General features: G+C 45.0%; 198 protein-coding genes and 3 tRNA genes (1 of these 201 cut by a window edge). 95 read left to right on the top strand and 106 right to left on the bottom strand.

Annotated elements, in window-relative coordinates; all coding sequences use genetic code 11:
- Nucleotides 1–353: the 5' end (the start) of a tyrosine--tRNA ligase gene (gene tyrS / locus IEW69_RS01000; protein ID WP_188624952.1), read on the bottom strand. 943 nt of this gene lie to the left of the window's left edge; the window shows 353 of its 1296 coding nt (coding positions 1–353); the start codon lies at nt 351–353; the stop codon falls past the left edge of the window.
- A 62-nt stretch (nt 354–415) separates the two neighbouring features.
- Here tyrS and IEW69_RS00995 point away from each other — a divergent pair, with 62 nt between their 5' ends.
- From IEW69_RS00995 to dapA, 3 genes are read left to right on the top strand one after another with little or no spacing between them, the layout of a single operon-like run.
- The gene (locus IEW69_RS00995) at nt 416–1102 is read left to right on the top strand and encodes an ACP phosphodiesterase (RefSeq protein WP_188624951.1); all 687 of its coding nucleotides are present in this window, start codon (nt 416–418) and stop codon (nt 1100–1102) included.
- Between the two features lie 23 nt (nt 1103–1125).
- Nucleotides 1126–3138 carry an NAD-dependent DNA ligase LigA gene (gene ligA / locus IEW69_RS00990; protein WP_188624950.1) on the top strand — a complete coding sequence of 671 codons (2013 nt, stop codon included), beginning with the start codon at nt 1126–1128 and terminating at the stop codon, nt 3136–3138.
- Nucleotides 3139–3143: 5 nt separating this feature from the next.
- The gene (gene dapA / locus IEW69_RS00985; protein WP_188624949.1) at nt 3144–4025 is read left to right on the top strand and encodes a 4-hydroxy-tetrahydrodipicolinate synthase; all 882 of its coding nucleotides are present in this window, start codon (nt 3144–3146) and stop codon (nt 4023–4025) included.
- A gap of 144 nt (nt 4026–4169) precedes the next feature.
- Here dapA and IEW69_RS00980 read toward each other — a convergent pair whose 3' ends face one another.
- The 21 genes from IEW69_RS00980 to IEW69_RS00880 form a co-directional block, all read right to left on the bottom strand.
- Nucleotides 4170–5411 (bottom strand): aminotransferase class I/II-fold pyridoxal phosphate-dependent enzyme, encoded by a 1242-nt coding sequence (locus IEW69_RS00980; protein ID WP_188624948.1) that lies wholly within the window; start codon nt 5409–5411, stop codon nt 4170–4172.
- Between the two features lie 163 nt (nt 5412–5574).
- Nucleotides 5575–7206, bottom strand: a complete 1632-nt coding sequence (gene ftsZ / locus IEW69_RS00975) for a cell division protein FtsZ (RefSeq protein ID WP_188624947.1) — start codon at nt 7204–7206, stop codon at nt 5575–5577.
- A 126-nt stretch (nt 7207–7332) separates the two neighbouring features.
- Nucleotides 7333–8694 (bottom strand): cell division protein FtsA, encoded by a 1362-nt coding sequence (gene ftsA / locus IEW69_RS00970; protein ID WP_188624946.1) that lies wholly within the window; start codon nt 8692–8694, stop codon nt 7333–7335.
- Between the two features lie 51 nt (nt 8695–8745).
- The gene (locus IEW69_RS00965; RefSeq protein ID WP_188624945.1) at nt 8746–9645 is read right to left on the bottom strand and encodes a cell division protein FtsQ/DivIB; all 900 of its coding nucleotides are present in this window, start codon (nt 9643–9645) and stop codon (nt 8746–8748) included.
- Nucleotides 9638–10987, bottom strand: coding sequence for a UDP-N-acetylmuramate--L-alanine ligase (gene murC / locus IEW69_RS00960; RefSeq protein WP_188624944.1), 1350 nt, complete (start codon nt 10985–10987; stop codon nt 9638–9640). Before murC ends, IEW69_RS00965 begins: the two co-directional genes overlap by 8 nt.
- A 1-nt stretch (nt 10988) precedes the next feature.
- Nucleotides 10989–12098 carry an undecaprenyldiphospho-muramoylpentapeptide beta-N-acetylglucosaminyltransferase gene (gene murG / locus IEW69_RS00955; RefSeq protein WP_188624943.1) on the bottom strand — a complete coding sequence of 370 codons (1110 nt, stop codon included), beginning with the start codon at nt 12096–12098 and terminating at the stop codon, nt 10989–10991.
- A 10-nt stretch (nt 12099–12108) separates the two neighbouring features.
- A complete protein-coding gene (locus IEW69_RS00950) occupies nt 12109–13269 on the bottom strand; it encodes an FtsW/RodA/SpoVE family cell cycle protein (protein WP_188624942.1) in 1161 nt (386 codons plus the stop codon).
- Nucleotides 13270–13271: 2 nt separating this feature from the next.
- Nucleotides 13272–14615 carry a UDP-N-acetylmuramoyl-L-alanine--D-glutamate ligase gene (gene murD / locus IEW69_RS00945; protein ID WP_188624941.1) on the bottom strand — a complete coding sequence of 448 codons (1344 nt, stop codon included), beginning with the start codon at nt 14613–14615 and terminating at the stop codon, nt 13272–13274.
- Entirely contained in the window at nt 14615–15862 is a 1248-nt protein-coding gene (mraY, locus tag IEW69_RS00940) for a phospho-N-acetylmuramoyl-pentapeptide-transferase (protein ID WP_188624940.1), read from the bottom strand. The genes murD and mraY overlap by 1 nt, the downstream gene beginning before the upstream one ends.
- A complete protein-coding gene (locus IEW69_RS00935) occupies nt 15862–17319 on the bottom strand; it encodes a UDP-N-acetylmuramoyl-L-alanyl-D-glutamate--2,6-diaminopimelate ligase (protein ID WP_188624939.1) in 1458 nt (485 codons plus the stop codon). The genes mraY and IEW69_RS00935 overlap by 1 nt, the downstream gene beginning before the upstream one ends.
- 1 nt (nt 17320) lies before the next feature.
- Nucleotides 17321–19417, bottom strand: a complete 2097-nt coding sequence (locus IEW69_RS00930) for a PASTA domain-containing penicillin-binding protein (protein WP_188624938.1) — start codon at nt 19415–19417, stop codon at nt 17321–17323.
- Complete coding sequence (locus tag IEW69_RS00925; RefSeq protein ID WP_188624937.1) at nt 19407–19841, bottom strand: FtsL-like putative cell division protein; 435 nt, start codon at nt 19839–19841, stop codon at nt 19407–19409. The genes IEW69_RS00930 and IEW69_RS00925 overlap by 11 nt, the downstream gene beginning before the upstream one ends.
- Nucleotides 19838–20743, bottom strand: a complete 906-nt coding sequence (rsmH, locus tag IEW69_RS00920) for a 16S rRNA (cytosine(1402)-N(4))-methyltransferase RsmH (RefSeq protein ID WP_188624936.1) — start codon at nt 20741–20743, stop codon at nt 19838–19840. The genes IEW69_RS00925 and rsmH overlap by 4 nt, the downstream gene beginning before the upstream one ends.
- Nucleotides 20733–21209: a division/cell wall cluster transcriptional repressor MraZ gene (gene mraZ / locus IEW69_RS00915; RefSeq protein ID WP_188624935.1), complete on the bottom strand. Its 477-nt coding sequence runs from the start codon at nt 21207–21209 to the stop codon at nt 20733–20735. Before mraZ ends, rsmH begins: the two co-directional genes overlap by 11 nt.
- A 168-nt stretch (nt 21210–21377) precedes the next feature.
- Nucleotides 21378–22568: a sensor histidine kinase gene (locus IEW69_RS00910; protein ID WP_188624934.1), complete on the bottom strand. Its 1191-nt coding sequence runs from the start codon at nt 22566–22568 to the stop codon at nt 21378–21380.
- On the bottom strand, nt 22565–23578 hold the full coding sequence (locus tag IEW69_RS00905; RefSeq protein WP_188624933.1) for a PP2C family protein-serine/threonine phosphatase: 1014 nt from the start codon (nt 23576–23578) through the stop codon (nt 22565–22567). The genes IEW69_RS00910 and IEW69_RS00905 overlap by 4 nt, the downstream gene beginning before the upstream one ends.
- Nucleotides 23571–24026, bottom strand: coding sequence for an anti-sigma regulatory factor (locus IEW69_RS00900; RefSeq protein WP_229663475.1), 456 nt, complete (start codon nt 24024–24026; stop codon nt 23571–23573). Before IEW69_RS00900 ends, IEW69_RS00905 begins: the two co-directional genes overlap by 8 nt.
- Nucleotides 23965–24384 carry an STAS domain-containing protein gene (locus IEW69_RS00895; protein ID WP_188624932.1) on the bottom strand — a complete coding sequence of 140 codons (420 nt, stop codon included), beginning with the start codon at nt 24382–24384 and terminating at the stop codon, nt 23965–23967. The genes IEW69_RS00900 and IEW69_RS00895 overlap by 62 nt, the downstream gene beginning before the upstream one ends.
- Before the next feature lie 3 nt (nt 24385–24387).
- Nucleotides 24388–25251 carry an STAS domain-containing protein gene (locus tag IEW69_RS00890; protein WP_188624931.1) on the bottom strand — a complete coding sequence of 288 codons (864 nt, stop codon included), beginning with the start codon at nt 25249–25251 and terminating at the stop codon, nt 24388–24390.
- A 54-nt stretch (nt 25252–25305) separates the two neighbouring features.
- On the bottom strand, nt 25306–26214 hold the full coding sequence (locus IEW69_RS00885; protein ID WP_188624930.1) for a TIM barrel protein: 909 nt from the start codon (nt 26212–26214) through the stop codon (nt 25306–25308).
- A gap of 277 nt (nt 26215–26491) precedes the next feature.
- Complete coding sequence (locus tag IEW69_RS00880) at nt 26492–26941, bottom strand: thiol-disulfide oxidoreductase DCC family protein (protein ID WP_229663474.1); 450 nt, start codon at nt 26939–26941, stop codon at nt 26492–26494.
- Nucleotides 26942–26974: 33 nt separating this feature from the next.
- Between IEW69_RS00880 and pyrR the strand changes: the two genes are divergently transcribed.
- From pyrR to IEW69_RS00820, 12 genes are all read left to right on the top strand, one after another.
- On the top strand, nt 26975–27523 hold the full coding sequence (gene pyrR / locus IEW69_RS00875; RefSeq protein WP_188624929.1) for a bifunctional pyr operon transcriptional regulator/uracil phosphoribosyltransferase PyrR: 549 nt from the start codon (nt 26975–26977) through the stop codon (nt 27521–27523).
- 3 nt (nt 27524–27526) lie between these two features.
- Nucleotides 27527–28459 carry an aspartate carbamoyltransferase catalytic subunit gene (locus tag IEW69_RS00870; RefSeq protein ID WP_188624928.1) on the top strand — a complete coding sequence of 311 codons (933 nt, stop codon included), beginning with the start codon at nt 27527–27529 and terminating at the stop codon, nt 28457–28459.
- Nucleotides 28460–28589: 130 nt separating this feature from the next.
- A complete protein-coding gene (locus IEW69_RS00865; RefSeq protein WP_188624927.1) occupies nt 28590–31607 on the top strand; it encodes a tetratricopeptide repeat protein in 3018 nt (1005 codons plus the stop codon).
- Between the two features lie 10 nt (nt 31608–31617).
- Complete coding sequence (locus IEW69_RS00860) at nt 31618–33318, top strand: TonB-dependent receptor (RefSeq protein ID WP_188624926.1); 1701 nt, start codon at nt 31618–31620, stop codon at nt 33316–33318.
- A 52-nt stretch (nt 33319–33370) separates the two neighbouring features.
- The gene (locus tag IEW69_RS00855) at nt 33371–34540 is read left to right on the top strand and encodes a hypothetical protein (protein WP_188624925.1); all 1170 of its coding nucleotides are present in this window, start codon (nt 33371–33373) and stop codon (nt 34538–34540) included.
- Nucleotide 34541: 1 nt separating this feature from the next.
- Nucleotides 34542–35252, top strand: a complete 711-nt coding sequence (locus IEW69_RS00850) for a MotA/TolQ/ExbB proton channel family protein (RefSeq protein WP_188624924.1) — start codon at nt 34542–34544, stop codon at nt 35250–35252.
- Nucleotides 35252–35653: an ExbD/TolR family protein gene (locus IEW69_RS00845; RefSeq protein ID WP_188624923.1), complete on the top strand. Its 402-nt coding sequence runs from the start codon at nt 35252–35254 to the stop codon at nt 35651–35653. Before IEW69_RS00850 ends, IEW69_RS00845 begins: the two co-directional genes overlap by 1 nt.
- Nucleotides 35653–36468 carry an energy transducer TonB gene (locus IEW69_RS00840; RefSeq protein WP_188624922.1) on the top strand — a complete coding sequence of 272 codons (816 nt, stop codon included), beginning with the start codon at nt 35653–35655 and terminating at the stop codon, nt 36466–36468. The genes IEW69_RS00845 and IEW69_RS00840 overlap by 1 nt, the downstream gene beginning before the upstream one ends.
- A 25-nt stretch (nt 36469–36493) precedes the next feature.
- A complete protein-coding gene (locus IEW69_RS00835; protein ID WP_188624921.1) occupies nt 36494–37780 on the top strand; it encodes a bifunctional folylpolyglutamate synthase/dihydrofolate synthase in 1287 nt (428 codons plus the stop codon).
- 65 nt (nt 37781–37845) lie between these two features.
- On the top strand, nt 37846–39513 hold the full coding sequence (gene pafA / locus IEW69_RS00830) for an alkaline phosphatase PafA (protein WP_308420544.1): 1668 nt from the start codon (nt 37846–37848) through the stop codon (nt 39511–39513).
- A 116-nt stretch (nt 39514–39629) separates the two neighbouring features.
- Nucleotides 39630–43013, top strand: coding sequence for a methylmalonyl-CoA mutase family protein (locus tag IEW69_RS00825; protein ID WP_188624920.1), 3384 nt, complete (start codon nt 39630–39632; stop codon nt 43011–43013).
- A gap of 57 nt (nt 43014–43070) precedes the next feature.
- Entirely contained in the window at nt 43071–43535 is a 465-nt protein-coding gene (locus IEW69_RS00820; RefSeq protein WP_188624919.1) for a hypothetical protein, read from the top strand.
- A 63-nt stretch (nt 43536–43598) separates the two neighbouring features.
- Here the strand turns inward: IEW69_RS00820 and trxA are convergent, their stop codons facing one another.
- Nucleotides 43599–43895 (bottom strand): thioredoxin, encoded by a 297-nt coding sequence (gene trxA / locus IEW69_RS00815; RefSeq protein WP_188624918.1) that lies wholly within the window; start codon nt 43893–43895, stop codon nt 43599–43601.
- A 77-nt stretch (nt 43896–43972) separates the two neighbouring features.
- Here trxA and IEW69_RS00810 point away from each other — a divergent pair, with 77 nt between their 5' ends.
- Nucleotides 43973–45160: an aspartate aminotransferase family protein gene (locus IEW69_RS00810; RefSeq protein WP_188624917.1), complete on the top strand. Its 1188-nt coding sequence runs from the start codon at nt 43973–43975 to the stop codon at nt 45158–45160.
- Here the strand turns inward: IEW69_RS00810 and obgE are convergent.
- Entirely contained in the window at nt 45157–46155 is a 999-nt protein-coding gene (gene obgE, locus IEW69_RS00805; protein ID WP_188624916.1) for a GTPase ObgE, read from the bottom strand. The two genes, IEW69_RS00810 and obgE, sit on opposite strands and share 4 nt — an antisense overlap.
- A gap of 132 nt (nt 46156–46287) precedes the next feature.
- Nucleotides 46288–46857, bottom strand: coding sequence for an adenylate kinase (locus IEW69_RS00800; protein WP_188624915.1), 570 nt, complete (start codon nt 46855–46857; stop codon nt 46288–46290).
- Nucleotides 46858–47274: 417 nt separating this feature from the next.
- On the opposite strand from IEW69_RS00800, the gene IEW69_RS00795 reads away from it, so the two are divergent.
- The gene (locus IEW69_RS00795; protein WP_188624914.1) at nt 47275–47658 is read left to right on the top strand and encodes a hypothetical protein; all 384 of its coding nucleotides are present in this window, start codon (nt 47275–47277) and stop codon (nt 47656–47658) included.
- Nucleotides 47659–47745: 87 nt separating this feature from the next.
- Here the strand turns inward: IEW69_RS00795 and IEW69_RS00790 are convergent, their stop codons facing one another.
- Nucleotides 47746–48561: a hypothetical protein gene (locus IEW69_RS00790; protein WP_188624913.1), complete on the bottom strand. Its 816-nt coding sequence runs from the start codon at nt 48559–48561 to the stop codon at nt 47746–47748.
- 153 nt (nt 48562–48714) lie between these two features.
- Between IEW69_RS00790 and IEW69_RS00785 the strand changes: the two genes are divergently transcribed.
- Both IEW69_RS00785 and IEW69_RS00780 read left to right on the top strand, forming a co-directional pair.
- On the top strand, nt 48715–49467 hold the full coding sequence (locus IEW69_RS00785) for a DUF72 domain-containing protein (RefSeq protein WP_229663473.1): 753 nt from the start codon (nt 48715–48717) through the stop codon (nt 49465–49467).
- Nucleotides 49468–49515: 48 nt separating this feature from the next.
- Complete coding sequence (locus tag IEW69_RS00780) at nt 49516–49734, top strand: hypothetical protein (RefSeq protein WP_188624911.1); 219 nt, start codon at nt 49516–49518, stop codon at nt 49732–49734.
- 116 nt (nt 49735–49850) lie between these two features.
- Here IEW69_RS00780 and IEW69_RS00775 read toward each other — a convergent pair.
- The 3 genes from IEW69_RS00775 to IEW69_RS00765 all read right to left on the bottom strand — a co-directional run bounded on the left by IEW69_RS00775 (nt 49851) and on the right by IEW69_RS00765 (nt 51436).
- Nucleotides 49851–49924 (bottom strand) — tRNA-Arg (locus IEW69_RS00775).
- 96 nt (nt 49925–50020) lie between these two features.
- On the bottom strand, nt 50021–50485 hold the full coding sequence (locus IEW69_RS00770; RefSeq protein ID WP_188624910.1) for a redoxin domain-containing protein: 465 nt from the start codon (nt 50483–50485) through the stop codon (nt 50021–50023).
- 42 nt (nt 50486–50527) lie between these two features.
- Nucleotides 50528–51436, bottom strand: coding sequence for an SDR family oxidoreductase (locus IEW69_RS00765; protein WP_188624909.1), 909 nt, complete (start codon nt 51434–51436; stop codon nt 50528–50530).
- Between the two features lie 150 nt (nt 51437–51586).
- Here IEW69_RS00765 and atpD point away from each other — a divergent pair, with 150 nt between their 5' ends.
- The gene (gene atpD, locus IEW69_RS00760; RefSeq protein ID WP_188624908.1) at nt 51587–53092 is read left to right on the top strand and encodes a F0F1 ATP synthase subunit beta; all 1506 of its coding nucleotides are present in this window, start codon (nt 51587–51589) and stop codon (nt 53090–53092) included.
- A gap of 2 nt (nt 53093–53094) precedes the next feature.
- Nucleotides 53095–53340 carry an ATP synthase F1 subunit epsilon gene (gene atpC / locus IEW69_RS00755; RefSeq protein ID WP_188624907.1) on the top strand — a complete coding sequence of 82 codons (246 nt, stop codon included), beginning with the start codon at nt 53095–53097 and terminating at the stop codon, nt 53338–53340.
- 306 nt (nt 53341–53646) lie between these two features.
- Here atpC and IEW69_RS00750 read toward each other — a convergent pair whose 3' ends face one another.
- Nucleotides 53647–53928, bottom strand: a complete 282-nt coding sequence (locus tag IEW69_RS00750; protein ID WP_188624906.1) for a hypothetical protein — start codon at nt 53926–53928, stop codon at nt 53647–53649.
- Here IEW69_RS00750 and IEW69_RS00745 point away from each other — a divergent pair.
- From IEW69_RS00745 to IEW69_RS00690, 12 genes are all read left to right on the top strand, one after another.
- Nucleotides 53910–54800, top strand: coding sequence for a branched-chain amino acid transaminase (locus IEW69_RS00745; RefSeq protein WP_188624905.1), 891 nt, complete (start codon nt 53910–53912; stop codon nt 54798–54800). The two genes, IEW69_RS00750 and IEW69_RS00745, sit on opposite strands and share 19 nt — an antisense overlap.
- A gap of 20 nt (nt 54801–54820) precedes the next feature.
- Complete coding sequence (gene ilvD, locus IEW69_RS00740) at nt 54821–56518, top strand: dihydroxy-acid dehydratase (protein WP_188624904.1); 1698 nt, start codon at nt 54821–54823, stop codon at nt 56516–56518.
- A gap of 22 nt (nt 56519–56540) precedes the next feature.
- Nucleotides 56541–58280, top strand: coding sequence for a biosynthetic-type acetolactate synthase large subunit (gene ilvB / locus IEW69_RS00735; RefSeq protein ID WP_188624903.1), 1740 nt, complete (start codon nt 56541–56543; stop codon nt 58278–58280).
- A gap of 6 nt (nt 58281–58286) precedes the next feature.
- Nucleotides 58287–58898, top strand: coding sequence for an acetolactate synthase small subunit (gene ilvN, locus IEW69_RS00730; protein ID WP_188624902.1), 612 nt, complete (start codon nt 58287–58289; stop codon nt 58896–58898).
- A gap of 65 nt (nt 58899–58963) precedes the next feature.
- The gene (gene ilvC, locus IEW69_RS00725; RefSeq protein WP_188624901.1) at nt 58964–60034 is read left to right on the top strand and encodes a ketol-acid reductoisomerase; all 1071 of its coding nucleotides are present in this window, start codon (nt 58964–58966) and stop codon (nt 60032–60034) included.
- A gap of 13 nt (nt 60035–60047) precedes the next feature.
- On the top strand, nt 60048–61463 hold the full coding sequence (gene leuC / locus IEW69_RS00720; RefSeq protein WP_188624900.1) for a 3-isopropylmalate dehydratase large subunit: 1416 nt from the start codon (nt 60048–60050) through the stop codon (nt 61461–61463).
- Between the two features lies 1 nt (nt 61464).
- Nucleotides 61465–62058, top strand: coding sequence for a 3-isopropylmalate dehydratase small subunit (gene leuD, locus IEW69_RS00715; protein WP_188624899.1), 594 nt, complete (start codon nt 61465–61467; stop codon nt 62056–62058).
- Nucleotides 62058–63485, top strand: a complete 1428-nt coding sequence (locus tag IEW69_RS00710; RefSeq protein ID WP_188624898.1) for an ATP-binding cassette domain-containing protein — start codon at nt 62058–62060, stop codon at nt 63483–63485. The genes leuD and IEW69_RS00710 overlap by 1 nt, the downstream gene beginning before the upstream one ends.
- Nucleotides 63482–64570 (top strand): 3-isopropylmalate dehydrogenase, encoded by a 1089-nt coding sequence (gene leuB, locus IEW69_RS00705; RefSeq protein ID WP_188624897.1) that lies wholly within the window; start codon nt 63482–63484, stop codon nt 64568–64570. The genes IEW69_RS00710 and leuB overlap by 4 nt, the downstream gene beginning before the upstream one ends.
- A gap of 11 nt (nt 64571–64581) precedes the next feature.
- On the top strand, nt 64582–66090 hold the full coding sequence (locus IEW69_RS00700) for a 2-isopropylmalate synthase (RefSeq protein WP_188624896.1): 1509 nt from the start codon (nt 64582–64584) through the stop codon (nt 66088–66090).
- A gap of 2 nt (nt 66091–66092) precedes the next feature.
- Nucleotides 66093–67343, top strand: a complete 1251-nt coding sequence (ilvA, locus tag IEW69_RS00695) for a threonine ammonia-lyase IlvA (RefSeq protein ID WP_188624895.1) — start codon at nt 66093–66095, stop codon at nt 67341–67343.
- 103 nt (nt 67344–67446) lie between these two features.
- Nucleotides 67447–69546, top strand: a complete 2100-nt coding sequence (locus IEW69_RS00690; RefSeq protein ID WP_188624894.1) for a glycoside hydrolase family 97 protein — start codon at nt 67447–67449, stop codon at nt 69544–69546.
- Nucleotides 69547–69605: 59 nt separating this feature from the next.
- Here IEW69_RS00690 and IEW69_RS00685 read toward each other — a convergent pair whose 3' ends face one another.
- Nucleotides 69606–72257: a PAS domain S-box protein gene (locus IEW69_RS00685; RefSeq protein ID WP_188624893.1), complete on the bottom strand. Its 2652-nt coding sequence runs from the start codon at nt 72255–72257 to the stop codon at nt 69606–69608.
- Between the two features lie 230 nt (nt 72258–72487).
- On the opposite strand from IEW69_RS00685, the gene IEW69_RS00680 reads away from it, so the two are divergent.
- Together IEW69_RS00680 and IEW69_RS00675 are read left to right on the top strand one after the other, a co-directional pair.
- Nucleotides 72488–73276 (top strand): 3-keto-disaccharide hydrolase, encoded by a 789-nt coding sequence (locus IEW69_RS00680; RefSeq protein ID WP_188624892.1) that lies wholly within the window; start codon nt 72488–72490, stop codon nt 73274–73276.
- A 47-nt stretch (nt 73277–73323) separates the two neighbouring features.
- Complete coding sequence (locus IEW69_RS00675; RefSeq protein ID WP_188624891.1) at nt 73324–73740, top strand: hypothetical protein; 417 nt, start codon at nt 73324–73326, stop codon at nt 73738–73740.
- Here the strand turns inward: IEW69_RS00675 and IEW69_RS00670 are convergent.
- From IEW69_RS00670 to IEW69_RS00580, 19 genes are all read right to left on the bottom strand, one after another.
- On the bottom strand, nt 73737–74738 hold the full coding sequence (locus IEW69_RS00670) for an ABC transporter ATP-binding protein (RefSeq protein ID WP_188625229.1): 1002 nt from the start codon (nt 74736–74738) through the stop codon (nt 73737–73739). The two genes, IEW69_RS00675 and IEW69_RS00670, sit on opposite strands and share 4 nt — an antisense overlap.
- Nucleotides 74739–74818: 80 nt before the next feature.
- The gene (locus IEW69_RS00665) at nt 74819–75649 is read right to left on the bottom strand and encodes an outer membrane beta-barrel protein (RefSeq protein ID WP_188624890.1); all 831 of its coding nucleotides are present in this window, start codon (nt 75647–75649) and stop codon (nt 74819–74821) included.
- Between the two features lie 26 nt (nt 75650–75675).
- Nucleotides 75676–76443 carry a hypothetical protein gene (locus IEW69_RS00660; protein WP_188624889.1) on the bottom strand — a complete coding sequence of 256 codons (768 nt, stop codon included), beginning with the start codon at nt 76441–76443 and terminating at the stop codon, nt 75676–75678.
- A complete protein-coding gene (locus IEW69_RS00655) occupies nt 76424–76993 on the bottom strand; it encodes an RNA polymerase sigma factor (RefSeq protein ID WP_188625228.1) in 570 nt (189 codons plus the stop codon). Before IEW69_RS00655 ends, IEW69_RS00660 begins: the two co-directional genes overlap by 20 nt.
- A 63-nt stretch (nt 76994–77056) precedes the next feature.
- The gene (locus tag IEW69_RS00650; protein ID WP_188624888.1) at nt 77057–77596 is read right to left on the bottom strand and encodes a CopD family protein; all 540 of its coding nucleotides are present in this window, start codon (nt 77594–77596) and stop codon (nt 77057–77059) included.
- Nucleotides 77596–78618 (bottom strand): uroporphyrinogen decarboxylase, encoded by a 1023-nt coding sequence (hemE, locus tag IEW69_RS00645; protein ID WP_188624887.1) that lies wholly within the window; start codon nt 78616–78618, stop codon nt 77596–77598. Before hemE ends, IEW69_RS00650 begins: the two co-directional genes overlap by 1 nt.
- Nucleotides 78618–79148, bottom strand: coding sequence for a hypothetical protein (locus tag IEW69_RS00640; protein WP_188624886.1), 531 nt, complete (start codon nt 79146–79148; stop codon nt 78618–78620). The genes hemE and IEW69_RS00640 overlap by 1 nt, the downstream gene beginning before the upstream one ends.
- Nucleotides 79148–79855 carry a response regulator transcription factor gene (locus tag IEW69_RS00635; RefSeq protein WP_188624885.1) on the bottom strand — a complete coding sequence of 236 codons (708 nt, stop codon included), beginning with the start codon at nt 79853–79855 and terminating at the stop codon, nt 79148–79150. Before IEW69_RS00635 ends, IEW69_RS00640 begins: the two co-directional genes overlap by 1 nt.
- A 5-nt stretch (nt 79856–79860) precedes the next feature.
- On the bottom strand, nt 79861–80727 hold the full coding sequence (locus IEW69_RS00630) for a sensor histidine kinase (protein ID WP_188624884.1): 867 nt from the start codon (nt 80725–80727) through the stop codon (nt 79861–79863).
- 39 nt (nt 80728–80766) lie between these two features.
- Nucleotides 80767–82140 (bottom strand): glutamate-1-semialdehyde 2,1-aminomutase, encoded by a 1374-nt coding sequence (hemL, locus tag IEW69_RS00625; RefSeq protein ID WP_188624883.1) that lies wholly within the window; start codon nt 82138–82140, stop codon nt 80767–80769.
- On the bottom strand, nt 82140–83108 hold the full coding sequence (gene hemB / locus IEW69_RS00620) for a porphobilinogen synthase (protein ID WP_188624882.1): 969 nt from the start codon (nt 83106–83108) through the stop codon (nt 82140–82142). The genes hemL and hemB overlap by 1 nt, the downstream gene beginning before the upstream one ends.
- Before the next feature lie 10 nt (nt 83109–83118).
- Complete coding sequence (gene hemC, locus IEW69_RS00615) at nt 83119–84696, bottom strand: hydroxymethylbilane synthase (protein WP_188624881.1); 1578 nt, start codon at nt 84694–84696, stop codon at nt 83119–83121.
- 143 nt (nt 84697–84839) lie between these two features.
- A complete protein-coding gene (gene hemA, locus IEW69_RS00610; RefSeq protein ID WP_188624880.1) occupies nt 84840–86072 on the bottom strand; it encodes a glutamyl-tRNA reductase in 1233 nt (410 codons plus the stop codon).
- Between the two features lie 99 nt (nt 86073–86171).
- On the bottom strand, nt 86172–88133 hold the full coding sequence (gene ispG, locus IEW69_RS00605) for a (E)-4-hydroxy-3-methylbut-2-enyl-diphosphate synthase (protein WP_188624879.1): 1962 nt from the start codon (nt 88131–88133) through the stop codon (nt 86172–86174).
- An 18-nt stretch (nt 88134–88151) separates the two neighbouring features.
- Nucleotides 88152–88772, bottom strand: a complete 621-nt coding sequence (locus IEW69_RS00600; protein ID WP_188624878.1) for an RDD family protein — start codon at nt 88770–88772, stop codon at nt 88152–88154.
- 7 nt (nt 88773–88779) lie between these two features.
- Nucleotides 88780–89736: a toast rack family protein gene (locus tag IEW69_RS00595; RefSeq protein ID WP_188624877.1), complete on the bottom strand. Its 957-nt coding sequence runs from the start codon at nt 89734–89736 to the stop codon at nt 88780–88782.
- Nucleotides 89737–89738: 2 nt separating this feature from the next.
- Nucleotides 89739–90377, bottom strand: a complete 639-nt coding sequence (locus tag IEW69_RS00590) for a PspC domain-containing protein (RefSeq protein ID WP_188624876.1) — start codon at nt 90375–90377, stop codon at nt 89739–89741.
- An 18-nt stretch (nt 90378–90395) separates the two neighbouring features.
- Complete coding sequence (locus tag IEW69_RS00585) at nt 90396–91085, bottom strand: SDR family oxidoreductase (protein ID WP_188624875.1); 690 nt, start codon at nt 91083–91085, stop codon at nt 90396–90398.
- Between the two features lie 27 nt (nt 91086–91112).
- Nucleotides 91113–91397, bottom strand: a complete 285-nt coding sequence (locus tag IEW69_RS00580; RefSeq protein WP_188624874.1) for a hypothetical protein — start codon at nt 91395–91397, stop codon at nt 91113–91115.
- 127 nt (nt 91398–91524) lie between these two features.
- Here IEW69_RS00580 and IEW69_RS00575 point away from each other — a divergent pair, with 127 nt between their 5' ends.
- The 5 genes from IEW69_RS00575 to IEW69_RS00555 all read left to right on the top strand — a co-directional run bounded on the left by IEW69_RS00575 (nt 91525) and on the right by IEW69_RS00555 (nt 95850).
- Nucleotides 91525–92259 carry an MlaE family ABC transporter permease gene (locus IEW69_RS00575; RefSeq protein WP_188624873.1) on the top strand — a complete coding sequence of 245 codons (735 nt, stop codon included), beginning with the start codon at nt 91525–91527 and terminating at the stop codon, nt 92257–92259.
- Nucleotides 92256–93008, top strand: a complete 753-nt coding sequence (locus IEW69_RS00570; protein ID WP_188624872.1) for an ABC transporter ATP-binding protein — start codon at nt 92256–92258, stop codon at nt 93006–93008. The genes IEW69_RS00575 and IEW69_RS00570 overlap by 4 nt, the downstream gene beginning before the upstream one ends.
- Nucleotides 93009–93030: 22 nt before the next feature.
- Complete coding sequence (locus tag IEW69_RS00565; protein ID WP_188624871.1) at nt 93031–93918, top strand: RsmD family RNA methyltransferase; 888 nt, start codon at nt 93031–93033, stop codon at nt 93916–93918.
- 85 nt (nt 93919–94003) lie between these two features.
- Complete coding sequence (locus IEW69_RS00560) at nt 94004–95056, top strand: hypothetical protein (protein ID WP_188624870.1); 1053 nt, start codon at nt 94004–94006, stop codon at nt 95054–95056.
- 209 nt (nt 95057–95265) lie between these two features.
- A complete protein-coding gene (locus tag IEW69_RS00555) occupies nt 95266–95850 on the top strand; it encodes a HupE/UreJ family protein (protein WP_188624869.1) in 585 nt (194 codons plus the stop codon).
- Here IEW69_RS00555 and IEW69_RS00550 read toward each other — a convergent pair.
- Nucleotides 95847–98864, bottom strand: coding sequence for a DNA gyrase/topoisomerase IV subunit A (locus IEW69_RS00550; RefSeq protein WP_188624868.1), 3018 nt, complete (start codon nt 98862–98864; stop codon nt 95847–95849). The genes IEW69_RS00555 and IEW69_RS00550 overlap by 4 nt on opposite strands.
- A 67-nt stretch (nt 98865–98931) precedes the next feature.
- On the bottom strand, nt 98932–99426 hold the full coding sequence (locus IEW69_RS00545; protein WP_188624867.1) for a cytidine deaminase: 495 nt from the start codon (nt 99424–99426) through the stop codon (nt 98932–98934).
- A 167-nt stretch (nt 99427–99593) separates the two neighbouring features.
- Between IEW69_RS00545 and IEW69_RS00540 the strand changes: the two genes are divergently transcribed.
- From IEW69_RS00540 to IEW69_RS00530, 3 genes are read left to right on the top strand one after another with little or no spacing between them, the layout of a single operon-like run.
- Nucleotides 99594–104714 (top strand): translocation/assembly module TamB domain-containing protein, encoded by a 5121-nt coding sequence (locus IEW69_RS00540; RefSeq protein ID WP_188624866.1) that lies wholly within the window; start codon nt 99594–99596, stop codon nt 104712–104714.
- Nucleotides 104698–107022 carry a translocation and assembly module lipoprotein TamL gene (gene tamL, locus IEW69_RS00535; RefSeq protein WP_188624865.1) on the top strand — a complete coding sequence of 775 codons (2325 nt, stop codon included), beginning with the start codon at nt 104698–104700 and terminating at the stop codon, nt 107020–107022. Before IEW69_RS00540 ends, tamL begins: the two co-directional genes overlap by 17 nt.
- 7 nt (nt 107023–107029) lie before the next feature.
- Nucleotides 107030–108037 (top strand): YihY/virulence factor BrkB family protein, encoded by a 1008-nt coding sequence (locus IEW69_RS00530; RefSeq protein WP_188624864.1) that lies wholly within the window; start codon nt 107030–107032, stop codon nt 108035–108037.
- A 51-nt stretch (nt 108038–108088) separates the two neighbouring features.
- Here the strand turns inward: IEW69_RS00530 and IEW69_RS00525 are convergent, their stop codons facing one another.
- Nucleotides 108089–109996, bottom strand: a complete 1908-nt coding sequence (locus IEW69_RS00525; protein WP_188624863.1) for a DNA topoisomerase IV subunit B — start codon at nt 109994–109996, stop codon at nt 108089–108091.
- Nucleotides 109997–110190: 194 nt separating this feature from the next.
- Between IEW69_RS00525 and IEW69_RS00520 the strand changes: the two genes are divergently transcribed.
- On the top strand, nt 110191–111519 hold the full coding sequence (locus IEW69_RS00520; RefSeq protein WP_188624862.1) for a DEAD/DEAH box helicase: 1329 nt from the start codon (nt 110191–110193) through the stop codon (nt 111517–111519).
- 87 nt (nt 111520–111606) lie between these two features.
- Here the strand turns inward: IEW69_RS00520 and IEW69_RS00515 are convergent, their stop codons facing one another.
- Nucleotides 111607–112335, bottom strand: a complete 729-nt coding sequence (locus IEW69_RS00515; RefSeq protein WP_188624861.1) for an acyl-CoA desaturase — start codon at nt 112333–112335, stop codon at nt 111607–111609.
- A gap of 95 nt (nt 112336–112430) precedes the next feature.
- Entirely contained in the window at nt 112431–112928 is a 498-nt protein-coding gene (locus IEW69_RS00510) for a cupin domain-containing protein (protein WP_188624860.1), read from the bottom strand.
- Nucleotides 112929–113055: 127 nt separating this feature from the next.
- Between IEW69_RS00510 and IEW69_RS00505 the strand changes: the two genes are divergently transcribed.
- Complete coding sequence (locus tag IEW69_RS00505) at nt 113056–113259, top strand: YtxH domain-containing protein (RefSeq protein WP_188624859.1); 204 nt, start codon at nt 113056–113058, stop codon at nt 113257–113259.
- Between the two features lie 53 nt (nt 113260–113312).
- On the opposite strand, the gene IEW69_RS00500 is transcribed toward IEW69_RS00505, so the two are convergent.
- Both IEW69_RS00500 and IEW69_RS00495 read right to left on the bottom strand, forming a co-directional pair.
- Nucleotides 113313–114125 (bottom strand): DUF4249 domain-containing protein, encoded by an 813-nt coding sequence (locus tag IEW69_RS00500; RefSeq protein WP_188624858.1) that lies wholly within the window; start codon nt 114123–114125, stop codon nt 113313–113315.
- Nucleotides 114126–114127: 2 nt separating this feature from the next.
- Nucleotides 114128–116458: a TonB-dependent receptor gene (locus tag IEW69_RS00495; RefSeq protein WP_188624857.1), complete on the bottom strand. Its 2331-nt coding sequence runs from the start codon at nt 116456–116458 to the stop codon at nt 114128–114130.
- Between the two features lie 182 nt (nt 116459–116640).
- Here IEW69_RS00495 and IEW69_RS00490 point away from each other — a divergent pair, with 182 nt between their 5' ends.
- Complete coding sequence (locus IEW69_RS00490) at nt 116641–117693, top strand: ferredoxin--NADP reductase (protein ID WP_188624856.1); 1053 nt, start codon at nt 116641–116643, stop codon at nt 117691–117693.
- 12 nt (nt 117694–117705) lie between these two features.
- Here the strand turns inward: IEW69_RS00490 and IEW69_RS00485 are convergent, their stop codons facing one another.
- A complete protein-coding gene (locus IEW69_RS00485; RefSeq protein WP_188624855.1) occupies nt 117706–118386 on the bottom strand; it encodes a substrate-binding periplasmic protein in 681 nt (226 codons plus the stop codon).
- A gap of 123 nt (nt 118387–118509) precedes the next feature.
- Between IEW69_RS00485 and IEW69_RS00480 the strand changes: the two genes are divergently transcribed.
- The gene (locus IEW69_RS00480) at nt 118510–119019 is read left to right on the top strand and encodes a 2'-5' RNA ligase family protein (protein ID WP_188624854.1); all 510 of its coding nucleotides are present in this window, start codon (nt 118510–118512) and stop codon (nt 119017–119019) included.
- Nucleotides 119020–119074: 55 nt separating this feature from the next.
- Here IEW69_RS00480 and IEW69_RS00475 read toward each other — a convergent pair whose 3' ends face one another.
- Nucleotides 119075–121111 (bottom strand): M13 family metallopeptidase, encoded by a 2037-nt coding sequence (locus IEW69_RS00475; RefSeq protein ID WP_188624853.1) that lies wholly within the window; start codon nt 121109–121111, stop codon nt 119075–119077.
- A 290-nt stretch (nt 121112–121401) separates the two neighbouring features.
- On the opposite strand from IEW69_RS00475, the gene IEW69_RS00470 reads away from it, so the two are divergent.
- On the top strand, nt 121402–121827 hold the full coding sequence (locus tag IEW69_RS00470) for an organic hydroperoxide resistance protein (protein WP_194468891.1): 426 nt from the start codon (nt 121402–121404) through the stop codon (nt 121825–121827).
- A gap of 93 nt (nt 121828–121920) precedes the next feature.
- Nucleotides 121921–122151: a hypothetical protein gene (locus IEW69_RS00465; protein ID WP_188624852.1), complete on the top strand. Its 231-nt coding sequence runs from the start codon at nt 121921–121923 to the stop codon at nt 122149–122151.
- 11 nt (nt 122152–122162) lie between these two features.
- Here the strand turns inward: IEW69_RS00465 and IEW69_RS00460 are convergent, their stop codons facing one another.
- On the bottom strand, nt 122163–122612 hold the full coding sequence (locus IEW69_RS00460) for a DoxX family protein (RefSeq protein WP_188624851.1): 450 nt from the start codon (nt 122610–122612) through the stop codon (nt 122163–122165).
- A 321-nt stretch (nt 122613–122933) separates the two neighbouring features.
- On the opposite strand from IEW69_RS00460, the gene IEW69_RS00455 reads away from it, so the two are divergent.
- Nucleotides 122934–124820 carry a PAS domain-containing sensor histidine kinase gene (locus IEW69_RS00455; RefSeq protein WP_188624850.1) on the top strand — a complete coding sequence of 629 codons (1887 nt, stop codon included), beginning with the start codon at nt 122934–122936 and terminating at the stop codon, nt 124818–124820.
- 26 nt (nt 124821–124846) lie between these two features.
- On the opposite strand, the gene IEW69_RS00450 is transcribed toward IEW69_RS00455, so the two are convergent.
- Complete coding sequence (locus IEW69_RS00450) at nt 124847–125980, bottom strand: beta-1,2-mannosidase (RefSeq protein WP_188624849.1); 1134 nt, start codon at nt 125978–125980, stop codon at nt 124847–124849.
- 87 nt (nt 125981–126067) lie between these two features.
- Nucleotides 126068–126427, bottom strand: a complete 360-nt coding sequence (locus IEW69_RS00445; RefSeq protein WP_188624848.1) for a DUF6717 family protein — start codon at nt 126425–126427, stop codon at nt 126068–126070.
- Nucleotides 126428–126516: 89 nt separating this feature from the next.
- On the opposite strand from IEW69_RS00445, the gene IEW69_RS00440 reads away from it, so the two are divergent.
- Together IEW69_RS00440 and IEW69_RS00435 are read left to right on the top strand one after the other, a co-directional pair.
- On the top strand, nt 126517–126864 hold the full coding sequence (locus tag IEW69_RS00440; RefSeq protein ID WP_188624847.1) for a hypothetical protein: 348 nt from the start codon (nt 126517–126519) through the stop codon (nt 126862–126864).
- A 15-nt stretch (nt 126865–126879) separates the two neighbouring features.
- A complete protein-coding gene (locus IEW69_RS00435; protein ID WP_188624846.1) occupies nt 126880–127575 on the top strand; it encodes an SOS response-associated peptidase in 696 nt (231 codons plus the stop codon).
- 69 nt (nt 127576–127644) lie between these two features.
- On the opposite strand, the gene IEW69_RS00430 is transcribed toward IEW69_RS00435, so the two are convergent.
- Nucleotides 127645–128877, bottom strand: coding sequence for a DNA/RNA non-specific endonuclease (locus IEW69_RS00430; protein WP_188624845.1), 1233 nt, complete (start codon nt 128875–128877; stop codon nt 127645–127647).
- A 261-nt stretch (nt 128878–129138) separates the two neighbouring features.
- The gene (locus IEW69_RS00425; RefSeq protein WP_188624844.1) at nt 129139–129504 is read right to left on the bottom strand and encodes a hypothetical protein; all 366 of its coding nucleotides are present in this window, start codon (nt 129502–129504) and stop codon (nt 129139–129141) included.
- Between the two features lie 495 nt (nt 129505–129999).
- On the opposite strand from IEW69_RS00425, the gene IEW69_RS00420 reads away from it, so the two are divergent.
- On the top strand, nt 130000–130578 hold the full coding sequence (locus IEW69_RS00420; RefSeq protein ID WP_188624843.1) for an HI_0983 family protein: 579 nt from the start codon (nt 130000–130002) through the stop codon (nt 130576–130578).
- Between the two features lie 517 nt (nt 130579–131095).
- Here IEW69_RS00420 and IEW69_RS00415 read toward each other — a convergent pair.
- The 3 genes from IEW69_RS00415 to IEW69_RS00405 form a co-directional block, all read right to left on the bottom strand.
- Nucleotides 131096–131749 carry a DUF3885 domain-containing protein gene (locus IEW69_RS00415; protein ID WP_188624842.1) on the bottom strand — a complete coding sequence of 218 codons (654 nt, stop codon included), beginning with the start codon at nt 131747–131749 and terminating at the stop codon, nt 131096–131098.
- 78 nt (nt 131750–131827) lie between these two features.
- Nucleotides 131828–133111, bottom strand: coding sequence for a M20/M25/M40 family metallo-hydrolase (locus tag IEW69_RS00410; RefSeq protein ID WP_229663472.1), 1284 nt, complete (start codon nt 133109–133111; stop codon nt 131828–131830).
- 252 nt (nt 133112–133363) lie between these two features.
- Nucleotides 133364–133813, bottom strand: a complete 450-nt coding sequence (locus IEW69_RS00405) for a hypothetical protein (protein WP_188624840.1) — start codon at nt 133811–133813, stop codon at nt 133364–133366.
- Between the two features lie 218 nt (nt 133814–134031).
- Between IEW69_RS00405 and IEW69_RS00400 the strand changes: the two genes are divergently transcribed.
- Entirely contained in the window at nt 134032–134205 is a 174-nt protein-coding gene (locus IEW69_RS00400; protein ID WP_262890713.1) for an IS3 family transposase, read from the top strand.
- A 4-nt stretch (nt 134206–134209) separates the two neighbouring features.
- The gene (locus IEW69_RS17050) at nt 134210–134422 is read left to right on the top strand and encodes an IS3 family transposase (protein WP_188624839.1); all 213 of its coding nucleotides are present in this window, start codon (nt 134210–134212) and stop codon (nt 134420–134422) included.
- Nucleotides 134423–135261: 839 nt separating this feature from the next.
- Here the strand turns inward: IEW69_RS17050 and IEW69_RS17045 are convergent.
- The gene (locus tag IEW69_RS17045) at nt 135262–135621 is read right to left on the bottom strand and encodes a DUF6717 family protein (protein WP_373284089.1); all 360 of its coding nucleotides are present in this window, start codon (nt 135619–135621) and stop codon (nt 135262–135264) included.
- 611 nt (nt 135622–136232) lie between these two features.
- On the opposite strand from IEW69_RS17045, the gene IEW69_RS00390 reads away from it, so the two are divergent.
- Nucleotides 136233–136306 (top strand) — tRNA-Ala (locus IEW69_RS00390).
- 398 nt (nt 136307–136704) lie between these two features.
- Nucleotides 136705–136926 carry a hypothetical protein gene (locus IEW69_RS00385; RefSeq protein WP_188624838.1) on the top strand — a complete coding sequence of 74 codons (222 nt, stop codon included), beginning with the start codon at nt 136705–136707 and terminating at the stop codon, nt 136924–136926.
- 127 nt (nt 136927–137053) lie between these two features.
- Here the strand turns inward: IEW69_RS00385 and IEW69_RS00380 are convergent, their stop codons facing one another.
- Nucleotides 137054–137281: a hypothetical protein gene (locus IEW69_RS00380; RefSeq protein WP_188624837.1), complete on the bottom strand. Its 228-nt coding sequence runs from the start codon at nt 137279–137281 to the stop codon at nt 137054–137056.
- 150 nt (nt 137282–137431) lie between these two features.
- On the opposite strand from IEW69_RS00380, the gene IEW69_RS00375 reads away from it, so the two are divergent.
- The 3 genes from IEW69_RS00375 to IEW69_RS00365 all read left to right on the top strand — a co-directional run bounded on the left by IEW69_RS00375 (nt 137432) and on the right by IEW69_RS00365 (nt 140591).
- Nucleotides 137432–138196 carry a hypothetical protein gene (locus IEW69_RS00375; protein WP_188624836.1) on the top strand — a complete coding sequence of 255 codons (765 nt, stop codon included), beginning with the start codon at nt 137432–137434 and terminating at the stop codon, nt 138194–138196.
- A 280-nt stretch (nt 138197–138476) separates the two neighbouring features.
- On the top strand, nt 138477–139028 hold the full coding sequence (locus tag IEW69_RS00370; RefSeq protein ID WP_188624835.1) for a nuclear transport factor 2 family protein: 552 nt from the start codon (nt 138477–138479) through the stop codon (nt 139026–139028).
- Between the two features lie 123 nt (nt 139029–139151).
- Complete coding sequence (locus IEW69_RS00365) at nt 139152–140591, top strand: alanine/glycine:cation symporter family protein (RefSeq protein WP_188624834.1); 1440 nt, start codon at nt 139152–139154, stop codon at nt 140589–140591.
- Here the strand turns inward: IEW69_RS00365 and IEW69_RS16855 are convergent.
- The 7 genes from IEW69_RS16855 to IEW69_RS00330 form a co-directional block, all read right to left on the bottom strand.
- On the bottom strand, nt 140558–141856 hold the full coding sequence (locus IEW69_RS16855; RefSeq protein WP_229663471.1) for an ABC transporter ATP-binding protein: 1299 nt from the start codon (nt 141854–141856) through the stop codon (nt 140558–140560). The two genes, IEW69_RS00365 and IEW69_RS16855, sit on opposite strands and share 34 nt — an antisense overlap.
- A gap of 60 nt (nt 141857–141916) precedes the next feature.
- A complete protein-coding gene (locus IEW69_RS00355; protein WP_188624833.1) occupies nt 141917–142765 on the bottom strand; it encodes an ABC transporter permease in 849 nt (282 codons plus the stop codon).
- 36 nt (nt 142766–142801) lie between these two features.
- Nucleotides 142802–143665, bottom strand: a complete 864-nt coding sequence (locus IEW69_RS00350) for a glycosyltransferase family 2 protein (protein WP_188624832.1) — start codon at nt 143663–143665, stop codon at nt 142802–142804.
- On the bottom strand, nt 143634–144620 hold the full coding sequence (locus tag IEW69_RS00345; RefSeq protein ID WP_188624831.1) for a glycosyltransferase family 2 protein: 987 nt from the start codon (nt 144618–144620) through the stop codon (nt 143634–143636). Before IEW69_RS00345 ends, IEW69_RS00350 begins: the two co-directional genes overlap by 32 nt.
- A gap of 20 nt (nt 144621–144640) precedes the next feature.
- A complete protein-coding gene (gene glf / locus IEW69_RS00340; protein ID WP_188624830.1) occupies nt 144641–145747 on the bottom strand; it encodes a UDP-galactopyranose mutase in 1107 nt (368 codons plus the stop codon).
- 261 nt (nt 145748–146008) lie between these two features.
- A complete protein-coding gene (locus IEW69_RS00335) occupies nt 146009–146305 on the bottom strand; it encodes a hypothetical protein (RefSeq protein WP_188624829.1) in 297 nt (98 codons plus the stop codon).
- A 19-nt stretch (nt 146306–146324) separates the two neighbouring features.
- Nucleotides 146325–147128, bottom strand: coding sequence for an SDR family oxidoreductase (locus tag IEW69_RS00330; RefSeq protein ID WP_188624828.1), 804 nt, complete (start codon nt 147126–147128; stop codon nt 146325–146327).
- A gap of 164 nt (nt 147129–147292) precedes the next feature.
- Between IEW69_RS00330 and IEW69_RS00325 the strand changes: the two genes are divergently transcribed.
- Nucleotides 147293–147991, top strand: a complete 699-nt coding sequence (locus tag IEW69_RS00325; RefSeq protein WP_188624827.1) for a DUF2490 domain-containing protein — start codon at nt 147293–147295, stop codon at nt 147989–147991.
- Nucleotides 147992–148024: 33 nt separating this feature from the next.
- On the opposite strand, the gene IEW69_RS00320 is transcribed toward IEW69_RS00325, so the two are convergent.
- On the bottom strand, nt 148025–149533 hold the full coding sequence (locus IEW69_RS00320; protein WP_188624826.1) for a YfcC family protein: 1509 nt from the start codon (nt 149531–149533) through the stop codon (nt 148025–148027).
- An 83-nt stretch (nt 149534–149616) separates the two neighbouring features.
- Here IEW69_RS00320 and IEW69_RS00315 point away from each other — a divergent pair, with 83 nt between their 5' ends.
- The gene (locus IEW69_RS00315; RefSeq protein ID WP_188624825.1) at nt 149617–150933 is read left to right on the top strand and encodes an alpha/beta hydrolase; all 1317 of its coding nucleotides are present in this window, start codon (nt 149617–149619) and stop codon (nt 150931–150933) included.
- Here IEW69_RS00315 and IEW69_RS00310 read toward each other — a convergent pair whose 3' ends face one another.
- The 6 genes from IEW69_RS00310 to surE form a co-directional block, all read right to left on the bottom strand.
- A complete protein-coding gene (locus IEW69_RS00310) occupies nt 150934–152352 on the bottom strand; it encodes an efflux transporter outer membrane subunit (protein WP_229663470.1) in 1419 nt (472 codons plus the stop codon).
- 29 nt (nt 152353–152381) lie between these two features.
- A complete protein-coding gene (locus tag IEW69_RS00305; RefSeq protein ID WP_188624824.1) occupies nt 152382–155537 on the bottom strand; it encodes an efflux RND transporter permease subunit in 3156 nt (1051 codons plus the stop codon).
- Between the two features lie 3 nt (nt 155538–155540).
- Nucleotides 155541–156704 carry an efflux RND transporter periplasmic adaptor subunit gene (locus IEW69_RS00300; protein ID WP_188624823.1) on the bottom strand — a complete coding sequence of 388 codons (1164 nt, stop codon included), beginning with the start codon at nt 156702–156704 and terminating at the stop codon, nt 155541–155543.
- A gap of 218 nt (nt 156705–156922) precedes the next feature.
- Nucleotides 156923–158041 carry a lipid-A-disaccharide synthase gene (lpxB, locus tag IEW69_RS00295; protein WP_188624822.1) on the bottom strand — a complete coding sequence of 373 codons (1119 nt, stop codon included), beginning with the start codon at nt 158039–158041 and terminating at the stop codon, nt 156923–156925.
- The gene (locus IEW69_RS00290; RefSeq protein WP_188624821.1) at nt 158038–158307 is read right to left on the bottom strand and encodes a stationary phase survival protein SurE; all 270 of its coding nucleotides are present in this window, start codon (nt 158305–158307) and stop codon (nt 158038–158040) included. Before IEW69_RS00290 ends, lpxB begins: the two co-directional genes overlap by 4 nt.
- Nucleotides 158300–159079 (bottom strand): 5'/3'-nucleotidase SurE, encoded by a 780-nt coding sequence (gene surE / locus IEW69_RS00285; RefSeq protein WP_188624820.1) that lies wholly within the window; start codon nt 159077–159079, stop codon nt 158300–158302. Before surE ends, IEW69_RS00290 begins: the two co-directional genes overlap by 8 nt.
- Before the next feature lie 105 nt (nt 159080–159184).
- Between surE and IEW69_RS00280 the strand changes: the two genes are divergently transcribed.
- A complete protein-coding gene (locus tag IEW69_RS00280) occupies nt 159185–162118 on the top strand; it encodes a M16 family metallopeptidase (protein WP_188624819.1) in 2934 nt (977 codons plus the stop codon).
- A 69-nt stretch (nt 162119–162187) separates the two neighbouring features.
- On the opposite strand, the gene IEW69_RS00275 is transcribed toward IEW69_RS00280, so the two are convergent.
- Nucleotides 162188–162373 (bottom strand): CsbD family protein, encoded by a 186-nt coding sequence (locus tag IEW69_RS00275; protein WP_188624818.1) that lies wholly within the window; start codon nt 162371–162373, stop codon nt 162188–162190.
- A 65-nt stretch (nt 162374–162438) separates the two neighbouring features.
- Nucleotides 162439–164337: an acetate--CoA ligase gene (gene acs, locus IEW69_RS00270; protein ID WP_188624817.1), complete on the bottom strand. Its 1899-nt coding sequence runs from the start codon at nt 164335–164337 to the stop codon at nt 162439–162441.
- A 296-nt stretch (nt 164338–164633) separates the two neighbouring features.
- Here acs and IEW69_RS00265 point away from each other — a divergent pair, with 296 nt between their 5' ends.
- From IEW69_RS00265 to IEW69_RS00230, 8 genes are all read left to right on the top strand, one after another.
- Nucleotides 164634–165131: a hypothetical protein gene (locus tag IEW69_RS00265; protein ID WP_188624816.1), complete on the top strand. Its 498-nt coding sequence runs from the start codon at nt 164634–164636 to the stop codon at nt 165129–165131.
- Nucleotides 165132–165225: 94 nt separating this feature from the next.
- Nucleotides 165226–165459 (top strand): 50S ribosomal protein L28, encoded by a 234-nt coding sequence (rpmB, locus tag IEW69_RS00260; RefSeq protein ID WP_188624815.1) that lies wholly within the window; start codon nt 165226–165228, stop codon nt 165457–165459.
- Nucleotides 165460–165497: 38 nt separating this feature from the next.
- Complete coding sequence (gene rpmG, locus IEW69_RS00255) at nt 165498–165680, top strand: 50S ribosomal protein L33 (protein ID WP_008242799.1); 183 nt, start codon at nt 165498–165500, stop codon at nt 165678–165680.
- Nucleotides 165681–165715: 35 nt separating this feature from the next.
- Complete coding sequence (locus IEW69_RS00250) at nt 165716–165880, top strand: DUF4295 domain-containing protein (RefSeq protein WP_188624814.1); 165 nt, start codon at nt 165716–165718, stop codon at nt 165878–165880.
- Nucleotides 165881–165951: 71 nt separating this feature from the next.
- Nucleotides 165952–166914, top strand: coding sequence for a signal recognition particle-docking protein FtsY (gene ftsY, locus IEW69_RS00245; RefSeq protein ID WP_188624813.1), 963 nt, complete (start codon nt 165952–165954; stop codon nt 166912–166914).
- A gap of 26 nt (nt 166915–166940) precedes the next feature.
- Nucleotides 166941–168275, top strand: coding sequence for a 30S ribosomal protein S12 methylthiotransferase RimO (gene rimO / locus IEW69_RS00240; protein ID WP_188624812.1), 1335 nt, complete (start codon nt 166941–166943; stop codon nt 168273–168275).
- Nucleotides 168276–168322: 47 nt separating this feature from the next.
- Complete coding sequence (bshC, locus tag IEW69_RS00235; RefSeq protein WP_188624811.1) at nt 168323–169915, top strand: bacillithiol biosynthesis cysteine-adding enzyme BshC; 1593 nt, start codon at nt 168323–168325, stop codon at nt 169913–169915.
- A gap of 244 nt (nt 169916–170159) precedes the next feature.
- Nucleotides 170160–171245, top strand: a complete 1086-nt coding sequence (locus IEW69_RS00230) for an Ldh family oxidoreductase (protein WP_188625225.1) — start codon at nt 170160–170162, stop codon at nt 171243–171245.
- Between the two features lie 111 nt (nt 171246–171356).
- On the opposite strand, the gene lepB is transcribed toward IEW69_RS00230, so the two are convergent.
- The 5 genes from lepB to IEW69_RS00205 are packed head-to-tail and all read right to left on the bottom strand — an operon-like array spanning nt 171357 to nt 175705.
- Nucleotides 171357–172553 carry a signal peptidase I gene (gene lepB, locus IEW69_RS00225; RefSeq protein WP_188624810.1) on the bottom strand — a complete coding sequence of 399 codons (1197 nt, stop codon included), beginning with the start codon at nt 172551–172553 and terminating at the stop codon, nt 171357–171359.
- A 6-nt stretch (nt 172554–172559) separates the two neighbouring features.
- Complete coding sequence (dapB, locus tag IEW69_RS00220) at nt 172560–173300, bottom strand: 4-hydroxy-tetrahydrodipicolinate reductase (protein WP_188624809.1); 741 nt, start codon at nt 173298–173300, stop codon at nt 172560–172562.
- 52 nt (nt 173301–173352) lie between these two features.
- Nucleotides 173353–173976, bottom strand: a complete 624-nt coding sequence (locus tag IEW69_RS00215) for a DUF5683 domain-containing protein (RefSeq protein ID WP_188624808.1) — start codon at nt 173974–173976, stop codon at nt 173353–173355.
- Entirely contained in the window at nt 173976–174893 is a 918-nt protein-coding gene (locus IEW69_RS00210; protein WP_188624807.1) for a ParB/RepB/Spo0J family partition protein, read from the bottom strand. The genes IEW69_RS00215 and IEW69_RS00210 overlap by 1 nt, the downstream gene beginning before the upstream one ends.
- A complete protein-coding gene (locus IEW69_RS00205; RefSeq protein ID WP_188624806.1) occupies nt 174893–175705 on the bottom strand; it encodes a ParA family protein in 813 nt (270 codons plus the stop codon). Before IEW69_RS00205 ends, IEW69_RS00210 begins: the two co-directional genes overlap by 1 nt.
- Nucleotides 175706–175889: 184 nt before the next feature.
- On the opposite strand from IEW69_RS00205, the gene IEW69_RS00200 reads away from it, so the two are divergent.
- Nucleotides 175890–176411, top strand: coding sequence for an NADPH-dependent FMN reductase (locus tag IEW69_RS00200; protein ID WP_188624805.1), 522 nt, complete (start codon nt 175890–175892; stop codon nt 176409–176411).
- On the opposite strand, the gene IEW69_RS00195 is transcribed toward IEW69_RS00200, so the two are convergent.
- On the bottom strand, nt 176408–176863 hold the full coding sequence (locus IEW69_RS00195; RefSeq protein WP_188624804.1) for a hypothetical protein: 456 nt from the start codon (nt 176861–176863) through the stop codon (nt 176408–176410). The two genes, IEW69_RS00200 and IEW69_RS00195, sit on opposite strands and share 4 nt — an antisense overlap.
- Nucleotides 176864–176941: 78 nt before the next feature.
- Here IEW69_RS00195 and IEW69_RS00190 point away from each other — a divergent pair, with 78 nt between their 5' ends.
- Nucleotides 176942–178540: an ABC transporter substrate-binding protein gene (locus tag IEW69_RS00190; RefSeq protein WP_308420542.1), complete on the top strand. Its 1599-nt coding sequence runs from the start codon at nt 176942–176944 to the stop codon at nt 178538–178540.
- Between the two features lies 1 nt (nt 178541).
- Here IEW69_RS00190 and IEW69_RS00185 read toward each other — a convergent pair whose 3' ends face one another.
- A complete protein-coding gene (locus IEW69_RS00185; protein WP_188624802.1) occupies nt 178542–180959 on the bottom strand; it encodes a TonB-dependent receptor in 2418 nt (805 codons plus the stop codon).
- A 105-nt stretch (nt 180960–181064) separates the two neighbouring features.
- On the opposite strand from IEW69_RS00185, the gene IEW69_RS00180 reads away from it, so the two are divergent.
- From IEW69_RS00180 to IEW69_RS00150, 7 genes are all read left to right on the top strand, one after another.
- Complete coding sequence (locus IEW69_RS00180) at nt 181065–182282, top strand: Pycsar system effector family protein (protein ID WP_188624801.1); 1218 nt, start codon at nt 181065–181067, stop codon at nt 182280–182282.
- Nucleotide 182283: 1 nt separating this feature from the next.
- Nucleotides 182284–184311, top strand: coding sequence for a polyphosphate kinase 1 (ppk1, locus tag IEW69_RS00175; protein WP_188624800.1), 2028 nt, complete (start codon nt 182284–182286; stop codon nt 184309–184311).
- 11 nt (nt 184312–184322) lie between these two features.
- Entirely contained in the window at nt 184323–185204 is an 882-nt protein-coding gene (locus IEW69_RS00170; RefSeq protein ID WP_229663469.1) for an SdiA-regulated domain-containing protein, read from the top strand.
- A 9-nt stretch (nt 185205–185213) separates the two neighbouring features.
- On the top strand, nt 185214–186314 hold the full coding sequence (locus tag IEW69_RS00165) for a metallophosphoesterase (RefSeq protein WP_188624799.1): 1101 nt from the start codon (nt 185214–185216) through the stop codon (nt 186312–186314).
- Nucleotides 186315–186362: 48 nt separating this feature from the next.
- Nucleotides 186363–188729, top strand: coding sequence for a GAF domain-containing protein (locus IEW69_RS00160; protein WP_188624798.1), 2367 nt, complete (start codon nt 186363–186365; stop codon nt 188727–188729).
- 11 nt (nt 188730–188740) lie between these two features.
- Nucleotides 188741–191302 carry a BamA/TamA family outer membrane protein gene (locus IEW69_RS00155; protein WP_188624797.1) on the top strand — a complete coding sequence of 854 codons (2562 nt, stop codon included), beginning with the start codon at nt 188741–188743 and terminating at the stop codon, nt 191300–191302.
- Nucleotides 191303–191414: 112 nt separating this feature from the next.
- Nucleotides 191415–192704 carry a metallophosphoesterase gene (locus tag IEW69_RS00150; protein ID WP_188624796.1) on the top strand — a complete coding sequence of 430 codons (1290 nt, stop codon included), beginning with the start codon at nt 191415–191417 and terminating at the stop codon, nt 192702–192704.
- Between the two features lie 222 nt (nt 192705–192926).
- On the opposite strand, the gene leuS is transcribed toward IEW69_RS00150, so the two are convergent.
- Entirely contained in the window at nt 192927–195713 is a 2787-nt protein-coding gene (gene leuS / locus IEW69_RS00145) for a leucine--tRNA ligase (RefSeq protein WP_188624795.1), read from the bottom strand.
- A 244-nt stretch (nt 195714–195957) separates the two neighbouring features.
- Between leuS and IEW69_RS00140 the strand changes: the two genes are divergently transcribed.
- Together IEW69_RS00140 and IEW69_RS00135 are read left to right on the top strand one after the other, a co-directional pair.
- A complete protein-coding gene (locus tag IEW69_RS00140) occupies nt 195958–197586 on the top strand; it encodes a sodium/sugar symporter (protein WP_188624794.1) in 1629 nt (542 codons plus the stop codon).
- Nucleotides 197587–197636: 50 nt separating this feature from the next.
- On the top strand, nt 197637–198500 hold the full coding sequence (locus tag IEW69_RS00135; RefSeq protein ID WP_188624793.1) for an inositol oxygenase family protein: 864 nt from the start codon (nt 197637–197639) through the stop codon (nt 198498–198500).
- Nucleotides 198501–198520: 20 nt separating this feature from the next.
- Here the strand turns inward: IEW69_RS00135 and IEW69_RS00130 are convergent, their stop codons facing one another.
- The 3 genes from IEW69_RS00130 to IEW69_RS00120 form a co-directional block, all read right to left on the bottom strand.
- Nucleotides 198521–199498: a S41 family peptidase gene (locus IEW69_RS00130; protein WP_188624792.1), complete on the bottom strand. Its 978-nt coding sequence runs from the start codon at nt 199496–199498 to the stop codon at nt 198521–198523.
- A 313-nt stretch (nt 199499–199811) separates the two neighbouring features.
- Complete coding sequence (gene map / locus IEW69_RS00125; RefSeq protein WP_188624791.1) at nt 199812–200615, bottom strand: type I methionyl aminopeptidase; 804 nt, start codon at nt 200613–200615, stop codon at nt 199812–199814.
- Nucleotides 200616–200656: 41 nt separating this feature from the next.
- Nucleotides 200657–201946, bottom strand: coding sequence for a hemolysin family protein (locus tag IEW69_RS00120; RefSeq protein ID WP_188624790.1), 1290 nt, complete (start codon nt 201944–201946; stop codon nt 200657–200659).
- 371 nt (nt 201947–202317) lie between these two features.
- Here IEW69_RS00120 and IEW69_RS00115 point away from each other — a divergent pair, with 371 nt between their 5' ends.
- The 8 genes from IEW69_RS00115 to IEW69_RS00080 all read left to right on the top strand — a co-directional run bounded on the left by IEW69_RS00115 (nt 202318) and on the right by IEW69_RS00080 (nt 210180).
- Complete coding sequence (locus IEW69_RS00115; protein ID WP_188624789.1) at nt 202318–203196, top strand: cell division protein FtsX; 879 nt, start codon at nt 202318–202320, stop codon at nt 203194–203196.
- Nucleotides 203196–203420 (top strand): DUF3098 domain-containing protein, encoded by a 225-nt coding sequence (locus IEW69_RS00110; protein WP_188624788.1) that lies wholly within the window; start codon nt 203196–203198, stop codon nt 203418–203420. The genes IEW69_RS00115 and IEW69_RS00110 overlap by 1 nt, the downstream gene beginning before the upstream one ends.
- A gap of 9 nt (nt 203421–203429) precedes the next feature.
- Nucleotides 203430–204224 (top strand): undecaprenyl-diphosphate phosphatase, encoded by a 795-nt coding sequence (locus IEW69_RS00105; RefSeq protein ID WP_188624787.1) that lies wholly within the window; start codon nt 203430–203432, stop codon nt 204222–204224.
- Nucleotides 204224–204952 (top strand): tRNA pseudouridine(55) synthase TruB, encoded by a 729-nt coding sequence (gene truB / locus IEW69_RS00100; protein ID WP_229663468.1) that lies wholly within the window; start codon nt 204224–204226, stop codon nt 204950–204952. Before IEW69_RS00105 ends, truB begins: the two co-directional genes overlap by 1 nt.
- Before the next feature lie 2 nt (nt 204953–204954).
- Nucleotides 204955–205818: a YitT family protein gene (locus IEW69_RS00095; RefSeq protein ID WP_188624786.1), complete on the top strand. Its 864-nt coding sequence runs from the start codon at nt 204955–204957 to the stop codon at nt 205816–205818.
- A gap of 10 nt (nt 205819–205828) precedes the next feature.
- Nucleotides 205829–206767: a bifunctional riboflavin kinase/FAD synthetase gene (locus IEW69_RS00090; protein WP_188624785.1), complete on the top strand. Its 939-nt coding sequence runs from the start codon at nt 205829–205831 to the stop codon at nt 206765–206767.
- Nucleotides 206768–206838: 71 nt separating this feature from the next.
- A complete protein-coding gene (locus IEW69_RS00085) occupies nt 206839–209061 on the top strand; it encodes a cation:proton antiporter (protein WP_188624784.1) in 2223 nt (740 codons plus the stop codon).
- Between the two features lie 78 nt (nt 209062–209139).
- Nucleotides 209140–210180, top strand: coding sequence for a DUF2157 domain-containing protein (locus IEW69_RS00080; RefSeq protein ID WP_188624783.1), 1041 nt, complete (start codon nt 209140–209142; stop codon nt 210178–210180).
- 1 nt (nt 210181) lies between these two features.
- Here the strand turns inward: IEW69_RS00080 and IEW69_RS00075 are convergent, their stop codons facing one another.
- Nucleotides 210182–210784: a LysE family transporter gene (locus tag IEW69_RS00075; RefSeq protein WP_308420541.1), complete on the bottom strand. Its 603-nt coding sequence runs from the start codon at nt 210782–210784 to the stop codon at nt 210182–210184.
- A 35-nt stretch (nt 210785–210819) separates the two neighbouring features.
- Nucleotides 210820–213621 (bottom strand): excinuclease ABC subunit UvrA, encoded by a 2802-nt coding sequence (uvrA, locus tag IEW69_RS00070; protein WP_188624781.1) that lies wholly within the window; start codon nt 213619–213621, stop codon nt 210820–210822.
- 265 nt (nt 213622–213886) lie between these two features.
- On the opposite strand from uvrA, the gene IEW69_RS00065 reads away from it, so the two are divergent.
- From IEW69_RS00065 to recA, 3 genes are all read left to right on the top strand, one after another.
- Nucleotides 213887–214462 carry an RNA polymerase sigma factor gene (locus IEW69_RS00065; protein WP_188624780.1) on the top strand — a complete coding sequence of 192 codons (576 nt, stop codon included), beginning with the start codon at nt 213887–213889 and terminating at the stop codon, nt 214460–214462.
- Nucleotides 214463–214891: 429 nt separating this feature from the next.
- Nucleotides 214892–215566, top strand: coding sequence for an endonuclease III (nth, locus tag IEW69_RS00060; protein WP_188624779.1), 675 nt, complete (start codon nt 214892–214894; stop codon nt 215564–215566).
- A 131-nt stretch (nt 215567–215697) separates the two neighbouring features.
- On the top strand, nt 215698–216711 hold the full coding sequence (gene recA / locus IEW69_RS00055; RefSeq protein WP_188624778.1) for a recombinase RecA: 1014 nt from the start codon (nt 215698–215700) through the stop codon (nt 216709–216711).
- Between the two features lie 227 nt (nt 216712–216938).
- Here the strand turns inward: recA and tsaD are convergent, their stop codons facing one another.
- On the bottom strand, nt 216939–217940 hold the full coding sequence (gene tsaD / locus IEW69_RS00050; protein ID WP_188624777.1) for a tRNA (adenosine(37)-N6)-threonylcarbamoyltransferase complex transferase subunit TsaD: 1002 nt from the start codon (nt 217938–217940) through the stop codon (nt 216939–216941).
- Nucleotides 217941–218027: 87 nt separating this feature from the next.
- Here tsaD and IEW69_RS00045 point away from each other — a divergent pair, with 87 nt between their 5' ends.
- Nucleotides 218028–222548, top strand: a complete 4521-nt coding sequence (locus tag IEW69_RS00045; RefSeq protein ID WP_229663467.1) for a translocation/assembly module TamB domain-containing protein — start codon at nt 218028–218030, stop codon at nt 222546–222548.
- A 2-nt stretch (nt 222549–222550) separates the two neighbouring features.
- On the opposite strand, the gene IEW69_RS00040 is transcribed toward IEW69_RS00045, so the two are convergent.
- The 3 genes from IEW69_RS00040 to IEW69_RS00030 all read right to left on the bottom strand — a co-directional run bounded on the left by IEW69_RS00040 (nt 222551) and on the right by IEW69_RS00030 (nt 225953).
- Entirely contained in the window at nt 222551–223762 is a 1212-nt protein-coding gene (locus IEW69_RS00040) for a bifunctional 3,4-dihydroxy-2-butanone-4-phosphate synthase/GTP cyclohydrolase II (RefSeq protein ID WP_188624776.1), read from the bottom strand.
- A gap of 346 nt (nt 223763–224108) precedes the next feature.
- Nucleotides 224109–225542: an LptF/LptG family permease gene (locus IEW69_RS00035; RefSeq protein ID WP_188624775.1), complete on the bottom strand. Its 1434-nt coding sequence runs from the start codon at nt 225540–225542 to the stop codon at nt 224109–224111.
- A gap of 30 nt (nt 225543–225572) precedes the next feature.
- Nucleotides 225573–225953 (bottom strand): START-like domain-containing protein, encoded by a 381-nt coding sequence (locus tag IEW69_RS00030; RefSeq protein ID WP_188624774.1) that lies wholly within the window; start codon nt 225951–225953, stop codon nt 225573–225575.
- A 103-nt stretch (nt 225954–226056) separates the two neighbouring features.
- Here IEW69_RS00030 and IEW69_RS00025 point away from each other — a divergent pair.
- Nucleotides 226057–226130, top strand: a tRNA-Met gene (locus IEW69_RS00025).
- 145 nt (nt 226131–226275) lie between these two features.
- On the opposite strand, the gene IEW69_RS00020 is transcribed toward IEW69_RS00025, so the two are convergent.
- The 4 genes from IEW69_RS00020 to IEW69_RS00005 all read right to left on the bottom strand — a co-directional run bounded on the left by IEW69_RS00020 (nt 226276) and on the right by IEW69_RS00005 (nt 230221).
- Nucleotides 226276–227343 (bottom strand): SDR family oxidoreductase, encoded by a 1068-nt coding sequence (locus tag IEW69_RS00020; protein ID WP_188624773.1) that lies wholly within the window; start codon nt 227341–227343, stop codon nt 226276–226278.
- 135 nt (nt 227344–227478) lie between these two features.
- A complete protein-coding gene (locus IEW69_RS00015; RefSeq protein WP_188624772.1) occupies nt 227479–227706 on the bottom strand; it encodes a hypothetical protein in 228 nt (75 codons plus the stop codon).
- A gap of 18 nt (nt 227707–227724) precedes the next feature.
- Nucleotides 227725–228312 (bottom strand): SRPBCC family protein, encoded by a 588-nt coding sequence (locus IEW69_RS00010; protein WP_188624771.1) that lies wholly within the window; start codon nt 228310–228312, stop codon nt 227725–227727.
- A gap of 148 nt (nt 228313–228460) precedes the next feature.
- Nucleotides 228461–230221, bottom strand: coding sequence for a S8 family peptidase (locus tag IEW69_RS00005; RefSeq protein WP_188624770.1), 1761 nt, complete (start codon nt 230219–230221; stop codon nt 228461–228463).
- Between the last annotated feature and the right edge of the window lie 465 nt (nt 230222–230686).

Raw genomic sequence — 230686 nt, 5'->3', positions numbered from 1 at the left:
ACCGCATCATTACCGGTCGCTCCGAAGGTCATGAATTTGCTTAACTGCGCCTTGATGCCGTTCAGGTTGTGCTCCAGGCTTTCCTCTGTTAAAAGATTCCTTTCTGCAGACTTACCTGATGGATCGCCAACCATTCCGGTAGCGCCGCCCACCAATGCATAAGGCTTGTGCCCTGCACGTTGGAAGTGTATCAAAGTCATGATTTGCGTCAAATGTCCAACATGAAGCGAATCTGCCGTCGGATCAAACCCGATATACCCGGCACACATACCTTCATTTAACTTCTCCTCGGTATTCGGCATGATGTCGTGCAACATGCCTCTCCAGCGTAATTCTTCTACAAAATTGGTCATTATCGTAACTTTTGGCGCAAATATAGGAAAAGCCTGCTTAAAAAATTTCTACTTTTAAGGCGATGAACTTCCTCTCCCACTATTACTTCGAGCGTAACAACCCAGATCAGTTTGTGGTCATGGGTGTGGTATTGCCCGACTTAATCAAGAATGCGGACAAGTTCTGGAACATTCATCCACAGAAAACACCCGCGCTTTTCCAAGATCAGCAAAGCCAGGCCTCCATCCTTCGTGGATGGAACAAGCACCTGGAGGTAGACAACTACTTTCACACTTCCGAGTTCTTTAAGACCGAAACCGCTAATCTGAAGAAGCTCATCTTACCCTGTGTCACAGCAGGCCCGGTGAAGCCATTTTTTCTTGCGCACATTGGTCTCGAACTGATGTTAGATCACCTGCTTTTGCATTCAGGCATGATCAACATCGAAACTTTCTATCTGCAGTTGCAGCAGGCAAACTCTACCGCGCTACGCGAATTTCTCGCTAAAGCGGAGATCCCGGATCAGGGAATCTTTGACGTTTTCCTCAATGACTACCTCGACAGTAGGTACCTTTTCAGCTACCAGAAGCTACACAACATCAGTTATGCGCTTAAACGCATCTGCATGCGCGTATGGGAAAATCCTTTTACGGAGGCACAAACAGAAATGCTGACGCAGAAGCTGGATGAATACTGCCCGGAACTGGAATCGCGATTTATGACCATCTTCAACGAATTGGAAGAAAATCCTGCTATAAGAGCGATTTAACTACGATTTTGTATCTTCGTTGCATGTCTGCAGATCGTATTAAAGATACCATGGATGCAATGGTTAAGGAACTTAATCAGCATACTTACAACTACTATGTCTTGGCAATGCCCACCATTGCGGATTATGAATTCGATAAAAAGCTGGAAGCACTTGCTGCACTGGAGAAAGCACACCCCGAATTTGCAGACCCGAACTCCCCTACACAGCGTGTCGGGGGCGACCTCACCAAGAATTTCATAACTGTTAAACACAAGTGGCCCATGCTTTCGCTTGGGAACACTTATAACGAGCAGGATCTGCGTGACTTCGACGACCGTATTCGCAAGGCACTCGGCAGCAACTTTGAATATGTCTGTGAGTTAAAGTTTGACGGCCTGTCCATCAGCTTGACTTACGAGCATGATCTCCTTGTGAGAGCGGTCACCCGCGGTGATGGCACACAAGGTGATGATGTGACAACCAACGTTAAAACCATCCGGAACATTCCACATAAACTTAAGCACCAGAACCATCCCGAGATCTTTGAGATCAGGGGGGAGATCTTTATGCACCGTGCCGCTTTTGAGCGCCTGAACAAAGAACGTGAGGAACTCGGCGAAATGACCTACGCCAATCCAAGGAACTTCGCCGCTGGCACCATCAAAATGCAGGACTCTGCGGAGGTAGCCAAAAGACCATTGGATGCAGTTTTTTACTCGCTGAATACCGATCGTACGCTCTTTCAAACGCATCTGGAAAGCCTGAATGCGGTAAAATCCTGGGGCTTCCACGTGAGCGAACATTCGAAACTAGCCTTAAATATCGATGAGGTACTTGAATTCATCCAGCATTGGGAGAATGAACGATTCAAAATCGGTTACGACATCGATGGAATCGTGATCAAAGTAAACAACTATGGCCAGCAACAGGAACTAGGCTTTACTGCCAAATCCCCGCGCTGGGCAATATCTTATAAATACAAGGCTCAGGAAGTTGAAACCTTGCTCAACAAAGTAACTTATCAGGTTGGCAGAACCGGCGCTGTAACCCCTGTGGCGAACTTAAAGCCAGTGCAACTTGCAGGCACAACGGTAAAACGCGCCACCCTGCACAATGCAAATGAAATTGAACGTCTGGATCTCCATGAAGGCGACACCGTTTTCGTTGAAAAAGGCGGAGAGATCATCCCTAAAATCATCAATGTTAATCTGGATAAGAGACACCCGGATGCGCAGAAGATCGTTTATCCAACCACTTGTCCCGAGTGCGGCAGCACCCTGATCAGAAATGAAGGTGAAGTTGCTTTTTACTGCCCAAATGATGAGGGCTGTCCACCACAGATCGTTGGCAAGATGCAGCACTTCATCGGACGTAAAGCCATGAACATTGATGGTGTGGGCGATGAAACGGTTGAAAACTTCTATAGACAGGGATTGGTGCGGCACATCAGCGACTTATACACGCTTAAAGATCGTGAGGCAGCGCTTAAAAACCTGGACCGCTTTGGAGAAAAGTCGATTGTCAACATGCTGAATGGCATTGAGCAATCCAAGAACATGCCTTTTGAGAAAGTGCTTTTTGGATTGGGCATCCGGTATGTTGGCGAGACCGTAGCGCGTAAACTTGCATTCGCGATAAAGACGATAGATCGTTTGATGAACGCTACTGTAGAAGAACTAACCGCGATTGATGAAATCGGCCAGCGAATTGCCGAAAGCATTGTGGAATATTTCCATAAACCAGAGCACATTCGCCAGATCAGCTTACTCCGCTCATACGGACTGCAGTTTGAAGCGCAGGAAAGTACAATAAAGCTGCAAAGCGATAAGTTTACCGGAAAAACATTTGTAATTTCGGGTGTCTTTGAAGGTGTTAGCAGAGACGAGTTAAAAGAACTTATAGAGGCCAACGGCGGTAAAATGCTCAGCAGTATCTCTGCGAAACTGAATTACCTGGTCGCAGGAGATAACATGGGTCCTTCCAAACTTGAGAAAGCACAAAAATTAAAAATTCCAATGATCAGTCATCAGGAATTACTAGAGATGTTGAAATAAAAATAATGGAAAAATTTCATGGAACAGGTGTAGCCTTAGTTACACCATTTAAACAAGATCGATCAGTTGACTTTGATGGTCTTAGAAAGCTGATTAACCATATGGTGGACGGCGGTGTAGATTACCTGGTTTCTTTAGGTACCACCGGTGAAACCACTACCCTAACAAGCAAGGAAAAGGATGCAGTCTGGGCTTTTACAGCTGAAGTGAATGATGGACGCCTGCCTTTAGTTGCAGGAATCGGCGGCAATGACACCGCAGCAGTAACAAAGACCATTAAAACATTTGCGCATCTTGGATATGATGCTATTCTTTCGGCAAGCCCGAACTATAATAAACCCACTCAGGAAGGTATCTATCAACATTATAAAGCCATAAGTGAGGCTGCAACTTTGCCAATCCTGCTGTATAACGTGCCCGGTAGAACTGCCAGCAACGTAAGTCCGGAGACAACCTGCAGACTTGCCCACGAATTCAAAAACATCATCGGTACCAAGGAAGCTTCCGGGAGTTTCGACCAGTTCAATCAGATCATGCGGGATAAGCCAGCAGACTTCATGCTGATCTCCGGAGACGATCCGGTAGCCATGCCAATGATTGCCATTGGGGCTGTAGGGGTGATCTCTGTCGTGGGTAACGCGCTGCCAAAACTAATGTCTAATCTGATCAGTTTGTCGCTTCAGGGCGACTTCAAAAGAGCCCTACCCTTACACTTGAGCTTAATTGAATTTACCCGGTTGATCTTCTCCGAAGGAAATCCTGCTGGTGTAAAAGCAGCCCTTAAACACCTGGGCATCTGCGGCGATGGGGTGCGTTTACCACTTGTACCCGCATCAGAAGCTTTAACAGCAAAGATTGCCGAACAAATACAAAAGATCCAAGGCTAAACGCACCAAGATGCACACCTGGCCCTCAATGACCAGACACGAACAGTCAGCGCATCTAGCATAACAATAATATATTGACCTTTTAAATGCGCTTAATAAAAAAGCCCTTCAGAATCCTGAAGGGCTTTTATTTTTTTAGCTATGTTAAGCTTCTACAAATTTATTGTCTTTGTAATAGCCACTTTTTAGTTTATCAGACACTTCGCTGAACGCATCTAAGGTTCTTTGAACATCTTCCAGCGTATGTACAGCCGTTGGTATTAACCTAAGCTCGATCAATCCTTTAGGAATCACCGGATACACCACGATTGAACAGAAGATGCCGTAGTTTTCACGAAGATCCATCGTCAAAGCAGTTGCTTCCTGTAGTTCACCTTTCAGGAACACTGGCGTTACCATGGTATTCGTTAATCCAAGGTCAAAACCTCTGGCTCTTAAGCCATTTTGAAGGCTCATCGCAATGTTCCAAAGGTTGGCTCTTAATTCATCATTGTTTTTAAGCAGCTCCAGACGCTTAAGCAAACCAATTACCATAGGCATAGGCAGTGCTTTCGCAAATGTCTGTGAACGCATGTTATAACGCAAGAAGTTGGTAATCTCTTCAGTAGACGCGACAAACGCGCCAATACCAGCCATAGATTTTGCGAAAGTTCCAAAATAAACGTCCACCCCTTCTATACAGTCTTGTGCTTCATGCGTACCAGCACCAGTTTTACCCATAGTACCAAAACCATGCGCATCGTCAATAAGCAAACGGAAGTTGTACTGTTTTTTCAGTTCAATAAGCTCCCTTAGCTTACCTTGTGCACCTGACATGCCGAATACACCTTCCGTAATCAAAAGGATACCACCGCCACTTTGCTCTACAAGTTTTGAAGCACGCGCAAGTTGTTTTGCCGCACTGTCAATGTCATTATGTTGATAAACAAAACGTTTACCCATGTGTAATCTCAAGCCATCAATAATACAGGCATGCGACTCACCATCATATACAATTACATCATTCCGATCAACCAAAGCATCTATAATAGACACCATACCCTGGTAACCATAGTTAAGCAGGAATGCATCAGGCTTACCTACAAAAGCTGCAAGTTCACGCTCCAGCTGCTCATGGTACTTCGTGTTTCCAGACATCATTCTCGCACCCATAGGGTATGCCATCCCGAAGTCTGAAGCCCCCTGTAAGTCAGCAGCTCTAACTTCCGGGTGGTTAGCCAATCCTAGGTAATTATTCAAGCTCCAAACCAGGTGCTCCTTACCACGGAAAGTCATATGAGGACCTAATTCTCCTTCTAACTTAGGGAAAGAGAAATATCCATGAGACCATTTCTGGTGCTGGCCAAGCGGCCCCATATGTTTTGTAATCTTTTCAAAAATATCCAATGTATTATGTTTTTAAGGTTATTCTATTGTCGCAAATTTAAGGTTTATAAGCCTTATTTACAACTATCTACTTACAAGAGCGCCAGCGGATTCAATATTGCAGTTTACCAAAAAAGCCTTAAAGGGTTTAATCCTTAAGGCTTTCATTTCTGTTGATCATTATTTAATCCACATTGTCGTGAAGGAACGAGTTATTTGGACGAATTTCCGTTGATCCGTCTTCATCATTACTCAAGGTAAATCTTGATACCTGAGACTCTGATGAATGCTGAACTTGTTGTAGTTGCATCTGTTTTCTTTTGTAAGCAGGTTCATTTTCAAGTTCCTGCAAACCGTTTGCCGTACGCAACTTCATGCTAAGATCCTTTAACCTTAAGATCCTTTCTTTTGATTTTTTCAGCTGATCTTCCATAGACTCATCCGTCTTGTAATCATCCGCACCCGCTTGCTGAACCTCTGGCTTGCTTGCTGGTTGCTGATTCGCACTGAAGTCTGCAATTGGTTTTTCAAAAGTGAAGTCGGTTTCAGAAACCTTTACTTCAAATTCAAAGCCTGGCTCCGCTTGTACTTCATTTGGATATACTTCCTCCTCAATCAAGGTGTGTTTAATCACATTTGAATCCTGATCATCCGTTCTTCTGTTTTTCGGACCATTCATCATGTCCCCAAACATATCAGACTGTGCCTCTTTGGCTTTCATCACCGGCTCCATGCTATGCACTTCTGCTTTAGGTGCCATAAAGGTATTTACAGGCTCAATTGGCTTTACCAATGGTGCCTCTTCAGGTGTTAACAATGAGATCTTTTTAACGTTCTTTTTGTCTTGCGCACGTTGCTCCGTGGTCTGGAATCCGGTAGCGATAATGGTTACCGATAAACGGTCTTCCAGGTTCTCATCAATACAGTTACCCCAGATCAAATCGGCAGATAAGCCTGCTTTATCCTGAATGTAGTCTGTAATAATGGCAACCTCATCCATCGTTACTTCATTGATACCTGAGCTGATGTTCAACAGGATGTACCTTGCACCTTCAATTTCATTATCTTTCAGCAATGGCGAAGCAAGTGCACCTTCAACAGCCACCAACGCACGATTTTCGCCGCTTGCAGAGTAACTACCCATGATGGAAACACCACTGTCTTTCATTACTGTACGAACATCCTTGAAATCGACGTTGATATAACCCGGTACGGTAATGATCTCTGCAATCCCTTTAGCTGCTGTTGTTAAAATATCATCAGCCTGTGCAAATGCAGAACCCAGGGTAAGGTTTCCAAAGATCTCCCTTAAGCGATCATTCGAAATCACCAGGTAAGAATCTACGTATTTCTTTAGTTCATCTAAACCATCTTCCGCCTGCATCTTTCTACGCTTCCCTTCAAACGAGAAAGGCGTCGTGATGATTGCAACGGTTAATATATCAAGCTCCTTTGCAGCCTGTGCTATAATCGGACTGGCACCTGTTCCGGTACCACCCCCCATACCTGCAGTAATAAACAACATCTTCGTTGTATTACCAAGCATGACTTTAATATCTTCTATGTTCTCTATTGCAGAGTTCTTACCTACTTCCGGAATTGAACCCGCGCCCATTCCTTCTGTTAGACTCGAACCCAGTTGCACCTTATTAGGAATCGGACTAGACTCTAATGCTTGTGCATCTGTGTTACAGATGATGAAATCAACACCTGTTATTCCCTGACGGTACATATGGTTTACCGCATTACCACCACCACCGCCAACACCAATAACTTTGATGATGGACGATTTATCTTTTAACATTTCGAATTGCATATCTTTCAGAATCAGTAGATTAAAATTAGGTTATACCTTTTCATCTCCAAATGTAATATTAACATTTTTTAACATACGTTTTCCACATGTGTTAATAATGTGGAAAACTTCCGTATTGTTGAAAATCTAAGGTTTTATATAGTCTTCATCACTTACATTCATATCGTCTTTAATGAAGTCTTTAGTCTTGGCAAGTAGCTTGTCAAACAGGCCACTTCCACTTTTCTTAGGCTTGTCTTTTGCCTCTTTTGGCTTCTCTACAAATACCCCCGGCTGCTTCATTTCTTCCACCAATTCTTCCGCTTTCTGAATCCCTTTGATCAGCAAACCAACACTGGTTGCGTACATCGGACTTTTTAGATCATCATAAATGGTTTTCGGCATATCTTCATACTTTGCCAGGTGCTCATTCGGATAACCAACTCTGCAGTCTAATCCAGTTACGTACTCTACCAACTGCGGCAAGTGTTTAAGTAAAGAACCGCCACCTGTAATCACAATACCACCAATCAATTTCTTCTCGTAACCTGAAGATTTGATCTCGTAATAGATGTGCTCTATAATTTCTTCCATTCTCGCCTGAATAACATAGGCCAGGTTCTTAACGGAGATTTCTTTAGGCTCACGTCCCCTTAGTCCAGGTACGCAGATAATCTCGTTGTCTTTATTTTCTTCGGCCAGGGCAGAACCGAATCTTGTTTTAAGCAGCTCCGCCTGGTTACGCATTACGGAACAGCCTTCACGGATGTCTTCCGTAACACTGTTACCACCGAAAGGAATTACCGCAGTATGACGGATAATGCCTTCATGGAAAATCGCAATATCTGTTGTACCACCACCGATATCAACCAATGCAATACCGGCTTCTTTTTCTTCGTCACTCAACACAGATTCGGAGGAAGCTAATGGCTCCAGAATTAACTCCTGTGTCTGTAAACCGGCATTCGTTACGCAGCGCATGATGTTCTTTACCGCCGTTACTTGTCCGGAGATGATGTGGAAGTTTGCTTCCAGACGTACACCAGCCATTCCAATCGGGTCTTTGATTCCTGGCTCGCTGTCTACAGTAAATTCTTGTGGCAATACATGGATGATTTCTTCTCCTGGGGGCATAACCAGTTTGAACATATCATCTATAAGTTTATCGATATCCTTTTTAGATATCTCATTGTTTAATTCTCTTCGCGTCAGAATTCCGCGATGTTGCAAACTTTTGATGTGCTGGCCGGCAATACCAACATTCACGACCCTAACTTCAACGTTAGATTGCCCGCTGGCAATTTCCACCGCCTGCTGAATGCCCTGCACGGTTTTCTGAATATTGGAAACAACACCGCGGGTAACACCCGCCGACTCCGCCTTGCCAATGCCGAGTACTTCTATCTTATTGTGCTGCGTTCTGCGGCCAACAATAACACAGATCTTGGTGGTACCAATATCTAATCCAACTACAATAGGTGATTGAATCGTAAATTTTTCTTTGCCCATAACTATATAAATTTGCTGCGTTTTGTATTTTGTTTGTTTTTCTGGTATCTGTTAATTATTACTGATCTGTTTAAGGATCTCATCCTTTACGATGGAGTCAAGCACCTTTCGTGTGCTCTTTATGCTGTCCACCGGACTTCTTGCTACCGGCACCGGGGGTTTATAGAGCGAATCAATCTTGTTTCTTTCACAAACCACCTGATTGGTGTATTTGATGTTGATTGTCTTATAGGCATCCCAGCCAACCGTTGGCATCGCCTGCTTATAAAATTCCCGAAGGTTACGCATTTTTAAAGGCAGTGCTTCTGCGTCCCCGAGGATTATCCGCTGATTACCCACCCTGGGTACCAGTTCAATATCTTTGTTTTCAGCAACGTAAAGTTGCTCAATTTGTGCGTCCCACAAAGTATCCGCACGAATAAATAATGCGGTTTCATACAAGTCCTCGGCAAGGCTACTTCTTAAGGTATCCAGGCGTCCGTTAAAGAACTCTGCGATGTTGCCATTTGCCACCAGCACGTTGGCGGTAAAGTTCGTCGAAACCGGCATTTTCAAACCTTCACGGTCCACATAGAAATCCTGCCCACCCGAATTGATGATCCGGAGTACAGGTTCCCGCTGCTCAATCTCAATATGAATAATCCCATTCATATCACCGAAAACCTTTGCCGACGCGATGTATGGATTCGACTTTATATTACGCTCAATTTCATCCAGGTTAATCTGATCCATCACCTTTCCGATCAGTATGCCCTGATTAACTTTCAGGATTTCATCAATCTCTTCCCTTTCGATAAAATTATCTGCGCCAGGGATCAGAATCTTCACGTTCGTACATTTTGTGGTATGCCGCTTTGTTTCAACAAAACTCATAAGCACCACTATCCCTGCCAGGCTTAACACCCAGGCGGTGGTTTTAAATACCAAATGCCAGCGGATCTTCTTAAGCATGATAAATTGCTTTTAAAGGTTCCACCAAGGTATCAATATCTCCCGCACCTACCGTCACCAGCAATGCCGGATACTTCACTTCAATGTAGCCGGTCACTTGTGCTTTATTCAAAATCTTCTTGTCCTGCAAGGTTACCTGATCCAGCAGGAACTCCGCGTTGATGCCTTGAATTGGCTGCTCCCGTGCCGGATAGATGTCCAGCAAAACCAAATCATCCACCGTGCTTAAAACCTCAGCGAAAGCCGCTGCAAAATCCCGCGTGCGGGTAAACAGGTGCGGCTGAAATATAACCGTCAGTTTCCTGCCCGGATATAGCTCACGTACTGCAGCAAAACAGGCTTTCAACTCTTCAGGGTGATGGGCATAATCATCAATATAAACATGGTCTGCCGTTCTTACCACATATTCAAACCGGCGTTTCACACCGGTAAAGTTTTCCAGTGCAGCTTTGATGGCTTCAGCCGTAATGCCAAGCTTCAATGCCACACTGATAGCCGCTAAAGCATTCTCTATGTTATGCCGCCCAGGCAGTAACATCTTAATACCTGAAATGTAGACCTCAGGGTTACCGTAATCAAAAACGAACTGCCCCTCTTCCACCCGGATGTTCATTGCGTATATGCCTTCCGTATGCTCAATGCCATATCCTTCGCCTTCAATAGGCAGGCCCCACTTGATGTATAAGCTGCCTTCAGGTTTAAGCTGACCAGCAAACAGTCGAAATGAATTTTGTAATTCGCTAGCATCTCCGTAAATGTCCAGATGATCTGCATCCATGGAGGTGATCACCGCGATATCCGGGTGCAGGGTTAAGAAAGAGCGATCATATTCATCGGCCTCTACCACCACTACATCATTCTGTCCCGCTAAGAAATTGCTGTTGTAATTACTTGCGATGCCGCCAAGGAAAGCCGTACAATCATGGCCCGTAGCTTTCAGTATATGCGCAATCATTGCTGAAGTTGTGGTCTTCCCGTGGGTACCCGCAACCGCAATGCAAAACTGCCCTGCACTGATGATCCCTAGAACTTCAGACCGCTTATACAGCTTACATCCAAGATCTTTAAAGTAATTTAAAATCGCTGCAGTCTTCGGAACAGCGGGCGTGTAAACGATTAGCGTATGTTCATCAGGCGTTTGAAATGCGGAACTGATCGCAGTAACTTCATCGGCATATACAATATCAATCCCCTCTTGTTCCAGTGCTGCACAAAGGGCTGTTCTGGTTTTATCATAACCACCCACCAGGCATCCACGCATAACAAAATAGCGGGCAAGCGCACTCATTCCAATGCCACCGATACCCACAAAATATACACGTTTTATTGCCTGCAGCTCCATCTTACAATCCCCTCCTCGTTAAGTTTAAAACTTCCTGCGCGATAATTTCATCGGCATTCACAAGCGCCATCTTGCCGATGTTTTCTGACAAAGCCTCACACTTAGAACCATCGTTCAGAAGATCCAATGCAGCTTTCACCAGGGTGTCTTCTGCTGATCGGTCTGCAATCATCAAAGCCGCCTTGTTTTTTACCAGTGCAAAAGCATTCTTCGTCTGATGATCTTCTGCAACATTCGGAGAAGGCACCAATATCACTGGTTTCTTGATCAGGCATAGCTCCGCGATGGTACCCGCACCTGCTCTGGATATAATTACATCCGCAGCAGCATAAGCCAGGTCCATCCGATTTAAAAACTCCAGAATGCGCACATTTGGATGTGGATTCGCACCTAGCCGCTCTATAATCCCTTTATAATAATATTTTCCAGTCTGCCAGATCAACTGCACATCCTGGTCTGTAATTTCTTTTAGATGCTTTTCCAGGCTCTTGTTCAGCGTACCGGCGCCAAGACTGCCACCTGTCACTAAAATCGTTTTCTTCAGTGGATCCAACTTCAATAGCTCCGCCCCGGCAAAGTGTTTGTCTTCAATGTCAACAACATCCTTACGCACCGGATTACCAGTTTTGATAATGCGATCTGCAGGGAAGAACTGCTCCATGCCGTCGAATGCCACACAAATCTTTGCTGCATTCTTACCCAGCCGTTTGTTCGTTACGCCAGCGTACGAATTCTGCTCCTGAATCAGGTAGGGTACATTTTTCCATGAAGCAGCCAACAGCAGCGGTCCGGAAGCATAGCCGCCAACACCTACCGCAGCATCAGGCTTAAAATCTGTAATCAGCTTTAAAGCCTTGCGCATGCTATCGAACATCTTATATGGCAGCGCCAGGTTCTTCACAATTGAGCCCCTTTGTATGCCTGCAATATTCAACCCGATTATTTTATAGCCGGCAGCGGGAATCATATCCATCTCCATTCTGCCGAGTGCACCAACAAACAGGATTTCACAGCCTGGCTCCATACGCTTTAGCGCATTGGCTATGGATATCGCCGGAAAAATATGTCCGCCGGTACCCCCTCCTGATATGATAATTCTTGTTGGTCTCATTTTATGATAATTATGCCATAGCTGGGATTTCTCCAACCACTACTTTTTTATTATTTTCTTCTACATCCCGGCTTACGCTTAAGATGATGCCAAAGGCAATACTGGTGAAAATCATCGACGTACCGCCCATGCTCACCAAAGGCAAAGGCACCCCCGTTACTGGTCCCAGTCCTACAGCTACCGCCATATTTGCAAATGCCTGAATGGTTAAGCTAAAACTTAAGCCGGCGGCGAGCAAAGCGCCAAACGCCTTGGGACTCTGCGTTACAATCCTGACACATCGGTAGAGCAATACAAGATATAGTATAATGATGACCAAGCCACCAATAAAGCCATATTCCTCTACAATGATCGCAAAGATAAAATCCGAGTACGGGTGCGGCAGGAAGTTACGCTCTATACTTTTTCCCGGACCCGCTCCAAAAACCCCTCCCTTTGCAAGGGCCATTTTCGCATGATCCGCCTGATAGGTTTTATCCGAATGTTGCAGCTCCGGATGCATGAACGACTGGATCCTTGATTTATAAGTTTCACGCCGTGGCCCCAGAAAAATTACAAACATCAATAACACCAGCCCGCCTGCACAAACCATTCCAATCTGCTTGATGCTGATCCTGCCGATGATTAATAATAGAATACTCACCCCGAACAACATCAATGCAGTCGACAAATTGGCTAGTGCGATTAAGATAAACACCACACACACAGAGCCCATTATGGGCAGGAAGGCCTTTTTTACATCTTTAATATTTTCTTGCTTCTTCGTAAGCATACGCGCTAAAAAGGTGATCAAGGCAAGCTTCGCCAAATCGGAGGTCTGGAAAGTCAACCCAATGAAGGGAATCTTCACCCACCTGGAAGCATCGTTGAGGCTCGTACCAAAAATCAAAGTATACACGAGCAAGGGTAGCGTAATGAGCATCAGCACCTTAGAGATCCCCGCATAATATTTATAGTCCAGCAAATGCGAAATGTAAATCATCGCTATACCCATCACAACAAAAATGATGTGTTTGGTCAACAGGATTTTTTCAACCGCTTTACCTTGTTTGTAGGCAAGTGTGCCCGTTGCACTGTATACTGCAAGGATCGAAATCAAAGACAGCAGGATTATGATCAGCCATATCCAGCGATCTCCTTTTGTTTTTTCCAATAGCGCACTTACCAACATATCTATAGTTCTTTTACAGCCTTTTTGAATTGGATTCCACGGTCCTCATAACTTGTAAAAAGGTCGAAGCTTGCACATGCTGGTGATAGCAGTACGGTGTCTCCCTTTTTTGCAAGGTGGTATGCCACTTGAACGGCTTCCTCCGCCGAAAAAGTGTTTACAATCATTTCAACATCATCTTCAAATGCTTCATGAATGCGCTTGTTATTCTTACCCAGGCAAACAATAGCTTTCACTTTGCTTTTTACCAGATCCTTAAGCATCTCGTAGTCATTGCCCTTATCTACGCCGCCCATGATCAACACCACGCCAGAACTTACACTTTCCAGTGCATACCAGGTCGAGTTTACATTTGTGGCCTTTGAATCGTTGATGTACGTCACACCAGAAATCTTCGCAACAAACTCCAATCGGTGCTCGATGTTTTTGATATCACCCATACCCTCACGAATGGTCGCGTTGCGGATATCCAACACTTTTGCTACAATACCGGAAGCCATGGAATTGTAGATGTTGTGCTTGCCTTGCAAGGCTAACGCTGCTATAGACATAGAAAATTGTTCTTTAGAGTTTATATTTATGTGGATTAGGTCGTCTTCTAACCAGGCACCCTGCTCTACATGATGCAGGATTGAAAACGGAAATTGCCTGGCCTGCAGCTTCATGGTCTGAAGGATTTTCATGGTTTCAGTATCATCAGCACAGTACACGAAATAGTCTGCATCCGTCTGATTTTGCGTAATGCGCATCTTCGATGCCGCATAGTTCGCCATTTTATAATCATACCGGTCCAAGTGATCCGGCGTGATGTTTAGCAGGACCGCAATGTCGGCTTTAAATTCATACATGTTGTCCAGCATAAAGCTTGAAATCTCAAGCACATACCAGTCGAACTGATCTTCTGCAACCTGCGCCGCAAAGCTCTTTCCGATGTTTCCAGCCAGTGACGCATTGATCCCTGCCTTTTTAAGCAAATGGTAGATCAAGGTTGACGTGGTGGTCTTCCCATTTGAACCGGTAATGCAGATCGTTCTTGCTTTGGTATAACGCTTGGCAAACTCGATCTCAGAAATCACAGGAATGTTGGCCTGCTTTATGGCTGCTACAATTGGTGCCTTATTCGGTATGCCCGGACTTTTAATGACTTCAATTGCATTTGTAATCAGTTCATTTGTATGCTGACCTTCCTCAAACGGAATTGCCAGCGCATTTAGCTTCTCTTTATAGGTATCGGCAATCCGGCCCGAATCAGAAACGAAGACTTCAAAGCCTTGCTTCTGTGCAAGCATTGCCGCACCATATCCGCTTTCACCAGCGCCTAATATCACAATCCTCGACTTCTCCATTATCTTACTTTTAGGGTGATGATGGTGATGATGGCCAGGAGAATTCCGATAACCCAGAAACGAACAACAATCTTCGCTTCATGGTAGCCTTTTTTCTGGTAATGATGGTGCAGGGGCGACATCAGCAAGATGCGTCTGCCTTCTCCAAAACGCTTTTTGGTATACTTGAAATAAGAAACCTGCAGCATCACGGATACGATCTCCACAAGGAAAACACCGCAAAGAATCGGGATCAGGAGCTCCTTACGAATCATGATCGCAAAAGCAGCAATGATACCCCCTATGGCAAGACTCCCGGTATCGCCCATGAAAACCTGTGCGGGATAAGAATTGTACCAAAGAAAACCGACACAGGCGCCCACAAAGGCTCCTGCGAAAATCATCAGCTCACCAGAATTCGGGATATACATGATGTTGAGGTAATCGGCAATGACCGTGTTACCAGAGACGTAAGCCAGAATACCTAGCGTAATCCCAATGATGGCGGATGTCCCCGTCGCGAGCCCATCTATCCCATCGGTAATATTAGCACCGTTAGATACCGCAGTAATGATCACCACCACGAATACCATAAATACCAGAAACGCATATTTCTCATAACCTGGCCCAATGAACTTCAGGACTTTTGCATAGTCGAATTCATTGTTTTTATAAAAAGGTACGTTGGTAATCGTCGTTTTAATATCTTGCGTATAGTAAAAGGTCTCCCCTTTCTGTCTAAGGACCATAGGTGCCTTTGACTTAATTACATTCGCCTCATCTACTTTCTGGCGTGCAACAATATTCGGGTGGGAGTACATCGTGTACCCGATGATGAGTCCAAGTCCAACCTGACCTACAATCTTAAAACGACCCGCTAAACCTTCTTTATTCTTTTTAAATACTTTAATATAATCATCAAGAAAACCTACTGCGCCCATCCATACCGTTGTGATGATCATCAGGATCACATAGATGTTCGATAAGTTTGCCAATAACAGTGTTGGAACCAGTATGCCGAGCAAAATCATGATTCCACCCATTGTCGGCGTACCTTGTTTTTGCATCTGCCCTTCCAGGCCAAGATTTCTTACGGTTTCACCCACTTGCATTTTACGCAGGTAGCTGATGATGTTATGCCCGAAAACAGTTGTAATGATCAAGGAGATGATAATCGCCAGTGAAGTCCGGAACGTGATGTATTGGAACAACCTTAAACCAGGAAAGTCATAGTGCTCGCGCAGATAGTCGAATAAATAATATAACATTAGCTGATCAAGTTTAATTGTTCCGTTAAAATTTCCTTATCATCAAAATGATACCTCACGCCATTGATCTCCTGGTATTTCTCATGTCCTTTTCCAGCAACTAAAATGATGTCTCCAGGTTTTGCCAGGTGACAGGCCGTTCTAATCGCTTCCTTTCTATCTGCTATCGTTAAGGTTTTACGTCTGTTTGTTGGGGATACACCTGCTTCCATATCACGCAGGATGGCATTTGGATCCTCCGTTCTCGGGTTGTCGGATGTTAAAATCACCTTGTCACTCCAGTCGCAGGCCACTTGCGCCATCACAGGGCGTTTTGTGGTATCGCGATCGCCGCCGCAGCCGATCACCGTGATCACTTGTTCGGTGCCTTTGCGAATATTGGAAATCGTACTCAATACATTTTGTACCGCATCCGGGGTATGTGCATAATCCACAATACCAATAATCTTCTGTGTATTGGCAACATAGTCGAAACGACCTTCAGCGCCACTCAGTTCACTCAAGACCGTTAGCACGTTCATCTTGTCTTCACCCAGTAAAATGGCCGTTCCATATACCGCAAGCAAATTGTAAGCATTGAAAGAACCAACCAACTTGAAGAATACTTCCAATTGATCGATCTCCAGATTTAAGCCACTGAAACTGTTCTCAATGATCTTAGCTTTAAAATCCGCCATTTGCTTCAAAGCATAGCTTTTCCTGGTTGCCCTGGTATTCTGCAACATCACCTGGCCATTTTTATCATCAGCATTCGTTAATGCGAAAGCATGTTTTGGCAGGCTGTCAAAAAAGCCCTTCTTCGCTTTAATATAGTTGTCGAAGGTTTTATGGAAGTCAAGGTGGTCATGGGTAATGTTAGAGAACACGCCGCCAACAAAGGTCAGTCCCTCAATCCGGTGCTGAACAACAGCATGGGAGCTCACCTCCATAAAGCAGTAAACGCAACCTGCATCCACCATTTGCTTCAACAGCAGATTCAATGCAAGCGGGTTTGGTGTGGTGTGTGTAGCTGGAACCACTTGTTCTTTGATCTGGTTCTCTACTGTAGAAATCAAACCTACGGCATAACCCAGTTCCGTAAAAAGCTTAAAGAGCAAAGTTGCAATGGTCGTTTTTCCATTGGTACCGGTAATTCCAACCAGCTTAAGTTTGCTGGAAGGATTTCCATAGAAATTTGCAGCCATGATACCCAGGGCTACGTTTGCATTTTCTACTTGTATATAGCTCAGCCCATCTTCAAATGTTTCCGGGAGGTCTTCACAAACAATGACATCCACGCCAGCTGCAATGGTCTGCGGGATATATTGATGACCATCGGTCATCGTACCTTTTATGGCAAAGAAAACAGCGCCAGGCCCTGCTTTTCTGGAATCAAATTCCAAGGCCGTAACCGTCCTGTTGGTTACACCAACAAGCTTTAGTATTGTTACGCCATATAGGATCTCCTGCAACTGCATGTTATTTCAATTCTATTTGTACGCCTAAGCCCTTACTGATCTTTGATCCCGGAGCAATAGACTGTTTCAAAACTTTTCCACTTCCTGTTACTTTAGCCTTAAGTCCTGCATTCCCCAATAGGTACAATGCGTCCTTAAGACCCATGCCGGTAACATTCGGCATCACCCCCTTAGTAGAGGTGTATTCCTGATAAACCAGTCCATTGCTGGTGTCAATGCTGTTAAAGTAGTCGCCCTTTGCCGCATAAAGTGTCTTGATGCCCAAGGACTGATAAACGGTCTTAACCGCTTTACTTTTTCCAGCTTTAGCTTCTGGCGCTTTGGTGTTTCCAACCAAATGCGTCGTATAGTTTTTGGCCAGCGACATATCGCTTGCATAAATACGATCGGCAATTTCTTTAAATGGAGGCCCTGCAACCAATGCAGCATAGTAAGCGCCTTTCGGATCATTGATCACGACAATCAGTGAATACTTCGGGTTGTCTGCAGGGAAATAGCCACAGAACGAACTTTGATATTGTCTTTTTGCACGGTAGCCCTTGTTGCCATCAGCAACTTGCGCGGTTCCGGTTTTACCGGCAATTTTGAAGTATTTAGAAGCCAGCGACTTTCCGGTACCTTGCGTGAAAACGCCTTCCAGCAGTTCCTGCATTTTGGTTACGGTCTCCTCAGAAGCCATCTTCTCATTGATCACCTTGGCCTCAAATTGCTCGATAGGATTACCCAGCTTGCGGATTTCTTTAACAAAGATTGGAGCGATCAATTTGCCGTTATTGGCGATGCCATTGTAGAAAGCCAGCATATGTAGCGGTGTCAACTGCATTTCATAACCATAGGCCATCTGTGGCAGCGTTAGGTTCTTGTTCCAGCTTTTATTTTTCGGATTTTTTACCACCGGCTGCGCTTCACCAGGAATCTGCAGGCCCATTTTTTCATTCAGTCCCCAGCGATAAAGGTGATCCGTGAATTTAGACTGATCATTGCGGTAGTGTGTATTTACCATCTGTGCAATAGCTGCATTCGAAGATTCCGTAAAAGCACGCTTCACAGAAACCACCCCAATACTACCATGCGAATCTTTGATCGTCTTGCCGGGAACCCTGTAGTTCTCTGTAGAAACCATGGTATTGGTATCCACCATTTCATCTTCAAGCAAGGCCATATAGGAAGCAACTTTAAAAGTCGATCCAGGATCCTGGTTACCCGCAATTGCGTAGTTGAAGGTTTCTTTATATTCCCCTTTCGCAACCTTTGTATAATTCGCAATCGCACGTACTTCACCGGTTTTTACTTCCATCAAAATCACGGTACCATGGTGTGCATCACTTGCAATAAGCTGTCTTTCTAGTGCACTCTGGCAAAGATCCTGCATGTTGATGTCGATTGTAGAGATGATGTCTGCCCCTTCTTTAGAAGCGATTTCCGCCTCTTCATTAACTGGCACCCACACACCGCCCGCAGTACGCTGTACAAGGCGTTTACCACTTTCGCCGTCTATGTATTTTCCATAAGCACCTTCAAGACCCACACCGTTTTTAACATTCGCGTTCTTATAGCCAATGGTTCGCTTTGCTAGGAACTGGAAAGGTAAAATCCGCTTATTCTGCTGGATGGCGATCAGGCCACCTGAATACTTTCCGATGTTAAATAACGGGAAGCTGCGCACCATCTTCAAATCCTGATAATTTACCTTGCGCTTAAGCAGCAAGTATCGCGCGGAATCCTTCCGTGCGCTGCGCAATAAGCGGGCATACTCTTTAGGACTCTTATCCTTGAAAAATCCAGCCAATTGGATGGCCAGTGAATCTACCTTACTGTAGAATACTTCATTATCGGTAATGCCACCTGCATAGGTATCCATGCGCAGCTCATACTCTGGAACTGAAGTCGCCAGTAAACTTCCATCGTTAGAGTAAATATTTCCACGTGCAGGCTCAATGTTGACATACTTTGTAGAGAGGCTATCGGCCATGGCACGCCATTTACTCCCCTCTACAAACTGTACATCGCATAGTCTGACCAATACCGCCACGGCAAGCAGTACAATCAGGCCGAAAGCCAGATAAACACGTATTAATATGTTTGCTCTAATGTTCATTGTTCTTCACAATAATTTTCTTCGGTGGCTCGGTTAAAGTCCTTACACCCAAAGTATCTACTTTCTTTGCAACCTCTGTTAATTTGCTTTTAAACATCAAGTCGGCCTTTAGCGACTTGTACTCCCAGCTCAGTTCTTTCACTTCCTTCTGCAGCTTGTCGATGTTCCGGATGTTTTTCATCGCGATATGACCGTTACCGATATAAAGCATACCTAAAAAGGATAAAAACAACAAAAACGGCAACATCTCCGTTGCAGCTTCTTTACTTACACCGCCCTCGCTAAAGAGCTTTTTGAAGAATGTTTTGGCGCCAATCTTGCCTTCGGGAGCCACTTGCTTCGGCCGCTCCTTTTTGATTTTAATTACTGGTTCAGCAATTAATTCCGGCTCCTCTTCTTCATATGTTCTGAACTGGTTACTCATATCTTTTCTCCAATCCGTAATTTTGCACTTCTTGAACGGCTGTTATCCACCAGCTCGTTATCATCAGCAACAACAGCTTTGCGTGTCACCACATTGAAGGGCTTCAGCTGGTTACCATAAAAATCTTTATCAACATCTCCGCGGACCTTACCTTTTGCAATAAAGTTCTTCACAGGCCGGTCCTCAAGGGAATGGTACGACATTACCACCAGGCGCCCTCCTGGGTTTAGAACTTCAGCAGTTTGCTCCAGGAAGCTTTCAAGCACTTCAATTTCTTTATTCACTTCAATACGCAGGGCTTGAAATACCTGCGCCATATACTTATGCTCTTTACCTTTAGGAATGTGGTTGGCAACTGCGGTTTTAAATTCCGCAAGGGTATTGATCGGCTGCGCAACACGAGCGGTTACCACAGCTTTAGCAAGCGACTTCGCGTTTTTAACTTCACCATAGATACCGAAGATGCGATGCAACTGCTCTTCCGTATAGGTATTCAGAATGGTCGCCGCAGTAACGCTGCCTTGCTTATCCATACGCATATCTAGCGTCGACTCGAAACGCGTAGAGAAGCCTCTTTCAGGTTCATTGAACTGGTGAGATGAAACACCCAGATCAGCAAGGATACCGTCTACTTTCTTGTATCCAAGTAAACGGAGGTTATTTTTTAAATAGGCGAAGTTTTGATCTACAAAATGAAATCTTGGATCATCAATTTTATTGCGCTGGGCATCCGGATCCTGATCAAATGCAATCAGTACACCTTTATCACCAAGATGCTTTAAGATTTCCCGGGAATGGCCGCCACCACCAAAGGTTACGTCAACATAAACCCCGTCGGGTTTAATGTTTAAACCATCGATACATGCCTGCAACAATACTGGTACGTGGTAATTAGTTTCCATTTGCGCCCTTCTTGTTTTTCTCTCCCATTACTTCTTCTGCTAAAAGTGCAAAGCTCTTCGGATCCTCATCAAACAGCGACTCGTAAGCCGATTTGTTCCAAACCTCGATTTTATCCAGCTGACAAGCCAACACCAGTTCGGAATTGTTTGTAATGCCTACTGCTTCCATCAGCGACTTCGGAAGATTAATCCTTCCGGTAGCATCCATCAGCAGTTCTGTCGCGCCACGGGTAAATAATCGAATGAAATTCCGATGTTTTTCCTCGTATTGATTCAAGGTACTTAACTCCTCAATCTTCGCTTCCCAAACTTTCTTCGGATAAATGACAAGGTGCTTTTCGAAACCACGATTGATGACAAGTCCCTCTTGGTCAACATTTGGCAATTGCTTCTTTAGACCGGAAGGCACCATAAGGCGACCCTTCGCATCTAATTTACAATCGTACTCTCCCAGCAGTTGAACCATTTTGATCTCTACACTTTTTATGTAGGGTAAAATTAACTACTTCTACCACTTTTTACCACTTTCTACCACAAAAAATTTATCAACATGGTATCGAGCAGCAAAAAGGGCCTTGGCGGCCCTTTTCAACAAGATATTAACGTGGGAGATTTTCCCATGAAAGTCCAAATTCTAGGCAAAAGGAAGTGAAACATGGAAAGTAGAACCTTCACCAACAGCACTTTCCGCCCAAATCTTACCGCCGTGGCTATCAACGATTTTGGCGGCGATATACATCCCCATTCCAAGACCGGAATGCTTACTGATAACTTCCGGTTCACGGTGAAATTTTTGAAATATTTTGGTCAGGCCCTCAGGCGAGATGCCTATACCTTCGTCTTTAATCGAGAGGATTAAGGTGTTATTTGTAAAGTCATTTACAGTTTTCAAATGAACCTTAGTACCTGGCTGAGAGTACTTTGCAGCATTGCTAATCAAATTACTCAGCACCTGCTCCAAACGCAGCTCGTCAATGACAATCATACTGGTCTCTTCACAGTTGATAATCAATTGATGATCTGGAATTAAGTGCTTTAGGTCTTCTACGGTATGCTGTATATAGTTTCCGAAGTCCACTGGTGCCATGTTATACTCCAACTGGCCGATTTCGATTTTTGCGGAGTCGAGCAACTGGAGTGCTAGTGTAGAAAGCTTCATGCATTGCACATTCATCTTTTCTACGATAGACTGCGCCTGTTCCACCGTTTTGACCTTGGGAGACAGCGCAAGTTGCCCGTAGGCTTTTAAAATTGTTATTGGTGTTTTTAACTCGTGACTGGCCATGGATATGAACTCCGACTTAAGTTCGTTCATGACCTTAGAAGCCCTAAGCTCTGCTTCCTGCAACTCTGCTTTCAGCGTAAGTTCATTCTTGCTGATCTTAAGAATTTCATAGGGTGAAACAGGACCATTTTGTTCCAGTGCTTCTGCGATTTTGTAAATCTTAACCCTATTCAGATTCAATGACCGGGGTAAGCCGATCGAGAATTCTATAGTAATTTTCTCACCAGCAGTAAAGGTTTCAAAGAAGGGAACCAATTTCTTAGCATACATGAATTGTTCGGGATCGATAGCAGCCTCTTCCGCAGGATAACATACCTTACAGATCAGTTTGTGCCTACGATCCTTCTCTTCGATCCCCAGATGCAGTATACCATTATCAGTATGCTCCGTCATGACGCGGACCACCTCCGAAACGGCACTTGCAAAAGTGCTTCGTGTGGATAAGTTCAGGTGCAGCAGCTCTGTTATCTTCAGAAACTTCTGACCAGACAATACCACATCCATCTCATTTTCTAATGTAACCTCTGCTAACCTTATCATACCTTATTTATCTTTATAATAACCACCGACATGTCGTCCGTATGCCGCGCAAAATCTTTATAAATCGCTGCTGCAATTATGATCGGATCATGCCGCTGAATGTGGGGATATTTTGCAATGTCCCAGCGCGTCTTAATACCATCAGAACACATAATGATGAATCTGTAGTCTTTCGCGGCAATCTCATGACTGGTCATGGTGTTTGGGATGTTGTGCCCAATAATGCCATTATAAGGCATTACATTCTTGAATTCGTTATTGCTTAAAATCTTTGAAGATATGTTTCCTACCCCCAGAATAGCGTAGGTGTCCTTTTGCCCGTCATAGACCAGGATTGTACCAACACCACCCCTTGTCTTCTTCAGCGGCGGGTGCATATATCTGATGATTTCTGCCGGATCGTTTGCAGGGCACAGCTTGAAGGCATTTGCGGCTTCTTCAACAGCTTTATTCGCCTCAGGCCCATGTCCTAAACCATCCAACAGCAGCAGCTTAAAGTAACGTTCAGAGAACTTATAAGTAAAGCCGTCACCACTGACATTTTCGGGTGCCTTCGGCACCACAATGCCGCGTACCACAATCCGCCGGTTTTCGGTACGTGCCTCGGTTTTATAAAGACGGGTAACCAAAATGGTGCCCCAGCCTTTTAGCGAGTAGATGCTGAAAAAATCAGACATCCTTTTAATACTGCCCAGTCCATGACCAAGCGTGCTACCTGTGGATATTCCATCAAGCATCATCGTGTTCACGTCGGTAAACCCGGGCCCATTGTCAATGGCTATTATCTCTACGTATTGATCGTTACCCAGTCCCTGTACAGCACAAAGCACCTCTCCACCATTCGTATATTTGTCCAGGTTAGAGGTGATTTCCGCTACGATCAAGTCCAGGTAAGCGATCTTTACCTCGGGGAAGTCTGCCTGAACGGCTTGTTTATGAATACCTTTACGCAGCAAGGCATAGAAGCTCCTGTCTGAAGCTTCATATCGTGTGTAGATCTTATTAACCATTACACCACTTGATGATTGATACCTTCGTACCAACGCCTACGGCAGATTCAATGTCAAACTCGTTCACCAGGCGCTTTGTACCTGGTAAGCCAAGTCCCAGACTTTTACCCGTAGAGTAACCATCCTTCATCGCGAGTGCAATGTCGGGTATACCGGGCCCCTTATCAATAAAGATCAGCCGTACACCGAACTGGTTCCGCTTTGAAACCGCTTCGATAACCACCTGTCCACCCCGTCCGTACTTTAACATGTTCCGCACCAGCTCACTGGCTGCCGTAATGAGTTTCGTCTGATTAACCAAACCCATTTTCAGCTTTACAGCACATTCTTTAACCCGGTTTCGAAATGGCACCACATCCTGATCCTGCTGGATCAGCATGGATTGTTTAGTAATCACGCTGATCATCTGGCTCATACCCATCCTCATCTTCGCTAGATGAATAGTCATCCAAGTTTACTTTAGCGCGCAACAGTTCCATGCCACGCTCTACATTTAATGCTGTGTGTACGCCAGTTAAGGGTAACCCAAGTTCAATAAGCGTGATGGCAACAGCAGGCTGCATACCAACAACAACTGTTTCTGCATCAAGGATTTTAGACATACTAGCAATGTTCCCAATGATTCTCCCCATGAAGGAGTCGACAATGGAAACCACAGAGATGTCGATAAGTACACCTTTGGCATTCGTGTCGCTGATCGTTTTGATCAAATCAGCTTCAAGGTTTAAGGCCAATCGGTCGTACAAATCCACTTGAATGGTGACCAAAAGGAATGGCCCCATTCTTAAAATAGGAATTTTTTCCATGTACTATCGGTTAGCCGGGGTTTGTTGCTTTCTAACTTCCAGCTTTAAGGACTGGAATGAGAATCTAAGTGCATGCGCAAGTGATGCCTTGGTGATGATGTTTGATAAGTCGATACCAAGGTGTACGATCGTTTGTGCAATTTCCGGACGGATACCGCTGATCACACATTCCGCACCCATCAGACGAGTTGCAGCTACTGTTTTCATCAAATGTTGTGCAACCAGTGAATCTACCGCCGGCACACCTGAAATATCCAGGATCGCAATGCTGCTTCCAGTTTCAACAATGGCTTCCAACAAGTTTTCCATTACGACCTGAGTTCTGGCGCTATCAAGTGTTCCGATGATCGGCAACGCAAGGATACCTTCCCATACGCGGATAACCGGTGTAGAAATTTCGGAAATCTCATCAGTTTGTCTGATGATCACCTCTTCACGTCCACGGATGAATGTTTCAAAGGTGACAATGCTGAAGCTATCAAAAAGGTAGTTTAATTTCTTGCTTGCGGCATAAAGCTGCGCAGGTTGTGAGATCAATTGTGCTTCCAGCACATCAATAATGGCGTTCTTCATGCCATTAACGAAAACACTTGTTTCTTTAGGACTGAATCCCAATTTCGCACGGCTAATCGAAAGGTCCGACAGGGATTCAACAACTTCGTCAAATTCCGGTGCATCACCGTTCCCAAGGTTCTCTTCGTTTAAGTTTCTAAGAAAGGCAGTGATCAATTCTTCAGACTGCTCCTGAATTTCCTGACTGCTAATCAAATCATCATTGAAAGACATGGCGCTAGCTTGCGTTTTACTCCAGTTTTCTAAGATAGTGCTTTGAGAGTTCTTTAAAATCTCTATTATGTTTGATCCCATTTAAATTTAGTTAATGCGCAAATATAGCATAATGATCAAGTAATTGCCGGCTAATTAAACCAGGTTTGCTTGCATCCATTTCACACTCGAAGCCGGATCTTCAATGGATTTTGCACCATCCTGCTCAATAAAAGTATGTAGCACACCCGACTGCCCGGCATTCGCAAAGATGCGCTTGAAGTCTACCTTTCCCTGCCCCACAGGACATGGTCTTTTTGTTGCCGGATCAATGTCTTTTACATGCCACAAAGGGAAGCGGCCCGGGTACTGTTTGAACATCTCCACAGGATCCATACCTGCTTCAGTAGCCCATGCCAAATCCACTTCCATGAAAACCTGATCTTTATTGGTTTGTCCAAGTACATAATCGTAAGCACTAACACCATCAATTTTAGTGAACTCCGATTGGTGGTTGTGGTATGCAAATTTCATCTTTTGCGCCGCTGCAAGTTCCCCCGCTCTGGAGAAGATTTCCGTGGTTCTTTTGATTTCGTCCATGTTTGCTTCTGCAGAGCTGGAGCAGATCACCCAGGAACAACCACCAGCAGCAGAATCATCTACAATTTGCTGCACATCATCACGCAGGTTTATACGTCTGTTTGGCGCAGTGGGGTTTGGCGCCTGACGCGGTAATCCCTGGTAGTGATTACCGATCCATTTCATCCCCTGATCTTTCACCATCCTGGCAAATTCGGCAGGTTTATGGCCGTAATACAAACCCGTTGGCGTACCGGTGGCGGTTTCAAGCTCCTTCACGCCAATGGCGGCAATCTGTTTTAACACCTCTGCCGTGTTTGCGTCTTTAGCATTAAAAAGAAAGTTCAGCGTGTAAGTCTGCAGCCCTATCGGCGGGTGCTTCAGCTTTCCTGCGGAAAGGATGCTGCTTGAACAGCCAAAGGAAGAAAGCACGCCGGCTCCGGCCAATGCTCCTGTGGCTTTTAAAAACGATCGTCTGTTAAACATACTAGGTAATATTAGGTTAGGTTCAGCCTTTTGGCTCCGCACAATTTAATAATAATCTGCAAACCTTTCCACAATATTCAGCAACCGGATTGATGAAGAAAAACCGGACATAAAAGCCACAAATGCTTCTACTTTCAACCGCGTTTCGTTCGCCTATTGTTCGCCTTTCGTTCGCCTATGCTTCGGCTCAAGGCGAAGGAAAGGCGAACAGGATCCGAATAAAAGCTGTACGAAGCCATAATATGCCTCTCGTCCCAGTTCTGGTTTAGCTTGATGTTTAAGAAAGAAAACGATGTTGTAGTTCGGGTGCAGGCACCATGCAGCTATCCTGTTTGCCCCAGATGCGGTAGCGATTGCGGGCCACCAGTTTGTAAACTGCATCACGAAGGAACGCCGGTACAAGGATAAACACATATAGCAGTTTCCAGCCCCCACGCAGGTGTCTGGCAATGCGCAGTGCAGCCGTGGAGCGGGCATAAAGCTTTCCATCTTCCAGCAGCAGAATGCTGTTCGCCGCATCACCAGGTATTGGCAGCGATTGCAACAGCTGGGCAGCAGCAGCACTTTGAAGTGCCGCGAGTTTGAACACAGCGGCTTTGTCGTGCTTTATAATAAACTGCACGGCAGCATTGCAGAGGTTGCAAACGCCATCAAAAAATATCACGGGCTGAGCCATGCACAAAGGTACTAAATGCGCGATATTTGGACCATGCGCTTTGCGCTTCATTCAATTTTTTTATATTTGCGCAACCCTAAGTCCATGCAAAAACGAACACTGCTAGACGGTCCTAAGTTTCAAATCACAATCAAAAGGTTGTGTCATCAGCTTATTGAAAATCATACGGATTTCTCAAATACAGTACTAATTGGTATTCAACCCCGTGGCAGTTACTTTGCCGACAGGGTGCAGCAGGAGCTTTCCGCAGTACTTCCCGAAAGTAAAATTCGCAAGGGAAATCTGGACATCACTTTTTTCAGAGACGACTTCAGAAGGAAAGATGGTTTGGTTTCCGCAAGCTCAAATAGCATCGATTTTATCATTGAAGGTAAAAACGTGGTGCTTATTGACGATGTGCTGTGGACCGGAAGGACAATCCGCGCGGCACTTGACGCGCTGCTTGCTTTCGGAAGACCAGCAAAAGTTGAACTTATGGTGCTTATAGACCGCAGGTTCTCCAGACATGTACCTATAGAAGCAGATTATACCGGACAGGAAGTGGACAGTGTGGATTCTCAGCTGGTACGGGTAACCTGGAAAGAAGTAGACGGCGAAGACAGAGTAATTTTATTATCAGATAGAAACAAATAAGAAATGGCAGCAGAAAAACTATCAACCCGGCATCTTTTAGGCATTAAAGATATCAACCGGAATGATATTGAACTCATTTTTGAAACTGCAGATAATTTCAAAGGGGTGATTAATCGTCCCATTAAAAAAGTTCCTTCGCTGCGCGATATTACCATCGCCAACATCTTCTTTGAGAATTCAACGCGTACAAAACTATCTTTTGAACTTGCTGAAAAGCGACTTTCTGCGGATGTGTTGAACTTCGCCGCTTCATCCTCTTCGGTAAGCAAAGGTGAAACCCTTATTGATACGGTAAACAATATCCTGTCCATGAAGGTGGATATGGTTGTGATGCGTCATCCCTATGCCGGTGCGGGTGTGTTTCTAAGCAGACACATCAATGCGCAGATCGTGAATGCCGGTGATGGTGCCCATGAACACCCGACACAAGCCTTGCTGGATGCTTTTTCCATCCGGGAGAAACTTGGCGATGTTGCCGGGAAAAAAGTTGTAATCGTTGGCGACATCCTGCACTCGCGGGTAGCCATTTCAAATATCCTGTGCCTGCAGATGTTGGGCGCCGAAGTTATGGTCTGCGGACCTACGACTTTAATTCCAAGACACATCCATGAACTGGGGGTAAAAGTAGAACACAACCTCAGGAAAGCACTCAACTGGTGTGATGTTGCCAATATGCTGCGCATCCAGCTGGAAAGACAGGACATTAAGTACTTCCCATCCCAGCGGGAATACGCCATGATGTACGGCCTGAATAAGGAAATTCTGGACAGCCTTGACAAAGAAATTCTGGTGATGCATCCGGGGCCAATCAACCGCGGTGTGGAAATCACCAGTGATGTAGCGGACAGCAAACAATCCATTATCCTGGATCAGGTGGAAAATGGTGTGGCTGTACGTATGGCCGTACTCTATCTACTTGCCGCTCAGCGCGATTAGCATTTACCCTTATTCCTGCAATACCATTAATTGCAACTTGCCGTTTAACAAGTTATCAACATATGTTTATTACAATTGTTAACAAACTTCTTAGATATAACTATATTCGCAGCAACCATATTTGAACCCAATGCAGAAGAAATACCTCTTTATTCCGCTATTACTGGCTGGAAACCTATCCACCGGATATGCGCAAATCAGTAATATCGTAAATCTAAATAAAAACTATCAGACTGGTCTGGAGCTGCTTAATAACGAGAAGTACGTTGCTGCTGCTCAACAATTCAGACTGGTTGAACAAAGCAGGCAGAAACCTGCGACCCAGCAGGAAAGCAATGCAGAACTCTCGCTTTTGCGTGAAAATGCAAAGTTTTACGCTGCCGTTTGTGCTTTAGAAATCGGCAATGCTGATGCTGAGGCTTTATTCCAGAGCTTCATCAAAGAGCACCCCTTAAACCCAAATACAAAGCTCGCGTATTTCCATGTTGGTAAGTCGTATTTCGACCAGAAACAATATGAGAAGGCATTGGAGTGGTTTGAAAAAACGGATCCATCTACCCTTTCTGCAAAGCAGAGACTCGAGTATCAATTTAAGCAGGGCTATGCTTATTTCCAACTGAACGATATTGAACGTGCAGAGCCGCTATTTGAAGCAGTAAAGAAAGAAGACTCCCCATTTCAGGAAAGTGCAACCTACTATTTTGCATACATCAACTACCTGAACAAGGAATACAAAACAGCGCTTGCAAATTTTGAAAAATTAAAGGGCTCCCCTACTTACGAGTCCAGCTATCCATATTACATTACATCCATGTACTACCTGGATGAACGGTACGATGATGTAATTTCCTATGCGGTTCCTATTTTGAAGTCGACCAAGCAGGAATATGAAACCGAGATGCTGAGCTTAATTGCAGCATCCTACTTTGCGAAGTCAGATTATAAAAACGCGGAAATTTACTTCCGTGATTTTTATGCGAAAAACACTAATGGTGTTCAGAACAACCTTTTCATCTACCAATATGGTTACACGCTTTACAAGCAAAAGAAAAACAAGGAAGCGGTAGCGGTTCTGGAAAAGCTAACCAAAGATGATGTCTACCTGCAGAATGGTATGTTCACCCTGGGACAGCTGTTTATTGAAGCGGGTAATAAGGATAAAGCAAGAAGTGCATTCTTCAGGGCTTCAAGACTAGAGTTTGATAAGGTTGTGCAGGAAGATGCCTGGTTGAACTATGCGAAACTAAGCTACGAGCTGACCTTCAATTCACAGGCGCTAGAATCTACCCAGAGCTTCCTAAAGCAGTTCCCAAGATCAAGACGTATCAATGAAGCGAAAACCTTGCTGGGTGAGATTCTACTGAGCAGCAAAAACTATCAGGCGGCAATTGATATTCTGGAGCCGATTCCAAACAAGACTAAAGAAGCGCGGGAAGCCTATCAGAAGGTTACTTACTTCAGAGGTTTGGAATTCTACAACGAGCGTGCATTTCCAAATGCACTATCTATGTTCCTGCGTTCACAGAACTTCAACGAAGACCCGGAGATTACGGCATTAACCACCTATTGGAAGGCTGAGGCAGGATTTGAACTCCGCAAGTTTGGCGAGTCGGTAAGAGACTTTGAAAAATTCCTGGCGACGCCTGAAGCAAGTAAGACAAAGGTGTACAACTATGCAAATTATGCATTGGCCTACGCAGCTTTCGAAGATGAAAAATATAGCAAAGCAGCCAACTACTTTGAGCGTTTCCTAGACGGTAATGATAAAGATCCAAAAACGGTTAATGATGCACGTATCAGACTTGCAGATGCATATTTTGTGAGCAAAAGTTACCAGAATGCTTTGGCGAACTATAACCAGATCATCAACAGCAAAGCTTCGGGTGAAGATTACGCTTTATTCCAACGTGGTATGATTCAGGGTCTGCAGGGACAGGATGATGCAAAAATTGCTACGATGCAAAGTTTGCTTGCGCAGTTCCCGGGTTCCAACTATGCGGATGATGCAGGTTTCGAAATGGCCTACACCTACTTCAATAAAGGCGATCTGCAGAAATCTAAAGATGACCTTAGTGCTTTGATCACCAAATACCCGAACAGCAGTTATATTCCTAGAGCATTGGTAACAATCGGTTTGGTACAGTACAACCTGAACCAGGATGATGCAGCTTCTGAAACGTTCAAGAAAGTTATCAATGAGTATGGTAGCACGGAAGAAGCGAAACAGTCGCTGGAATCCATCAAGAACATCTACATCGACAAGGGTGATTCACAAGGATTCATTGACTACGCAGGTACGACGCCGATTGGTAACTTCACCGTAGCAGAGCAGGACAACATTGCCTTTTCTGCTGCTAACGTACGCTATTTAAAAGGTGATGCACAAGGAACCATTGAAGCGGTAAATGCTTATTTCGACAAATTCCCGAAACCAATTCACGATAAAGAAGGACGTTTTATCCGCGCGGAGTCACTTGTAAAAGTTGGCCGCGCAGCAGATGCCATTCCAGATTATGAGTACATCCTGAACGACTGGACCAGTGATTATACAGAGCGCTCGCTGATCAGCATTTCTGAACTTTACATGAAGGATAAGAAATACAATGAGGCGATTGTGTACCTGAAACGTCTGGAAACCACTTCTGATTACAAAGCCCACTACACCTACGCCATCAATAACCTGCTTAAAGCCTACAGTGCTTTGAACATGTCTGATGATATCATTAAGTACGTGAAGCTTATCAAGGATTCTGATAAATCTTCAGAGGAAGAAAAAAATAGTGCTGACTTATATGCTGGAAAGGCTTATCTGGCGAAAGCGGATACCACATCAGCGGTTAAGGCATTCGGTAATGTTGTTGCTAAAACCAAGACGGTTGCGGCTGCAGAATCCAAATACAACCTTGCGGCAATTCAATATGCTAAAGGCGATTACAAGACGTCGTTGAAGACCTGTTTTGACCTGATCAACAACATGGCTTCGCATGATTACTGGGTAGCTAAATCGTTCCTGCTGCTAGCAGACAACTATGTGGCTACAAAGGACAACCTTCAGGCGAAGAGTACTTTGTTAAGTTTGATTGACAACTACGAAGGCGACGACGAGATTGTACCTGCGGCAAAAGAGAAATTGGCAAATATTAAATAAGCACACGGAAATGAAATTCAACAAATTTATATATACTACCCTCGTTCTTGTTGGTTCTGCAGGTTTGGCCGCACAGGCACAAGACGTGAAGAAAACGGAAAAGACGGACGAGAAAACCATCAACGAGGAAATTGAAGTTGTACGACCATACAAGCCGATTCTTGCTGAAGCCGTAAAGCTTAGAAGAAGTCCGGATTTGAACGATGTTGTTGATTATAAAGCAAAATTCAACTACTCCCTAACGGACAAGAAACTAGAACTGAACTCCGACATCAATAAGCTACAGGCGCAGCAACTTGCCGCAGCGCGTGAGGAAGAATTGATAAACAATTATGCGAAGGCTGGTTTTGGCTCGGCAACCACAACTTTACTGGAAGCTTATGTGAACACTGGCCGCGATGAGGCACTTCAGGCAGGCGGTTATTTCAGACATTTTGGTCAGGAAGGCAAGTTGGCAGGACAGCAGTTCAACCAGCAGGAATTAAGTGTTTTCGGAAGAAGCATTACCGATCAGGCCACATTCAGCGGTCGCGTAAACTACCAACGTAATGGTCTTCGCTTTTATGGTCAGGATCCATCAAGACCTGATTTCAACCTTGACCCTGCGAAGCAGGGCTTCAACTTCATTGAAGCCGAAGGTGAAGTCGTAAACCGCTACAGCACGGACGAAGATGCACTAAGCTATGCTGCGAAAATTAACGGTTACCTGTGGGGTGACAAGTTCGATGCCCGCGAGAACGCGGTAACGGTAAACGGTTATGTGAATAAGCGTATCCAAAGCTTCAACCTGGGGCTTGCCGCAGGACTGGATTTCGGGTCGACCAAGAGCACTGACTTTAAAGTTGCCAACAACCTGTTGCGCTTAAACCCGTACATCCGTTTGCAGGCAAGCGGTGTTAAGATTAACGCAGGTATTAACTTCGTGCAGGAGTTTGGAGATTTCTCGACCAGCCGGATCTTCCCGTTGGTGACGGCAGATTTCACGCTTGTTCCAGACTACCTTCAGGTATTTGGAGAGCTTAAAGGTGATGTGAATCGTAATACGATGAAGGCATTTACCGATGAGAATCCATTCTTAAACAGCAACATCAGCATACAAAACACAATTGAAAAGATGAGCATTACCGCTGGAATTAAAGGTACCGGCGGACCTGGCTTTGGCTATAAAATCAAAGCTTATCACAAGAAGATCACTGATATGCCCCTTTTCGTAAACACCTTCGGTGCGGAAAACAGATTTGACGTGATTTATGACTTCGGGAACATGAAGCTCACTGGTCTAAATGGTGAAATTACGGTTCAGGTTAGTGATGCTTTGCGCTGGACCGGTGGCGTGACAATGGAGCAGTACAAATCTGCAGTGGAAAGCGAAAGCTGGTTTAAACCACAGGCACGTTTAACTTCTAATTTGCTATTGAACATTACCGATCAACTTAGCTTCAATGCCGCAGCGTATATGCAGGGTGAAAGCAAAGCGAAGATTTACACTGCACAACCTGCAAACCCGTACCTACTCCCTGATCCATCCATTGAAAACATCGTGACCATGAAAGGTTTTGTGGATCTTGGCCTTGGTGCTGATTATAAAATCAATAAGCAATTTGGTGCATTCTTAAAAGTGAATAACTTGTTGAACACCAACAACAGCCGCTTCTTATACTACAACAACATTGGATTAAATGTATTTGGAGGTATCTCCTACGCGTTCTAGGCATTTTGCTTATTAATTGCTTACTATAGAATTATAATTTATTTTTACCCAGATGGAGATAGTTAAGTACGTAGCTGAGTTGATTCAGTTTCATAAAGAAGTTGGAATTGATGGCTTTGGAACCATATATAAAAAGAAATCTCCGGGCAGATATGATAGCGTAAGCAGGACTTTTCTGCCTCCAGGATCGACTACAGCATTTAAGCAGGAGGTAACAGAATCGAACCTGTTAATTAATGAACTGATTGCTAAAGAAAACAGCAGTCCCGCTGTTGCTGCAGATGCGGTTAGCCGTTTTGCCCTACAGCTTATACAACAGCTAAACGAGTATGGCCATGCAGACTTTTCGCCAATCGGAAGGTTGCGTAAGGCCAATGGCATTATACTACTGGAACAAAGTACGGACTTCAACCCTGGTAAGGAGTTCTTTGGCTTGCCGAAAATTACTGAACCTGAAGCACCTGTAACGGTTATTCCGGCGACACCTGTGATCCCGGTAACCATACCAGTGAGCGCAGTTGTGGAGGAAGACAGTTCAAAAGAAGCAGAAATCATTCAGGAAAATATGCTGGAAGAAGAAAATCCAGGTAAAGAGACGAATGAAGAAATATTAACAGAAATCCGCAGACCAATTATAGAGAATCGGATCAACTACACCATCAAAGAAGAGAAACCCGCGGAAAGTGGTTCCCTACTCACTAAGGTTGCCGTGGTGTTGCTAGCGATTTTATTGTTGAGTGTTGCGGCATATTACTTATACCCGAGGTTCTCTACTTCCTTTACAGAAGAACCAACTGTGCCAGCTGCGGCAACGCAACAGCTGCGAACCGACAGTTTAGCCCGTGTTGCACGTGAGCAGGCGATATTGGACTCTGCGACGGCTGCAGACACGCTGGTAAATGCTTCCGGTAAAATGGAAAAAGCGCCTGCTGTAGATAGTGTGAAGGCGGTTGTGCCGGTGGTTAAAGCACCCGCAGAAACTGCGGTGACCTACGAAGTTATCGGTGCTTCAGTATTGAACGAGAAAGAGGCGAGCTGGTTTATTGAAACCATGAAGAAAAGTGGTATTAAGGCTAAGGTGGTTCATAACGCACCGGGCAAGAGACTAAAGATGAGTATTGCAACGTTAAAAGACGAAAATACGGCGAAGGCTGAGCGCGACAGGCTGGGCGAAAAATTGAAAATTAAAGGCTTATACATTTACAAAAACAAACCACAATAATATGATCACATTGCTACAAGTTCCCGTAGACACAGCAACACAACTTACTGATACCGCCAGCCTGACAAACCAGGTTGTTGCCGCACCACCTGCGGAAATTCACTTTATTGACTTATTATTTCAAGGTGGATGGGTGATGATTCCATTGGCATTACTGGCCTTCCTGGGCCTGGTAATTTTCATTGAAAGATACATCACCATCAGAAATGCATCGAAAAGTGAAGCAAACCTGATGCTTTCCATCAAACAATATATTCATGAAGGAAAATTAGATCACGCCATAACAGTATGTAGAAATAACCGTTCTCCTTTAAGCAGGATGTTGGAAAAAGGCTTAAGAAGAATTGGCCGTCCGATTAAAGAAATTGAAGGTGCCATCGAAAACGTTGGTAAACTTGAAGTATCCAAAATGGAGAAAAACATCAATATCCTGGGTATCGTTGCTGGTATTGCGCCAATGCTTGGATTCGTAGGAACGATCATTGGGGTTATTCAAATTTTCCATGATGTATCCATTAAAGGTGCTATTGAGATTGGTACCATCTCAGGTGGTTTATATGTGAAGATGATTACTTCAGCAAGCGGATTGGTGATCGGTATCGTTGCTTATGTACTTTACCATATCCTGAACATGATGGTGGAACGCATCATCCTGCGCATGGAGACAGATTCAATCGAATTTATTGACCTTTTAGAGGAGCCAGGTAAATAATGAATTTACGTAAAAGAAATAAAGCAACGGTTGAAGTGCATACTTCTGCACTGAATGACATCATGTTCTTCCTGCTGTTGTTCTTCCTGCTTGCCTCTGCGGTTGTAAATCCGCAAGTGGTAAAGTTATTGCTGCCAAGATCTGAGTCGGGGCAACAATCGAACGCGCAGAAGACCATCACCATATCGATCAGTGAAAAGCTGGAGTACTTTGTCGAGAAACAACAGGTAAACCTGGAAAGCCTTCAGGCCGAGGTTGAAAAATACCAGGCCGCTTCTCCAGACTTAACCATCGTATTATATGTAGCGAGAGGTGTGTCCATAGAGAACACCATGCAGGTTTTTGATGTTGCAAATCAGTTGAAGCTAAAAGTTGTTTTAGCTGTAGAACCTAAGAAATAATGATTTACCAAGAGGAAGAAAATAATTACCCCAAAGCGTTAGCCATCTCGACAGGGATTATGGCGCTTTTTCTTGTGTTAAGCTATTTCATAGCCATTGGTACATTTGAACCACCGGTTGAAGCTGGTATGGGTGGTATTGTGGTGAACTATGGAACTTCTGTAGAAGGTATGGGAACAGACTACACCAGTCTTGAAGAACCTTCAGCTGATCCGAATGCCAACAACGAAATGCCAGATAAGGTTGTTCCTGTTCCGCAGGAGCCAACGAAGAGTGCTGTAGAATCCAGTGCAAAAGAAATCCAGACGCAAAGTACAGAGGAGGCCGTAGCGGTAAACACGAAGAAGTCGACCAGCACTGCTGCCCCTACTGCTGCTGCAGAGCCAAAGCCTGCGACCCCAACGATCAACCAGAATGCTTTGTACAAAGGCAAGAAAAGTACTGGTACCGGAAAGGGTGATGGAACAGGTAGTACCCCCGGAAATCAGGGTAGCATCAATGGTGACCCACTTTCAAATAATTACGGCGAAGGCGGTTCAGGTTTTGGGGATACGCCGATTGCTTTACGACGGTTCACCAATCTGGTTACACCACAGGATGACGGGCAGAAAACAGGTAAGATTGCGGTTCGTATATCCATCAACCGCGATGGGATTGTTATCAATGCTGTTCCGGGTGTTAAGGGTACGACCCTGAATGACCGTGAACTTTGGCAGAAGTGTAAAGAAGCGGTAATGGGCGCACGCCTGAACCAGAGCGAGAATGCACCGGACGTTCAGGTTGGTGTGGTCATCTTTAACTTCAAGGTAAAATAACCGATTCGCTTCCATCTCAACATTCATGAACTACACAGAGACACTGGATTTCCTTTACAGTAAACTTCCAATGTTTACGCGGATTGGAGAAGCAGCGCTTAAAAAGGATTTAACCAATACACTTGCACTTTGTGAAAGCCTGGGCAATCCACAAGAAACATTTAAAAGCATCCATGTTGCCGGCACGAACGGTAAGGGATCAACCTCCCACATGCTTGCTGCAATTCTACAACAGGCCGGTTATAAAACCGGCCTTTATACCTCCCCTCACCTCAAGGACTTCCGGGAGCGGATCCGCATAAACGGAAAAATGGCCCCCAAGGCCTTTGTCACCGCCTTTGTAAAACAACAGCAGAAAGTAATTGAGCGCGTTCAGCCCTCTTTTTTCGAGGTAACGGTTGCCATGGCATTCTCCTACTTCTCGATTGAAGCCGTTGATGTGGCCATCATTGAAGTTGGTCTGGGCGGCAGACTGGACTCGACAAACATTATCCATCCGGAAATATCCTTAATCACAAACATTAGTTTTGACCATGTAAGTCTTCTGGGCGACACACTCGACAAGATTGCCTTTGAAAAAGCAGGTATCATTAAGTCGAACGTACCTGCAATCATAGGCAGCTACACAGCGGAGACTAAGCCTGTATTCTTTTCAAAAGCAGCTGAAGTGGGTACAACCTTGCAGTTTGCCTCGGATGAATACCAGCTGGAGAATTTGCGTACAAGCAAGGATGAACTTGTATTTTCTGTCCTCGAGCAAGGTAAGTTATGCTACAAGGACCTGAAGCTGGATCTTAGTGGCAGCTACCAGCAATATAATGTTCCGGCGGTAATTGCTGCTGTCGAGCAGTTGAAGGCACGTGGGTTCAAGATCGAACAGGCTCATGTTTATAACGCACTTCGCCAGGTAAAGAAGCTGACCGGCCTGCAAGGACGCTGGCAAACCCTTAGTTTGCAGCCGCGGGTGATCTGCGACACCGGGCATAATCTGGCAGGTATTACGGAAGTGCTGAAGAACATTCAGGCAACGCCGCACAAACATTTACATTTTGTAATTGGCATGGTCAAAGACAAGGACATCTCCAGTATCCTGCAACGCCTGCCAATAGATGCCACCTACTATTTCACGCAACCAAGCCTTGAACGCGCCTTGCCTGTGGCCGACTTAAAAGCACAAGCAACTGCATGTGGACTTAATGGTACAGCATACGCCTCTGTAGCGGAAGCATTAGCCGGCGCAAAAGCACATGCCGCAACCGATGACCTCATTTTTGTAGGCGGAAGCACCTTTGTAGTCGCTGAAGTTTTATAAATTCTTTACATTCTTGTACTGTTTTCGGCGGGCTATAGTTTATACCTTTAGCGCACTAACACGACATGATGAGAAAAGTATACTTGTTGATAACCGCATTGTTCCTGCTGAATCCTGCAGTCTATGCACAGAAAAAAACGAATAAAGCTGCCGCTGGTAAAAACGGTGCAACTTTGGAAAGACCAAAGCTGGTGGTCGGACTTGTTGTAGATCAAATGCGCTGGGATTATCTGTACAGATATTACGATCGCTACTCGAGCGGCGGTTTCAAGCGTTTGGTGAATGAGGGTTTCTCTGCAGAAAACACGATGATTCCATATCTGCCAACGTACACCGCTTGTGGACATGCTTCCATATACTCGGGTTCCGTGCCTGCAATTAACGGTATAATTGGTAACAACTGGTATGACCCAGAGCTTCAGCGCGACATGTATTGTGCAGAAGATAAAGCGGTGAAATCCGTAGGCACTACAACAACCGCTGGAGAGATGTCGCCAAAAAACATGCTTAGCACCACCATTACGGATGAGTTAAGACTGGCTACAAACTTCAAGAGCAAGGTGATTGGTATATCGATGAAAGACCGGGGTGCTATACTACCTGCGGGGCATTCTGCAAATGCAGCCTACTGGTATGATGGTTCTAGCGGGAACTGGATCAGCAGCACCTACTACATGCAACAACTGCCAACATGGATGGAGCAGTATAACAATGCAAAGCACCAGAACAAGTTCTATGAAAAGAACTGGGAAACGTTATACCCGATTGATACCTATACACAAAGTACATCGGATGAAAAACCCTATGAAGGCCGCTACAAAGGCGAAAGCAACTCCAGCTTCCCTCATAAATTAACGGATGCCATCAATAAGAACTATGACCTGGTTAGAAGTACGCCTTTTGGAAACACCATGACGTTGGATCTTGCTAAACTGATCATTGAAAAGGAGCAGATGGGTCAAGTTGGTAACACGGACTTCCTTGCGGTTAGTTGCTCTTCAACAGATTATGTGGGCCACCAGTTTGGGCCAAACTCTATTGAAGCGGAAGATACCTATCTGCGTTTAGACAAGGATCTGGAAGCATTCTTCAACTACTTAGATAAGACCATTGGAAAAGGCAAGTACCTGTTCTTTTTATCAGCGGATCATGGTGCGGCCCACGTACCCAAGTTTATGGAGGAAAATAAAATGCCAGGTGGCGTGGTGAGCAACAGACAAATTGCTGCCGGATTAAACAAGCTGCTTGAAACAGAATTCAAAATTCAAAAGACCGTTTTAACGGTGATGAACAATCAGGTTATCTATAATAAGCCTGAAATCGAGAAAGCAAATCTGAATTTCGAAGATATTAAAAGAACGACCATCAAGTTTCTGAAGCAACAAACCGGTATTCTAAACGCTGTTGACATCACGCAGCTGAGTAATGCAACCTTACCGGACTTGCTTAAACAACGTATTGCAAATGGCTACAACGCACGTCGTAGCGGTGATGTATATTTCATCCTGAACCCGAACTGGTTTGATGGCGGAAGTACCGGAACGACGCATGGCTCCTGGAATCCTTATGATGCGCACATTCCGGCAGTATTTATGGGCTGGAAAGTGAAGCCCGGCAAGACGAACAAACCGTACCACATGACAGACATTGCGCCTACGATTGCGGCGATGTTACAAATACAAATGCCGAGTGGCACAGTAGGTCAGGCGATTACAGAATTAACAGATCAGTAGCAACTTGTTTTCAGCTAATTGAAATTAGCCTTACCTTTATCGAATTAAGCATAGGGCCGCAAAAACTGCGGCTTTATTTTTTTACTAACTTTACTGGCCAAATATAAATCTCCTTTATGGAACAAATCCAAATTTATAAACCTCAACACAAGATACGCTTTGTCACCGCAGCTGCATTATTCGATGGCCATGATGCCACCATTAACATCATGCGCCGGATACTTCAGTCCTCGGGTGCAGAGGTGATACACCTTGGCCATAACCGCTCCGTAGATGAAGTGGTGAATTGCGCCATCCAGGAAGATGTGCAAGGTATTGCCATGACCTCCTACCAGGGTGGCCACCTGGAATATTTTAAATACATGTATGACTTGCTGCAGGAGCGCGGTGCAACACACATCAAAATTTTTGGTGGTGGCGGTGGCGTGATTCTTCCGCAGGAGATTGAAGAACTTGAACAATACGGCATCACCAAAATCTACTCGCCAGATGACGGTCGCAAGATGGGCCTCCAGGGTATGATCAACCACATGCTTGAAGAGACGGATTTCATCACGGCAAAGACCATATCCAATGAGCTGCAAGGCATCCAGTCTCGCGATGTTAAAAGTATCGCTTCCGCAATTACAGTTGCGGAAAATGATCCTGAAGGCACACAGTCCTTCGTTGACGAACTAAAAAAGCTCTCCGCAGCCAAACATGCACCCGTTTTGGGTATCACCGGAACCGGTGGGTCTGGTAAATCCTCCCTCGTGGATGAGTTGGTGAGAAGATTTTTGCTTGAAGTAAAAGATAAGACCATTGCGATCATATCGGTTGATCCATCGAAGCGGAAAACCGGCGGCGCGCTGCTTGGCGACCGCATTCGTATGAATGCCATCAACAATCCGAGGGTGTATATGCGTTCACTGGCAACCAGACAAGCAAACCTTGCCCTATCCAGAAACGTACAGGAGAGCATTGACATTTGTAAAGCTGCAGGTTACGATCTGATCATCGTGGAAACCTCTGGAATCGGGCAGTCGGATACCGAGATTACCGAACATTGTGATGTTTCCTTATATGTGATGACGCCAGAGTTTGGTGCCGCTACGCAGCTGGAGAAAATTGACATGTTGGATTTTGCAGATCTGGTAGCGATCAACAAGTTTGATAAACGTGGCGCCTTAGATGCTTTACGCGATGTTCGTAAACAATATAAGCGCAACCATAATCTGTTTGATGCTGCAGATGACACCATTCCTGTTTTTGGAACCATGGCTTCGCAGTACAATGACCCGGGTATGAACAACCTGTTTACCGCATTGATGGATAAAATCCAGTCAGTTACCGGCGTGAATTATGAAGCACAGAACCTGACGACCGCAGCGCAGTCGGAGAAGATTTACATCATACCACCAGACCGTAGCCGCTATTTGGCGGAGATTGCAGAGTCCAGTGCAGCTTACAACGAGTGGGTACAACAGCAGAGCACAATTGCAAGAAAGCTGTATCAGCTTAAGGGTGTAATGGAGCTGAATGCGGAAGATATACCTTCTGGAGAACTTAACAACCTTAGCGCTGGACTTGCAGACGTATACAAGCATCTGGAAGAACAACTGGATGGCAGCTGCAGAAGATTGCTTCGCGAATGGCCAGAAACCCTGGAGCAATACAAACAGGAGAATTTCATTTATAAAGTACGGGATAAGGAGATCAAACAACCGCTATTTTACACCTCTTTATCAAACCTGCAAATACCTAAAGTTTCGCTACCAAGGTATAACGACTGGGGCGACATTTTACGTTGGTTGCTTACCGAGAACGTGCCAGGTGCATTCCCTTACGCAGCAGGCGTTTTTCCATTGAAGCGCGAAGGTGAAGATCCAACAAGGATGTTTGCTGGTGAAGGCGGTCCAGAGCGGACCAACAAGCGTTTCCACTATGTATCCCTGGGGCAACCTGCACACCGGTTATCCACAGCCTTTGATTCGGTGACGCTTTACGGAGAAGATCCGCACATCAGACCGGATATTTACGGCAAAATTGGAAATTCAGGTGTGAGCATTGCCACCCTTGATGACGCCAAAAAGTTATACTCTGGATTTGATTTGTGCAAAGCATCAACATCGGTTTCCATGACCATCAATGGCCCGGCACCAATGCTGCTTGGCTTCTTTATGAATGCCGCGATTGATCAACAGTGTGAGCAGTACATTAAAGAACATGGACTTGAGGCAGCAGTACAAGTAAAGATTGAACAAATCTTTAAGGAGAAAAACATGCAGCGCCCGGTGTATCAGGGTGAATTGCCCAAGGGGAACGATGGCCTCGGCCTGATGTTACTCGGCGTAACCGGCGATCAGGTGCTACCGGCTGATGTTTATTCGAAGATTAAAGCCTATGCCATCAGCACAGTTCGCGGTACAGTACAGGCAGATATTCTGAAAGAAGATCAGGCACAAAACACCTGCATCTTTTCTACTGAATTTGCCTTACGCATGATGGGTGATATCCAAAAGTACTTCATCGATGAGAAAGTACGGAATTTCTACTCCGTTTCCATCTCCGGATACCACATTGCAGAGGCAGGTGCAAACCCGATTTCACAGCTTGCTTTCACGTTAAGTAACGGTTTCACCTTTGTGGAGTACTACCTGAGCAGGGGTATGAACATCGATGATTTTGCACCAAACCTATCATTCTTCTTCTCGAACGGTACAGATCCGGAATATGCGGTGATCGGACGTGTGGCAAGAAGGATCTGGGCAAAGGCCATTAAGAACAAATACAAGGGTAATGATCGCTCACAAAAGCTGAAGTACCATATTCAAACCTCCGGCCGCTCATTACATGCGCAGGAGATCGACTTTAACGATATCAGAACAACCCTACAGGCATTGTATGCTATTTATGACAACTGTAATTCGCTGCATACCAATGCCTACGATGAAGCGATCACCACACCTACAGAAGAATCTGTAAGACGTGCCATGGCGATTCAGCTGATCATCAACAGGGAACTTGGATTGGCAAAGAATGAAAATCCGTTGCAAGGGGCCTTTATCATTGAAGAACTAACAGATCTGGTGGAAGACGCTGTTCTTATGGAGTTCAAACGCATAAATGACCGTGGTGGTGTATTGGGCGCGATGGAAACCATGTACCAACGTGGTAAGATCCAGGAAGAAAGCCTGCACTATGAGACGCTTAAACATAATGGCGACTATCCAATTGTAGGTGTTAACACGTTTTTAAATAAAAACGGCTCCCCCACCATTGTGCCTTCCGAGGTGATCCGGGCTACTGAAGAAGAAAAGCAGTTCCAGATCAATGCCCTTGAGGACTTTAAACATCGGAATCAGGATAGATCTGTAGCATTGTTGCGCGACTTGCAGCTGCGCGCCATTGCTGGTGAGAATATCTTTGAAGCGCTGATGGAAGTATGTAAATACTGCTCAATAGGGCAAATATCTAATGCGCTTTATGAAGTTGGCGGCCAGTACCGCAGAAACATGTAACACCATTGTAACCATGCCTTTAAATCAAAGGGGCATGGTTATTGGTTTATAGGGGGTATGAAAAAAATCATCTACCTATTACCAATCGCGCTGTTCTTAAGTGCATTTTTTTACAGTTGCTCTCCAAAAACCTACAGCACCGCTGCCGATACGGTAAACCTGAACAAGGAATACCGTGTGCTCTTACGTGAGGTGGTAAATCTACAGGGTGACATCAATAAACTCAGAAGTGATATTCCGATTTTAGAAGCTAAGGCACAGAAAGCAGAAGCCAAGTCAAGGGAATCTTTGGAAGAAAGCAGAAGACAAGCTGCTACAGCGACGAGTGGAAACTTAAAGCAGATCAAAAAAGCTAAGTCCAAAGCAGATGATGCTAAAGATGATGCAGAAGATGCAAAAGACGCCAACGAGAAACTCAATGATGCACAAAAAGCATTGGCGAATGCGCAAAGTGATCTAGCAAGTAAAGAAAACAGATTAAAGGACCTGGACAGGCAAAAGCAAGCCATTCAGGCTTCATAAACCCAAATTCATGGATTTACAGGTCAGGAATGGGTGGATTTTCTTTGTTGATGGGATACCGCTTTAGAGCGCAGCATCTATCACAGATTTCAGCTGACTGGCCTGTACAACTCCAGATTGTCGCCATTTGATTTCGCCATTCTTAAACAGGATCAATGTGGGTACGCCCTGAATTCTGTAAAGGTTCGAAACATCCGGATTTCGGTCTACGTCGACCTTTAATATGGTTACCTGATCCCCGATCATGCCTTTAAGTTGCTGCAGTATCGGTGCCATCATCTTGCAGGGACCACACCATTCGGCAGAAAAATCTACAAGCACCGGCTTATCAGATCTTATGAGTTCGTTAAATTTTGACATTGGGCTAAGTTTAAACTATCCGCATAACAAACCATAGTTTAAATAGTTTCCTAATTTTGCAGGCCTATACCATAGCCATGATCAGCAACAAGCAACTCTTTCTACTGAATACCGCACAGACATCCACAACACCTAAAATGCTCGAAATTGAACATGCATCGGGCATATATCTGTATGACACCAGCGGCAAAGCGTACATAGACCTGGTATCTGGTTTTGCAGTAAGCAACATCGGTCATCGCCATCCGGCCGTGTTGGATGCAATCAGGGCACAGTTGGATAAATACCTTCACCTGACGGTTTACGGGGAGTATGTGCAAACGCCTATGGTAAAGTTTGCTGAAAAGCTGGTTTCCGTGCTGCCATCAAGGCTAAACAACGTATACTTCGTAAACTCCGGTGCAGAAGCCACAGAAGGTGCGTTGAAGCTTGCCAAGCGTTTTACAGGAAGAAGTCAGATCATCTCTTGCCACAATGCCTACCATGGTAGTACGCATGGCGCCTTAAGTGTGATGGGCAATGAAGAATTTAAGCAGAAATACCGCCCCTTGTTACCGGATGTCAGCTTTATAAACTTCAACGCCGTTGAAGATCTGGAGCTTATCACTACGGAAACGGCATGTGTGATTATGGAAACCTTACAGGGTGAAGCCGGGATACGGGTTGCAGATGTTGATTACATGCAGATGTTACGTCAACGTTGCGATGAAGTCGGTGCATTGTTGATTCTGGATGAAATACAGGCGGCATTTGGCCGGACGGGTAAACTGTTTGCTTTTGAGCATTACGGCATCGTGCCGGATATACTGCTGCTGGCGAAAGCTTTAGGCGGCGGCATGCCAATTGGTGCTTTCGTTGCGGATAAGCGCGTGATGGGTGTATTGGCAGAAAACCCGATTCTGGGCCATATCACAACTTTCGGAGGTCATCCGGTATCTTGCGCAGCTGGATTGGCGAACCTGGAGGTGATTCTGGAGGAACAACTTGTGCCGACGGTTTTTGAGAAAGAGGCATTATTCCGTGAGCTGTTGGTACATCCCAAGATCAGGGAAGTTCGTGGCATGGGACTGATGCTTTGCATGCAGCTCGACAGCTTTCAACAGGTGGAGCAAGTGAGTCAGCTGTGTGGCAAGGAAGGTGTAATTATCGATTGGTTTTTACATTGTGAAACGGCGATGCGTATCGCACCGCCTTTAATCATAACAACAGCTGAAATCCGGAAGGTCTGCAAAGTAATCCTTGCAGCTTTAGATCAATTGGCTTAGCCTGCAATAGCAGCCCAAAGCAAATCTTTCAGTTCCGTTAAGCCTTTCTGTGCAACCGAGGAGATGAAGATTGTGGGAATGTTTGTTGGTAGATCCGCTTTCATTTCATTTTTCAATTCCTCATCCAGCATATCTGATTTGGTAACCGCCAGGATATGCGGCTTCTGCATCAGCTCTGAGTTATAAGCCTTTAACTCGCGCTTAAGGATTTCGTATTCTTCTGTGATGCTTCTGTTTGTGTCTGCCGGAACCATAAACAACAGCACGGAATTTCTCTCAATATGACGTAGAAAGCGATAACCCAGGCCTTTACCTTTAGACGCACCTTCGATAATCCCTGGAATATCTGCCATTACAAACGACTTGTCTCCGCGGTAGGATACAATGCCTAAATTGGGAACCAGTGTTGTAAAAGCATAATCTGCAATCTCCGGCTTAGCTGCAGAAACGACAGAGAGTAAAGTTGATTTACCTGCATTCGGGAAACCAACCAGACCTACATCGGCAAGTACTTTAAGTTCAAGCACTACCCAACGCTCCGTACCGGCTTCACCAGGTTGAGCGAAACGTGGCGTTTGTTGCGTAGAGGATTTAAAGTGCCAGTTACCCAGTCCACCTCTACCCCCTGCGGTCAGGATCTTGGTCTCCCCTTCGTTGGTAATTTCGAAAAGCACCTCTCCGGTTTCGGCATCTTTGGCGATGGTTCCAAGTGGTACTTCCAGCACTTCATCTTTACCAGACTTACCGGTAGAAGTTGAGCTGGAGCCGCTCAAACCATCTTCTGCGATGATGTGCTTACGATATTTTAAGTGTAGCAAAGTCCAGAACTGTGGATTACCTTTTAAAATGATGTGCCCGCCACGACCGCCATCACCGCCATCGGGGCCTCCGGTGGAGGTCATTTTATCACGGTGCAAGTGTGCCGAACCCGGTCCGCCCTTACCAGAACGGCAGCATATTTTTACATAATCTACGAAATTGGAACCTTGTGACATATTATTCTGATTAAATGGAATGGTGGCTCTTGAATGAAGCCTTGCAATATGCATTGCATAATTGCGCAAAGATAAGAAATGCAAATAGCGGGACGAATTAAATCTATCCCGCTATTTGATGGTATAATTTTATTAGTATTGATCGACAACGGCACATAGCTCATCAAAGATGCCTTCGATGCTGCCGATACCATTGATCTTCGTTAATTTGTTTTGTTCTTCGTAGTATGGAAGCACATGAATGATCTTTGTGAAGTACTCCTCGATGCGCTTCTGGATTTTATCCGCCTGATCATCTACCCTTCCGGATTCTTTCTGGCGCTGTGCCACCCTTTTTTTAAGTTCTTCCTGATCAACGTCAAGTGCGATCACTGCGGAGATGGAAGTGCCTTTCTGTTCCAGAAACTCGTCTAAAGCAATGGCCTGAGGAATGGTACGTGGAAAACCGTCAAAGATGAAGCCCTTTGCATTTGGACTCTTGTTCACTTCTTCTTCCAACATATCGATGGTGATACCATCAGGAACCAATTGACCTTCTGCGATCAATGCACTAACTTTCTGTCCTAAAGCAGTCTGGTTTTTTATGTGTGATCTGAAGAGATCACCGGTGGAGATGTGAATCAATTGATATTTTTCGATCAATTTTTCTGATTGGGTGCCTTTACCTGCACCCGGTGGGCCAAAGAGAACAAAATTTAGCATTCGGGTTGTCTTTTAAATTTAATTGCCTGTTGCATACTTTACGAGGCTTGTTCAAGTATATGTTGAAAGATGGTGTTAATGGCTTAGTAAGCACCAGTTTGCACCATCCAGCAATGCTTGCAAATATATAATTAATAATTTACTAACCTTATTTTTTTGAATGCTGCCTTAAATAATCGTATGAAGCAAAGCTTGCAATCGAGAAGATTGTAGCTGATAATCAGGTGATTGGAACGAGAAGGACATGCATATAAAGCTACAATTCAGTAAGTGTAACTTTTACACCAGCAAGGCTGTATTCCCTTGATTTTTTGAGCAGAAAAGCACCTTGATACGATGATGCGGGTTTTCAGGAATGATGAATGTCCTTTATGGTAGGAATTTTGAGGATCGTTCGGTACACTAAAGACCATATCTATGCTAAATATACGATCATTAGAGGAGGTGCTGAATACTCCTCAGAAGAAACTATCATTTTACCAAAACCTTGTTTTAGTTGCTGCAGCAGACAAAGTGCTTGAGGAAGGCGAAAGTGAGTTGTTGCTCAGCATTGGGAACAAACTTGGGCTTTCTGCCGATGAGGTTATGCCAATGGCGGACAACCTGGGCGTGCTGACTTTTATCATTCCGGAAGACAGCCTTCAGAAAACGCTTGAATTGCAGACGCTGGTACAAATGATGACCCAGGATGGAACCATCCACGATAAGGAATATGCACTTTGCCTGGAATACGCCAATCGCGTTGGACTTGGTAAGGCAATATTGGATGATATGGTTAAACAGTTTCAAAACGCACAGTAATAAAGGCATCTAAAGTAACAACGCTTACTGTAAATAAGTTGAGCTTTTAGGAGCAAGCGGCTAAGGAAGTGTCGCTTCGCTCCTATTTTACTTTGCAAGCGTATAGCGGATGTTTGAAATTGCCATACCTTCCGCTAAAGGTAGCGTTGGACTTCCTATGCTCCAGATTCGAACCATACGAAAGGGTTTAGTTGCTTTTATTGCAGCAAGTGCTGCCCCTGAAGGTGTTTTCGTTTCCACGCTTACCGTTCCTTTGGAATCATCATTTAGCCAATCGCCGACGTCTACGATGAAGCTATGAGTCGACCTTTTATTGTTAGGCGCTATTTCGAAGCCAAATTCGGTACATGGCTTAGATAAATAAATGATTATGGACCGGGAATTCCAGGTATTATAATAGAGGACATCTGGTTTCTCCTGTTCAACAGCAGGTGTCGTGCCCCAATGTGCGTTCCAGCCCGACTCGCTTGAAGAAGGCAACTTAATTAGTCTTATTGGTTCAAAACCATCATCGAAAAATCCGATTCTTAAGCTGCCATTCTGAAGTTTATGATAGGATTTGTTCCGCTCCAGATCAGCGATATCAAACAAGCAGGTTTCGTTAACATAACCCAGATCGGGCTTATCAATGACTTTGAAAGGATACCGTTTCGGGATCTCATCGTCGGGCCCGTAAGGAAAATTCAGTCGCGGTTCCGTGGGGGTATTCAGTGAACCGGAAGCATCCTTGCCAGGATCCACTTCTTTATAAGTTGGGAACCAGGCGAATTGTTCAGCCTCATTAAGCGCTTGGCTGGAGACGTTGGTGGCCGACTCCAGGACTGCTGCGTCGTCTTTGGCACAGCTGAAGAACATTGTTCCAAGCGCTATAAATACACAAGAGCGAAAAAGGGTTGTTTTCATGGCTCAGATTTGCTTAATACTAATTTACCAATTTCTTAAATAACCGACCAGGTTAAGGAAACTTTGTACGTGAAACGAAAAGTTTTGTTGAGAACTGTGAAGGTAAGCGAGAACCACCGAACCATTTAACCCCATGTGCTGTTTATGGTGGTGATGAATACACCCAATTTTTATACTGGCACAAGCGGCTTATTACTTCCGGTCCCGAACAAAGAATATTACCCTGAAGAATTTAAAAACAGGAGTCGGCTTTGCTATTATGGCTCTTTGTTCAACAGCATCGAGATCAACAGCTCCTTTTACAAGGTGCCGATGGCTTCAACGGTTGCGAAATGGGCAGCGGATACGCCTGATGACTTCAAATTCACATTTAAGCTTTGGCGGGAAATCACACATGGCAAAGGGCTGCAGTATCAGGCGGCGCACATTCAGCACTTTTTTGAAAGGATTGAAGCCGCTGGTGATAAGAAAGGTAGTTTGCTCGTACAATTTCCCGGAAGTATTAAGCCAGTACTCATGCGCGAGTTGGAGCAGCTGCTGATTCAGATCCGGCAGGCTGATCCTGATCAAGCGTGGAAGGTGGCGGTGGAATTCAGGCATCAAAGCTGGTATCAGACCGATACGTATGATATGATGGAAGCATTGAACATGGGACTTGTGCTCCATGACAAACTCAGCGAAGGTACTTCACTAAACGATGCGTCGACCGATTTCATCTACTTAAGATTCCATGGGCCGGGCGGCAATTACCGGGGCAGTTACGAAGATCAGTTCTTGTATGAATATGCTTCATACGTTCGGGAGTGGCTGGCAGATGGAAAAGTTGTGTTTGTATATTTCAACAACACCATGGGAAATGCGATTCAGAACCTGGAGGCCTTACGGCAGTATGTTGTTTCCGGGTAGGCTGATTTTATGCGATAGGTTTCAAAAGGGAACACTTACATTCGTGACATGGATGAAAGATTAAGCGAACAGGATTTATATGATTTCAACATCGCCTTCGATGAACGTTTAGGCATGTATAAGTTATCCGCAGTATTGTGTTATGACCTGGACACAAACATGCTTTATTGCTATGACAGCAAGGGGAATGTTATGATTCCGATTAGCAAAGAGATAAAGACGAGACAGGATATTTCAGATCTGTATGCGTTACTGTTCAATTTGTAGTGGTACCAGCGGCGAGTAAATGAAGGTTAAGCTTTCGCGGTAGACAGTTTGGCTATTGGATGGCTGCTCCGATGGCTGGACATAAAAAAAGCCTTAGATTTCTCTAAGGCTTTCTGTGCACTCGAAGGGAGTCGAACCCCTAACCTCCTGATCCGTAGTCAGGTGCTCTATCCAATTAAGCTACGAATGCGTTTCCGTTTGATTGGACTGCAAAAGTAGCACTACAATTGGAATTTCCCAATTTTTTTTGAAATAATTTTCGATTTGTGCTGCTGTGAAAGCGCGGTTAAGCGGCTAACACCTGCTTAATTGCTTCGAAATCAGGTAAGTCCCCTGCACTTTCAAGAACTTCGGCGTAAATAATTTTTCCGCTTTCATCCACGACAAAGGCAGCTCTTTTTGATACGCCTTTAAGGTTGAACACAAATTCTTCGTAAAAAGCGCCATAAGCCTGAGATGCTTCTTTATTAAAATCTGATAACAAAGGAAATTGGTAAGCCTGATCTTCTTTGAACTTGGCCAAGGTAAATGGAGAATCTACGGAGATGCCAACTACAGCAGCATTAATGCCTTCATAATAACCAAAACTGTCGCGCATGGTGCAGAGTTGGGTAGTGCAGGTACCTGTAAAAGCCATAGGAAAGAACTGAAGGACCAACTTGCGGCCCGCAAAATCCTTTAAGCTTACTTCTTTTAATTCTGAGTCAAATAATTTGAAATCTGGCGCTTGTTCGCCTACTTGTAATGCCATGGTATGTCTATTTATTTAAGTATTGATAAGTATTTTCAATTGTTATGGTTTACCGGCCATCTGCTGCTCGAGTATGGCAATGCCCTCTTCGAAGCTGTGCGGCTTGTAATCAAGATCACGGATGGCTTTATCTAAGATGAATCCGGTTCGTTTGGGACGTGCGGCAGATTGGTTTAGTGTTGCCGAGCTGACTTCAGACATCAGGCCTTTATCTAAGCCAAAGTAATCTGCCACCCTGCTTACCAGTTCGGAAACACTCATCATATCTTTTCCGGAGATGTGATAAATGCCGGTAACATCTTTTTTAACCGCCTTCAAACATGCCCAAGCCAGATCTTCTGCCAGTGTAGGCATGCGCCATTGGTCGTTGACCACATTGAGCGGTGCAGCCTTTTCAAGGGCGTTCTTTGCCCAAAGTACAATATTGCTCCTGCTCATATCTTTAACGATGCCATAGACCAATATGGTGCGGATGATTGACCAACGACAGTGTGCATTTTGAACGACCGCTTCCGCTTCAGCCTTGGTTTCACCATAATAACTCAGCGGGTTTGGTTTCGCGGATTCTTCATACGGGCCATCCGCTCCATCGAACACGAAGTCTGTAGACAGATGCACAAGCTGTATGTTCATGGTTTCGCAAACAGCAACCAGGGTTTTCACTGCATCAACGTTCAAGGCATGTGCTAATTCTTTTTCCACCTGACAGGTATCCACGTTGGTCATGGCCGCGGTATGAATGATCGCGTCGGGCTTGTATTTCGCAACAACGTTGCGCACCTGTCCGGCGTCCAGAATATCCATTTCAGCATAGGTGTATCCTTCTTGTATTGGATAACGATTTGAGCCCTTAGAAGTTGCAACCAAATTAAACTGCTGGTTTAGCAATATATTTTCTGTAATTTTCTGTCCGAGCAGCCCATTGCTACCAGTAACTAATACGGTTTTCATACAAGCGAATTTATCACTTAAATCTTGTGGAAAATCATTTTATTTATATACACAATTTTCCGAGAAAAAACTTAACTTTGCGGACTGAATTGAGGACCATAAATCCGGACTTTAACAATTTGATATTTATAAATTTACCCAAAACAATATATGCCTAACATTGGAAAAATAGCGCAGATTATAGGACCGGTAGTTGACGTGAGTTTTGCTGACGATGCTCATTTACCTCAGATTTTCTCTGCATTAGAGATTGAAAAAGAAAACGGACAAAAGATCATTTTAGAGGTTCAACAACACTTAGGTGAGGACCGTGTTCGTGCAATTGCGATGGACTCTACTGACGGTTTAGTTCGCGGAATGAAAGCATTAGACACTGGTGCGCCTATTAAGATGCCTATTGGTGATCAAATTAAAGGTCGTTTATTCAATGTTGTAGGTGAAGCCATCGACGGTATTAATACAATTGACAAGACTGGCGGAAAAGCGATTCACAGTGCGCCTCCACGTTTCGATGAGTTATCTACTGAATCTGAAGTTCTTTTCACTGGTATTAAAGTAATCGACTTATTAGAGCCTTATGCAAAAGGTGGTAAGATCGGATTATTCGGTGGTGCTGGTGTTGGTAAGACGGTTCTTATTATGGAACTGGTAAACAACATTGCAAAAGCTTACGCAGGTTTATCTGTATTTGCTGGTGTAGGTGAGCGTACACGTGAAGGTAATGACCTTTTACGCGAGTTTATCGAATCTGGTGTAATCAACTATGGTGATGAATTCTTGCACTCTATGGAAAAAGGTGGCTGGGATTTATCCAAGGTAGATGTAGAGAAATTAAAAGAATCTAAAGCGACTTTGGTTTTCGGTCAGATGAACGAGCCTCCTGGTGCACGTGCACGTGTGGCTTTATCTGGTCTTACTGTAGCGGAATACTTCCGTGATGGTGATGGCGAAGGTGCTGGAAAAGATATCCTTTTCTTCGTTGATAACATTTTCCGCTTTACGCAAGCTGGTTCTGAGGTATCCGCACTATTAGGTCGTATGCCATCAGCGGTAGGTTACCAACCAACACTTGCTACAGAGATGGGATTGATGCAAGAGCGTATTACATCAACAAAACGTGGATCAATTACTTCTGTTCAGGCCGTTTACGTTCCTGCGGATGATTTAACTGACCCTGCTCCGGCGACAACGTTTGCCCACTTAGATGCAACAACTGTACTTTCACGTAAAATTTCTGAGCTTGGTATCTATCCAGCAGTAGATCCATTGGATTCTACTTCCAGAATTCTTTCACCTGCAGTATTGGGTGACGAGCACTACAATACCGCTCAACGTGTAAAAGAGATTCTTCAACGTTATAAAGAACTTCAGGATATTATTGCCATCCTTGGTATGGATGAGCTTTCTGAAGAGGATAAGCTTGTTGTACACCGCGCACGTCGTGTTCAACGTTTCCTTTCTCAGCCTTTCCACGTAGCGGAGCAGTTTACTGGTCTTAAAGGTGTATTGGTAGACATTAAAGATACCATCAAAGCATTTAACATGATTATGGATGGTGAAGTTGATGAGTATCCAGAAGCAGCATTTAACTTGGTTGGTAATATTGATGATGCCATCGAGAAAGGTAAGAAAATCCTGGCTGAAGCGAACGCATAGTTATGACACTTGAAATATTAACCCCAGATAAAAAAGTTTTTGAAGGAGAAGTAACTGCGGTTACTGTACCGGGAACAATGGGTTCTTTTCAGATTCTGAGAGACCATGCCCCTATCATCTCAACTTTAGAAGATGGTCCGGTTATCATTAAAAACAAAACAGACGAACAAACCTTTATCATCAAAGGTGGCGTTGTAGAAGTTTTGAAAAATAAAATTGTAGTTCTTGCAGAGGGTGTAGCCCTTTAATAGCATTCATGAACAGTTTGAAAATCCCCCGAAGTTCGGGGGATTTTTTTTTGCCCTAAACTTAGCGCATCATTGTCCACTACGCCCCCATTACCCATCAGTATTACTACCCGGAAAAAGACGTTTTTCTGAGATCTTTTCTGACCACAGCAAGCATTTCACGCAGAATTCAGACAATATTATAATGCACGCATAGCAAGTAGACTGAATACCAAAAACACTTTTGGTATAGTCATGCTAGTGAAATGTATTTAATATCACAGATTGGCCATTTATTATTTTGCTGAAGCATAGTTAATCGCCTTTTTATTTTTTTTTAAAATATTTCTGTTTGCTATTGTCTTTACCTTTCTCATCATCTAAATTGTATTTTAAGAAACACGAGATAACAGAAACATCATGAATACCATCATTCTCAACATCGTCAACAACCTGATTAACAATATTATTCTGCTGATTATTCAGGAGAAGACGGCGCTGTAAACGAGAATATAAACCAAGATAGTTACAAGCGCCCCAGCAAAGAGGCGCTTTTTTAATAACCAGCTTTTTGAATCCCAACCTAAACCATGCAATACTACAATTCATCTACCCAGCTTTACTTAAATGGCGAGTTTGTTCCCGCAAAAGACGCCAGCACTGACCTTTATAGCCAATCCCTACATTATGGCTATGCCGTGTTCGAAGGCATTCGCGCCTATAACACACATAACGGCACCAGAATCTTCAAAGCCAAACGTCACTACGAGCGCCTGAAACGCTCTTGTGAATTGGTACATATCCCTTTCGAATGGGATATTGATGAACTGGTAAGGCAGACATACAAGTTGCTGGAGCTGAATAACCTAAAGGACGCGTATATCCGTCCTTTAGTGTATTGCAATCCTAACATGACGCTTTCGGAGCCAAGCAGTGTAAACATCATGATCTGCGCCTGGGAATGGAGCGCTTATTTGGGCAGCAAGCAAGTTCGGGTTTGTATTTCCAGCTATCAGCGCCCAAATCCAAAGTCTACCCCAATGGAGGCTAAGGTAAGCGGACATTATGTAAACTCTATTCTTGCAACGACGGAGGCTAAAAGCCGGGGTTACGATGAAGCGGTTTTGCTTGATCAGCACGAGTTTGTAGCGGAAGCACCAGGAGCCAATATTTTCATTGAAAAATCCGGAAAGTTATACACGCCTTCGCTTGGGCACATTTTGCCAGGCATCACACGGGCAACGGTACTTCAGCTTTGCAAAAGTCTAGATATTGAATGTATTGAAAAGCAAATCACTGCACGAGACCTTAAACAAGCAGATGCGGCTTTCCTCTGCGGTACAGCAGTAGAAATTATCGGCATGAAGTCGATTGATGAGACCACCTTCCCTTTAAAATGGTCAGATAGTTTAGGTGCTACTTTGCAACGAACCTACAAGTGTTTGGTGCTTGAAAAACAGAATTACGAAGTTTTTATATAACGATCATACCGCAGCATAACATGTCAGATACGCCAGAATTAAATAGATATAGTAAAACTTTCACACAAGATCCAACACAAGCCGGCGCACAAGCCATGTTATATGGAATCGGGTTGACTACCGCCGATATGCAGAAAGCACAGGTGGGAATTGCAAGCATGGGCTATGATGGGAACACCTGCAATATGCACCTGAACGACCTGGCGAAGCTGGTAAAAGAGGGTGTATGGAAAAGTGACATGGTCGGCTTAACCTTCAACACCATTGGGGTGAGCGACGGGATGTCAAACGGAACCGATGGAATGCGTTATTCGCTGATCTCCAGGGACGTAATCGCAGACTCTATTGAAACCATTTGTGGCGGTCAATACTATGATGGTCTAATCGCACTACCCGGTTGCGACAAGAATATGCCAGGGTCCATCATTGCGATGGGACGGTTAAATCGCCCTTCCATAATGGTATATGGTGGTAGTATTCACTCCGGGAATTACAAAGGAAAGTCATTGAACATGGTTTCGGCATTTGAAGCCTTGGGCGAGAAAATTGCTGGAAAGCTTTCTGAGGAAGATTACCAAGGCATCATCAGACACACCTGTCCGGGTGCAGGCGCTTGCGGCGGCATGTATACGGCGAACACCATGGCTTCAGCAATTGAAGCCTTAGGGATGAGCTTGCCTTACAGCTCCTCCTACCCTGCGCTTAGTGAAGAGAAAAAGAACGAATGCTTGCGTGCAGGCGACGCCATTAAGGTTTTGTTAGCACGTAATATCCTGCCTTCAGACATCATGACTGAAAAGGCATTTCACAACGCGATTGTCACCGTGATGGTCCTGGGCGGAAGTACCAACGCGGTCCTGCATCTTATTGCAATGGCAAAGTCTGTAGGACTGCGCCTGAAACTTGAAGACTTCCAGCACATCAGTGATAATACACCAGTGCTGGCAGACTTAAAACCAAGTGGACAATACCTTATGGAGGATGTACACCGCATTGGTGGTATACCAGCGGTTTTAAAATATTTGCTTAAAGTCGGTTTGATTCATGGCGACTCCTTAACCGTAACGGGTAAAACATTAGCGGAAAACGTGGCCGATGCTGTTGAGCTCGACTTTGAACAGCAGAAAGTGATTTTACCAATTGAACACCCAATTAAAGCGACCGGGCATTTACAAATGCTTTACGGTAACCTGGCACAACTTGGTGCTGTTGCAAAAATCAGCGGAAAAGAAGGTGAACGTTTTGAAGGTCCAGCAAGGGTGTTCAACGGCGAAAAGCAACTTATTGAAGGTATCTCCAGCGGCAGGGTTCATCAGGGTGACGTTGTGGTGATCCGCCAGGTAGGGCCTAAAGGCGCACCGGGCATGCCGGAAATGTTAAAACCGACATCGGCCATTATCGGTGCGGGACTAGGAAAATCAGTGGCACTGATTACCGACGGCCGGTTCTCTGGTGGTACGCATGGCTTTGTGGTGGGTCACATCACACCGGAGGCTTGGGACGGTGGAAATATCGGCCTGGTAGAAGATAATGACATCATCCGCATTGATGCGATAAACAATACCATAGACGTGCTGGTGTCCGATGAGACGCTCGCCGCGCGTCGCGCAAACTGGAAGCAGTTGCCGCCTCCCGTTAAACAAGGGGTACTCTATAAATATCTGAAACAGGTAAGCAATGCCAGTGAAGGCTGCGTAACTGATGCCTATACCGATTAATCTGCACATAATACCGAAGAACATGGAATTATCAATTGAAGAAACAATCAGAACGGCAGTGCCGAAAGAACTTAAAACCGTAAGTGGCTCAGTAGCACTGCTTGAAGGCTTGATCGCCGAGGGCACCGAGGTGGTCTTTGGCTATCCTGGAGGTGCCATCATGCCGATTTATGATGCCTTATACGACTTCAAAGCACGGCTGCAGCACATTCTGGTTCGCCATGAACAAGGCGCCACGCATGCTGCACAGGGATTTGCAAGAACATCAGGCAAGGTTGGTGTTGTGTTCGCAACCAGCGGACCCGGTGCAACGAACCTGGTGACCGGTCTTGCTGACGCACAAATTGATAGTACGCCGCTGGTTTGTATTACCGGGCAGGTTTTCAGTCACCTGCTTGGTACCGATGCCTTTCAAGAGACGGATGTCATAAACATCACCACGCCGGTAACAAAATGGAACTACCAGGTAACGGATGCCAATGAAATTCCAGCAGTGTTGGCGAAGGCGTTCTACATTGCCAAGAGCGGCCGGCCCGGACCGGTGTTGATCGACATCACCAAGGATGCACAGATTCAGAAAATAGACTACGAGGGCTACACCCCTTGCAACCATATCCGCAGCTACAGGCCGAAGCCTAACATCCGCATGGCTTACATCGAGGAGGCCGCAGCGATGATCAATGCCGCCAAAAAACCATTTATCCTGTTTGGACAAGGTGTGTTACTCGGTGGTGCCGAGAAGGAGTTTCAGGCATTTGTAGAAAAAAGCGGGATCCCTGCTGCATGGACCATTCTAGGTGCCGGTGCGATACCATCCGACCACCCGCTGAATGTGGGTATGCTTGGTATGCACGGCAATTATGGTCCGAATGTGCAGACCAACTCCTGTGACGTGCTAATTGCCATTGGGATGCGATTTGATGATCGGGTAACCGGCAGATTAGATAAGTACGCTACCCAGGCAAAAGTGATCCACCTGGATATAGATCCTGCGGAGATTGACAAGAATGTTAAAGCGGACGTGCCGGTTTGGGGCGACTGCAAAGATACCCTCCCACTTTTAACCGCACGGGTTGAGGGGCGTCAGCATAACGACTGGCGTGCAGAATTCGCAGTGTTTGAGAAAATTGAACAGGAAGAACTGATCAGCAAGGAGCTGGAGCCAGGTAGTGGTGAACTCACCATGGGTGAGGTAATTCATCAATTAAATCAACTCACCAAAGGAGAAGCAATTATCGTAAGCGATGTTGGTCAGCACCAGATGGTCGCTTGCCGATATGCGAAGCTAAACAACACCCGCAGTAATGTGACCAGTGGTGGTTTGGGCACGATGGGCTTCGGACTTCCAGCAGCAATTGGTGCCAAATTCGGCAGGCCCGACCGTACGGTGGTCGCTGTAATTGGTGATGGTGGATTTCAGATGACCCTGCAGGAGCTTGGCACCATCATGCAAAGTGGCGTGGACGTGAAGATCATGATTTTGAACAATCAATTCCTGGGCATGGTACGCCAATGGCAGCAATTGTTCAATGAGAAACGATACTCCTTTGTAGACATCACCAGTCCGGACTTTATCAAACTTGCGGAATCGTACTACATCGCTGGAAAGAAAGTCACCGAACGCGAAGAACTGATTCCGGCTTTAACGCAAATGCTGGAACATAAAGGATCCTTTGTACTGGAGGTGATGGTAGAAAAAGAACTTAACGTATTTCCAATGGTGCCGCAGGGCTGCAGTGTAAGTGAAATCAGACTTAAATAATCAGACATGAAAGACGCAGAATTCACAGATAAAAAGCAGGAATACACCATCTCGGTTTATACAGAAAATCAGGTCGGACTGCTAAACCGCATTGCGATCATCTTCTCCAGAAGGAAGATCAACATTGAAAGCTTAAATGTCTCCCCCTCCGAGATCCAGCATATCCACCGCTTCAACATCGTTGTAAATGAAACGCCAGACACCGTTCGTAAGGTGGCAAGGCAGATCGAGAAGCAGGTAGAAGTATTGAAGGTGTATTTCAACACCAACGATGATATCATCTGGCAGGAAATGGCACTTTATAAAGTGCCGACTGATGTTATTGCGGAGAAGGTATACGTGGAGCGCTTACTTCGCGAGAACGGTGCCCGGGCAGTGGTGATCCGTAAAGACTATACCGTCTTTGAAACCACCGGACACCGGGAAGAAACGGATAAGCTTATTGAGGTGCTTCAGCCATATGGATTGATAGAGTTCGTGCGAAGCGCGAGAGTGGCCATCATTAAGAACAGCCAGGGCTTCAATGAAAAACTACGAGAGTTTGAGCGTGAAGAGCCCGGCCAAGATGTGGTAGAGCTTGAACACTCGGATACCAAGCGTGATGTATTCACCATGTAGAACGCCTGAAAGGCAATATTAGAAAGACAATATATAGATTAACCAAACCTTATAAAACCAAAATTATGGCAGTATTAAATTTCGGCGGTAAAGACGAAAATGTAGTAACACGTGATGAATTTCCATTGGAAAGAGCGCAGGAAGTCCTGAAAAATGAAACGGTAGCCATCATTGGCTATGGCGTACAAGGACCAGGTCAGGCGCTTAATCAGAAAGACAATGGCATCAATGTTATTGTAGGCCAGCGTAAAGAATCTAAAACCTGGGATAAGGCAATTGCCGACGGATTTGTACCCGGAGAAACTTTATTTGAAATTGAAGAAGCGCTGGAGCGCGGAACGATCATTTGCTACCTGTTGAGCGATGCCGCACAAATTGAGTTATGGCCGACAGTTCAAAAACACCTTACTCCTGGCAAGGCGTTATATTTCTCACACGGTTTCGGAATCACTTTCAACGAGCAAACCGGCATCGTGCCACCTGCAGATGTAGATGTATTTCTGGTGGCCCCGAAAGGTTCAGGCACTTCCCTGCGCCGGATGTTTTTACAGGGTCGCGGACTAAACTCCAGCTACGCGATTTTCCAGGATGCAACAGGGAAAGCATATGAAAGAGTTGTTGCCCTCGGCATTGCAGTTGGTAGCGGCTACCTGTTTGAGACAGACTTCAAGAAAGAGGTTTTTAGTGATTTAACTGGCGAGCGCGGAACATTGATGGGTTGTATTCAGGGCATCTTTGCTGCACAATATGACGTGCTGCGCGCTAATGGCCACTCCCCTTCTGAAGCCTTCAATGAAACCGTTGAAGAACTTACACAAAGCTTAATGCCACTGGTTGCTGAAAACGGAATGGACTGGATGTATGCAAACTGCTCAACCACTGCTCAACGTGGTGCACTGGATTGGTGGAAGAAATTCCGTGACGCGACCAAACCTGTTTTTGAAGAGCTCTATGAAAGTGTTGCCACGGGCAAGGAATCTCAAAGATCAATTGACAGCAACAGTCAGCCTGACTACCGCGAGAAGCTTAATGCAGAACTCGCTGAATTAAGGGATAGTGAATTGTGGCAAGCCGGTAAGACCGTACGCAGCCTACGCCCAGAAAATCAGCCAGCAGAGAAAGAATTAGAAGCATAAATATTATACCCACATGGGAAAGACGCTAGTAGAAAAAATATGGGATGCCCACGTTGTCAAACGCGACGAGGGCTATCCTGATATTTTGTATATCGACACACATTTTATACATGAGGTAACCAGTCCTCAGGCATTTGACGGACTCCGAAAGCGAGGCTTACCCGTGTTCAGACCTGCGCAAACCATTGCTACGGCAGACCACAATGTGCCAACACTAAACCAGCATCTGCCGATTCAGGAAACATTATCGCGCTATCAGGTGGATATGCTAACGAAGAATTGTGCTGAGTTTGGCGTAGAATTATATGGACTGGGCCATCCTTTTCAGGGGATTGTCCACGTTATTGGCCCGGAGTTGGGTATCACCCTCCCTGGGGCAACCATCGTGTGCGGAGATAGTCATACCTCTACCCACGGCGCCTTCGGTGCCATTGCCTTCGGCATCGGCACCTCTCAGGTGGAGCAGGTACTAGCCACGCAGTGCCTGCTACAGCAACCCCCTAAAACGATGCGCATTACCGTTGATGGGATGCTGGGCCCTGGTGTAAGCGCAAAGGATATCATTCTGTACATCATCGCAAAGATTTCCGCCGCAGGCGGTACCGGGTATTTCATTGAATATGCTGGTTCAACGATCCGCAGTTTGAGTATGGAATCCAGAATGACGATTTGTAACATGAGCATTGAGATGGGTGCCAGAGGTGGTCTGATTGCGCCGGACGAAACGACTTTCGAATACATCAAGGGTCGCGAGTTCGCGCCAAAAGGTGCAGGATGGGACAAAGCACTGGCACAATGGAACACGCTTTACAGCGATTCTGATGCCGTATTCGATGCGGAGCTGACGTTTGATGCTGCAGACATAGAACCAATGATCACGTATGGAACAAACCCCGGCATGGGCATTGGCATCAGTCAGTTTGTACCATCTACAAATAGCCAGGAGCTTTCTGAACGTCCATCGTACCAGAAGGCGCTGAACTATATGGGCATTGAAGATGACAGCGCTTTGTTAGGAAAAGAGATCGACTATGTTTTTATCGGAAGCTGTACCAACTCCAGAATGGAAGATCTAAGGGCTGTTGCGGACTTTGTGAAAGGTCGGCAGAAAGCACCGAATGTTATTGCATGGATTGTTCCTGGTTCAAAGCAAATAGAACAACAGGCCATCGCCGAAGGCTTGGACCAGGTGTTTGAAGCCGCGGGGTTTCAATTGCGGGAACCAGGATGCAGTGCCTGCCTTGGGATGAATGAAGATAAAATTCCCGCAGGAAAATATTGTGTTTCGACATCCAACCGGAACTTCGAAGGCCGTCAGGGACCGAATTCCCGGACCTTCCTGGCCAGTCCGCTTACGGCTGCCGCGGCCGCCATAACAGGTCGCATTACAGACGTACGTTCATTGCTAACCGAAAACACTTACGCTTAAGATGAAGAAATTTACAACCCTAACCACCCAGGTGGTACCCCTTCCTATTGAGAACGTGGATACCGATCAGATCATTCCGGCAAGGTTTCTAAAGGCGACCACGCGTGAAGGCTTCGGTGAAAATCTATTCTGCGACTGGCGTTATGATGCTTCTGGCAGTCCCCGGCCAGACTTCGTTCTGAATAATCCTATATACAGCGGAAAAGCACTGGTTGCCGGAAAAAACTTTGGCTGTGGAAGCAGCAGGGAGCATGCGGCCTGGGCATTGCAGGACTACGGTTTTGATGTTGTGATCAGCAGCTTCTTTGCAGATATCTTCAAAGGAAATGCTTTGAATAATGGTTTACTGCCGATCCAGCTTTCCGATGGCTTCGTACAGCGGATTTTCTTAGCTGCTGAAACTGATCCTCAGGCGCAGGTGACCGTTGATCTGGAAGCACAAACGGTGACGATTGAAACCACTAAAGAATATGAATCTTTTGAGATCAACCCTTATAAGAAGTCCTGCCTGATCAACGGCTATGATGACATTGATTTCATCTTAAACCAACGCGCAGCAGTGGAACAATTTGAGCAACAAAAAGCAGTCGTCTAATGGAGGTATTTGTCAGGATTGAGCACTTCAGTATAAAGATCAGAAACCAGACAATCCTGTCTGATCTATCCTGGCAGATCGTCAAAGGAGAGCATTGGCTATTGAATGGACCAAGTGGTTCAGGAAAAACTTTGCTCGCGAAAGCCCTTGCTGAGCGGGCCACCTTGAATGGCATACAGACCTTGTTTGTGCCGCAGTGGTTTACATTTAAAGACAAGCAAGGTGCATCAAACTTCTACTTCCAGCAACGTTTCAACAGCGCTGATGCGGAGAATACCGTTACCGTTTGGGAAACCATACTTGAATATTTGAATAGAATTCAGCAGGCTGTCGATAATGCAGAGACGCTGCTGAAAACTTTTAAGCTTGCTGAAAGAAAGCATGCACCCATTATACAGCTTTCCAGCGGGGAACATAAGAAAGTGCAGCTACTGAAGGCCTTGCTTTACCGCCCAAAGCTGTTGATACTCGACAATCCATACACAGGTCTGGATGTGCAAACGCGAGCCAGCTTAAACGAGCAACTGGATCTGGGCTGTGGGGCAGGAATGCAATTGTTGATTGTGAGCAATGACGCTGTTGTTCCGCGCTGTATCAATCGTTTCGCATCCATCATGGATGGAAAAATCGTGACGAGTGAGACTGCCTTTCAAGCGAAAGATCAGGCGCCTACCTACTTTAAGCTGCCCGCTTTCTTAGCGGCAGCGCCAGTGTTACCACTCGAGGAACTCGTTGCTCTTCAGAACGTGAACATCCGCTACGGTGACAAGCAAATATTGAAGGACCTAAACTGGAGCTTAAAACCTGGTGAGCGGTGGTTACTGAAAGGACATAATGGATCTGGCAAATCAACATTGATCAGCCTCCTCACTGGTGATAATCCCCAGGCTTACGCACAGGAGTTATACCTTTTCGGCAAAAAGCGTGGAACCGGTGAGAGCATATGGGACATCAAAAAACAGATCGGCTTCATTTCGCCGGAACTACAGTGGTACTTTGAGCCAGGTTCAACGGTCTTTCAAGCAGTTGCTTCAGGGTTATTTGATACCTCAGGGTTGTTCCGCCAGTTGAGCCCACAACAAACAGATAGAACACATCAATTACTTACGCTCTTCGGATTGCAGGCCGAAGCGAATGACCTGCTGGTACAATTACCAATCGGCAAACAGAGATTGGCCCTTCTGGCAAGAGCCATCATTAAAAATCCACCTCTACTGATTTTGGATGAGCCCTGCCAGGGACTGGATGAAGCGCAGACCCGCATGTTTAACCAACTGGTTGGGCTGCTTTGCACAGCTAATCGAAGCCTCATTTATGTAAGCCATCTCGAACATACCCTGCCCGATTTTTTAACACACGAGTTAATACTTCGAAACGGTCGCGTAATTCGTAACAAACCCATTTTAGAACAAGAATACACAGCATGAATAAAAAAATATTGGTCATACCTGGAGATGGTATAGGCCCTGAGGTAACCACCTGGGGAAAAGCAGTTTTAGAGAAAATCGCTGAAGTGTATGGCCATGACTTCAGTTTTCAGGAAGCTTTAATGGGCCACGTTGCCATAGAAGCAACTGGAAATCCATTACCTGATGAGACATTAGCGAAAGCGCAACAGAGTGACGCAATTCTTTTTGGCGCTGTTGGCCACGCGAAATATGACAACGATCCCGCAGCTAAAGTACGTCCGGAACAAGGACTGTTGAAAATAAGAAAAGAACTTGGGCTATATGCAAACCTTCGTCCCATCCTGCTTTTTGATGAACTGCTGGATGCTTCAAGTATAAAACCCAGCATCTTAAAAGGTACAGATATCCTGTTCTTTCGGGAATTAACGGGTGATGTTTACTTCGGGGAGAAGAAACGCTCCGAAGATGGCAATACCGCATCTGACCTGATGATTTATGAACGCTATGAAATTGAGCGCATTGCGCATAAAGCGTTTGAAGCCGCAATGACCAGAAATAAACGACTGTGTTCTGTAGATAAGGCGAACGTGCTAGAAAGCTCGCGCTTATGGCGCGAGACCGTACAGCAGGTAAGTAAAAACTATCCTGAAGTGGAGACGGAGCACATGTTCATTGACAATGCTGCCATGCAACTGATCAAGGACCCAAAGCGGTTCGATGTAGTCCTTACCGCTAACCTGTTTGGCGATATCTTAACGGATGAAGCTTCTCAAATCGCCGGTTCTATGGGCATGCTCGCCTCTGCATCTGTCGGTGATGGTACAGGATTTTTCGAGCCGATCCATGGTTCGGCCCATGATATTGCAGGTAAGGACCTTGCAAATCCACTGGCCTCTATCCTTTCTGTGGCGCTGATGCTGGACATATCCTTCGGTCTCAAAGCCGAATCGCAGCTCATCATTGATGTAATCAAAAAGGTGCTCGCAGAAGGTTTCAGAACCAACGACATCGCCGACGGCAGCACCAATCCATACAAAGTACTGGGTACACAAGATATGGGTAAGCTTATCTTAAAATTTATCGACCAACAATCACTTTCTTAATCACATATCTTATGTTACACGATCCAAACAGAGTTTACGTATTTGACACCACCCTAAGAGATGGAGAACAGGTTCCAGGCTGCCAGCTTGCAACGGCCGAAAAGGTTGAAATAGCTAAGGCATTGGAGGCATTGGGTGTTGATGTGATTGAGGCTGGCTTTCCGATTTCCAGTCCGGGAGATTTTCAGAGTGTTGTTGAGCTATCGAAAGCCGTGACAGAACCCATCATTTGCGCACTCACACGCGCAAACAGGAAAGATATAGATGCTGCCGTGGCATCACTGCAATATGCTAAGCGACCAAGAATACACACAGGTATCGGATCGTCCGACATGCATATTAAATACAAGTTCAACAGCACCAGAGAAGAGATTTTGGAGCGTGCCGTGGAAGCGGTGAAGTATGCGAAAGGATTTGTAGAAGATATTGAGTTCTATGCTGAAGATGCGGGGCGTGCAGATAACGAGTATCTCGCACAAATGGTTGAAGCAGTGATTGCTGCAGGCGCCACAGTGGTGAACATCCCCGATACCAATGGCTACTGCCTACCGGACCAGTATGGTGCAAAAATCCGTTACCTGAAAGAAAACGTCAGAAACATTGATCAGGCAATTATTTCTGTGCATTGCCACAACGACCTTGGCCTGGCCACCGCAAATACGCTTGCGGGTATCGTCAACGGTGCCCGCCAAATAGAATGCACCATCAACGGCATCGGTGAACGCGCAGGTAATACCGCATTAGAGGAGGTTACCATGATCCTGAAAACGCACCATGCCTTGAATCTGCACACCAATATAAACAGCAAGCACTTCTCCGAAATCAGCAGCATGGTGAGCCGGATGATGCGCATGCCGGTACAACCGAATAAAGCCATCATTGGCCAAAATGCTTTTGCACACAGCTCGGGCATCCACCAGGATGGCTTTTTGAAACATCGTGAAAATTACGAGATCATCAATCCGGAGGATGTAGGCATCGACCAGTCGGACATTATCTTAACTGCCCGCAGTGGCCGCCACGCCTTGAAACACCATCTTGAACGGTTGGGCTATACAATCGACCGCATCAACCTGGACCAGGTTTATGAAAACTTCCTGACCATGGCCGACGAGAAGAAACACATCAGCGATGATGATCTGCTATTGCTGATGAGTGACGGAAAAGATGATGCGTTCAAAAATGGCTACAAGCTGAAGTTACTGCAGGTATTGTGTGGTGATCCACTAAGTCCGACTGCAACGGTAAAACTGGAGTTTGAGGGTCAGGAACATGAAGCACTTGCCAGAGGTAATGGCCCAGTGAATGCCACCATCAAGGCTATTGAGAGCATTATCGGTAAGGCCGTAGATTTAAAAGAATTCAACATACAGGCCATGCATGGTGGCAGTGATGATGTGAGTAAGGTTAACATGCGGGTGGTTTATAATGGCAAATCATACCTGGGTTATGGTTTTAACACCGACATTGTACAGGCATCTGCCAGTGCTTACCTTGATGCGGTAAACAAATTTGTGTAGCGATGAGTGAGACGAAAAACATTGAGCTCGATTTCCAGGCAGCAGCTGCAAGGATAAGCGGGACGGTTAAGAGGACACCGTTAGTTTACAATGCGGGATTATCACTCAAATACCAGGCTGAGGTTTACTTAAAAAGAGAAGATTTGCAAGTGGTGCGCTCCTATAAATTAAGGGGCGCATTTAACATGATTTCCACGCTCAGCGATGAGCAGCGCTGTCGTGGTGTCGTTTGTGCCAGCGCAGGCAACCACGCGCAAGGTGTAGCTTACTCTTGTAAAAAGCTTAACATCAAAGGTGTGATCTTCATGCCTGAGATTACGCCTAAACAAAAAGTTAAACAGACAGAAATGTTCGGCGGGGAGCACATTGAGATTGTGCTGGTCGGCGACACTTTCGACGACTGTATGCGCGAAGCACTTATCTATACGCAGATACATGACATGAGCTTCATCCCCCCTTTTGATAACCCGAAGATAATTGAAGGCCAGGGAACTGTTGGACTGGAAGTTTTTGAAGAACTTCCGGATGTTGATTTCGTCGTCATGCCCATTGGTGGTGGAGGATTAGCTTCCGGGGTAGGCAGCTATTTACGGAACATTGCACCCGCCGTGCAACTGATCGGCGTAGAACCTGAAGGTGCACCTTCCATGAAGCAGGCACTTGAAAACGGCGGGCCTGTAACGCTCGAGCAGGTGGACCGCTTTGTAGACGGCGCTTCGGTTAAACGTGTCGGATCACTAAACTTTGAATATTGCAAAGCGCTACTCAATCAAATGTTGCTTGTGCCAGAGGGTAAAATCTGTACGACCATACTTAAGCTGTATAATGAAGATGCGATTGTTGTTGAACCTGCCGGCGCCTTGTCAGTCGCGGCATTAGATCAACTTGGCGATCAGATCAAAAACAAGAAAGTTGTCTGTATCATCAGTGGTGGAAATAATGACATCGAGCGTATGCAGGAAATTAAAGAGAAGTCACTCCTGTATGAGGGTCTGAAACATTATTTCATCGTGCGTTTTCCGCAGCGTCCCGGCGCCTTGAAGCGCTTTGTAAACAATGTCCTTGGTCCACATGATGACATCACCAGATTTGAGTTCATCAAAAAGACCAACAAAGAAAGTGGGCCGGCGCTGGTCGGCATAGAACTAAAAGAAAGTAGTGACTATCCTTTGCTGGTTCAGCGCATGGCGGAGTTTAAGTTTGAGATGATTGAATTGAATAAAGATCAGACACTGTTCGAGTATCTGGTCTGATCAGAATTACACAATCCGTGTAATATAACATCCAGCTTTCTCGTTTTATTTCGCTTTCCGGGCCGCTTAGCGTAGCTTTGACGATCACAAATGAAACGAATACATGTATAAAAAACTCTTACTCTTTCTTACCATCCTCAGTAGTAGTTTGATGGTACAGGCACAGGAGATCAGTTCGCCGGACAAGAACCTGAGCTTGAAATTTGAACTTAACGACGCTGGCGCGCCAACATACCAGCTGAAATACAAGAAAAAAGACGTTATTAAAACCAGCAAACTTGGGCTGGAAACCAAAGACGTTCCATCATTTCTTACTGGCTTTACGGTTGCGAAAACGGAGCAGTCGAGTGCCGACGAATCCTGGAACCCGGTTTGGGGTGAACAGAAAACCATTCGCAATCACTACAACGAGCTCCTGGTAACCCTGACACAAAAAGCAGAAAAGGATCGCTTGATCAGAATCCGCTTCCGCCTTTTCGACGATGGACTGGGCTTCCGGTATGAATTCCCGGAGCAGGACAACCTGAACTATTTCATCATCAAGGAAGAGCGGACAGAATTTGCAATGGCTGGAGATCACAAAGCTTTCTGGCTGCCAGGTGATTACGACACGCAGGAATACAGTACCATGACTTCGAAGCTTTCTGAGATCAGAGGCTTGATGAAGTCGGCCATTACGCCAAACTCCTCCCAAACGCCTTTCTCTGACACCGGTGTTCAAACTCCGCTCATGCTGAAAAGCCCTGAAGGTCTGTACATCAACATTCACGAAGCTGCATTGGTTGATTATTCGACCATGTCATTAGAGCTGAACGACAAGACCATGGTTTTTGAGACACACCTGACACCAGATGCGATCGGCGATAAAGGTTATCTTCAGGCACCTACGCAAACGCCATGGAGAACCATCATCGTAAGCGACAAAGCTGGAGATATCCTGACATCCAAATTGGTGCTGAACTTAAATGAGCCAACCAAGTACAAAGATGTTTCCTGGATAAAGCCAGTGAAATATGTTGGTGTATGGTGGGAAATGATCACCGGGAAAAGCACCTGGGCCTACACAGATGAAAAGATTCAGTTTGGCGTAACCGACTACAAGAAGACAAAACCTAACGGAAAGCATGGTGCAAATACTGCCCATGTAAAAGAATACATCGACTTCGCTGCTAAACATGGCTTCGATGCCGTACTTGTTGAAGGATGGAACGAAGGCTGGGAAGACTGGTTCGGTAAAACCAAGGACTATGTCTTTGATTTTGTAACCCCTTATCCAGACTTTGATGTCAAAGAATTACAACGCTACGCTGCTGAAAAGGGCGTGAAAATGATGATGCACCATGAAACCTCCGGTTCGGTGCGTAACTATGAACGTCATCTGGACACGGCTTACAAGTTCATGGTTGAGCATGGATACAACTCAGTAAAGAGCGGTTATGTAGGTAACATGATTCCACGTGGTGAATACCACTACGGACAGTGGTTAAACAATCACTATCTATATGCGATTAAAAAAGCTGCGGATTACAAGATCATGGTTAATGCACATGAGGCGGTAAGACCTACAGGTTTGAACAGGACTTATCCGAACCTTATCGGTAACGAATCTGCCAGGGGGACTGAATACGAGTCTTTCGGTGGAAACAACCCAGACCATACCACCATCCTACCCTTCACCCGGTTAGTGGGTGGGCCTATGGACTATACACCTGGTATTTTCCAGACCAAAATCAGTGCGTACAATCCAGATAACGACTCTTACGTACATACAACCTTAACCAAACAGCTGGCACTTTATGTAACTATGTACAGTCCTTTACAAATGGCAGCAGATTTCCCGGAAACTTACAACAAGTTCATGGATGCTTTCCAGTTTATAAAAGATGTTGCCGTGGATTGGGATGAAACGCACGTTATTGAGGCGGAGCCCGGAGATTACATCACCATTGCCCGTAAAGCAAAAAACAAAGCGGAATGGTATGTAGGTGGTATCAGTGATGAAAATGCACGTGTTGCAACGGTTTCATTCAAATACCTGCCGAAGGGCAAGACCTTCACCGCCACAATTTATGCAGATGGTAAAGATGCCAGCTTTGACAAAAACCCGCAAAGCTATACCATCAGAAAGATGAAAGTGAATGCAAAAACAGTGATTAAACAGCAAATCGCTCCAGGTGGCGGTTTTGCAATCAGCATTAAGTAAACAGTTCAGTTGAGCCCGAGCGCTCATAAAAAAAGAGGATGCAAAAGCATCCTCTTTTTTTATGACTTTACTTTTTTCAAGGGGATGGCAAAACTGAAGGTAGAACCCTCACCTTCAACGCTTTCTACCCAGATCCGCCCACCGGCTCGCTTGATAATCTCAGCAGAAATATAATGGCCCAGACCAAGGCCAGAAAATGTGTGCTGCATGGCGCCGGTCACCCGGTAGAATTGTTCAAAAACCTTGTTTAGGTCTGCTTTAGCAATGCCGATACCGTAATCACGTACGGAGAGTTCGACTTCATTTTCCGAAGCTTTGGTCGTAATTTCTATTCGCTTACTCCCCGGTGAATACTTGATTGCATTCGTAATCAGATTGGTAATCACCTGACCAATGCGTTCATCATCTGCAACCACAAATTGTGGTGCGGCATAGCTGGCAACCAACACGTGATCCTGGGTGGTCCGTTGAAGATCCTCTACCAGGTCGGACACCAGCTTGTTAAAGTCAAACTCCTGATCGTTGAACTGCAGCCTGCCGGAGTTAATTTTGGTCACATCCAGTAGATCACCTATAAGGCTGGTTAGGCGGTTTAGCTGCCCATCCATTTTATTGATCATTCCAGCTTCCTTCATTGCACCATTCTTGCGAAACATGCGCTCCAGTACTTGAGTATAGGCTTTGATGCTGGTCACAGGTGTTTTCAGCTCATGGCTTGCAATACCTATAAAGTTGTCCTTCTGCTGTTGGAGGAACTTTTGTTCTGTAATGTCTACCCCTGCTCCAATGTAACCTTCAAATACCTTTTCACTGTTATACTGCGGCCTGCCTGTCGCTAAGCACCAGTGCTCGGTCCCATCAGCATGAAGTATACGATACTCTACTTCAAATACAGCGTGCGACTCAAATAGCTGTTTAAATTTCTTTACCACAAATGGAACATCCTCTGGGAGAACAGACTTTAACCAACCTTCTCCAAGCTGCTCCTCAAATGGAATTCCAGTCCAGTCTATCCAGGTTTGATTTACATAGATGATGTTACCTGCTGCATCCGACTGCCATAATCCTGTCGGTGCTGCCGTGGTAATGCTTCTCAGAAGTTGTTCGCTTTTTTCCAGCGCGTGCTTGGCCGCATTTTCAGGTCTAAGATCGCGGACCACGGCGCCAATTGCTATTGGTACGCCAGATTCCGGATCATCAATCCGTATGCTATTATTAAAAACTTCAATGGTCTCCCCTGTTTTAATGTTTTTAATTGTCATTTTACCGGACCAGCGGCCTTCACGAATAACCGCAGGTACGACCTCCCGCTTCATCAGCAGATAATCCTCTGGTGTGTATAGCGCTTTAACATGAATCGTTGACACTTGCTGATCGTTTTCAAAGCCTAATAAAGCGCGTCCAGCATCATTTACATAAGAATGCTTGCCATTCAGACTCAAGATCGACATCATATCAACGCTATTGGCAACGAGCGACAACAACTTCTTTTGTTCACCCCTGGAATATTTCTGTTCCGTAATGTCGAGCGTTACGCCCAAAATCCGAACTGCAAGTCCAGCTTCAAAATAAACTTTCCCTTCTACTCGTATCCAGTGCAAAGTACCATCCTTCCAGTTTATACGTGCTTCGTAAAAGAGTTGACCCGTCTTAAGTGCCTCTTCAATAGCGAGGTCCCTATTCAGAAGATCATTCTTACTGAAGACGGCAACGTATTCAGCGCGTGTAACGGGCCCATCTTCAAAGCCATGTATCCTGGCAAAAGTATCGGAGGTTACCAGCTGCCCGGTTATTAAATCAAGATCAAAGGTGCCCATGCCGACGGAATCTACCGCTAAACGTGCGCGTTCTTCTGCTTCTTCCAGCTGTCGCTTTCCCTGCACCTGTTCTGTTATTTCAGTTGCAATAGTAATAACGCCGGTTATTGTTCCGTCTTCTTCCCGGAAAGGTTCGTAAACGAAATCTACATATACGTCTTCTTGAACACCATTTCTGACCAATGGCACAAGAACTTCTTTTCCTTTGAAGGTTTCTCCGGTTGCCCGTACATGTTCCATACGCTGTTCAAATCCTTGTCCACGTGCATGGGTCAGTACGTCGAATATTGGTTTTCCGATCAGGACTTCCCGATCCATTCCATAAAGCGTGGCAAGCTGCGGGTTTATCATTTCGACAATGTTGTCAGATCCCCTGAATATGCCAATACCCACTGGTGCTTGCATTAAGGTAGCCTGTAGGTATTTACGCTGGTCTTTCAAGGCTTGTAGATTCGCCTCTTCACGAGCCCGGAGTTTTACCAGTTCCGTGACATCAATGGGCGTGTGAAGTAAAAACATGACCTCACCAGCCTCATCTAAGATCGGGGTATTTGTCGTGGTCCAATACCTTTCCACAAACACATCTGTGCCAGGTACGGGAATGTCATAGCGATAGTTGCTGGTGGTGTGCGGGCGCTTGGTTGCGATCGCTTCCTTGAAGGAAAAACTAGATCTGGCGATGTTCTCAGATTCACGATCATTAGGATTTTCTGGGAAAGCAGAGAATACCGGCTTATTTAATAGTGCATCTCTTGATGTATTCGTAGCCTTCAGGTAAGCATTATTCACATCCAGAATGGTGTAGTCGGGCGCATCTATGCCAATAACCAAATGTGCTGAAATGTTGGAGTAAAATATATTTCTATAAACTTCCAGTGAAAAGTGATCTGTCATGAAACTCAATTGGGGGATTAAACGCGAACTTCGCTTACCTTACACCCCAACATTGCTAAATTATTAAAAACATTTTAACAAATCCATATTCTCATCCCTGAACCTTGCAGGCTGCGCCCAGTGGTACAATAAACCATCTGGCTTTTACGCAGTCCTAGAGTAAACATTGTTACAAATCCCTATAAAAATTAATTATATCTTAGTCCATTAACCAAATTCGAGATTTAACTATGAACCAATTTAACATCAAATCCGCATTTATCACCACTTCATTGATGATTGCTGCCCTGGGAACAACCTTCGCACAAGAGAAAGCTAAACCACAGGACACCGAGTTCTATACTCCTGTACCAGCTACAGTTACGCCAGGGAAAAGCAACATGGAGGCCCCTTCAGATGCGACCGTCTTATTCGATGGTAAGGACCTATCTCAATGGGTATCAACAAATGACCGCAGCAAACCTGCGAAATGGAAAGTTGCCAATGGTGCTTTCACAGTAGTAAAAACTGAAGGAAATATCGAAACCAAGAAAGCATTCAACAACTACCAACTACACCTGGAGTGGCAAATCCCGGCGAACATCACTGGTGAAGGCCAGGCACGTGGTAACAGCGGCTTGTTCCTTGCATCCATCGGCAAAGGCGACGACGGCTATGAATTACAGATCCTTGATCCACACAACAATAAAACCTACACCAATGGTCAGGCTGGAAGCATTTACAAACAAACCACACCTTTAGTAAACCCAGGTAAGAAACCAGGCGAATGGCAAACATATGATGTGATCTGGACGGCGCCTACTTTCAATGCAGACAGCACTGTAAAGACACCAGCTCGTGTAACCGTGTTCTTCAACGGCGTTTTGGTACAAAACAACTTCGAACTTCAAGGTCCTACACAATACATCGGAAAGGCTGGTTACCGCAAAGCACATGGACCTTCTCCAATTAAACTTCAGTCACATGGCGACAAAAGCGAACCGATCAGTTTCAGAAACATTTGGATCAGAGACCTATAGTTCAATTATGGCTAAAGAATTGCTAAGCCTACATAAATACAACATACATGAAAATTAAATTGCTACTCTTGCTATGTATTGCCACCATTGGTCTGGCATCATGCAAAAAAGACACGATTGTTCAGGAGACACCTAACAGAACCATCATTTATGAGGTTCCTGTCAATAAATGGTTTGTCGGAAATAATGGTCGCACGATCACTACAGAGCTGGATATCCCTGAAATTGACCAGTACAATGTAGATGTTGAGGGTATTTTGGTCTATATCGATCACCCGGTGAATTTCGACAGTTACATTCCACTACCATATACTTACAATGGGGAGACTTTCTCTTTTGAACATTACAATGGTGGGATTACGATAGACATTCAGCGTTCAGAGTACGGGACACAGCTGCCTTCTGTACCAAACCAGCCCATCCGCGTTAAAGTGATCTTAATTCCTTCAACAGACGTATCTTAAGCAATTTCATCTGGCGTTATATAACGACCAATGTTCAACAGAACTTGGTCGTTTTTTTTGTGCCCTGAGCCTACAGTCAGCTGAACGCCTCTAATCTGCAGCCCGTTGGCTTCTAACAAAAGTTCTTCGTAAAAGCCTTTATAGTAAACGTCCTTTATAGTAAACTGCAGGGCGCCGGCGTCAAATTCTACCCACTCGGGATAAAACACTAGTTGTTTGCCTGCCGTATCAATCCCCAAAGTAAGTGCATCTGCTGCGCTAAGCACATTGGCGTTGCCAAGTAGTCTGGCAGTATAAAGATGTTCGGGATTATTATACAATGCACGTGGTTCACCTTGTTGCAGCAATTGACCGTCTTTCATCAGCAAAAGTTTATCCGCCAGAAAGAGTCCATCAGCAGGGTCGTGGGACACGAGCACAACGGTAACGCCTGTATCTGTTGCAATACGCTTCAGATCTGCGCGCAATTGGTTCTTCAGCAATGCATCCACCTGGCTGAAAGGTTCGTCCAGCAGCAGCATCCTGGTATCGCTAACCAGTGCCTTCGCAATGGCGACCCGCTGCTGTTCTCCGCCACTTAATTCTGTGATCCGCTTAGCGCTTAGGTGCGCAATATGCAAGTGTTCCATCATCTCAAGCGTTTTCTCGTGCTTGGATTTTACGTCGGTGTTGGATAACATGGAGGCTATGTTATCGTAAACTTTCGCGTAGATATTCAAAGAGAAATCCTGGGTCACCATCTTCATGCCTTTGTGCCCGGGGATCAGCTGTTCATCAGGCCCAAGCACCCGTTTGTCCTGGAACATTACTTCACCCACGTCCAATGTTAAAAGGCCGTAAATGGATTTTAACAAGGTCGATTTCCCACTGCCGCTTTCACCGATGATGGCCACGATCTCCCCCTCGATGATATCAAAACTGATATCCGTAATGCCGGAGCTTTGGGTGGTCTGATGTTGCTTGGTTATGTTCTTTACGCTGAGGATGGTTCTGTTCACGTCCAAAGATAAGCTTTTAGCTCAAAAAAGTCCCGTAGCCTAATGCTACGGGACTTCGGGTTGTGTGTATGTTAATGTTATTAATTCAAGCCAAGGGTTACACCGAAAGACATGTTACGTAAATTCTTCTGCGCCGGGCTATCGAACATATCGTTCATATAGTACTTCGCAAAAACACCCAGACTGCCATATCCTAATCTTACAGTGCCACCGTAGCGGAATGGTTGAAAGTGATAATCATCTTTCACCTTTTGTTTACCACGCTCATCACTGATCTGCTTGATCTTTCCATTAAGCAGGAAGCCAATTTCCGGGCCGAACACGAAGTAGAAACGTTTGCCATTATCATTTTCCTTGCTACGAATTTCAAAGTTTAAAGGAATATGTACGTAGCTACTAGAAAAACGGTTTTTTTCAAAGTGGATATCTTCCTGCAAATAACTAAGTTCCTGAGGCTCATTCAACAACGTGATATCTTTTTTTAGACGGATCAGGGTCCAGTCAAAACCACCAGCCAGATACACTTTGAAGTTCTGATTAAAGCGATATCCAAACTGCAATACATCAAATGAAACGGTGCTGGTTTTACTTGCCTTATAGTCTAAAAAATCATTTGTAGGAGATAGGCTGAAGCTACCATCGTCAATAAGCTTCGATAGCCCTAAGTCAATCCTGGTGAATGTAAGTCCCCCCATAAAACGACCCTTTGTTTGATCCTGGCGGATCGTGTCGCGGTTACTCCGGCGGCGCGTACTTTCTTCTTCACCCCCAAATTGCACACTGAATTTGTATTTTCTTTTTTCTGTAGTGTCTTGCTGGCTTTTTACGGTATCCTGTTGTGCCTGTGCATGTGGTGCAATCGCGCCGGTAAGTCCGCTTACCAAGAGTGCTGTAAAGATGAATCGTTTCATAATGTTGGGTAGTCTATTTGTATGTCTTATTTATTATTTCTTCTCTGATTGATTTTTAAGGGACCAATGTTAATCGCCACTAGTGATGAACTCTCATCTTCATCTGTCCGGAACTCCACGAATTTCTGCTCCCTTTTATCAAGTTTTTCAACAACGAAATTCACGAGATCACCTGCATTTCTGATCCTGGTTCTGGGCTCCTGTGGTCGGCTTGCGGGCTCTTCAAAGGCCGTTGTTGTAGTGACCTCTTCTGCATAGGTTTCAGCCTCAATAACGCTTGGCTCCTGTACTAAACCTGGAGCTGTTTGGGCAATTGCCAGTGATGGTTCCTGAACTGCGTTTGTAATGATATGATGGTTTTCCGCATAGATTGGTTGCACGCTGGCAGAATTATTTTCCTTTACATCAGCAGTTACATCCGGCGATGATACTACAGGCGCATCCACAGGTGCTGCAACAACTTTTTCCGATGGCTCAACATTGGCATAAATGGTTTCTGAAGTCGCATCCGTATTGTCCGTCTCATTAAGCGGCTGTGTGTTTGGTGACTGAGCAGACTGCAGGACTTCCGGTGCATGCAGTGCAATTTTCTCCTGTGGCTTAAATAACAGGCCAGCAGAAACTGCAATCAATACCGTAGCAGCGGCACTCCAGTACAAACCGGTAGCACGCTTTTTCTTTGGTGCAATTTGTGGCGCAATGCTATCCCAAAGGTTTGCGCTGGGCTGCATTTCCGCATCTCCTAAACGATCCTTAAATAAGCGGTCAAATTCATTATCCGGTATATGTTGCATAATTGATGCCCTCCATTTTAATAATCTCCTGTTTTAAAATTGCTCTCGCTCTCGAGAGTTGTGATTTACTTGCACCCTCAGAGATGCCCAGCATTTCACTGATTTCCTTATGGGAATAACCCTCAATTGCGTACATGTTAAACACCAGTCTGTAGCCATCGGCAAGGTTCTGAATCAACTTCATCAAATCTTGGATGCCAAGTCGATTTAGGTCAAACCCTGTAGATGGTTGCTCGTAAGCATCTTCAATGGATACCACGTTCATGGAACGGATGTTCCGACGATAGCTTTCAATTGCCGTATTCACCATGATGCGACGCATCCAACCCTCAAAGCTGCCATCTCCTCGGTATTCCGTAATCTTCTGAAAAATCTTAATGTAGCCCAGCTGAAGTGAATCCTCAGCCTCCATCCTGTCTTTAGCATAACGCATGCATACCGCCAGCATCTTCGAAGCAGTCTGCTTGTACAGCAGCTCCTGCATCTTACGATTTCCAGCTTTACAGCCTTCCAACAAATCGGATTGGGTATAGGTTTGCGTCAACTTCATCATTTCTTATAACACAAAGATGATGAATGCAGGCAGATGGTTGCACAGCAACCAAAATAAATTTTAACGTTTTGCGCGGTAGCTTTTGTACCACTTCACGGCAGCCATGATTACCGCAGCGAATACGACCAAACCGGCCAGGCCGTAGATCCAGTTCACAGCGCTTTTAAGCACAACGGTGAATACAATTGCAACCAAAAAGATCGTGGCAACTTCATTCCAGAGGCGAAGTTTAAAGGAGCTTAGCTTGAAGATACCAGCTTTCAACTGGTTCATAATGCGCTGGCAAATGAAATGATAAGCAATTAAGCCCACAACAAAGGCCAGCTTAACGTGCATCCAGGGGGCGTGGAGCAATGCTGGGCGCATGCAGAGCATGGTAACACCGGCAAGTACAGTAAGTACCATTGCCGGTGTTGTAATAATATTCCAGAGTCTTCTTTCTATTTTCTCAAACTCGCGCTGCAGAATGTCCCGCTCCACTGCAGGTCTGTCGTTCGCTTCCGTATGGTAGATAAAAAGTCGCACACTGTAAAACAGGCCTGCCATCCAGCTTACCACAAAAATGATGTGAACGGATTGAACCGACAGGTATGCTGACATTAGTATTTGAAGGCTTTAACAGTTTCAATTGCAAACTTCACATTATCGAAAGGGATATCCGGCATGATACCATGGCCCAGGTTGAAAATAAAGCCAGCCTCACCGCGCATACGCTCGAACAACTGTAGAATGTGTTTCTTAATAACGGGCTTATCTGCATACAAGATATGTGGATCAAGATTACCTTGAACAGCAATACCCGCAGGTAATGCTTTCTTGATGTTCAATAAGTCTGCATTCCAGTCAATAGAAACCACATCAGGTTTTGCTTCAGCCATAATCGGCGCGAAAACCGAGCTACCTTTACAGAAAGAGATTACAGGAATGTCTTTTCTGTTCAGGTTTCCTATGATCTCCTGAATATAGCGGTGGGAGAATTCCTGGTAGTCATTCCATGACAAGGCCAGTGCCCAGCTGTCAAAAATTTGGATAGCATTTACCCCTGCAGCAATCTGCAGGTTCAGGTAGTCTGTCGTTACTTTCGCGATCTTTGCAAGTAAACGGTGCGCCAGTTCAGGCTCATTATGGATAAGCAATTTGGTTTTCTTGAAGTCCTTGGATGAACCACCTTCTACCAGATAACTCATCACGGTGAAAGGTGCACCAGCAAAACCAATCAAAGGAATGCTGCCGTTTAATCGTTGCTGAATAACCTTAATGGCATCTGCAACATATTGTAAGTTATCCAGGCAATCTACATTCAGATTATCTATGTCTTGTGCTGTACGAACCGGGTTCGCAAATTTAGGACCTACACCTTGGGTAAAACTTAAGTCACCCCCCATTGCCTCACCTGTAACCAGGATGTCTGAGAAAAGGATGGCCGCATCAATGCCCAACAGATCTACAGGTAACATCGTTACATCCGCAGCAAGCTCCGGGGTTTTGCACATTTCCAGGAAGGAATACTTGTTCTTAATCTCCCAATATTCCGGCATAAACCTTCCGGCCTGACGCATCATCCATACTGGTGGCCGCTCTGTGGCTTTTGAAAATGCTGCATCTAAAAATAACGTGTTCATCAATCTGTATTTATTTGTAATTTATTTGCTTCTAATTCTAATTTTCTAATAATCTCTTGTGCCTTCGGCGTCATGGCGAGCGTCTTTGCATGTTCTATATAGGCCAGCATCCGCTCCTTGTCTTTTTTCCGGAGCGACAAGTTCGCCAGGTGTATCATCACGAACGCTTTATCGTTTTTTCCGCCCAGGGGGAAACGGCTGGCTATCTGGAAGTGGCGTTCTGCTTCATCAAACTCGCTTCGCTTCAAAACGATATTCCCCATCATAAACTCATAATAACCACGGCGGCTTCGGGCCAGGCGATCTGGATTTGGAACTTCTTTCAGGATGCGCTCTGCATGATCATACTCACCCTTATGGTAATATTTCGAGGCTAGTAAAACGGAGCTCTGCTTCAAATGGCTCCACAAAACAAAGCCGAAGAACATCGCGGAAACCGCGGCAAGTTCTTCTTGTTTATACACCAGGAATACCACTGCAGCAATTAAGAACATTGCCATCAGGATATACCTGCCTTTAGCATTATACATTAATTCTGACTATCTGTGAATTTATAACCAACGCCTCGGATGGAGTGGAAATACACCGGATTTTTCTGATCAGGCTCGAAATACTTACGGAAGGTTAAAATGAAATTGTCGATCGTACGGGTACTTGGATATACATCGTAGTTCCAAACGGTCTCCAAAATCTGCTCCCTGGAAACAGCTTCGTTCTTACGTTCAATAAGCAACTTCAACAGCATGGTTTCCTTTTTTGTCAAAGGCACAATATGACCGTCATCCTGCTTCAGTTCAAAAGAATTGAAGTAGATGGTCTTATCTCCAATTTTATAAGAATTCAATTCTTTTAAATCGTCAGACTTCATGCTGCGTTTAACCAGAATTCCTACTCTTAATATCAATTCTTCAAGGTTGAAAGGTTTTACCAGGTAATCATCGGCGCCTTTTTTCAAGCCCATTACGCGATCTTCACTTGTATTTTTAGCGGTCAGAAACAAGATTGGAACTTCTGAGTTTTCCAGCCTTATCGTTTCACAAACTTGGAAACCATCCATCTCTGGCAGCATCACGTCTAAAATGATCAGGTTAAAGCGTTCCTCTTTGAAAACCTTTAGTGCAGTTTTGCCATCTTTAACTGCATGTACCTTGTAGCCTTCCAGTTCAAGGTTTAATTTTATAGCATCTAATAAGTGGTCTTCATCTTCAACCAATAATATTCTTAATTTCTGTGGCATATGCTTTAACTAAATGTTACTTCAAAAATGGCACCTTGCGGTACATTATCTTTAACGCTAATGTCAGCGTCATGGTTTTGCAAAACTTCTTTAACTATAAATAAACCAAGGCCCGTACCCTTAGTCTTCCGCACCCGCTCATCCCCAACACGATAAAACTTGTCGAAGATCAGCATCTTCTCGTTGTCAGGTATCCCCGGTCCTTTATCAGCAACCCTTAAAAATGCACTGCCATTTTCGAGCGCCAGGTTCACAGAAACTTCCGCACAGGGCCCCGAATATTTAATCGCATTCTCAATCAGGTTCGTCACCACAGAAGATAAGGCAAAGGAATCTCCAACCACCATAATATCGGGTTGAATCTGTGTCTTGATCATCTGTGCCGATCCGCAGGAATGAATCTGCAGTCGATCTGTGATTTTTACAATCAGTTCGGACAAGTTAAACTGTTCTTTAGGGAAGGAGTACGACCGGTTTTCAATCTTCGTTGCGAGAAGCATGTTCTCCACAAGATCATCCAGCCGCTCGATATCTTTAAGCGAATTGCTAAGCAAAGTCGTTTGTCTTGCTTTATCCAGATCTCTTTTTACAATGGTTTGCAGCGAAAGTTTTATGGCCGCCAGTGGAGACTTCAGCTCGTGCGTTACCGATAGCAGAAAATTGGTTTGTTGTTCATGCAGGTTGTCTTCCTTACGGATAGAGCGGTGCAGAAAGTATGCGCCAATACCCAGAAGAAAAACAAATACGGCACCCTCGCCCACCACCATGGCCATTCTGGAAGGTTGCAGTTTAATAACCAGTGCCCCCCAGGAAATCAGCTGTACCAAAGCGTACAGCAACATAAAATAGAATATGATGATCGACTTTTTCAATACGGGATGATTATTTACCTGACGAATGTACCACTTAATTTACTTATTTCTAAAAACTATATCCAGGGCATCCAGAATAGCTCTTTTTGCCTTTTCAAGCTCAATTTTAGTATGCGCAGCAGATACAAAGCCAACTTCATAACCCGACGGACCGATATAGATCCCGCGGTTCAGCAGTTCTCTGTGAAACTGCTTAAACTTGTCCATGCTCGCAACGTCAATGTCTTCCGCAGTTTGAATTTTATCCTTATCTGTAAACGCAAACCAGAATATGGAACCTACATGAAATACTTTCAGTTTGTAGCTTCTTGCCGAAGCAAAACGTTGAATGCTTTCTGCAAACTCCTTTGTTTTTGCATTAAGTTCTTTGTAAAAGCCATTACGCAACAACTCGGTAAGCTGTGCAATACCAGCAGCCATGGCAACCGGATTCCCCGATAAGGTACCCGCCTGGTAAACGCCGCCATCAGGCGAAATATGCCCCATGATCTCGGCAGAAGCGCCATACATACCTACTGGCAGTCCACCCCCGATAATCTTACCATAAGTAACGATATCTGGTTTAACGTCATAGTAAGCTGCAGCACCTTCAAATCCAATACGGAAGCCGGTAATCACCTCATCAAATATCAATAAGGCACTGTTGTCCTTACAGGTTTGCTCCAGGAACTTCACAAAAGATTTTTCCTGCATCAATAAACCATTGTTTGCAGGAATACCTTCAATAATCACGGCCGCGATCTGATCCTTGAATTGCGCAAATGCAGCGGTGATCGCATGCTCGTCATTCAAAGGAATGACAATGGTTTCTTCCGCAAAGGATTTTGGAACACCCTTAGACGAAGTCTCCCCAAATGTGACCAAGCCTGATCCAGCTTTAACCAACAAAGAGTCGCTATGACCATGGTAGCAACCTTCAAACTTCAGAATCTTATCTTTTCCGGTGTACCCTCTCGCCAATCGGATTGCCGACATTACAGCTTCTGTACCAGAACTGGTGAAACGGATCTTTTCAACAAAACGATTGTTCTTGATGATCAGCTCCGCAAGTTCATTCTCCAATGCGGTAGGTGCACCGAAGCTCATGCCGTTCTGCATAACCTCAGTTACCTTCTCCCGAACTTTCGGGTGGTTGTGCCCCAGGATCAACGGACCCCAGCTTGCACAAAAATCAATGAACTGATTACCATCAGCATCCCATACATAACAGCCATCACCCTTTTGGATGAACAGCGGGGTTCCATAAACGGACTTAAAAGCACGTACCGGTGAATTTACCCCACCAGGGAAATAGTTCTTCGCTTTTTCGTATAGTTCTGCTGATTTCTCTCTTGAAATATCTGGCTTTGTTCCAGTATTTACAGGTAACTCCCCTTCGTTTCCGGAAAACATTTTTTTAAACGATTCTAACATTATAACCAGTTGTTTTCTACAATATCCTTAATGTGGTAGGTCGTGATTACGCTTGCACCAGCTCTGGCAAAAGCATACATCGTCTCCATAACCACTTTCTGCTCATCAATCCAGCCTTTTTCCGCAGCAGCTTTGATCATCGCAAATTCGCCTGAAACATTGTAACAGGCAATTGGAACATCACATTGTTGCTTCAGATCAGCGATAACATCCAGGTAAGCCAATGCTGGTTTTACCATCAGGATATCTGCACCTTCACTTTCATCGATTAAGGCTTCCCTTAGTGCTTCTTTCCCATTACGGAAATCCATCTGATAAGCCTTGCGGTCGCCCTTGCTTGGTGCACAATCCGCAGCCTCGCGGAATGGACCGTAATATGCAGAAGCAAACTTCGTCGCGTGAGACATGATGCCTGTGTTCACATAACCATTGCTATCCAGCAAATTACGAATGGCCAGAATACGTCCGTCCATCATATCAGATGGCGCAAGTAAATCTGCACCAGCCTGCGCATGCGTAAGTGCCATTTTCGCGATCACTTCTACAGTTGCATCGTTCTGCACGTAATCATCGTGCATAATGCCGCAATGTCCATGTGTGGTGTAAGAACAAACACAAACGTCAGTAACAACATACAGGTCGTCACCAAACTGTTGCTTCAGCGCACGCACCGCTGTCGGCACCAGGGAATGATCGTGGCATGCGGAACGCGCATCCTCGCTTTTTTCATCACCCACACCAAACAGCATGATCTTGTTTATGCCGTATTTTAACCCATTTTCAACATCCTGAATCAGGGTGTCAATGGAAAAATGATGTACACCCGGCATCGCATCTATCGCATGTTTAACACCTGTGCCCGGCACAATAAAGTACGGGTAGATGAACATATCTTTCGACAACCTGGTTTCAGCCACCATTTCTCTAACGATGGGGTTCTTTCTTAATCTTCTCGGACGACTTAACATCTTTAAATTTTTAAATTTCTAATCCAAACACAGCTTCGGCAAGGCCCAATTCATCTGGTGAGAATGGCAAAATATAGGAAACACCCATTTCGTCAAGCTTCTTCCCCGTTGAACTGCCGATAGCAATTACTTTCTGTCCCGGATCCAGTAAATTATTTGTAAAGTATGCCTCCACATTTGACGGGCTCGTAAAGATGACTACCTCCGCAAATGTTTTGTCAGTCTGATCTGCAATCACCGTCTCATAGATCGGTAGATCCACAATTTTGGTATCTGCAGATAATGCTTTTGGAATGGTAAGCAGCGAATCCTGTGCCCTTGGGAACAGAACCGTTTCACCTTTTACCAATGCAGCAAACTCAACCGCCACGTCCTGAACATCTCCACTCTCGCCAACATAGTCAGCAAGGTGACCATATCTGCGCAAAGCATCCTCAGAACCACGTCCTACTACACCAAACTTTACTTTCTTCGACAAAGCAGGCTTAAGCTTGAAAAAGAATTCAACGCCATTGCGGCTGCTGAAGAAAATCCAGTCAATGTTTTTAAGGTAAAATGGATCCAGGATATTTACGATAGGAAAAGTCCTGATCAGTGAGCGATCTTCAATCTGAATGTTGTGCTTATCTAAAGCACGTCTGAAATAACTGTATGGACCGATTTCGCGGGAGATAAATACCTTCCCCGGTTTTTTACGATCGGCGTTGAACTTCTGAACAATCTGTTCAGCCATCCCCTCCAGATGATCTGTTCTGAAGAAAACACGATCCGGAAAGTCATCACTATCTGCAGCCTTAGAGGTCCAGATTTCATACTTATCGTTTTCTTTCTTACAGTAACAGCCAAGTGGCATGTGACAGCCACCTTCGAACATGTTCAACACCTTACGTTCTACAGCAATTTGTGCTGCCGTTTCTGCATCATGAATCTGCTGAAGCACGTTGTAAAGTTCGGTATCGGTTTCCCTGATCTGGATCGCCAATGCACCTTGAGCGGGTGCAGGGATCAATTCCGTAGGCTCAATTACCTCCACGTGGAATTCACTCAGATCAATTTTAAGACGGTTTACGCCTGCTTTAGCCAGTAAGATGGCATCGTAATGCTCATCACGGAGTTTTTGGATCCGGGTAGGAACATTTCCGCGGAGATCTTCAATGTTTAAATCTGTTCTGACCGCAAGAATTTGCGCTTTGCGACGGTTAGAAGAGGTTCCAACCATTGCACCCGTTTTCAGGGATAGTTTTTGTGTTACATCCACACAATCTTTAAGGATCAGCAGAAGCTCCGAAGGGTCTTCCCTTTCCGGAACTGCAGCAATAATCAACCCCGCAGGATGTGCCGTCGGAAGATCCTTGTGCGAATGCACCGCAAGGTCAATCTTACCACTTAACAACTCCTCTTCGAGTTCCTTGGTAAAAAAGCCTTTCCCTTCCAGCTTATCTAATCTCAGGTTTAAGATTTTATCACCCTGCGTTTTTATGATTTTCAGTTCAGCTTCGACACCAATACTAGAAAGTCTGTCTTTGATATAATTGGCCTGCCACAAAGCAAGGTCACTACCCCTGGTGCCGATAATAAGTCTTTTCATTCAGATTTAATATGATATAACGCATTACCAACATGAATCTATGCACATCTGCTGATGGCCTTCATGCTGATCAAGGACAAATTTAACCTAAAAGAACTATAGTCTTAAATATTATGGAAATAATGTAATTGCCTTGACGAAGCCTAGATCTCGTTGTTATTCACCAGGATCTCCTTGGCCATAACCATCGGTACGCTGATGCATTTTTTCTCCATGTAGTTCATTACTCTTTCCAGGATAAGTTTGGCATTATCGTCCATGGTGCTGATTTCGTCAGCAAATACACCGTTTAAAGCAGTCATTTTAATCTCTTTGATCTTCTTGGGTACGCTGCTCATCGCAATTTCAATTTTGCGTTGGCGAAGTACAAGATCAAATTCCTTTATGTTCTGCTCGATGATGGTTTCTGCATGTACAAGTTCGTTGTAACGCTCCTGGATATTTTTGCGGGCAATTTCCTTTAAGGATTCCACTTCGATGTAGTGGATGGGATAGTTTTTCACAACCTCTGGGGCTGTGTCATTTGGAATGGCAAGATCAACAATAACCTTCTTGTCTGTATCTCCATTAAGCAGCTTCTTGTAAAGTGCTTCAGTAAGAATTGGCTCCGTAGCACCAGTACAGGTAATGATCACATCAAAACCGCCGCTGAAGTTTTCAAGCTCCGAAAGTGGGTATGCTACAGCATTCAGATCAGCCGCCATGGAAGCTGCATTTTCAACGGTACGGTTAAAAATGGAAAAGTTAGAATACTTATGTTTTTTAAGATATTGTGCTAAGTTTTTATTGGTTTCACCAGATCCGATGATCAGCAGCCTTGAATTGGCACACATACTCAAATCGCGCAACTTACGATACGCAAGTGAAACAACAGAAACCGGATTTTTTGAAATATTCGTATTTGTATAAACTTCCTTGGCAGTTTTAACAACACGCTCCATGAGGGTCCGCAAGCCGTCCCCGGTAAAACCTGCAAGTCTGCAGTTTTCATAAGCTTTTCTGATTTGGGCAAGAATCTCTTTCTCCCCAACCACCAGACTCTCTAGTGAACAAGATGTTCTTAACAAATGATTGAAGGCTTCCACCTTCTCGTAAACAGAAACGTTATCTACAAATGCTTCCATGTATTCTTCCGGAAGCCCCATATCTAAAACCCTTAGAAAGTCTTCCGTGAAGGCACGGTCAACAGTCTGTGGTGTCGTAAAAATAAACTCAACTCTGTTACATGTACCGACATAAAAGATCTCCTCTATGTTTAATTCTTCCTGAATATTCTTCAGTCGGTCATCAAGTGTTTGCTCGCAAATCACCAATTTACCTAAAGCTTTTAGATCAATTTGTTTGTGAGTGAAAGCAATAATCTTTAAATATTCCAAGGTAGGTTCTGGTGTTATTTTCTAGGTAACAAAAGTAACAAGCGGATGCTGTACCACTGTCATTAGGCTGTAATTAACAATAATTTAGAAAGGTTTTAATTAACGAAGGCTTTCCGTCCAGTTCCCATCTTCCTTAATCAGGTCAATCAGATCGTCCAATGCACGCTCCGTATTCACGTTCTTTTTCACCACCTGCTTGCCTCGGTAAAGGGTAATTTTACCAGGACCGGTGCCTACATAACCATAGTCTGCATCTGCCATTTCACCAGGCCCATTAACGATACAACCCATAATACCAATCTTTATACCCTTAAGGTGATCAGTTCTCGAGCGGATAAGTTGTGTGGTTTCTTGTAGGTCAAAAAGGGTTCTGCCACAGCTTGGGCAGGATATATATTCTGTCTTAGAAATCCGTGTACGGGTGGCCTGAAGAATACCAAAGCTGGTACTGTTTACCAGGGCAAGATCCTGATCTGCTTCTTTAGTAATCCAGATGCCATCGCCAAAGCCGTCAGTAAACAAAGCACCAAGATCCGTTGCCGCATATAACATCAGGTCATCGTTGCTGAAGTTCTTATAGTTCCTTCTGATGATCACCGGAAGCGTAATACCTGCTGCCTGCAGTTTCATAAAGAAGGTCCTTTGCTCCGCCATTCCATGCTCGGCTGAGGTTTCCAGCACCAATATGACGTGATCTCCGAGCGACTTCAGAAAGGCCTCATCAAAATGCAGTGCATTCACCAAAAGCAGGTTTATGGACGGGTCTTTTACCGCAGTATCCACATATTCCGTAGCCAGAAACAACGGAAAACAATTCTGCTTATCCTTAAGATTCAACCAGGTCTGGTAGTTGTAGACCTGTCGCAGGTTGCCAGGAAAAGACAAGGATGGCAATACATCACCCAGGTAAACTAAGTCTGCGGCCTGATCTGCTAGGTTATATTTATCCAGTCCTGCGTCGTAGCGATAGCCAACCGCGTTCAGGAAATATGGATCTTTCAAGTTTTCAGCCTGCACATCCAGCATCACCACAGGATGGTGATGACCGCCGATGTTTTGAACCACGCTGGTATTGCGGCGCTCATAACTGAAAGGATTATAGCTTAAGCTTCCAGCATCAATGGTTTGACAAAGCTCTTCTTTAACCGTACGTTTCGCATAACGTTCCGCGAGGCTCCTCGCCACTGGCGCTTCAAACTCCGGATCTTCCGTAAGGGAAACCCGGATGGTATCACCCAAGCCATCTTCAAGTAAGGTTCCAATACCTACAGCCGACTTGATACGCCCATCTTCGCCGTCTCCTGCCTCTGTAACGCCAAGGTGTAGTGGGTAGTTCATACCTTCCTTCACCATGGTCTCTACCAGTAAGCGGTACGCCTGAACCATGACCTGTGTATTACTGGCTTTCATGGAAATGACCAGGTTGTAATAGTTCATGTCTTCGCACATGCGGATGAACTCCATGGCAGACTCCACCATTCCACGTGGGGTATCACCATAGTGACTCATGATCCTGTCGGACAATGAACCATGATTGGTCCCGATGCGCATGGCGGTGCCATATTCTTTACAGATGTTTACCAGAGGTTTGAACTTCTTGTAGATGCGTTCCAACTCTGCCTGATAAGCCAGCTGTGTATATTCTATATTCTCAAATCGTTTCTTATCTGCATAGTTTCCAGGGTTCACGCGTACTTTCTCCACGATCCTTGCTGCAGCCTCTGCCGCATTCGGGGTAAAGTGAATGTCCGCCACCAATGGAACATTGTAACCACGACTTCTCAGCTCCCGTTTGATGTTGGCCAGATTCTCCGCCTCTTTCATGCTCGGTGCCGTGATCCGCACATACTCACAACCGGAATTGACCATGCGTATGGTTTGCTCCACAGTAGCCATGGTGTCCATGGTATCTGTTGTGGTCATCGATTGTATCCGGATCGGATTGTTTCCGCCCATGGGCACATCACCGATGTGTACTTCCCGGGTTACAAATCTTGAATAATCAGTTAAGCTATTGCAATATATGCCACCAAGTATGGGTGGAGTTGTTACGTTTTCCATGCGCTGCAAAGATAAAGATTATATCAATCGATCTTTAATAACTAGTGTATTTGCAGCCAGGTCGTGAAAGCATTGTTGCTTTTTATTGAGAAAACTGTACAGGTACCCAAAAAAGAAAGGTAACACCGAAAGTATTTTCGCTGCATTACGGCCAAAGGCTGTGACCAGGTCTATGCGGTTCCCCCACATATCAGTCACTTTAATGTTCAGCAATTTCTTACCTAGCGTACCCTGCGCCCTGGAACTTTCTGCAAGCACCCCATAGATAAACTTGATCACCGGAATGGCGGGCAACATTGTAATGGCCGCTGAAATACGAAGGCTACGCTCTTGAATAACCAGGTAACTCAACAGCAATGCAAACACATAAAACAGAAAAATTAGGAAGTAATCAATCACGGAAGCCAGTAGTCGCTGGTCAAAAGATGCAAAATATTGCGGCGCAGTCTGCTGGTACTGAAAACCAAGAAGCTCACGCAATTCCTGGAATTCGTGAGCTTCTTTATAATCGTTCATGCCAGGTTTACGGATGAAAGTCCCGGCTTTGATGTTTAATGCTTTCAGTTCAGCCAATTGATAAGGTCCTTGCGGCTTACCATTAACCACTACGGTATAGGTATCCAATGCTGAGTCTGACATATTCTGTTTAATATCTGCTAACCTCAAAGTTGCTTAGTCCGCCATCTAATGTGATGAAGATCTTTTTTGTGGACGTTGCATAATTTGGTGTCTCATAAGTGCCGTTGTCTAACTTTGTAAACCCGGTAAAATCTTTTGCAGATAAACCAGTGCTACTCTTAATACGACATCCCGCAGCAGTTGGCACTTTAATCTTCACATCGGCTACACCCGTTTTCACAATCACATCGGCAATTGGTAAAAGGTCTCCCATCTGGATGTCAAGTGCAGCGGCACCACCTTCAAATTTAAAGGTTCTGATTTTGTAAGCAGACAGATCAAAGTCAACCTCGCCTGCACCCATATTCATGTTTAGCTCCCACTCCGGCTGTGTATTCAGTTTAAAGTTTACATCATTACCACCATCGTTCATGTTCCATTTACCCTTTTTCTCCTGCATTCTGAAAGTCAGTCGCTGAACGGAATCAATCAGTTCCTTTTTCAAGGTAAAAGTACCTCTGGATTTCTCCACGACGGCCTCCACTAGACTGTCTGTCGGGCCGTCAAGTTTAAAGGAGGTGCCTCCACCAGAGATATCCATAACAACCTTTCCTGAACTTGCGAGATCGAAAGGTTCTGTAAAAGTTAACCTTTGCGTATTCAGCGTATCTTCATCATCGTTATTGATGTCGATATCAATTTTATCACCGAAATTTCCGCCGAACAAGCCTCTATTTTCAGGCGGCTGCTGACCGCGGTAGAACAAAAAGCCGAGGGTAATAACCAGAACCCCAATCGAGATCATGTTACCGACTTGTGATTTGTTCCTGTTGAACAGGATATTAATACCGGCGATGATCAGGAATACTGGCCAGAAGCCCCATACATTTCTCCAATAAAATTCTATAACACTAAAGTTTTCGAGCAATAGGATCAAGCCTACAAATAGCAGGATGATGCCCCATAATATTCTATCTAGTTTCATGGCTACAAAGTTTTGGTTTGATCAGTTTCATTTTTCTCTTGTGCTTCCTGGTTGAGGGTCTCCTCTTTCCATTCCTGGAAGCTGTCGTTGCGTTTAGACTTCATGATGAAGCTCAATCCGATGGCAACAAAAACCAATGGCCATAATTTGTGGAGCTTAAACCAATATGGAATAATATCGAACTCATTCATCAAAAAGTATAGACCAATAACCAGTAGAAATAATCCACCTACCGTTCTTCCGGTATCATTTTGCTTTGGAAAGCCTTTGAAGTCCTGTGGTCTGGTCCAGTTTGGCGCCGAAGTATAAGGGTTCGTTGTTGCAAATGGATCCGCCGGCTGCACGGGCTCTACTGGCTCTGCTGCAGGAGCCTTCCAGTCTGGCGCGGTGAAGCCAGCGCCAGAACCCTGTTGTTTGAAATAATCGTTGAATTTAGAGAATTTTGCTGATGGATTCCGGTTCACCGGTACCACGATCCACATGACCAGATAAACAAGCACGCCTGTGCCCACCAGAAACACGGTGGATAAAACAAACAGAAGCCTGATAATGGTAACATCTACCTCCATGTAATCTGCAATGCCGGATGATACACCAGCGATGACTTTCTCAAACTCATTTCTATATAAGCGCTTTTCCATAATATGGGCCTCCTTTTCCTAAAAATTTATTGGTCGGATGATCAGCTCGTCAACGTTAGCAGCAGGGCTTAATTTTAGCAGCTGACTGATGCTTTCTGCAATGTCTTCTGGCTGTACAAACTTTTCTTTCGGAATCTCCGTACCGTCCCAGGAAGCGGTAAGGGTTGAACCGGGAAGAACTGCTGTAACCTTGACATTGTACTTTGCCAATTCATCTCTCAATACATTATTAAGACTGAGCAAGCCCCATTTAGTTACACTGTAACTTCCAGCATTTTCTTTTATTTGCTTACTCGCAATGGAACAGACGTTTATGATGTGGCCAGACCGTTGCGAACGCATCTTGCGGCCCATGTATTTGCTGAGGTAATAGGCACCATTTAGGTTCAATTGGAGCTGCTGCTCGAAAGCAGTATCGTCTTCATCCAATAATGATCCAGGCAGGAACACGCCGGCATTGTTCACGAGCAGGTCGATTTGTCCGAAAACCTGCGAACAGAAATCACAGAAGTTATACACCGCTGTTTTATCTGCACAATCGGCAACCAGGTAATGCACCCGCACCCCGCTTGTTTCCAACTCGCTAGCGAGCGCCGCCAGCGCTGCTTCATCTCTGGAACATATGGCAAGGTTATAACCGTCGTCCGCAAGTTTCAGTGCAATGGCCCTTCCTATGCCCTTCGTGGCACCCGTAATTATAGCATTCATGTTTTATGGAAAAAACAAAAATACCTTTTAAGATTGTGCTTTGCGGTCTATTTCGTTACCGATTTCCTGAATGGTTTTTTCGTCCAGAATAACTTTTGGCTTATTGCTGTCGTGATGCTCGTACATTTTATAAATGCCTGGCGATACCTGGTCAAGCGGAAGTTCTTTCCAAACCGCGCTTTCCTGCGACTTTACAATTTCACCAACAAGCATGTCGTGAAAGATTACTTTGTAGTCATCAGCGCCCTCAGGCTGCAAGGTTAATGATATTGGCTGATCTTGAATTGTAATGGTGATGTTGAAGGAGTCCATAAAGGTGCTTTTTGCAATTAAACACCCGCCCAGCACGATTGTTTTTTAATAAATTAACCAACCATGCAACAATTTTTATTGTTTCTTTGTAGTATTCATATTAACTGTACTTAGCTAACCCCCCTAAATGAATTTTACAAACTTTGGTAAATACATTCTGCTATTAAAGGCTGTTTTCAGAAGGCCGGAGAAGTTCTCGATTTATATGAAAGCAATTTTTCAGCAGATGAACTTTATTGGTGTGGGCTCCCTTGGCCTAATCTCCATCATCTCCACCTTCATCGGCGCAGTAATGACGCTGCAGATTGCCTTTCAGCTGGTTAGCGACTTTATACCCCGCACAATTATTGGTTCCGTAACACGGGACTCCAGTATCCTGGAGCTTAGCCCAACCATCAGCGCCATCGTACTGGCCGGAAAAATTGGCTCTGCGATATCATCAGAAATTGGTACCATGCGGGTAACTGAACAAATTGATGCGCTGGAAATCATGGGTATCAACTCTCCCGGATACCTCATCTTACCTAAAATATTGGCGGGCATCACCATGGTACCTGTGCTGGTTATATTTGCCATGATGCTCAGCATCATTGGTGGATTCTTCGGCGGTACATTATCAGGTGCCATTTCCGCGGCCGACTATATTCAGGGTATCACGACAGACTTTAACCCTTATACCATTGTTGTTGCCCTTGTAAAAGCATTCGTTTTTGGTTTCATCATTACCTCAGTGCCGGCGTATGAAGGCTTTTATGTACAAGGTGGTGCACTCGAAGTTGCACAGGCGAGTACCAGAGCTGTAGTGGTAAGCTGTATCTCTATTCTGGCATGTGATTATATCGTAACCCAACTGTTATTATGATTGAAGTTCAAAACATCCATAAGTCTTTCGGTGCCAACAAGGTGCTGCAAGGCATTTCAGGAAAATTCAAACCTGGCGTAACCAATCTGATCATTGGTGGTTCCGGTTCGGGAAAAACGACATTACTCAAGTGTATGATCGGCTTGCACAAACCTGAAGAGGGTAACGTGTTGTATGACGGCCGTGAGTTTACGAACATGAGCTTCGAAGAACGCATCGAGATCCGTAAAGAGATTGGTATGCTTTTTCAGGGATCCGCGCTTTTTGACTCGATGACGGTTGAAGAAAACATTATGTTCCCTTTGAACATGTTCACCGATCAGCCCCGGGCTGAAAAGCTGGAGCGTGTTAACTTCTGCCTGGAACGCGTAAACCTGGAAGGCAAGAACAAGCTTTTTCCTGCGGAGCTTTCGGGTGGTATGAAGAAACGTGTGGGTATCGCCCGCGCCATTGCCATGAACCCAAAGTACCTGTTCGTGGATGAGCCAAACTCGGGATTGGATCCAAAGACTTCCATTGTGATCGACGAATTGATTAAAGAACTTACCGAAGAATATAACACCACGACAATTGTGGTTACCCACGATATGAACTCGGTAATGGGTATTGGTGATTACATCCTCTTCCTGCACCAGGGCAAGAAATTCTGGGAAGGCTCGAACAAGGAAATCGCCCACACAGACATTGAAGAACTCAACGATTTCGTATTTGCAAGCCGATTTATGAAGGCTGCAAAGAAGAATTTTTAATATTACACTTATACATTAATTTATGATTAGCCTTTTAAGTCCCACACATTGGAAAGATTATGAGCTGATAGATTGCGGGGATTTTGAAAAACTGGAACGCTTTGGCAACCTGATCCTTTCGAGACCAGAACCTCAGGCCGTATGGAAGAAAACACTTTCTGAGCAGGACTGGAAGAAACGTACACACATTCGCTTCAAAGGCCGTTCGGCAACTTCCGGTGAATGGATTAAGTCTGCAGCACAAATTCCCGATCGCTGGAATGTTTCTTATACCAATGATGAGGTGACCATAAACCTCAGACTCGGCTTAACCTCTTTTAAACATGTTGGCGTATTTCCGGAGCAGGCCGTGAACTGGGATTACATCTCCTCCAGCGTAAAGAAATTTAAAACACCTAATCCAAAGGTACTTAACCTATTTGCCTATACAGGCGCCGCTTCGCTTATCGCAAAGGCCGCAGGTGCGGATACCACCCATGTGGATTCCATCAAACAGGTGGTAAACTGGGCGAATGAAAACCAGGAACTATCCAACTTAAAGGATGTCCGCTGGGTTGTTGAAGACGCCCTGAAGTTTGTAAAACGCGAACTTAAGCGTGGCAAAAAATACAATGGCATCATCCTGGATCCGCCTGCATTCGGTCATGGTCCGAATGGTGAGAAATGGAAACTGGAAGATCATATCCAGGAAATGATGCAGGAAGTTGTACAACTGCTGGATGAGAAAGAACACTTCCTGATCCTGAACACGTACTCCTTAGGCTTCTCCTCCGTCATTGTAGAAAACCTTGTTAAAACATCTTTCCCTCAGGTGGAGAACCTGGAAACCGGGGAATTATTCCTGCAGGCAACCTCAGGAATTAAACTTCCTTTGGGCGTATTTGGCAAATTCAACAAGTTTCAATCCTAATTAAAGCTTATACTTGTAGCACAGCGGGTCCAATATCTAGCTAACCGGCTGTGCTTATTTAAGTTTAACACCTAATTTATCCCTTATGAAATTACCTCAGCTGACAGGGTCAATCCTTATCGGGCTGTCAGGCCTCGGACTGCTATCGGCGTGCAGTTCAGCAGATCAGCAAGCAACTGCAACAAGCACCGATTCTACGAAAGTCACGAATGCAGCGGCAATCAGCACAGCTGAACCAGAAGCTGAACGAAGTCCGGTTGACACCGCTAAATACAATGAACTGATCACCAAGCTTGCCAATGGCGATACAACAGGTAAATGGCCGGTTAAGAATCAGCCCTACCCCCTTGCTGGTGCGATTTTACCATTCAAACGGATTGTCGTTTATTACGGGAATCTACACTCCAAGAAAATGGGTGCACTGGGCGAATACGCACCAAAAGAGATGTGGAGCCGCCTAAACGCAGAGGTTAAACGCTGGGAGAAAGCTGATCCGGCTACGCCCGTACAGGCAGGCGTGCACTACATTGCCGCCGTTGCAAGTGGTACACCTGGTAGAGATGGAAAATACATCAACCGCATGGGCAACAACCAGATCGACTCCGTGATGAAGATTGCTAAAATGCATGATGCCATCGTGTTCCTGGATCTTCAGGTTGCACTAAGCAACATCAAAGATGAATTGCCAAGAATTGAAAAATACCTTGCCCTGCCGAATGTGCACCTAGGTATTGACCCGGAATTCAGCATGAAGGATGGCGCAAGACCAGGCACGAGAATCGGCACTTATGATGCTGCCGACATCAACTACTGCGCCGCTTACCTGGCCGACCTGGTTAAGAAAAATGACCTGCCGCCGAAGGTATTTACGATACACCGTTTTACGCGTAAGATGGTTACCAATTACAAAAATATAAAGCTGCGCCCGGAAGTGCAGATCGTGATGCACATGGACGGTTGGGGTGAACCAGAGCTGAAAAAAGGCACCTACAGACACTTCATTGAGAGTGAACCTGTACAATTCACAGGATTTAAGCTTTTTTACAAAAACGACCTCAAGAAAGCACCTAATCGCCTGATGACACCAGAAGAATTGCTGAAGTTAAGACCTGCACCGATTTATATTCAATACCAATAGCAGATTATAAGTTTATTTGTGAGAGCAGCCTGTCAGCTGCTCTTTTTTTATGCCCATACACCAAGGTCTTTGCTAATGGTTTGCCAAAGTCCTTAGCAACACCTAATCAACACGCTCTTAGCATATATGTCTTCTACGTAATCGAGCAAGCCTTTCTGCAACATTAGAAAATTTTGATTTACTAAGTTAAATTGCGATTTTGAGCAGCAATGCAAGACTTTCCACTTTATTTCCAGCTTGGCTGGCAACACATTCTAGATTTTAAAGGTTACGACCATATACTTTTTGTAATGGTGCTATGTGGTACTTACACGCTTTCCGACTGGAAGAAAGTACTTATTCTGGTTACCGCCTTCACGATTGGACATAGCATTACACTTGCCCTGAGTGTGCTGAATGTGATAAAGGTGAATAGTGATCTGATTGAATTTTTGATTCCGGTAACCATTCTGATTACGGCTATCGCGAACCTGATGAATAAGAAGAGCAAGCCTAAGGGGGTTAACTTTAAGTATTGGCTCGCTTTATTCTTTGGACTGGTACATGGGATGGGTTTCTCAAACTACCTGAAAAGTTTGCTTGGCAAAAGCAGTAGCATCGTTGCTGAACTGTTTGCTTTTAATGTGGGATTGGAATTCGGTCAGGTGATTATCGTGATCGCGACATTGATTCTTGCCTTTGTACTCATCAATGTGCTGAAGGTCAAAAAGTGGGACTGGACATTTTTCCTTTCTGCAGCAATCTTCGGTATTTCATTTATGATGGCTGCAGAAAGGATTCCAGGCTTGTTCTAAAACAAGCCTAACTGTCCGGTATCTTCAATGTCTTCTGGATTTGTAATTTCCAGATCTATCTTCTTTTTACCCCAGGGTTTTTTAGCTTTAGGCTTTGTTGCGCTTGCCTCCGTTTCCGGAAGGGCTTCGGTCTTTTGTGAAGCTGGTTCTGCCACTCCTGATGTTGCTGCTGCTGTTTCCGCATCAGGTGTAATTGCACTTTCCGCATCTGGCTTCACTGCAGCTTCTACTTCAGGCGCAACTGCAGGTTCCGGTGCTTCAACCGCTGCAGATACTGGTGCTGCTACATCCTCAGCTTCCTTCTCTTGTTCGGTTTCCGGCTTCTGCCCAACTTCTTCAGCAGCTGTTACTTTAGAGATTTCCGAAGCTGAATCTTCTTCAGCCGGAGTTGCGTCATCAGCTTCTTCAACGATTGGATCTTCCTTGGCTGGAATAACGAGCGGCAGTACGCCGGATTGTAATTCTGGCGCTGCAGGTTCTACCTGCTCCGCTTCCTCTTCAATTGTTGGCTCTATTTCTTCCGCATCAACGATTTCCATATTTTTCACCTCATGCGGGGTAAGGCGGTTGCCAATCGCTTTGATTCCTTTGATGTCGATGAATTCGCTAAGCACGACTTCCAGCGTTTCTTCGATCTGCGATTTACCCTTCAGCACTTCTACGATCAGTTTCGCTGCAGGATTGCTGGTGATACAGATGAGCTTAGATCCCGCCTCTTCACTAATCAGGGTTTGCTTTTTACCAACCGCTATATTCTCGAATACAAAGCGTTTCACAAACTGGTTTTTGGCTTTGCCTTCATATTGGACCACTGCAAAAGGTTTTTCCGGATCGTATTTCTGAATGATGATTAAATCGGCATCGAAGTGATTGCTGAGCTCAAAAGTGCTAAGCTCGTACCAGCCTTCTTTATGCACCTGAAGGATTTTATCGTCACCATCAAATTCCCCGAGGTACTTACCCCTGCCGTCCACGTTAAGGCGTCTTAACAGATCGTCATACCAGATTTTAAGGCCTGATAAGGTCGACACACCCTTGCTTTTCAGCACAATTTTCTTCACCGGGTATTTAGAAAGGATGTTACCCTGGGAGCCCCTACCCTTGATGCTGATCTCCGCAAAGTCGGTATCAAAGTTGACTTTCTTCAGCTTGGAATGCGGCTTGAGTTGAACACTCACAATTTCCGCTTCGCCGTTCGGGTTCGCTGTGAAATACAAGACTTTAGATCCTTTAGAACCTTTCGTCAGGTCATATTCCTTATCACGTGTGATACCGACCACGGCAAATCGTTTGATGTAAGCGATACCACTTGCTCCATCTTTATAAATCAGGTTGTATACGGTGCGTTCATCGTTTTTCTTGAACACCGCGGCATGGATGATGCCCTTTCCAACGAAGGTTTTGTCTGCAACTTTTGTGATGATGCATCTACCATCTTCACGGAAAACAATGATTTCGTCCAGGTCGGAACAGTCCGTAATAAACTCATCTTTTTTCAATCCCGTACCAATAAAGCCGTCAATGCGGTTCATGTAAAGCTTCACGTTTGCAAGTGCAACTTTTGAGGCTTCAACACGATCAAACAAGCGGATTTCGGTTTTACGCTCACGCCCCTTACCATACTTGTCTTTTAGTTTCTGGAACCAGGCAATGGCATAGTCCGTCAGGTGACGTAGGTGATTTTTAACCACTTTGATCTCATCCGCCAGCAAGCTCATTTGCTCATCCGCTTTTTTAACATCAAAGCGGGTGATGCTGCTCATGGGTTTATCGATCAGCTTCTTAAAATCCTCCGGCAGGATCTCCCGATAAAGTTGCGGTTTGAAAGGTTCAAACAAACCATGCAATACTTGTACTACAGTGTCGAAGTTACCGGAGTTCTCGTATTCAGGATGTTTGTACATACCTTCCTGGATAAATATTTTTAATAGGGAGCTAAAGAAGATCTTTTCCAGGAGATCATGCAGGCGAATTTCGAGTTCCTTTTTCAGTAGCGCCTTCGTATTGTTGGTATTCTCGATAAGAATATCATTTACACTCAGGAACTGTGGTTTATCATCCTTGATGATACAGGTATTTGGAGAGATTGACACCTCGCAGGAGGTAAAAGCATAGAGCGCATCAATAGTCACGTCGGGCGAAATGCCGGGCGCAAGCTGGATGACAATCTCTACGTGTTGCGCAGTGTTATCTTCAATTTTCTTGATTTTAATCTTACCCTTCTCGTTGGCGGATAAGATGCTGTCGATTACAGAGCCCGTGGTTGTGCTGTATGGGATTTCAGTAATGACAAGGGTCTTTTTATCTTTCTCGGTAATCTTTGCACGTACGCGAACCTTGCCGCCACGCATACCCTCGTTATAAGCCGAGAAGTCGGCCATACCGCCGGTGAAGAAGTCGGGCAGGATATTTGGTCTTATGCCTTTCAGCGCTTCAATGGAAGCATCAAGCAGTTCGACGAAGTTATGCGGCATGACCTTGGTGGCAAGACCTACGGCGATACCTTCAGCACCTTGTGCAAGTAAGAGTGGGAATTTTACAGGTAAAGTAAGGGGTTCATTGTTCCGGCCATCATAACTTAACTGCCAGGTCGTGGTATCTGGATTGAACACCACATCATTCGCAAATTTCGACAGTCGTGCCTCAATGTACCTGGCAGCAGCTGCACTATCGCCAGTGATCGGGTCACCCCAGTTGCCCTGGCAGTCGATCAGCAGATCTTTCTGGCCAATCTGCACCATGGCATCACCGATGGAAGCATCACCATGGGGGTGATATTTCATGGTATTACCGATAACATTTGCAGCCTTGTTGAAACGGCCGTCATCCATTTCTTTCAGCGAATGCAGTATTCTACGCTGAACAGGTTTTAGCCCATCGTTGATATGGGGTACCGCGCGGTCCAGGATCACATAAGAAGCATAATCGAGGAACCAGTTTTCGTAAAGGCCAGTAATAGGAATTACGGTATGCTTATTTTCTTCGTTTAATTGTGCTTCAGTTTCTTCACTCATCAAAAGGGGTTTAAATCCCGCAAAGATAAGGTTTTAAAAAAATATTATGATCGTTTTAATGTAGTTCTTACGAAGCACCAAGCAGCCTGTCTTCTACGAAAACAAAGGGTAAAAGGCTCTGAATCCCCTTAACCTTAAGGATTTCACCGCCAAGGCAATAGAAGAGCACTTCAATCGGAGATCCTTGTTTTTGTTCTACCTCCGCCATCACCTGCAAACACCCTCCACAAGAGGTAATTGGCCGGGTAATCTCGAAGCGTTCGGTCTTAGCAGTAATAGCCATGCTTTTCACGACAGCATTCGGGTGGCTTACGCCGATGGAGAACAAGGCAACACGCTCGGCGCACAAACCAGATGGGTAAGCAACGTTTTCCTGGTTGCTGCCCAGCACAATCTGCTCGTTGTCTAGTCTTATTGCAGTTCCCACCTTGAACGCTGAGTAAGGTGAATATGAAGTTTCTAGTGCCGCTATGGCCTGCTCACAGAGTTCGCGGTCTTGCGTTTCCAGCTCTTCGAGATGCTCGTAATGGGTATAGTTGATGTTAAAGTTTATTTCTTTCATAAAAGGCCTTCTGAAAATTTAAAGGGCTCGCAAGAACGGTAAAATTTAACACATTGCACTAAACAATTTGCAATATATTATGTAATAAGGAGTACAAAGCCTTGTGCCGTTGCTAATGGCATGATATTGGTTTATTTACAAGATTATCCACCAAACAAACCAAGCAATTGAATACATATTTACGCAAGAGTTTAAAAGTTATTCTTTGGGTCATCGCAAGCATCATCATGCTCGTCGTACTTGTGGCCTTGTCTTTGAACATCCCCGCTGTTCAAAACTTTGTTAAAGACAAAGCCATTACCTATTTAAAGAAGAAAACAAAGACCGAAGTACGTCTGGAGAGCATTAAAATCGCTTTTCCGAAGGATATCGTGCTGAACAAGTTTTACATGGAGGACCTGAATAAGGACACCTTGCTGTATGCGCAGCGACTTGCGGTAGACATCAGTTTATTGAAGCTGATCAACAACAAAGTAGAAATCAACAACATTGAACTGGAAAATATTCGTGCAAACGTGCACCGTATTGACCCGGACACCACCTTCAACTTCTCCTTTTTAATGGACGCCTTCATGTCCGAGCAGGAAAAACCAGAAGAAGAAGTTCAAAAAGATACCACCTCAACGCTGAAATTTTCACTCGACAAAATCAGCCTGACGGACATTGGCGTAAAGTACCGCGATGATGTTGCCGGCAATGATGTGGTCTTTTACCTTGGGGAATTTAAATCGAAAATTAAAGACTTCGATCTTGCGAATCAGCACTATGTGATCAAGGAGCTGGCCATGAAGAATACGTCTTTGAAGTACCTGCAGCAAAAACCGCTGACGGTGCTAGCCAATCATTTGGAAGCTGCAGTAGATACCAGCAAGACGGAAAGCGGCAAACTTCCGCTGGTGGAGATTGAGGACTTCAACTTTAACAACATCAAGATCGACTTCAATGATAAGGTATCCGGCATGGATGCGCTGGTTAATCTGAATGACTTCAGTATTGAGGACCTCTTTGTAGATCTGACCAATGGCAATTACAAAGCCGAAACCGCGAAGATTAACAATACCAGAATTAACTTCAACCAGTTGGCTACAAATACCAGAGCGAACGTAAACATCAATGAATTCTCCATTACCAAACTGCTTGCGGATCTGGAGAAGGGCAACTACCAGGTAGATAAAGCGACGTTAAATAAATCGGATATCCGCTTCGCCTTCAAACCGGCAAAGCCGGCTGCGAATACCGCTGATAAACCTGCTGACACCGCACAAGCAGCAGCAATGGCTTTCTTGGTAAATAAACTATCTCTGGCAGACAACAACATCCAATTTGATAACCTTGCGGAAAAACCAGTTGCCGGTATGGACTTCAATCACCTGAAGATTTCCAATCTGGGCCTGGTGGCCGATTCACTTGCTTACAGTGATGCCGGTATTAAAGTGAAGGTGCAAAGCGGAAACATGCGTGAGCGAAGTGGTTTCACACTAAACACGTTAAAAGGTGATGTGGCCTACTCGGATAAAGCCATTAAGGTGAATAACCTGGTTATTAAAACGCCAAATACATCGATTGAAAATAACACTTTGTTAACCTACACTTCCCTGGAAGATTTAACGAAACACCCGGAGCGGGTGAAGTTGAATATGGTGATTAAGAACACCACCATTGGCTTAAAGGATGGTAGTTATTTTAGTCCGGCGATACCTGCTGCATACAGAAACGAGAAGTTCAACGTAAACGCAAATTTGAATGGTTACATGAGTAACCTGAACATTCCACGGTTTCAAATCACCGGTTTAAAGAGTACCAGAATCGACATTAGCGGAAATGTGAAAGGTTTGCCGGATGCTGAAAAGGCTTTCATCGACTTGAACATTAAGCAATTCTCACTAGGCAAGGGCGACCTCCTTGCCGTAATTCCGAAATCAGCACTTCCTGCAAGCATCGAACTACCAAAACGTATTCAGGCGACTGGTAAGTTCAGGGGTTCCATGAGCAATTTCAACACGAACTTCAACATCAATACCGATATGGGTTCTGCTAAACTGCTTGCCGGCATGAAAGGTCCGAAAGGCAGAGAAAGCTATACCGGACATGTGGAGTTAAACAACTTCAACGTAGGTAGACTTTTGAAGCAGCAGGATCAGCTTGGCAGAATTACCGTGCGTGCAGATGTTGCAGGTACCGGGATAGAGCCGAAAACGGCTAAGGCAAGGTTCAACGCAAAACTGCTTAGCGCCACATACAACAAGTACACGTACCGGAATTTGAATGTAAACGGTTCATTTGCCAACCAGACACTGGACATCAAAGGAAACATGCCGGATAGCAATGCAAACTTCGACATGACCGCCATGGTAAATATTGCAGGCAAATACCCATCAATTAAAGCAGACCTGAACCTAAAGCAGCTTGACTTGCAACGACTGAACTTCAGTCCGAATGAGTTTAAAGTTGCGGGTGTTATTAAGGCTGATGTACCGACTGCGGATCCGGACTACCTGAATGGGGATATCGCCGTAACAGGACTTCAGCTTGCACAGCAGGGCATGCTGATTAACGTAGATTCCATTCTTGTTCATTCTGAAGCGACTGCAGATCGCAACCTGCTTACCTTGCGTTCAGAAATCCTGAGTGCCCGGGTAGATGGAAAGTATCAGCTGACCAATATCGCCCCTGCGATGATCAACCAGATCAACAAATACTATCAATTCGGTGAAGTGACGAAAATACCAGATCAACGGTTCCGTTTTGCTATGAACATCTACAATTCAAAACTCCTGCAGCGCTTTGTCCCTACCCTAACGACCTTCTCTGGTGCCCGCATGTTCGGATTGTTGGACACGCAAAAAGATAGTTTGTTGATGACTGTTGCAGCACCACAGGTGGTATATGGAGATTTCCGTGTAGACAGCACCAGAATTAACGTAGACAATAATGATGCAAAGCTGAATTATGGTCTTTATGTTAAGGCAATCCAAAGTCCTTCTATCTCCCTTTTCAATACAGAAGTAAAGGGTGATGCAGCAAATAACTTACTGGGATTAAACATCTTCTTAAGAGACAGCAAGCTTCGGGACAAATATGTTTTGGGTGGTACTTTCCAGTCTATTGACAAGAACTTCCGCGTCAGCATGGATCCGGCAAAACTGCTGCTGAACTATGATAAGTGGAGCGTAGCTCAGGATAACTATATCCAGTTTGGCGAGTCCGGCATATTAGCAAACAACTTCAACCTGAGTCAGGGTACGCAATTACTCGGCATCAACAGCACAAGCAATACGCCAAATGCGCCGTTACGTGTGGAGTTCAAAGATTTCAGAATTGAGACCTTAACCAAATTCGCAGAGCAGGACAGCTCGTTGGCCGGTGGTGCCATTAACGGAACTGTGGATGTTAAAGATCTTGCTTCTACAGCGAAGTTTGAGGCAAACCTAACCATTAATGACCTGCGCTACCAAAAGGACAACCTAGGTACACTTCGGGTTGCGGTTAACAACAATACAGAAAATGCGTTTGATGTCAATGTGGCCTTGGCTGGTGTACATGAGTTCCGGGTGAATGGCTTCTACTACACCGGCCCGACAAGCTCGATGGACCTGACCCTGAACATCGACAAGATTGATCTGAGTCAGCTGGAAAGTCTTTCCATGGGGCAAATCAGAAGAGGTTCGGGAACGGTTACCGGTGCATTAAGCATTAAAGGGACGCCGTCGGCACCTAAGGTTCTGGGTGATATCAATTTCAACCAGGCAGCATTTAACGCAACATATGTGAATTCATATTTCAGAATGCCGAATGAGCGCATCAGCTTTACGGAGCGTGGCGTAGATTTTAACAACTTCACCATCATAGATTCGCTTAATAGAAAAGCGGTAATCAGCGGCGGCGTGCTGACAACAAACTACACCGACTTCAGGTTCAATATGGACATCAGAACGGATAACTTCCGCGTGATGAACTCCACCCAGCTGGACAATGATATGGTTTGGGGAACGGTGTACTTAACCAGCGATATTAAAGTTCGTGGCGATTTGAACCAGCCGAATGTTAACATGAACGTTAACATTCTTAAAGATACCCGCTTCTTCTTCGCTTTACCAACATCAGATCCGTCGGTAATCGATCAGGAAGGTATCGTACAATTTATAGATGCAGACGCTGCCCCTTTTAATGGTCAGCGTGCATTGACAACAGATAGCATCCAGAAGTCGCCTGTTACCGGCATCAACCTAACCGCAGCACTTAAAGTAGCTCCTGAAGCAGAGTTTAACGTGATCGTTGACCCTTCAAATGGTGATGCATTGGCCATCAAAGGCGATGCAGACCTGAATGCGACGATGGACCCAAGTGGTAAAATTAGTCTTACCGGTAAATACGAAGTGGCGGATGGTTCATATAACTTAACCGTTGGTCCACTGGGACAAAAGCGATTCTCCTTTGTAAAAGGAAGTACCATCGTGTGGACGGGCGATCCGATGTCGGCTAATGTTGACCTTACCGCATTGTATGAGGTAAGGGCTGCGCCAATCGATTTACTTGGTGATCCTTCCAACTTTCAGGCGAAGACCAAATTGCCATTCCAGGTTTACCTGATGATGGACAATGAGCTGATGAAGCCAGATATCTCGTTCCGACTGGATTTACCGGAAAATGAACGTGGTGCGCTAAACGGAACGGTCTACACCCGATTACAACAGGTGAACCGAGATGCAAGTGAGTTGAACAAGCAGGTATTTGCCTTGCTGGCGCTTAACAGATTTATTGCAAACAACCCATTCCAGAGTCTGGCCGGTGGTGGTGGCGGTGTATCTACCATGGCCCGCTCCAGTGTGAGCAAGCTGTTGACAGAGCAACTGAACAACCTGGCATCTGACCTAATTCAGGGTGTGGAACTGAACTTCGGTGTCAACACCTCTGAAGATTACTCTACAGGTTCATTGGAGCAGAAAACAGATCTTGAAGTTGGCCTATCCAAACGCTTGCTGAATGACAGGCTTACGGTAACTGTGGGTAGTTCATTCGGACTTGAAGGTCCGCAAACCCAAAGTTCAAACTCCTCTAACATCGCTGGTAACGTGAACGTCGAATATGCGCTATCTGCCGATGGTCGATATAGACTTCGCGCATATCGCAGAAATCAGACGGAGGCCATCGTTGAAGGCCAGATTGTAGAAACCGGGTTAGGATTCGCATTAGTTGTGGACTACAATAAATTCAAACAGATATTCCAGAGCAGAAAGAAAAGAACAAGAATACAAGAACAGAGCGAACAAAATGAAACAACTAATTAGACCTTTTTTATTTATCCTAATATGCCTGGTATGGTCCGCATGTAGCAATACAAAGTACCTTAAACCTGGTCAGATCCTGTATACCGGTGCTGAAGTAGAAGTGAATCCAGATTCTGCTAAGAAGATAGATGATCAAAAAGGTGTGAAGTCTGTTCTGGAGAGTAAGACCAGGCCAAAGCCCAATAAGTCTATCCTTGGCCTAAGACCAAAACTTTGGATCTATAACATTGCCGGGGAACCGAAAAAACCTAAAGGCATCCGTAACTGGCTGCGCAATAAAGTTGGCGAACCGCCTGTATTGTTAAGTCAGGTGAACCTGCAATACAACAGTGATGTATTAACCAGCCACTTAATCAGTCAGGGGTATCTTCAGTCTGTTGTAACTGGTGATACCGTGATCAAAGAAAAAAAAGGGGAAGCAATTTATACAGCCAACACAGGTGATCGCTATAAAATGGCGAGTGTGCGTTTTCCAGAAGACGTCGACTTTCTAACCAGCATCATCGACCAGAACAAAGACAAGTCTGTGCTTGAGACTGGAAAGTATTATGACCTTGACGCGTTTAAAAATGAACGTGTACGGATTGACAATGATCTAAAAGAAAATGGTTTCTTCTACTTCAATCCCGATTACCTGCTTTTGCAAGTTGATAGTACCATTGGTAAAAGTCAGGTTGATGTGCGCGTGAAGGTTAAAGATGTTGCGCCTGATGCTGCTTTAAAGCCATTCACAATCAACAAAATCAATGTTTATCCGAACTACTCTTTACGTCGCGACAGCACATTAAGAAAGTTACAGCCGTTGGAGTACAATGGCATGAGCATTTACGATGATCGCAATACCTTTAAACCGAAAGTATTTGACAGACTTGTATTCTTCCAACCGGACGAGCTTTATAACAGAAGGGACCACAACCAGTCGTTAAACCGTATGGTAAACATCGGTGCTTTTCAGGACGTGCGCGCGGAATTTGTGCCGATTGACAGCATGAAAAGCAATCAGTTGGACTTGAACATTTTCCTTACACCTTTACGTAAAAACTCCCTTTCCTTCTCTGTTACTGGTACCAGTAAGTCCAACAACTTTGTCGGATCTGAGGTGACCTTAACGCAAACAACCCGTAACATTTTCAGGGGCGCAGAGCAGTTGGATGTAAGTGTGAGTGGCGGTTTTGAAACGCAGGTTAGTGGGGTATCTAAAGGACTTAACTCCTACTCCTTAACCGCAGAAGGAAAGTTAACTTTCCCACAGTTCATTGTCCCATTCTTTAAGGTGAACAGCACCAATGCCTTCATTCCGAAAACAATTGCGAGGTTGCAGTACCAGCTATTGCAACGTGGATCGCTATATGGTCTAAATTCCTTTACCGGAGAGTTCGGTTACAACTGGAAAGAGAATCAATATAAGGAACACAACTTCAACCCAATTTCCATCACTTATGTAAGACCTACGATTGACTCGCTGAGACAAAGGGACTTGTTTGACTCCATTCCAGGCTTACGTAGCACATTAGAAAAGCAGTTTATCATCGGTAGCAGATACAATTTCACTTATACCAACCAGATGGAGACGCAGCGTAAGAACAACATGTTCTTCTACGGAAGTGTCGAAACAGGTGGTAACTTATGGGGATTATTTGTAGATAAAAACGCTGCTGGTGAACGAACCATTTTCAATACCCCGCTAACACAGTTTGTTAGATTAGAAGCAGATTTTAGGGATTACTATAAAGTAAACAGGAATGTAACCTGGGCAAACCGCTTCAACGTAGGTTATGGCCATGCTTACGGCAATAGCACTTCCCTACCTTTCGTACGACAGTTCTTTGCAGGTGGAAGTAACGATATTCGTGCTTTCGCAGCTAGATCATTGGGCCCAGGTACCTACCGTGTAGACACTGCAAGGTTTGCAGATCAGGCGGGAGATATCAAGATCATGTTAAACTCTGAATTGAGATTTAAGCTGGTGAGTGTATTACACGGGGCACTTTTTGCAGATGCGGGTAACGTGTGGTTACGCCGCGAAGATGTTGGTACTCCTGCTACCCCAGGCAATCCTGGTACACCGGGCAGACCTGGTTCTGGCTTCAGACTGAAGAATGCGTTAAGCGAACTGGCTGTAGGTGCAGGTGCAGGTTTAAGGGTTGATGCATCGATCTTCGTTGTGCGACTGGATGTTGCCTTTCCGATACGTAAACCATGGCTTGCGCCAGGTGATCGTTGGGTATTTGACGACATCAACTTTGGAGATAAAGCCTGGAGAAGAGAGAACATTATATATAACATCGGGATAGGTTATCCTTTTTAAGTCTGGCATGAGCATAGTAAAAAAATCTATCCGTTTTTTTAAGAATTTTGGTAAACTGTTCGTTGCTGCTGGTAAGGGCTTTTCCGAAGACCGGGTAACCAAACTCAGCGCAGCACTAGCCTATTATACCATCTTTTCCATAACGCCACTGATCATTATCCTGATCTCGCTGACCAGCATCATCTGGGGTACCGACGCTACAGAGGACAAGCTGTTTTCAGAGATCAATGAGTTTGTTGGCGCTGAAGCGGCCAAGCAGATACAGGATTTCGTAGCACATGCAAGTCTATCGGGGAAGAGTAACATTGCCCTTGCAATCGGGATTATTTCCCTGATTGTGGGTGCTACAGCAATTTTCACAGAAATTCAGGACAGCATTAACCTCATCTGGAAAGTTAAAGCCGTGCCAAAGAAGGGCTGGTTGAAGCTGATCACAAACAGGCTGCTTTCATTCTCACTCATTGCTTCCATGGGATTCCTGCTGCTGGTTTCTCTCGTGATCAACAGTATTGTTGTGGGCCTTGGTAACCGGCTGGAAGATTATGTGCCTGAAGTTTCTTCTTTACTCGTATTGGTGCTAACCAACGCACTTACACTTGCTGTGGTAACAGGCATATTTACGATTATTTTTAAGGTGCTGCCGGATGTTATCCTTAAGTGGCGGACGGCAATTATTGGGGCGCTATTTACAGCTGTACTATTCAGTATAGGTAAATATTTAATTGGAATATATATTGAAAAAGGGGATCCTGGTTCTGCGTTTGGCGCAGCAGGCTCGATCATTGTAATTCTGGTATGGATATACTATACCTCCATCATTCTTTACTTCGGGGCAGAATTCACCCAGGCGTATGCGGAGAAGTATGAGAACGGAATTCAGCCAACACCATACGCGGTGCATACGAAGACGGTGGTGATTGAGAAAGATGTTGCCGTGCTACCTGCCCAACATCCTGAGGAAACAACGGATACGCCCGAGGAAGAGCAGGAAGCTCGCGATGATGCAAAAGCATAAAAAAAGGCTTAGCGATGTGCTAAGCCTTTTTTTATTTATTGTGGTTTGAACTTAAGCGCTCAGCTCGACAATGTCCTCCGTCACCGCAGCGGTGGCCGCGTCAAGGTCAGCGGAGATCAGTTCTTCAATCGTATCCTTTTCAATGCGTAGGTTTTTAATGATGTGCTTCTGGCGATCCGGTGTGTTTTTCCCCATGTAGTATTCCAGAAGACTCTTGATCGTTTGTTCCTTCAAGATTACCGGATCAAGCCTGATGTCTTTTCCGATGAACAAGCCAAACTCATCCGGAGAAATTTCACCCAGTCCTTTAAACCTGGTGATTTCTGGACGACTGCCCAGCTTCTCAATAGCTTTTTTACGCTCATCATCACTGTAGCAGTAGATCGTTTCTTTCTTATTGCGAACCCGGAAAAGTGGCGTCTGTAGAATATACACATGTCCTGCCCGTACCAGATCCGGGAAGAATTGAAGGAAGAAAGTCATCATCAGCAATCTGATGTGCATACCATCCACATCGGCATCCGTTGCAATAACGATGTTGTTGTAGTGCAGACCTTCCAGCCCATCTTCTATGTTTAAGGCATGTTGCAGCAGGTTAAACTCCTCGTTTTCGTAAACCACCTTCTTGGTCAGCTCAAAGCAGTTTAAAGGTTTACCCTTCAAGCTGAAAACCGCCTGACAATCTACATCCCTGGACTTTGTTATGGAACCTGACGCTGAATCACCCTCGGTGATGAACAGGGTGGTTTCATAGCGCTTTTCATGCGTGCTGTTGAAATGCACTTTGCAGTCCCGTAATTTCTTATTGTGGAGCGAAGCTTTTTTAGCACGGTCATTCGCAAGCTTTTTAATACCTGCGATGTCCTTACGTTCTCTTTCTGATTGAAGGATACGTTTTAAAAGCGCATCCGCAACCTCAGGTTGTTTGTGCAGGTAATCATCAAGTTCTTTCTTTACGAAGTCGTTAATGAAAGTTCTAACCGTTGGCCCTTCCGGCCCCATGTTCTGGGAGCCCAGTTTCGTTTTGGTCTGCGATTCAAATACCGGTTCCTGTACGCGGATGGAAATTGCCGCAATGATGGAGGCCCGGATATCGGAAGCTTCAAATTCTTTCTTGTAAAACTCCCTGATGGTTTTAACGACCGCTTCGCGGAAAGCAGCCTGGTGCGTACCCCCTTGTGTGGTATGCTGACCGTTTACAAAAGAGTGGTAGTCTTCGCCATACTGTTGGCCGTGGGTCATTGCGATCTCGATATCATTCCCTTTAAGGTGGATTATTGGATAACGGATGTGTTCCACATCAGCTACCTTATTCAGCAAGTCATATAGACCCCTTTCTGAGAAGAACTTCTGCCCGTTATAGTTTACGGTAAGTCCGGTATTCAGGAAAACATAATTCCAGATCATGCTTTCTACAAATTCGGATATGTAGTGGTAGTTTCTGAAGATGCTTTCGTCTGGGTAGAAAGTAATGGCTGTTCCGTTACGTTGTGTGGTATCTATGATCGGGTGATCGGTTACGATCTCCCCTTTTGAGAATTCTACTTTCTTGGTTTTACCATCACGGTAGGATTGCACAATGAAGGTCGTGGACAAAGCGTTTACCGCTTTAGTACCAACTCCATTCAGACCTACAGATTTCTGGAAAGCATTGCTGTCGTATTTACCACCGGTATTGATCTTGGAAACACAATCAATTACTTTACCCAATGGGATACCACGGCCATAATCGCGGATATTCACTTTATGCTCAGAGACGCTGATCTCGATGGTTCTGCCGGAGCCCATGACGAACTCATCTATGGAATTATCGAAGATCTCTTTCAGTAAGACGTAAATTCCGTCGTCCTGTGCTGAACCATCTCCCAGTTTCCCGATATACATGCCCGGGCGCAGTCTGATGTGTTCTTTCCAGTCTAAAGACCGGATGCTGTCTTCATTATAATTCGGTTCTGCCATAGTGTATTGCGTGTGTAATTGCAAATTTAGCGCAATTAACGGCTACAACAAACATAATCTGTCAACTTATTAACATATCGATCAGCTACTTGGGTCATTTTTAAGGGCTTACCTGAAAGCCAAAACTAATACGTACATTTGCAGCGGAACAAGCGTTCTCCGTGGTTCCATTTTCATACTTAAACCATTACATATTGTTATTCGACGAATTAAATCTGATTGAGCCAATTCTTAAAGCGCTACAAACAGAAGGCTATACACAGCCAACCCCCATACAAGAACAATCTATACCAACCATATTACAAAGCAAGGACCTTCTGGGTTGCGCGCAGACCGGAACCGGTAAAACTGCTGCCTTTGCAATCCCGATGTTACAGTTGCTGCACAATCCGCATGCAAATGCAAAAGGTCCTAAAACGCCCATCCGTGCATTGGTATTAACCCCTACACGTGAGCTGGCCATTCAAATTGAAGAAAGTTTCAAAGCTTATGGCAGAAACCTTCCACTACGTCACCTGGTGATTTTCGGTGGTGTTGGTCAGAAAGCACAAACGGATGCTTTACACCGTGGGGTAGACATCCTTGTTGCAACACCTGGACGATTACTGGATTTAATGACACAGGGTTTTGTGAACCTGCGCGACATTGAAATCTTTGTATTGGATGAAGCAGACCGGATGCTGGACATGGGTTTCATCCATGATGTGAAAAAAGTAATTGCTAAACTGCCTACAAAAAGACAGACCTTGTTTTTCTCGGCAACCATGCCTACAGAAATCCAGAAGCTTGCAAATACCATCTTAACCAACCCAACAAAGGTTGAAGTTACACCGGTATCCTCTACTGCAGAGAAGATTCAGCAATCCATCTACTTCGTTGAAAAAAACAACAAGAAAGACCTGTTGATCCATTTGTTGCAGGATAAATCTATAGAAACCGCTTTGGTATTTACCAGAACCAAACATGGTGCTGACCGTGTGGTGAAGGAATTATTGAAAGTTAAAATTAAGGCGGAAGCCATTCACGGTAACAAGAGCCAGAATGCACGTCAACGTGCGTTAACGAACTTCAAATCGAAGGAAACGCGTGTACTGGTTGCAACGGACATTGCTGCAAGAGGTATTGACGTGGATGAACTTGCTTACGTAATCAACTATGAGCTTCCGAACATTCCGGAAACGTATGTACACCGTATCGGTCGTACTGGTCGTGCAGGATTGAGCGGTACTGCTTTTTCTTTCTGTGATGCTGAAGAACGCGAGTTCCTGGCGGATATTGAAAAGTTAATTGCCATAAAGATTCCGGTTGCTGAAGATAACCCTTATGCGATGAGCTGGCAAGGCTTAATGGCTAAAGCAGCATCTCCTGCGAAGTCTAAAAGTGGTAGAGGCGGTTCCGCTGGAAGAAGTGGTGGCGGCAGAAGCGGTGGGCCGAGAGGCGGAAACGGCGGACAACGTAGCCAGGACCGTGAGCCAAACCTGAGCGGTGCTAAACGTGCACCAAAACCAGCAAGAAGAGCTTAAGCAAAACACATAACATCAGCTTCGCTGATAAATAAAAAAGCCGTGTCAACATCATTGACACGGCTTTTTTTATGATAGATTCTTCAACTATACCTTTCTGATTCGGATGATGTGCAACCAGTGCAGCACTTTCATAACCGGGTAGGTTGGATCAAACTCGAACCATCTGCTCGCAAAGTTCGGGCTGTTTGGTTTTTTGTGGTGATTGTTTTGGAACAACTCGCCCAACATCAGAAAATCTAATGGAAGGGAGTTTTTGCTGTGGTCGTCATTATCATGGTTGGAATAACCGTACTTGTGACCACACCAGTTTACGATAGCGCCGTGTAGTGGCCCCATCAGGAAGTGGATTGGCAAAAGTAGAAACATCCACCATTGTGTAGCGAAAGTCGCGTAAAACCAAACATAGAAACCGATGAACAGCATACGGGTGATCCAGGAATCACCAATACGGTCAATGATTGGCCATGATGGGTAACGATCACGGAATTGTTCTTCCGGTTCGATATTGTATTTAGCGTAGTTTAAATAGATGTTTTTGGTCTGGATCATCATGCCCCATACATCTTTAACGAAGTGTGGAGAGTGTGGATCCTTTTCCGTGTCGCTGTACGCGTGGTGCATACGATGCAGGATGGCGTAAGCGCGTGGGTTCAAGAATGACGAACCCTGAGCCAGGAAAGTGAGTGTGTAAAAGAACCGTTCCCAGAAGATGTTCATCTTGAACATTTTGTGTGATGCGTAACGGTGCAGGAAAAATGTTTGTGAAAAGAGCGAGAGAAACCAGTGTGCTAAAAAGAAAAATAAAATGATCATAAAGGATGTTAGTACTATGTATTGCCGGATTGAACTTGTGTTATCCGAAACATAAAAGTACTAACATCCGTTTTAATTTACGTCATTTTGATATCTTATCTTCCAAAATCGTCCTGAACACGAACGATATCAGACTCATCTGAAGGGTTTTCAGCATCTGTGTGTTGCCAGATTTCAGAGATTACGCCCCAATCATCAAGACCAATCAGGCGGTGTCTTTCACCTTGCTGCAATTTGATTTTGCTGCCGGAGTTTAGCTGTTGAATATCGCCTTGGTCGTCATTTGGACTGGTGATTACACCAACGGTTCCGCTTACCACCTGCCAGATTTCTGCGCGGCGGTGGTGATATTGCCACGATAAACGCATGTTCGGTGCAACAACAAGGATCTTAGGGCTAAGCTTACCACCTATTTTAAGATCTTCAACGTTTAGGCCATCGAAATATACGTTGGCGAACTGTTGCGCCTGCGCTTCATCAATAACAAAGAATCCTCCCCAGGGACGGGTATCATCAACGTTAACCACATTGAAGCCTTCGCTTTTTAAGCGTTGCGCAATGCTTTCAAATATCTCTTTCTTCTGTTCTGACATAATGGAAATATATTTTTTGCTGCCAAATATAAAAAAACCAAACGTTCTGCAACCATCGTGAGGATTTAAAATTGGAACAACTATTGCATTGAGTATTAAAACAATGTTAACCTAAAGAACTATAGAAATGGGATTATTAAAAACAATTATCGTTGGTGCTGCCGTAGTAGCTGGTTATAAATATGCAACCAAGAAAAGACCTGAAGATGGAAAGTCTTTCTTTGATGACGTACAGGATAACATTCCAGGTTGGAAAGATAAAGCGATGCAATTTGCAAATAAAGCGAAGCAAGATTACGCGCCAAGCACAACAGACTTACATGGCATGTAGAACCAATTGCCATTACACATAAAAGCCCGGACCTAAAGATCCGGGCTTTTATGTTATCGGACCATCACGTCCTCTTTCTGTACCGTATGCGCACTGAAGTAGCCCAATGCGCGATTGCTCCAGTTGCTGGGCGGGTTGGCTGGCGTGGTAACATCATTTGGGTTACCCGAGGCGTATTGTTGTTCCAAAGTTCGCCAGTATGTGTAGACGGGTTCATCAATACTTTGCATTTCTACCGATATATCATCACCGGATTCAATTTCCAGATCTTCATAGCCCGACAGGAACAAATCTCTTGTAACATATCGCCCGTCGCTGAAAAAATCACTATCTGAAAAGATCTGCCCCACCTTTTTGCCATTCAGGACCATCTTAAACAAGTAGAAATTCTTGACCGTTGGTGGATCCTGGAAGTTTACAGCAATGGTTTTCCGGACTTCACTGCCGAAAGTTTGCTCTGTGGCCGTTAGGGAATCTAAACGTACCAGTGCCGGCATGGTTGAGCTCGCGGTATACTCCTGTTCATTTACAGAAACTTTAAGCGTGTAGGTCTCCCCTGCTACGCCAGCGAGATCGTAGGATTCATAAATACCTGGCGAAGCTTCAGTGAAGTATGTAAGTTCACCTTTGCTGGTGCGTAAGGTAACGGTTGCTCCAGACACCGCTGGGAAATCATTCGTGGCATCAAATGGCACCGTACGGGAGATTCTCACCGTTTGTACACCCTTGATGTTGGTCAGGTTGCCTTCTATCACCACTTGAGGTTCGGCAGCCTCCAGATCCAGATCCAGGATCTTCTTGCAGGAAGTGCTTAAACCAATGCACAGCATCAGCAATATGGGTAACAGCTTTTCTATTCTTTTCATGGTTAGAATTTAAAGTTGTAAGTAACAGATGGAATGATTCCGAAGAGTGCAGTTTGCTCTGCCACCGTTCTGGTTGTGTCATTTTCCGCATCTTTGAAGTTAATTACATAAGGATTTTTATGATTGTACGCATTGTATAGTCCGAAGTTCCAGCTGGACTGGTAGCGTTTGCGTTTCTTGCCTTCCAGCGTAGCGCCGATATCCAGGCGGTGTGTTGCCGGCATACGGGAGCCATTCCGGTCAGAATAGTAGAAGCGCGTAACGCCATCAAGCTGGTATTTCCCTGTTGGGAAGGTAATGGCATTTCCGGTGCCATAGATGAACGTTCCAGAAAAGCTCCAGCGGTCGTTCAGCTTATAGATACCAACCAGGGAGATGTCGTGCGTACGATCCTGGCGGGAAGGAAAATACCGGCCTTCGTTGATCTCGTCGAACTTCCTTTCTGTTCTGGAAAGCGTGTATCCGATCCAGCCGTTAAACTGTCCGTATTTCTTTTTCAGGAACATCTCCATACCATATGCACGACCGCTGCCGTAAACCAGTTGCGATTCCACATTCTCGTTCGCAAGCAATTGCGCACCGTTCTTGTAGTCAATCTGGTTTTGTAACCATTTGTAGTACAGCTCTACCGAAAACTCAAAGGCATCTTCCTTGAAGTTTCTGAAGTACCCTGCAGATACCTGATCAGCGATTTCGGGCTTCAGGTTATTACTGCTCATGATGTACAGATCGGATGGGGAACTTGCCGTGGAATTCGACAGCAGGTGAATATTTTGTGTATTCCTGCCGTAGGAAGCTTTTAATGAATTTTCACTATTGATGATGTAGCTTGCTGAAATGCGGGGCTCCAGGTACATATAGGATTGGACAACTTCTCCTGCATCATAAGATTTCGTACTGGTAATGGTACCGGCAGCGTTGTAGGTGTTGAATGTTCCGGGACCAAAAAGATCGAAACGGCTCAAACGTAAGCCATATAGTAGATTTAGCTTGTCGCCGATGCGCCACTCGTCTGAAATGTAAGCCGCTGTTTCCAGCCCCTTCCGGTCTTCCAGCACTTTCGGATTGAAGCTGGAGTTTGCAGTGGCAGAGATACGACCCGGTGTGATGGTATGCTGAACAGCGTTTATCCCGAATCGTAATGTGTGATTGTTGCTGATGTAGTATTGCAGATCCTCCTTGAAGTTGAAGTCGCGAATTCTGGAAAGCACCTTAAAGTCATTACTCACGTCATAGCTTTGGACGGTATAATCGTAATCACTATAAATCAAGGAGGTATTGGAAAACAGGCGGCTGTTGAAGATGTGGTTGAACCTTAAAGTCGCAGTGGTGTTGCCCCAGTTCGTTCCAAACAGATTTTTGAGACCTAACACGTCTTTACCCAGGTATCCCGAAAAGTAGAGGGTGTTTTTGTCGTTGAAGTGGTAGTTTGCTTTAGCGTTGATATCGTAGAAATAGAGTGAAGCTTGTTTCAAGGAGGTGTCTGAGGAGAGCTTCAGAAAAGCATCTGCGTAAGTACGCCGCGCACTAACCATGAAAGAGCCTTTGCCGGAGTCTATCGGGCCTTCAAACTTCAGTCTTGAAGCGATCAGACCAATTCCCCCTTGTACAGTGTAGTCTTTTGAGTTCCCATCTAACATACTGATGTCCAGCGTGGAGGACAAACGGCCGCCATACTGGGCAGGCATACCACCTTTATATAGATTTACATCTTTAATAGCGTCGGAATTGAATGTGGAAAAGAAGCCAAACAAGTGAGAGGCATTGTAGACTACGGCTTCATCCAGTAAGATCAGGTTTTGATCTGAGGAACCACCCCGGACGTAGAAGCCAGTGTTGCCCTCTCCTGCGGTCTTTACCCCCGGTAAAAGCTGAAGTGTTTTCACCATATCGCGTTCGCCAAATAGCACAGGCACACTGTTGATTTGGGCCATGTTCAGCTTTTCCAGCCCCATCTGTGGACTACTCACATTCTCGTCGCGACGCGCACCAGCGGTGATCACCACCTCTTTCAGGGTATTCCCGCCCTTTAAAGAAACGGTAAGCTGGCGGTTCTCTGAAAGATCCACTTCTGTGCTGAAGGTTTCAAAGCCAACATAGCCCACCTGTAAGGTGTATTTGCCGGGGGCCGCACTTAAGGAATAGAAGCCGTATGCATTGGTGAGGGTACCGTTTCCGCGACCATCTCCCAGCTTAACGGTAGCGCCGATCAGCGTTTCTCCTGTGGAGGCGTCTTTAACTAAACCGCTAACGGTGAATCTGGTTTGTGCATGCGCTGCAATGTAACTGAACAGAAAACAGAAAAGGATAAATGGAAACTTTAATTTAGCCATACTGGGCAAACATACGGCTTTATATGAAAGGGTTAGCTGTGATCAAGGAAATTTAATGTGGAGGAATTGCGGCTTAACAGTTGGTTAATTCTATGCCCCAAACAGGCATAACTGAGCTCGCGAAACAAACTATTTCAACAAATCTGGGTTGAAAGTTATGTTTAATCCCTAAAATTGCCTTGATGAAATACTTGTCGTTGAAAATTGCAGAGATCAGTCAGCAGCCGGGAGACAACCTGGTGATTAAATTTGAGAAAACCGCAGCGCCAGTTGAGTACCTGGCCGGCCAATTTCTAACCTTTATTTTCAACATCAACAACAAGGAAATCAGGCGTTCGTACTCGCTATTCAGCAGCCCTGGAACGGACGAAGTGCTCAGCATTGCTGTTAAACTGGTGGAAAATGGAGAGATCTCCAGACATCTGCATCATAAAACACGGGTGGGGGATGTCCTTACTGCCGTAGCGCCGAACGGCATTTTCACCTACCTTCCCTATCAGAACATTCAGCGCACCGTATTCCTGTTCGCGGCGGGCGTAGGCATTACGCCGATATTCTCCATCATGAAAACGGCGCTGCTTGAAGAGAATGAAAGCAAGATTATACTGGTTTACAGCAACAGATCCGTTGCGGATGCCCTTTTCTATGAAGAGATCCAGGATTGGGAGCGCCGATATCCGGAAAGACTAAAAGTGATTTACTTCTTCAGCGATGCGAAAAACATCATGATGGCGCGCCTGAACAAGTTCATGATTGAACAGATCGTGGTGGAAAACATGGAATTTGACCCGCAGCAGGCACTCTTCTATACCTGTGGACCGATCGACTACATGGTGAACTGCCGCATTGTGCTACTATCGTTGAAATACAGCATCGATCAGATCAAAAGGGAAACCTACTACATTCCGGAAGATGAACAGGATGAAGATGACACCACTGAAAAGAAAGTAGCGGATAAAAACACCTACAAAGTTATTCTGGATTGGAAGCAAAACACCTACGAAATAGAAGTGCCTTACTACAAGCGGATCCTGGAAGTGGCGCTGGACCAGAACATCAACATTCCATATAGCTGTACGGGTGGCATTTGTAGCACCTGCACATCAACCTGTGTGTCTGGCGGTGTACGCATGGATTACAATGAGGTGCTTACCGATGATGAGATTGAGAAAGGCCGCGTGCTGCTTTGCACGGGACACCCTACTGCAAACAATACGAGAATCATCATTGGTTAGCGGAATGCGCCCCTAAAGTTGTATCTGCGTGAACCATTTAGCAAATAGTTGCTGGTAAACACCGTTCTTACGGATGGTATGTAACACCCCGTTAATTTTACTTTTCAACTTCAAGTCCCCCTTCTTCATCGCGATTGCATACTGCGTGTCGGTATCTGGCAGAAAAGTACCGATCTTCAGTGCCTTATGCTTCTTTAGGAAGCCTCCGGCAATCGGAGAATCATCGATCAGCAGATCAATTTCGCCCTGCAATAAAGCCTCGTACATCTCACGATTGGTATCCAGGTGTTTCAAGTTATAGGCGGGATAGTGCTTAAGCATGTACTTCTCCGCTTCCGCAGCGGCACGCACACCAATGACCTTATTTTTAAGCTTAGACAAATCATCCAGGTGATCTTTCTGGTTAATAACCGCGCAAAGGCGGAATTGCAGGTAAGGGTCACTAAACTCCAGGATGCGCATCCGGGATGGGGTAACGGAAACGGCAGAGCAGATCAGGTCCAACTCTCCACGGTATAGCTGCTCCAGAATGTCTTTCCACAAGGAAACTTCATAGTGGATTTCCAGGTCCAGACTCTTTGCAATAATTCTCAATAAATCAACTTCGAAGCCTTCAAAAACTTCAGATTGATAATCCGTGTGCATCGGGAAAGGTGCAGCGGAGTCTAAGCCGATCTTTAATACTTGCTTCATGGTCTAAAGTTATCAGTTTAGCTAAGTAAAAGCAGAACAAAAATCAATTTAGAACATTATACCCCCAGGATTTATCCGTATTCACCTAAATAAAGACTGAAATTTCATCAACACCGGAAAATAATGGAAGAAACACTAATTGTGACACTGATTCTGAATGAGGAAGCTGCTGAATATTTTACTGATTTACGGAATCAGCACTTTCCTGCGGCAATAAACTATCTTAAAGCACATCTTACGTTGTTCCATAAACTTCCGGATGATCCTTTTGTGTACGAAACGGTGCAGGAAATTGGCAGGCAGCAAAGACCTTTTCCAATGGAGGTTGCTGCCGTTCGTTCCATTGGCAATGGCACTGCATTTAAGATTGAAAGTGAAACCTTATTACAGCTTCATAAAAGCCTGCAGGGAAAGTTTAAGTCCATACTGATCCCGCAGGATCAACAGCGACTATGGCCACACATTACCATCCAGAACAAAGTATCACCCGCGGAAGTAAATGCGTTGGTGACATCCTTGAATGAAAGCTTCAAACCCTTTCAAATTACGGCAAAGGGCTTCGCCGTATGGACTTACCTAAATGGCCCTTGGGCATTAAATGAGACCTATCTGTTTCAAGAGAATAGTCTTTAGAACAAAGAAGACCCGCTTTAAGGGCGGGTCTTCAAGAAAAATTACATGAAAGGTATTACCAGATCTTAACACGTTTTTCAGGTGCCAGATATAGAGAATCTCCCGGTTTAACGTTAAACGCAGCATAAAACTCAGGCACATTGCGCACAACCCCATTCACGCGGAACGTTGCAGGCGAATGTGGATCTGTACTCACTTGATTTCTCAATGCTTCCGCACGTGCTTTGTGCTGCCATACCTGACCCCAGCCAATCAGCACGCGCTGTTCACCGGTAAAACCATCAAGTGTTGGCGCGGGCTTATCTTTTAAGCTTGCTCTATACGCCTTTAAGGCAATGCTCAAGCCACCAAGATCACCAATGTTTTCACCCAAAGTGAAGGCGCCATTTACATTAAGGTCCGGGAATACTTTGAAGGCACTGTACTGAGCAACTAAAGCGTTTGTGCGCTTTTTGAACTCAGACTGATCTTTTTCAGTCCACCAGTTGCGCATCACCCCGTTACCATCAAAAGTACTGCCCTGATCATCAAAACCATGACCAATCTCATGGCCAATCACGGCACCAATACCACCATAGTTTACCGCATCTTCTGCTTTAAGGTCGAAGAAAGGCGGCTGTAAAATGGCTGCCGGGAATACGATCTCGTTCATCGGTGGGTTGTAATAAGCATTCACCGTTTGTGGTGTCATGCCCCATTCCGAGCGGTCCACAGGTTTACCCAGTTTGTCTATGTTTCTGTTGTATTCGAATTCTGTGGCGCGTAAAGCATTTCCAAAAAGATCATTCTTTTTCACCTGCAGTTTGCCGTAGTCTCTCCATTTGTCCGGATACCCGATCTTCGGCGTAAACTTGCTGATCTTATCCAAAGCCTGCTTTTTTGTTTCCGGGCTCATCCAGTCCAGTTCTTTAATGCTGGACTCATAAGCTTTCAGTAAATTATCAACCAACACAAGCATTCTTTCTTTTGCCTCAGGTGGGAAATGTTTCTCAACGTAAAGCTTCCCTACCATTTCACCCAATGCACCATTTACGCTGTTTACAGCCCTGCGCCATTGCGGCAGTTGCTGCTCTACCCCATAAAGTGTTTTGTTGTAAAAGTTGAAGTGTTCTTTATCCAAAGCTGAAGTCAACAAGGTAGCGGAACCATTTAATGCACCCCATTTCAGGTAAGTCTTCCAGTCTTCAACTGGGGTATTTTTGATGATGCTATTTAGGTCCTTAGTATACTGCACTTGCATAACCACAAGGCTATCCGCTCTGCCTAATCCAGCCTCATCAAGCATGGTTTTCCAGTCGAAATCCGGCATTAGGGTATTAAGTTTAGACACTGCATATTTATTGTATAAAGCCACAATATTCCGCGTGTCTTCTTTTTTCATGTGTTTGCTGGCGAGTGCCGTTTCGAGGGCCATGATTTTAGCCGCTTTCGCTTTAGCATCAGGTACGCCTGCAAGGCCCAGCATTGCTTCTAAATGCGCAAGGTACTTCTGACGGATCTCTACTGACTTAGCATCCTTAAGCAAGTAATACTCTCTTTCAGGAAGTCCTAATCCACCCTGCCATGTACCTAGCATATAATTTTTAGGGTTCTTCAGGTCTTCGCTTACCGATAAACTGAACGGTGCTGAAAATCCAAGTTTATTAGCACGCGCAAAATAGGCGGCAAGATCTTTAGCGTCTTTAATGGCTTCAATCTTTTTAAACTCTTCATTTAATGGTGCGAGTCCTACAGAATCCCGACCTTTCTGATTCAGATAGGATGCATAATAATCACCGATCTTCTGTTCATCAGAACCACCCTTGCCACCCGCTTTGGCAGCATTCTCGATAATTGCACGAACGTCGTCCTGCGCTTTCTCATGCAGAACAGTAGCAGCTCCAAAACTTGCTTTGTCTGCAGGAATTTTGGTGTTTTTAATCCAGTTACCGTTTACATATTGCATGAAATTATCGCCGGGGGCAGCAGTGGTATCCATGTTACTCAGGGTAATACCGGAGCCGAGCTTTTCCGGCGACTTATCACCATTACAAGATGCAAGCACCAGCATTGTTGCTGCCACTGCAGGAAAAAAATATAGTTTTCTATTCATAATGATATTTATGGTTTATGATTTTAGTTGAATTAAGCCTTGATTTAAAGACGTAATATTTTTCATTTCGTTACATATTCTACAATGTGTTTAATAAAGGATGCGGAATAAAGCCTTTGGCAACTAAGAATTAACATCAATTTTAACACAATTGGTCCTACTTTACGTTTATAATATTAAACATAATAATTGTTATTCTCAGTAAAGAACAACAACGAAAAAATCAAACGTGAGCGGCAGATTTTAGCTATGCCTTAAACAGCCAAATCATCACACATTTAGATATACCAATGGATCAAATCGAAAAATTATACACTGCTGAAGCCAGTGCTACAGGGGGCAGAAATGGACATGTAAAATCATCTGACGGCGTACTTGATCTGGATGTCAGAACCCCTAAGGAATTGGGTGGCGGCGGCGGTGCTTATACCAATCCAGAGCAGTTATTTGCCGCGGGTTACGCCGCATGTTTTGACAGTGCATTAAGCCTGGTTATCCGCACAGAAAAAGTACAGGCAGGTGAAACCACCGTAACTGCAAAAGTGAGCATTGGAAAGAATGGTCAGGGTGGTTTTGGTTTGGCTGTAGTATTGGAAGTTTCCATTCCAGGCGTCAGTCCGGAGCAGGCAAAATCCCTTACGGAAAAGGCACATCAGGTATGTCCTTATTCAAATGCAACACGCAATAATATCACAGTAGAATTACAGAATGTATAGTTCATTAGCTGCCATGATTAATTTCAGGTAACTTGCAGGCAATCTAACGCGCTCATTACCGTTAAACATTAAATTTGTTTTATACTTACAATTATGGCACGTCCGAAATCAACACCACCACCAACAATAGAGGATACTATTGCTAAAAAAATCGACAGCATCAGAAATGAAATTCAGGCTTTGCAGGAGCAGCTTGATCATTGGGAAAAGATTTCTAATGATTACCAGATGAACAGATCAACTATAGAAAGTATTCTATCTGTACATCAGGCGCCGGATCTGGCTGAAAAAGAGGGAAAGACAACGAAAAAGGCATCTAAATAAGATGCCTTTTTTTATGGATTTAATTCTGTCGCAGGTTGCTTTGAATGTTCAATGGAGATCACGCCATCGCCTTCTATGAGAAAGCAGAGCAGACCAATTAACACGAAGCTGGAAAGCCAGATTTCGGCATAAGGTCTTGCGATGTCATCCCTTAAGTTGACAAAGAATACTGCACCAAAAAGAATAATTAAATTAAGCAGGCAAAAGATTCTGGTATTCGATCCGATGGTGATCAACAAGCCACCTACAATGTGCAGTACAATAATCACATGTGCGATCAAACTAATGGAGGTTGCCATGCCCAGGCTGGCGTTCCGCATCAACGCAGTAAACGCATCCAGATTAAGTGCGAACTGAATTCCTTTCCAAATCAGTATTACGCCAAGAAGCATTCTGAAATAATCAAGCCATTTAGGGTGATGTGTGTCCCCCCATTTCTGGACTTTTGCTATAAGTTCCATACGCGTTATAATTTTGGTTTAACTAAATTTAAACAAAGTCCTAAGCTATTGCAAGCATATCTCTAAAAATCTTTCCAGCAACAAACCAGGTAAGTAGCTGCCAATCAATTTTTTACCGACACACCAAATCACCTATATACTTGTGTAGCGTGGGTGCACCACAACACGCAGGAGCGATAATTTTAGTAGAAATACTTTCTTTTATCTACTACAAAAAATAAAACAATGATTGTATTTTTAATCTTATCTTAATACACGATCCTATCCCTCCCATTCCTGCCGATACAGCCTTCATTTAGCTTACGATTCATCCAGGATACCATGGAAAAAACTGCTACTTCAAACACCTACAAAGCTGTATTTCAAAACATTCCAGTGGCCTGTATCTTGCTCCGGCCAGACTATCCTGATTTCACCATTGTTGATATGAATCCCGAATATGTAAAGACGCTGGGCTGGCCTGAGGACCATTTCAGAGGTAAAGCATTCTTTGAGTCGCTTGTGGTCAATACCACAGATCAGGAGTCTTTAGCGACCCTAGAAAACCTGAAACGCGCCATGCAGTGCGCAATTGAAAGTAAAAGCCGGGTAGATCATGGTGTGCTACGCTTTAACCGAAAACATCCGGTAAGCGGGGAATACACGCATTGTTACTGGAGCAGTAGCTCCACCCCAATTCTGAATGAGCATGGCGAAGTACTTTACCTGCTAAACTGTCCTGTAGATGTAACCGAGAACCAGGAGCTCGCAGAGCGGGGCAAAAAACTGGAGGTGGAATCCAGCAAACTGCGGCAATTATATCAATCCATATTCCTACAAGCCCCTGTAGGCATTGGCATCTGGGAGGGCCCAGAATTCATCACCAGGATGATTAATCCAGCACTTACAAAGTTTTATCACCATGATGAACAGTCCCTATTGGGCAAACCAATCTTTGAAGCATTTCCAGCTTCCAAACTACTTTGGGGCACCATCATGACCAATGTACTGGAAACCGGAAAGCCTTATACCGGCGTCGAACTTGCGGTGGATTTAACAGTTGATGGACAGCAGCAACATTCATTCGTGAATTTTAGCATTGTTCCCTATCATGAGGCCGATGGGCGAATGTCCGGTGTGCTTGGCGTGAGTATAGATGCGACACAGCAGGTACTCCTGAGAAAAGCACTTGAAAAAAGTGAGCTGATCATGAAGATTGCCGTGGAGTCTGCCGGACTGGGCATCTGGGATCTGGACCTTAGAACCAGAACTGTATTTTCTTCAAGCCACATCTGGATCGCTGGTTTCCCCATGGAGAAGTCGAACTATCACTTAGATGAATTTCTCGAGCAACTTGTACCCGAAGACCGGAAGAAACTGGATGAAGCACTTGCAGGACCCGCGGCACATTTCAGCGTTATCCTTCGGGCAATCTGGCTGGACAAATCTGTCCATTGGATCCAACTGACCGGTAATGTCCTCCGGGATGAAAACGAGCAGACCGTGCGGGTTGTTGGTACCACGCTCGACATCACGGATCGCAAGGAGCTGGAGCAGCGTAAGGATGAACTGCTGAGTACGGTAAGTCATGAACTTAAAACACCCGTGACATCAATTAAGGCGATTGCACAGCTATTGGAGAAGAAGTTTGAGTCGCTTGGCGATCGGATGACCATAGACCTCATTCACAAACTAGTGAATCAGATTAAGCGCTTAACCAACCTCATACATGATCTGCTGGATGCCAGTTTAATCGAAGGCGGAAAGCTACAGTTGAACAAGAATCATTTCATGTTTAATGAGCTGTTTGAAGAAGTGGTTTCCGATGTGCAGCGTACGACAAGTACCCATGAGATTGTGCTTCATGAATGTCCGCCGATTCCTGGCTTCAGCGACAAAGAACGCATCCGGCAGGTAATCATAAACCTGTTAACAAATGCAATCAAATACTCACCAAACGCAGAAAAGGTCATCGTAAAACTGGAGCTTAGCGGGCGATGTGTAAAGTGCAGCGTTGAAGATTTTGGCGTCGGCATTGCCGAACAAAAACAAGCTCAGATGTTTGACCGCTTCTATAGGGTAATTGATGATAAGCACTCCGGATTTCAGGGTATTGGCATTGGATTATACATATCCAAGCAGATCATTACCAAGCTAGATGGCAAGATTTGGTTTGAAAGCAAGCCAGATGAAGGCACCATCTTCGCGTTTGAAGTCCCACAGTTCTAAAGCATACAATTATTAATGCTTTATCGCTAATACGGCCTTGAACTTACCGCAACGGCCACTTTAGAATCTGCACAGCCATAGTACAGGAACCATTTGGATTTAAAGTAAACCAGACCTTCAATAAAGACGGTTCCATTGGCATACTGCCCGGCCTTCTCATAGTCCATTTCAGGCTTGAAGAACGGCTTGTCCAGACGTCCTTTAACCTTGGTCGGATCCTGGGCATCAAACAGCACCTGTCCTGCGCTATAGGTTTCCGGATTCAGCGTCGGATCACCAACACCCGCTACACCGTTTTTGCCATTGTACAATAACAATATGCCCTTGTCGGTAAGCAAGGCTGGAGGACCGCATTCTGTTAATGCACTATCAAAGTACCCTTTCCGCGGCGAGATCAGCTCCAGCAGTTCACCTTTGCTATTCAGAAGTGGTTCCCAGTCCACAAGGTTTTTCGAAGTTGCGGCATAAACATGATTTTCACCCCAGTACATCCAGTATTTACCATTAACCTTGGTGATCTGAATCTGGTCGCCAACAAGCTTGGTCACAATAGAACCAGATTTATGGAAGATATCCCGGAAGCGACCATTGTGCGCTTTGGCAAATGCCGGACCATGCTTTTTCCAGGTTAGTAAATCTTTGGAAGTTGCAACAGAGAGGCGGGCAACTTTGCGGTTCCAGGAGGTGTACATCATCACGTAAGTTCCATCCGGTGCAACTGCAACCCGTGGATCTTCACTGCCGCCTGGCCAGTCGTTTTCTTTCTGGTCGTCGTTTCCAGGACCAAACACCGGTTTATCACGTCGCTTCATGGTTATGCCATCCGTGCTTTCTGCATAGCCGATGCGGGAGGTGCGGTAACCAATGCCTACGCCCGACTTGTCCTCAGCCCTGTACAGTACCACAATCTTCCCATCTTTTACTACGGCTGCCGGGTTGAAGGTATCGTTAGATTCCCATGCAACCTGTTTATTATCGAGCACGGAGAAAAATGAAGTGGTAGAATCCGGTGAGATGATGGGGTTCTGTTTAACCCGTTCAAAGCCAGACATCGCCCAGTCGGGCAGCGGATCAGACTTTTGCGCATAGCTTAAATTCGCGGTAGCAGAAAGCAGCAGGAGAAACGGCAGGAAAACGCCGGGCTTGATGTTCAATCTCATGGTTATATTGGTTAGAGGCTTATTAACCATCAAGATACAGATTTGCAGCTAAAAAATTGTTCCTAAAGAAATTGGAAAGACAATAAGTTATTCCTGCTGAACTTTCCTGAAGTAAATCTGCTCCGGCAAACCTTTAAAAACATAGTTGGTCACCTCACATAGCCACAGGCGAAGCAGTGTTGTTTCCCCCTCATATTTATGCAGGAAGTAGTCGCCACCCCCACCAAGATTCGGCTCCCGAACATGCTCCAAAACAAGCACCTCAGCCCCATCAAACGGCACATCAGCAAAGGTGAGGTAGCATTCTTTAGCATCACCACTAATCAACTCCAGCATGCTGTCGGCACCTTGTACCATTTCAAGGTCTTCTTTCGGGCCCTTCCATTCCGGGATCTCCACATACCAACGTCCATCCAGTTCCTTGTAAAATCTAAAGTCTTGCACCATGCTGTAATTCTATTTGGTTACTCGCTGGACAAAAACTAAGCCGATTGCAAATGTACTTGTATTTACTAATATTATTAGCATTTTTGTAGTTGAAAGGAATAGCTATGAAATCGGATGTGAAGAATAAGGATAGTGAAGCATATAAAGTTAAACGGGAGCTGGCGATAAAGGCTTATAATTTAGGCTGCGTGATTTTTTCTCATGACACGAAGCAGGTTTATACGCCTCGTGAGTTTTTGGAATCAGATGAGGTGGTTACGGTGCAGAAGCTGGGGATGCAGGACTATCATAACTTTACGCTACATTATGCGAAATATGCGGTGGCGAAGAAACTGGAGGAACTACGCCAGGCGCATCTGGACTTTGATGCTTTCATGGTCAAGATGTTAGATGCTTTTCAGTTGAATCCGCAGGAACCAAAAACTAAAAAGCCATAGGCTTGTATTTTAAATATGTGTGCAAGATATACGTTAACCAGAGCTGAAAAGGAGATTGAGAAGCTCTTTCAGGTGCAGGTAAAGGATGGCTTTGAGCCGAATTATAACCTCGCGCCTACGCAGGAAGGCTTGGTGATCACGGCAGATGAGCCGGGTATTGCGCAAAAGATGCACTTCGGACTGGTACCGCATTGGGCGGAAGACACCAAGCCGAACATCAGCACGCTAAATGCGAAAAGCGAGGACGTGTTGGAGAAGAAAACCTACAGGCCGCTAGTTCAGCATCATAAAACCTGTCTGGTGTTAGCCGATGGCTTTTATGAGTGGGACAAGAAATCTGGCAAGTCCATCCCCTACCGTTTTGTACTGAAAGACCGGCCGCTGTTTGCTTTCGCAGGACTATGGAGCCAGTGGAAAAGCAGGGATGGCGCTATCGTTTACCGTTCCTTTACCATCATGACCACCGCAGCGAATGAAACAGTGGCTAAGGTGCATGATCCAAAAAACAGGATGCCCGTTATCCTGGATAAATACACTGAACCTTTCTGGCTTTCCAAGGATATCTCCACTGCCGACCTCTTAAGTTTGTGTCTGCCCTATCCGGATGAAAAGATGGAGGCCTATCGGGTTAGCACAGATGTGAATGCCGCAGCAACTAAAGGCGTGATAAACAATCGGCCGGAGCTTATGCTGCCGCTGAATAGTCAATAACCTGTCGTAAAAGCCAAAAAAATAGCACCACAAGGGTGCTATTTTCAAGGAATTATCTGGCTAAACCAACTAGTTCAAAGCATCAACTTTGGTCTCAATTACATCCTGAACGGCTTGTGGCAAGTTCGAAAGCAGGTTATAGCCAGTTGCTTTCTCAATATCCCTAACCGGTACCCTGTATTTCTTCCAATCCTGCTCAATGGTGTTTACGTTAGGCGTATTCACAGCGACAACTCTCGTAGCCGAAGTTACTCTGGTGATATCGCTGTCACCTGCTGGGATGATTACGGCAACTTTCCACACGTTAGATGGAACGGCGATCTTACCCCCTGCGATGCTTGAAGCACTCCCGTTGTTTCCAACACCACCAGATCCGTAACTGCCCATGATTACATAAACCTCGTTACCTTCCAGTACTTTGGTGCGCAGATAAGACTCCAGCTGCTCCCAGGGACCTTGATTATTTTGTGGGGCCTGCGGAATCATGTTTGTCATCAGGAAAGTTGCGCTATTTGCATTTGTAGAACTCGTACGATCTCCTGAAGGCACGTTATGTCCCCTGTCGAACCCTGAATTCTGGTAGCTGGTACTTTGCACAGAGAACGCACCCGCTGGAAGTCCTGCAAAAGCTGCGAAGTTATCCTGACGCTTGGCTGTGCCATTAATGGTACTCGCATCCACATGCCAGCTCACCCAGTTTGGCGTGCTTCGGGAGGTGCTATAAGATTGAACATAATAGCTTTGATCCAACAAATAGTTGTCCGGCGTAAGCGTTGTTGCATTTGATGGATTACCGAATAAAGAATTGCTGTTATCACCAGCAGTAGGTTGCGCATCGGGACCGGTGGTGATGCCTCTTGCATCTGCCGGTGTACCTGTGGATGGCGTATCGCCAGGTTCGGTGTCTGGGGTACCAACGATTATACCCGGATCTCCGGTGCCTTTGAAGGTGATGTCGTCGATGTTGATCCTGGTTGTTCCAACTTTTTTAATTTGGAAACGCACTTTAGCAGTCGTGTTTACCTGGAAGGAATCCAGCTTCAAAGCCGTATTGTCCTCCAGGATGTCTGTTCCAAGCTGTGTAAACGTTGCACCACCATCGGTAGACATCAACAGCTGCCAGGTTGAATTCGCATCATTGCCGAACTTACCGTGTTTGATGTAGAGCATATTTACACCTGCAACGTCAAAATTCATGGTAATTTTACCTGCACGGAGTCTTGCACTCTTTAAGCCATTCTTTAAATCCGTCGGGAGGTTGCCGACTAAAGCATCATCAAGGTTCCAGATTCCTGTTGGCATGTTAACGTCAGCAGTAACGTAGCTGGTTTTAGATGCCGTGTTCTCGAAATCTTCAACGATCGTGTAAACCGCTACAGGCGCTTCGGGTTCTTTGATATCAATTGTTTTTTTTGGAGCAGCTGGCGAAAATAAATGCCATACCGCAATAGAGTAGTACTTTTTTCATAGGGATGTTTAGAAATAAAGATGCAAATATGTGTATCTCTATTAACTCCCCGGTAAGTTCATGGTAATTTTACGATGAATAATCTGCGTTTTTGATCATCTGATATTTAGAATTTCTATAATGATGGGCGTTACTAATATAATCTGTTCAAAGCCCACCCCTGCCTTTCCATCCTGACTGTTATTAGCTCTATTTACGCGATACATAAAATATTCCTTGTCTTCTTTTTCATTGCTGTATGGTAAACTTGATTGTAGGGCGTAGCTTGTATTTAGGAATTGATCGATATGAATATTCGGATGCTTTATACCGTCTGGCCTTGGCCTCTTATAACAAAGAACCGGGATTACAACTGTAATATTTTTATTATTGCTTACCAGGGGACTAAAATCCGTGGTATATAACATTTTATAATCCGGGAACATCTTATATGCTGAACTATCATTTGCTGTTACGTTCATGACTTTCACTTTTCCATTTTAGTAGGAGCCAGCTTTATCCGAAAGTTGAAAGCATAAACTGGAACACTATCGTTATAAGCTTGCATATTAACTTTCCTAAACACGATATCAATTCTCTTGAAAAATGGTTTAGCCTGGCCAAAAACATGAGCATGCATGAATAGGCACATGATGACTAAGAAGTTGAATCTAAGAAGTTGATTCATCGATTATCTAGTTTTAATAATACTTTATGTCGGTATTTCCTGCCTCCATTGTGTCTGCTTCCTCATTGTTAATACTTCAGCTGAATTCAAGATCAGGATAACAAGTAAATATATCTAAAGCTGATTTAAAGATGTGGGCGTAGTGTCTAAAAATTTCATAAGTATTAATATTAATTCAAACACTTTTTCAGGGAGGTGAGACCGGAACAATCAATTTCAACTTGATGAAAAAGTTTTTGTAATCTAGGTACTTTAGCTACATTGAGCGAGATTATATTAACGCAAAATCATGATTCGGATAATTATCCTCTCAACTATTTTATCATTGTACACAATTCATATCGACGTTAAAGATAGGATTGGTATTAAGGGACCACTATCTTTCGGCAACACTCAGCTTGAATTAGCCTGGAGTGATAAACCCAGTGCGGACTACTACATTCAAGAGTACATCCCTAAAGGAGAACAGGTGGAGCGTTTCAACCAAATGTTAACCATTTACGTTCTTACGAAAGATGTAACTCCTGAATCTGAGCTTCAACAAAAAGTAAATTGGCTTATTGAACGGAAGAAATCGGATGCAATTTGCAATTACCAAGTATCAAAAAGTCCGGACGGTAAAGAATTCATTTTAGACTTTCTTGTTGGTGAACATGAGGACGGTAAAATGACCATTGTAGAGTTTAACGTATATCGCTACAAGAACATTAAACTTGAAGGTCAAAGTACACTACTTGTTTCAGCCTATTCAAAGAGGAGCTATGGTGCGAACATTACACCTTTTCTAACAAACTTGCGTGCTGATCGAAATTCTTGTTTAAATGAGATGATTTCATTTAAACTTCCAACATTGAAGATTGCAAAATAGGTGTAGGCGCTAGCTGATACGCAATGGAAAAATTTGTAAATCCTTCCAGTGACAACTATGAGTATTGGAAGTATCCAGTTAAAGTATGGGTCACAACATTTATTGCAGCACCATTTTTCATGGGGTTCCTATCACCGCAACCAAACTTGATTGATTACTTGTTCTCTATCGGTTTTTTAGAATTCTACTTTATCGTAATCCTCATGGGTGGTTTTCTTACTCTGCCCGGCATGTTACTGCTTTGGCTATGCAGTTCGTTATCAATTCGATGGAGAATGACTCCAGCACAAAGCAAGCCGCTCTTCATATTAATAAGTCTACTTTGTTGCATAAGCATGTTTGTATTGCTTTCATTGCCAGATTTATCCACTCTTTGGAATGCAAGAAATGTTTATTTTATGTCTACATATGCCCTACCGATGATAATGGGTTTAATCTTTTATAAGCGGGAATGAATATCAAAAGAGTGCGGATAATAATAGATTCCGCCAACCTCTTGTGGCATGGCACTTTCAGATCAGCCATTTTCAAACTTAGCATCAATTTCATCTTTATTGCAATTGAGGATCCAATGATTATACTCCTTATAGACGCTTCTTAAACTATCAATTTCAGCTGAAATAATATCTAGTCCACGATCATCATACATGTGAAAGATGATATTATTATCAAGGTTAATTAGGAATACCTCCTTGCTGCCTAAGAAGCCATAATGGTCTAAACCAGGTAGTCGAGAGAAATCTTTGTTGGCAATTGCAGCAAAGATTTTCCTATGGTCGATTCTGTGTCTTGACACCTCAACCTGAGCAATGTTTCTGATGTCTAAACCATATCCATCATCATATAAGCCCTTGACCAGTGAATATGCAACATTTTCTTTAAGAAGTCCATCAATCTGTTTGAAACAATAATTGGAAAACCTAATCTTACGTCTTTTTAACCTGTAATCCATCAGGTAAAAGAGCGTTCGATCATCTCGCATAAAAGTCGCTTCAAATAACTGCGTTGCACGATTGACAACCTCTTCAAAGTACATTTCCGTTCCGGGTACTCCATGTTGCAGATTATATCGTAAACCCTGTCGACTATTTAAATATAACGGAGCACGCAACCTTAATCCATCAAAGTGGGTCTGAAGAAATTCAGCTGTTTTTTGTTTTAGAGATCCCATTTTCAATTACCAAGACCAACCGGATGTCTTCCAATCCAGAAATCGCTAACTCGTTTTAGATAGTACTCGGAAAGAACTTTACTTCGCGATACCAGCCTCCGCAAGTAAAACCAGCAAGGCCTGCTGAATACCCAAATAACCCTTATCATTTACATACCATTCGTTTAATGAATGCGGATTACCCGATTTACCACCCGAGCCGATCGTGATTGCAGGAACACCTTTGGAAATCGGAATGTTGGCGTTGGTAGAGCTACCTTTCAATTCTGGTTCCGCACCGAGGTATTTCATGCTTGCCATAGCATGCTGCACCAGTGGCGAGTTAGGATCATTGCTGCCGGAAGGACGGTTCCCAATCATTTTTACCTCGACCGTAAGGTCTTTCCCCATCTTTTTCATGGCATTCTCCTCAGCTAGTGCTTTTTTCACGGCAACCTGTAAAAGCTGGTCTATTGCGGAAAGACGCTCCGAACTTTCAGAACGCATGTCTACTTCCATCCAGGACTCGAAAGGAATGGAATTTACGGAAGTACCGCCACCAGTTACCGCAACATTATAGGTTACCGGAACGCCACTTTGCAGGGCAAACTTATCCGCATCCACCACCCAGTAATGAATGGCACGCCCTAAGGCATTATGAGGATTTGCAAGTCCGAATGCGCCGAAAGAATGGCCACCAGGACCTTTATACGTGATTCTATATCGGTGTGACCCTAATCCCCGGTGTATAATTATGCCAATAGCAGTCCCATCTAAGCCAATATAACTATCAATTTTACCAGGGCCTGCTGCGCTAAAAAGATTTTTTACACCCCTAAGATCGCCTTGTCCCTCTTCACCTGTTGTTCCAACAAACAGCACATCAGCTTCCGTTTTTAGATTGCTTTGATTCATAACTTTCAGCAACGTAAGCACCGAAGTCAGCCCTCTGGTGTCATCCGCAATACCCGGGGCATACAAGGTATCGCCTCTCTTTACGACTTTCACATCGGTACCTTCCGGGAAGACCGTGTCCATGTGGGCTTCCAGTACGATCCGCTTTTTACCATTTGATCCTTTACGTAGTGCAAGGACGTTTCCAGCTGTATCAGTCCAGACCGAATCCACCCCAAGGGCTTTAATCATTTCAGCAAACTTAGCGGCTCTTTTATCCTCTTTATAAGGCGGTGATGGAATTTCGGTCAGCAGCACCAGGTTGCTCATGGTTTCCGGCTCCAAATCAATAATGGTCTGCATGGCCTTTTTAACCTTTGGGTTAGCCGTAATCTTACTAATGGCCTGCTGATGCGTTTTAGAAATTATTACAGTTTTAGATTTTTCCTGCGCAAAAGTGTTGGAGTTTGAGCTGATTATCGTCAGCATAGAAAGTACAGGGAGTGCTATTATTTTGGAGAAAATTTTCATAAATCGGCAATATGCAACAGTATAGGGCAAAGATTAACAGAAAGCAAACTTTTTTTTGAAATTGACAGCACAGTAGCTTGACCAGATTCTTAGTAATAGACCCTCCACTACTATCATTATCAAGCTGTATCCTTGACAAAGCAAAGTAACTCTGCAAGACAAATTTTGAATCATCAAGTACAAAAAGAAATGCTCTACAATCCTTAAATTTTAACTTACAAGGAAATAGCTATATTTTCCTTTTTGTATAAGCATAAACGAGTGTATTTTATCACGATAAAAAAGAAAATATAAAACCGGCTTACCGTGTGAGGTGACAACTGCTATATTCTGTGTCGGCTCTGAGAACATTCTCTTTTCACCCTTAAGTTGATCATAGGAAACAATTTCATAACCAGGAGAAGAAAGGAGAACACTGTGTGTTTTTTTTAAAGAGTCGATTGAATTCCTAACAAATGTCTCTTTCTTCTTCGAGTCTATAGTATCTTTCAAAGGCAAATGCATATAGTTTTCAATGATGAACTGCTGACTTTTATTGTCACGAAACAAAGCAGTAATAAACGATTGAATCGTAGTTTTCCTTTTAGCAGATAAATCTTGACAATTTACTACGCTCAAAGAAAAAAAGAAACTAGCTATAAAAAAGAAGCAATATTTCATAAACAATTTCCGGATTTAGTCGGTACATTAGTTTATTTCGTGGTGAGCGTGTGCGGAATTTTGTGTAAGTGGTCAACCGTACTGAATTTAAAGGTTGCATCTATTTTCAAATATAATACAAGGTGATTAACAATTCTTCCCCATTCTCGGATTAGCATACGGCTGACCCTAACTTCTGTTCTGCTTACACAAAATTCAAGAAACTACCTCTTCAGCCATTGAAAGCCGAATATATATACCAGAACAAGTTCGCAAATCAAGCCCAAGCAGCAATCGTGGTGTTTGAATACATAGAAGCCTGGTACAACCGAAAAAGAATGCACTCTGCCCTGGGGTTTATGTCCCCAGAAGAGTTTGAAAAAACCTTAAACAAACGCAATATTGCAGCTTAACTAAATGTCTGTTTTATTGTTGCAATTCCACTTCTTTAAAACGCTGAAGGCTGAATGTATATACCAGAATAAGTTCGCGGATCAAGCCCAAGCAGCAATCGTTGTGTTTGAATACATAGAAGCCTGGTACAACCGAAAAAGAATGCACTCCGCCCTGGGGTTTATGTCCCCAGAGGAGTTTGAAAGAAACTTAAACAAACGGAATATTGCAGCTTAACTAAATGTCTATTTTATTGTTGCAATTCCAGTCGGTCATATTAAATGTATTAAGAGTAATCTAGGGCAAAAGAAATGAGCTATCTCCTCTCAATTCACCCTTATTCCACGTTAATGTTGATTTCAATTCGTACTTGTTAACTTGTTTTATTGAAAGGGACTCGAAGTGTCGAAAGTTAAAGTGTTTTGTGACCTCTAAATCCTTTACAAAATAGCTTCCTTGATATAACTCACCATGCATCTTAACCGCCTTATATAGCTCTTGCGAATCAGATTTAATGACAAACGATCTTGAATCAGCAAGGCCAGGTTTGCAGTTTATCAACATTGTTCCATCCTTTTTCAACTCTATGTCAGCAAATAAGCTTTCTGAGTAATCTCTGTTGTAGCGTTCAACAATCGAGTAGATGGGAAAACTCAATGTTACTGATATTGAACAATAGACAATAATCCTCTTGGTTTTTACATTAACTGTTAGTAGCAAAACGCATAATGGAATCAAAATGAGGAATAGAATGTACGGAAGTACAATAACCAGTAATAAAATTGGACTTCCTGATTTGTAAAGATAGTATTCACCAACTTGACTCGTTAAAAGAAAACTATAGCTCAATGCGGATATGACACTCAGGATGTATCCTAATCTTACGTTTGCTATTATAAGAATTGAAGCAACCAAAAGTAAGGGGTATAGAATTAGATAAAGCCACGTGTAGGTACCAGCTCCCCAGGCAAATACCGTAATTGTGAAATAATATGAACTCAGCCATGCAAGAACAACTGTAACAGTTATGATCCAGCGTAATTGCTTTGGTATAATCATGTCTCCGTCGGCCATTTTTATTTCGGCATGCTTGGTGGTTGCTTTTTGAAGTATATCTCCTGTGGTAAACCATTAAATACAAGCCTCGTCACTTCACAAAGCCAACTCTTATGGTTTATAGTTTCTGACTGGAAGTTATCAAGAATGTAATCCCCTCCTCCACCTTGATTCTGTATTCTCGCCTGCTCTAATTTCAATACCTCCACTCCATTTAAAGTTTGATCGGACAATTTTAAGTAACATTCTTTCGAATTTTCACCAACCAGGTCCAACATGGTAGCAGCCCCTTGTACCATTTCTAGCTCAGCCTTATAGCTAGTCCATTCAGGGATAACAATAAACCATTCGTTGCTCGCGTCTTTGTGAAACCTAAAGATCGTTTTTAGTTTATAAATATATAATTGTAGATGAAAAAAGCCACATTTCTGCAGCTCTTAAGTTAATTAAGGTTCGTTTCCTTCTGGCGTCAGGGGTTGTTCAGACTGTCAAAGATGCTTTGACCCATTTGTAGGTCCTGTAAGTTGCTTAAAGAATAAAGTAGAATCCATCAAGAATTTCAAGAAATTTCAGATAGAAAGCTGTAACTACATCATCCTTTCTTGTCAACTTTGCAAAAACACTGTTCTTTGGCTTAGGTTCTGTAAGCACTTTGTTAATGTAATCAGCCAGCTGATTAACGGTTTGTACATCTTCAGCATACAGAAGTCCATTTTTACTGCGACAGCCTGACTTACGACGTGAGCAACTATTTCATTTAATCTGTTCATGGTTCACTATGCCTTATGCCGGTATTGCTAATCGCAATACGAATCTCAAATGGTTTTCACAATAATCCCCCGGAAAAGATACAGCAATTACTTATTTGTTCAAAAGGCGGTTGAAATATCAATCTGTTAACAAGAGGCGTTTCCCTATTTCTTTCCCCTAAATCACCTTTTTCACAATAAATTTGCATCTCTTCCAAATTTAACTACTTTTGCGACCGATCGGGGGATTAGCTCAGCTGGCTAGAGCGCTTGCCTGGCAGGCAAGAGGTCAGCGGTTCGACTCCGCTATTCTCCACTCCGATTCTAAAGCACTTACATATACCAATGTAGGTGCTTTTTGTTTTCCAACGTTTAGCGATCAAATTTTTTATAAGCCAAAGCTATGCTAGATTGCATCCTACCCATCTCTAGCATATCATGGAGAACGTTCCCCAGAGTGTAAAAAGCACGCCATTATTCTACAACACCAGACACGGCGGTATGGTTAGAACACGCAGATTTTATCTTGTGAAATTATTGTGCAATTGATCTCACTCCCCTTCCTAATCAGAATTCAAGCATCATAGCTAAATCTGCCTTCACAAATTATTTCACACTTCATTCTCGCTATGCAGATTTCGTACGTAGGCCCCACCCTAAAGCTAAATCAAAAGGAATTAATTTTGTTCTACAATCAGCAACAGACAAACTACGATGACGGAGATCTTTTATAAAAACAACACGGGTGAACTTCACAAGCTGCTTATGCATAATGTAAACGCATCGGAATTCATTTCGAAGCTTAATAATACATCTATAGAAGTGCTTTGCGCCATTGAAGATGGATCCATCGTTTGTGCATCTCCTGAATTCAAAGCCATAGAAGATAATATCTCTATGATTTTTATTGACCTGGTCAGCCAGCCTAACGCTTAACCATCAATTATGAACCTGACATTCCTTATCCCGATTGCCATAATTTTGCTTTTAGCCATAGGTCCATTTTCCCGTTTAATGGAACGCTCAAAAGGTAAAGATAACTGGCGATAACCCGCTTACAAAGCTAAAGATCCGGATAAAACCCATATCTGGAATAGATATCCACGATCATTCGGGCAGATCTTTCAATGAGCAGGAGTTTAGATCTCCTGAGCTGCGCAATTTCATCTTTGCTTGGATTCCGATCATTCAACGCAGCATCCATTAAGATATCAATGATTTCAACCCGATGCTGATACCAGGCTTTAAATTCTATAAGATCAATCTGGAGGTCGGGACGCATTGCAGGCATGTGTATCCATAAACACGAACGATCCCCAATTGTTTCACGGTTTATTTCACACGTTTATCACACACGAACAATCAGCGCAACAACAATTAAGAACCCCTGATATTCAGTCAATTATCATCTAATTTCGTTGCATCATCAATTCATCTCAACATGAAAAAACATTTCCTTAACGCCCTTGTCGCCGTAGTTCTACTCGCGACTTTAAACGCTTGCTCCAAAGACGACGACGTCCAGCCGAAAAATGGAGACAACCAAAAGAAAAGTGAAAATGGGGATTATCCCACTTACCATCCTCAAGACCCGAATGGATTTGGATATTATATTCTCCCGAACGGTGCGTATAATTTCTATCAAGACTCCGTAATCGTCTATTTTGAAGCACAAATCCCAGAATACCTCAGCTTTATGCCGCTGCGTTTAGATAAATACAAGAATGGTGAATTGTTAGATTCGGTCTGCAATCAGGATTTAGCAGTAAGATTCGAATCAAAGGCCCGCAAAAGCCACAACAAAGAAGTTAAATGGGGTGTAAAACCAAAAGTAGCTGACGAGTTCGCGCCTATTGTTACTTTAACTATGGGCAATACCATGACCATTAAGTTATCAAAAATGGTGATGGCCTTTGGATATGAATACAACTCCCTGTTTAAAGACGGCGAATATTCCGTAACCACCAGGTTCAGGAACTCCAAGCTGAACAAAGTGATAAAGCCAACCTTTACAAATTACATCAGGCAAACCAGCATCAGTTCACCAGATTTAGGGATGACATCTGGCGCCATGGTAGTCGCGAGAGAGAGTCAGACACCTTTTGATGAGATCACCATCACCTTTGGAACAGGCTTTAAAGCACCGACGCTTAATCCGCCATATCAAATTTCATTTGGCGGCTTCAGATATAAACTTGCGAAGTAACAATTTAAAGCATCATAGCCCCTCAGAAATGAAGGGCTTTTTTGTGCGCTTTGCTGGAATTAAATGCCACGTAAAAAAATGCAATTAAGCCAACACACCTCCACATCATACCCACATGAAACACACAGCAACCCCACACCAAACGCACAGTTTCGTGGGTCAGGTGTGCGTTAGGTGTGCGCTCGGTGTGCGTCTGGTCTGCGTTTGTCCCGAAAACATCCCCTTTTCAAAACTTTACCGTTAAATACCTATCTTAATACAACCAAACCCAGCAAAATTCATGAAAACTGCCCACACCCTGCTCCTACTTGGCTTCGCCGCCATCACTTTTGCCTGCAACAACAGCAAGGAAACCACATCCACGGAGACCAACACGGAGATGACCACAACAGAAACCGCCACAACAAATCTCCCCTACAACAAAAACAGCAAGTACAACTGGGAATTTAACCCCGATCAGAAAAATGAAGCCATTGTTCTCAATGTCTTCAAAGCCATGGAGCAGCTCGACCACCAAACCATCGGTAAATACACGGCCGACAGCATCGTATCCAATATTGATGGCGTAAAATTCAAAGGTACCCGCGAACAAATCATGCAACTGAATAAAGATTTCTTCGCTACCCTGAAAACATTGAAAGTGGTACCAACAGATTGGCGCAGCGTTGTCAACAAGGACAAATCTGAAGAATGGGTAAGTGTCTGGTTCACGCAGCATTGGGAAGATCAGAAAGGGCAGCGCGACAGCGTAAATGTCTTCAACGACATCAAACTTAAAGACGGAAAAATCACCGCATGGAACGAATACCTCCAGCACTTTCCAAAACCATAAGCATTTCTTGTACTGATATTTTTACCGAACTGCGCCACCCAGCCATGCACGGCTCCCTCTAAAATGCTTATTATTGCATTTTTTTCAAGCTTTTTATGCTTGATCAAACCTTAAAGCGCAACAATGGAAAGTATCATTTCGGGAATTAACGACATCGTCTGGAGCAACGCCCTAATATTTTTATGTTTGGTAACAGGAATCTATTTTTCCATTGTCACACGGTTTCTTCAGATCCGTTACATCAAAGAAATGTGGCGACTGCTGTTCGACGGTGAAAGTTCCGCAGCAGGAGTTAGTTCTTTCCAGGCTTTCGCAATTGCCATTTCTGGCCGTGTAGGTACCGGAAACATAGCCGGTGTGGCAACTGCCATCGCAATGGGTGGCCCTGGCGCGATATTCTGGATGTGGATCATCGCTTTCCTGGGTAGTGCATCTGCTTTCATTGAAGCAACACTCGGACAAATCTATAAGCAGCTTAACAACGGACAGTACCGTGGTGGTCCTGCATTCTACATTGAAAAAGGTTTAGGCATAAAATGGTACGCAACCTTGTTTGCAGTAGCCACCATCGCCAGTATGGCATTACTTCTTCCAGGCACGCAAAGCAACAGCATTGCTTTAAGTATGCACAACGCCTTCAATGTGCCGGTATTGTATTCCGGAATTGGTGTTGCCATCTTGCTGGGCTTAATCATATTCGGCGGGGTTAAACGTATCGGTAAGGTAGCGGAAATCGTGGTGCCTTTCATGGCAGGTGCCTACATCCTGATGGCTGTGGTAATCATGGCATTAAACATCACCGAAATTCCGGCTGTACTTTCCCTGATCATCAAATCTGCTTTCCACCTGGAACCTGCATTCGCTGGAGTATTCGGGATGGCCATCGCCTGGGGTGTTAAGCGTGGTATTTACTCCAACGAGGCCGGTCAAGGGACTGCACCGCATGCGGCCGCAGCAGCAGAAGTTACGCACCCGGTAAAACAAGGCCTGGTACAAGCTTTCTCCGTATATATTGACACCTTATTCGTTTGTACCGCAACAGCATTCATGATTCTTTTCACCGGGCAATACAACGTCGTAAATCCTGAAGGTGGTTACCTGGTGGAAAATCTTCCGGGTGCTAAAATTGGTGCAGAATACACCCAATTGGCTGTAAGTGCGCACTTCCCTTCTATTGGCAGTGGCTTTGTAGCAATTTCCCTGTTGTTCTTCGCCTTCACCACCATCATGGCGTACTACTACATCGCAGAAACCAACCTGAGCTACCTGGATAAAAAAGGTAATAAGTGGCTGCTTAACCTGCTGCGTATTGTAATGCTCGGCGCCACCATCTTTGGTGCGGTGAAAACTGCGGAAGCTGCATGGATGCTGGGCGATATCGGTGTGGGTGTTATGGCATGGCTGAATGTCGTGGCCATCATCTTGCTACGTAAACCAGCGCTTAAAGCCCTGAAAGACTACCAGGAACAACGCCGTGCAGGAAAAGACCCGGTATTTGATCCGGTAGCCCTAGGCATCAAGAATACGGATCAATGGACCGCAGGCAGCTCATCCTCAAAGTAAGAAAAGGCATTTAACAGCATTGCACCGGCACCCCGGTTGTGCTCAAATGACCAGCCGCTTGCGGCAATAAAGCTGGACTCGATTTCAAAGCCCAGACAACTTTCGTGGATGTCTATGATGCGCTTTCCGGTTTCCGCAACGATGAGGTCCAGGAAATAACTGCCTTTAGCCAGGTATGGTGGGTTCAGACGTATGACCATCTGGTGCACCCCGGGTTCAAGTTCATGTTCCCGCTGCTGCGTTAAACCTATTGGCCCGAATAGCAGCGGCAAGCCATTGTGGTCCCGGACAATGACTTCCAAAGACACCTTCATTGGGATGTTGCATTGAAGTTGACAATGCACATCAATCGGTGCATCGTTGAAAAGCGCGTTCGTCACAACCCCCTTCTGCTTGATGTAGGCTTGTTTAAAATAGACTTCCAGGTTGACTGGCGGGTTCGGATTAACAAAATGCCCACGATCGTTTTCCGGATTCTGCTGCAGGTAAATCTTAATGGCATCTGCCAGGTTCGTGTTTTCATGCATTCTGCCGTTATGCAGCAGAATGGCGGTATCACATAGCGACTTTACAGATTCCACATTGTGGCTCACGAACAGCACCGTACGGCCATTATCTTTCGTAACCTGCCCCATCTTACCCATACACTTCCGCTGGAACTCGGCATCTCCTACAGCTAAGACCTCATCAACGATCAGGATTTCCGCTTCCAGGTGTGCCGCAACGGCAAATGCCAGTCGCACATACATCCCGGAGCTGTACCGCTTTACCGGCGTATCAATGTAGCGCTCCACACCCGCAAAGTCGACGATCTCGTCGAACCGCTTCTTGATCTCCGCTTTGCGCATCCCCAGGATGGCACCATTGATAAAAATGTTCTCCCGGCCCGTAAGTTCGGGATGAAATCCGGTACCCACTTCCAGCAAACTTGCAATGCGGCCGCGACCTTTAATGGTGCCGGTGGTCGGGGAAGTAATCCGGCTCAGCAGTTTAAGCAGCGTGCTCTTTCCGGCCCCATTACGACCGATAATGCCCAGCGCGGATCCTTCCTCTACCTCAAAATTAATGTCCTTCAGACTCCATACCAGCTTGCTGTCCGTTTTCTTATTGCGGTCATTTACTTCACCAATCTTCAGAAAAGGATCTTCCTTGCCGCGCATCATTGCCCACCAGCGCTCCAGGTCACGGCTGATGGTGCCCGTGCTGAATTCACCAAGCTCGTATGCCTTTGAAATATTTTCTGCCTTGATTACAATTTTGCCCATGAATTCAATCCTGCTTTCCTACACATTATACCTGATCTGCTGCCGATTTGTTTGTTGTGGTTATACGGTATCCACGAAGCTCTTCTGCACCTTGTTGAAGGTGACGACACCAAGGAAAAGAATGACAACCGTAATAAACGTGGTGTAACCAAGCATGGACCAGCTGAAGGTGCCTGTGCCCAGAAAGCCCATCCGGAAGGTCTCAATAATAGGGGTCATCGGATTGAATTTAATAAGATTATGGAAGCGCTCCGGTGCAGCCGATAATGGGAATACCACCGTTGTCGCGTACATCAACAAGGGAACACCGAAAGTGACCAGAAAAGCCAGGTCCCGGTATTTTGTTGTCATTGCGGAAACAACCATGCCCAGACCCAGCCCCAGGCAAGCCATTAAAAGCACCAGCACCGGGAACAACAGCACATACCAGGTGATCTGAAAATGTCCACCCTTTAAGCCGTAAAATAACATCATCGCAAACAGCAGTAGCAGTTGCACGCCGAATTTCACCAGATTGGAGAACACCACACTCAGAGGCATGATCAACCTGGGAAAGTAAACCTTGCCAAAGATGTAAGCATTGTCCCGGAAGACCGAAGAGGTTTTAATGAAGCAATCTGAAAAGTAGTTCCAGGTGACCACCCCTGCCAGATAAAACAGCGGCTTCGGCAGCCCATCTGTGGAGATGCCGGCAACGTTGCCGAAAATCAGCGAAAAGATCAGCACGGTAAAGATCGGCTGGATGAAAAACCAGATCGGCCCGAGGATGGTCTGCTTGTAAAAGGATATGAAATCCCGCTTAACCAACAGCCAGAGCAAATCCCGGTATTCGTAATTCTCCTTTAGTTTGATGTCAAGCAACGATGTGTTCGGTTTTATCTCCCAGTACTTATCAGATTCGTGCATCATATCAGCTGCGCTTTGGCTATTGGTAAGTTACGGCTTTTATATAATTTTCAGAAAACGTCGGGTAGACCAGCAGCTCTTGCTGTAGAAATCCTGCACTTCGCGGCTAACCGGGGTATGCACCAGCTCCTTGCGCAGCTTCATAAATTCTACCAGGGCCTGATAAAACCAGGGCAAGGCAGCAGGACCAAGTCGCCGGATGCTTTTCAGGTTGTTCAGGTAAACGCGGGTGACATATTTCGATCGATCCTTCTTATCGAAGAACTTGTACACGATGGCCATCTCATTCCGGATGGAGAAGACCTTGAGCCGCCTGGAGCTCCGGTTGATGACGCTCGTCCGGTGGTCCACATAACAGTGTGCGAAGTAACGGATGCTGAATCCGGCATCCAGACACCGGATGGCATACTCCCATTCATGGGTATAGATGAACAGCCACTCCGCAAAGCCGCCGATTTTCTCGAAAAGTGTTTTCCGGATGATCGCCCCACAGCCAATGAAATCGATATTATCTTCCATGTGCACGAGGTAATCTGTTGGGAAGGCACCGCCGGTAACATTGAGCGCAAGAATGCCGATTTTCGGATCGTCATCTAACACCGCAATGGCTTCATCTAAACCACTTACAATATTGCTGTCGTCATCCAGCACCACCAGGTATTCGCCTTTCGCAAGTTCAAAGCCATCATTCCAGCCTGCAATGCCAATGTTCTTACTGCGCGCAAGGATCCGCACTTCAGGGTAGGCTCTGCTTAACGAAATGATCGAATTGTCGGACGAGGCATTGTCCACCACGATGATCTCGTAGTCGCTTTTGCCAGCCATGAGTTCCATCGTTTTTCCAACGGTAATCAGTAGTTCTTTTTCCCTGTTATAATTCAGGATCACAAACGAGATTTTCATTTTCTACTTTGGTTTTAGTGTTGGAAGCATAGGTTTCAGATGTCTGGCCGGGTCGCTTAAATACTTTAGAAATATTGGAGAAGTCACGTTTGAGGAAGTCGAATACTGGCCTTGTACCTTCAAAAAGATTCAGAAACAGCGACTGGGTATAGGGGGACACCGGGGTATAGGACAATGACTTTCTGTTCTTATAAAATGCGGCCATACCCAGCATGTTATACCAGGTATCTTTGAAATGCAGCTGCCTTACGCCTTTCAGGTTGTTGAATACCACACGCCATACATTTTTCATCCGGCCCTCACCCATGTATTTGTATACGATGGAAAGCTCGTGACCCGTCACGAAAACCCTTAACCGTTTGCTGCTTCGATTTACTTCACTGGCCCGGTGCGTCACCTGGCAATCTGCAAAATACCGTACCTGGTAGCCGGCATCCACTACACGCAAGCCCAGATCCCATTCGTTCACATACAGGAACATCCAATCTGCATAGCCCCCAACTGTCAGGTAAGTTTCCCTTCTATAGATCGCACCGCAGCCAATAAATCCAACAATGGATTGTCCATCCTTCCATTTCCAGCCTTCACTGGTGTAAGGACCAGAAACCACGTTTAAGGCAAGTACCCCGATTTCCGGATGCTGATCCATATGCGCCAATGCCGCTTCCAGGCCAAAGTCGATCTGACTGTCATCATCCAGAATGATGAAGTAGTCGCCTTTTGCGCGTTGAAAACCAAGGTTCCAGGCCGGGGCACCGGTATTTACCGGGTTTTGAATCAATACCACATCGGGGTAGTGCCTGATTACCGCTTCAGCACTTCCATCGGTAGAGGCATTGTCCACAATAACAAGCTCAAATTCGGGATCGTTTTCAATTAAGGCCTTTGTTCTGGCAATGGTCAGCAGCAACTCTGCTTTTCTGTTGTAGTTTACAATGACGAAGGATGCACGCATGGTTCTTTCTTTTATTTTCTTTACTGATCTTTAAGTTCTTTCTCTGCGATCATTAGCGCTCTTGCGACGACCTGATCCATGTTGTAATACTTATAATCCGCCAGCCGGCCGCAAAACAGTACATTATCCAGCTGCGCTGCTTCTGCTTTGTATTTGTTGAAAAGGTCGTGATTTATGGCTCTTGGAATTGGATAGTAGCGTTCGAGATCATCACCTGCATCGAGTGCATATTCGCGGGTGATGGTGGTCAGGTGGCTTTTCTGACCCGTGGCATGCTTCCATTCCACGATCCGTGTGAAGTCGTACTCATTGGGATAGTTCACCTGCTGGCAGGGCTGATGGAATTCCTGATCAAAGGTTTCATGTTCAAAGCGCAGCGATCTGTATGGAAGCTTACCGAACTTATAGTCGAAAAAGGAATCTATGGGACCGGTATAGATCATCTTTCGGTAAGGCACCGTCTGCAGCAGTTCGCGATAGTCGGTCTGCTGCATGACCGAGATGTTTGGGTGGCTGAGCATCCGCTGAAACATGGCCGTATAGCCGTGCTTGGGCATACCCTGATAAGTGTCGGTAAAGTAGCGGTCATCCCGGTTTGTGCGCACCGGAATTCTGGCTGTCACACTGGCCGCAAGATCGCGGGGGTGAATCTCCCACTGTTTTAGGGTGTAACCTTTGAAGAACTTGTTATACAAGGCTTCGCCAACCTGACTGATCACCATCTCTTCAGCATCTGCGGGGTTGTTAATGTTTGCTTTTACCTCATCATAGTAAGCCTGCACAGCGGCGGGGCTGCTCAGGTCCAGGCCGTACAGCATATTCAGCGTGTCGCGGTTAATGGGAAAGGGTACCAGCATACCATCAACGTATGACTGTACCCGATGGTAATGGTAGCGCCAGGCGGTAAAGGCAGACAGGTATTCAAATACTTTGCGGTCATTGGTATGAAACCAGTGTGGTCCGTATTTATGGATCAGAATGCCATGTTCATTGTAATAATCATAAGCATTGCCGCCAATGTGATTGCGCTTGTCCACAATCAGTATCTTTTTATTTTTTTGGCTAGCCAATCGCTCGGCCAGTACACTCCCGGAAAAACCTGCGCCTACTATCAGATAATCGAACATATATGCGTGCTAAAACTTCTGCTTTTCAGGCTTTTGTCCAGGGATAAGACCGCAAGCACAAACACCAATAATAATCTAGATTACAGCAACTTAACGGCTATGGTTTTCAAAAAGGAAAGTTGCCGTATAAAACCCTGTAAAATGAACAAGCCCTTACATGTTCTACGTAAGGGCTTGTGCTGTAAGTTTATGTATTTAGCACTTTGTAGCGGTGCAAACACCTGCAAACCGGATATTATCCATTGTGCTTCAGGTAATTAACTACCATACATCGTTTTTGCTGAAGTTCAACGAGTCTTTGACAAAATTTGCGAGTTCATCTTCTTCTCCTGCCGTTTGTACGCGTTGTTTTAAGGCCGCTTTCCAATCCGCGATCGCCGCTTCTGGCGTATCTCCACGGCCAACAATTCCGCTTTCCATATCAGGCCCCAAGTGGCAGCAATAGGCCGCTTCTTCCTTGAATACCACAGGTTGCAGGGTTTTAAGTGTTCTTTCAACATCAGCAGCTGTAAAATCAATGTCTACAAGTGCCGACTCCGCTATGATCATCTGTTCCATATTTATATGCTATTATCGTTTAACCATTGTCTACAAAGCCCGGGTAGAGCGTCATACCGCCATCCACGTAGATCGTGGTTCCCGTAACGTAATCGCTGTCGTCCGATCCCAGCCACAGCGCTACTTTCGCGATGTCTTCAGGTTTACCGATCCGCTTATAAGGGATAAGCTTGATCAGCTCCTTCCGCTTTTCTTCGTCACTCCACACCTCTTCGTTGATGTCTGTTGCAATGGCACCCGGAGAAATGGCATTTACCCGGATTTTCTTCGGCGCAACTTCCAGTGCCAGTGATTTCATCAGCATCAGGATTCCACCTTTGGAGGATGCATAGTTGACATGGCCTGCCCAAGGGATGATGTCGTGTACGGAACTCATAAAAATGATATTCCCTTTGGCCATATCTTCAGGACCAGCTTGCACTTGTTGTTCAAAATGGCGGATTGCGGCGCGTGCACAAAGGAATTGTCCCGTCAGGTTCGTGTGGATCACTTTATCCCATTGCTCCAGGCTCATGCTGGCAAAGTCGCTGTCTTGCTGAATGCCGGCATTGTTGATCAACACGTCGATACGGCCATATTCCGCTTCTGTTTTGCGGAACATCTCTTCTACTTCGCCTTCATCGCTTACATCTGCCTGATGGATAAAGCCCGAACCACCGGCCTCTTTGATGCGGTCCAGCGTTTCATTGGCACCTTCATCATCGCCATGGTAGTTGACCACCACATTGGCACCTTGCTGGCCAAAGCCAATGGCGATACCCTGCCCTATGCCGGAGCTCGCTCCGGTAACAATTACGGTCTTTTTATTTGTTGCTGCTGACATGTTTTCTTAGTTTGGTTGAACACTAAAAACAACCAATGCCGGTAAAGGTTTCCGCTTATGCACGACAGCTCACGCGCTCTTTATGCAATCCTGCTGCATGGTTTATGTGCTGCGTATCAAATAAATTGAATAGATTTGGGCTATTTTAAACTTAAAACAACCCCATGATCCATTCTTTGCTGCGACTCGCTGTTCTGTTTACAAGTTTAATGCTCTTCACAAATATCGCCTTTGCGCAAATCGGCAACGGCGGCTGGTTTAACCTCACCCATACGCAAAAGTTATCGCCGAAATTTGACCTGCTTACCGACTTTCAGTTTCGTTCTGCGAACAATTTCGACTACCTGGGTACCCGATTACTAAGAGGTGCATTGGGCTATAACCTGAACAAGCAGCATTCTGTGGCGCTCGGGTATGCAAATGTTACCGATTGGGAGATGATGGACGAGGAAAAGATCAGTACCCTGGAAAACCGCTTTTTCCAACAGTATATCTACAAGAATGTGGTGGAGCGCTTAAGGCTCAACTTCCGCGTACGCTTCGAACAACGTTTCCGTGGCCCGGAGGATGAGTTCTCCCAGCGCCTGCGCTTACAGCTTGGTGCCGTTGTGCCTTTAATTGCAGATGAAAAGTTTAGCAAAGGTATGTATGCTTTGCTGCAGTCGGAAGTGATGTTTAACGTTCAGAACAAGGAAAAAATTAACAATAGCTTCTTCGACCAGCACAGACCATTGGTTGCACTGGGCTATCGTTTCAACAAACATATTGATACGGAGGTTGGATACCTACGGATGCAGCAACGCAAGAAGACCGGCGATATTGAACGTGATTTGGTACAATTCAGAATCCTGACAAACTTTTAAGCCGTTTAACCGGCAGCCGGTGCTTAAGCTGCTTTAGTTCATGTTAACGCTGATCACCAGAAAGGCGATACAAAGCACCAGCAGCATCAGTAGCAATGGGCGGATGAATTTCCACCAGGCTTTAGGACTTACATTGACTAATGCCAGCGATGGTAGCAATAAGCCTGTAGGGGTAACCATCCCCATGATGCCCATACCGAAGAGGTAGCTGTTCACGATCTCGCGACCGGGAACACCGGCAATTACAGCCAGGGAGCCCATGATCGGCATGGTAACGACCGCCATTCCGGAGGTACTTGCAATGAACAAGGTGAAAACCATGTACACAAAGAGCATGATCACAATGAATATGGATGGTGGCAGTTGGTCCACCATGTTGGCGGCATAAAAAAGTATGCTGTCGCTGATGTTCCCTTCATTGAGCATGATGGTTACCCCTCTCGCAGTACCAATAATGAAAGCTACAGAAAGCAGTTCTTCTGCGCCTTTAATGAACAAGCCGATGAAGTTCTTTTCACCCATACGCGTGATAATGGCCACCAGAATGGAAGAAGCGAGAAACAAGGCAGACATCTCCGGTAACCACCAGTTGAATACCACCACCCCGGCAATTAAAATCAGGAAGGTACTCAGGAAGATCAGGAGCAATAAACCGGTTTTTCCACCAGCTTTGCTTTGAGCTTCCGGTTCTGCATGGAGCGTTGCGAAAGGACTTTTCACCACACCATCACATTGGAACACGTAAGACGCTTCAGGGTTCAGCTTCACTTTCTGCGCATACTTGACCACGTACCAGATGAACAATCCGGTGGAGAACACAAACATCGCCAGGCGGCCGTAAATGCCGTCGGTCCAGGTAATCCCCGCAGCATTCGAAGCAATGATCGTTGAGAATGGATTGCTGAAGGAGGATAAGGTACCGAGCTGTGTGCCGCCAAAGAGCACGGCGACAGGCACCAGAAGATCATATCCGGCAGCCAGGAACAGGGGCACCATGATCGGGTAAAATGCTAGTGCTTCTTCTGCCATGCCGAAAGAGGCGCCACCAAAGGAAAACAGGAAGCCAAGGATCACGATGAGCCAGGCTTCCCGGCCATGCATCCTCGCGGAGAGGCTGCGCAAGCCTTCTTCCATCGCGCCTGTCGCATAGAAAACGCTGATGAATCCACCAGTCACCAGAATGAAAAGAATGATGTCTATGGTATCGTAGATCCCCTTTATGGGTGCGGTTAAAATCTCTACTGGCCCTTCGCGATTGGCTTCTATGCGCTCGTAGGTTCCCGGAATGGATACCGGCTTCCGGATGCTGCCATCTTTGAATTTCTCCAGTGCAATCTTGATCTCCATCGCATCGAGCGTTTCCTGCGTAAGCGGCAGGCTTCGATCCCCGTCGGGACTGCTGTAGGTAAAGGTTGTTGCCCCATCCTGATAAGAAAGTGTATGGTATTTACCTGCTGGAATTAACCATGTAGCGATTGCAGCGACGATGATAACCATCATAAGAATGGTTATCGGAGAAGGGAGTTTTTTGATGGTGGCCATTTGTAGCGGCAAAGTTCAAATTAATAATCGTGGAATTCAAATTATGTTAACTTTGGTCTGTTACTAAAAATACCTAAGCATACATGAAGAAATTATTGTTATTCTTTACCATCCTTTTATTGACAACAAGCGCATTTTCGCAAAGTGTGGTGGCCCTGATGAACCGTTCGGGTGACTTCTTTGATACTTTAAGTGCTGGAAAATTCGAGGATGCGACCACGTTTTTTGATCCCACACTACAGGCGCAAGTAAAGCCCGAACATTTGAAAAGCCTTTGGGAGAAATTAGATACGCAAATTGGCAAGTACGAGTCTGCCGAGATTGTACAGAGTAAATCAGAAGGTGAGTTCTTCGTGGTGGTTGTAGAAGGCAAGTTCGCCAAAGACAGTCAGCGTTTTGTACTTGCTTTTAACAAGGGCGAGAAGATGGTTGGTTTTTACCTGCAGCAAAAGGCACCATCTAGTGCCTATGCCCTACCCGCTTATGCCGATACCGCGAACATCAAACAGCAGGAAGTGAAAATTAAAGGTGCCAAGAACGACCTTGTGGGCATGCTGACCATGCCTAAAACCGGCAGTAACATCCCGGTGGTTATTCTGGTACATGGATCAGGGCCTGGTGATATGGATCAGAGTGTTGGTGCCGTAAAGCCGTTTAAAGACATCGCTTTGGGACTTGCTGCAAAAGGCATCGCCAGCATCCGCTACGTAAAACGTACACTGGTGTACCCTCAGGAATATTCGGGCGCCTTTACGGTTAAAGAAGAAACCATCAATGATGCGGTAACCGCAGTTAACCTGTCTAAAACCATTCCGCAGCTGAATAAAAAACAGATTTACGTTTTCGGTCTTAGCCTGGGCGGCATGCTTGCACCAAGAATCGCAACCCTTAGTCCGGACATCAAAGGCATCATCATGGCGGCTGCGCCGGCTAGAAAGTTCACCGATTTGATCATCGATCAGAACCATTACATGTACGGCTTGTCGAAAGACACCACGGCAGCAACAAAGGAAATGTTCAACAAGAATCTGCAGTTAATTGAAACTTCAAGGTTAACCAAGCTAGGCACCATGAAGCCAGATTCGTTGATTCTGCAGTTACCTGCATCTTACTGGATTGACCTGAACAACTATGATCAGGTGGCCACTGCAAAGAAATTATCACAGCGCATCATGGTGATTCAGGGCGGCATGGACTTCCAGGTTTCAGATGCAGATTATAAGCTCTGGACTGCAGCTTTGGGGAAAAAGTCCAATGCAAGTCTTAAGTTCTATCCGGAGCTTAATCACCCACTGACGGTGCAAACCGAGAAAGGTACAGCAGAGCAGTACAGAACGCCTGCGAATGTATCCGAGGTGGTGATCAACGACCTTGCGACCTGGATTAAAGCCAGCAAATAACTACTGCCAGCCCCCACCAAGGGCGCGATATAAATCTACTACCGCCTGCAGCTTCTGCAGGCGGTCACTTACACCACTTAGCTCCGCCTGGAGCAGTGCCTGCTCCGAAGTGAGCACATCCGTATAGTTGGTTGCGGAACTGTAACGCAACAACTCCTCTGTGAAGGAAACGGACTTCTGTAAAGCTTCAATCTGACGTATTCTGGAAACTTCCTTTTCGCCTGCAGCCTGATAGGCGTACAACGCATTTGATACCTCCTGTCCGGCATTTAACAATGCAAACTGGAAATCATTCAGCGACTGTGCCTGCAAGGATTGCGCACGTGTTAAGCGGGCTTTGTTCGCCCCTTGGGCGAAAATTGGCTGGGTTAGGCCACCAACAACATTGTAGAAAAGGGCATTTGTAAAGAAATCCCGTAAGCTCAGGTTGGAAAATCCACCTGAAGCGGTTAGCGTAAGTGCAGGGTAAAAGAATGATCTTGCTACGTTAACATCTTCCAGGGAGGCACGTAAAGCGAACTCTGCGGCTTGCACATCCGGGCGGTTCTGCAGGAGCTGCGCAGGCATGCCCAGGCTCACATCTGTAAAGGGTTGTTGATCGGCTAATTTGTTGCGTCGGATTTCAGCAGGGGCCCTGCCCAGCAGCACAGAAAGTGCATTCTCTGTTTGCCGGATGTTCAGTTTCAGGTCAGGGATGGTCACCTCCGCAGCGTAGCGATTGGCTTCCGCCTGTACCACGGCAGCGCCGGTTACGACGGCACCTTCCTTCAGCGCCCGTAGGGTTTCGACACTTTCAATCCGCTTCTTCAGGGTCAGTTGGGTGATCTCCAGCTGGCGATCCAGTGCCAGGAGGTTGTAATAGCTATTTGAAATATCGGCGATGAGCTGTGTTTCCACTGCCCGCCTTGCGGCATCGGTACGCAGGTAGCTGTTTAATGCCGAGCGTTTAGCACTGCTCAGCTTACCCCAGATATCTGCTTCCCAGGAAGTGCTGAGTTGCAGGCGGTGTGTGGTGGTTAAGGTTCGGATGTTAACGCCGTTGCGGAAGTTTAAGCTGGCTTCAGATGTTTTTGCACGCGTTACATTGGCACTGGCATCTAAAGTCGGCAGTAAGGCTAGACGTTGCTGTCTGAGGATAGCTTCTGCCTGCACGATGTTTTCAATGGCATTCTTCAGATCCAGGTTATTTTGTAAACCTTCCTGGATCAGTTGTTTTAGAATCGGATCGTTGAACATACTCTGCCATGTTCTTGCAGCCATGTTTAGCGTATCTGTCCCCTGCTGGTTGCGGTACAGTCCTTCTGTGATCAGGTTTGGTCGTTCGTAAGTCTCACTCACCTTACAGGCGCTAAACAAGCTGAGTACCGCTGCGGCGGCGAACATGCCCTTTTTATATCCGTTATATTTTCTGTTAATCATTGGTTCTTTATACAAAGCGTCAGGAAGTATTAGGTTGTACGGTCTGTCTGGTGTTCATCATCCACCTCATCGTAGAAGTTTGTCGCCGGCCCGCTGATCTTCTCCTGTAAGCTCTGGAAGATGATGAACAGCACCGGAATGATGAACACACCCAGTATGGTTCCCACGAGCATACCGCCTACGGCACCTGTACCGATCGACCGGTTACCAATCGCCCCGGCCCCTGAAGAAAACATCAATGGCAACAAGCCGAAGATGAAGGCAAAGGAGGTCATCAGGATTGGGCGGAAACGTGCAACGGCACCATCTATGGCTGCCTTCGCGATCGGCATACCGTTACGCCTTCTTTCCAGGGCAAACTCCACGATCAGAATTCCGTTTTTCGCGAGCAGTCCGATGAGCATGATCAGGGAAATCTGCAGGTAAATGTTGCTGTTCAGCCCAAAGATGATGGAGAAGAAATAAGCACCTGCCAGTCCGAAAGGCAAGGAAAGAATCACCGCAAACGGCAGAATGTAGCTTTCATATTGTCCGCTTAACAGGAAGTAGACGAATACCAGACACAGGATGAAGATGAATACCGTTTGGCCGCCAGAAAGGAGCTCTTCTCTGGTTAAGCCGGAGAAGTCGTAACCGTAACCCACGGGGAGGGTTTCTGCGGCAACTTCCTGAATGGCCTTAATGGCATCCCCGGAGCTGTAACCTTCATTGGGGTTACCGGTAACGGAAATTGCACTAAAAAGGTTGAATCGGGAGATGGATTCTGGTCCGTACACCCGATCCATACGGATGAAGGTTGTGATTGGCGCCATCTGTCCGGTGTTGGTACGCACGAAAATCTTATTCAAGCTTTCCGGGTTGGCGCGGAACTTCGCGTCGGCCTGGATCATCACCCGGTATTGCTTTCCGAACTGGTTGTAGTTGGATGCATACACCCCACCGAAGTAACCCTGCATGGTGCTCAAAAGGGAGTTCACCGTTACCCCTGCTTCTTTAACTTTCTCCAGATTCACATTCATCATGTACTGCGGGAAGTTCGGGTTGAAGGACGTTGTTGCAAACTGTATTTCCGGGCGTTTGCCAAGCACCTCCAGGAACTTGTTGCTCACCCCGAAGAACTCCTGCGTGGTATGTACCGTTTGATCTTGCAGCTGCACTTCAAAACCACCACTCCGACCGAATCCGGAGATGGTTGGTGGTGCAACAAATACGAGCGAGGCATCACGGAAGCCCTTTGTTTTTTCTGTAAGCGTGCTGATCACCTTATCCACGCTCCCCTTACGATCGTCCCAGTGTTTGAGTTTGATGATCACCATGGCATAGGCACTACCTGCGCCAGCAAGGTGGTTTTGCCCGACAATCCGCAGCGTGTTACGCACCTCGGGGATGGTATGGGCAATACTGTCGACCTGGTTTGCCACTACTGTGGTTCGTTCCATGGAAGCTGCAGGTGGCAAGCTGATGTGAGCATACAAACTACCAAGATCCTCCTTAGGCACAAAGGAAGTTGGCGTGCTCTGCATCATATAATATAAGCCGCCGGTGAATAATACGATGGAAGCAATTACGATCCAGCTTTTACCAGCGAGGAAGAGTACCCCACGTTTGTAGCGGTTGGTCATGCGTCCGAAGCCAACATTAAAGGCGGTGTAAAAGCGGTTCATGAAGCTCTTGTGCTTTTCATCATCTGCATGTGGCTTCAGCAGGATGGCGCAGAGCGCCGGACTTAAGGTTAAGGCGTTAATGGCCGACAGGATGATGGCGACGGCTAGGGTAATACCAAACTGTTTGTAGAAAACGCCGGTGGAACCGGTGATGAAGGTTACCGGAATAAAAACGGCCGACATCACCAGGGTGATAGAAATAATGGCGCCGGAGATTTCATCCATAGCATCTATGGTTGCTCTTCTGGCCGACTTGTAGCCATGATCCAGCTTGGCGTGTACCGCCTCTACCACCACGATGGCATCATCCACCACAATACCGATGGCAAGCACCAGGGCAAAAAGCGTGAGCAGGTTGATGGTGAAACCGAACAGGTTCAGGAAGAAGAAGGTACCCACAATAGCTACCGGCACCGAGATGGCGGGAATTAGGGTGGAACGGAAATCCTGAAGGAATATGAATACGACGATAAATACCAGAACGAAGGCTTCAATAAGGGTGTGTACCACCTTCTCAATAGAGGCATCCAGGTTTTCGTTGATATCCACCAGCGTGGTATATTCTACGCCTGCAGGGAAGTTCTTTGCTGCCGCTTCGATCAGCTTCTTGGATTCATTGATTACATCACGCGCATTTGAACCTGGGGTCTGACTCACCGCAATACCAACGGAGGGTAAACCATTGGTGGTGTTGCTGGAGGTATAATCCAATGAACCGAGTTCTACACGTGCAATATCTTTTAGTCGCAACAGCTGGCCATTACCTGCAGCTTTAACCACGATGTTCTGGAACTCCTGCTCGGTGGTTAGGCGGCCTTTATATTTGATTACATACTGAAAAGTCTGTTCGCCACTTTCGCCGAACTTACCAGGTGCCGCTTCGATGTTCTGCTCGGCAAGTGCGGCGGAAACATCCTCCGGAATGAGGCCATACTGCGCCATCACATCGGGCTTCAGCCAGATGCGCATAGAATAATCCCGGGATCCGAATGCCCTGGCCTCCCCTACACCGGTAACCCGCTGAATTTGGGGGATGATGTTGATTTTCGCATAGTTCTGCAGAAAGGTCTGGTCGTACGCAGGCACCTTGCTGTAAATGGAAAACACCAGGAGATTGGTGCTCTGACTCTTGGTTACCGTAACCCCGGCGCGGGTTACTTCCTGCGGCAAAAGACTAGTGGCGCGGGATACCCTGTTCTGCACGTTCACCGCGGCAAGATCAGGGTCGGTACCGACCTTAAAGAAGATACTGATGGTTGCTGTACCTTCGTTGGTGGCGGAGGAAGTCATGTAGGTCATGTTCTCCACCCCGTTGATTTGCTCCTCCAGAGGGACGACCACACTTTTAAGGACCACATCCGCATTGGCACCTGGATAACTTGCACTCACCTGTACCGTGGGCGGCGCAATGTCGGGATATTGGGAAATCGGCAGCGCGATAAGGCCTAATATGCCCAGGATGACGATGATGACAGATATTACAGTGGATAGTACCGGGCGCTCTATAAATTTTTTAAACATCCTCTATTTCTTTAACTCTGCATAAATGTTATTCGCGTTGGCAGGTACGGGTTTGATCTTGGTACCATCCTTAAGGTTCGCTACACCTTCCAGCACGACCTTGTCGCCTGCCTTCAAACCTTTATCGACCACGAAAAACGATCCTGCGCTATTATCACGGACCGTAATCTGCACGTTCTTAGCAATGCTGTCGGTGCCCACTACTGATGCAAACCGCTTATCCTGCAGCTCGAAGGTTGCACTTTGAGGGATAAGGATGCCGTTTTTCACCTGCGTTGGGATCCGTACCGTCGCACTACTGCCGCTGCGGATCAAACCATTTGGATTGGGGAAGCTGGCGCGTACATTCACGGAACCTGTAGCGGTGTTGATCAGTCCGTTTACGGTCTGGATTCTGCCCTGCTGATTGTACAGGGTACCATCTGCCAGCACCAGCGATACGGATGGCATTTGTTTGATGCGTTCTGCAAAGGATGCTTTAGCATCTTTATTAAATTCTAAAAGTAGTTTTTCGTTAAAGGCGAAATAGGCATAGACATTGCCGATGCTGGAAACGGTGGTTAATGGCTCAGCATTGGAACCACTCACCAGACTACCCAGGCGGAAGGGAATGGATCCGACAACGCCATTTACGGGACTTTTAACATTGGTATAGCCGAGGTTGGTTCTTGCATTTGACAATGCAGCCTGGGCCTGAGAAAGGGTGGCCAGTGCCGCCTGATGGCGGTACTCCGCAGATTCGAGTTCGTATTTACTGATGATGTCTTTTTCGACCAGCGGTTTAACTTTGGTTACAGCCATTTTTGCCGTACTCACTTCCGCTTCTGCACTTTTGATGCTTGCCGTTGCGGTACGTACTTCCTGCTCAAACTGGGGTGCATTGATTTTGAATAAAGGTTGTCCGGCCTTAACCACCGCACCTTCGTCTACATAGATCTTTTCAACATAACCATCTACCCTGGGCCGGATCTCGATGTTTTGTTGCCCTTGAATGCTTGCCGGGAAGTCTGTATGGAGGGTGGCATCGGTTTGTTGAATCTCTAATACCTGGTGTGGCTTAATCTGGTTTGCCGCGGCCGCTTTTTCAGCTTTCTCGTCTTTACCGCCACAGGAACTGATGATTGCACTTGTAAATACAAGTAAGGCAAGCGGAATGTATTTTTTCATTAAGGGTTGGTGTTGCGTATGATCGATTGTTAATTTATCAATAGCAATTTTGCCTCCAAGCTCAAACCACAGGTCGCCTTATAAATCTAGTTTACAGCACCATGCGGTTGATTTACCCAGAAATAGATGAATCTTAGCGTTTGAAAAGCAAATTGATTGCTTAGTGGTAAATATATTAGCTATGCAGCAAGAAAAAACCTGCGTAACTAACAGGTTACTTAATCTGCAATCGGATTTTTGAGGAATTTTGTGATCAGTTCTGCGGTACGTTCTGATGCGCCGGGCTTGCCCATCACATCAGCCAGCGCCTTGTAATCCAGCAACATGGTTTCCCTGGCAGGCCCGTCGAGAATGGCGCCCAGTGTTGTGGTTAGCAGTTCGGTATTACAATCCTCCTGGATAAGTTCTGTAACAACCTTTTTATCCATGATCAGGTTCACCAGGGAGATGAACTTGATTTTGACCAGCATTCTGGCGATGGCAATCGAGATTGTACCACCTTTGTAAACAACCACCTGCGGCACGTGGAAGAGTGCGGTCTCCAGCGTTGCCGTACCAGAGGCTACGATGGCGGCATGTGCATGATGCAGGAGATCGTAAGTTTCTCCGAAAACGAGCGGTACGGCCTGTCCGCCGTTGAATTGTGCATAGTAAGCTGGTTCAAATCCCGGGGCACCCGCGATTACAAACTGGTAATCCGGGAAATTATTGATCGTGCTTAACATGACGGGCAGCAGGCGTTCAATTTCCTGTTTACGACTGCCGGGCAGCAGCGCAATAATTTTCTTGTCCTCCAGCTGATGCTGCTGCTGAAAAGTCGGGTTAGGTTCGAACCGCGCGATCTCGTCTAGCAAGGGATTTCCGACGTAGTCGATGTCCATCGCCCAGCTTTTGTAGAAGGCAACTTCAAAGGGTAAGATGCAGAACATCTTATCCACGACCTTCTTGATGCGCAGTACTCGCTTCTGGTTCCATGCCCAGACTTTCGGGGAGATGTAGTAGCAAACCTTGATGCCTTTGTTTTTTGCGAACTCTGCAATCTTGAGGTTGAAGCCTGGAAAGTCGATCAGGATCAAGGCATCGGGTTGGTATTCCAGTATATCCTGCTTGCAGGTTTTCATGTTCCGCAGGATGGTGTTGAGGTTGAGTACCACTTCGGTAAAACCCATGAAGGCCATATCGGCGTAGTGCTTAACCAGGGTTCCACCCTCCTGCTGCATTTTATCACCACCAAAGTACCTGAATTCGGCACCGGGATCCGCTACTTTTAAGGCGCGCATCAAGTTTGCGCCATGCAAATCTCCTGATGCTTCACCAGCTACAAGGTAGTATTTCATGATTTGGATATTTTATAGTAGAAGAAAGCCATGCCCCATGCGAAGGTTGCAATGATGAGGCCACGGCCGATGTTGTCCTTGTTTTCTTTGAACACGAACTTAAGCATCAGTGCATTCACGGCAATACAGCCGATCAGCAGGAGATCTAACTTTGCCAGGTAAGATACCGCATGCATGATGTACCAGGTGATGCCAATTAGGACACCTGGCACGATCAAACCGATTCCAAGTCCAGCCCAGAGGGTATCTTTGAATGCTTTAAACATCAAAGTTCCAGGTGTTAAGTACCGGGATGGCATGATGCGCGGTAAGGTCGAACTGTACCGGAACAACAGATACATAGTTGTTTTCAAGCGCCCAAACATCTGTGTCTTCGCCTTTATCAAAGTTCTGGAACACACCGGTTAACCAGTAATAAGGACGTTGGTAAGGGTCATTACGCTCATCGAACTCCTCTGCCCATTTCGCATTTGCCTGACGGCAGATTTTGATGCCTTTTAAGTCGGCACCTTTAGGGAAATTCACGTTCAGTAAGGTTGCTGGTGGCAGTCCATTTGCCAACACCTGCTCGCATATGATTTTAATGAACTTCTTGGAATGGCTGAAGTCTGCTTCCTGTGAGAAGTCGTCCAGCGAAAAGCCAATCGAAGGTATAGATTCAATAGCACCTTCTACTGCTGCAGACATGGTACCGGAGTAAATAACATTGATGGAGTTGTTCAAACCATGGTTAATACCAGACACACATAAATCAGGTTTCTGGCCTTTGAAAATCTTGTTTACGGCAAGCTTTACACAATCTACCGGTGTACCGGAGCACTTGTACATTTCTACACCTGGATATAGGTCTACTTTATCGAATCTCAAGGGTTTACCGATGGTGATGGCGTGGCCCATGCCTGATTGCGGCCCATCGGGTGCGACAACCACAACATTTCCGAGTTCCTGTGCAACTTCGATCAGGTTTTTGATGCCTGGTGCGGTTATACCATCATCATTTACAACTAGGATATTGGGTCTGTTTGCGTGTTTTTTCAAGGTATTAGGGTTCTAAGTTTATTCTTGCACCAAAAGTACAAGAAATCAATATAATGTGTAAGTATTAATGTGGATTGAGGTTATATTTGAGTATAACTTATATTAATGAAACATAAACTAATCCTCTTAGCGGGATTTCTTTTTACCGGTTCGGGCCTGATTGCACAAAGCCAGTATCAATGGAAAACGGCTTCTTCTGGCGGCTATACCTACAAGTATGTCACCAATGACCCAATTAAAACCAGGTTTTACACGCTGAAAAACGGACTTACGGTAATGCTCTCCCCTAATGCGAAAGAGCCGAACATCGAGTACCGTATGGCCATTCGCGCAGGAAGCAACACCGACCCTCGAACCAACACCGGTTTGGCGCACTACCTGGAGCACCTGCTTTTTAAAGGGACGGACAAGTTCGGCACCACCGACTTTACAAAAGAGAAGCCTTACCTGGATAAGATTGATGCTTTGTACGAGAAGTATAATGCAACGACGGACAGTGCAGCCCGGAAAGCAATTTACAGGGAGATTGACAAGACTTCTAATGAAGCCTCTAACATCTCGATTGCGAATGAGTATGATAAGATGATGATGAGCATCGGGGGACAGTCGACCAACGCGCACACCTGGTATGAAGAAACGGTCTACAATGAAGATTTCCCTTCGAACGCAACGGATAAGTTCTTAGCACTGCAGGGCGAGCGTTTCCGTAACCCGATCCTGCGTATATTCCATACAGAGCTGGAAGCGGTGTATGAAGAGAAGAACCGTAGCCTGGACAGTGACGGAAACAAGCTGGATGAAGCCATGTCGAGCCTGCTCTTCCCGACGCACAACTACGGGCAGCAAACCACTATCGGCACGATCGAGCACCTTAAGAACCCTTCACTGGTGGAGATTCGCAAGTACTACCAGAAATATTATGTGCCGAACAATATGGCGGTGATCATGACTGGTGATTTCAATCCGGACGAGATGATCAAGAAGGTGGACCAGACCTTTGCTTACATGAAGGCGAAGCCACTGGAACTGTACAATCCGGCACCGGAGAAACCATTGACAAAAATCCAGACCGTGGAGGTTTATGGCCCAAGTGCGGAGAATGTAGATCTATATTACCGCGGTTATGCACAGCACAGCAAGGAAAGCTTGATGTTGCACCTGATCTCCAGGATTTTTGCAAACGGTAAAGCCGGATTACTGGACATCAACCTGAACAAGCAGCAGAAAGTACTTAAGTCGACCGCTGGTTATCAGCAGATGAAAGATTATGGTATGTTCTACTTCAGCGTGCAGCCAAAAGCAGGTCAAACGCTGGAGCAGGCCAAAGAACTGCTGATGGAGCAAGTGGCCTTGCTTAAAAAAGGTGCGTTTGATGAGGCGCTGATCCCTGCGACCGTTGCCAACACGAAGCTATCTTTGTTGCAGGCTTTCGACAGCAACAGCTACCGCGCAGAAGCAGCCAGCACAGAGTTCATTATGAACCGTGGTACAGACTGGAACAAAACGCTTGAACGCGCAGATGCGATGGGCAAGATCACCAAACAAGAGCTGGTACGTTTTGCAAATCAGTTTTTTGTAGACAACTACGTGGTGGGTTATAAACATAAAGGTGTGGATAAGAACCAGCCGAAAGTGGAAAAGCCGCTGATTACCCCGATTAACCCGAATGCAAACGCAACTTCTTCGTTCACCAAAAGCATTGTAGAGATGCCGGTTAAAGCGGTTGAACCGAAGTTCCTGGACTACAAAAAGGATTTAAACTTTGGTAAGTCGGGCATTGCAGAGGTAGTTAGCGTTCAGAACAAGGAGAATGCTATTTTCAGAATGTCTTACCGTTTCGACATGGGTACCTACAACTATAAGTTGCTTCCTTACGCGGCGCAGTACCTGAACTTCCTGGGCACCGATAAATATACAGCTGAAGAAATCAGCAAGCAGTTTTACAACATTGCATGCAGCTACAGCATGAACGTGGGTAATGAGTTGGTAACGATTAACATCACAGGTTTACAAGAGAATTTTGATAAGGCGGTAAGCCTGGTTGAACACCTGTTCCTGAATGCTAAACCAAACGAGACCGCGCTTGAAGACCTGAAGAAGAGCATCCTGAAAAACAGACAGAACATGAAGACCAACAAGTCGGCAATTCTAAGTGGCTTGGTTACTTATGCGCAGTATGGTCCTAAAAATCCGCTGAACAATGTGTTGAGCAATGAAGAGGTGAACAAGATGACCTCAAAAGAGCTGATGTACATTCTGCACAACATCTTTAATTACAAGCATGCGATTACGTATTATGGTCCGAAGCCACTGGTAAACTTTGAGCAGGACATAGCCAAGTTGCACAGACTGCCTTCTGAGTTTACACCGGAGGCACCTGCGGAAAAATACACGTATACCAAAACCGCAGCTAATCAAGTACTGTTTGCCGATTATGATATGGTACAGTCGGAGATCAGATGGTTCCGCAACGACGGACCGTACGATCCATCACAGATTGGTAAGATCGCCCTTTTCAACAGCTACTTCGGTGGAGGTATGGGTTCAATTGTATTCCAGACCATCCGCGAGTCTAAGGCTTTAGCCTACTCTACCAATGCTTATTTCTCTTCACCGGATTCAAAGGACAAAGAGTATGGCATGGTGGCTTATGTGGGTAGCCAGGCAGATAAGATGACGGATGCTGTTGCAGGCATGAATGAATTGCTGACCGCACTTCCGCAAATCGACAAATCTTTTGAAGGTTCTAAAAGCAATGCGTTAAATGCGATTGAGACGGAGCGTGTGACGAAAGACGCGATCATCTACAATTACTTCGCAGACAAAAAGCTGGGCATAGACCACGATTCCAGAATGGATAGCTACAACAGCCTAAAGACGATGACGTTTACGGATGTTAAGGACTTCCATAACAGTCGTATCGCCAATAAAGCATATAACTATTGTATCGTAGCTTCTGAAAAGAAGGTGAAGCTGGAAGACATGGAGAAATTTGGTCCGGTGACCAAGTTAAGCCTGGAACAGATCTTCGGATACTAAATAGGATCACATAAAAAAAGCGGCTGCTCAATTGAATGAGCAGCCGCTTTTTTGTTTGTATGAACTGGTTTACAATGATTTCAACCAGTCTACAACTTCTTCTCTGGTTTTACCAGTTTTTTGTTGAAGTCTTCCGTAAAGTTCATCGCCTTTACCGTCTTCATATTTCAAATCGTCATCAGTCAGATCAGCATAAGCTTGTTTTGCTTTTCCTTTGAGTTCGTTCCATTTTCCTTTTAATTCTAACTCATCCATGGTTCTATGTATTAGGTTTGAAATTCTGTTTGTTGGTAATAGAACACCGATGTATGGAATTTGTTTTAACGAAGCTTTGCCGCGCCTTCAACAATCTCCTCTACTACTGCAGGATCGAGCAGTGTTGAGGTATCGCCAAGGTTGCTGGTTTCGCCTTCGGCGATTTTCCTCAGGATTCTGCGCATGATCTTTCCGGATCTGGTTTTCGGCAGGCCGGATACAAAGAGAATCTTGTCTGGTTTTGCAATGGCGCCAATAACGCGGGTTACCGTTTGAAGGATATCACGCTTGTTGAGATCTTCATCGTGCTGGCTGTTTCCGAAGATGACGAAGGCGTAGATGCCCTGCCCTTTCACATCATGCGGGAAGCCGACTACGGCACTTTCCACAACACCGGAGTGCATGTTAATGGCGTTTTCTACTTCGGCTGTGCCGATACGGTGACCGGACACATTGATCACGTCATCTACGCGGCCGGTGATTTTGTAGTAGCCATCCTGATCGCGCATACAGCCATCGCCGGTGAAGTACATATCCTTATAGGTAGAGAAGTAGGTTAACTTGCAGCGCTCATGATCGCCATAGGTGGTCCGGAGGATACCTGGCCATGGGAATTTGATGCAGAGGTTTCCACTTACGCCATTGCCCTCGATCTCGTTGCCAGCTTCATCAACCAGCACAGGCTGGATGCCCGGCAGTGGTAAAGTTGCGTAGCTCGGCTTGGTTGGTGTTACGAATGCTATTGGGGAGATCATGATACCTCCATTTTCCGTTTGCCACCAGGTATCGACGATCGGGCAATTGTCTTTTCCAATTTCTTCATTATACCAGTGCCATGCTTCTTCGTTGATGGGTTCGCCAACGGAGCCCAGCACGCGAAGGCTGCTAAGATCATGGCCTTGGATCGGTTCCGTACCGAAGCTCATTAACGAGCGAATGGCGGTTGGGGCGGTATATAGGATGTTTACTTTGTGTTTCTCCACGATCTGCCACATACGGGAGGCATCGGGATAGGTTGGAATGCCTTCGAACATCAAGGTTGTTGCACCCTGAGAAAGTGGGCCGTAGACAATGTAAGAGTGACCGGTGATCCAGCCAATATCTGCCGTGCAGAAGAATACTTCGTCTGGTTGGTAGTTGAAAACATTTGTAAAGGTATAGCCGGCATATACCATATAGCCGCCAACGGTATGTACCACCCCTTTGGGTTTACCGGTAGATCCGGAGGTATAAAGAATGAAGAGCATGTCTTCCGCGTCCATTTCTTCTGCCGGGCAGTTCGCATCAACGAGCTTCACCTCATCTTCCCACCAGATGTCGCGACCTTTAATCATGGAAACCGGCGTGCGGGTGTTGGTCAGTACAATCACTTTTTCTACCGTAGGGCAGCCGATCAGCGCATCATCGATTACTTCTTTGAGCTGGATTTGTTTGTTACCGCGGAAAGAGCCATCTGCGGTGATCACCAACTTACATTTTGCATCATTGATGCGGTCGGCGATCGACTGTGCGGAGAAGCCACCGAAGATTACGGAATGTACCGCACCAATTCTTGCGCAAGCAAGTACGGCAACGGCAAGCTCGGGTACCATCGGCATATATATACAGATGCGGTCGCCTTTTTTGACACCGTTCTTCTTGAGCACGTTTGCAAATCTGCAAACCTGCACATGCAGGATCTTATACGTTAGGGTAATGGGATCTTTCTCCGGGTCATTGGGTTCCCAGATGATGGCTGGTGTATCGCCATGTTCTGCAAGATGGCGGTCGAGACAGTTTTCTGTAATGTTGAGTTTTGCACCTTCAAACCATTTTACATTAGGTTCTGAGAAGTTCCAGGATAGCACTTTGTCCCATTTTTTCTTCCAAAGGAAATTGTCGGCTATACCAGCCCAGAATTCCTCCGGATTTTCTACGCTATGTTTATAAGCTTGCTGGTATGCCTCAAAGGAATTAATTTGCATGTTGTTTAAATTCTAGTAGGTCTATTCCAAATTTACATATTCGAAATAAAACGGGCTGCATGATCTTTGGTTAAAAACAACGTAATTGTAAATATTGTAACCTTAAAACGGGTGCAGCGTAACATTATCGGTGCACTAAAGGTGTTAGAAGTGCTGTATAAAGCCTGTTAGAACAAGCAGGCTGGAGCTTGTAGCGCAAGTAGGCAGAACTGTAAAAACAAGACAATATGTCTTTATCAGACCTATTGTATATGCAAAATCAATATATTGTATCCCTCAAAAGAAGAAAGACATTTATGAAAGACATAAGATCAACATTTTTCTCCATGGTTTTTGCGAGCCTGGTCTGTTCTGCAGGTGCAGCACTGCCGGCTTCGGCGCAGCAGCAGGAGAAACGCTCAGACAGTACAGACTACACCCTGATCCGCAAATCGCCGGGAATTAAAGAGGTGGATTTTAAACGCGGCAAGAAGAAAGGCAGTGGCCTGGTGATTACATTCGGGGAGAGCGTGACGGACTTGAAGAGCAATAATATTACGGCTGGGAACGTTACAGGGAATACCAAATCTGCCGAGCGGCTGAATGAAAAAGGTCCGGAATTTGACCGGATAGACATCATAGAGGGCAAATACGGGGATATTGCTGTGGAGAAAAAAACGAGCACACAGAACATCTATACCTTGACTAATCTGACCTTCCCACTGCGATTGGTTTTACATTCCGGGACTGATTTTGTGGAGTTTAGACTAGCGGAAGCGGCTAAATGGACGCTTGATGTTAATTATAAAAAATAATTGCACACCCTATTGCCATTCAAATTTATTTTTATGATATTTGCACACTCTTAAAAGAATTAAGCGACTTATATTTAACACTATATTTAAAGGCATGTCAAGAGTTTGTGATTTAACCGGAAAGATGGCAATGAGTGGTTTTAATGTTTCTCACTCGAACGTTAAAACTAAACGTAAGTTTTATCCCAACTTACAACTTCAGAAATTTTATATCCCTGAAGAGGATCGTTGGATAACATTGAAGGTATCTACTTCAGCTATCAAAACCATCAATAAAATTGGTATCAGTGAAGCGATTAATCGTTTCATGAAAAAAGGATTTTTGTAATAAACATTAGCTGGTGATCCGGCTTTAATAATAAAAAAATGGCAAAGAAAGGTAACAGAGTACAAGTTATTCTAGAATGTACTGAACATAAAACTAGTGGCATGCCGGGTATGTCCAGATATATTTCTACAAAAAACCGTAAGAACACTACAGAACGTTTGGAGTTGAAAAAATTCAACCCTGTTTTGAAAAAAGTTACAGTACACAAAGAAATTAAGTAATACATCGGTATTAAATTAATACAATCTATTAGATCATGGCAAAAAAGGTAGTTGCAACCCTTAAAACGGGTAAAGGCAAAGAATATTCAAAAGTTATCACGATGACTAAATCACCTGTAACAGGTGCATATTCTTTCAAAGAAATCATCGTTCACAACGATCACGTTAAAGATGCTATTACTCCTCAAGCAGGTAAGTAATTTTAATATTTAATCATATTAAAGCCGTCCCTTTTAACCGGGAGGGCTTTTTTATTTTCGTATAAGTTCATATGGGTCTATTCGATTTTTTTAAGAAAAAAGAAGCCGCTCCTGAGGCTAAGGTGGCACTGGACAAAGGTTTAGAGAAAACCAAGGAAGGCTTTTTGAGTAAAATCACCAAAGCCGTTGCTGGTAAATCTACCGTTGATGATGATGTACTCGACAATCTGGAAGAGGTATTGGTGACTTCTGATGTTGGTGTAACCACGACCTTGAAGATTATTGAACGTATTGAAGCCCGTGTAGCCAGAGACAAGTATTTGTCGACGGCTGAACTTCATGGACTACTACGCGATGAAATCCAGCTTCTGCTGGCAGAGAACAACAGCAATGACTTTCGCAACTTTGAATACGGACAACATAAGCCTTATGTAATTATGGTTGTGGGTGTGAATGGTGTTGGTAAAACGACCACCATTGGCAAGCTGGCCAATAAACTTAAGGCAGAAAACCTGAAGGTTGTGCTTGGTGCGGCGGATACGTTCCGTGCTGCAGCGGTTGAGCAGATTAAACTCTGGGGTGAGCGCGTAGGTGTACGTGTAGTGGCACAGGCCATGGGCTCCGACCCTGCTTCTGTGGCTTTCGATACGCTGCAATCTGCAGTGGCAAACCAGGAAGATGTCGTTATCATTGATACTGCCGGACGTTTACACAACAAGGTTGGTTTGATGAACGAACTTGGAAAGATCAAGAACGTAATGCAGAAGGTTGTACCGAATGCGCCACACGAGATTTTACTTGTTCTGGATGGCTCTACCGGGCAGAACGCCTTTGAACAATGTAAACAATTTACGGAAGCGACCGACGTGAACGCATTAGCGATCACCAAACTTGATGGCACAGCGAAAGGCGGTGTCGTTATCGGTATTTCTGATCAATTTAAAATCCCGGTGAAATACATCGGCGTAGGTGAAGGCGTTGATGATCTTCAGCTATTTGATAAAAAAGCTTTTGTAGACAGCTTATTCAATTAGTCTGCATTTTTGCAAGGAAATAACACATGAACACTAAAATCATTCCCTCCATTAAACCAATCAAAAAACCTAAGGTAAACGTAATTACTTTGGGCTGCTCCAAGAATATTTACGATTCTGAAGTATTGATGGGCCAGTTACGCGGCAATCAAATGGAGGTGGTACATGAAGCGGAGCAGGTTAATAAAGATGATATCATCGTTATCAATACCTGTGGCTTTATTGATAATGCGAAACAGGAGTCGATAGACACCATTTTACAATACAGTCAGCTTAAAGATGAAGGCAAAGTGGGCAAGGTAATCGTTACTGGTTGCCTTTCTGAACGCTACAAGCCGGAACTTGAGTCTGAAATCACCAACGTTGATGCCTTCTTCGGCACGAACGACCTGAATAATATTCTACACTCGTTAGGTGCAAACTATAAGCATGAACTTATTGGTGAGCGCTTATTGACTACCCCTTCGCATTTTGCTTATTTCAAGATTGCTGAAGGTTGTAACCGTCCCTGCTCCTTCTGTGCGATTCCGCTGATGCGTGGAAAACACATCTCCAGAGATATGAATGAGCTGGTGAATGAGGCAAAGATTCTTGCCGCAAACGGTACGAAGGAACTTATTTTGATTGCTCAGGATCTGACCTACTATGGTCTGGATATATATGGCAAAAGGAATTTAGATGAATTGCTGAGACGTCTTTCTGACGTGCCCGGTATTGAGTGGATCCGTTTGCAATATGCTTATCCTTCAGGTTTCCCAATGGAGATTCTGGATGCGATGAACGAGCGTGAAAACATTTGTAAATACCTGGATATGCCACTACAGCATATTACAGATCGCATGCTGAAGTCGATGCGCCGCGGGATTACTAAACAAAAGACCATAGACATTGTTAATCAGATCCGGGAAAAAGTACCAGGTATCGCGATGCGTACAACGTTAATTACGGGCTATCCTGGCGAGACGGAACAAGACTTTGAAGAGATGTTGAACTGGGTTGAAGATACCCGTTTTGACAGACTTGGCTGCTTTACCTACTCTCATGAGGAAAAAACGCATGCCCATAATTTAGTGGATGATGTGCCTGAGGAAGTTAAACAGGAACGTGTTGACGCGATTATGGAACTGCAGCAAGGTATTTCTTTTGAGATCAATCAGGAAAAAGTAGGCCATACTTACAAGGTGCTTGTGGATCGTAAGGAAGGTGATTTCTTCATCGGCCGTACAGAATTTGACTCTCCGGAGGTTGACAATGAGGTACTTATAGATGCGGCGACACTTTATGCTGCACCGGGTAGTTTCGTTCATGTGAAGATCGACCGCGCGGAGGACTTTGACCTGTATGGACAAATTGTAAAATAAATACGAGCGGAGCAGGAATTTGCTTTAATAACTTAATTTCGTTTCAAATGCAGGCAAAATACATTAGTTATCAGCAAACGAACTCCTTCTCTCCTATTGTATTAGATTATATTCAGGGTAACGAAACTTTAAAGCCTTTTTATAAGTATCCGACCAACTTGTCGGGCTTTGCCTCGGCGATTAAAGAACGACCTGTTCTCGCCAACCGGCAGGTACTGGTGGATGTGCTTAAAAAGCAATATGCCAATATACAAAGTTCGGTCCTGGTGCGCAGCAATATCGAATTGCTTGCAGACGAAAAGACATTTACCATAACGACGGGCCACCAGTTGAATCTATTCACCGGCCCGTTGTATTTCATCTATAAGATCGTAACCACGATCAATCTCGCCAAAGAACTTAAGGCTGCTCATCCGAAATATAACTTTATTCCAGTTTACTGGATGGCAACGGAAGATCACGACTTTGAAGAGATCAATCACATTAAGCTTGAGGACAAGAAGCTGGTTTGGGAAACCAATGCAGCTGGCGCTACCGGGAAGATCAGCACCGCTGATTTAATGGATGTACTTTCCGCCTACCAGGGTTATCTGGGTATTGGGGAAAGTGGCGCGGAGCTGGCAGCCATTATAGAAGCGGCGTACCAGCAACATGATAATCTTGCCGATGCCACAAGGGCGTTGGTAGATGCCTTGTTCAGGGAAACTGGCCTGGTTTGCATTGATGCAGATGAGGCAGCCTTGAAGCAGCAGTTTGCTTCGATCATCAAGCAAGATATTCTGGAGCAGCATAGCTTCGCACAGATCGAGAAGAGCAATGCTGCACTGGAAGAAGCGGGTTACAAGCCGCAGGTAAATCCCCGAGAAATCAATTTCTTCTATATGACGGAAGGTTTTCGAGAGCGGATTGTATTTGAGAACGGCAGCTACCAGGCGCTTAACAGCGACATCAAATTTACAGCTGCAGCGCTTGCCGCAGAAATTGACGCCCACCCGGAAAGATTTAGTCCAAATGTGGTTATGCGCCCGATGTATCAGGAGATTATTCTACCCAACCTTGCCTACATTGGCGGCGGTGCAGAAGTGACCTACTGGCTACAACTAAAAGCCAACTTCGACTTTTACAAAGTACCTTACCCCGTATTGTTACTGCGGAACTCGGCGCTTGTTATTGACAAGCGGAGTGAGCGTAAAATGCAGATCCTGGGCATTGGTCATGTGAGTTTGTTCAAGGATAATGAACAGCTTAAAACCGAGTGGGTGAAGTCGCATGTGAACACCTATCTTTCCCTTGCTGATGAAGAACGTGCCATTGGGGCTGTTTTCGATCACATCAAACTTAATGCTTATAAGATCGACAAGACGCTATCCCAATCTGCGGATGCGGCTAAAAAGCGCGCCTTGAAGCTGATTGAAAGCCTGGATAAGAAGATGATGCGTGCAGAGAAACGTAAGCACCAGACTTCATTAAATCAGATTGATGGCTTGAAAAACAAGCTTTTCCCTTCTGGTGTATTGCAGGAAAGGGTACTAAATATTGCGCCTTTATATGTGATGTATGGAGATGAATTTATTCAGGCGTTGCTGGATTCCTTTAAGCCGCTGGACCATAAGTTTACGGTGCTCTTTGCCGCTTCATAGGAAGCTTTTACATTTTTTCGCTTTTCTTATTTAACGCATAGGGCACATAATTGCCCAATAACCTGCGTAGAACCTCAAGGTTTATTACTTTTGCTGCATCAAGCGAGGCTGCATTAAGCGAGGCTGCATGAAGCGAAATGGATTACCTGTGGTCACAGTTCTGCACAGCATGACTGCGATCATTGTAGCCGGCGTGCAATACCATGCTTTATGTAATCCTGTTATCTTTTTAGACAATAAACAAATGAACTTTATCACTTTCCCCGAACCCCAGTTACGCAGTTTTACAGAACAGGTATTTTTAAAGATGGGCTGTTCCGAAGCCGATGCAACACTGGCCGCGGATGTGCTGTTACGCTCAGACCTTCGTGGCATCGACTCTCATGGGGTGGCGCGTTTGGTGGGCTACGTACGACTCTGGGAGAAAGGAAGAATCAATGCGACGCCGAACATCCGTGTGGTGCATGAAACGCCGACCACGGCCACGGTAGATGGGGATGCAGGTTTAGGGTTGGTGGTTGCACCTTTTGCCATGAAACTGGCGATTGAAAAGGCGAAGATCTATGGCAGTGGATGGGTGTCGGTGAAAAACTCCAACCATTTCGGCATTGCCGGATACCACTCCCTGCTTGCCACTGAACACGATATGATCGGCATCAGCATGACGAATGCAAGTCCGCTGGTTGCCCCCACTTACGCGAACGAACGCCTGCTGGGCACCAACCCGATGTGTTATGCTTTCCCTGCGGGAAAGTACCCACCTGTGGTGGTCGATATGGCGACTTCAGCAGCGGCGAACGGCAAGCTGGAGATTGCGCAACGCGCAGGGAAAGCCATCCCGGAAGGCTGGGCACAGGATAAAGACGGACGGCCATCCACCGACCCGAACCAACTCAAAGCTGGTGGATCACTACTGCCGCTGGGCGGAGATAAAGACCATGGCAGTCACAAAGGATTCGGGCTCAGTGCAACGGTAGACATACTCTCCGCTGTGCTTTCCGGTGCCAATTACGGTCCCTGGGTACCACCATTCGTTGCTTTCATGGAGCCTTCGGCAAACCCTGTGGGTGAAGGCATCGGGCACTTCTTCGGTGCCATGCGCATAGATGGCTTCCGCCCTGCGGACGACTTTAAACATCATCTGGATAACTGGATAGAAACCTTCCGCAATGCCAGGCCGGTTGACCCTGCACAACGGGTTATCATTCCCGGCGAGCCGGAAACGGCCTTTGAGCAGGAAAGAGCAATTAATGGTATCCCCTTAATTGATGCTGTTGTGAACGACCTGAATGAACTTGCAACCAAACTTGGCGTAGCAGCACTGGGTTAAAAAACCTTTTCAACTATGTTGAAATAGATATGGTATAAAAGAAAAGCCGTTTGAGTGATCAAACGGCTTTTCTTTTGAATGCTTGTGATAGTTAATGAATGTCTTTTCCTTCTAATGAATGCCTTTGAATATCCGGCTCCAACGAATTTTGCTAAAGAAGGATCCCTGGTCGCGCACGCTCATCCAGATGAATAATGCTTTTCCAACCACGTGATCTTCCGGTACAAATCCGAAGAATCGTGAATCCAGGGAATTGTGTCTGTTATCCCCCATCATCCAGTAATAGTCCATTTTGAAGGTGTAAGTGTCAGCCTTCTGACCATTGATTAACCAGCCATCAGCGGATTTCTCGAGCTTATTACCTTCGTAGATGCGGATTGCCCGTTCGTACATCGGCATGGTTACACTGTCCAGCTTAACGGTCCAACCTTTCTTAGGTACCGTAATGGGCCCTAAGTTGTCCACGTTCCAGGTTCTGTTTTTGTCTTGTGGAAACACGCTTATGTCTGCGTAATCTGCAGGCGCGGTGTCTTCCTGTACCGATAGTACAAAATCCAGTTTCTTCACCTCTGCCATCATTTCCTCAGTGCCTACAAACTGATAGGTGTTCTGTTGGCCTAAAGACGAAATGTCGGAGTTGATATCAAAGCCCAGGTCGGTAAATACAGCGAAGTTTACATCTGATGACTTCATTTGAACCGCATACGTGATCTGTCCGGTCGGCACCAACTTTTCCGGTTTTCCATTTACGGAGACAATACCGTTTTTAATGGTGATCACATCACCACCGATACCGATACATCTTTTGATGTAATTTTCGCGCTTGTCGACAGGCCTGCTGGTCACGGTAAACTGGCTGTTCACCGCAGCGTGGCCCATAGACCGCACGAGATTATAATAGTTCTGGTCCTGCGCTTCAAGCGCTACTGTATCCCCTTCGGGGAAGTTGAAAACCACGACGTCATTTCTTTTGATATCCGACAAGCCTGGTAGGCGGCGGTATTTCCATTGTACACCTTCCCAGTAAGCCTTACCACCGGTAACCGGCATGGTATGGTGCGCAAAAGGGAAAGCAACAGGTGTCATGGGAATCCTTGCACCATAATTTACTTTACTGACGAAAAGGAAATCACCGATCATCAGCGAGCGTTCCATGGAACCCGTAGGGATGGTATACGCTTCGATAAAGAACACGCGGATGATGGTTGCGGCAATAACGGCGAAGATGATCGCGTCTGCCCACTCTCTTGTTTTAGACTTTTTCTTATTGGGATCTGTAGCTTTCTTCTTCCAGAACTTATAGTTCATATCAGTTTATTTAAAATTGAAAATATCGGCAATATTGAAAAAGCCATGTTTATCCTGCAACCATTCAGCGGCAATAACTGCACCCAGTGCAAATCCTGCTCTGCTGTGTGCAGTGTGTTTAAACTCGATTTCATCGACCTCAGAGCTGTATACCACCGTATGCGTTCCGGGCACCTGATCCACCCGCTCAGAGGCGATCAGCAGCTGCTCCTGCTTCAGGTTTTCTGTTGGCGCATTACCATCAAGTATGTTCACCCACTCTTCTTTCCGCTCCAGGTTGTCTATAATGCCTTCAGCTATCGTCATCGCCGTGCCGCTTGGAGAATCCAGCTTTTGCGTGTGGTGGATCTCCTCCACCTGCACATCATAGGCAGGAAAGTTATTCATCAACTTTGCCAGCACCTGGTTCACGTGAAAGAACACATTTACCCCAATGCTGAAGTTAGACCCATAAAGCAAAGTATTGTTACTATCCAGGCAGTCATTTTTTACTTTCTGCAATTCGCCGTACCAGCCCGTTGTACCAACGACCACAGGAATCTTGGCTTCGAAGCAGGTATAGATGTTTGTAATCGCTGCTGCAGGTGCACTGAAGTCGATCGCGATATCTGCTTTGGATAAGTTTTCAGGCGTAAGATCTGCCTGGTTATCTAAATTGATTTTGAGAACAACTTCATGTCCGCGTTCCAGTGCGTACCGTTCTATGATCAGGCCCATTTTACCGTAGCCAAGCAGTGCAATTTTCATTGTAAGAAAGAAATAAAGTTTAAGAATGCTGTTCCGCGGTCCATGTAAGTGTTTACAGTTTAAATGAGACCTTGATTGCCGGAACAAAAGATTGATAGCCGAGCATGGTGCCGGAGCTGATCACAGATGGCTTAATGCGGATGGCGAGATCATCACCCACGTCGAAATACTTCAGACGGGCATCTACGTATGCTTCCACCACCTGGAGGCCGTAAAGGCCGATCATGGAAAAGATCACGACCTCACGGTTCCTGCGGTAAGTATCTTTAGCCGCAGTTAACCCGGCAGTCTGTACATCAAAGTATGGACTACCAACGACCGATCGGCCGCCATTTGCCTGCCGGTCACGCAGTTCAGCAAGAAATTCGTTGTATTTATTGTTGTTGTCGATATAAGACATGGTAAGCAGCGTAGCACCAGTATAGATTGCAGCGATTTTAATCCCACGGTAAACATTAAGTCCGTTGCCGAACTGCCCCCAACCAGGAATAATTGCAGATCTGATGATGGCCCTTCGGGCAGCAACCTTCCCCACATTTACATAGTTGGAGTTCAACGTATCTACCCGGGCAACTTTCGCTCCGGAACTATCGGCTTTTATGGTTATTGGATCCTGCGCTTGCACCGTAAAAGATGCAAGTACAAGAAAATATATCAACCATATTTGTCTGGACATTACCAATCTAATAGTTCTAAAATCCGGCTTAAATCATCATTGGATACAAAAGGGATCTCAATTGCACCTTTACCATTCTGACCCACTTTCAGCTTCACCTTAGTGGCGAACTTAGAGGCCAGGTCTTTTTGTAATTTCTGGTATTCAAAGGAAGTACCTGCAGGCTGCTTTGTCGCCTTAGGCTTCAACTGCAAGGCATGAATGCTTCTTGCCATTTCTTCCACCCTTCTTACTGACAATCCTTTATCTATAATCTCCTGGTGAATGAAAAGTTGTTTTTCTACATCATCAACGTTGATCAAAGCACGGGCATGGCCCATAGAAATCTTCTGATCACGGATAGACACCTGAATTTCAGGCGGTAATTTCAGCAGGCGCAGGTAGTTGGTGATCGTTGTACGATTTTTACCAACGCGTTCACCAAGCTGTTCTTGTTTAAGGTTACACTCTTCCATCATGCGCTGGAAGCTTAGGGCAACTTCAATCGCATTCAGGTTTTCACGCTGGATGTTTTCAATGAGTGCCATTTCCAGCATCTGCTGATCATTCGCAGAACGCACATACGCAGGAATGTCGTCGAGGCCGGCAAGCTTTGCTGCACGGAACCTTCGCTCACCAGAGATCAGCTGATACTTGCCCGTATCCATTCTACGAACGGTTATTGGCTGAATCAAGCCTTGCACCCGAATGGATTCGGATAACTCATGGAGAGATACCTGATCAAACTCGGTACGTGGTTGATATGGATTGGTTTCAATGTCAGCAATTGCGATACTGCCGATACTGCTTTCAGGACGTGCTTCAGGTGCAGTGGCAGGCGGCGTAGCGCTCTTTTTGGGCGCATGTGCCGTTTCCGTGTCATCTAAAAGCGCACTTAATCCTCTACCTAAACCTGTTTTTCGCTGGAAAGATGTCATTAAATATTTTTAATTTTTGCCGTTGTCAATTCTTCAGGCTCGGGTACCAGTCCGTTCTTTCGGACAATCTCACGTGCCAGATTCAGATAGTTTATTGCGCCTTTACAGTTTGCGTCGTGCATAATCACAGACACCCCATAACTTGGCGCTTCACTTAAGCGGGTATTACGCTGAATGATGGTATCAAAAACAAGATCATGGAAATGTGTTCTTACTTCTTCCACCACCTGGTTGGATAGACGTAAACGAACATCATACATGGTCAAAAGGATGCCTTCAATCTCCAGCTCTGTATTCAGGCGGGTTTGTACAATTTTGATGGTGTTCAGTAATTTACCAAGACCTTCAAGTGCGAAGTACTCGCATTGTACCGGAATGATCACGGAATCCGCAGCAGTTAAGGCGTTAATCGTGATCAAACCAAGAGATGGGGAGCAGTCAATGATGATGAAGTCATATTGTTCGCGAACCTTGCCCAGCACCGACTTCATTTTAAACTCGCGGTTGGTCAGATTGATCATCTCAATCTCGGCCCCTACAAGGTCAATGTGTGCAGGTAAAAGATCCAGGTTCGGCGTTTCCGTTTTCTGGATGGCCTCTGTTGGTTCTATATCATTGATAATGCACTCGTAAATACTGTTTTTGATGTTTCTTGGATCAAACCCTATTCCGGATGTAGAGTTGGCCTGAGGATCAGCGTCAACCAATAAGGTCTTATATTCTAATACGGCTAAACTTGCGGCAAGATTTATGGCTGATGTCGTTTTACCCACCCCACCCTTCTGATTTGCCAACGCAATTATTTTACTCATCTATCTATCTAAATTTACCTGTTAAGTGTAGGAGGTGCTCGAACACTAGCGTTAATTCACCTTTAAAGTACTATTTTTGCACGTCTAAGGGGCTTTTTAACAAATAGCTAAGATACAAACTAAATAGCAATTTTACTGTTAATGCCACAAGTGTTTTGCACATCTTACTAACAAATTACATGCTATGATTACCATCGTTTCCGGCACCAACAGGCCCAATAGTAATACGCTGAAAGTGTCCAGATATTATCTTAAAACACTGCAGCAGCTTGGCCAGGAAGCCCAACTTTTTAGCCTGGAAAGTCTACCGGAAAACATCATTACGTCCGACCTCTACGGCAAGCGCAGTCCAGAATTTGAACCCATACAAGAGCTGGTTGTTAATACCGACAAGTTCATGTTCATCATCCCAGAATACAACGGAAGTTTCCCCGGCGTGCTGAAAACCTTTATCGATGCCTGTGAATTCCCTGCAAGTTTTTACGATAAGAAAGCTGCCTTAACGGGTATATCTTCCGGAAAGTACGGCAATATCCGTGGCATAGATCATTTTTCCGGCGTATGCGGATACCTGCATTTGAATGTACTGCCTTTAAGGTTGCACATTCCCGCCATTAAATACGAATTGAATGAAGAAGGCGATTTCTTTAAAGAAGATACGCTGAAGTTTACAAATGATCAGATCAGCAAGCTGGTAAGGTTTTAAACTCCAAAGGCAGTCCAGGTACGACCTTCATTGCCAAAAACGAAGTATCCAGGGTACAGCAGCTCGGCAATATCTTCCATAAGGGCAACCAGAGATTGTGCATCCATGTTGGTTACATCATGTTCATCCAGCAGGTACACGCGGTTATACGTCACCGAAGGCCATTCTTTCTGCAGTAATCCAGGTACAATACCCATGAGCTCCAGCATGCCCTTTCCGGCATCCTCGTAGATCAGCACCTGTGCTTCAAGCGGATCTATCTGCATGATCCCGCCCGCCGCTTCTACCAAATCCTTCAATCGGGTATTCAGCTGATTCTCGGCATTCAGGCAGATCACATGTATCTTTTCCATGAACTTGATTTTATGCAAGACGAGGTCTACACGCTCCTGAAGCGTCTCTCTCAGCACTTCATCTTCAACATTTTTTATCACTTCATTTAAAAAAGACATACTATTAAATTGGTTACTTTGTGCAAAATTAGTATTCCTGTACAGATGCGCCGTATTATTCAATATATATTTTGTGGATTGCTTTTCTTAGGCTTCAGCGCCTGCAAGACCAAATCTTCCAATGATAACAGAACGGTTTTCAACCTTAACATAGATCAGAACCTGACTTCCATGGACCCTGCATTCGCCAGAAATCAGAATGCCATCTGGATGATCAATCAGATCTTCAATGGATTGGTGCAGGTCGACAGTAACCTGAACACCATCCCAGCCATCGCCAAAACATGGACGGTTTCGGAGGATGGCCTCCAATACACCTTCAACCTGCGCGATGACGTGTATTTTCATGACGATCCGCTTTTTGAAGGCGGAAAAGGCCGGAAGGTTGTTGCGGAAGACTTCCGCTATTCCTTTTACCGGCTTATAGATCCGAAAGTCGCCTCATCCGGCGGCTGGATTTTCAATGACAAGGTGAAGGACATCAACAGCTTCAAAGCCATCAATGATACTACCTTCCGCATTGAACTGAGTAAGCCCTTCCCCGCCTTTCTGAACCTGCTTACCGCCCAATACTGCTCTGTAGTACCTAAGGAAGTGGTGGAGCATTATGGAAAAGATTTCCGTAGCCATCCTGTGGGCACAGGACCTTTTAAATTTAAATACTGGAAAGAAGACGAGATCCTTGTACTGCTTAAAAATGAAAAGTACTGGGAGAAAGACGGCGCGCAGCAACTCCCCTATCTGGATGCAATTAAGGCGACTTTTATCAGCGACAAACAAAGTGCATTCATGAACTTCATCAAAAAAGACCTGGACTTCTTTGACAAGGTCGATGGTAGTTACCGCGACGATATCCTGACGAAGAGCGGTAAAATGACGCCGAAGTATCAGGACAAGTTCCAACTACTTAAACGCCCTTACCTCTGCACAGAATACATCGGCATCCTTGTAGACACCTCGAAAAGCATCGTTAAAAACTCACCATTAAGGCTGAAGAAGGTCCGTCAGGCCATTCAGTATGCCATTGATAAGCCTAAACTCATCAAGTATTTACGGAACAGTGTTGGTATTCCTGCAACTGCAGGATTTGTACCGCTGGGCATGCCGGGTTTCGACAGCACGGTGGTGAAGGGTTACAGCTACAATCCCGCAAAGGCCGCCCGCTTACTTGCCGAAGCCGGTTTTCCTGACGGCAAAAACCTGCCGGTGGTTAAGCTCAGTACGTCCACCACCTACAAAGACCTGATTGAGTTTGTACAGGGTGAACTGAATGCAATAGGCATTAAAGTGAAAGTAGATGTGAGCCCGAATGCCAGCTTACGTGAGCTGATGGCTAAAAATGAAGTGAATTTCTTCAGAGGATCTTGGATTGCAGATTACCCGGATGCGGAGAACTACCTCTCTGTTTTTTATTCCCGCAATAAGGTCCCTTTCGGACCAAACTACACAGGCTATTTTAACAAAGAATTTGACAGGCTGTTTGAGCAGAGTTACTATGAAAATGATCCGGTGAAAAGGTATGCCCTATATCACCGGATGGATAACATGATCATGGAGCATGGCTCCATGATCCCGCTATTTTATGATCAATCTGTCGTGATGCTACAGAATAACATCACGGGTTTCCCTTTAAACCCGCTGAACCTGATGATTCTTAAGCGGGTAAAAAAGGGTTAATTTAGCCTTGACCGGCCCCGCCCATCTGGCCGCCCATTTGTTGCTCGCCTTGTTTTAAGTCGTCATTTTTAATGGACTTTTTCTTAGGCGGTGCGTTGAAGTTGATCTTACCAAAGTTGTAACTAAAGTTTACACCAAAGGAGCGAATCGGATAGTAAATGTTGGTTGTCTGCAGGAATTCTGCACTCTCATTACGCGTTTCAATGTGCAGATCTCTGGCAAATACATTAAATACATTCACGCCAATAGTCGCTTTCTTCTTCATGATATCCTTTTTTAAGGCACCACCATAAAACGCCATGGCGCCCGTTGTACCCTGGAAAGATCTTCTTGCACCATTATAAACACCAAAGATCTCTGTATTCCAGCCCCCCGTAAAACCAATAGCAGATCTCATGAACACCGTATAGTTGGCATAAACCCCTGTACTCTCATTTGTAGTCGGATTCATAACCTCATAGCTGTTTAAGCTTAGATTACCCATTAGCGTCCATTTTGGTAGTGGGTTGTAGCTCGCGAAGGTGTTAAAGCCGTAAGATTTACTTGTACCTACGTTGAAGTAGGATGTTAGTTTTTGTCCCGGATAAAACACGCTTTCAATAACATCCTGCGTGTTTCTGTAGAATACCGAAGCATTAATCATTGACCCTTTAATGAAAGTCGAATAACCCAGTTCAAGCACATCCGTTAGCTCCGGATTTAGTGCCGGATTACCCTGACGTTTATTCTCCGGGTCTGTTTCATCCAGGAATGGATTCAAATAGAATAAACTCGGACGCTGCATCCTTCTGTTGTAGCTCAACTTCAAGGTAGTACGCTGAGAAAATGCCTGCGAAACAATCGCACTTGGAAACAGGTTGAAATAGTCATTTTTGAAATCCAGGGTACTTCCTGCAGTACCGTTGATGTTGGTGTACTCGGCTCTCAAACCACCTTTGAAGGAAAGTTTCTTCGCCAGCTTAAAGCTAATCACACCGTAAGCCGCAGCTACATCCTGACCGTAATCGAAGTCCTGCTCGGTGTCCTGATATTTACTTTCAATATTTCTGGAGATACCTTTCAGTCCGGTTTCCAAAATCACGGATTTCGAGAATGGATAGGTATAATCCGACTGCAAAGTGTACTCGTTGTTTTTACCGGTGTTATCTCCAATAATCTCCATCGCCGCGGTATTTGGATACACATACCTGGTTACAAAGTCATTCACATTACGGCCAAAAGATGCCTGCCCGGAAACGCTGAACTCCTCACCCTCGCGCTTACTTGTCCTGCGGTAATCGGCAGTCCAGTCGAAGTTGCTCATCGCTGCTTCGCTATTCGACTCACGCGCGAAGCTGGACTGGTTGTTCCCTGCACGGCTAAGCACACCCAATACCCCATCATTGCCGGTCTCAAAGCGATTGTACTTCAAACTTGTCGATAAGCTGTTGTAATTGTTGATGTCGTAATCCACACCAACGTTTCCGTTTCCTCCCCAGCGTTTAGATTTGGTGGTACCAGATTGTTGTAGTGTGGTATTCAGGTTATAGTTCTCATTTAGTAGCTCTACTCGGGTATCCTGCGGAATGGCGTATTGCACACCCACGTTACTGGTTACTCCTAAACGACCCTGACGGGTGTTCAAGCTGAAGTTACCGTTGTTCTGACGTGTACCTGCAGATAAGTTCACTGCACCACTTACACCTTGAGCGGTTTTCTTTTTGGTGATGATGTTGATGATACCACCTGAACCTTCAGCATCGTATTTTGCCGATGGACTGGTAATAACCTCAACGGTTTTGATCTGCTCTGCAGGGATCATCTTTAACGCATCTGCAACACTGTTTGCCATCGTTCCTGATGGTTTACCATTGATCAGCACGCGTACCTGTGAACTTCCACGAAGTGAAACATTACCATCAATATCAACCGAAAGCATCGGCACCTTACGCATCACGTCGCTGGCATTTCCACCTGCAACCGTCACATCCTGCTCTGCATTATAAACCAGTTTATCAATTTTGGTTTCCACTAAAGCCTTTTGACCGGTTACGGTAACCTCTGCAAGATTGTTAGAAGTTCCAACCAATTTGATGGTTCCTAAATTCAAGTCTGGCCGCTCTGGTGTGGTTGTCACCGTTAACACCTTCGTGGTATAGCCGATGAAGCCTATGGTCAGTTTGTATTTACCAGGACTAACATTCTGAATGGCGATTTTCCCCTTCTCATCAGACACCGCGCCATTGATGGCTTTGTTGTCAGAAATTCTAACCAGCGAAGTACTGGCATAATCCACAGGTTTATTGCTTAGAGAGTCTACAATTGTCGCAGAAACCTTCCCCACAACCGTAACCCTGGTGCTTGCACCACCAATTGGAAATTGCGCTTTCGCCTGTAAAATGCTGAACACGCTAAAAAATAATAGTAACAGTCTTTTCATATAAATCCTTAAAGTATCTGCCATTAGTACCCAAAAGCCACAAAATGTTACACCCCACGATAAACAATCAATCATTTTCGTGGTTATTTATCATCTTTACTTATTATGAATTATCTTGAAATCTTAGACGACGTAAAGACCCATGTTGAACATTTATTCCAGACCCGGGGAGATGAACAGCTGGTGTACCACAACCTTAACCATACGGAACATGTCATCAAACACGCTGTAGAAATCGGAAATCATTATCAGCTTTCAGACCGTGATTTCTTTATCGTGCAGTGTGCATCCTGGTTCCACGACGTCGGTTATCTGGATGGGCGTGATCAGCATGAGAAGAAAGGAGCTGAAGCGGCAGCCATATTCCTGCGCGCCCTTGAGGTAAATGAGGAAACCATTCAGGAGGTTCAAGGCTGCATCATGGCCACTAAAATGCCGCAGTCGCCCAAGAACCTGCTCCAGCAGATTGTATGTGATGCCGATCTCTATCATCTTGGTAGTGAAGACTTCAAAGACCGCAACAAGCTGATGCGCAAGGAAACCATGGCCGTTTGCAACAAAGAAATTGACAAAAACCTCTGGCGCTTAGGTACTTTACAGCTGCTGGAATCACATCATTACCACACCCAATATTGTATCGGTAAACTTAGCGCCAGAAAGCTCGATACCATACGTACCCTAAAAACGCAGATTCAGGAAGCTTTTAATTTGAACGAACCAACACCCGCTGTTCTGGAAATGCCCCAGCAAAAATCAGCATCAAAGGATAAGAAGAAGAAAGAAGAAAAAGATGCCCGGCCGGAAAAAGGTATTGAAACCATGTTCCGAATTACTTCCAACAATCACCAGCGGCTAAGTGATATGGCGGATAACAAGGCACACATCATGATTTCCATTAACTCCATCATCTTGTCAGTCGTGCTTAGTGTCCTGCTCCGGAAGTTGGAAGATAACGAGCACCTGATCCTGCCAACCGTAACCTTGCTGCTGATCTGTCTGGTGACAATGGTCTTCTCGATCTTGGCGACCAGACCCTCCGTACCACCAGGACGATTTACGCCGGAAGAAGTTTTGGAGAAAAAGCCAAACCTGCTCTTCTTCGGTAATTTTTACCGCATGAGCCTTCGTGACTACAACGACGCCATGGAAAAGATGATGGAGAACCGTGACTACCTATATGGAAGTTTGATCAAGGACATTTACGCTCAGGGCATTGTACTGGGCAGAAAATACAGACTCTTAAGAATCGCTTACAACGTATTTATGTTCGGCATTATCGTGTCTGTACTGGGGTTCATAATAGCAGTAGCATTTGAGATGTAGTATGGGGACATACCGCTTTTTTAATCGAGATCTTAGCTGGCTAGGCTTTAATGAAAGGGTCCTGGCGGAGGCCGCCTCGGCTAAAGTGCCGCTGATGGAGAAAGTAAGATTCCTTTCTATCTACTCTTCCAACCTGGACGAATTCTACCGCGTCCGTATGCCGGTACTCAAGGCAATAGACCAGGATAAAGATTTGCAGGATCCGGACTTCGCTTACCGTGAAGCCAAACGCAGGATTAACCTGCAGCAACAGCACTTCGGAGCGATCCTACGCGACATCATTATTCCGGCATTAGCTGAAGCAGGATACAATTGGGTATACCGTCAAGCGCTACCACCTGCCATCACGAGTATGGTTACGAGCATTTTCGAGAATGAAATCAAGCCGCTGCTTAAACCCGTATACCTCAATCAGGAGCACAACAACTTTTTCGCAGAAAACAACAAGCTTTATTTTGGCGTGGTGCTGCTTAACCAGGAAGGTTCGGAACGACTTGCAATGCTCAACATACCTTCAGACACCCTGCCTCGCCTTTACACCGTTTCAGAAGGTGGATTGAAGCACGTCCTGTTTTTGGATGACATTGTTCGCTTCAACCTTCATCTGCTGTTTAACGCGGAGACCGTTACCAATTGTTATGCACTTAAGGTGACCCGGGATGCGGAATTGCACCTGGAGGAAGAAGTAGATGAAAACATCGTTGCTGCAATGGAAAAAGAACTGGCTAAGCGTGACTATGGTATCGCAACCAGGTTCCTCTGCCAGCCGGACGTACCCTTACGTCACCTCTACAGCATGATGTACGCACTTAATCTACAACATGCTGCCGTGGTCATGGGGGGCTATTATCACAACCTTAAAGATCTGAGTAGCTTCCCCCTACCTGAACCTGAATATGCCTACCCCGAATGGCCGGCGCTAACGTCCACAGGGGAAATAGAAACCGCATCAATCTTCGACCGCATCCAGGAAAAGGACCTGCTGCTTAACCTGCCTCATGAAAGCTTTGCGCCTGTAATATCCTTCTTTGAAAGTGCAGCAACAGACGACCAGGTTACAGAGATTTGCTGTACGCTTTATCGCGTAGCCAAAAACTCCCGGATTGTCACCGCACTCATTCAGGCGGCACAACTAGGCAAAAAGGTTGTCGTGATGTTGGAACTAAAAGCGCGCTTCGACGAAGAAAACAACATCAAGTGGGCCACCCGACTTAAAGCCGCGGGTGCGGAAGTGATCTACAGTAGTGTAAAATATAAAGTGCACGCCAAGATCGCACTGGTAAAACGAACCACCTCCTCAGGGCAGGCTTACTATGGATTACTTTCTACGGGCAACCTGAATGAAAGCACTGCAAAGTTCTATACCGATCATGTACTCCTTACCGCCGAACCATCCCTAACTCGGGAGCTTGAGTCCCTGTTTCATTTCATGGCAGCGCCTAAGAAAACACCGGTTGCTAAAAGTGCAATCACGTTTGAACATTTACTGGTTGCGCAATTTAACTTACAGGAGCGATTTATCGCTCTCATAGACAACGAGATTGCATTTGCTAAAGCTGGCCTGCCAGCAGCCATTACCATCAAGTTGAATAATCTGGAGGAAAAGATACTGATCAGTAAGCTCTATGAAGCCTCGAATGCGGGTGTTCAGATCAACTTGATCGTCCGCAGCATTTGTTGCCTGATTCCAGGAGTTCCAAACCAAAGCGAAAACATCCGGATCATTAGAATTGTTGATCGTTATCTGGAGCATGGCCGGGTATTCATCTTCCACAACAACGGCAACAAAGCAGTATTTATGGGCTCGGCAGACTGGATGAACCGGAACATCTACGCCCGGATTGAAGTTTGTTTTCCGATCTATGATCCACAAGCAAAGGCCTTAATAGAAAACCTAATCGCCATTCAGCTCCAGGATACAGAACAAGCCGTGCTATTGGATGCGGCGCTAGATAACCAACCCATAAAGCCAACCAATGGCCATCGGGCACAGGCGGAAATTTACAAGCTGTTGAAAGCAGCGCACTAAACCGAATTACCATGAAGCAACGACTCAAGATCATTACCGTACTCGTTTTCGCAGGCATCACAATCTTGTTTGGCTGTAAGCCTGCTATAAAATCTGCAAATGCGCAGCCCGCGGATTATGATTTCACTAAAGCTGAGAAGTTTAACATGCCGGAAAGCCTCCTGGAGATCTCCGGTATTGCGTTCAATGCCTATGATCCGGAAACAATTTATGCGATTCAGGATGAAGAAGGACGGCTATTCTCCCTGAAATGGGGCATCAAAAAAGCTACCAGCATTAAGTTTGGACCAAGAGGCGACTATGAGGATCTTGCCATACTCAACAACCAGGTATACGTGCTGAAAAGCTCCGGGGACATCTATAGTTTCCCACTGGATATGGAGCTTGGTGATGTAAGTGACAGCACGGCACAATGGGATGATTTCTTGCCAAAGGCGGAATATGAAAGCCTATATGCTGATGAAGCAGCGCATGTATTGTATGTGCTTACGAAAAGTGGCGGCAAGAAAAAGAAAAACACCTTGGGTTATAAGATCAATGTAGACAAAACCACCAAACAGCTGGGTACCATCACGGAATTCAGCCTGGATCAGGATGCCATAGAAGCCATGGGTTACAAGCTGAAATCAGGATTGAAAGTATCTGCCCTGAGCCAGCACCCGAAAACTAAGGAATGGTACATCTTGTCTTCGGCAGAAAAGCTTTTGGTTGTTGCGAAACAAGATTGGCAGATTGAAATGGTTTATGATCTTGATGCCTCAACCTTCAATCAGCCTGAAGGCATTGCATTCGACAAAGACCTAAACCTCTACATCTCCAGTGAAGGCGATGAAATTACCAATGGTAACATCCAGAAGTTTACACCGGCAACAAATACGACAACCAATCCTTAAGCACAACCGATGAGAAAGCTGTTCAGCATCTTCCTGCTATCGCTGCTGAGCTGTTATGGCCTGGCTCAAGACAGCAACTTGGTATCCAGGATCGTCTTTATCGGCGATGCCGGCGAAATAGATCCGCAGCAAAGTGACGTGATCAGTCATGCCGCAGGGCAAGTGCTTCAAGGTAAAACCACGGTCGTGTATCTGGGCGACAACATCTATCCGAAAGGTATGGGCTTGCCCGGCAGCGCAGAAGAGGCAAAGACAAAAGACATTCTCCGCTCTCAATTTGTCCCCATGCGTGCTGCAGGTGCAAAAGTATACTTCCTGCCCGGCAATCATGACTGGGATAAATCAGGTCCCGAAGGACTAGCCAAAATCAAAGCACAAGGCGCTTTTTTGCGGGAGCAACAAGATGCCGATCTCCGGATGGTGCCAGAAAATGGATGCCCAGGACCAGTGCTGCTGCCAATCTCCGAAAATCTATCCATCGTTGCATTTGATTCTGAGTGGTGGCTTTATAAATATCACAAGGCGCATGAAGTTGAAAACTGCAATACAGATAAAGAAGCGGTCATAAGCAGAATGAAAGCACTTGCAGAGCAGCATAAAGATCAGATTATCTTGCTCGCTGCTCACCACCCTTTCCAAACTTACGGTGCACACAGCGGGCGTTTCAGTCTCATGCAACACCTGTTCCCCTTGCGCGATATAAACAAGAACCTCTACCTTCCGCTTCCCATCATTGGGTCACTTTACCCTTTGATACGCGGTACCATCCCAAATCGGCAGGATGTGCACAGCAAAACCTATCGAGCAATGATCAACAATGTTGACGCTGCCTTTGCCGGCGTACCAAATCTGGTGCATGTGGCTGGGCACGACCATGGCCTGCAGTTTATCAAGAAGCAAAACAACATCCAGGTGGTCAGCGGGGCGGGAACAAAAACCAGTCAGGTGCTCCGCGGCAAATATGCGCAATATGGAAAAGCGATTCAGGGCTATGTGGTTGCTGACCTCCATTCAGATAAAAGCATCACCTTTAAATTTTACGAGGAACAAGATGCGGGGATAGTTGAAACGTTTAGATTTGTAAAACATTATACGGCTCCACAAGATTAGTTCTTTATCATAACAGGTGGAATGATGACCGTTTAAACACGTTAATAAATGCAGGCACTTACGGTTGATTTAACCAGGCGATATCCAGAACTGACACCAGAAATCCTTGGTGTGGAAACTACTTTTTCCTTGCGACCCTTCATCAGCCATCTTGAAAAAAGAATACTGACCGAAACCACGGCCAAGCAGAAAATGTTTACCTATATCCTTGAGCAGTTTAAGAAGTATCCGGAGCTGGACCAGCCGATAAACCCGAACAACCTTAACCAATATACCTCACTTTTTGAGCTGATCTATACCTCCTTGTCGCCAATCCTGGCGGAGGAAACGGAACACCTCTGGGCATTGTCTGCACCACTAACCGGCACCTTCTATTTCGGAACACCAGCATTTTATGCTGTGCTGATTGACCCCTTGAGTAAGGAGTTGAAGCCGGGGTTAAACCTGCCAGCGTTGCATGAAATGCGCGACAGTGTATTGAAGACCTTCTACAACATCGTGCTGGAACAGTATTACGACTTTTCCTTAACTGGCTGGAACTTCACCATTAAGACGCTTGTAGATCCTAAAACACAGTTATTGAAGTATTACCAACTGCACATTAACCAGAGCTTCGTCAGGATCCATACCGACATGGAGATGCCGAAGCTGGATGTCGATAACTTCAAGGATAACCTTCAGGTTGAAGAAAATACGCTCCGCTTATTGGAAAGGCTACTACCTCCGAAGAACTTTCGCTTAGAAGGCTTTGCAGTTGTGGAAATGGTTGACGTTACAGCTAGCCATGCACTGCAGTCCATCAGGGATGTCATCATTGCACACAATGAATGTGCGACCGGAAGTTATGACAAGGGTATATCCAAAGCCCTGAAAACCATAGCCGGAACCAATGCCCTGGAATTTGGCATCTTACCCTATATCACACTGAGTGGCCGCACGCTACTTGATGATCATTCCAGCTTCAAGAGTATTTTGCTCACCTATGTGAATCAGCAGGAAAGCGCTGCTTATGCCAGGCGGCTCCTGGAAGATTACCTAACCAAGCCGCGCACGCTTATTTTTCCGGAAATCCTTGAACAGGAAAAACAGAAGTACCCAATTTTAAAGCTTCTGAATAAAAGTGGCATCCGCTCCTATGCCTTGTTTCCCCTATACTACAGCGGCAAACTTGTTGGGTGCCTGGAGGTATATGCCAAGAACCCAAGGTATCTGACAACAAAAACACTATCAAAAATTGAAGCAGCATTTCCCTTATTGGCGCAGTTGTACCACAACATCGCTGCCGACTTCAATAATGAGATCACAAAAGTGATTACGAGCAAGTTTACGGCTATTCAACCGGCGGTACAATGGCGCTTCAATGAAGCAGCATACAACTACCTGCGGTTTGAATGCAAGGAAAAGGACCTGCCCATAGAGCCGATCGTATTCAAAGATGTGCAACCTTTCTATGCTGCGATAGACATGAAAGATTCCAGTGTGTCGCGCAATCTCGCCATTCGGAAGGATCTGAATACACACTTCAACCTGCTGGAAAAAACCTTTCTGCAGATTAAGGAAGCCACGAAAACGGATGTCATGCAGAACCTGCCTGATCAGGAACAGGTATGGAACTACAAGAAAGAAACACACCTCAGTGACCGGCAGATCATCAGAATTGAAGATTATCTGACCCGCCAACTTCCACCCTATCTACGCCTGTTGAAAGAAGCCAAGCCTGAAATCAGGCACATCATAGATCACTACTTTGAACAGACTGCCGTAAATGGGCCGCTGTTTGAGAATCGAAATCTATATGAGAACAGCATGCAAACGTTGAACCGCAGCATCAATGCCATGCTCGACGAGTTCAATGTAGAGATACAAAGCACTTTCCCATGTTACTTCGAGAAGTTCAGAACGGATGGTGTGGAGTTCGACATTTACCTGGGGCAGTCCATCGCACCCGACAGGGTGATGTCAGCCGACCTGCTACAGGTTTTCCGGTTCAAGCACCTTGCAGCGGTAGCAAACATTGCCCGTGCCGCGCATAACCTGATGCCAAGCCTGCCAATACCTTTACAAACCACACAGCTGATTTTCGTTCATGAGAAACTCATTGACATCAGCTTCAGACCCGATGAACAGCGTTTTGATGTAGAGGGCGGCTACAATATCCGGTACCAGCTGGTGAAGAAACGCATTGATAAGGCACACATTAAGTTTACAGATGAACGATTAACACAACCAGGGAAGATTGCGATTGTTTATATGAATAAGTGGGAGGCTGATGAGTACTTAAACTATTTCAACATTCTGGCCACACAGCAGGTGCTGAAATCCGACGTTGAATTTCTCGAAATTGAGGAACTACAAGGCGTAGAAGGACTGAAAGCATTACGGGTAAGTCTGAATCTGGAAGGTTTGCCCAACTAAAAACATTATCTATGAAACGATATCTACTATTCTTCTGCCTGCTTTCACCCCTGCTCAGCCTCGGTCAGCAGTATAACCCCGAGCCCTTTATCATCAAAGCCATTGCCCCTGAGTATGACGGCGTGAGTCCTTTGCACCGCAAGTTTTTTGGAGAGAACTATCGTCGCCTCTGGGCAACACCGGTAAAACTCCGGGTGCTGAATATTCAAAAGGAAAGAGGTGGATTGAAGATTGTGAAACTCGGTGGTGGCAATCAAACGAAGTCCATACGTTTCGTTGATCCAGCAGGCAAAGAATGGGTACTCCGCACCATTCAAAAATACCCGGACCGCGCATTACCCGAAGGGCTGAAGAAAACCATCGCAAAAGATATTGTACAGGATCAGGTATCTACAGGTCACCCCTTCGGTGCCTTGATCGTTCCACCCCTTGCTGCCGCCCTGAAGATTCCACATGCAAATCCAGAGATCGTCTATGTAGGTGATGACCCTGGCCTCGACACGTACCGCGAAGAATTTGCTAATGCCGCCTACCTCTTTGAGGAACGTGAACCCTTACAGTTTGATGATACGGATAACACGGAAAAGGTACAATCTGAATTGCAGGAGGATAATGATCACATTAGCAACCAGAAACTTACGCTTAGGGCCAGACTACTGGACTTCGTGGTGGGCGACTGGGACCGCCATGAAGACAACTGGCGCTGGGCTAAAGAAAAGAAAGGCGGCGTAACGACCTACATTCCCATCCCACGGGATCGGGATAAAGTATTCTATAAAACCAGTGGCATTCTACCCTGGGTATTATCGCACCAATGGTTGAAAGCAAACCTCCAACCCTATTCACCGGAGATCCGCGATGTAAAGACCTGGAACTTTAACAACCGGTATTTTGACCGCTACTTCATGACCAGCTTAAGCGAGGCAGACTGGCGTGAGGAGATTAAGTATGTGCAACAAAAACTTAGTCCAGAGCTCGTTAACCAAGCCCTAAGCTTAATGCCGCCTGAAATTAAGAGCCAGAATGCTGCCGAGATCAGTACAAACCTAAACGGGCGCATTCAAAACCTGGAACAAATTGCTTTGGAATATTATAGATTCCTGTCAATGACGGTTGATATTCCTGCATCTGACAAGCCGGAGCATTTTAGCTTAAATCACCTGCAGAATGGTGACCTGGAAGTTAAAATTGAGAACATCAAAAAGGACAATACGATAGGCCGAGACGTCTTCCAAAGAACCTTCAAGGCAGGCGAAACGAAGGAGATTAGGCTGTATGGTTTTGGTGGTGATGACCAGTTTGAAGTCACAGGCAACACAACCTCCCCCATCCGGATCAGATTCATAGGCGGTGCAGGTAATGACAAGTTTGCAATTGCAGAAAGCCTGCGCGGCGGTAAAAAGCCTTTCATATACGACCGGCTTGATGAGCAAAACCAGCTGCCGACGAAGGGCTACGCAAAACTGAAGCTTGCAAATGATACCCTTGTGAATGCCTTTGATAAAAGGAGTTTTATGTTCGACCAGTTCGGTCCCTTGTTCAGGCTAAACTACAGCATAGACCGTGGCTTTCAGCCAGGTGTCGGAATGATCTACCAGAAACAAGGTTTTCGCAAGACACCTTATGCTTTCCATAATGAATTCTGGGTAAACTACTCCACCGGCAGGCAATCTTTTCACCTCACCTACGCTGGCGACTTCAAAGAAGTAATTGGAAAAAACGACCTTAAAATTGACTTGGATTACCTGGGTCCAAACAATCAAAGCAATTTCTTTGGACTTGGTAATGATACCCGCTTTGAAGATGAGGGTATCCGGGAGATTTCCTATTACCGGAACCGCTATGACTACCTGAATGCAGACATCAAGCTGAAGCGGGAAGTTGCCAGAAACCTAACCTTAGAAGGAGGACTTTCAACAGCGTTTTACAGCAGTAACTCAGCACGCAACCAGGAACGTTTCCTTGGTGAATACAACCAGCTAAATCCTGCACAGAATGTATTTAACAACCGCTTCTATGCCGGGTTGATTGGTTTAATCACCTATGATACTCGGAACAACCATGCCATCCCCACCAAAGGTATTTACTGGCAAACAGCTATTAGCGGCAAGCAACAAATTGGCGAAGAAAAGGATCTTTATGGCTATTTACGCTCTGAATTCAGGTTCTACCTGAACCCTGGCAATTCCGGTCTGGTGCTCGCCAATCGCATTGGTGCAGGTACAACCTTTGGGGAGCCCACCTTCTTCCAACGCATGCAACTGGGTGGTGCCAGTAATTTGAGAGGCTTCCACAGCAACCGTTTCACCGGCAAATCGGCATTTTACTACAACCTGGATGTCCGGCTGAAACTGTTTGATTTCACCTCCTACATCACACCGGGTGAGGTCGGTTTGATTGCCTTTAATGATATCGGTCGGGTCTGGGAACCGGGAAAATCCTCTTCAACATGGCATGATGGCTATGGTGGCGGCTTATATGTGCGACCTGCGGAGTTGATCCTGATCCAGGGAACGGTCGGCTTTTCTAAGGAAGGTGCACTGCCTTACATCTCCGTTGGATTTTCATTTTAAGCATGGGTTATGCAACAATTTGCTGCTCGCGAATGACTAGGCATAGATTTCCTAAGCATTCCATGTAACGAAAGTTCCTGGTGCCGGTCCAATATCAACAGCAGCAGATTCAATGAAGAAAACAGCGCGCCTCTTAAAGAAGCTCCTATTTGGAGCCATAATCCTTGGAATTGCATATTGGGTACTCACCACATTATTCTATGGGCACAGCAACATCGATGAAAAAACCGGACAGTACAGCTTCTCCTGGTCAGGACTAAATGCACTTTGGCAAAAGGACAGGGCTTTTGGATTTAAAACAAACGGTGCTGTGGAAACCAGACTCGATGGTATTGACGGCCCGTATATAATCGGTGACACTGTATATCAGGTTACCGCGAAGAACAGGTTGGAGCGGCAGCTTCTCGATAGCAGCAGAACGGTGCTGGTAAGGGTGAATAATGAAGACCTCGACACCTTCAGGGTTAAAATTCAAGAAAAGCCACTAGTATACCCTGAAACTTCGGCGATGCCGGAAAAGCTGATCGCAATCTCAGATATCGAAGGGAACTTTAATGGATTCTACAGTTTCCTGGTTAAGACTGGTGTGATGAACAAGGACTTTCGCTGGACCTTTGGCAAGGGGCTTCTGGTGCTAAACGGCGACTTCGTTGACCGGGGCCATCATGTACCGGCGGTGCTGTGGTTAATCTATCACCTCGAGTACCAGGCTGCCGCAGCAGGTGGAGCAGTACACTACATCCTGGGCAATCATGAAATCCTCAACATGTATGGCAACACTTCCTATGCACAATACAAATATCGGGAAGTGGCCAGGCAAATTAGTCGGCAAACCGACTGGGATCAGGCAAACGAATACCTCTACGGTGAACATACCGTGATCGGAAAGTGGCTTCGCAGTAAACACGTGATGGAAAATATCGGTGGCTACATCTTCGTCCATGCAGGCTTGAATAAAGTGCTTGTTGAGGAAGGCATCACCCAAAACATGATTAACGCCATTGCCAGAAAATATTACGGCCAGAATCCTGAAGCCGATGAACTAGACCGCAAGGCCTTTCTGGTGCTGAAATCCAATCATAGCCCCTACTGGGATCGCACCCTTTCCATGAACATCTTCTATAAAATACAATACTTCTACAGGGCACCATTTAAACCCATTCCACAAGCACAAAGCCAGCAAGAGCTGGAACAAGTACTCCAATTCTACAAAGGTTCCAAAATCTTTGTCGGCCATAGCATTGTTGGCGACATTAACTCAGAATACGAGGGCCGTGTGATCAAAATAGATTTAAAACACGGTCAGCAGAAGTTTAGTGGAAAAACCAAGGGCATAATGATCCATCAGCGTAAGCTTTTTAAGGTTGATGATACTGGAAATCAGGCACTAATCCCTAAATAATCCCTGAAAACACCCTTAATGGTTATTAACAAATTATGTTAGTAACCCTGTTAACTAGTGTTTACAACCATGTAAACTCGTGTGTACAAGCTGTGGAATGTATGTTGACAAGCCTCAATCGAATGCCCCAGAAAGTATGAAAAAAGAAACGCCGCATTCCTTAAAAATGCGGCGTTTAGGTTATTAACATAAAATGTTAATAACTATGTTAACTAGTGTTTGTTAAACAACAATATTCACAATTCTACCTTTAACAACAATCACCTTTTTCGGTGATTTACCATCAAGATATTTCTGCACCTGCTCATTGGCCAACACCAAAGCTTCTATTTCCTGCGCTTCCATTGTTGAACTGATACTCAGGTTCATACGTGTTTTTCCATTCACAGAAACGGGATAACTGATCTCATCTTCAACCAGGTATTCCGGGTTAAATACCGGATAAGCCGCATAGGATAAGGTACCTGGTTCATTGCCTAACAAGGTCCAAAGTTCTTCACATATGTGCGGCGCATAAGCAGATAGCACAATCACCATATCCTGCAAGACCTGTTTGTTGTTTGACTTAAGATCTGTAAGTTCATTAACAGCAATCATAAAGCTGGACACAGAGGTATTGAATGAGAAACGCTCAATATCATCCTGCACCTTTTTAATAATCTTATGCAATGCCTTAAGCTCTGCTTTGGTCGGCTCAACATCACTCACCTGGAATGCCCAGGCATCGTTATGGAACAATCTCCAGAACTTCCTTAAAAACTTGAATACACCTTCTATACCGTTGGTGTTCCATGGCTTACTCTGTTCCAGCGGTCCTAAGAACATTTCATACATCCTTAAGGTGTCTGCGCCGTAGTTTTCAATCAGCACATCAGGGTTTACTACATTGAACTTGGATTTAGACATCTTTTCAACCTCTACCCCACAGATGTACTTACCATTTTCAAGAATGAATTCTGCATTTGCAAACTCCGGACGGAAAGCTTTAAACTTCTCGATGTTCAGCACCTCATTATCTACGATGTTCACATCTACGTGTAGTGCTGTGGTTTTATAGTCGTTTTTAAGTCCGTGAGAAACCAGCGTATTGGTTGATTTACCATTTTCATCCATCACGCGGTAAACGAAGTTACTGCGGCCCTGGATCATGCCCTGATTAATTAACTTCTTGAATGGCTCTTCCTGTTTTACATAACCAAGATCTTTCAGGAACTTGTTCCAGAATCTGCTATATAACAGGTGACCAGTGGCGTGCTCTGCACCGCCAATATACAGATCCACATCTTGCCAGTATTCAATTGCTTCTGCAGACGCAAAAGCACTCTCGTTCTTAGAATCCATGTAACGGTACCAGTACCAGCTAGACCCTGCCCAACCTGGCATGGTGCTCAACTCGTATTCATACTGCTGCTCGTAGCTCCAGTTCGTGGCACGGCCCAATGGTGGCTCTCCAGTTTCTGTAGGTAGATATTTATCTACTTCAGGCAATAATAAAGGAAGCTCTTCTTCTTTAATCAGGTAAGGAATACCTTCTTTGAAGTAAACCGGGATTGGCTCACCCCAGTAGCGCTGACGACCAAAGATCGCATCACGCATACGGTAGTTGATTTTAGCTTTACCAAACTTCCCAACTTCAAGCCATTTGTTCAAGGTTTCTATGGCTTCTTTATAGCCCATACCGTTGATGATGCCGGAATTGATGTACTGACCTTCTTTCGTTGGATCAGCTTGTTTATCCAGGTCGGCTTGCTGATCAAGAATCTGAACGATTGGCAAGCCAAAGTGTGTTGCAAATAACCAGTCGCGTTGATCACCGCTTGGCACGCCCATCACTGCACCCGTTCCGTAGCCAGCAAGCACATAATCTGCAATCCAGAGTTGTACACGCTCGCCGCTCACTGGATTGAGCACATAGCTTCCGGTGAAAGCACCAGAAACCGTTTTGGTGTCGGCCATACGGTCCAGTTCAGACTTCTTGCGGGTTTGCGCAATGTAGTTTTCAACTGCTTCTTTCTGCTCCGGCGTAGTCAGTTCTGCAACCAACTCATGCTCCGGCGCAAGCACCAGAAAGGAAACGCCATAAATGGTATCCACACGCGTGGTGAATACTTCGATATGTCCGGCATGATTTTCAATTGGGAACTTCACACTGGCACCAACACTCTTGCCGATCCAGTTGCGCTGCATTTCTTTTACCGGCTCCGGGAAATCTACCGTATTCAGTCCTTGTAGCAAGCGTTCTGCATAAGCAGAGATACGCATGCTCCACTGCATCATTTTTTTCTGCTCTACCGGGTGACCGCCACGCTCCGAATAGCCGCCAATAACCTCATCATTGGCGAGTACCGTTCCAAGCGCTGCACACCAGTTTACCGTGCTTTCTCTAAGGTAGGTAAGGCGGTACTTTAGCAATTCCGTTTGCTTGGCTTCTGCAGACATCGCTGCCCATTCAGTAGCATCAAAGCTTAGCACATCTTCATCCGCAGCGGCTTTGATTCCCGCAGTGCCGGAGGTCTCAAACTTTTCAACTAATGTGCTGATATTTTCCGCACGATCTGTTTCCTGGTTGTACCAGGCATCAAACAGCTGCATGAAAATCCACTGCGTCCACTTATAGTAAGATGGCTCGCTGGTACGCACTTCCTTACTCCAGTCGAACGAGAAGCCGATCTGGTCAAGCTGTCTGCGGTAAGTGCTGATGTTTTGTTCAGTGGTTAATGCCGGATGTTGTCCGGTTTGTATTGCATATTGTTCTGCAGGCAAACCAAAGGAGTCGTACCCCATTGGATGTAAAACGTTAAAGCCTTTTAGTCGCTTATATCTGGAAAATATATCTGAAGCGATATATCCAAGTGGATGTCCAACATGTAGTCCGGCACCAGATGGATATGGGAACATGTCTAAAACATAAAACTTTGGCTTTTCAGAAGTTTGTTCTGCCTTAAAGGTTTGATTTTCTGCCCAGAAGCCCTGCCACTTTTTTTCTATCTCTTTGAATTGGTAATCCATTTACGCTATTTCCTATGTATACGGCGAAATTAAGGATTATTTGCCAATCGCGAAATCTACGGCCGCTTTGCAGCGCCGAATACTGGAGCGATTTAGCAGATCTGCATCAATGTGTGCTAACATCCTGCATGAATGTGTTCTAATATGAAGTACATCCGCGCTGATATTGAAAAAAAACCGTTCATCATACCTTGTTGAACAGATTTTTTTATCAACTTAAATCAACCAATTTTTAATCCGCCAAATGAATCACCTTTCCGTCTACGACTATGTCGTGTTTTTTATCTATTTCGTCGTGATCGTAGCCTATGGTTACTGGGTTTATCAACGCAAAAAGCAAAAAAGAACGGATACAAAAGACTACTTCCTGGCAGAAGGTTCCTTAACCTGGTGGGCCATCGGTGCTTCGATCATTGCTTCCAACATTTCTGCGGAGCATTTCATTGGTATGGCGGGTTCGGGTTTCGCCATGGGGCTTGCCATTGCAAGTTACGAGTGGATGGCTGCGGCAACGCTGATCATCGTAGCCGTCTTCTTCCTACCCATATACGTCAAAAACCACATCTATACCATGCCGCAGTTTCTCGCGGGTAGATACAACAACACCGTGAGCACCTTAATGGCAGTTTTCTGGTTGCTGGTGTATGTTTTTGTAAACCTAACGTCCATATTTTTTCTCGGAGCACTGGCCATAGAAACCATCACCGGTATACCCTTTTACGTCTGCGTAATTGCACTGGCTATATTTTCTGCGATCATTACGCTGGGCGGCATGAAGGTCATCGGCTATACCGATGTGATCCAGGTGTTGGTGCTTGTGCTGGGCGGTCTGGTCACCTGTTATATGGCGCTGGATCTGGTCGCAGAGAAGCTGAACGGTGATGGCATGTTCGGTGCGCTGTCTTTACTGAGGACGCAGGCGGATGACCACTTCCACATGATCTTCTCCAAGGGCCACAAATACTATGATGACCTGCCCGGAATTGCCGTGCTTGCTGGAGGCCTCTGGATCAACAACCTGAATTACTGGGGCTGTAACCAATATATCGTTCAACGCGCCCTGGGTGCTGATCTGAAAACCGGGCGTGCAGGTTTACTTTTTGCCGCATTTCTAAAATTACTGATCCCGGTTATTGTCGTTATTCCCGGTATCGCTGTGTTCGTGTTGTACCAGCAAGGCTACTTTCAAAAAGAGATGGTCGATGCAGCGGGCCATGTAAAACCAGACCACGCCTATCCTGTTCTGATGAGTCTGTTACCTGTTGGGATTAAAGGACTTGCATTTGCGGCGCTTACCGCGGCAATTGTTGCCTCCCTGGCTGGGAAATGCAATAGCATCGCAACTATCTTTACCTTAGACATCTACAAGAAATTCATCAATCCGGAGGCTTCAGAAAGGAAGATGGTTGGCATAGGCCGATGGGCGGTAATCGTATCTTCCTTAATTGCCATCATTGTGGCACCCGCATTGCGGAGTTTTGATCAGGTTTATCAATTTATCCAGGAGTATGTAGGATTTATATCCCCTGGTGTTTTTGCCATTTTCCTTTTGGGGTTCTTCTGGAAACGGACGACCTCAAAAGCCGCACTCACTGCCGCATTGCTGACCATCCCGCTCTCTATTCTATTCAAGTTCTTGCCAACGCTTACACAGGGTGCAATCGAGCCGATCCCATTTTTAAACCGTATGTCCTGGGTGTTCTGTATTATTCTTATCTTGATGTTCCTGATCAGTGTATCAGACCCGGAAAGTAAAAATAATCCAAAGGGACTTGAAATAGACCGCTCCATGTTTAAAGTAACGCCTGGATTTATTGTTGCTTCTGTCGTGATATGTGGTATTCTGGCAGCAATATATACGGTATTCTGGTAGTTCAAACCTCAAAGAAAACGATGTAGACCTTAACCTATAAAACCTGAATCATGAAAAACCTAAGCGAAAAAGAAAAGTCACCACTAGCAAGCCTCGAAGAATGGGAAGATGATGTGTTAGCACGCTACCCGGAGCCTGAAAAAGGCAAAGCCGAATTCAGAAGCTATGATAAAGAAACCGACAATCCAATCCGGGAGTTCTACAGATTAAACCATACCTACCAGACCTATGATAATGTACTGGCGAAAAAAGCGAGGTTTCTGAAGTTTGAACAAATGGAGATGCCCTGGTGGGCAGCAATGGAGTATCTAAATACGCTTGTGGATGATTCAGATCCGGACACGTCCCTCGACCAGCTGCAACACCTGCTGCAAACCGCAGAGGCAATCCGTGCGGACGGTCATCCCGACTGGTTTGTGCTAACCGGCTTCATCCACGACCTTGGCAAAGTATTGTGTCTCTTTGGAGAACCGCAATGGAACGTGGTTGGCGACTCCTTTCCTGTGGGCTGTCAATTCTCAGATAAGATCGTGTTCCCGGAGTTCTTTGAGGCAAATCCGGATTCTACTGACCCACGGTTTAATACTAAACTAGGTGTGTACAGCGAGAACTGCGGTTTGGATCAGGTCCATATGTCCTGGGGTCATGATGAATATATGTATCACCTCACAAAAGACTACCTGCCGGAAGAAGCGCTTTATATGATCCGCTATCACTCCTTTTATTCACAACACCGGGAACATGCGTATGACCACTTGCTGAATGCCCATGATCATGAAATGTTTAAATGGGTGGACAAGTTCAATCCTTACGATCTTTATTCGAAAAGCCCGAAAGCACCTGTACTTTCAGAGCTGAAGCCTTATTATGAAGATTTAATTGCTAAATACCTGCCTGAAACGGTAAAGTTCTAGGAGCTGACAACATAACTGATCTACTTATATAACCAGTTACTTACTTGCTCACGCAGCTGGTCTACAGAGCAGGTTAGCACATCCGGATGGATACCTTCCGGATATTGCTTGCCATGTATATCTTGCATAAATCCAGTGGTTAAAATCAGGTACTCGCCGCCAGGGAATGGAATGATTTCGTTTGATGTGGCGAAACCATGCGTTTTAACGCCGAAGTACTTCACCTGCTTCAAAGATTTTAATGCAATTGCTACGGCCTCTCCCGAACTCCCAGTATTGCCATTGATGAGCACGACGATCTTTGCCCGGCCATTGACTACTTTATACTGACCAGGATCAACATCGAATCTGGAATTTTGGGATTGCCTGTCGAGGTAAACCGCCCCAGATTTCAGTCGCCACTCCTGTAGCTCCTCGCCATCATTAAAGCCACCTAATACGCCCTCTCCGAGGAAAGGTTCCAATGCAATTAACATCGGCCACATGTCACCCCCACCATTTCCGCGCAGATCAATAATCCAACCCTTCATGCCGGGGCGGTCCTGCTGCTTCACTTTGCTGATGATCTCCGCAATGTATGCTTTGGCTCCTGACTGATCTCCTGATAGACTACTGCTGAAACGTGGCACACGAACATAACCAACGTCCCTAAGCAGCTTTGAATTAAAGAAACCAGTACTCGCACAAGAATCATTTACAATCTGCTGCGCATAATAACCTTTTAGGGGCAGGTCTCCACGTTTATACCAGGAATGTGGATTATTATTCAAGGTGAGCGCTGTTACTATGGCTGAATCTTTACTGATTCTCGCACTTTCCTGAACCTTGGCTGAAAATTCAACCCAATCAATTTGGCCCTTGTTTATAGACTTCGATTGAAATGTTGCGATCAGCTTGTCGGCAAAGTCTTCATTGCTTTCCGCGCAGGAGACTGCACAAACAGACAATACCAGCAGCAATAGAATGTTCAGTTTAGCGGTTTTAACAAAAGCGTGCATTAAGATATCTTAGAGAGCCCGAAAGATTAAGTTTGTAACGGCCCACACCATAAGCATTCGTTACATGTTGATAGATCGTATCTGTGAAGTTCCCATCATTAAACGTTAGGATCTGCGATCGCGAATCCACAAAGCCTCTTTTCAGAAAGGTGCCCTGAAGTTTTTGACTATGGGCACTTAAACCTGCAAATAATATAAAGGCGCTAAAAACAACCTTGAAAAATGTATGCATACGAGCGATGTAGCGATTAGAAAGCATAATTCACAAAAAAACCTCACATTGCTGTGAGGCTTTAAATATATAGAAACCTAACTAATAGTAACTGCTGTTCAGATTTACATTCTGCTTTTCCGCAGCTTCAATTCTTGTAAAATCAGAAAGTATGATTGGCGTGCCTTTCTTTACACATACATTATGCTCAAAATGTGCCGCAGCTAAGCCGTCTTCTGTGGATACTGTCCAGCCATCTTCAAGTGTGTAAATATCCGGACTGCCCAGCGAGATCATTGGCTCAATAGCAAGCACCATGTTCTCCTGTAATTTTTTACCCGTGCCTCTGCGGCCGTAATTAGGCACCTGAGGATCCTCATGCATTTGTCGCCCAACACCGTGACCTACAAATTCTTTGATTACACCATAGCCATGCTGACCATGTGTATGTTGTTCAATTGCATAAGCGATATCGCCAATACGATTTCCGGTTACGGCCTGTTTGATACCTACGTAAAGGGATTCCTTGGTAACTTTTATCAACTGAAGGATTTCCGGTGTCGTCTCGCCCACAATAAAGGTATAAGCATGATCGCCATGAAAGCCGTTTTTATAAATGACCGTATCAATGGTAATAACATCACCTTCTTTAATCACATAACTGCCCGGAAAGCCGTGCACCACCTGCTCATTTACTGAAATACACAAAGCATATGGAAATCCATGGTAGCCCTTGCAGGAAGGTAAACCCCCATTATCCCGGATAAAGGTCTCACCAAGGGTGTCTAAAGAAAGTGTGGTGATCCCCGGCTTTATTGCTTTGGCAACTTCCGCAATTGTTGAACTTACCAATAAACAACTCTCCCGTTGTATCTCTACTTCTTCATTCGTCTTATATAAACTCATTCAATCTTAACTTTTTACAAAGTTACAAATGTGGTAAAATATCATTGTTTAGCCAAGGTCATATCCGAAACGGCGATCTTATCTATCCGTACGCCGTCCATATCCATGATTTCGAATTTGAGGTCATCAACCCGCACCACATCACCAGCATGCGGCATTGATTTTAAATGCTGGATCATAAATCCTGAAATTGTAGCGTACTGCCCGATGTTCTCCTCGATGAGTGTCTTACCGAAGAAATGGTTAATTTCCATAATCGTAGCGCGGCCATTGATCAGATGGCTCCCATCTTCGCGTAGGGTAATTGGCTCTTCCTGGCTCTCACCTTCGTCCGGTAAATCTCCGACGATGGCTTCAATCAAATCGTGTAGTGTGATGATGCCGCGCACGCTGCCATATTCATCAACGACAACGCCCATGTACTGTTTTTTCCCCTTAAACAAATTCAAAATCTTAAAAGCAGGGGTATTTTGAATCACATAGATGGGTCTCAATAAAATTTGGCTGAGCTGAAAGTCGGGACGATTATAATTCTCTAAAAGATCTTTAATGGAAACCACACCCTTTAAATTGTCTAATGTACCTTCCCCAACAGGGAATTTGGAGTGAGCGCTTTGGGTAAACTTGGCCAGAATCATCTCTTTCGGCCAGTTGAAATCTATCCATTCCACCTCCGAACTGTGCGTCATCATAGACTTTGCCGTTTGATCTGTAAATGAAAAAAGATTCTGCATGGCCTGGCTCTCCTCCGATTCGAGCACACCCTGCGTGCCCGCAGTTTTCAACATGAACCGAAGTTCATCCTCACTCAGGCGCTCCCCTTCGTTTTCTTTGATGCCCATAACCTTTAGGATTACTTTGGTGGAAACAGACAAGAGCTTTACAAAGGGAAAAGTAATTATGGTAAACACCTTGATGATGGGCACGGCAACAAGCGCAATGCCTTCGGGATTGTTCATGGCGATGGTTTTCGGGACAAGTTCCCCAACCACAATGGTGAAGTAGGTAATTCCACCGATAACAATAATGAGCGAAATGGTTTGCACATATTGCAGTGGCATGCCCCAGCCCGTGAGTATGGCAACCATATCATCGGTTAGTGCAGCGCCGCCATAGGCACCAGCAATTACACCAATTAACGTAATGCCGACCTGAACAGATGAAAGGAAGTTTTCAGGGTTTAGCAGTAGTTCCTGGATGGCTTTTGCACTTTTATGCCCTTGTGCAGCAAGGTGGTCTATCCGGGATTTCTTTACCGACACCAGTGCGATTTCAGAAAGGGCAAAGAACCCGTTTAATAATGTAAGTATAAAGATGATTAGTAATTCCAATGTCTACGTGTTTTCCCAAATATACTTAATCATTCCCATTGCCTAGAATTGAGCAACATACAAAGCCCAAACAAGCTTAAGCCAACAGGCAAGCAAAGACAGCCATAACAGGGTCTCCACAGGGCCCCAACAGGGGGCATACAGGGGGTTAACAGGGCCCTGACCTTGTGATCCCCCTGCCTACTCCTTGTACGCTTATGCCCGGGCCTGGTCATCCCTGCCCCTCCTGTTAAGATATGTTAATGTTTATGGCCGTCAATTTAAAATGTCTTAGTTTTACCTTTAAGCATTTTAAAAACAGGCATTAAAGGGATATAATTTACTTTACTCCCTTATATTTTTTTATTTTCGCAAAACATAAACAGAAATACATGGAAGAATTTGAAGTAAGCGATGCTTCTAAGAAGACTAAAACCATCTACATATCCACCATTTTCAGTATTGCATTGGTGCTACTCATGCTGGGCATGCTGGGCTTGATACTTGTTCACGCGAAAAACCTTTCCAACTATGTGAAAGAGAACATCGTACTAAACATTATCGTAGATGAGGGTGCGAAAGAAGCCGATGTATTGCAACTGCAGAAAGAACTTGATGCGAATGTAGCCATTAAGCAGACACAGTATGTAAATAAGGAGCTTGCTGCCAAAAATCTGACAGATGACCTTGGTGAGGACTTCGTAAACTTCCTTGGGTATAATCCGCTACTCTCTACTGTTGATGTTTATTTGAAAGCAGATTACGCGAACAATAAAAGCATAGAGACGCTAAAAGCACAGCTGGCCAAAAATCCAGTGGTAAAAGAAGTTATCTACCAAAGCTCCCTGATTGACATGGTGAATCAGAACATCAATACCATTAGCTTAATCATTCTGGCTTTCGCAGGTATTCTATTACTGATTTCCATTGCCCTGATCAACAATACGATCCGTCTGGCGATATACTCACAACGATTCCTGATTAAAAGTATGCAGCTGGTTGGTGCAACACGGAATTTCATCCGTAAGCCATTCATCCTGATTGCGGCACTTCATGGACTAATTGCGGCATTAATTGCCATCATCATCCTGCTTGGCGTGTTGTTCTATGCACAAAGAGAGATTCCAGAGATTGTAATTCTGAGAAATTATACCGAATTCGGTATCGTTCTACTCTTTTTGGTGGGTGTTGGCATATTCATTACCGCCATTAGCACGCATTTTGCTGTTACGAGATACTTAAGATTAAAAATTTACGATCTATATAGATAATGTTAGAAAGAAAAACTCCTCCTGTACATCAGGATACCAAGCATGAAATGGTTTTTACCAAAAAGAACTACCAGTTACTGATCATCAGCATGCTGATCGTTGTCTTTGGATTCATCCTGATGATTGGTGATACCGATATCTATGATGTTCGCAAGACTTTAATTGCACCAATGGTTGTTTTATTTGGATTTGGTTTCGGCGTTTACGCTGTTTTAAAAAAATAAGCGTAATACATGACTTATCTACAAGCACTGATCCTTGCAATTATCGAAGGATTAACAGAATTTTTGCCCGTATCATCCACCGGCCACATGGTTATTGCAAGCTCTATCATGGGCATCGGTGATGATGAATTTGTAAAACTATTTGAAGTTGCCATACAACTGGGTGCCATCCTCGCTGTTGTTGCACTATACTGGAAGAAATTCATCAACTTCAGCAAATGGCAGTTTTACGTGAAGCTATTGATTGCCGTAATACCAGCCTTATTCTTTGGATTCATCCTGAATGATTTTATTGACAATACCCTGGGTAATCCAATCTTCATTGCCGTTGTGTTACTTGTCGGCGGTGTAATCCTCTTGTTTATCGACCGTTTCTTTAAAAACCCAACCATACATGATGAGCAGGACATGAGTAATATGACCGCTTTTAAGATTGGCTGTTTTCAGGTACTTGCAGTTGTATTCCCAGGATTAAGCAGAAGTGCAGCAACCATCATCGGTGGTATGCAGCAGAAGCTATCCCGTAACGCTGCGGCAGAGTTCTCTTTCTTCCTGGCTGTACCAACGATGTGTGCAGCAACAGGTTACAAACTTTTAAAAGGCCATGAACTTTTAAATGCGGAAAACATTAAGTTGCTTCTTTTTGGTAATGTTGTTGGTTTTATTGTTGCAATTATTGCAATCAGATCATTTATCGGTTACTTATCCAAACACGGATTTCGTATTTTTGGCTGGTATAGAATTGCAGTAGGAATTATTATTCTTACGCTGTACTTCGCCAATGTACCACTCGTAGTCGCCTAATGTCTGAAATTATAGAAATGCCGGTTCCGGCAACAACTTTCCCGACCTTCAATTTTGCTGAAGGTGAACTCCTGCTCATCAACAAGCCCTATAAATGGACCAGCTTCGATGTGGTTGGGAAGCTAAGAAACTCCTTTAAACCACTAAAACTTAAGGTCGGCCATGCCGGAACCTTAGACCCATTGGCCACTGGATTATTGATCATCTGCACGGGTAAACTAACCAAGCAGATCGACACCTTTCAGGCACAGGAGAAAGAATATACCGGTACCATGATCCTTGGGGCCACAACGCCTTCCTTTGACATGGAAACGGAAGTCGATCAGGAATATCCAACAGCGCACCTGAACGACGAACAGATTTATGCCGCAACCGCAGCTTTTATAGGCGACATACAACAGTACCCGCCTGCACACTCTGCAGTAAAGGTAAACGGTGAGCGCCTCTATGTGAAAGCCAGGCTTGGGGAGAAAACGGAACTCCGCTTGCGTAACGTGACGGTCTCTGCTTTTGAGATTACACGCATTGCTTTACCTGAAGTCGATTTCCGCATTGTTTGCAGCAAGGGCACTTACATCCGGTCGCTCGTTTCTGATTTTGGTACCGCTGTAAATAGTGGCGCATACCTCTCAAAGCTAACCAGAACCCGTAGCGGTGATTTTCTATTGGAAAATGCCTTTGAAGTTCAGGATCTTGTAGCCCATATCCGTAGTCTTAAACAAGCGTAACAATGCCTAATCATGCAGAAAGCAAGTATTTCCATCTGATCAAGGAGATATTGTTTATTGGAGGAGGTGTCACATCAGCCTGCTTTGGACTGAAAAGCTTCTTGATGCCGAACGGCTTCATTGACGGGGGTGTAACAGGTATTTCCCTGCTGGTGACCACGCTGACAAGCTTTAAACTGCACTACCTGATCGTATTAATCAATATTCCATTTGTGATTCTCGGCTATCATCAGATTGGCAAGTCATTCGCAATTAAAACCACTGCAGCCATCGTTCTATTATCCATTATGCTGGTTGTTGCACCATTTGAACCCATCACCCATGATAAATTGCTGATCGCCTTTTTTGGTGGTCTGTTTCTGGGTGCCGGCATTGGATTGGCCATGCGGGGTGGCTGTGTAATCGATGGAACGGAAGTCCTTGCACTATACATCAGCAGAAAAAGTGTGCTTACTGTCGGGAACATCATCTTGATGCTGAACATTCTCATATTCTGCTTTGCCGCCGCGCTTATTAACATTGAGACGGCTTTGTACGCCATTCTTACCTATCTATCCGCCTCCAACACCATCGACTATATTGTTAATGGCATTGAGCAATACACCGGTGTGACCATCATTTCCGATAAAAACGAAGAGATTAAGTCGTTCATCATCAACGATATGAAACGTGGTGTGACCATTTACAAAGGTGCAGGTGGTTATGGCGTTAAAAAAGACATTGATATTGTTTACACGATTGTCACGAAAATTGAGATGAGCAAATTGCAAACCGCCATCAGACAGATTGATGCTGATGCATTTGTGGTGCAACAACAGATTGCAGACCTCAAAGGCGGTGTAGTAAAAAAACATGCCTTACATTAAACATCAAGCTTTGAAAATATATCATCATTTATCCGATTTCAAGAAGTTAGAAAACGCTGTTGTTACGATAGGTACTTTCGACGGCGTGCATTTTGGGCACCGCAAGATCGTAAGCCGTTTGGTGGAGACCGCAAATGCAACAGGTGGAGAGACGGTTATTTTAACGTTCTTTCCGCATCCCCGTCTGATTATTGATCCTGAGAACCAGGAGCTAAAGATGATTAATACCATTAATGAAAAAGCTGCAATCCTGGAATCTCTGGGCGTAAACCACCTGATCATTACCCCTTTTACCCGGGATTTTTCCAATTTGAGTCCAGACGAGTACATCAACCAGGTGCTGGTTGACACCATCGGCGTTAAACACATTATCGTGGGCTACGACCATCGCTTTGGAAAGGATCGCAAAGGCTGCATGGAAGATTTGATAAATGCGGGCAAAGTGCAGGGCTTTGATGTGGAAGAGATACCAGAGCAGGACATTCATGATGTTGCCGTTTCTTCAACCCAGATTCGCAGGGCGTTGCTGAGCGGTGATGTTGCCCTCGCCGCAACCTACCTCGGTTATCACTTTAGCCTTAAAGGAAGGGTTATTAAAGGAGACAAGATCGGGCGGACCATTGGTTTTCCAACCGCCAACATCTTTGTTGAAGAGAGTTATAAACTTATTCCGGCGGATGGCATCTATGCGGTAACGGTAGACCTTAACGAAGGTAGCTTCAAAGGCATGGCATATATCGGACAGCGACCGACCATTAACGGCATGACGCGCAATATTGAAGTGAACATCTTCGACTTCAGCCAGGAGATTTATGGACAGGATATCACGATGACTTTCATGGAATTTTTGCGCCATGATGTTAAGTTTACAGGACTTGAAGCATTGAAGGTCCAACTGCAACAGGATAAAGAAGACACCCTCGCTTTTTTCAATAAAATGTCGAATTAAGGTCAAGGGCGCCTTTTCCCGATCAAAAAAGCTCGCATTTTCCTTATATTAGGCCAAACTGCAATCTTTTTATGAGCCATCTCCCAGTCTTAATCATCGATCTTGCCTTAATCCTTGCTGCTGCTGGTGTAACGACACTCTTGTTCAAGAAAATTAAGCAGCCGCTTGTTCTGGGCTACATTCTGGCCGGACTGCTTGTTGGTCCGCACATAAAATTTATTCCAACCGTTACCGATAATGAAAGCATCCACATTTGGGCAGAAATCGGGGTAATCTTCCTGTTGTTTAGTTTGGGACTTGAATTTAGTTTTAAGAAGCTGGTGAAAGTCGGGGGTTCCGCTTCCATTACTGCAGTTGTGGAAGTCGTTTCCATGTTGCTCATCGGTTTCGTTGCCGGGCTAGCCATGGGCTGGTCTACCATGGACAGCATCTTTCTCGGCGGTATACTTTCCGTTTCGTCCACGACAATCATCATCAGGGCTTTTGAGGAGCTCAATGTTAAACACAAGAAATTTGCAGGGCTGGTTTTCGGGGTGCTCATTGTAGAAGATCTTGTGGCCATTTTGCTGTTGGTTTTGCTATCTACACTCGCGGTGAGCCAGCAGTTTGCCGGTGTGGAAATGCTTACCTCCATTCTGAAGCTTTGCTTCTTTCTGGTGCTCTGGTTCATCGCCGGTATCTTCCTGATCCCTACTTTCCTGAAGAAAACCAGGAAGCTGATGAATGATGAAACCATGCTCATCGTTGCCATCGCACTCTGTCTGCTTATGGTTCTAATTGCCGTTAAGGTGGGCTTCTCTGCTGCGCTGGGTGCCTTTATCATGGGGTCCATACTGGCAGAAACCACACAGGCGGAACACATTGAGCACCTTACCAAATCTGTAAAAGATCTGTTTGCTGCGATATTCTTTGTTTCTGTGGGTATGCTGATCGACCCGCGCATCTTAATTGACTATGCTGTACCTGTGCTGATCATTACCCTTGCGACCATCTTGGGTAAATTCCTGAGCTCTGGTCTGGGTGCGCTGATATCCGGGCAACCGCTTAAAACAGCCGTACAAACGGGTATGAGCCTTGCACAAATCGGGGAGTTTTCCTTTATCATAGCCACACTTGGCGTATCGCTGAAGGTAACCAGCGACTTCCTCTACCCGATTGCAGTTGCGGTGTCGGCTATTACCACCTTTACGACACCATACCTGATCAAGGCTTCCGAGCCCTTCTATCTGTTTCTGGAGCGTACACTACCAAAGAAATGGGTAGCAGCATTGCAACGTTACAGTAGTTCCACGGCAGGTATTACAACCCTGAGCGACTGGAAGATTCTCCTGCGCGCGTACATTACCAATACGGTTATACACTCGGTAATTCTTGTGGCACTGGTATTTTTAGGTTCCAGGTATTTACAGCCTTTCATTACCGAGCACATTATTAATGGCGACAGAGGCATCATCATCAGTTTGATCTTAACCTTAATTCTGATGGCACCATTTATATGGGCACTTTCGATTAGAAGGATGCAACGTACGGCCTACTCCCACTTATGGCTGAATAAGAAATACACCCGTGGACCGCTCATTGCGCTTGAAGTCCTCCGGATTGGATTGGGCACCTTCTTCGTGGCTTTCCTGATCTTCCAGTTCTATGATACCTTTGTGGCCACACTGATTGCCATAGCCATAATCATAGCGGGCATATTTGTATTTTCCAGAAAGCTGCAAAGCTTTTATGACAGATTGGAGAACCGGTTTTTGGGCAACCTGAATGCCAGGCAGGCACAACATGCGCAACCAGAGATTTTGCCATGGGACACGCACTTAACGGAACTTATTGTTTCTCCGGATTCGGTGCTTGTTGGACAAACCCTGGTTGATCTCGCCGTGCGCGAGAAGTATGGGATTAACATCGCACTCATTGAAAGGGGAAAACGTATGATTCCGACGCCAAGCCGTGATGAGCGGTTATATCCACATGATAAGGTGCTCATCATCGGCAGTGACGATCAACTTGCAACGGTAAAGCCATTGTTCGAAGGTCAGGGCGATCCCCATGAAGAGCATGATTTTCCTAAAAATGAGATGACCCTGCAAAAGGTTGTGATCAATAGTCAGTCGCCCATTTACCAGCAAACCATTCGCGATTCTGGTATCCGCGAGAAATCACAGGGCCTCGTGGTGGGGATAGAACGCAAAGGTATCCGAATCCTGAACCCCGATTCTAATCTGGTGTTTGAAAATGAAGACATCGTCTGGATCGTTGGAAATCACAAAAAGATTCCGGAGCTCCTGAAATAGAATTCTTATTATTGTACAAAGAGATCAAATTAACGCTTCGCGGATGTCTTACGCTGCCGCAAAAATTTACCTTTTAGCATGAAAATAGACCAGGAGAAAAGTGAGTTCCTAGACGAAATGCTCGATCACTGGAAAGCGGAACGGCTGCTTACTGAAGAGGATGTCAGACGCCTAAAGAACAGCTATGAAGCCAAGTCGTTCGACTGGCGACGCCTTGCGCAGTATTCTTTCTGGATCGCTATGGCCTGTGGGGTAATTTCCCTGGGCGCCTTGTTGATAGACAAAGACATCCTGATTTACTTAGAAAAGTTATATGAGACGCCTGATATTCTGATCAGCCTGCTCTCTGCCGGTGCCGCTGGTATTCTCTACTACTTTAGTTTTAAGCGTAAGAAGAGTCATACTTCGCAGGTTTTCAGCAATGATGCCATGATTTTCTCCGCAGTGATGCTAACGGCAAATGCCATTGCCTACCTCGGGAAAAGCCTTGGCAAGGGTGATTCGAACTACCCACTACTGATCCTGTTTTCGGTATTTGTTTATGGCTGCCTTGCCTTCGTTTTCCGGTCGCGACTAATCTGGATCTTTGTGCTGATTTCACTGGGTGCCTGGTATGGGACAGAAACCGGGTACCTCTCCCGCTGGGACATGTATTTTGCCGGCATGAACTATCCTTTGCGATTTGTGGTGTTTGGCTTCGTGGTCACCGCCGCAGCTTTGCTGTTACGTAAGGTAAAAGCATTTGAGTTCTTCCAGCCCACAACGTACATCTGCGGCATGATTTACCTGTTTGTCTCGCTTTGGCTGCTTTCGGTGTTTGGTAATTACGGCGACCTGGAAGAATGGGCAGCTGTTAGGCAACTCGATATGTTCTATTGGGCAATCATTTCGGCTGCAGTATGTGCCATCAGCATCTTTGTTGGCCTGAAGTACCGCGATGATATTGCCAGAGAATTTGGCATCACCTTCCTGTTTCTAAACCTATACACCAGGTACTTCGAATATTTCTGGGACAGCTGGCACAAAGCACTGTTCTTTTGTGTACTGGCAGCCTCGTTCTGGGTTATTGGTCGCCGGGCGGAAAAGATCTGGAACCTGGAATTTCTGAAAAACAAATAAGCTAGACTTTTATGATTTGCTCGTAGACGACCTTAATGAGGTGGTATGCCGATAATGCAAAAAACAGGATGGCGATGGATTTATTGATCACGTAACTGCTTAAGGTAAACTTCTCCTGAATGTACTTCGCAAACCTTGCGAATCCATAGAGAACAATGCCTGCTCCTATACCGGAACCAATGCTGAAGATGCTGAGTGAAAGTGTGCCAGTATTGATCCAGTCGTGTGAAATCAGGTAAGTACCGAGGAACAACCAGTAAGGCACCTGCATGGGGTTCAGCACGCCTAGAAGGATGCCATAACGTACGCTGTCTTTATTGGAGGTATCTGTTTTCGGCATCTCTTTCCTGGAGCGCCAGGTGATGAAACCGAGCACCAGGAACACGACGATCATGGCGATGTCTATGATGCGGTCCAGCTCCATGCTGCTTGCAAACCATTCCACAAAACGCATGATCACGAAGGTGAACAGCATCTCCACAATGGAGAAGGAAATGATAAAGTAGTATGCTTGTTTTAACCCCTTGTTGAGCGCGATCTGCGCGGCGGTGAGGTTGATGTTTCCCGGAGGAATATAACCCACAGCATTGCATACTATTCCCAATAAAAGCGTTAAAACAAGCATGGCCGAAGATACTATTATTTAAGATGCTCGGTCAGATACTTACCCGTGTAGGATCCTTTGTGCTTGATGAGTGCCTCTGGGGTACCTTCAAAAACGAGGTTACCGCCCTGATCACCACCTTCCGGACCAATGTCTATCACCCAGTCTGCCGACTTGATCATGTCCATATTGTGTTCAATGACCAGGATTGTATTGCCTTGCTCTATCAGTGTGTTTAAAGCGACAAGCAGCTTCTTGATGTCATGGAAGTGAAGCCCCGTTGTTGGCTCATCAAAAATGAACATGGTCTTGCTGGCATTGTTCCCTTTGATGAGGAATGAAGCAAGTTTGATACGCTGCGCTTCACCCCCGGAAAGGGTATTTGACGACTGGCCAAGATGTACGTAACCCAGTCCGACATCAACCAGCGGTTGCAACTTATTGATGATCTTCTGCTCATTTTTAAAGAAGTCCAGCGCCTCGTCTATGGTGAAATCCAGGATGTCGGAGACGTTCTTGTCTTGGTAAGTGACATCCAGCACTTGCTGTTTGAACCTCCTGCCTCCGCAGGCTTCGCAAGGCAAATAAATATCGGCCATGAACTGCATTTCGATCTTCACTTCACCTTCGCCTAAACATACGTCACAGCGGCCGCCCTCTACGTTGAAGGAATATGCCGCAGGTTTTAAGCCAGCTGCTTTGGATGCCGGTAATGCGGCAAATAGGGCTCTGATATCGTCCCATGCCTTTACATAAGTAACGGGATTTGATCTTGAAGATCTTCCGATTGGGTTCTGGTCTACAAGCTCCACCTGGCTAACCAGGTCGGTGTTCCCGAAAATACCATCGTAAGCACCGGTTTGCTCACCTGCATAGTTCCCGATCGCTTTCTGCAAAGCCGGGTACAGAATCTTTTTGACCAGACTTGTTTTTCCCGATCCGGACACGCCACTCACAACAGTAAAGACGCCCAGTGGGAACTTCACGTCTATGTTTTTCAGATTGTTTTCCCTGGCACCCTTAATCAGGATGTGGTCCTGCCATTTACGGCGCATGCCTGGAATGGCAATGCTTTCTGCTCCAGAAAGGTATTTACCGGTAAGGCTTTTTTTATCCTTGATGATTTCTTTGTAGGCCCCGCTGAAAACAAGATTTCCGCCATGCGTACCTGCTTCCGGTCCGATATCGATGATGTGATCGGCCGCCTTCATCATCTCCTCCTCGTGTTCTACAACGAGTACGGTGTTACCTACATCTCTGAGGGAAAGCAGCACTTCGATCAGTTTGTTGGTATCCCTCGGGTGTAAACCAATACTCGGCTCATCAAGTACGTAAATAGAACCCACCAGACTACTGCCGAGGGAGGTTGCCAGATTGATACGCTGAGACTCCCCACCGGAAAGCGTATTTGACAAACGGTTCAAGGTTAAATAGCCCAATCCCACGTTGTTCAGGTACAAAATGCGGTTCACAATCTCGGAAAGAATTCTTTTGGAGATCTTTTTATCGGTATCGGAAAGTTCGAGCTTATCAAAGAAGGACTGAATGGTTGATAAAGGCATAAGCACCACATCGAGAATAGATTTACCGCCGATTTTAACATAGGAAGCATCTTTTCTAAGGCGTGTACCTTTACAATCCGGACAAACTGTTTTTCCGCGGTAACGCGAAAGCATTACGCGGTATTGTATTTTGTAAGTATGGGATTCGAGTTCTTTGAAGAAGGCATCCAGGCCTTCGAAGTATTTGTTTCCGGTCCACAGTAGCTGCTGTTGTTTTTCCGTAAGCTCGCTGTACGAACGGTGGATGGGGAAGTTGAACTTATCTGCATGTTGGATAAGTTTATTGACCCACTCGCGCATTTTTTCACCGCGCCATGGCGCAATGGCATTGTCATACACGCTTTTACTCTTATCTGGAATAACCAGATCTTCATCAATGCCGATCACATTTCCGTAACCCTCGCACCTTTTGCAGGCACCGTAAGGGTTGTTAAAACTGAAAAAGTTTGGTGTAGGTTCTTCGAAGCGAATGCCATCAAGCTCAAAGCGGTCACAAAAGTGATTAACTTTATTTTCGTGTTCCACGAAGCAGTCACCTTTGCCTTCGAAAAAAGCAGTTTGTACCGAGTCCGCAATCCGGCTGAGCGTTTCTTCATCATCACTAACGACGATGCGATCGATTAAGATCTTCACGGTTTCTGTATCTGTAAGCTCACGGTCTTTGAAACTTTCATCCTCAAGGATGGCTTCAATTTTATACAGCTTGTCATTCAGGTACACCCGGAGGAACCCTTTCTGCAAAAGCACTGCAAGCTCTTCTTTTATCGACCTATTATTATGTGGATGCAAAGGGCAGAAAACGGTGGCTACAGCATCATTCCCAAGCTTGGTGATGAAGTCGACCACGGTTGACACCGTATCCTTTCTTACAATTTCACCCGACTCCGGAGAATATGTTTTTCCGATACGGGAAAACAGCAGCTTGAGGTAGTCGTATATTTCTGTTGAAGTGCCAACCGTTGACCGTGGGTTTGAGGTAATGACTTTTTGTTCGATGGCGATTGCTGGTGCAATGCCTTTGATGTAATCTACATCGGGTTTATTCATGCGGCCCATGAACTGGCGGGCATAGGATGAAAGGCTTTCGACGTAACGGCGCTGACCTTCAGCGTAAAGGGTGTCAAATGCCAGTGATGATTTTCCAGACCCGGACATACCAGTTATCACAACAAGTTTGTTTTTGGGGATGGCGACATCGATGTTTTTGAGGTTGTGCACCCTGGCCCCTTTGATGATAATATTTCTATGTGGATCTTTCTCTAGTTCTTTACTCATTTATCTCTCCTGGATGATTGCAAATATAACCCAATTAACTTAAATTAAGTTTTTTTGCAGGCTCGCAATAAACTGGCCCGAACTTGAACATTTAGCATTTTTTAACACTTCTTTGGCGATATTGTGGAAAAAAAATGCTTCTTTTGAAAAAGCATAACACAATAAATTGTAAACCCATCATAAACCCAATAAGGAGAAACGCTATAGATTAAAACTCTACTAAATATTTTTTAGCAAAAGCAAGGAATTTAGTATGAAAGCTCCTATGAAGTTACAGTTAAACAGTGACCAGGATTTAGTGAAGTTATACCTTAACGGTGATGAATCAGTGTTGGAGGAACTTTTACGAAGACACAAAACCAAAATATACACTTCTATTTATTTGTTGGTTAAGGACCAATATCTCGCAGAAGATATTTTTCAGGATACCTTTATCAAGGTTATCAACACACTTCGCTCCGGTCGTTATAATGAAGAAGGTAAATTCTTACCCTGGGTATTGCGCATCGCACATAACCTGGTAATCGATTATTTTAGAAAAGAAAAACGTACGCCGGTAATTACCAGCGCAGATGGAACGGACATTTTAAGTCTGCTGCAGGTTAACGAAGAGAGTGCGGAAGATCGTTTGTTGCGTGAACAAACACATGCAGACTTACGTGCAATGATCCATTTGCTGCCGGATGAACAAAAGGAGGTGCTGATTATGCGCCACTATGCCGATCTGAGTTTTAAAGAGATTGCAGACCTTACAGAGGTAAGCATAAACACAGCGTTGGGCCGTATGAGGTACGCCTTAAGCAACCTGAGAAAAATGATGAAAGTTAAGGAAGTGACTTAATTCATAAATACACAATTTTTTAACACTGAGGGTAAAATAAATGTTGAGTTGTTGCGTTTTGATATAAAACTTAAAAACAATTTGATGCTTATGATAAAAACCTTTACTACAACGAATTGTGTAAACATTTTACATCAATCACAGGAAACGTGTAATGCACATGATATGGATGAATCAGATGTAAAAATTTATGAAAGTCTAAAGCCGGAACTGGACAAGTTGTTCTACACACCCTCCGATGAACTTATAGACCGCATCCTGGCTTATTCAAAAACCAGCCTTTAAGAACTGAAGCTGCCCTAAAGGCAGCTTTTTTGTTTTTAGGCTTTTTAAGCGAGCAGTTGCAAACCATGCATGCTGGTGTTTGTTTAAGCGTGGTAATATTCCCTGTCTTATACTTACAGACGCGCTTAGTATTTATATTTGCCTATGCTTAAAAAAGAAAGGTATCAGCAGTTTGTGACGCACTTTGCCGCTAAGCAGCCCGATGCCGAAACTGAACTCCATTATAACAATCCTTATCAGCTGCTCGTAGCCGTTATACTCTCGGCGCAGTGCACAGACAAGCGGATTAACCAGGTTACGCCAGCCCTGTTCCAACGCTTTCCGGATGCCCGTGCGCTGGCCGATGTAACTCCGGATATTGTATTTGATTACATCAGGAGTGTAAGTTACCCGAACAACAAAGCAAAGCACTTGGTGGGTATGGCGCAGATGTTGGTTCGCGATTTCAACAATCAGGTACCTTCTGATGTTAAGGAGCTGCAGAAGCTTTCAGGTGTAGGTCGGAAGACGGCAAACGTGATTGCTTCAGTTGTTTATAATGCACCCGCGATGGCCGTAGATACACATGTGTTCCGTGTTTCCCGACGCGTCGGGTTAACTAATGGTAAAACAGTGCTGGCGGTGGAAAAGGACCTGGTTAAGAACTTACCCGAGGAACTCATATACATCGCACACCATTGGCTTATTCTGCACGGACGATATGTGTGCGTGGCGAGATCGCCTAAATGCAGCATCTGCGAAATCACCCACATGTGCAGGTATTATGAGCGGATTACAAAACCAACTAAGAAAATTAGTTTAGATGCAGAACAATTATAATTATTTAAGTGTCAAAGGTTTTTTATTGCTAAAATAAATTGTACTTTTGCTAAAGTAATTAGCAGCAACATTTTGAATAATTGTTTTTTAAAACAATAAATATTCTATATTTACTCAAAGGATTTAACAATATGAACCCAAACGCAGAAAAATTAAAAGCATTACAGCTTACCCTGGATAAGTTAGAGAAGTCTTATGGCAAGGGTACTGTGATGAAACTTGGCGATGCCGCAATAGAACAAATTGAGTCGATCTCTACAGGTTCTATCAGCCTGGACATTGCTTTAGGTATCGGTGGTGTACCTAAGGGCCGTGTAATTGAAATCTATGGTCCGGAATCATCTGGTAAAACAACATTAGCGACACATATTATAGCGGAAGCACAAAAGAAAGGTGGCGTTGCAGCATTTATTGATGCAGAGCACGCTTTCGACAAGTTTTACGCAAAGAAATTAGGGGTTGACGTAGAGAACCTGTTGATTTCTCAACCTGACAATGGAGAGCAGGCGCTTGAAATTGCAGACAACCTTATCCGTTCTGGTGCAATTGACGTAATCGTTATTGACTCTGTAGCGGCCTTGGTACCAAAAGCGGAGATTGAAGGCGAAATGGGTGATTCTAAAATGGGCTTACAAGCACGTTTGATGTCTCAGGCATTACGCAAGCTGACCGGTACGATTGCAAAGACAGGATGCTGCTGTATCTTCATCAACCAGTTGCGTGAAAAGATTGGTGTGATGTTCGGTAACCCGGAAACCACTACTGGTGGTAACGCATTGAAGTTTTATGCTTCTGTACGTTTAGATATCCGCAGAACTTCCCAGATTAAAGATTCAGATGAAGTATCTGGTAACAGGATTAAAGTTAAGATCGTAAAGAATAAAGTTGCTCCACCTTTCCGCATCGCGGAGTTTGACATCATGTTCAACCAGGGGATTTCAAAAGTTGGTGAGATCATTGACCTTGGTGTTGATTTCAACATCGTGAAGAAAGCTGGCTCATGGTTCTCTTATGGAGACACCAAACTTGGTCAAGGTCGTGATGCTGTCAAACAACTATTGTTAGACAATCCAGAACTATCTGACGAGATCGAAGCAAAGATCAGAGAAGAAGTTACCGGTGAGAAACTTGAAGAAAAAGAATAAAGGTTTACCGGATAATCTTTTTTAAAAAGATTGTATTGATCTTCTTAAAAAAGATTTACTGGATATCTTCTATAAAACAATAAAGGCCCCACATCTATTCGATTTGGGGCCTTTTGCTTTTGTACCAGTAAGGAAATCTATGGCGATAGTTAAAAACGATATGACCTTTAGGCCCTACGCTGTATTGCTCATGGACTGTAATGCCTGCTCTATACTAATATTCGCTTCTAAAAAGGCATTCTGGAGAGCGGCGCTACATCCTGCCCTACGAAATCTTTGTTTAAGTACTTGTAATGCGCTGCGATGGCAATCATTGCTGCATTATCCGTACAATACTGGAACTGCGGGATGTAGGTGGTCCAGCCCAATTCTGTTTCCATCTGCTTTAACGCAGCACGCAAACCTGAGTTTGCAGAGACCCCGCCGGCGATTGCAATGTCCTTGATGTTGTACTGCAAGGCTGCTTTCTTGAGCTTGGTTAAAAGGATCTGTACAATACTATGCTGCACGGAGGCGCAAATATCATCCAGATGTGTTGGAATAAAATCCGGATTTTCCTTAACATGATCTCTGATAAAGTACAAAATAGCCGTTTTGAAACCGCTAAAGCTGTAATCAAGGTCTTTAATCTGTGGTACTGGAAACTTGTAAGCCAGTGGATTGCCAAGCTTCGCATGTTTGTCAATCAGAGGGCCTCCAGGATATGGAAGGTTCAGGATCTTCGCCGTTTTATCGAAGGCTTCGCCCGCGGCATCATCCAACGTTTCACCAACAATTTCCATGTCAAAGTAGTCTTTCACCAGTACAATCTGGGTATGCCCACCCGACACCGTAAGGCAAAGGAATGGGAAGGCTGGTTTAGGATCATCAATGAAGTGCGCCAGGATGTGCGCCTGCATGTGGTTAATGGAAATCAGGGGAACATTGAGCGCCAGTGCAAATGACTTGGCAAAAGAAACACCCACCAATAAAGCACCCAATAAACCAGGACCCTGCGTAAAAGCAACGGCATTGATATCTTTTTTGTCGACCTTGGCATCTGCTAAGGCCTGATGGATTACAGGCACTATATTTTGTTGGTGAACACGTGATGCAAGCTCAGGAATGACACCCCCATAATTTTGGTGAATTGTTTGGTTTGCTATAACATTGGACGTAATTTTACCGTTGTTACAGACAGCAACGGATGTTTCATCACACGAAGACTCGATAGCAAGAATTATAGACACGATTTTTATTTATTAAGCTACAAAAATATCAAAAAACTATTAAAAATAATTCTTTGGCTGATTGCATCGGTTCTACTGTTGGTTGCTGTGCTTTTATTCTCCCTGCAGTTTAAGCCGGTACAAACGTATGTAGCAAAAAAGGCAGCAGCTTACCTATCTAAAGAGCTGAATACCAGGATTTCAGTCTCGGGATTATATCTTAAACCCTTCAAGTCCGTTGTCCTCGAAAATCTTGTTGTCCTTGATCAGGAAAAAGACACATTATTGAATATGCCTAAGTTCATGGTCGACATGAACCAGCTTTCCTTCAAAAAGCGCATCGTAGATGTCAATACCATCCAGCTAAATGATGGTACCATTTACCTTAAAAAGTATAAAAGCGGCAAGACAAACCTCGACTTCATCATCAATTACTTCGACTCCGGGGCGGAAACAACAGCGCCGAAGAAGGAGAAGAAAGCGCCCTATAAAGTCACCTTTGCAAGAATTATCCTTAACAATGTTGCCTTCCGCTACCACAACCAGCAGTCGTTGGCGAAAGTAAACGGCGTCAACTTCGACGATGTACACCTTACTAGTCTCAACGGCATCTTCGAGCAACTGAACACAACGGACCACCTGATGCAGGCGGACATCAAGAATCTGACTTTTAAAGAGAGGAGCGGATTCTATCTGAAGAACCTTACGGCCTTTACAACAATAGACTCCAATCAGATAGAACTTAAGAAGCTATTGCTGGTTACAAATGAAAGTCGCTTGCGCGACTACTTCCGTATGAAGTTCAACAGCTTCAACGACTTCAATGACTACTTCAACAAAGTAAGAATGAAGGCCAACTTCAAGGAAAGTCACCTATCGGCAAAAGACGTGGCCTTTTTTGCGCCGCAGTTGGCAGACATGAACCTGAGCCTTGACATCGATGGGCAAATCGAAGGGTTGGTGACCAGCCTCAATGCGAAAGCGCTCGCCATAAAAGCGGGTAAGGCCACCTACATCAAGGGGGACTTTATTGTTAAGGGCCTGCCGAACCTTAAGGATACCTACATGGACCTTAAGATAGACATGCTGGGTACGAACAAGAAGGATCTCGATGAGTTGTTCCGCAGTACCACCGGTAAGTCGGTGAAAGTAATTCCGGTAATCGTATCAAAGTTTGGCAACATCAACTTCAATGGTCGCTTTACCGGCTTTCAAAATGATTTTATCGCCTACGGCGAATTCAAGACCAAGCTCGGCCGTATTGTCTCCGACGTAAACATGAAGATCAGTACCCAGGGCGTTCCCTCCTATTCCGGAAACGTCAAAAGCTACGATTTCAACATTGGGTCTTTGCTAGACGAGAAGTCTCTTGGAAGGGTAACTGCCACCGTCAAAATTGAAGGAGTAGGTACCGAAATTCAAAGTCTTAAAGAGAAAATCAACGGTAAAATAGACTACATAGATTTTAACAACTATCGTTACCGTAATGCTGTGGTCAATGGCACATTCAACAAGAAACTGTTCGACGGTAACCTGAAACTTAACGACAAAAACATAAAGCTGGACTTTGATGGTACGGTAGATTTAAACCCAGCACTACCGGTCTTTAACTTCAATGCGACACTCAAGGAAGCAAAGCTGAAATCCATCAAGCTGATTAAGGACTCACTCAAGGTTGATGCTGTATTCTCCACCAATTTCAGTGGCAATAACCTGAACAACATTCAAGGGAATCTATTGATTTCACACATCAAGCTGACCAATCCTAAAGGGGTTTACAATGTAGACTCCCTGGAGCTTCATGCCGCAGGACTGGGTACAGACAGGACACTCTCCATTCGATCTGACATTTTTGATGCCAGCATCAAGGGGCAATATGATCTGAACTCCATTCCCGCGTACTACCAGGCACTCGCCAAGACTTATATTCCCTCGCTAAAGACCTCGTCTACAAAATACAACGCACAGATTTTTGAGTTTAACCTATTGATCAAGCGCTTTGAACCCATTGCCGAACTTGTGGCACCAGGCCTGGAAATCGAAGATCAGGCGGTGCTCATTGGAAATTTCAATTCCACGCAGAACATTGCTACACTCAACGGCTTTGTCCGCAAGATTAAGTACCAGGGTATTACCGTAAACAACCTGATTCTGGATGAGAATACCACCACAAACCAGCTGCAAGCCATTATCACCTCAGACAGGGTAGACTTAAACGATAGCCTTTACATCAAGAATGTCAACATCTCCAATGTCCTGCGAAACGATAGTCTGGCCTTGAACATCAAGCTTTCCAACGCCGACGACGTGAATCAGCTCGATTTGAACGGACTGGTGGAATTTGCCGGGGATACTACCGCGCGCATCAGCATTCTACCTTCGCTGGTTAAAATCAACAATGAAGACTGGAAAATTGAAGAGAAGGTGCGCATCAACTTTGCCAATGGCAAAACGGAGATCCGAAACTTCGATATGACCAATGGCACGCAACTCCTCAGCGTTGATGGAGAACTTTCAAAAGACCCTGCAGATCTACTTCGGGTAGGCTTTCGCAACTTTAGTCTGGAAACCCTTAATCCATTCGTCAAAACCCTGGGCATAAAACTCTATGGGAAGGTCAACGGCGAAACACGACTATCAAGCTTGCTGGCTTCACCGAAGATCAATGACAGCCTGAAAATTGATTCTTTAATGTTCAACGACACCTACATCGGAAGTCTTGTTGACACCTCTTCCTTCGACGGCGCAAAGAAAGCAGCAAACATCTACACCAGAATTCTCACAAACGACACGGAGACTTTCAGGCTGGATGGCAAGCTCGATCTTGAAGAGAAGAACATTGATCTTGATGTGATCATGAACAAAAGCAAACTAGCTGTGCTCGAGCCCTTCGTGAAGACCCTCGTCTCAGACCTTAATGGCGATATTTCCTCAGACATCAAGATCAGGGGATCATTTGATAAACCAGAAATCAACGGCAGCATTACCCTTCATAAGGGTGGCCTCACGGTGAACTACCTGAAAACGGCTTACACCATATCACAAACCATAGATGTTGAGAACAGCGTCGTACAAGTTGATGACCTGCGTTTAAGAGACATTAACGGCAATATTGCCACCGCTAATGGTACGGTGGATCTGAATAACATCAGTAACCCTGAGCTGAACATCGACATCGATGCACAGAACTTCATGGCACTAAACACCACCTCCAAAGACAATCCGCTTTACTTCGGACAGGCCTTTGCTTCGGGAAACTTCAGGTTTAAAGGCCCTACCAACAAGATGTTTATTGGCATCGACGCCAAGGCGGAGAAAGGAACAGTTTTCAACCTGCCGCTAAATAGCTCTGAAACGGTGACAAACAAAGACTTCATTACCTTTGTACCCAAGGATACAGCTAAGGTGGTGAAAAAGGCAACCACATTCGAAGGTTTGACCATGAGCTTCAAGCTCTCCATAGACCCGAACACGACCGCTAACATCTTTACGACGCTGGGCAATCTAAGCGGCCGTGGAAATGCAGACCTGAATCTGGAAATCAACAGCTATGGCGACTTCGAAATGTCTGGAGACTACATCATCGAGTCTGGTAACTTCGACTTCACCGCACAAGAAGTCATCAACAAGAAGTTTACCATCCGCCAAGGCGGAAGTATTCGCTGGACGGGGAACCCGCTAAACGCACAAATACAGCTCAAAGCGATTTACTCCCTCCGGGCAAGTTTAGCGGACCTCTACAGAGCTGCAAACCGCACCAGTTCGGAAACGGACCGCAAGCTCGTTGAAGTAGAAATGGGCTTATCCGGATTGCTCTTGAAACCAGACATCCGGTTGGACATTTTCTTCCCTTCGAACCCGGGGATCAAAGAAGAATTCCAGGCGTACTTCAACGACATGAACAACATGAACCTGCAGGCCCTAAGTTTAATCATCAGACGAAGCTTCGCGCCAGGAACAGGTGCCGATCTTGGTGAACAGCTCACCTCAGGTGTAACAAGTACAGCCACGGAATTGCTGTTCAACCAGTTCAACAACGTGCTATCCTCACTAAATCTCGATTTTGTCGACATCAACATTCGCTCCCTGAGCGAAGCGAATGCATCCTTTAAGTTCTTCAACGACCGTATAGTGCTTAACGCCGGTATCGTAGACAGGCGAAGCAGCAGTGACCTGGCGCTAATTGGATTCTCCAAGGATAATGTGGGCGGTGAGGTAGAAGTGCTTGCATTGATTAGAAAAGATGGCTCCCTGGTGGGTAAACTAGCCAATAAGCCACCAAGCCGACAGACCTTGTTCACCAATAGCATTTACAACCAGAACAACAATGTAACCTCATTGGGCTTAATCTATACGCAGCAATTTGATTCATTCAAAGAATTCCTGCAAAAGATAACCGGCGAATTCAGAAGGAACCAGCAGAAAAAAGCTGCCCAGGAACTTGCCGAGAAAGAGGCCGCTGACAAAAAGCTGCAGCAGGAAAAAGAAAAGGCTGCTAAAGAAAAAGAGCTAAAGCAAACACAGGCAAACGGCGCCAGTACAACCAAAACTTCAGACCGGGAAATCCCTAAACAAGAACAGCCTCTTAATAAAGAAGCTGTTCTTGGTGATAGACAAAAGAAAAGGTAAGCTTACCCTTTCATGATATGGTGTCCCATTTTATCTCTTTTTGTTCTTAAGTATTGTTCGTTGTGTACGTTACTTTCAATCTCAATTGGAATGTTCTCCACGATCTCCAGTCCGTAACCAAGGAGGCCAGCACGCTTGGTCGGGTTATTGGACATCAGCTTCATTTTAGTTACGCCCTGAGCACGTAAGATCTGCGCACCTACGCCGTAATCACGTTCATCTCCTTTAAAACCGAGTTTGATGTTAGCCTCTACCGTATCAAAGCCGGCATCCTGAAGGTTGTATGATCTTAGTTTATTAACCAGTCCGATACCACGACCTTCCTGATTCATGTACACGATAAGTCCTTTACCTTCGCGATCGATCATCTCCATCGCTTTGTGTAGTTGAGGCCCACAGTCGCATCTGCAAGATCCAAAGATATCACCCGTCATACATGAACTGTGTACACGTACCAGCACAGGCTCATCTTCCGCCCAGGTGCCTTTACTTAAAGCCAGGTGTGTTGCGTTATTATCGATTTGCGTGTAAGCCGTCATTTTGAAATCTCCAAAAGCGGTCGGCAGATTTACCGTAACTTCTGGAATCACCATGCTCTCTTTAGACAAGCGATACGTAATCAGGTCTTTTATCGCTACGATCTTAAGCTGGTGCTGCGCTGCAATCTTCATCAAATCTGGAAGACGCGCCATTTCACCATCATCTTTCATGATCTCTACCAATACCCCTGCAGGTTCCATGCCCGCCAGGCGAGCTAAATCTACGGAAGCCTCAGTATGTCCAGAACGGCGCAATACACCACCATCTTTAGCCCTTAACGGGAAGATGTGGCCAGGGCGACCAAGTTCTTTAGGATCTGTATTGGGGTTTATTAATGCTTTAATGGTTTTAGAACGATCAGAAGCTGAAATACCGGTTGTGCAACCATGGCCAATTAAATCAACAGATACAGTGAAGTTTGTCTCGTAGGCGGCGGTATTCTTGCCGACCATCAATTCCAGGTTTAACTCATCACAACGCTCTTCAGTTAAAGTTGCGCAGATTAACCCTCTGCCATAGGTAGCCATGAAATTGATTACTTCTGGCGTCGCGTTCGCCGCAGTTGTTACAAAGTCACCCTCATTCTCGCGATCTTCATCATCAACAACTATAATTACTTTACCAGCTTTTAAGTCTTGAACCGCTTCCTCTATCGTATTTAACTTGATGTCCATTGTTAGAATTTTAAAGCTCTAATGCCGGTTATACCAACCCGCCCTATTTAGAACCTATACAAAGTTACAACCTTAAAAGATATTTTACGGTAATTTATATCATAGATAAGTAATCAATCTTTTGAAGAAAATTCATGTTTATCATGCAGATAATTCTTGTGTAATTGCATCCGCAGATACGCTGATATAAAAGTTCAATTAAGCTACAATCTAACCCATCGCAAACAGGCCTCAGCCTGAGATTACCTATAAGGAAGCTCTGTTTATTGGTGTAGGGGATCTACAATCAACAAGTGTTGCATTTCTTCTTAGCCCTACTCTTGTACCACAAAATATAATGCAAACCCTATAGGGAAGCCTTATTCTTTCGCTTGAAAAGGTTTACAATTAAACTCTTGTAATAACCTGCATCAAACAAGGCAGAATCTACCGTTGCTTTGTAGGTCAGGAAGGCTGCAAGCGGACTGAGCAGTATAATGGCCATCCATGCACCTGCCACAGGTTCCAGATTGCCCTGCACGGCCGACTTCTCAGAAACCGTAGAAATGATGTGGTAAATCAAAAAGAAGATCACCGCCATAACAACAGGGAGCCCCATCCCACCCTTTCGGATGATGGCGCCAAGTGGTGCGCCAATAAAAAAGAGTAATATACAGGAGGTCGCAAGTGTATACTTCTTCCAGTATTCAATGTCGATCTTGATCAGGTTTATGGACCGATCCTGGTGTTCCGCTTTGCGCGTCAAGGCAGATTGATGAACGGCATTGGCAATGTCCAGAGCACTTTGCGCAACCATTGCCCGGTCATTCTTAGGAATGGTATTCATGATGTTCCCTTTGATGATAATCGGCTTAATCTTGATCTTGGTATAGCCCTTCGTATAATTGTTCTGCTTGTAATAACTTCCGATGTTCTCTTTTGCAGAGCGATTAATACTATCCAGTTCCTTCGTTAAGGAGTCTTTTTTATGAACCAAACCTTTGAGGTTCAGCATGGCATTATTCCCTCGAAAACTGTTCTGATCCGTCTTATTCATCTTAAAACTAGACAGGTCGAAAGTCACATTGGTTTGCTTAAAACGCATTCTGTATAATTCCTGACGGGGATTATAGTAGGATGTTTTACCGGCGGCTTCCTCGTAACGTACCCCATCTTTAAGGTTCAGCAACAAGGTGTTGTTGTCCGGCGTTTTATTCATCGTGCCTTCCTTGGCCATAATGATGTTGGCGATATCATTTTTCTCATTTGCCTGATAGATCATGATCCCTTCCAAACGGCCGTCATCCCACTTCTTATCTACACGAATGCTGTAGCCAGGGATGCTGTTATTGAATACCCCTTCTTTAATCAGGAAAGCAAGTTTTTTATTACGGATGTCCCAGAGTAAGGAACCGAACTTGAGGTTCGTCTTGGGCAACATATATTCCGAGAAAAGGAAGGCACTTACAGAAAGCATGATGATCACCACGAACAGCGGCATCATGGCTTTTTGCAGGGACACCCCTGCTGATTTGATGGCAACCAGCTCGTAATTCTCGCCAAGGGTCCCGAAGGTCATAATCGAAGATAGAAGCACCGCCAGCGGCAGTGCCATCGCAACCTGAGCAGCAGCGGCATAGAACATAAGTTCCAGGATCACATACCACTCGAAGCCCTTTCCGATCAAATCATCAACATACTTGAATAGAAAAAACATCAGCAGGATAAACATCACCACAAAGAACGTGACGATGAATGGCCTTACAAAGGCGTTAATCAATAGGATATGAATCTTTTTCAAGACGCAAAGGTACGCAAAGGTGATTTAAAATCAGGCACCGATAACGCTGTGCAGATACGTAATCTGGTTATCCCAAATCTGTGTGCGCTCGTTTAAGGTCTCATCCGTTGCAAAGTCCGTTATGGATAGTGCCACATCATTCGTCAACTCATCCTGTACAATCTCCATTTCGAAGTAACAGTGCGGATCATCTTCCAGCCATTTGAACTTTACCAGTCTGTTTTCTTTAATGCTAAGCAATTTTGCTTTCTGCACCTCGCCATCCCAGCTGAAAGTGTAAACCTGATCACGGAACAATACATCATCAGCGAACCATTGAGACAGTCCATTTGGTTCACTTATGAAGCTAAATAAGATACGTGGTGACGATTTTAACTCGTACTCTAACGTAAATTTCTTCTTTTCTGACATTGTAAGTCCCTCTTCCTGAATTTAATCGAACAATTTTTTTTTATTTGTTTCTAAAGAAAAGTAATTTATTCTATATTTGCAACTCTTTAAAAAATAACCACCCGGCGGGGTAGCTCAGATGGTTAGAGCGCAGGATTCATAACCCTGAGGTCGGCAGTTCGATTCTGCTCCCCGCTACACTGAAAAGGCTTTCACGAAAACGTGAAAGCCTTTTTTATTTCCAGCTGAATCTGAAAGTTATATACACATACCCATTGGTTTATTTGGTCAGATTCTTATTCTTCAACAATGAAAATTTTCAAAAAACGGCAACGGCAATACGTTAAGGTATCAAGCGTTCTGATCTTAGCGTCTCAAACAGCTCATAGAACGAATCACGGGTGCTCTTGTAAGCCGTAAAGCCCAGCTTTCTGCTCTTAGACATATCTGTCATCACTTCAATCGGGCGACCAAGATCCAGGTCAGTGTGCCATGCTGATGCCAGCCGCGCGAGATCGCTTTCTATCAATCCATGTTTTTCAGCCATCTCCTTCCAAAGCACATGATCCCGCGCCATTTCTGCTTCCAGGGGATGAATGTCACCGTCAAATCCAGCCGGCACTACATCAAACCATGCCGCCAGTTCCTTCCACAACCAGCTCCATCGAAAAACATCACCGTTGGTGATATTGAATGCCTGATTTGCAGCTGCTTTCGTGGTGGCTGCCCATAGCAGTTGTTCCGCAAGGATGCGTGCATCCGTAACATCAGACAATCCATTCCACTGCGCTGCAGATCCTGGCCATCGGAAAGGCCTGCCAGTTTCCTTGCAAATACTTGCGTAAACGGCAAGCGTAGTGCCCATGTTCATCATGTTGCCCACAGCTCGCCCAATTACCGTATGCGGCCTGTGGATACTCCAGGTAAAGCCGTCACGTGCAGCAGCGGCATAAACCTCATCCTCCTGCGCGTAATAAAAGTTCTCGATTTCTAAACGAGGATGCTCCTCACGTACTGGTATTTCTGGCAGGGTGCCCGATTTCGCATAAGCATCAAACGGACCCAAATAGTGCTTAAGACCAGTAACCAGCGCAACGTGTTTTACCGATTGCTTCTGCGACAAAACAGTCAGCAGGTTACGAACCATCAGGCTATTGAATTTAATATTCTCCACTTCGGTGTCCTTTCGCATCCAGGTCGTAATAAACACATGCGTAGCAGAAACACCTGACAGTGCTTTTTCAAGGCTATTTACATCCAAAAGATCGGCCTGTACGGGATGAAGTCCGGCAATATCTGTGTTTGGATTCCGTGCGAGACCGTAAGTCACCCATCCTTCTGCAATTAATTTCTCTGCGAGGTTGCTACCAGTTATACCACTGGCACCAACAACTAATGCTACATTACTCATATCTAAAGCAACCGATCAAATAGATTTTTGTTTCCCATAATTGCCATACAACCGTAAACACCCTCACGCGAAACTAATAAAACAGAAAAGCCAGTCAGGAATGCTGACTGGCTTCTTATATATTATGCCTGAGAACTATTGGACGGGCTTTAATCCGCCACTAGAATCAACAGTAAGACCGTCCGTGCTCTCTTTTACAGCACTGTCGACCAGTTGTAGTGAGTCTGATGTAGATGTGCTGTTAAATGTTGCGGTGTCATTGATGGTGCTGTCAGCCGCCGTATCATTTTTTTCAGCTGAGCTGCCACAGGCTGCTAAACCGATTGCCGCTAAAACAAGCAGGCTATAAAGGGATTTTCTCATATGTATCTGTTTTAGGTTCTATTGATCTTGTAAAGGGTTCTGACTGCCGTAATCAGGTTTACCTTCCTGATCCATAGCGGAGCTGCTGGCATCCTGTTGCTGCGCATTAGAAACGCCTCCTGCGGACGCTGTATTGTCGCTTGAACCCGCACCCTGTTCACCTGACTCCAGGAACTGCGCTAACTTGCTCAACTGATCGTCCCATGCCGATTCCTTTGGTTTCACAGACTCCTGCTGCTCCTCTTCATTCTGGGTAATGGAAATGCTGCTTTGATCTTCGGAGCCTTCAAAAACAACTTCCAATTTATAGGAACTGTTTAGCTTTTCATCCGGCAATTGCCAGTTCCAGGTATACACCAAACGTTCATTTGGTTGAACTTCCTGATAAGTACCTTCAATCGTAAGCGAGGTACCTTCTTCACCTTTAAAGTGATAAGTTACTTTGCCACCTTCTGTGATTTCGTTTTCCACATCGCTCAAGGTTAAGCCCATCGGCTTCCACCATTGTTTGAGTTGTTCGGCTTCCGTCCATGCTTTATAAAGCGCTGAAACGTCAGCCTGGAATGATTTACTTGCTTGTATTGTTGATTGTCCGTTAGATTCCATAAAGATGATTTTCTTCTTAAAACACCTTTTGGAATGTATTGTGTTAAAATTTTAAACAAAAGTACCAGAAGCACTTAGCATCTTTTTACCTGAGCAGCTAAGCGTGGCTTGTTTAGAAATACCAACTACCAATTACGACGTACGAACACTATTTCAGCTCAGCAGCAAGCTTTAGTGCGTCATAAGCATTGACAATCCCGCCGGTGATGGATAGCTCTGAAAACAAAATGCGACCAGAAGTGCCCCTTTCATCCTCATGCTTTACTTTACGGTCTACTTTGCGTACAGATTTCAAGATTACATCTTTAACCTGCACCGCACTGAGTTCAGGATAATGGCTCATGATGAGCGCAGCCAGGCCGGATACAACCGGAGCAGCCATACTGGTACCATCAAACTCCTCATATTTAGAGCCCGGAACTGTCGAGTTGATCATGAAACCTGGAGCAAATACATCTACGGTGTGCTTGCCATAATTGGAGAAAGATGCTTTTAGTTCGTCGCCTTCCTTGTACGCACTGGCACCAACTTCGATCCAGTTTTTTGCATGTGGCAGATCGAATTTTACTGTATCCAGCGGAGGTGTTAAGGAAATCTTCGTTCTGCTCAGGCGTGGATCCGGTCCTGGCATGCGGTTGTTCCCTGGACTTTTACGTTCAGGTGGTGTAAACAAATCAACAATAGGCTTCTTTACCTTTTTGTTGTAGGCTGCTGCAGCCTCACTGTCGTAATACTTCGTTGGAAAAACATCTGCACGATCATTGTTGAGGTTATCATTTCCAGCTGCGTGAACCAGTAGCACACCTTTTTGCTCTGCATATTGAATGGCTTCATCCACAACGGCCTTGTCCCATTTGAAGTTCTTACCAAAGCTCATGTTGATGATTCGGGCGCCATTGTCAACCGCATAACGGATGCCATTTGCAACGTCCTTATCGCGTTCATCACCTTCAGGCACAACACGGATGGGCATAATCAACACATGATCTGCTACACCCTTAATCCCAAAATCGTTATTACGGTTGGCGGCTATGATACCGGAGACATGAGAACCATGTTCAGCACGAGGGCCCATTACATCATTATTGCCATATTTACGGTCCCGGCCATTGGCATAATCATCGCCAACAAGGCTGTCACGAACATCATACTTAGGATTAAGGTTATACTTGAGCGTAATTTCTGTGCCTTCATAGGCCTTCTTGACGTCTTTATAGAACTGCGGGTATCCTCCAGTATCTCGGCTACCCTTCCTGATGATCTTCTTCACCTGTTCTTCAATCTGATCATCTGGTTTATATGCCTCAATGTCCTCCAAAGAAGGCATTGCTTTTTTGGTCACCTTAGATACGGAATCCAACAATTTATTGATCTCGAACAACACGCGGTAATTCTGATCGGCATCATCGTACTTCTTACCAAGCTGCGCCGTCACTTTACGGTATAAGGCAAATTCTTCCTTCCCAAGGCTGTCCAGGGCTTTGGTGCTGGTGGTTGATTTGTACTTCGGACTAAGTTTTCGGTAGATCCGGACAAGCTCAAGGTTATCATACACGAGATTCCCTGCTTTAGAGCCGATGAAATTCCAGCCATGCACATCATCCACATAACCATTTCCATCATCGTCAATACCGTTGCCTGGAATTTCTTTCTTATTTGTCCAAATCTTCCCTTTCAGGTCTTCATGGTTGATGTCTACGCCCCCATCGATTACGGCGACCACAATCTGCTGCTTTGCTTTTTTATCCTTTAGCAGCTCACGATATGCTTTTTCAGTACTAATACCGAAATAGCCATCTTCTACAACATCCAGGTTAAACCAGTTTGCTGGAAGTTTAACTTTCTTGTCTTGTGCCTGTATGTTTATGCTGAAACATACCAGCAGTACCCATAATAGTTTATGTTTCATTAAATAATTTGTGTGCTAATTGATTCAGTTATGCCGTCGCCTGCAGCTTTGCGCAAGAAATAATATCAGCAGGATCAAACTGATGCTTGATGTGATACATAAACGCAAATTAAACGCCAGATGATACAGCTGTAACTAGGAATATACCCGAAAGATAAGGAATTAGCACAGAATACCAGAAACCAAGGCACATCGCTACTGCTATAACAGTACAAGAACTGCTATAAACTACCACTGAAGTTCTCAGAAAAGCTGCTAAAAGAATAAATACAGCTGCTATAAATTATACAGCAATTAGAAAAAGGCTATAAACATTGCACTAGTTTAAAGCCTGTATAAACACTAATGCAATCAAAGCATTTAACGCGAATGTTTAATCTAAAAAAATCTGTATAAACAAGAAAAGCCTGTAAGTTTTCACTTACAGGCTTTCTTTAAGATTTGGCACCGACCTACTCTCCCACG

It is taken from the genome of Pedobacter quisquiliarum, from assembly GCF_014642175.1.
GTDB classification, from domain to species: domain Bacteria; phylum Bacteroidota; class Bacteroidia; order Sphingobacteriales; family Sphingobacteriaceae; genus Pedobacter; species Pedobacter quisquiliarum.
This window is presented reverse-complemented; position numbering and strand designations above follow the sequence as displayed.

Bases quoted from the DNA above. Each gene is read 5' to 3' on its own strand.
- IEW69_RS00700 (WP_188624896.1), top strand. From the start codon at position 64,582: ATGTTACACGATCCAAACAGAGTTTACGTATTTGACACCACCCTAAGA.
- IEW69_RS00480 (WP_188624854.1), top strand. From the start codon at position 118,510: ATGGAAGAAACACTAATTGTGACACTGATTCTGAATGAGGAAGCTGCT.
- IEW69_RS00800 (WP_188624915.1), bottom strand. From the start codon at position 46,857: ATGCTAAATTTTGTTCTCTTTGGCCCACCGGGTGCAGGTAAAGGCACC.
- IEW69_RS00330 (WP_188624828.1), bottom strand. From the start codon at position 147,128: ATGTCAGCAGCAACAAATAAAAAGACCGTAATTGTTACCGGAGCGAGC.
- leuB (WP_188624897.1), top strand. From the start codon at position 63,482: ATGAATAAAAAAATATTGGTCATACCTGGAGATGGTATAGGCCCTGAG.
- dapB (WP_188624809.1), bottom strand. From the start codon at position 173,300: ATGAAAATTGCACTGCTTGGCTACGGTAAAATGGGCCTGATCATAGAA.
- mraZ (WP_188624935.1), bottom strand. From the start codon at position 21,209: ATGGTTCAACTGCTGGGAGAGTACGATTGTAAATTAGATGCGAAGGGT.
- IEW69_RS00685 (WP_188624893.1), bottom strand. From the start codon at position 72,257: ATGACAGATCACTTTTCACTGGAAGTTTATAGAAATATATTTTACTCC.
- IEW69_RS00205 (WP_188624806.1), bottom strand. From the start codon at position 175,705: ATGAGTAAAATAATTGCGTTGGCAAATCAGAAGGGTGGGGTGGGTAAA.
- IEW69_RS00750 (WP_188624906.1), bottom strand. From the start codon at position 53,928: ATGAATTGTAGTATTGCATGGTTTAGGTTGGGATTCAAAAAGCTGGTT.
- IEW69_RS00855 (WP_188624925.1), top strand. From the start codon at position 33,371: ATGGAGATAGTTAAGTACGTAGCTGAGTTGATTCAGTTTCATAAAGAA.
- ftsA (WP_188624946.1), bottom strand. From the start codon at position 8,694: ATGGGCAAAGAAAAATTTACGATTCAATCACCTATTGTAGTTGGATTA.
- IEW69_RS00375 (WP_188624836.1), top strand. From the start codon at position 137,432: ATGAAAAAACATTTCCTTAACGCCCTTGTCGCCGTAGTTCTACTCGCG.
- IEW69_RS00835 (WP_188624921.1), top strand. From the start codon at position 36,494: ATGAACTACACAGAGACACTGGATTTCCTTTACAGTAAACTTCCAATG.
- IEW69_RS00370 (WP_188624835.1), top strand. From the start codon at position 138,477: ATGAAAACTGCCCACACCCTGCTCCTACTTGGCTTCGCCGCCATCACT.
- IEW69_RS00510 (WP_188624860.1), bottom strand. From the start codon at position 112,928: ATGTCAGAACAGAAGAAAGAGATATTTGAAAGCATTGCGCAACGCTTA.
- hemL (WP_188624883.1), bottom strand. From the start codon at position 82,140: ATGTTAGAATCGTTTAAAAAAATGTTTTCCGGAAACGAAGGGGAGTTA.
- ispG (WP_188624879.1), bottom strand. From the start codon at position 88,133: ATGGAAAACGTAACAACTCCACCCATACTTGGTGGCATATATTGCAAT.
- IEW69_RS00935 (WP_188624939.1), bottom strand. From the start codon at position 17,319: ATGCAGTTGCAGGAGATCCTATATGGCGTAACAATACTAAAGCTTGTT.
- IEW69_RS00560 (WP_188624870.1), top strand. From the start codon at position 94,004: ATGAAATTACCTCAGCTGACAGGGTCAATCCTTATCGGGCTGTCAGGC.
- IEW69_RS00265 (WP_188624816.1), top strand. From the start codon at position 164,634: ATGAAAGACATAAGATCAACATTTTTCTCCATGGTTTTTGCGAGCCTG.
- IEW69_RS00880 (WP_229663474.1), bottom strand. From the start codon at position 26,941: ATGAAGCGCAAAGCGCATGGTCCAAATATCGCGCATTTAGTACCTTTG.
- glf (WP_188624830.1), bottom strand. From the start codon at position 145,747: ATGTTCGATTATCTGATAGTAGGCGCAGGTTTTTCCGGGAGTGTACTG.
- IEW69_RS00415 (WP_188624842.1), bottom strand. From the start codon at position 131,749: ATGGGATCTCTAAAACAAAAAACAGCTGAATTTCTTCAGACCCACTTT.
- IEW69_RS00010 (WP_188624771.1), bottom strand. From the start codon at position 228,312: ATGGAATCTAACGGACAATCAACAATACAAGCAAGTAAATCATTCCAG.
- IEW69_RS00745 (WP_188624905.1), top strand. From the start codon at position 53,910: ATGCAATACTACAATTCATCTACCCAGCTTTACTTAAATGGCGAGTTT.
- lepB (WP_188624810.1), bottom strand. From the start codon at position 172,553: ATGAACTATAAGTTCTGGAAGAAGAAAGCTACAGATCCCAATAAGAAA.
- IEW69_RS00885 (WP_188624930.1), bottom strand. From the start codon at position 26,214: ATGTTTAACAGACGATCGTTTTTAAAAGCCACAGGAGCATTGGCCGGA.
- IEW69_RS00110 (WP_188624788.1), top strand. From the start codon at position 203,196: ATGTTAGAAAGAAAAACTCCTCCTGTACATCAGGATACCAAGCATGAA.
- ilvD (WP_188624904.1), top strand. From the start codon at position 54,821: ATGTCAGATACGCCAGAATTAAATAGATATAGTAAAACTTTCACACAA.
- IEW69_RS00485 (WP_188624855.1), bottom strand. From the start codon at position 118,386: ATGAAGCAAGTATTAAAGATCGGCTTAGACTCCGCTGCACCTTTCCCG.
- IEW69_RS00365 (WP_188624834.1), top strand. From the start codon at position 139,152: ATGGAAAGTATCATTTCGGGAATTAACGACATCGTCTGGAGCAACGCC.
- IEW69_RS00530 (WP_188624864.1), top strand. From the start codon at position 107,030: ATGAGCATAGTAAAAAAATCTATCCGTTTTTTTAAGAATTTTGGTAAA.
- IEW69_RS00280 (WP_188624819.1), top strand. From the start codon at position 159,185: ATGAAACATAAACTAATCCTCTTAGCGGGATTTCTTTTTACCGGTTCG.
- IEW69_RS00465 (WP_188624852.1), top strand. From the start codon at position 121,921: ATGGCACGTCCGAAATCAACACCACCACCAACAATAGAGGATACTATT.
- murD (WP_188624941.1), bottom strand. From the start codon at position 14,615: ATGGAGAAGTCGAGGATTGTGATATTAGGCGCTGGTGAAAGCGGATAT.
- IEW69_RS00085 (WP_188624784.1), top strand. From the start codon at position 206,839: ATGAGCCATCTCCCAGTCTTAATCATCGATCTTGCCTTAATCCTTGCT.
- atpC (WP_188624907.1), top strand. From the start codon at position 53,095: ATGACACTTGAAATATTAACCCCAGATAAAAAAGTTTTTGAAGGAGAA.
- IEW69_RS00860 (WP_188624926.1), top strand. From the start codon at position 31,618: ATGAAATTCAACAAATTTATATATACTACCCTCGTTCTTGTTGGTTCT.
- IEW69_RS00040 (WP_188624776.1), bottom strand. From the start codon at position 223,762: ATGGACATCAAGTTAAATACGATAGAGGAAGCGGTTCAAGACTTAAAA.
- IEW69_RS00405 (WP_188624840.1), bottom strand. From the start codon at position 133,813: ATGAAATATTGCTTCTTTTTTATAGCTAGTTTCTTTTTTTCTTTGAGC.
- IEW69_RS00140 (WP_188624794.1), top strand. From the start codon at position 195,958: ATGAATCACCTTTCCGTCTACGACTATGTCGTGTTTTTTATCTATTTC.
- IEW69_RS00210 (WP_188624807.1), bottom strand. From the start codon at position 174,893: ATGACATCTTTCCAGCGAAAAACAGGTTTAGGTAGAGGATTAAGTGCG.
- IEW69_RS00320 (WP_188624826.1), bottom strand. From the start codon at position 149,533: ATGGCCACCATCAAAAAACTCCCTTCTCCGATAACCATTCTTATGATG.
- IEW69_RS00325 (WP_188624827.1), top strand. From the start codon at position 147,293: ATGATCCATTCTTTGCTGCGACTCGCTGTTCTGTTTACAAGTTTAATG.
- rimO (WP_188624812.1), top strand. From the start codon at position 166,941: ATGAACACTAAAATCATTCCCTCCATTAAACCAATCAAAAAACCTAAG.
- IEW69_RS00595 (WP_188624877.1), bottom strand. From the start codon at position 89,736: ATGAAACTAGATAGAATATTATGGGGCATCATCCTGCTATTTGTAGGC.
- IEW69_RS00790 (WP_188624913.1), bottom strand. From the start codon at position 48,561: ATGAAAACAACCCTTTTTCGCTCTTGTGTATTTATAGCGCTTGGAACA.
- IEW69_RS00635 (WP_188624885.1), bottom strand. From the start codon at position 79,855: ATGCCACAGAAATTAAGAATATTATTGGTTGAAGATGAAGACCACTTA.
- IEW69_RS00250 (WP_188624814.1), top strand. From the start codon at position 165,716: ATGGCAAAAAAGGTAGTTGCAACCCTTAAAACGGGTAAAGGCAAAGAA.
- IEW69_RS00130 (WP_188624792.1), bottom strand. From the start codon at position 199,498: ATGCACGCTTTTGTTAAAACCGCTAAACTGAACATTCTATTGCTGCTG.
- ilvB (WP_188624903.1), top strand. From the start codon at position 56,541: ATGGAATTATCAATTGAAGAAACAATCAGAACGGCAGTGCCGAAAGAA.
- IEW69_RS00475 (WP_188624853.1), bottom strand. From the start codon at position 121,111: ATGAATAGAAAACTATATTTTTTTCCTGCAGTGGCAGCAACAATGCTG.
- IEW69_RS00105 (WP_188624787.1), top strand. From the start codon at position 203,430: ATGACTTATCTACAAGCACTGATCCTTGCAATTATCGAAGGATTAACA.
- truB (WP_229663468.1), top strand. From the start codon at position 204,224: ATGTCTGAAATTATAGAAATGCCGGTTCCGGCAACAACTTTCCCGACC.
- IEW69_RS00180 (WP_188624801.1), top strand. From the start codon at position 181,065: ATGAATTATCTTGAAATCTTAGACGACGTAAAGACCCATGTTGAACAT.
- IEW69_RS00115 (WP_188624789.1), top strand. From the start codon at position 202,318: ATGGAAGAATTTGAAGTAAGCGATGCTTCTAAGAAGACTAAAACCATC.
- ilvA (WP_188624895.1), top strand. From the start codon at position 66,093: ATGAGTGAGACGAAAAACATTGAGCTCGATTTCCAGGCAGCAGCTGCA.
- ftsZ (WP_188624947.1), bottom strand. From the start codon at position 7,206: ATGCAATTCGAAATGTTAAAAGATAAATCGTCCATCATCAAAGTTATT.
- IEW69_RS00200 (WP_188624805.1), top strand. From the start codon at position 175,890: ATGATTACCATCGTTTCCGGCACCAACAGGCCCAATAGTAATACGCTG.
- obgE (WP_188624916.1), bottom strand. From the start codon at position 46,155: ATGTCACAAGGTTCCAATTTCGTAGATTATGTAAAAATATGCTGCCGT.
- IEW69_RS00710 (WP_188624898.1), top strand. From the start codon at position 62,058: ATGGAGGTATTTGTCAGGATTGAGCACTTCAGTATAAAGATCAGAAAC.
- IEW69_RS00095 (WP_188624786.1), top strand. From the start codon at position 204,955: ATGCCTAATCATGCAGAAAGCAAGTATTTCCATCTGATCAAGGAGATA.
- bshC (WP_188624811.1), top strand. From the start codon at position 168,323: ATGCAGGCAAAATACATTAGTTATCAGCAAACGAACTCCTTCTCTCCT.
- ftsY (WP_188624813.1), top strand. From the start codon at position 165,952: ATGGGTCTATTCGATTTTTTTAAGAAAAAAGAAGCCGCTCCTGAGGCT.
- pafA (WP_308420544.1), top strand. From the start codon at position 37,846: ATGATGAGAAAAGTATACTTGTTGATAACCGCATTGTTCCTGCTGAAT.
- IEW69_RS00640 (WP_188624886.1), bottom strand. From the start codon at position 79,148: ATGTATAATGCTAAAGGCAGGTATATCCTGATGGCAATGTTCTTAATT.
- IEW69_RS00795 (WP_188624914.1), top strand. From the start codon at position 47,275: ATGCTAAATATACGATCATTAGAGGAGGTGCTGAATACTCCTCAGAAG.
- tamL (WP_188624865.1), top strand. From the start codon at position 104,698: ATGAAACAACTAATTAGACCTTTTTTATTTATCCTAATATGCCTGGTA.
- IEW69_RS00870 (WP_188624928.1), top strand. From the start codon at position 27,527: ATGGCAGCAGAAAAACTATCAACCCGGCATCTTTTAGGCATTAAAGAT.
- IEW69_RS00890 (WP_188624931.1), bottom strand. From the start codon at position 25,251: ATGGGATCAAACATAATAGAGATTTTAAAGAACTCTCAAAGCACTATC.
- IEW69_RS00385 (WP_188624838.1), top strand. From the start codon at position 136,705: ATGACGGAGATCTTTTATAAAAACAACACGGGTGAACTTCACAAGCTG.
- IEW69_RS00585 (WP_188624875.1), bottom strand. From the start codon at position 91,085: ATGAATGCTATAATTACGGGTGCCACGAAGGGCATAGGAAGGGCCATT.
- nth (WP_188624779.1), top strand. From the start codon at position 214,892: ATGCTTAAAAAAGAAAGGTATCAGCAGTTTGTGACGCACTTTGCCGCT.
- map (WP_188624791.1), bottom strand. From the start codon at position 200,615: ATGAGTTTATATAAGACGAATGAAGAAGTAGAGATACAACGGGAGAGT.
- IEW69_RS00900 (WP_229663475.1), bottom strand. From the start codon at position 24,026: ATGACTATTCATCTAGCGAAGATGAGGATGGGTATGAGCCAGATGATC.
- IEW69_RS00500 (WP_188624858.1), bottom strand. From the start codon at position 114,125: ATGAAAAGAATAGAAAAGCTGTTACCCATATTGCTGATGCTGTGCATT.
- IEW69_RS00310 (WP_229663470.1), bottom strand. From the start codon at position 152,352: ATGATTAACAGAAAATATAACGGATATAAAAAGGGCATGTTCGCCGCC.
- IEW69_RS00690 (WP_188624894.1), top strand. From the start codon at position 67,447: ATGTATAAAAAACTCTTACTCTTTCTTACCATCCTCAGTAGTAGTTTG.
- trxA (WP_188624918.1), bottom strand. From the start codon at position 43,895: ATGTCAAAATTTAACGAACTCATAAGATCTGATAAGCCGGTGCTTGTA.
- atpD (WP_188624908.1), top strand. From the start codon at position 51,587: ATGCCTAACATTGGAAAAATAGCGCAGATTATAGGACCGGTAGTTGAC.
- IEW69_RS00015 (WP_188624772.1), bottom strand. From the start codon at position 227,706: ATGAGAAAATCCCTTTATAGCCTGCTTGTTTTAGCGGCAATCGGTTTA.
- IEW69_RS00170 (WP_229663469.1), top strand. From the start codon at position 184,323: ATGAAGCAACGACTCAAGATCATTACCGTACTCGTTTTCGCAGGCATC.
- ilvC (WP_188624901.1), top strand. From the start codon at position 58,964: ATGGCAGTATTAAATTTCGGCGGTAAAGACGAAAATGTAGTAACACGT.
- IEW69_RS00165 (WP_188624799.1), top strand. From the start codon at position 185,214: ATGAGAAAGCTGTTCAGCATCTTCCTGCTATCGCTGCTGAGCTGTTAT.
- murC (WP_188624944.1), bottom strand. From the start codon at position 10,987: ATGGAGCTGCAGGCAATAAAACGTGTATATTTTGTGGGTATCGGTGGC.
- acs (WP_188624817.1), bottom strand. From the start codon at position 164,337: ATGCAAATTAATTCCTTTGAGGCATACCAGCAAGCTTATAAACATAGC.
- IEW69_RS00590 (WP_188624876.1), bottom strand. From the start codon at position 90,377: ATGGAAAAGCGCTTATATAGAAATGAGTTTGAGAAAGTCATCGCTGGT.
- dapA (WP_188624949.1), top strand. From the start codon at position 3,144: ATGGAAAAATTTCATGGAACAGGTGTAGCCTTAGTTACACCATTTAAA.
- IEW69_RS00005 (WP_188624770.1), bottom strand. From the start codon at position 230,221: ATGAAACATAAACTATTATGGGTACTGCTGGTATGTTTCAGCATAAAC.
- leuS (WP_188624795.1), bottom strand. From the start codon at position 195,713: ATGGATTACCAATTCAAAGAGATAGAAAAAAAGTGGCAGGGCTTCTGG.
- IEW69_RS00445 (WP_188624848.1), bottom strand. From the start codon at position 126,427: ATGGTGCAAGACTTTAGATTTTACAAGGAACTGGATGGACGTTGGTAT.
- uvrA (WP_188624781.1), bottom strand. From the start codon at position 213,621: ATGAGTAAAGAACTAGAGAAAGATCCACATAGAAATATTATCATCAAA.
- IEW69_RS00895 (WP_188624932.1), bottom strand. From the start codon at position 24,384: ATGGAAAAAATTCCTATTTTAAGAATGGGGCCATTCCTTTTGGTCACC.
- IEW69_RS00430 (WP_188624845.1), bottom strand. From the start codon at position 128,877: ATGCCAACAGGAATCTGGAACCTTGATGATGCTTTAGTCGGCAACCTC.
- IEW69_RS17050 (WP_188624839.1), top strand. From the start codon at position 134,210: ATGTCTGTTTTATTGTTGCAATTCCACTTCTTTAAAACGCTGAAGGCT.
- rpmG (WP_008242799.1), top strand. From the start codon at position 165,498: ATGGCAAAGAAAGGTAACAGAGTACAAGTTATTCTAGAATGTACTGAA.
- IEW69_RS00135 (WP_188624793.1), top strand. From the start codon at position 197,637: ATGAAAAACCTAAGCGAAAAAGAAAAGTCACCACTAGCAAGCCTCGAA.
- IEW69_RS00315 (WP_188624825.1), top strand. From the start codon at position 149,617: ATGAAGAAATTATTGTTATTCTTTACCATCCTTTTATTGACAACAAGC.
- rsmH (WP_188624936.1), bottom strand. From the start codon at position 20,743: ATGGAAACTAATTACCACGTACCAGTATTGTTGCAGGCATGTATCGAT.
- IEW69_RS00660 (WP_188624889.1), bottom strand. From the start codon at position 76,443: ATGCAACATATACCGGATAATGAATTTGACCGCTTATTTAAGGATCGT.
- IEW69_RS00350 (WP_188624832.1), bottom strand. From the start codon at position 143,665: ATGAAAATCTCGTTTGTGATCCTGAATTATAACAGGGAAAAAGAACTA.
- IEW69_RS00505 (WP_188624859.1), top strand. From the start codon at position 113,056: ATGGGATTATTAAAAACAATTATCGTTGGTGCTGCCGTAGTAGCTGGT.
- IEW69_RS00450 (WP_188624849.1), bottom strand. From the start codon at position 125,980: ATGAGATTGAACATCAAGCCCGGCGTTTTCCTGCCGTTTCTCCTGCTG.
- IEW69_RS00580 (WP_188624874.1), bottom strand. From the start codon at position 91,397: ATGGACTCCTTCAACATCACCATTACAATTCAAGATCAGCCAATATCA.
- IEW69_RS00905 (WP_188624933.1), bottom strand. From the start codon at position 23,578: ATGGTTAATAAGATCTACACACGATATGAAGCTTCAGACAGGAGCTTC.
- IEW69_RS00380 (WP_188624837.1), bottom strand. From the start codon at position 137,281: ATGCCTGCAATGCGTCCCGACCTCCAGATTGATCTTATAGAATTTAAA.
- IEW69_RS00435 (WP_188624846.1), top strand. From the start codon at position 126,880: ATGTGTGCAAGATATACGTTAACCAGAGCTGAAAAGGAGATTGAGAAG.
- ligA (WP_188624950.1), top strand. From the start codon at position 1,126: ATGTCTGCAGATCGTATTAAAGATACCATGGATGCAATGGTTAAGGAA.
- ilvN (WP_188624902.1), top strand. From the start codon at position 58,287: ATGAAAGACGCAGAATTCACAGATAAAAAGCAGGAATACACCATCTCG.
- hemB (WP_188624882.1), bottom strand. From the start codon at position 83,108: ATGTTAAGTCGTCCGAGAAGATTAAGAAAGAACCCCATCGTTAGAGAA.
- IEW69_RS00910 (WP_188624934.1), bottom strand. From the start codon at position 22,568: ATGATAAGGTTAGCAGAGGTTACATTAGAAAATGAGATGGATGTGGTA.
- IEW69_RS00065 (WP_188624780.1), top strand. From the start codon at position 213,887: ATGAAGTTACAGTTAAACAGTGACCAGGATTTAGTGAAGTTATACCTT.
- IEW69_RS00155 (WP_188624797.1), top strand. From the start codon at position 188,741: ATGAAACGATATCTACTATTCTTCTGCCTGCTTTCACCCCTGCTCAGC.
- IEW69_RS00865 (WP_188624927.1), top strand. From the start codon at position 28,590: ATGCAGAAGAAATACCTCTTTATTCCGCTATTACTGGCTGGAAACCTA.
- mraY (WP_188624940.1), bottom strand. From the start codon at position 15,862: ATGTTATATTATTTATTCGACTATCTGCGCGAGCACTATGACTTTCCT.
- IEW69_RS00765 (WP_188624909.1), bottom strand. From the start codon at position 51,436: ATGAAAACCGTATTAGTTACTGGTAGCAATGGGCTGCTCGGACAGAAA.
- IEW69_RS00555 (WP_188624869.1), top strand. From the start codon at position 95,266: ATGCAAGACTTTCCACTTTATTTCCAGCTTGGCTGGCAACACATTCTA.
- IEW69_RS00030 (WP_188624774.1), bottom strand. From the start codon at position 225,953: ATGTCAGAAAAGAAGAAATTTACGTTAGAGTACGAGTTAAAATCGTCA.
- leuD (WP_188624899.1), top strand. From the start codon at position 61,465: ATGAAGAAATTTACAACCCTAACCACCCAGGTGGTACCCCTTCCTATT.
- IEW69_RS00780 (WP_188624911.1), top strand. From the start codon at position 49,516: ATGGATGAAAGATTAAGCGAACAGGATTTATATGATTTCAACATCGCC.
- IEW69_RS00355 (WP_188624833.1), bottom strand. From the start codon at position 142,765: ATGATGCACGAATCTGATAAGTACTGGGAGATAAAACCGAACACATCG.
- hemE (WP_188624887.1), bottom strand. From the start codon at position 78,618: ATGAACACGTTATTTTTAGATGCAGCATTTTCAAAAGCCACAGAGCGG.
- IEW69_RS00185 (WP_188624802.1), bottom strand. From the start codon at position 180,959: ATGAAAAGACTGTTACTATTATTTTTTAGCGTGTTCAGCATTTTACAG.
- IEW69_RS00785 (WP_229663473.1), top strand. From the start codon at position 48,715: ATGAATACACCCAATTTTTATACTGGCACAAGCGGCTTATTACTTCCG.
- IEW69_RS00230 (WP_188625225.1), top strand. From the start codon at position 170,160: ATGAACTTTATCACTTTCCCCGAACCCCAGTTACGCAGTTTTACAGAA.
- IEW69_RS00215 (WP_188624808.1), bottom strand. From the start codon at position 173,976: ATGTCCAGACAAATATGGTTGATATATTTTCTTGTACTTGCATCTTTT.
- IEW69_RS00410 (WP_229663472.1), bottom strand. From the start codon at position 133,111: ATGCTGACGATAATCAGCTCAAACTCCAACACTTTTGCGCAGGAAAAA.
- IEW69_RS00305 (WP_188624824.1), bottom strand. From the start codon at position 155,537: ATGTTTAAAAAATTTATAGAGCGCCCGGTACTATCCACTGTAATATCT.
- IEW69_RS00930 (WP_188624938.1), bottom strand. From the start codon at position 19,417: ATGAACATTAGAGCAAACATATTAATACGTGTTTATCTGGCTTTCGGC.
- IEW69_RS16855 (WP_229663471.1), bottom strand. From the start codon at position 141,856: ATGGGCAAAATTGTAATCAAGGCAGAAAATATTTCAAAGGCATACGAG.
- lpxB (WP_188624822.1), bottom strand. From the start codon at position 158,041: ATGAAATACTACCTTGTAGCTGGTGAAGCATCAGGAGATTTGCATGGC.
- IEW69_RS00965 (WP_188624945.1), bottom strand. From the start codon at position 9,645: ATGCTTAAGAAGATCCGCTGGCATTTGGTATTTAAAACCACCGCCTGG.
- IEW69_RS00675 (WP_188624891.1), top strand. From the start codon at position 73,324: ATGAAAATTAAATTGCTACTCTTGCTATGTATTGCCACCATTGGTCTG.
- IEW69_RS00770 (WP_188624910.1), bottom strand. From the start codon at position 50,485: ATGGCATTACAAGTAGGCGAACAAGCGCCAGATTTCAAATTATTTGAC.
- IEW69_RS00575 (WP_188624873.1), top strand. From the start codon at position 91,525: ATGAATTTTACAAACTTTGGTAAATACATTCTGCTATTAAAGGCTGTT.
- IEW69_RS00335 (WP_188624829.1), bottom strand. From the start codon at position 146,305: ATGGAACAGATGATCATAGCGGAGTCGGCACTTGTAGACATTGATTTT.
- IEW69_RS00600 (WP_188624878.1), bottom strand. From the start codon at position 88,772: ATGTCAGACTCAGCATTGGATACCTATACCGTAGTGGTTAATGGTAAG.
- IEW69_RS00455 (WP_188624850.1), top strand. From the start codon at position 122,934: ATGGAAAAAACTGCTACTTCAAACACCTACAAAGCTGTATTTCAAAAC.
- IEW69_RS00080 (WP_188624783.1), top strand. From the start codon at position 209,140: ATGAAAATAGACCAGGAGAAAAGTGAGTTCCTAGACGAAATGCTCGAT.
- IEW69_RS00425 (WP_188624844.1), bottom strand. From the start codon at position 129,504: ATGAACGTAACAGCAAATGATAGTTCAGCATATAAGATGTTCCCGGAT.
- pyrR (WP_188624929.1), top strand. From the start codon at position 26,975: ATGCAAAAACGAACACTGCTAGACGGTCCTAAGTTTCAAATCACAATC.
- IEW69_RS00995 (WP_188624951.1), top strand. From the start codon at position 416: ATGAACTTCCTCTCCCACTATTACTTCGAGCGTAACAACCCAGATCAG.
- IEW69_RS00840 (WP_188624922.1), top strand. From the start codon at position 35,653: ATGATTTACCAAGAGGAAGAAAATAATTACCCCAAAGCGTTAGCCATC.
- IEW69_RS00195 (WP_188624804.1), bottom strand. From the start codon at position 176,863: ATGTCTTTTTTAAATGAAGTGATAAAAAATGTTGAAGATGAAGTGCTG.
- recA (WP_188624778.1), top strand. From the start codon at position 215,698: ATGAACCCAAACGCAGAAAAATTAAAAGCATTACAGCTTACCCTGGAT.
- IEW69_RS00845 (WP_188624923.1), top strand. From the start codon at position 35,252: ATGAATTTACGTAAAAGAAATAAAGCAACGGTTGAAGTGCATACTTCT.
- IEW69_RS00300 (WP_188624823.1), bottom strand. From the start codon at position 156,704: ATGAAAAAATACATTCCGCTTGCCTTACTTGTATTTACAAGTGCAATC.
- IEW69_RS00545 (WP_188624867.1), bottom strand. From the start codon at position 99,426: ATGAAAGAAATAAACTTTAACATCAACTATACCCATTACGAGCATCTC.
- IEW69_RS00470 (WP_194468891.1), top strand. From the start codon at position 121,402: ATGGATCAAATCGAAAAATTATACACTGCTGAAGCCAGTGCTACAGGG.
- IEW69_RS00650 (WP_188624888.1), bottom strand. From the start codon at position 77,596: ATGTCAGCATACCTGTCGGTTCAATCCGTTCACATCATTTTTGTGGTA.
- IEW69_RS00850 (WP_188624924.1), top strand. From the start codon at position 34,542: ATGATCACATTGCTACAAGTTCCCGTAGACACAGCAACACAACTTACT.
- IEW69_RS00345 (WP_188624831.1), bottom strand. From the start codon at position 144,620: ATGCGTGCATCCTTCGTCATTGTAAACTACAACAGAAAAGCAGAGTTG.
- hemC (WP_188624881.1), bottom strand. From the start codon at position 84,696: ATGAAAAGACTTATTATCGGCACCAGGGGTAGTGACCTTGCTTTGTGG.
- leuC (WP_188624900.1), top strand. From the start codon at position 60,048: ATGGGAAAGACGCTAGTAGAAAAAATATGGGATGCCCACGTTGTCAAA.
- murG (WP_188624943.1), bottom strand. From the start codon at position 12,098: ATGAGACCAACAAGAATTATCATATCAGGAGGGGGTACCGGCGGACAT.
- rpmB (WP_188624815.1), top strand. From the start codon at position 165,226: ATGTCAAGAGTTTGTGATTTAACCGGAAAGATGGCAATGAGTGGTTTT.
- IEW69_RS00495 (WP_188624857.1), bottom strand. From the start codon at position 116,458: ATGGCTAAATTAAAGTTTCCATTTATCCTTTTCTGTTTTCTGTTCAGT.
- IEW69_RS00460 (WP_188624851.1), bottom strand. From the start codon at position 122,612: ATGGAACTTATAGCAAAAGTCCAGAAATGGGGGGACACACATCACCCT.
- IEW69_RS00550 (WP_188624868.1), bottom strand. From the start codon at position 98,864: ATGAGTGAAGAAACTGAAGCACAATTAAACGAAGAAAATAAGCATACC.
- IEW69_RS00820 (WP_188624919.1), top strand. From the start codon at position 43,071: ATGAAAAAAATCATCTACCTATTACCAATCGCGCTGTTCTTAAGTGCA.
- ppk1 (WP_188624800.1), top strand. From the start codon at position 182,284: ATGGGGACATACCGCTTTTTTAATCGAGATCTTAGCTGGCTAGGCTTT.
- IEW69_RS00515 (WP_188624861.1), bottom strand. From the start codon at position 112,335: ATGATCATTTTATTTTTCTTTTTAGCACACTGGTTTCTCTCGCTCTTT.
- IEW69_RS00655 (WP_188625228.1), bottom strand. From the start codon at position 76,993: ATGAAGTTGACGCAAACCTATACCCAATCCGATTTGTTGGAAGGCTGT.
- IEW69_RS00275 (WP_188624818.1), bottom strand. From the start codon at position 162,373: ATGGATGAGTTAGAATTAAAAGGAAAATGGAACGAACTCAAAGGAAAA.
- IEW69_RS00825 (WP_188624920.1), top strand. From the start codon at position 39,630: ATGGAACAAATCCAAATTTATAAACCTCAACACAAGATACGCTTTGTC.
- IEW69_RS00925 (WP_188624937.1), bottom strand. From the start codon at position 19,841: ATGAGTAACCAGTTCAGAACATATGAAGAAGAGGAGCCGGAATTAATT.
- IEW69_RS00680 (WP_188624892.1), top strand. From the start codon at position 72,488: ATGAACCAATTTAACATCAAATCCGCATTTATCACCACTTCATTGATG.
- IEW69_RS00150 (WP_188624796.1), top strand. From the start codon at position 191,415: ATGAAGAAAACAGCGCGCCTCTTAAAGAAGCTCCTATTTGGAGCCATA.
- IEW69_RS00420 (WP_188624843.1), top strand. From the start codon at position 130,000: ATGATTCGGATAATTATCCTCTCAACTATTTTATCATTGTACACAATT.
- IEW69_RS00665 (WP_188624890.1), bottom strand. From the start codon at position 75,649: ATGAAACGATTCATCTTTACAGCACTCTTGGTAAGCGGACTTACCGGC.
- IEW69_RS00490 (WP_188624856.1), top strand. From the start codon at position 116,641: ATGAAATACTTGTCGTTGAAAATTGCAGAGATCAGTCAGCAGCCGGGA.
- IEW69_RS00290 (WP_188624821.1), bottom strand. From the start codon at position 158,307: ATGTTTAAAGCATTCAAAGATACCCTCTGGGCTGGACTTGGAATCGGT.
- IEW69_RS00950 (WP_188624942.1), bottom strand. From the start codon at position 13,269: ATGTTGGTAAGTGCGCTATTGGAAAAAACAAAAGGAGATCGCTGGATA.
- IEW69_RS00160 (WP_188624798.1), top strand. From the start codon at position 186,363: ATGCAGGCACTTACGGTTGATTTAACCAGGCGATATCCAGAACTGACA.
- IEW69_RS00565 (WP_188624871.1), top strand. From the start codon at position 93,031: ATGATTAGCCTTTTAAGTCCCACACATTGGAAAGATTATGAGCTGATA.
- IEW69_RS00570 (WP_188624872.1), top strand. From the start codon at position 92,256: ATGATTGAAGTTCAAAACATCCATAAGTCTTTCGGTGCCAACAAGGTG.
- IEW69_RS00525 (WP_188624863.1), bottom strand. From the start codon at position 109,996: ATGGCAGAACCGAATTATAATGAAGACAGCATCCGGTCTTTAGACTGG.
- IEW69_RS00810 (WP_188624917.1), top strand. From the start codon at position 43,973: ATGATCAGCAACAAGCAACTCTTTCTACTGAATACCGCACAGACATCC.
- IEW69_RS00020 (WP_188624773.1), bottom strand. From the start codon at position 227,343: ATGAGTAATGTAGCATTAGTTGTTGGTGCCAGTGGTATAACTGGTAGC.